General features: G+C 66.2%; 218 protein-coding genes, 4 tRNA genes, 1 other RNA gene and 2 pseudogenes (2 of these 225 only partly in view). 116 read left to right on the forward strand and 109 right to left on the reverse strand.

Annotated elements, in window-relative coordinates; genetic code table 11:
• Positions 1-1,882, reverse strand: partial view of a PIG-L family deacetylase gene (locus tag DQG15_RS10795; protein WP_116085160.1) — the 5' portion only. 500 nt of this gene lie to the left of the window's left edge; only the first 1,882 of its 2,382 coding nucleotides appear in the window; its start codon is at positions 1,880-1,882; its stop codon lies off the left edge, out of view.
• A complete protein-coding gene (locus DQG15_RS10800) occupies positions 1,879-3,111 on the reverse strand; it encodes an ROK family transcriptional regulator (protein ID WP_116085162.1) in 1,233 nt (410 codons plus the stop codon). Before DQG15_RS10800 ends, DQG15_RS10795 begins: the two co-directional genes overlap by 4 nt.
• Positions 3,112-3,320: 209 nt before the next feature.
• On the opposite strand from DQG15_RS10800, the gene DQG15_RS10805 reads away from it, so the two are divergent.
• From DQG15_RS10805 to DQG15_RS10840, 8 genes are all read left to right on the forward strand, one after another.
• A complete protein-coding gene (locus tag DQG15_RS10805) occupies positions 3,321-4,571 on the forward strand; it encodes an extracellular solute-binding protein (RefSeq protein WP_116085164.1) in 1,251 nt (416 codons plus the stop codon).
• Positions 4,572-4,633: 62 nt separating this feature from the next.
• Positions 4,634-5,572, forward strand: a complete 939-nt coding sequence (locus DQG15_RS10810) for a carbohydrate ABC transporter permease (protein WP_116085166.1) — start codon at positions 4,634-4,636, stop codon at positions 5,570-5,572.
• Positions 5,573-5,607: 35 nt separating this feature from the next.
• Positions 5,608-6,426, forward strand: coding sequence for a carbohydrate ABC transporter permease (locus tag DQG15_RS10815; protein WP_198665140.1), 819 nt, complete (start codon positions 5,608-5,610; stop codon positions 6,424-6,426).
• Between the two features lie 2 nt (positions 6,427-6,428).
• A complete protein-coding gene (argH, locus tag DQG15_RS10820) occupies positions 6,429-7,934 on the forward strand; it encodes an argininosuccinate lyase (RefSeq protein WP_370454179.1) in 1,506 nt (501 codons plus the stop codon).
• Complete coding sequence (locus tag DQG15_RS10825) at positions 7,934-8,974, forward strand: ABC transporter ATP-binding protein (RefSeq protein ID WP_116085171.1); 1,041 nt, start codon at positions 7,934-7,936, stop codon at positions 8,972-8,974. The genes argH and DQG15_RS10825 overlap by 1 nt, the downstream gene beginning before the upstream one ends.
• Positions 8,974-10,047: an ROK family protein gene (locus tag DQG15_RS10830; protein ID WP_116085172.1), complete on the forward strand. Its 1,074-nt coding sequence runs from the start codon at positions 8,974-8,976 to the stop codon at positions 10,045-10,047. The genes DQG15_RS10825 and DQG15_RS10830 overlap by 1 nt, the downstream gene beginning before the upstream one ends.
• Complete coding sequence (gene nagB / locus DQG15_RS10835; RefSeq protein WP_116085174.1) at positions 10,044-10,805, forward strand: glucosamine-6-phosphate deaminase; 762 nt, start codon at positions 10,044-10,046, stop codon at positions 10,803-10,805. Before DQG15_RS10830 ends, nagB begins: the two co-directional genes overlap by 4 nt.
• 167 nt (positions 10,806-10,972) lie before the next feature.
• On the forward strand, positions 10,973-11,509 hold the full coding sequence (locus DQG15_RS10840) for a transcription termination/antitermination protein NusG (protein ID WP_116085175.1): 537 nt from the start codon (positions 10,973-10,975) through the stop codon (positions 11,507-11,509).
• A gap of 135 nt (positions 11,510-11,644) precedes the next feature.
• Here the strand turns inward: DQG15_RS10840 and DQG15_RS10845 are convergent.
• Positions 11,645-11,720, reverse strand: a tRNA-Lys gene (locus DQG15_RS10845).
• 96 nt (positions 11,721-11,816) lie between these two features.
• On the opposite strand from DQG15_RS10845, the gene dapF reads away from it, so the two are divergent.
• The 9 genes from dapF (at position 11,817) to DQG15_RS10890 (ending at position 21,565) form a co-directional block, all read left to right on the forward strand.
• Positions 11,817-12,653, forward strand: a complete 837-nt coding sequence (gene dapF, locus DQG15_RS10850) for a diaminopimelate epimerase (RefSeq protein ID WP_232830803.1) — start codon at positions 11,817-11,819, stop codon at positions 12,651-12,653.
• Positions 12,653-13,915 (forward strand): tRNA (N(6)-L-threonylcarbamoyladenosine(37)-C(2))-methylthiotransferase MtaB, encoded by a 1,263-nt coding sequence (mtaB, locus tag DQG15_RS10855; RefSeq protein WP_116085177.1) that lies wholly within the window; start codon positions 12,653-12,655, stop codon positions 13,913-13,915. The genes dapF and mtaB overlap by 1 nt, the downstream gene beginning before the upstream one ends.
• A 72-nt stretch (positions 13,916-13,987) precedes the next feature.
• Complete coding sequence (locus tag DQG15_RS10860) at positions 13,988-14,965, forward strand: 3-oxoacyl-[acyl-carrier-protein] synthase III C-terminal domain-containing protein (RefSeq protein WP_116085178.1); 978 nt, start codon at positions 13,988-13,990, stop codon at positions 14,963-14,965.
• The gene (locus DQG15_RS10865) at positions 14,955-15,926 is read left to right on the forward strand and encodes an NAD(P)-dependent oxidoreductase (protein WP_198665130.1); all 972 of its coding nucleotides are present in this window, start codon (positions 14,955-14,957) and stop codon (positions 15,924-15,926) included. The genes DQG15_RS10860 and DQG15_RS10865 overlap by 11 nt, the downstream gene beginning before the upstream one ends.
• The gene (locus tag DQG15_RS10870; RefSeq protein WP_116085182.1) at positions 15,923-16,693 is read left to right on the forward strand and encodes an MBL fold metallo-hydrolase; all 771 of its coding nucleotides are present in this window, start codon (positions 15,923-15,925) and stop codon (positions 16,691-16,693) included. Before DQG15_RS10865 ends, DQG15_RS10870 begins: the two co-directional genes overlap by 4 nt.
• Positions 16,690-17,919 carry a CoF synthetase gene (locus DQG15_RS10875; RefSeq protein ID WP_116085183.1) on the forward strand — a complete coding sequence of 410 codons (1,230 nt, stop codon included), beginning with the start codon at positions 16,690-16,692 and terminating at the stop codon, positions 17,917-17,919. The genes DQG15_RS10870 and DQG15_RS10875 overlap by 4 nt, the downstream gene beginning before the upstream one ends.
• Positions 17,916-18,998, forward strand: coding sequence for a DUF3419 family protein (locus DQG15_RS10880; RefSeq protein WP_116085595.1), 1,083 nt, complete (start codon positions 17,916-17,918; stop codon positions 18,996-18,998). The genes DQG15_RS10875 and DQG15_RS10880 overlap by 4 nt, the downstream gene beginning before the upstream one ends.
• Before the next feature lie 49 nt (positions 18,999-19,047).
• The gene (locus tag DQG15_RS10885) at positions 19,048-20,433 is read left to right on the forward strand and encodes an aspartate aminotransferase family protein (RefSeq protein ID WP_116085185.1); all 1,386 of its coding nucleotides are present in this window, start codon (positions 19,048-19,050) and stop codon (positions 20,431-20,433) included.
• A 73-nt stretch (positions 20,434-20,506) separates the two neighbouring features.
• Positions 20,507-21,565 carry an endonuclease/exonuclease/phosphatase family protein gene (locus tag DQG15_RS10890; protein WP_116085187.1) on the forward strand — a complete coding sequence of 353 codons (1,059 nt, stop codon included), beginning with the start codon at positions 20,507-20,509 and terminating at the stop codon, positions 21,563-21,565.
• A 120-nt stretch (positions 21,566-21,685) separates the two neighbouring features.
• Here DQG15_RS10890 and DQG15_RS10895 read toward each other — a convergent pair whose 3' ends face one another.
• Positions 21,686-22,348, reverse strand: a complete 663-nt coding sequence (locus DQG15_RS10895) for an outer membrane protein (protein ID WP_116085188.1) — start codon at positions 22,346-22,348, stop codon at positions 21,686-21,688.
• A 282-nt stretch (positions 22,349-22,630) separates the two neighbouring features.
• On the opposite strand from DQG15_RS10895, the gene petA reads away from it, so the two are divergent.
• The 5 genes from petA (at position 22,631) to aroC (ending at position 28,103) form a co-directional block, all read left to right on the forward strand.
• Entirely contained in the window at positions 22,631-23,212 is a 582-nt protein-coding gene (gene petA, locus DQG15_RS10900) for a ubiquinol-cytochrome c reductase iron-sulfur subunit (RefSeq protein WP_116085190.1), read from the forward strand.
• 13 nt (positions 23,213-23,225) lie between these two features.
• Positions 23,226-24,587 carry a cytochrome b gene (petB, locus tag DQG15_RS10905; RefSeq protein WP_116085191.1) on the forward strand — a complete coding sequence of 454 codons (1,362 nt, stop codon included), beginning with the start codon at positions 23,226-23,228 and terminating at the stop codon, positions 24,585-24,587.
• A gap of 20 nt (positions 24,588-24,607) precedes the next feature.
• The gene (locus tag DQG15_RS18790; RefSeq protein WP_116085596.1) at positions 24,608-25,903 is read left to right on the forward strand and encodes a cytochrome c1; all 1,296 of its coding nucleotides are present in this window, start codon (positions 24,608-24,610) and stop codon (positions 25,901-25,903) included.
• A 110-nt stretch (positions 25,904-26,013) separates the two neighbouring features.
• On the forward strand, positions 26,014-26,961 hold the full coding sequence (locus DQG15_RS10915) for a Gfo/Idh/MocA family protein (RefSeq protein ID WP_116085193.1): 948 nt from the start codon (positions 26,014-26,016) through the stop codon (positions 26,959-26,961).
• Between the two features lie 32 nt (positions 26,962-26,993).
• The gene (gene aroC / locus DQG15_RS10920) at positions 26,994-28,103 is read left to right on the forward strand and encodes a chorismate synthase (RefSeq protein ID WP_116085195.1); all 1,110 of its coding nucleotides are present in this window, start codon (positions 26,994-26,996) and stop codon (positions 28,101-28,103) included.
• A gap of 6 nt (positions 28,104-28,109) precedes the next feature.
• On the opposite strand, the gene DQG15_RS10925 is transcribed toward aroC, so the two are convergent.
• From DQG15_RS10925 to ade, 5 genes are all read right to left on the reverse strand, one after another.
• Positions 28,110-28,463, reverse strand: coding sequence for a PRC-barrel domain-containing protein (locus tag DQG15_RS10925; RefSeq protein WP_116085197.1), 354 nt, complete (start codon positions 28,461-28,463; stop codon positions 28,110-28,112).
• 29 nt (positions 28,464-28,492) lie between these two features.
• On the reverse strand, positions 28,493-29,383 hold the full coding sequence (locus DQG15_RS10930) for a DMT family transporter (RefSeq protein WP_116085598.1): 891 nt from the start codon (positions 29,381-29,383) through the stop codon (positions 28,493-28,495).
• A gap of 109 nt (positions 29,384-29,492) precedes the next feature.
• A complete protein-coding gene (locus DQG15_RS10935) occupies positions 29,493-29,780 on the reverse strand; it encodes an HU family DNA-binding protein (protein WP_116085198.1) in 288 nt (95 codons plus the stop codon).
• 150 nt (positions 29,781-29,930) lie between these two features.
• Complete coding sequence (locus tag DQG15_RS10940) at positions 29,931-31,421, reverse strand: AMP nucleosidase (protein ID WP_116085599.1); 1,491 nt, start codon at positions 31,419-31,421, stop codon at positions 29,931-29,933.
• 2 nt (positions 31,422-31,423) lie between these two features.
• Positions 31,424-33,229: an adenine deaminase gene (ade, locus tag DQG15_RS10945; protein ID WP_116085200.1), complete on the reverse strand. Its 1,806-nt coding sequence runs from the start codon at positions 33,227-33,229 to the stop codon at positions 31,424-31,426.
• Between the two features lie 105 nt (positions 33,230-33,334).
• Here ade and DQG15_RS10950 point away from each other — a divergent pair, with 105 nt between their 5' ends.
• The 3 genes from DQG15_RS10950 to DQG15_RS10960 all read left to right on the forward strand — a co-directional run bounded on the left by DQG15_RS10950 (position 33,335) and on the right by DQG15_RS10960 (position 35,596).
• Complete coding sequence (locus DQG15_RS10950) at positions 33,335-33,745, forward strand: DUF1810 domain-containing protein (protein ID WP_116085202.1); 411 nt, start codon at positions 33,335-33,337, stop codon at positions 33,743-33,745.
• The gene (locus DQG15_RS10955) at positions 33,742-34,596 is read left to right on the forward strand and encodes an SDR family oxidoreductase (RefSeq protein WP_116085203.1); all 855 of its coding nucleotides are present in this window, start codon (positions 33,742-33,744) and stop codon (positions 34,594-34,596) included. The genes DQG15_RS10950 and DQG15_RS10955 overlap by 4 nt, the downstream gene beginning before the upstream one ends.
• Before the next feature lie 70 nt (positions 34,597-34,666).
• Positions 34,667-35,596 (forward strand): DMT family transporter, encoded by a 930-nt coding sequence (locus DQG15_RS10960; RefSeq protein ID WP_116085205.1) that lies wholly within the window; start codon positions 34,667-34,669, stop codon positions 35,594-35,596.
• 101 nt (positions 35,597-35,697) lie between these two features.
• Here DQG15_RS10960 and DQG15_RS10965 read toward each other — a convergent pair whose 3' ends face one another.
• From DQG15_RS10965 to DQG15_RS10975, 3 genes are all read right to left on the reverse strand, one after another.
• Positions 35,698-36,813, reverse strand: coding sequence for a site-specific DNA-methyltransferase (locus DQG15_RS10965; protein ID WP_116085207.1), 1,116 nt, complete (start codon positions 36,811-36,813; stop codon positions 35,698-35,700).
• A gap of 93 nt (positions 36,814-36,906) precedes the next feature.
• Entirely contained in the window at positions 36,907-37,551 is a 645-nt protein-coding gene (locus DQG15_RS10970; protein WP_116085209.1) for a ribonuclease HII, read from the reverse strand.
• 222 nt (positions 37,552-37,773) lie between these two features.
• Entirely contained in the window at positions 37,774-38,196 is a 423-nt protein-coding gene (locus DQG15_RS10975) for a hypothetical protein (RefSeq protein ID WP_116085211.1), read from the reverse strand.
• Between the two features lie 208 nt (positions 38,197-38,404).
• Between DQG15_RS10975 and DQG15_RS10980 the strand changes: the two genes are divergently transcribed.
• Positions 38,405-38,689, forward strand: coding sequence for a hypothetical protein (locus DQG15_RS10980; protein WP_370454180.1), 285 nt, complete (start codon positions 38,405-38,407; stop codon positions 38,687-38,689).
• A 1-nt stretch (position 38,690) separates the two neighbouring features.
• A complete protein-coding gene (locus DQG15_RS10985; RefSeq protein ID WP_370454181.1) occupies positions 38,691-39,365 on the forward strand; it encodes a hypothetical protein in 675 nt (224 codons plus the stop codon).
• 131 nt (positions 39,366-39,496) lie between these two features.
• On the opposite strand, the pseudogene DQG15_RS18620 reads toward DQG15_RS10985, so the two are convergent.
• Positions 39,497-39,655, reverse strand: a pseudogene (locus DQG15_RS18620) (IS5/IS1182 family transposase); the annotation flags it as partial.
• Positions 39,656-39,775: 120 nt separating this feature from the next.
• Between DQG15_RS18620 and DQG15_RS10990 the strand changes: the two are divergent.
• Positions 39,776-40,528: an SGNH/GDSL hydrolase family protein gene (locus DQG15_RS10990; protein WP_198665131.1), complete on the forward strand. Its 753-nt coding sequence runs from the start codon at positions 39,776-39,778 to the stop codon at positions 40,526-40,528.
• A 454-nt stretch (positions 40,529-40,982) separates the two neighbouring features.
• Here the strand turns inward: DQG15_RS10990 and DQG15_RS18180 are convergent, their stop codons facing one another.
• Positions 40,983-41,213, reverse strand: coding sequence for a hypothetical protein (locus DQG15_RS18180; RefSeq protein ID WP_157968966.1), 231 nt, complete (start codon positions 41,211-41,213; stop codon positions 40,983-40,985).
• A 646-nt stretch (positions 41,214-41,859) separates the two neighbouring features.
• Between DQG15_RS18180 and DQG15_RS11000 the strand changes: the two genes are divergently transcribed.
• From DQG15_RS11000 to DQG15_RS11040, 9 genes are all read left to right on the forward strand, one after another.
• Positions 41,860-42,639: a DeoR/GlpR family DNA-binding transcription regulator gene (locus DQG15_RS11000; RefSeq protein WP_116085218.1), complete on the forward strand. Its 780-nt coding sequence runs from the start codon at positions 41,860-41,862 to the stop codon at positions 42,637-42,639.
• Entirely contained in the window at positions 42,636-43,700 is a 1,065-nt protein-coding gene (locus DQG15_RS11005; protein WP_116085220.1) for an ABC transporter ATP-binding protein, read from the forward strand. Before DQG15_RS11000 ends, DQG15_RS11005 begins: the two co-directional genes overlap by 4 nt.
• Positions 43,701-43,749: 49 nt before the next feature.
• Positions 43,750-45,036 carry an ABC transporter substrate-binding protein gene (locus DQG15_RS11010; protein WP_116085221.1) on the forward strand — a complete coding sequence of 429 codons (1,287 nt, stop codon included), beginning with the start codon at positions 43,750-43,752 and terminating at the stop codon, positions 45,034-45,036.
• 98 nt (positions 45,037-45,134) lie between these two features.
• The gene (locus tag DQG15_RS11015) at positions 45,135-46,010 is read left to right on the forward strand and encodes a carbohydrate ABC transporter permease (RefSeq protein ID WP_116085223.1); all 876 of its coding nucleotides are present in this window, start codon (positions 45,135-45,137) and stop codon (positions 46,008-46,010) included.
• Positions 46,007-46,819, forward strand: coding sequence for a carbohydrate ABC transporter permease (locus DQG15_RS11020; protein WP_116085225.1), 813 nt, complete (start codon positions 46,007-46,009; stop codon positions 46,817-46,819). The genes DQG15_RS11015 and DQG15_RS11020 overlap by 4 nt, the downstream gene beginning before the upstream one ends.
• Before the next feature lie 45 nt (positions 46,820-46,864).
• Positions 46,865-47,650, forward strand: a complete 786-nt coding sequence (locus DQG15_RS11025; RefSeq protein ID WP_157968967.1) for a metallophosphoesterase — start codon at positions 46,865-46,867, stop codon at positions 47,648-47,650.
• A 14-nt stretch (positions 47,651-47,664) separates the two neighbouring features.
• Positions 47,665-48,495, forward strand: coding sequence for an inositol monophosphatase (locus tag DQG15_RS11030; RefSeq protein ID WP_116085228.1), 831 nt, complete (start codon positions 47,665-47,667; stop codon positions 48,493-48,495).
• 105 nt (positions 48,496-48,600) lie between these two features.
• The gene (locus DQG15_RS11035) at positions 48,601-50,268 is read left to right on the forward strand and encodes a Na/Pi cotransporter family protein (protein WP_116085230.1); all 1,668 of its coding nucleotides are present in this window, start codon (positions 48,601-48,603) and stop codon (positions 50,266-50,268) included.
• 89 nt (positions 50,269-50,357) lie between these two features.
• The gene (locus DQG15_RS11040; protein ID WP_198665132.1) at positions 50,358-50,582 is read left to right on the forward strand and encodes an IS66 family transposase zinc-finger binding domain-containing protein; all 225 of its coding nucleotides are present in this window, start codon (positions 50,358-50,360) and stop codon (positions 50,580-50,582) included.
• Positions 50,583-50,687: 105 nt separating this feature from the next.
• Here DQG15_RS11040 and DQG15_RS11045 read toward each other — a convergent pair whose 3' ends face one another.
• From DQG15_RS11045 to DQG15_RS11080, 8 genes are all read right to left on the reverse strand, one after another.
• Positions 50,688-52,058 carry a Glu/Leu/Phe/Val dehydrogenase gene (locus DQG15_RS11045; RefSeq protein WP_232830827.1) on the reverse strand — a complete coding sequence of 457 codons (1,371 nt, stop codon included), beginning with the start codon at positions 52,056-52,058 and terminating at the stop codon, positions 50,688-50,690.
• Between the two features lie 271 nt (positions 52,059-52,329).
• On the reverse strand, positions 52,330-53,733 hold the full coding sequence (locus DQG15_RS11050) for an NAD(P)/FAD-dependent oxidoreductase (protein ID WP_116085233.1): 1,404 nt from the start codon (positions 53,731-53,733) through the stop codon (positions 52,330-52,332).
• Positions 53,730-54,026, reverse strand: coding sequence for a (2Fe-2S)-binding protein (locus DQG15_RS18850; protein WP_116085235.1), 297 nt, complete (start codon positions 54,024-54,026; stop codon positions 53,730-53,732). The genes DQG15_RS11050 and DQG15_RS18850 overlap by 4 nt, the downstream gene beginning before the upstream one ends.
• Positions 54,019-55,113, reverse strand: a complete 1,095-nt coding sequence (locus DQG15_RS11060; protein WP_116085237.1) for an FAD-binding oxidoreductase — start codon at positions 55,111-55,113, stop codon at positions 54,019-54,021. The genes DQG15_RS18850 and DQG15_RS11060 overlap by 8 nt, the downstream gene beginning before the upstream one ends.
• Before the next feature lies 1 nt (position 55,114).
• Positions 55,115-55,909 carry an ABC transporter permease gene (locus tag DQG15_RS11065; RefSeq protein ID WP_116085239.1) on the reverse strand — a complete coding sequence of 265 codons (795 nt, stop codon included), beginning with the start codon at positions 55,907-55,909 and terminating at the stop codon, positions 55,115-55,117.
• A gap of 8 nt (positions 55,910-55,917) precedes the next feature.
• The gene (locus DQG15_RS11070) at positions 55,918-56,769 is read right to left on the reverse strand and encodes an ABC transporter permease (RefSeq protein ID WP_232830805.1); all 852 of its coding nucleotides are present in this window, start codon (positions 56,767-56,769) and stop codon (positions 55,918-55,920) included.
• Positions 56,756-57,829: an ABC transporter ATP-binding protein gene (locus DQG15_RS11075; RefSeq protein ID WP_116085242.1), complete on the reverse strand. Its 1,074-nt coding sequence runs from the start codon at positions 57,827-57,829 to the stop codon at positions 56,756-56,758. The genes DQG15_RS11070 and DQG15_RS11075 overlap by 14 nt, the downstream gene beginning before the upstream one ends.
• A gap of 81 nt (positions 57,830-57,910) precedes the next feature.
• Positions 57,911-58,927, reverse strand: a complete 1,017-nt coding sequence (locus DQG15_RS11080; RefSeq protein ID WP_232830806.1) for an ABC transporter substrate-binding protein — start codon at positions 58,925-58,927, stop codon at positions 57,911-57,913.
• A gap of 148 nt (positions 58,928-59,075) precedes the next feature.
• Here DQG15_RS11080 and DQG15_RS11085 point away from each other — a divergent pair, with 148 nt between their 5' ends.
• On the forward strand, positions 59,076-59,978 hold the full coding sequence (locus DQG15_RS11085; protein WP_198665133.1) for a LysR substrate-binding domain-containing protein: 903 nt from the start codon (positions 59,076-59,078) through the stop codon (positions 59,976-59,978).
• A gap of 12 nt (positions 59,979-59,990) precedes the next feature.
• On the opposite strand, the gene DQG15_RS11090 is transcribed toward DQG15_RS11085, so the two are convergent.
• From DQG15_RS11090 to DQG15_RS11115, 6 genes are read right to left on the reverse strand one after another with little or no spacing between them, the layout of a single operon-like run.
• The gene (locus DQG15_RS11090; protein ID WP_116085247.1) at positions 59,991-61,319 is read right to left on the reverse strand and encodes an FAD-binding oxidoreductase; all 1,329 of its coding nucleotides are present in this window, start codon (positions 61,317-61,319) and stop codon (positions 59,991-59,993) included.
• An 18-nt stretch (positions 61,320-61,337) separates the two neighbouring features.
• On the reverse strand, positions 61,338-62,843 hold the full coding sequence (locus DQG15_RS11095) for an aldehyde dehydrogenase family protein (protein ID WP_116085248.1): 1,506 nt from the start codon (positions 62,841-62,843) through the stop codon (positions 61,338-61,340).
• Complete coding sequence (locus DQG15_RS11100; protein WP_116085250.1) at positions 62,840-63,883, reverse strand: ACP S-malonyltransferase; 1,044 nt, start codon at positions 63,881-63,883, stop codon at positions 62,840-62,842. Before DQG15_RS11100 ends, DQG15_RS11095 begins: the two co-directional genes overlap by 4 nt.
• The gene (locus DQG15_RS11105; protein WP_116085251.1) at positions 63,880-66,069 is read right to left on the reverse strand and encodes an alpha-ketoacid dehydrogenase subunit alpha/beta; all 2,190 of its coding nucleotides are present in this window, start codon (positions 66,067-66,069) and stop codon (positions 63,880-63,882) included. Before DQG15_RS11105 ends, DQG15_RS11100 begins: the two co-directional genes overlap by 4 nt.
• A 10-nt stretch (positions 66,070-66,079) precedes the next feature.
• Complete coding sequence (locus DQG15_RS11110) at positions 66,080-67,282, reverse strand: acyl-CoA dehydrogenase (protein WP_116085253.1); 1,203 nt, start codon at positions 67,280-67,282, stop codon at positions 66,080-66,082.
• Positions 67,279-68,430: a pyridoxal phosphate-dependent aminotransferase gene (locus DQG15_RS11115; protein ID WP_370454182.1), complete on the reverse strand. Its 1,152-nt coding sequence runs from the start codon at positions 68,428-68,430 to the stop codon at positions 67,279-67,281. Before DQG15_RS11115 ends, DQG15_RS11110 begins: the two co-directional genes overlap by 4 nt.
• 102 nt (positions 68,431-68,532) lie before the next feature.
• On the opposite strand from DQG15_RS11115, the gene DQG15_RS11120 reads away from it, so the two are divergent.
• Positions 68,533-69,459 carry a LysR family transcriptional regulator gene (locus tag DQG15_RS11120; protein ID WP_232830807.1) on the forward strand — a complete coding sequence of 309 codons (927 nt, stop codon included), beginning with the start codon at positions 68,533-68,535 and terminating at the stop codon, positions 69,457-69,459.
• A gap of 132 nt (positions 69,460-69,591) precedes the next feature.
• On the opposite strand, the gene DQG15_RS11125 is transcribed toward DQG15_RS11120, so the two are convergent.
• Positions 69,592-69,668, reverse strand: a tRNA-Arg gene (locus tag DQG15_RS11125).
• Between the two features lie 186 nt (positions 69,669-69,854).
• Between DQG15_RS11125 and hemP the strand changes: the two genes are divergently transcribed.
• The 4 genes from hemP (at position 69,855) to DQG15_RS11145 (ending at position 72,146) form a co-directional block, all read left to right on the forward strand.
• Positions 69,855-70,025: a hemin uptake protein HemP gene (gene hemP / locus DQG15_RS11130; RefSeq protein ID WP_116085258.1), complete on the forward strand. Its 171-nt coding sequence runs from the start codon at positions 69,855-69,857 to the stop codon at positions 70,023-70,025.
• Positions 70,022-70,474, forward strand: coding sequence for a hypothetical protein (locus DQG15_RS11135; RefSeq protein WP_116085260.1), 453 nt, complete (start codon positions 70,022-70,024; stop codon positions 70,472-70,474). Before hemP ends, DQG15_RS11135 begins: the two co-directional genes overlap by 4 nt.
• 67 nt (positions 70,475-70,541) lie before the next feature.
• On the forward strand, positions 70,542-71,813 hold the full coding sequence (locus DQG15_RS11140; protein WP_116085262.1) for an imelysin family protein: 1,272 nt from the start codon (positions 70,542-70,544) through the stop codon (positions 71,811-71,813).
• Positions 71,814-71,894: 81 nt separating this feature from the next.
• Complete coding sequence (locus tag DQG15_RS11145; RefSeq protein ID WP_116085263.1) at positions 71,895-72,146, forward strand: DUF1289 domain-containing protein; 252 nt, start codon at positions 71,895-71,897, stop codon at positions 72,144-72,146.
• A gap of 27 nt (positions 72,147-72,173) precedes the next feature.
• On the opposite strand, the gene DQG15_RS11150 is transcribed toward DQG15_RS11145, so the two are convergent.
• The gene (locus DQG15_RS11150) at positions 72,174-72,647 is read right to left on the reverse strand and encodes a Dps family protein (RefSeq protein ID WP_116085265.1); all 474 of its coding nucleotides are present in this window, start codon (positions 72,645-72,647) and stop codon (positions 72,174-72,176) included.
• A 134-nt stretch (positions 72,648-72,781) separates the two neighbouring features.
• Positions 72,782-73,210 (reverse strand): hypothetical protein, encoded by a 429-nt coding sequence (locus DQG15_RS11155; protein WP_116085267.1) that lies wholly within the window; start codon positions 73,208-73,210, stop codon positions 72,782-72,784.
• A 96-nt stretch (positions 73,211-73,306) separates the two neighbouring features.
• On the opposite strand from DQG15_RS11155, the gene DQG15_RS11160 reads away from it, so the two are divergent.
• The 7 genes from DQG15_RS11160 (at position 73,307) to DQG15_RS11190 (ending at position 80,617) form a co-directional block, all read left to right on the forward strand.
• Positions 73,307-74,884, forward strand: coding sequence for a di-heme oxidoredictase family protein (locus DQG15_RS11160; RefSeq protein ID WP_370454183.1), 1,578 nt, complete (start codon positions 73,307-73,309; stop codon positions 74,882-74,884).
• The gene (locus DQG15_RS11165; RefSeq protein WP_116085268.1) at positions 74,884-75,864 is read left to right on the forward strand and encodes an imelysin family protein; all 981 of its coding nucleotides are present in this window, start codon (positions 74,884-74,886) and stop codon (positions 75,862-75,864) included. Before DQG15_RS11160 ends, DQG15_RS11165 begins: the two co-directional genes overlap by 1 nt.
• A gap of 1 nt (position 75,865) precedes the next feature.
• Positions 75,866-76,936 (forward strand): DUF1513 domain-containing protein, encoded by a 1,071-nt coding sequence (locus DQG15_RS11170; RefSeq protein ID WP_116085270.1) that lies wholly within the window; start codon positions 75,866-75,868, stop codon positions 76,934-76,936.
• Positions 76,937-76,980: 44 nt separating this feature from the next.
• Positions 76,981-78,018 carry a LacI family DNA-binding transcriptional regulator gene (locus tag DQG15_RS11175; protein ID WP_116085272.1) on the forward strand — a complete coding sequence of 346 codons (1,038 nt, stop codon included), beginning with the start codon at positions 76,981-76,983 and terminating at the stop codon, positions 78,016-78,018.
• Between the two features lie 79 nt (positions 78,019-78,097).
• Positions 78,098-78,835, forward strand: a complete 738-nt coding sequence (locus DQG15_RS11180) for a glycosyltransferase (protein ID WP_116085273.1) — start codon at positions 78,098-78,100, stop codon at positions 78,833-78,835.
• Positions 78,832-79,143, forward strand: a complete 312-nt coding sequence (locus DQG15_RS11185; RefSeq protein WP_116085275.1) for a lipid-A-disaccharide synthase N-terminal domain-containing protein — start codon at positions 78,832-78,834, stop codon at positions 79,141-79,143. The genes DQG15_RS11180 and DQG15_RS11185 overlap by 4 nt, the downstream gene beginning before the upstream one ends.
• Positions 79,115-80,617 (forward strand): glycosyltransferase family 39 protein, encoded by a 1,503-nt coding sequence (locus DQG15_RS11190; protein WP_116085277.1) that lies wholly within the window; start codon positions 79,115-79,117, stop codon positions 80,615-80,617. The genes DQG15_RS11185 and DQG15_RS11190 overlap by 29 nt, the downstream gene beginning before the upstream one ends.
• A gap of 3 nt (positions 80,618-80,620) precedes the next feature.
• Here the strand turns inward: DQG15_RS11190 and DQG15_RS11195 are convergent, their stop codons facing one another.
• Positions 80,621-81,217: an HD family hydrolase gene (locus DQG15_RS11195; RefSeq protein WP_116085279.1), complete on the reverse strand. Its 597-nt coding sequence runs from the start codon at positions 81,215-81,217 to the stop codon at positions 80,621-80,623.
• A gap of 140 nt (positions 81,218-81,357) precedes the next feature.
• Between DQG15_RS11195 and DQG15_RS11200 the strand changes: the two genes are divergently transcribed.
• From DQG15_RS11200 to DQG15_RS11210, 3 genes are all read left to right on the forward strand, one after another.
• Positions 81,358-81,651: a hypothetical protein gene (locus DQG15_RS11200; RefSeq protein WP_116085280.1), complete on the forward strand. Its 294-nt coding sequence runs from the start codon at positions 81,358-81,360 to the stop codon at positions 81,649-81,651.
• An 81-nt stretch (positions 81,652-81,732) separates the two neighbouring features.
• Positions 81,733-83,121: an adenosylhomocysteinase gene (gene ahcY, locus DQG15_RS11205; RefSeq protein WP_116085604.1), complete on the forward strand. Its 1,389-nt coding sequence runs from the start codon at positions 81,733-81,735 to the stop codon at positions 83,119-83,121.
• A gap of 150 nt (positions 83,122-83,271) precedes the next feature.
• Positions 83,272-83,616 (forward strand): DUF2853 family protein, encoded by a 345-nt coding sequence (locus DQG15_RS11210; protein ID WP_116085282.1) that lies wholly within the window; start codon positions 83,272-83,274, stop codon positions 83,614-83,616.
• Between the two features lie 308 nt (positions 83,617-83,924).
• Here DQG15_RS11210 and hemF read toward each other — a convergent pair whose 3' ends face one another.
• Positions 83,925-84,815, reverse strand: coding sequence for an oxygen-dependent coproporphyrinogen oxidase (hemF, locus tag DQG15_RS11215; RefSeq protein WP_116085283.1), 891 nt, complete (start codon positions 84,813-84,815; stop codon positions 83,925-83,927).
• Positions 84,816-84,907: 92 nt separating this feature from the next.
• Here hemF and DQG15_RS11220 point away from each other — a divergent pair, with 92 nt between their 5' ends.
• Positions 84,908-85,330 carry a hypothetical protein gene (locus DQG15_RS11220; RefSeq protein ID WP_116085285.1) on the forward strand — a complete coding sequence of 141 codons (423 nt, stop codon included), beginning with the start codon at positions 84,908-84,910 and terminating at the stop codon, positions 85,328-85,330.
• A 30-nt stretch (positions 85,331-85,360) separates the two neighbouring features.
• On the opposite strand, the gene DQG15_RS11225 is transcribed toward DQG15_RS11220, so the two are convergent.
• The 3 genes from DQG15_RS11225 to DQG15_RS11235 are packed head-to-tail and all read right to left on the reverse strand — an operon-like array spanning position 85,361 to position 87,744.
• The gene (locus DQG15_RS11225) at positions 85,361-86,176 is read right to left on the reverse strand and encodes an SDR family NAD(P)-dependent oxidoreductase (RefSeq protein ID WP_116085286.1); all 816 of its coding nucleotides are present in this window, start codon (positions 86,174-86,176) and stop codon (positions 85,361-85,363) included.
• Positions 86,177-86,219: 43 nt separating this feature from the next.
• Positions 86,220-87,236, reverse strand: coding sequence for a class I SAM-dependent methyltransferase (locus tag DQG15_RS11230; protein WP_116085288.1), 1,017 nt, complete (start codon positions 87,234-87,236; stop codon positions 86,220-86,222).
• Positions 87,237-87,255: 19 nt separating this feature from the next.
• Entirely contained in the window at positions 87,256-87,744 is a 489-nt protein-coding gene (locus tag DQG15_RS11235) for a DUF3576 domain-containing protein (RefSeq protein WP_116085290.1), read from the reverse strand.
• 245 nt (positions 87,745-87,989) lie between these two features.
• Between DQG15_RS11235 and DQG15_RS11240 the strand changes: the two genes are divergently transcribed.
• The 10 genes from DQG15_RS11240 to arfB all read left to right on the forward strand — a co-directional run bounded on the left by DQG15_RS11240 (position 87,990) and on the right by arfB (position 98,877).
• A complete protein-coding gene (locus DQG15_RS11240) occupies positions 87,990-89,090 on the forward strand; it encodes a porin (protein WP_116085292.1) in 1,101 nt (366 codons plus the stop codon).
• A 267-nt stretch (positions 89,091-89,357) separates the two neighbouring features.
• Positions 89,358-90,605, forward strand: coding sequence for a porin (locus DQG15_RS11245; RefSeq protein ID WP_116085294.1), 1,248 nt, complete (start codon positions 89,358-89,360; stop codon positions 90,603-90,605).
• Positions 90,606-90,873: 268 nt separating this feature from the next.
• The gene (locus DQG15_RS11250; RefSeq protein ID WP_116085296.1) at positions 90,874-92,082 is read left to right on the forward strand and encodes a porin; all 1,209 of its coding nucleotides are present in this window, start codon (positions 90,874-90,876) and stop codon (positions 92,080-92,082) included.
• A gap of 104 nt (positions 92,083-92,186) precedes the next feature.
• Positions 92,187-93,638: a sulfotransferase gene (locus tag DQG15_RS11255; RefSeq protein WP_116085297.1), complete on the forward strand. Its 1,452-nt coding sequence runs from the start codon at positions 92,187-92,189 to the stop codon at positions 93,636-93,638.
• Positions 93,635-94,288: a YggS family pyridoxal phosphate-dependent enzyme gene (locus DQG15_RS11260; protein ID WP_116085299.1), complete on the forward strand. Its 654-nt coding sequence runs from the start codon at positions 93,635-93,637 to the stop codon at positions 94,286-94,288. The genes DQG15_RS11255 and DQG15_RS11260 overlap by 4 nt, the downstream gene beginning before the upstream one ends.
• Positions 94,289-94,390: 102 nt before the next feature.
• Positions 94,391-95,764 (forward strand): MFS transporter, encoded by a 1,374-nt coding sequence (locus DQG15_RS11265; RefSeq protein WP_116085301.1) that lies wholly within the window; start codon positions 94,391-94,393, stop codon positions 95,762-95,764.
• Positions 95,725-96,630, forward strand: a complete 906-nt coding sequence (mepA, locus tag DQG15_RS11270; protein ID WP_116085302.1) for a penicillin-insensitive murein endopeptidase — start codon at positions 95,725-95,727, stop codon at positions 96,628-96,630. The genes DQG15_RS11265 and mepA overlap by 40 nt, the downstream gene beginning before the upstream one ends.
• Positions 96,603-97,478: an esterase-like activity of phytase family protein gene (locus DQG15_RS11275; protein WP_116085304.1), complete on the forward strand. Its 876-nt coding sequence runs from the start codon at positions 96,603-96,605 to the stop codon at positions 97,476-97,478. Before mepA ends, DQG15_RS11275 begins: the two co-directional genes overlap by 28 nt.
• An 84-nt stretch (positions 97,479-97,562) precedes the next feature.
• Positions 97,563-98,195, forward strand: coding sequence for a queuosine precursor transporter (locus DQG15_RS11280; protein ID WP_116085305.1), 633 nt, complete (start codon positions 97,563-97,565; stop codon positions 98,193-98,195).
• A 265-nt stretch (positions 98,196-98,460) separates the two neighbouring features.
• Complete coding sequence (arfB, locus tag DQG15_RS11285) at positions 98,461-98,877, forward strand: alternative ribosome rescue aminoacyl-tRNA hydrolase ArfB (RefSeq protein ID WP_116085307.1); 417 nt, start codon at positions 98,461-98,463, stop codon at positions 98,875-98,877.
• Between the two features lie 2 nt (positions 98,878-98,879).
• Here the strand turns inward: arfB and pncB are convergent, their stop codons facing one another.
• The gene (gene pncB / locus DQG15_RS11290; RefSeq protein WP_116085309.1) at positions 98,880-100,172 is read right to left on the reverse strand and encodes a nicotinate phosphoribosyltransferase; all 1,293 of its coding nucleotides are present in this window, start codon (positions 100,170-100,172) and stop codon (positions 98,880-98,882) included.
• A gap of 62 nt (positions 100,173-100,234) precedes the next feature.
• Positions 100,235-100,837: a bifunctional nicotinamidase/pyrazinamidase gene (gene pncA / locus DQG15_RS11295; RefSeq protein WP_116085311.1), complete on the reverse strand. Its 603-nt coding sequence runs from the start codon at positions 100,835-100,837 to the stop codon at positions 100,235-100,237.
• 98 nt (positions 100,838-100,935) lie between these two features.
• Between pncA and DQG15_RS11300 the strand changes: the two genes are divergently transcribed.
• Together DQG15_RS11300 and DQG15_RS11305 are read left to right on the forward strand one after the other, a co-directional pair.
• Positions 100,936-101,940 (forward strand): M35 family metallo-endopeptidase, encoded by a 1,005-nt coding sequence (locus tag DQG15_RS11300; RefSeq protein WP_116085313.1) that lies wholly within the window; start codon positions 100,936-100,938, stop codon positions 101,938-101,940.
• A 34-nt stretch (positions 101,941-101,974) separates the two neighbouring features.
• Positions 101,975-102,331: a hypothetical protein gene (locus DQG15_RS11305; protein WP_116085322.1), complete on the forward strand. Its 357-nt coding sequence runs from the start codon at positions 101,975-101,977 to the stop codon at positions 102,329-102,331.
• A 62-nt stretch (positions 102,332-102,393) separates the two neighbouring features.
• Here the strand turns inward: DQG15_RS11305 and DQG15_RS18795 are convergent, their stop codons facing one another.
• Complete coding sequence (locus DQG15_RS18795; protein ID WP_198665134.1) at positions 102,394-104,091, reverse strand: M10 family metallopeptidase C-terminal domain-containing protein; 1,698 nt, start codon at positions 104,089-104,091, stop codon at positions 102,394-102,396.
• A 203-nt stretch (positions 104,092-104,294) separates the two neighbouring features.
• On the opposite strand from DQG15_RS18795, the gene DQG15_RS18800 reads away from it, so the two are divergent.
• Positions 104,295-106,499 (forward strand): calcium-binding protein, encoded by a 2,205-nt coding sequence (locus DQG15_RS18800; RefSeq protein WP_116085325.1) that lies wholly within the window; start codon positions 104,295-104,297, stop codon positions 106,497-106,499.
• A 50-nt stretch (positions 106,500-106,549) separates the two neighbouring features.
• Here DQG15_RS18800 and DQG15_RS11320 read toward each other — a convergent pair whose 3' ends face one another.
• Genes DQG15_RS11320 through DQG15_RS11340 form a run of 5 tightly spaced genes read right to left on the reverse strand, consistent with a single transcriptional unit; the run spans position 106,550 to position 112,172 of the window.
• Complete coding sequence (locus DQG15_RS11320) at positions 106,550-108,403, reverse strand: rhamnan synthesis F family protein (protein WP_116085327.1); 1,854 nt, start codon at positions 108,401-108,403, stop codon at positions 106,550-106,552.
• On the reverse strand, positions 108,396-109,223 hold the full coding sequence (locus DQG15_RS11325; RefSeq protein WP_116085329.1) for a sulfotransferase domain-containing protein: 828 nt from the start codon (positions 109,221-109,223) through the stop codon (positions 108,396-108,398). The genes DQG15_RS11320 and DQG15_RS11325 overlap by 8 nt, the downstream gene beginning before the upstream one ends.
• Positions 109,220-110,335 (reverse strand): GSCFA domain-containing protein, encoded by a 1,116-nt coding sequence (locus DQG15_RS11330; protein WP_232830808.1) that lies wholly within the window; start codon positions 110,333-110,335, stop codon positions 109,220-109,222. The genes DQG15_RS11325 and DQG15_RS11330 overlap by 4 nt, the downstream gene beginning before the upstream one ends.
• Positions 110,335-111,084, reverse strand: coding sequence for a hypothetical protein (locus tag DQG15_RS11335; RefSeq protein WP_116085331.1), 750 nt, complete (start codon positions 111,082-111,084; stop codon positions 110,335-110,337). Before DQG15_RS11335 ends, DQG15_RS11330 begins: the two co-directional genes overlap by 1 nt.
• On the reverse strand, positions 111,084-112,172 hold the full coding sequence (locus tag DQG15_RS11340; RefSeq protein ID WP_116085333.1) for an NAD-dependent epimerase/dehydratase family protein: 1,089 nt from the start codon (positions 112,170-112,172) through the stop codon (positions 111,084-111,086). The genes DQG15_RS11335 and DQG15_RS11340 overlap by 1 nt, the downstream gene beginning before the upstream one ends.
• A gap of 201 nt (positions 112,173-112,373) precedes the next feature.
• Here DQG15_RS11340 and DQG15_RS11345 point away from each other — a divergent pair, with 201 nt between their 5' ends.
• The 5 genes from DQG15_RS11345 to DQG15_RS11365 all read left to right on the forward strand — a co-directional run bounded on the left by DQG15_RS11345 (position 112,374) and on the right by DQG15_RS11365 (position 117,172).
• Complete coding sequence (locus DQG15_RS11345; RefSeq protein WP_116085334.1) at positions 112,374-113,210, forward strand: EAL domain-containing protein; 837 nt, start codon at positions 112,374-112,376, stop codon at positions 113,208-113,210.
• 125 nt (positions 113,211-113,335) lie between these two features.
• The gene (locus DQG15_RS11350; protein WP_116085336.1) at positions 113,336-114,511 is read left to right on the forward strand and encodes an acetyl-CoA C-acetyltransferase; all 1,176 of its coding nucleotides are present in this window, start codon (positions 113,336-113,338) and stop codon (positions 114,509-114,511) included.
• Between the two features lie 7 nt (positions 114,512-114,518).
• Complete coding sequence (locus tag DQG15_RS11355; RefSeq protein WP_116085338.1) at positions 114,519-115,379, forward strand: patatin-like phospholipase family protein; 861 nt, start codon at positions 114,519-114,521, stop codon at positions 115,377-115,379.
• Between the two features lie 50 nt (positions 115,380-115,429).
• Positions 115,430-116,158, forward strand: coding sequence for an acetoacetyl-CoA reductase (phbB, locus tag DQG15_RS11360; protein ID WP_116085340.1), 729 nt, complete (start codon positions 115,430-115,432; stop codon positions 116,156-116,158).
• Positions 116,159-116,254: 96 nt separating this feature from the next.
• A complete protein-coding gene (locus DQG15_RS11365) occupies positions 116,255-117,172 on the forward strand; it encodes a ring-cleaving dioxygenase (RefSeq protein WP_116085341.1) in 918 nt (305 codons plus the stop codon).
• A 60-nt stretch (positions 117,173-117,232) separates the two neighbouring features.
• Here the strand turns inward: DQG15_RS11365 and DQG15_RS11370 are convergent, their stop codons facing one another.
• The 3 genes from DQG15_RS11370 to DQG15_RS11380 all read right to left on the reverse strand — a co-directional run bounded on the left by DQG15_RS11370 (position 117,233) and on the right by DQG15_RS11380 (position 118,501).
• Positions 117,233-117,394 (reverse strand): YdcH family protein, encoded by a 162-nt coding sequence (locus DQG15_RS11370; protein WP_116085343.1) that lies wholly within the window; start codon positions 117,392-117,394, stop codon positions 117,233-117,235.
• 131 nt (positions 117,395-117,525) lie between these two features.
• Positions 117,526-118,296 (reverse strand): tRNA1(Val) (adenine(37)-N6)-methyltransferase, encoded by a 771-nt coding sequence (locus tag DQG15_RS11375; protein ID WP_116085345.1) that lies wholly within the window; start codon positions 118,294-118,296, stop codon positions 117,526-117,528.
• Complete coding sequence (locus tag DQG15_RS11380) at positions 118,280-118,501, reverse strand: DUF2007 domain-containing protein (RefSeq protein WP_116085607.1); 222 nt, start codon at positions 118,499-118,501, stop codon at positions 118,280-118,282. The genes DQG15_RS11375 and DQG15_RS11380 overlap by 17 nt, the downstream gene beginning before the upstream one ends.
• Positions 118,502-118,558: 57 nt before the next feature.
• On the opposite strand from DQG15_RS11380, the gene DQG15_RS11385 reads away from it, so the two are divergent.
• The gene (locus DQG15_RS11385) at positions 118,559-119,560 is read left to right on the forward strand and encodes a polyprenyl synthetase family protein (RefSeq protein WP_116085346.1); all 1,002 of its coding nucleotides are present in this window, start codon (positions 118,559-118,561) and stop codon (positions 119,558-119,560) included.
• A 16-nt stretch (positions 119,561-119,576) separates the two neighbouring features.
• Here DQG15_RS11385 and DQG15_RS18185 read toward each other — a convergent pair whose 3' ends face one another.
• Positions 119,577-120,491: a zinc-ribbon domain-containing protein gene (locus tag DQG15_RS18185; RefSeq protein ID WP_198665135.1), complete on the reverse strand. Its 915-nt coding sequence runs from the start codon at positions 120,489-120,491 to the stop codon at positions 119,577-119,579.
• 236 nt (positions 120,492-120,727) lie between these two features.
• Here DQG15_RS18185 and DQG15_RS11400 point away from each other — a divergent pair, with 236 nt between their 5' ends.
• The 4 genes from DQG15_RS11400 to DQG15_RS11415 are packed head-to-tail and all read left to right on the forward strand — an operon-like array spanning position 120,728 to position 123,640.
• Positions 120,728-121,399 carry a cell division ATP-binding protein FtsE gene (locus DQG15_RS11400; protein WP_116085608.1) on the forward strand — a complete coding sequence of 224 codons (672 nt, stop codon included), beginning with the start codon at positions 120,728-120,730 and terminating at the stop codon, positions 121,397-121,399.
• Between the two features lie 11 nt (positions 121,400-121,410).
• Positions 121,411-122,298 (forward strand): ABC transporter permease, encoded by an 888-nt coding sequence (locus DQG15_RS11405; protein ID WP_116085610.1) that lies wholly within the window; start codon positions 121,411-121,413, stop codon positions 122,296-122,298.
• Entirely contained in the window at positions 122,298-123,035 is a 738-nt protein-coding gene (locus DQG15_RS11410; RefSeq protein ID WP_116085348.1) for a 1-acyl-sn-glycerol-3-phosphate acyltransferase, read from the forward strand. Before DQG15_RS11405 ends, DQG15_RS11410 begins: the two co-directional genes overlap by 1 nt.
• The gene (locus tag DQG15_RS11415; protein WP_116085349.1) at positions 123,032-123,640 is read left to right on the forward strand and encodes a pyridoxamine 5'-phosphate oxidase family protein; all 609 of its coding nucleotides are present in this window, start codon (positions 123,032-123,034) and stop codon (positions 123,638-123,640) included. The genes DQG15_RS11410 and DQG15_RS11415 overlap by 4 nt, the downstream gene beginning before the upstream one ends.
• Positions 123,641-123,643: 3 nt before the next feature.
• On the opposite strand, the gene recR is transcribed toward DQG15_RS11415, so the two are convergent.
• The 9 genes from recR to DQG15_RS11460 all read right to left on the reverse strand — a co-directional run bounded on the left by recR (position 123,644) and on the right by DQG15_RS11460 (position 132,021).
• A complete protein-coding gene (gene recR / locus DQG15_RS11420) occupies positions 123,644-124,243 on the reverse strand; it encodes a recombination mediator RecR (RefSeq protein ID WP_116085351.1) in 600 nt (199 codons plus the stop codon).
• Positions 124,244-124,250: 7 nt separating this feature from the next.
• Positions 124,251-124,595, reverse strand: coding sequence for a YbaB/EbfC family nucleoid-associated protein (locus DQG15_RS11425; RefSeq protein ID WP_116085353.1), 345 nt, complete (start codon positions 124,593-124,595; stop codon positions 124,251-124,253).
• A 76-nt stretch (positions 124,596-124,671) separates the two neighbouring features.
• A complete protein-coding gene (locus DQG15_RS11430; RefSeq protein WP_116085355.1) occupies positions 124,672-126,471 on the reverse strand; it encodes a DNA polymerase III subunit gamma/tau in 1,800 nt (599 codons plus the stop codon).
• Positions 126,472-126,562: 91 nt separating this feature from the next.
• Entirely contained in the window at positions 126,563-126,952 is a 390-nt protein-coding gene (locus DQG15_RS11435) for a DUF202 domain-containing protein (RefSeq protein ID WP_116085357.1), read from the reverse strand.
• A gap of 45 nt (positions 126,953-126,997) precedes the next feature.
• Positions 126,998-127,095, reverse strand: an RNA gene (gene ffs, locus DQG15_RS11440) — signal recognition particle sRNA small type.
• A 75-nt stretch (positions 127,096-127,170) separates the two neighbouring features.
• Positions 127,171-127,932 (reverse strand): ABC transporter permease, encoded by a 762-nt coding sequence (locus DQG15_RS11445; protein ID WP_116085358.1) that lies wholly within the window; start codon positions 127,930-127,932, stop codon positions 127,171-127,173.
• Positions 127,929-128,795, reverse strand: coding sequence for an ABC transporter ATP-binding protein (locus tag DQG15_RS11450; RefSeq protein WP_116085360.1), 867 nt, complete (start codon positions 128,793-128,795; stop codon positions 127,929-127,931). Before DQG15_RS11450 ends, DQG15_RS11445 begins: the two co-directional genes overlap by 4 nt.
• Positions 128,796-128,901: 106 nt before the next feature.
• Positions 128,902-129,912 (reverse strand): ABC transporter substrate-binding protein, encoded by a 1,011-nt coding sequence (locus tag DQG15_RS11455; RefSeq protein ID WP_116085361.1) that lies wholly within the window; start codon positions 129,910-129,912, stop codon positions 128,902-128,904.
• Positions 129,913-130,041: 129 nt separating this feature from the next.
• On the reverse strand, positions 130,042-132,021 hold the full coding sequence (locus DQG15_RS11460; RefSeq protein WP_116085363.1) for a bifunctional 2',3'-cyclic-nucleotide 2'-phosphodiesterase/3'-nucleotidase: 1,980 nt from the start codon (positions 132,019-132,021) through the stop codon (positions 130,042-130,044).
• Between the two features lie 227 nt (positions 132,022-132,248).
• Here DQG15_RS11460 and nudC point away from each other — a divergent pair, with 227 nt between their 5' ends.
• Positions 132,249-133,163, forward strand: coding sequence for an NAD(+) diphosphatase (nudC, locus tag DQG15_RS11465; protein ID WP_116085365.1), 915 nt, complete (start codon positions 132,249-132,251; stop codon positions 133,161-133,163).
• Between the two features lie 63 nt (positions 133,164-133,226).
• A complete protein-coding gene (locus DQG15_RS11470) occupies positions 133,227-133,721 on the forward strand; it encodes an SRPBCC family protein (RefSeq protein ID WP_116085367.1) in 495 nt (164 codons plus the stop codon).
• Here DQG15_RS11470 and DQG15_RS11475 read toward each other — a convergent pair.
• Entirely contained in the window at positions 133,685-134,530 is an 846-nt protein-coding gene (locus DQG15_RS11475) for a prephenate dehydratase (protein WP_116085369.1), read from the reverse strand. The genes DQG15_RS11470 and DQG15_RS11475 overlap by 37 nt on opposite strands.
• A gap of 125 nt (positions 134,531-134,655) precedes the next feature.
• On the opposite strand from DQG15_RS11475, the gene DQG15_RS11480 reads away from it, so the two are divergent.
• From DQG15_RS11480 to DQG15_RS11500, 5 genes are all read left to right on the forward strand, one after another.
• Entirely contained in the window at positions 134,656-135,183 is a 528-nt protein-coding gene (locus tag DQG15_RS11480; RefSeq protein ID WP_116085370.1) for a cytochrome c family protein, read from the forward strand.
• Positions 135,184-135,436: 253 nt separating this feature from the next.
• Positions 135,437-137,401 (forward strand): extracellular solute-binding protein, encoded by a 1,965-nt coding sequence (locus tag DQG15_RS11485; protein WP_232830809.1) that lies wholly within the window; start codon positions 135,437-135,439, stop codon positions 137,399-137,401.
• A 50-nt stretch (positions 137,402-137,451) separates the two neighbouring features.
• Positions 137,452-138,600, forward strand: coding sequence for a microcin C ABC transporter permease YejB (locus DQG15_RS11490; RefSeq protein ID WP_116085372.1), 1,149 nt, complete (start codon positions 137,452-137,454; stop codon positions 138,598-138,600).
• Positions 138,601-138,676: 76 nt separating this feature from the next.
• On the forward strand, positions 138,677-139,801 hold the full coding sequence (locus tag DQG15_RS11495) for an ABC transporter permease (RefSeq protein ID WP_116085613.1): 1,125 nt from the start codon (positions 138,677-138,679) through the stop codon (positions 139,799-139,801).
• Complete coding sequence (locus tag DQG15_RS11500) at positions 139,798-141,411, forward strand: ABC transporter ATP-binding protein (RefSeq protein ID WP_116085374.1); 1,614 nt, start codon at positions 139,798-139,800, stop codon at positions 141,409-141,411. The genes DQG15_RS11495 and DQG15_RS11500 overlap by 4 nt, the downstream gene beginning before the upstream one ends.
• A gap of 155 nt (positions 141,412-141,566) precedes the next feature.
• Here the strand turns inward: DQG15_RS11500 and DQG15_RS11505 are convergent, their stop codons facing one another.
• Together DQG15_RS11505 and DQG15_RS11510 are read right to left on the reverse strand one after the other, a co-directional pair.
• Positions 141,567-143,303, reverse strand: coding sequence for a serine hydrolase (locus DQG15_RS11505; RefSeq protein WP_232830810.1), 1,737 nt, complete (start codon positions 143,301-143,303; stop codon positions 141,567-141,569).
• Between the two features lie 242 nt (positions 143,304-143,545).
• Positions 143,546-144,265: an HAD family hydrolase gene (locus DQG15_RS11510; RefSeq protein WP_116085375.1), complete on the reverse strand. Its 720-nt coding sequence runs from the start codon at positions 144,263-144,265 to the stop codon at positions 143,546-143,548.
• 125 nt (positions 144,266-144,390) lie between these two features.
• On the opposite strand from DQG15_RS11510, the gene clpS reads away from it, so the two are divergent.
• A complete protein-coding gene (gene clpS / locus DQG15_RS11515; protein WP_116085377.1) occupies positions 144,391-144,717 on the forward strand; it encodes an ATP-dependent Clp protease adapter ClpS in 327 nt (108 codons plus the stop codon).
• A gap of 25 nt (positions 144,718-144,742) precedes the next feature.
• On the opposite strand, the gene DQG15_RS11520 is transcribed toward clpS, so the two are convergent.
• From DQG15_RS11520 to DQG15_RS11530, 3 genes are all read right to left on the reverse strand, one after another.
• Positions 144,743-145,510, reverse strand: a complete 768-nt coding sequence (locus DQG15_RS11520) for an inositol monophosphatase (protein WP_370454184.1) — start codon at positions 145,508-145,510, stop codon at positions 144,743-144,745.
• Positions 145,503-146,849, reverse strand: a complete 1,347-nt coding sequence (locus tag DQG15_RS11525; RefSeq protein ID WP_116085380.1) for a TldD/PmbA family protein — start codon at positions 146,847-146,849, stop codon at positions 145,503-145,505. The genes DQG15_RS11520 and DQG15_RS11525 overlap by 8 nt, the downstream gene beginning before the upstream one ends.
• Before the next feature lie 96 nt (positions 146,850-146,945).
• Complete coding sequence (locus tag DQG15_RS11530; RefSeq protein WP_116085381.1) at positions 146,946-147,647, reverse strand: glutathione S-transferase family protein; 702 nt, start codon at positions 147,645-147,647, stop codon at positions 146,946-146,948.
• Positions 147,648-147,793: 146 nt separating this feature from the next.
• Between DQG15_RS11530 and mscL the strand changes: the two genes are divergently transcribed.
• Entirely contained in the window at positions 147,794-148,240 is a 447-nt protein-coding gene (gene mscL / locus DQG15_RS11535) for a large conductance mechanosensitive channel protein MscL (protein ID WP_116085383.1), read from the forward strand.
• A gap of 127 nt (positions 148,241-148,367) precedes the next feature.
• Here mscL and rpsU read toward each other — a convergent pair whose 3' ends face one another.
• Positions 148,368-148,574, reverse strand: coding sequence for a 30S ribosomal protein S21 (gene rpsU / locus DQG15_RS11540; protein WP_036556662.1), 207 nt, complete (start codon positions 148,572-148,574; stop codon positions 148,368-148,370).
• 115 nt (positions 148,575-148,689) lie between these two features.
• Between rpsU and DQG15_RS11545 the strand changes: the two are divergent.
• Both DQG15_RS11545 and DQG15_RS11550 read left to right on the forward strand, forming a co-directional pair.
• Positions 148,690-149,397: pseudogene (locus tag DQG15_RS11545) on the forward strand (COQ9 family protein); the annotation flags it as partial.
• Positions 149,398-149,546: 149 nt separating this feature from the next.
• Complete coding sequence (locus DQG15_RS11550; RefSeq protein WP_232830811.1) at positions 149,547-150,548, forward strand: NAD(P)H-quinone oxidoreductase; 1,002 nt, start codon at positions 149,547-149,549, stop codon at positions 150,546-150,548.
• Between the two features lie 3 nt (positions 150,549-150,551).
• Here DQG15_RS11550 and DQG15_RS11555 read toward each other — a convergent pair whose 3' ends face one another.
• From DQG15_RS11555 to DQG15_RS11595, 9 genes are all read right to left on the reverse strand, one after another.
• Positions 150,552-151,373 carry an ABC transporter ATP-binding protein gene (locus DQG15_RS11555; protein ID WP_116085386.1) on the reverse strand — a complete coding sequence of 274 codons (822 nt, stop codon included), beginning with the start codon at positions 151,371-151,373 and terminating at the stop codon, positions 150,552-150,554.
• Positions 151,366-152,226, reverse strand: coding sequence for an ABC transporter ATP-binding protein (locus DQG15_RS11560; protein ID WP_116085387.1), 861 nt, complete (start codon positions 152,224-152,226; stop codon positions 151,366-151,368). The genes DQG15_RS11555 and DQG15_RS11560 overlap by 8 nt, the downstream gene beginning before the upstream one ends.
• On the reverse strand, positions 152,223-153,038 hold the full coding sequence (locus tag DQG15_RS11565) for an ABC transporter permease (RefSeq protein ID WP_232830812.1): 816 nt from the start codon (positions 153,036-153,038) through the stop codon (positions 152,223-152,225). The genes DQG15_RS11560 and DQG15_RS11565 overlap by 4 nt, the downstream gene beginning before the upstream one ends.
• Positions 153,031-154,032 (reverse strand): ABC transporter permease, encoded by a 1,002-nt coding sequence (locus DQG15_RS11570; RefSeq protein WP_116085391.1) that lies wholly within the window; start codon positions 154,030-154,032, stop codon positions 153,031-153,033. Before DQG15_RS11570 ends, DQG15_RS11565 begins: the two co-directional genes overlap by 8 nt.
• Before the next feature lie 56 nt (positions 154,033-154,088).
• Positions 154,089-155,621, reverse strand: a complete 1,533-nt coding sequence (locus DQG15_RS11575) for an ABC transporter substrate-binding protein (protein ID WP_116085393.1) — start codon at positions 155,619-155,621, stop codon at positions 154,089-154,091.
• A gap of 138 nt (positions 155,622-155,759) precedes the next feature.
• On the reverse strand, positions 155,760-157,322 hold the full coding sequence (locus DQG15_RS11580) for an NAD(P)/FAD-dependent oxidoreductase (protein ID WP_116085394.1): 1,563 nt from the start codon (positions 157,320-157,322) through the stop codon (positions 155,760-155,762).
• A gap of 71 nt (positions 157,323-157,393) precedes the next feature.
• Complete coding sequence (locus DQG15_RS11585; RefSeq protein ID WP_116085396.1) at positions 157,394-158,860, reverse strand: NAD(P)/FAD-dependent oxidoreductase; 1,467 nt, start codon at positions 158,858-158,860, stop codon at positions 157,394-157,396.
• A 4-nt stretch (positions 158,861-158,864) separates the two neighbouring features.
• On the reverse strand, positions 158,865-159,641 hold the full coding sequence (locus DQG15_RS11590) for an SDR family oxidoreductase (protein ID WP_116085398.1): 777 nt from the start codon (positions 159,639-159,641) through the stop codon (positions 158,865-158,867).
• Positions 159,642-159,748: 107 nt separating this feature from the next.
• A complete protein-coding gene (locus DQG15_RS11595) occupies positions 159,749-160,759 on the reverse strand; it encodes an AraC family transcriptional regulator (RefSeq protein WP_116085399.1) in 1,011 nt (336 codons plus the stop codon).
• A gap of 340 nt (positions 160,760-161,099) precedes the next feature.
• On the opposite strand from DQG15_RS11595, the gene DQG15_RS11600 reads away from it, so the two are divergent.
• From DQG15_RS11600 to DQG15_RS11610, 3 genes are all read left to right on the forward strand, one after another.
• Positions 161,100-162,671 (forward strand): NAD(P)/FAD-dependent oxidoreductase, encoded by a 1,572-nt coding sequence (locus tag DQG15_RS11600; protein WP_116085401.1) that lies wholly within the window; start codon positions 161,100-161,102, stop codon positions 162,669-162,671.
• An 84-nt stretch (positions 162,672-162,755) separates the two neighbouring features.
• Positions 162,756-163,523 (forward strand): SDR family NAD(P)-dependent oxidoreductase, encoded by a 768-nt coding sequence (locus DQG15_RS11605; protein WP_116085402.1) that lies wholly within the window; start codon positions 162,756-162,758, stop codon positions 163,521-163,523.
• A 120-nt stretch (positions 163,524-163,643) separates the two neighbouring features.
• The gene (locus DQG15_RS11610; protein WP_116085404.1) at positions 163,644-165,161 is read left to right on the forward strand and encodes a DUF2125 domain-containing protein; all 1,518 of its coding nucleotides are present in this window, start codon (positions 163,644-163,646) and stop codon (positions 165,159-165,161) included.
• Between the two features lie 95 nt (positions 165,162-165,256).
• Here DQG15_RS11610 and pheT read toward each other — a convergent pair whose 3' ends face one another.
• On the reverse strand, positions 165,257-167,662 hold the full coding sequence (gene pheT / locus DQG15_RS11615) for a phenylalanine--tRNA ligase subunit beta (RefSeq protein ID WP_116085406.1): 2,406 nt from the start codon (positions 167,660-167,662) through the stop codon (positions 165,257-165,259).
• Between the two features lie 244 nt (positions 167,663-167,906).
• On the opposite strand from pheT, the gene DQG15_RS11620 reads away from it, so the two are divergent.
• Positions 167,907-168,140, forward strand: a complete 234-nt coding sequence (locus DQG15_RS11620) for a hypothetical protein (protein ID WP_116085407.1) — start codon at positions 167,907-167,909, stop codon at positions 168,138-168,140.
• Position 168,141: 1 nt separating this feature from the next.
• Here the strand turns inward: DQG15_RS11620 and pheS are convergent, their stop codons facing one another.
• From pheS to pyk, 5 genes are all read right to left on the reverse strand, one after another.
• Entirely contained in the window at positions 168,142-169,215 is a 1,074-nt protein-coding gene (gene pheS, locus DQG15_RS11625) for a phenylalanine--tRNA ligase subunit alpha (protein WP_116085409.1), read from the reverse strand.
• 251 nt (positions 169,216-169,466) lie between these two features.
• Positions 169,467-169,829, reverse strand: coding sequence for a 50S ribosomal protein L20 (gene rplT / locus DQG15_RS11630; RefSeq protein WP_116085411.1), 363 nt, complete (start codon positions 169,827-169,829; stop codon positions 169,467-169,469).
• 13 nt (positions 169,830-169,842) lie between these two features.
• A complete protein-coding gene (rpmI, locus tag DQG15_RS11635; RefSeq protein WP_116085413.1) occupies positions 169,843-170,043 on the reverse strand; it encodes a 50S ribosomal protein L35 in 201 nt (66 codons plus the stop codon).
• A 173-nt stretch (positions 170,044-170,216) separates the two neighbouring features.
• The gene (locus DQG15_RS11640; RefSeq protein ID WP_116085414.1) at positions 170,217-170,441 is read right to left on the reverse strand and encodes a hypothetical protein; all 225 of its coding nucleotides are present in this window, start codon (positions 170,439-170,441) and stop codon (positions 170,217-170,219) included.
• Positions 170,442-170,489: 48 nt separating this feature from the next.
• Positions 170,490-171,938, reverse strand: a complete 1,449-nt coding sequence (pyk, locus tag DQG15_RS11645) for a pyruvate kinase (protein ID WP_116085416.1) — start codon at positions 171,936-171,938, stop codon at positions 170,490-170,492.
• 136 nt (positions 171,939-172,074) lie between these two features.
• Here pyk and DQG15_RS11650 point away from each other — a divergent pair, with 136 nt between their 5' ends.
• Both DQG15_RS11650 and DQG15_RS11655 read left to right on the forward strand, forming a co-directional pair.
• The gene (locus DQG15_RS11650; RefSeq protein ID WP_116085417.1) at positions 172,075-172,818 is read left to right on the forward strand and encodes an N-formylglutamate amidohydrolase; all 744 of its coding nucleotides are present in this window, start codon (positions 172,075-172,077) and stop codon (positions 172,816-172,818) included.
• A 37-nt stretch (positions 172,819-172,855) separates the two neighbouring features.
• Entirely contained in the window at positions 172,856-173,167 is a 312-nt protein-coding gene (locus tag DQG15_RS11655; RefSeq protein WP_116085419.1) for a DUF1244 domain-containing protein, read from the forward strand.
• Between the two features lie 4 nt (positions 173,168-173,171).
• On the opposite strand, the gene DQG15_RS11660 is transcribed toward DQG15_RS11655, so the two are convergent.
• The 4 genes from DQG15_RS11660 to dgcN are packed head-to-tail and all read right to left on the reverse strand — an operon-like array spanning position 173,172 to position 177,107.
• Positions 173,172-174,281, reverse strand: coding sequence for a glycosyltransferase family 2 protein (locus DQG15_RS11660; RefSeq protein ID WP_116085421.1), 1,110 nt, complete (start codon positions 174,279-174,281; stop codon positions 173,172-173,174).
• Positions 174,281-175,132: a D-amino-acid transaminase gene (locus DQG15_RS11665; protein ID WP_116085422.1), complete on the reverse strand. Its 852-nt coding sequence runs from the start codon at positions 175,130-175,132 to the stop codon at positions 174,281-174,283. Before DQG15_RS11665 ends, DQG15_RS11660 begins: the two co-directional genes overlap by 1 nt.
• A gap of 5 nt (positions 175,133-175,137) precedes the next feature.
• Positions 175,138-176,103 (reverse strand): N-acetyl-D-Glu racemase DgcA, encoded by a 966-nt coding sequence (gene dgcA / locus DQG15_RS11670; protein ID WP_116085424.1) that lies wholly within the window; start codon positions 176,101-176,103, stop codon positions 175,138-175,140.
• Positions 176,103-177,107, reverse strand: coding sequence for an N-acetyltransferase DgcN (gene dgcN / locus DQG15_RS11675; protein WP_116085425.1), 1,005 nt, complete (start codon positions 177,105-177,107; stop codon positions 176,103-176,105). Before dgcN ends, dgcA begins: the two co-directional genes overlap by 1 nt.
• A 201-nt stretch (positions 177,108-177,308) precedes the next feature.
• Here dgcN and DQG15_RS11680 point away from each other — a divergent pair, with 201 nt between their 5' ends.
• On the forward strand, positions 177,309-178,022 hold the full coding sequence (locus DQG15_RS11680; protein WP_116085427.1) for a type 1 glutamine amidotransferase domain-containing protein: 714 nt from the start codon (positions 177,309-177,311) through the stop codon (positions 178,020-178,022).
• A gap of 19 nt (positions 178,023-178,041) precedes the next feature.
• Here the strand turns inward: DQG15_RS11680 and DQG15_RS11685 are convergent, their stop codons facing one another.
• Complete coding sequence (locus DQG15_RS11685) at positions 178,042-179,004, reverse strand: acetyl-CoA carboxylase carboxyltransferase subunit alpha (protein WP_116085429.1); 963 nt, start codon at positions 179,002-179,004, stop codon at positions 178,042-178,044.
• A 199-nt stretch (positions 179,005-179,203) separates the two neighbouring features.
• On the opposite strand from DQG15_RS11685, the gene DQG15_RS11690 reads away from it, so the two are divergent.
• Positions 179,204-180,088, forward strand: coding sequence for a hypothetical protein (locus tag DQG15_RS11690; protein ID WP_116085430.1), 885 nt, complete (start codon positions 179,204-179,206; stop codon positions 180,086-180,088).
• A gap of 1 nt (position 180,089) precedes the next feature.
• Here the strand turns inward: DQG15_RS11690 and DQG15_RS11695 are convergent, their stop codons facing one another.
• From DQG15_RS11695 to ffh, 12 genes are all read right to left on the reverse strand, one after another.
• Positions 180,090-180,890: a division plane positioning ATPase MipZ gene (locus DQG15_RS11695; protein ID WP_116085432.1), complete on the reverse strand. Its 801-nt coding sequence runs from the start codon at positions 180,888-180,890 to the stop codon at positions 180,090-180,092.
• Positions 180,891-180,993: 103 nt separating this feature from the next.
• Positions 180,994-182,799: an SLC13 family permease gene (locus DQG15_RS11700; protein ID WP_116085433.1), complete on the reverse strand. Its 1,806-nt coding sequence runs from the start codon at positions 182,797-182,799 to the stop codon at positions 180,994-180,996.
• A gap of 234 nt (positions 182,800-183,033) precedes the next feature.
• Complete coding sequence (gene rpmE, locus DQG15_RS11705) at positions 183,034-183,255, reverse strand: 50S ribosomal protein L31 (protein WP_116085436.1); 222 nt, start codon at positions 183,253-183,255, stop codon at positions 183,034-183,036.
• Between the two features lie 11 nt (positions 183,256-183,266).
• Positions 183,267-183,644 carry a 50S ribosomal protein L19 gene (gene rplS, locus DQG15_RS11710; protein ID WP_116085618.1) on the reverse strand — a complete coding sequence of 126 codons (378 nt, stop codon included), beginning with the start codon at positions 183,642-183,644 and terminating at the stop codon, positions 183,267-183,269.
• Between the two features lie 52 nt (positions 183,645-183,696).
• On the reverse strand, positions 183,697-184,566 hold the full coding sequence (trmD, locus tag DQG15_RS11715; protein WP_116085437.1) for a tRNA (guanosine(37)-N1)-methyltransferase TrmD: 870 nt from the start codon (positions 184,564-184,566) through the stop codon (positions 183,697-183,699).
• Entirely contained in the window at positions 184,563-185,432 is an 870-nt protein-coding gene (locus tag DQG15_RS11720; protein ID WP_116085439.1) for a hypothetical protein, read from the reverse strand. The genes trmD and DQG15_RS11720 overlap by 4 nt, the downstream gene beginning before the upstream one ends.
• A gap of 68 nt (positions 185,433-185,500) precedes the next feature.
• Positions 185,501-185,662, reverse strand: coding sequence for a DUF1328 family protein (locus DQG15_RS11725; protein WP_116085441.1), 162 nt, complete (start codon positions 185,660-185,662; stop codon positions 185,501-185,503).
• 90 nt (positions 185,663-185,752) lie between these two features.
• Entirely contained in the window at positions 185,753-186,262 is a 510-nt protein-coding gene (gene rimM / locus DQG15_RS11730; RefSeq protein WP_116085442.1) for a ribosome maturation factor RimM, read from the reverse strand.
• 76 nt (positions 186,263-186,338) lie between these two features.
• The gene (gene rpsP / locus DQG15_RS11735; RefSeq protein ID WP_116085444.1) at positions 186,339-186,725 is read right to left on the reverse strand and encodes a 30S ribosomal protein S16; all 387 of its coding nucleotides are present in this window, start codon (positions 186,723-186,725) and stop codon (positions 186,339-186,341) included.
• A 5-nt stretch (positions 186,726-186,730) separates the two neighbouring features.
• Positions 186,731-187,066 (reverse strand): chorismate mutase, encoded by a 336-nt coding sequence (locus tag DQG15_RS11740; protein WP_116085445.1) that lies wholly within the window; start codon positions 187,064-187,066, stop codon positions 186,731-186,733.
• A complete protein-coding gene (locus tag DQG15_RS11745) occupies positions 187,063-187,551 on the reverse strand; it encodes a GNAT family N-acetyltransferase (protein ID WP_116085447.1) in 489 nt (162 codons plus the stop codon). The genes DQG15_RS11740 and DQG15_RS11745 overlap by 4 nt, the downstream gene beginning before the upstream one ends.
• A gap of 40 nt (positions 187,552-187,591) precedes the next feature.
• A complete protein-coding gene (gene ffh, locus DQG15_RS11750) occupies positions 187,592-189,085 on the reverse strand; it encodes a signal recognition particle protein (protein ID WP_116085448.1) in 1,494 nt (497 codons plus the stop codon).
• Between the two features lie 292 nt (positions 189,086-189,377).
• Between ffh and DQG15_RS11755 the strand changes: the two genes are divergently transcribed.
• Entirely contained in the window at positions 189,378-190,262 is an 885-nt protein-coding gene (locus tag DQG15_RS11755; protein ID WP_116085450.1) for a LysR family transcriptional regulator, read from the forward strand.
• A gap of 52 nt (positions 190,263-190,314) precedes the next feature.
• Positions 190,315-190,388: transfer RNA gene (locus DQG15_RS11760), tRNA-Gly, on the forward strand.
• Positions 190,389-190,558: 170 nt separating this feature from the next.
• On the opposite strand, the gene DQG15_RS11765 is transcribed toward DQG15_RS11760, so the two are convergent.
• The 4 genes from DQG15_RS11765 to DQG15_RS18190 all read right to left on the reverse strand — a co-directional run bounded on the left by DQG15_RS11765 (position 190,559) and on the right by DQG15_RS18190 (position 194,118).
• Positions 190,559-191,422: a hypothetical protein gene (locus DQG15_RS11765; protein ID WP_116085451.1), complete on the reverse strand. Its 864-nt coding sequence runs from the start codon at positions 191,420-191,422 to the stop codon at positions 190,559-190,561.
• Between the two features lie 111 nt (positions 191,423-191,533).
• Positions 191,534-192,742: a CsgG/HfaB family protein gene (locus tag DQG15_RS11770; protein ID WP_157968971.1), complete on the reverse strand. Its 1,209-nt coding sequence runs from the start codon at positions 192,740-192,742 to the stop codon at positions 191,534-191,536.
• A 94-nt stretch (positions 192,743-192,836) separates the two neighbouring features.
• The gene (locus DQG15_RS11775) at positions 192,837-193,355 is read right to left on the reverse strand and encodes a hypothetical protein (protein WP_157968972.1); all 519 of its coding nucleotides are present in this window, start codon (positions 193,353-193,355) and stop codon (positions 192,837-192,839) included.
• 100 nt (positions 193,356-193,455) lie between these two features.
• A complete protein-coding gene (locus DQG15_RS18190) occupies positions 193,456-194,118 on the reverse strand; it encodes a hypothetical protein (RefSeq protein ID WP_157968973.1) in 663 nt (220 codons plus the stop codon).
• Between the two features lie 492 nt (positions 194,119-194,610).
• On the opposite strand from DQG15_RS18190, the gene DQG15_RS11785 reads away from it, so the two are divergent.
• The gene (locus DQG15_RS11785; RefSeq protein WP_116085458.1) at positions 194,611-196,392 is read left to right on the forward strand and encodes an ABC transporter transmembrane domain-containing protein; all 1,782 of its coding nucleotides are present in this window, start codon (positions 194,611-194,613) and stop codon (positions 196,390-196,392) included.
• Between the two features lie 100 nt (positions 196,393-196,492).
• Positions 196,493-198,382 carry an acyl-CoA synthetase gene (locus DQG15_RS11790; RefSeq protein WP_116085460.1) on the forward strand — a complete coding sequence of 630 codons (1,890 nt, stop codon included), beginning with the start codon at positions 196,493-196,495 and terminating at the stop codon, positions 198,380-198,382.
• Between the two features lie 48 nt (positions 198,383-198,430).
• Here the strand turns inward: DQG15_RS11790 and DQG15_RS11795 are convergent, their stop codons facing one another.
• Complete coding sequence (locus tag DQG15_RS11795) at positions 198,431-199,573, reverse strand: lipase family protein (protein ID WP_116085461.1); 1,143 nt, start codon at positions 199,571-199,573, stop codon at positions 198,431-198,433.
• 77 nt (positions 199,574-199,650) lie between these two features.
• The gene (locus DQG15_RS11800) at positions 199,651-200,118 is read right to left on the reverse strand and encodes a DUF6795 domain-containing protein (RefSeq protein WP_116085463.1); all 468 of its coding nucleotides are present in this window, start codon (positions 200,116-200,118) and stop codon (positions 199,651-199,653) included.
• A gap of 224 nt (positions 200,119-200,342) precedes the next feature.
• On the opposite strand from DQG15_RS11800, the gene DQG15_RS11805 reads away from it, so the two are divergent.
• Positions 200,343-200,831 carry a hypothetical protein gene (locus tag DQG15_RS11805; RefSeq protein WP_157968974.1) on the forward strand — a complete coding sequence of 163 codons (489 nt, stop codon included), beginning with the start codon at positions 200,343-200,345 and terminating at the stop codon, positions 200,829-200,831.
• On the forward strand, positions 200,818-203,373 hold the full coding sequence (locus DQG15_RS11810; protein WP_232830813.1) for an HWE histidine kinase domain-containing protein: 2,556 nt from the start codon (positions 200,818-200,820) through the stop codon (positions 203,371-203,373). Before DQG15_RS11805 ends, DQG15_RS11810 begins: the two co-directional genes overlap by 14 nt.
• A gap of 207 nt (positions 203,374-203,580) precedes the next feature.
• Here DQG15_RS11810 and DQG15_RS11820 read toward each other — a convergent pair whose 3' ends face one another.
• From DQG15_RS11820 to DQG15_RS11830, 3 genes are read right to left on the reverse strand one after another with little or no spacing between them, the layout of a single operon-like run.
• Positions 203,581-204,198: a glutathione S-transferase gene (locus tag DQG15_RS11820; protein ID WP_116085468.1), complete on the reverse strand. Its 618-nt coding sequence runs from the start codon at positions 204,196-204,198 to the stop codon at positions 203,581-203,583.
• Positions 204,195-204,425 (reverse strand): zinc-binding dehydrogenase, encoded by a 231-nt coding sequence (locus DQG15_RS11825; protein WP_232830814.1) that lies wholly within the window; start codon positions 204,423-204,425, stop codon positions 204,195-204,197. Before DQG15_RS11825 ends, DQG15_RS11820 begins: the two co-directional genes overlap by 4 nt.
• A gap of 33 nt (positions 204,426-204,458) precedes the next feature.
• Entirely contained in the window at positions 204,459-205,229 is a 771-nt protein-coding gene (locus DQG15_RS11830; RefSeq protein WP_116085471.1) for a DeoR/GlpR family DNA-binding transcription regulator, read from the reverse strand.
• 74 nt (positions 205,230-205,303) lie between these two features.
• Here DQG15_RS11830 and DQG15_RS11835 point away from each other — a divergent pair, with 74 nt between their 5' ends.
• The 6 genes from DQG15_RS11835 (at position 205,304) to DQG15_RS11860 (ending at position 211,829) form a co-directional block, all read left to right on the forward strand.
• The gene (locus DQG15_RS11835) at positions 205,304-205,933 is read left to right on the forward strand and encodes a TIGR00725 family protein (RefSeq protein WP_116085472.1); all 630 of its coding nucleotides are present in this window, start codon (positions 205,304-205,306) and stop codon (positions 205,931-205,933) included.
• A 59-nt stretch (positions 205,934-205,992) separates the two neighbouring features.
• Positions 205,993-207,063 carry an ABC transporter ATP-binding protein gene (locus DQG15_RS11840; protein WP_116085474.1) on the forward strand — a complete coding sequence of 357 codons (1,071 nt, stop codon included), beginning with the start codon at positions 205,993-205,995 and terminating at the stop codon, positions 207,061-207,063.
• On the forward strand, positions 207,060-207,959 hold the full coding sequence (locus tag DQG15_RS11845) for a carbohydrate ABC transporter permease (RefSeq protein ID WP_116085475.1): 900 nt from the start codon (positions 207,060-207,062) through the stop codon (positions 207,957-207,959). The genes DQG15_RS11840 and DQG15_RS11845 overlap by 4 nt, the downstream gene beginning before the upstream one ends.
• The gene (locus DQG15_RS11850; protein WP_116085477.1) at positions 207,956-208,783 is read left to right on the forward strand and encodes a carbohydrate ABC transporter permease; all 828 of its coding nucleotides are present in this window, start codon (positions 207,956-207,958) and stop codon (positions 208,781-208,783) included. The genes DQG15_RS11845 and DQG15_RS11850 overlap by 4 nt, the downstream gene beginning before the upstream one ends.
• Positions 208,784-208,848: 65 nt before the next feature.
• Positions 208,849-210,102 carry an extracellular solute-binding protein gene (locus DQG15_RS11855; protein ID WP_116085478.1) on the forward strand — a complete coding sequence of 418 codons (1,254 nt, stop codon included), beginning with the start codon at positions 208,849-208,851 and terminating at the stop codon, positions 210,100-210,102.
• Between the two features lie 59 nt (positions 210,103-210,161).
• On the forward strand, positions 210,162-211,829 hold the full coding sequence (locus DQG15_RS11860; RefSeq protein WP_116085480.1) for a Na/Pi cotransporter family protein: 1,668 nt from the start codon (positions 210,162-210,164) through the stop codon (positions 211,827-211,829).
• Positions 211,830-212,030: 201 nt separating this feature from the next.
• Here the strand turns inward: DQG15_RS11860 and DQG15_RS11865 are convergent.
• Positions 212,031-212,105: transfer RNA gene (locus DQG15_RS11865), tRNA-Thr, on the reverse strand.
• Positions 212,106-212,400: 295 nt separating this feature from the next.
• Here DQG15_RS11865 and murA point away from each other — a divergent pair.
• Positions 212,401-213,675 (forward strand): UDP-N-acetylglucosamine 1-carboxyvinyltransferase, encoded by a 1,275-nt coding sequence (murA, locus tag DQG15_RS11875; protein WP_116085483.1) that lies wholly within the window; start codon positions 212,401-212,403, stop codon positions 213,673-213,675.
• Complete coding sequence (locus DQG15_RS11880) at positions 213,668-214,186, forward strand: DUF2948 family protein (RefSeq protein ID WP_116085484.1); 519 nt, start codon at positions 213,668-213,670, stop codon at positions 214,184-214,186. Before murA ends, DQG15_RS11880 begins: the two co-directional genes overlap by 8 nt.
• A gap of 29 nt (positions 214,187-214,215) precedes the next feature.
• Here DQG15_RS11880 and leuD read toward each other — a convergent pair whose 3' ends face one another.
• Together leuD and serB are read right to left on the reverse strand one after the other, a co-directional pair.
• Positions 214,216-214,821, reverse strand: a complete 606-nt coding sequence (gene leuD, locus DQG15_RS11885) for a 3-isopropylmalate dehydratase small subunit (RefSeq protein WP_116085486.1) — start codon at positions 214,819-214,821, stop codon at positions 214,216-214,218.
• A 104-nt stretch (positions 214,822-214,925) separates the two neighbouring features.
• Positions 214,926-215,798, reverse strand: coding sequence for a phosphoserine phosphatase SerB (serB, locus tag DQG15_RS11890; protein ID WP_116085487.1), 873 nt, complete (start codon positions 215,796-215,798; stop codon positions 214,926-214,928).
• Between the two features lie 221 nt (positions 215,799-216,019).
• Here serB and DQG15_RS11895 point away from each other — a divergent pair, with 221 nt between their 5' ends.
• The 5 genes from DQG15_RS11895 (at position 216,020) to DQG15_RS11915 (ending at position 221,649) form a co-directional block, all read left to right on the forward strand.
• Positions 216,020-217,174: a phosphoserine transaminase gene (locus DQG15_RS11895; protein ID WP_116085489.1), complete on the forward strand. Its 1,155-nt coding sequence runs from the start codon at positions 216,020-216,022 to the stop codon at positions 217,172-217,174.
• Between the two features lie 84 nt (positions 217,175-217,258).
• Entirely contained in the window at positions 217,259-218,854 is a 1,596-nt protein-coding gene (gene serA / locus DQG15_RS11900; protein WP_116085490.1) for a phosphoglycerate dehydrogenase, read from the forward strand.
• 88 nt (positions 218,855-218,942) lie between these two features.
• On the forward strand, positions 218,943-219,677 hold the full coding sequence (locus tag DQG15_RS11905) for a metallophosphoesterase (protein ID WP_116085492.1): 735 nt from the start codon (positions 218,943-218,945) through the stop codon (positions 219,675-219,677).
• Between the two features lie 194 nt (positions 219,678-219,871).
• The gene (locus DQG15_RS11910; protein WP_116085493.1) at positions 219,872-221,050 is read left to right on the forward strand and encodes an acetyl-CoA C-acyltransferase family protein; all 1,179 of its coding nucleotides are present in this window, start codon (positions 219,872-219,874) and stop codon (positions 221,048-221,050) included.
• Entirely contained in the window at positions 221,047-221,649 is a 603-nt protein-coding gene (locus tag DQG15_RS11915; protein WP_116085495.1) for an HAD family phosphatase, read from the forward strand. Before DQG15_RS11910 ends, DQG15_RS11915 begins: the two co-directional genes overlap by 4 nt.
• Here the strand turns inward: DQG15_RS11915 and DQG15_RS11920 are convergent.
• Complete coding sequence (locus DQG15_RS11920) at positions 221,646-222,890, reverse strand: MFS transporter (RefSeq protein ID WP_116085496.1); 1,245 nt, start codon at positions 222,888-222,890, stop codon at positions 221,646-221,648. The two genes, DQG15_RS11915 and DQG15_RS11920, sit on opposite strands and share 4 nt — an antisense overlap.
• 119 nt (positions 222,891-223,009) lie before the next feature.
• Here DQG15_RS11920 and zapE point away from each other — a divergent pair, with 119 nt between their 5' ends.
• Positions 223,010-224,062, forward strand: partial view of a cell division protein ZapE gene (gene zapE / locus DQG15_RS11925; RefSeq protein WP_198665136.1) — the 5' portion only. The gene runs 30 nt beyond the window's last position; the window shows 1,053 of its 1,083 coding nt (coding positions 1-1,053); its start codon is at positions 223,010-223,012; its stop codon lies off the right edge, out of view.

Here is a 224,062-nt window from a genome sequence, read left to right on the forward strand (position 1 = left end):
TGACGAGCGTGGTGTAGGCCGAGAGATCGGTGTCCTCCCCGATCCGGTCGAGATCGTGGACCTCGAGGCCCATGCGGCGCATCCACAGGTCCGTCCGGTCGCTGCCGCCGCCGATCCAGCCGATCTTCGCGCCCTCGGGCAGGTCCAGATCGAGGCTAAGGACGCGCAGGGCCGCCTCTTCGCGGTAGGTGAAGGCGCCGGTATGCGCATGACGCGAGACCGTTCCGCGCATGGCGGGGCGGCCGTTCGTCCGGGGGGCGATGCGGACAAGGCCCGCGGCGGGATCGGCTGGGGGCGTCAGTTCACCCTGGCCCTCGTTCAGATCGAGGGACCAGCCGTCCGGCAGCTCTGTCTCCTCCGCGGACACATCGCCCCGATACCGGAAGCGAAGCGGCCGGGGAGGGCTGCCGCGGAGGTGGAGAAAGTCCGCAGGCTCAGCGTCGAATGGAGCGGCGGGAGCGACGATCAGGGGCTCTTCGGGATCGAGGGGCATGGCCACGGGCCTGCCGGCGAGCGTGGTGCTCAGGCGCATGTGGATCGCGCCGTTGCCCCCCAAGGCGGACCAGGTCTCGGTGAACTGGGGGCTGAACGAGGCGTCCTCGCTGGCGGTCAGCTCGAAGGTCGGCACGTCGCCGGACCCTGCCGCGGCATGGACATCCTCCGGCGTGACCATTGTGGCGGTCAGGTCGGAGGCGTCCGTCAGCGGATCGGCGGTCCGGAGGGTCAGAGTCGCGCGGCCTCCCGGCGACAGGACCGGGCTCGATGCGGTGAGGCGGGGCTCGATGCCGGAGGCCTCGATCATGGCGACCTGAAGTTCCCTCCGCTTTGCGGCGAGGCGATGGCCGTGGGACGAGACGGCGCCGAGATCGTCCGCAATCGCCGCCTCCGCGCCTTCGAGGGCGGCATCCGCTTCGGCAAGCGCCTCCAGGATCGCGGTCCGGTCCGGGAAGGCGAGCATCGCGGCATCGATGGCGGCCGAGGCGGCCTCCAGTTCGGCCGCGGCGGCGGGCAGAAGCTGCGCCAGATCGCCGAGCGTGGCGGGCAGGTCATCGATGATCCGGGTCTCGGCCCCGCCGGTCTTCAGGTGCAGCGGCCACTCCATCTGCGGGTCGTCTTGCCAGCGGCCCATCCCCTGCGAGGCATGACGCAGGCGGGACCATTCGCCAATCCGGGCGAAATCCGCCCCGCTGGCGGCGTCGCGACCGCTTGCGCGCTCGATCAGGGTGGCCTCGGGGGGCGGGACCTCGTCGTCATAGGTTCCGCCGCCACCGGGCCAGGCGGGCAGGTAGTACTTGGAGACGGACCAGGCGGTCAGGCCTTCCTCCATGTGATGCGGATAGGCGGAGGGGTCCGCCGCGCGGGACAGGGCGGTTTCGGCGGCGCGGGTCATGGCGCGGTGGTGGCCGTGTTGGCCCGGCACGTCGAGGAAGGTCGGCACGACGATGTCGGGGCGCTCGCGGCGATAGGCCCGCACGAGCCGCTCGACGATGCGGTCCTCGCCCCAGCGCGAGAAGGTGTCGTCCCCGTCCTTGGAGAAGCCGAAATCGTGCACCGGATCCTCCGGGCCGAAGCCGAGCCACGCGATGTCGCAGTCGAGCACTCGCGCCGCTTCCTCCATCTCCCGCGTACGCAGCAGGCCGAGCGCGCCGCCCCGTTCCGGGCCGAGCACGTTCTGACCGCCTTCGCCGCGGGTCGAGCAGGCAACGACGACCCTCATCCCCATCCCGAAGCGCAGCCAGGCCAGAAGGCCGCTCTGCTCGTCATCGGGATGCGCGCCGGTGTTCATCATCGTGAGGACGGATCCGAGGCGGGACAGGGCGCGGTGCAGGCGCAGAAGGGCGGGGGACGCCTCGTCGCGCTCAAGGCGCTCTTGCGGTGTCATGGGGTGGCTCCCTTGGAGATGGTCTCTTGCAGCTCGGACAGTTCGAGCCGCGGTGTGATGGCGTCGTGCATGGGCAGGGCCGCGGCGCCGATGGCCGCGGTCAGAAGCCCGCTCTGCCCGCGGATCACCGGCGGGACGACGCGGTCGCTGCGGCGCGCCACGCTCGGACCGAAGCTCAGCCGGTCGATGATCGCATCGAGGCAGGCCGTGGGCAGTCCGCCCGAGAGGATGATGGTCTCGGGGTCGAGCACGTTCTCGAGAATGGAAATCATGGGGGAGAGATGCGCTGCGGCATCCTCCAGCCACGCCGCGACCACCGGGTCGCCCTCGGGGTCGAGGCTGCCCAGGTCTTCGGCGGGAAGCGAGCGGCCGGCATCCGCAAGACGCTCCCGGAGGGCGTGGAGAGAGGCGTAGCGCTCGAGGCAGCCATTCTGGCCGCAGGGGCAGGGCCGGCCGCCGGGGGCGACGACAATATGGCCGATCTCGCCGGCATTGCCGAACGCGCCGCGCATGGGGCGCCCTTCCGAGATCAGTCCGAGGCCGATGCCGGTGCCGAAATACACGACGCAGAATTCCCTCATGTCCCGTCCGACGCCGAGGAGGGTTTCTCCCACCGCCGCCGCGTTGGCGTCGTTCTCGACGACCACCGGAACACCGAGGCGCTCGCGCAGGTCCGCGGCGACGTCGATGCCGGCCCAGCCGGGCAGCGTGGTCGGGCCGACGCCCGAGAAGCCCTCGATCTCGAACGGGCCCGGCATCACGAGGCCGAGGCCCATGAGGCGGCCTGGGTGGGCCGGCCGCAACCGCTCGACCAGCGCGCCTATGGCCGGAAGGAGAGCGTCCGGCCCGCTTTCCTCGATCGGGGTCACGTCCTGGTAAAGCAGTGTTCCCGCGAGATCGACCACGGTGGTGACCATCCGCGTGACGGCAAGTTCGACGCCGATGGTGAAGGCGCCGGCGGGGTTGATCTCATATTCGTGCGGCGGCTGACCGCGGCCGCGGCCCTCGCGGCGGCGCCCGGCCGTGACGATGAGGTCCGCCGCGATAAGGTCCTCGATGATGTTGGTGACGGCCTGCGGGGTCAGCTGGGTGAGCTCGGCGAGCTCCCTCCGCCCGGTGCGGCCGTGGGTGCGCAACAGGTCGAGCACGACGCGGCGGTTATGCTCGCGGCTGCGATTCGGGTTCTTCCCCCGTGCCGTTCGGCGCGGCGTCTCGGCAGGTGTCACCATCGACAATTTCCCTTTTTTACGGGCGTTCGTGACGGGTCAGGGCGCCAGAGTGAAGGGCCTGCCTTAATAAGACAAGTTTTTTTAAGTATTGACAGGAGGCCCTCCCGGCGCCGAGGTTTGCGCCCACGACCCCGCCGCGGGTCCGATCGCGGTGCCATAACGACAGGCGTTCCCGAACGCGGAACGCGCGCATCCAACGGAGGAACGAAATGCAGAAGCGTATTCTCATGGCCGGTATCTCGGCCGCGGCCTGCATCACGGCGGCCACCTCGGCCTCCGCGGTCGAAATCGAGTACTGGCAGTACATCTACGACACCCGCGTCGAGGCGATGGACCAGCTCATCGAGAACTTCGAGGAAGCCAACCCCGACATCACGGTCAAGCAGGTCACCTTCCCCTACGCCGACTACCAGACCCGCATCGTCGCCGCGAACATGGCGCGCAAGGGGCCGGACGTCATGCAGCTCTTCTACGGCTGGGCGGACAAGTTCATCGAGGGCAACCTCATCCAGCCGCTGCCGGAGGACACCTTCCCGGCGGCGCAGATCGAGGAAGAGTTCTTCCCCATCGTCTCCGCCATGAAGCGCGACGGCGAGTATTACGGCCTGCCGACGGCAGTGCGCTCGCTCGCGCTCTTCTGGAACAAGGATCTCTTCGAGGAGGCCGGCATCGACGGCCCGCCCGAGACGCTGGACGAGCTCGTGGAATACGGCAAGGAACTCGCCGTCAAGAACGACGCCGGCAACTTCGAGACCGTTGGCCTCACGCTCGACATGGCCGGTCAGGATCACCAGTGGTGGCGCGAAGTGCTCGTCCGGCAGATGGGCGGCGTGCCCTACAACGACGATTACAGCCAGGTCACCTACGACGATGACGCGGCCGGCGCCGAAGCGCTGGAGTTCTACACCAACCTCCAGACGGAACACGGGATCGGCGCCGCCGGCTTCATGGACGAGGGGCAGGCCGCCTTCCGCGCCGGCCGCGCGGCCATGACGATCGACGGCACCTTCCGCCTCGGCTCGTTCAACAGCATCGAGGACTTCGAATGGGGCGTGGCCGAGCTTCCGGCCAACGAAGAAGGCGTTCAGTCCAACTACGCCAGCTACTTCGCCAACGCGATCGGCAGCAGCGCCGAGGGCGAGGAGCTCGAGGCCTCCATCAAGTTCCTCGAGTACATTTCCTCCGACGAGGCAATGCAGATCTGGCTCGAGGTCGTGGGTGAGCTTCCGGCCCGCCGCGATGCCGCGATGACGGACGCGAACATGAATGACCCGATCTACGGGCCCTTCCTGGCCGCACTTCCCTACGCGCACACCACGCTTTTCGTGGACGAGGCCGCGCAGCGCCAGACCGCCATCGACATGGCGAACCGCGTCTTCCTGCAGGGCCAGTCCCCGGCCGATTCCGTGGCCGAGGCCGCCGAGCAGGAACAGGCCATCATCGACGACGCCCGCGATTGAGCATCGCACTCGAGCCGTCCCGGAACACTCCGGGGCGGCTCATGACCCTGCGGAGGTGAAGCATGGTCCACCCGACCGAATCCGATACCATCCCCACGCACCCGGTCCAGCCCGCTCCGCGCCTGTCCATGCGGACGCGCAGCGCGATCTGGGTCTGGAGCTTCCTGGCGATCCCGGTGCTCTTTTATTGCGTGATCCGGTTCTACCCGACGTTCAATGCGTTCTGGCTGTCGCTGACGGACTGGGACCTGATGTCGGACGCCGAGTTCATCGGCTTCGAGAACTACCGCCGGATGTTCGCCGATCCCGGGTTCTGGCAGACCTTCCGCAACACCTTCGCATACCTCATCTACGGCACGCCGATCAGCCTTTTGATCGCCTTCGTCGTTGCCTACTACCTCGACCGGGTCCGCTTCGCGCACAACTTCCTGCGCGCGCTCTACTTCATGCCCTACATCACGACCGCCGCGGCGATGGCCTGGGTCTGGCGCTGGTTCTACCAGCCGCCGCCGACGGGCCTCATCAACAGCGCGCTGGGTGAGCTCGGCTTCGGGCAGATCGAGTTCCTGGGCTCCACCACCAACGCGCTGCCCGCGATCATGGTGACGGCAATCTGGGCGGGCCTCGGCTTTCAGATCATCATCTTCATGGCCGGCCTGCGCGCCATTCCGGACACCTATTACGAGGCGGCCCGGATCGACGGGCTCGGCGAATGGACGATCCTGAGGAAGATCACGCTGCCGCTGCTGAAGCCGACCACCGTCTTCCTCGTGGTGTTCATCTCCATCGCCTTCCTGCGGATCTTCGATCAGGTCTACAACATGACCACGAACGATCCCGGCGGGCCGCTCGGCTCGACCAAGCCGCTCGTGCTGATGATCTACCAGACCGCCTTCTCCTCCTACGACATGGGCTATGCCGCCGCGCAGACGGTCGTGCTCTTCACGATCCTGCTCGTGGTGTCGCTCCTGCAGCTCTGGATACTGAGGGACCGCGCATGAGCTCCGTCACCGAAACGCCCGGGACCGGCCTTCCGATGTCCCGCATCAATCCCAAGGCCATCGTCCGCTGGACGATCCTCTTCATCGGCGGCGTGCTGATGGTCACGCCGCTGCTCTACATGTTCTCCACGTCGCTGAAGACGCCGGGGCAGATCTACGACCTGCGCCTGATCCCGTCCGCGCCCACGCTCGCGAACTACATGGAGGTGCTCCGCGAGGGGGACTTCATGCGGTGGTTCATCAACTCCTCGATCGTCGCCGTTGTCGTCACCGCCTCGAACCTCTTCTTCGACAGCCTCGTCGGCTACACCCTGGCCAAGTTCAAGTTCCGTGGTCGCCGCTTCGTCTTCATCGCCATCCTCTCGACGCTGATGATCCCGACGGAGATGCTCGTGATCCCGTGGTACCTGATGTCCGCGCAGTTCGGCTGGCTGGATACTTACTGGGGCATCATGTTCCCCGGCATGACGACGGCCTTCGGCACGTTCCTGATGAAGCAGTTCTTTGAGACGGTCCCGGACGACTTCCTCGAGGCGGCGCGCATCGACGGGATGAACGAGTTCACCATCTGGTGGAAGATCGCCATGCCGCTGGTCACGCCGGCCCTGTCGGCGCTCGCGATCTTCACCTTCCTCGGCAACTGGACCGCCTTCTTCTGGCCGCTGATCGTGACGACCAGCAAGGAACTCTACACGCTGCCCATCGGCCTCACCTCCTTCGCGGTGGAACAGGCGATCCGCTGGGAGATGATCATGACGGGCGCCGCGCTTGCGACGATCCCGACGCTGGTGATCTTCCTGGTGCTGCAGCGCTTCATCGTCCGCGGCGTGATGCTGGCGGGGCTCAAGGGATGACCATGACCGACCCACGCCAGAGCGACGACAGTCGCTTCCCCGATCCCGTCTACCGCCGCACCGTCCTCGCGCCGCTGTTCGACCATGCCCGCACCGACCACGCGGAGGGCTTTCGCCGCATCGACCGCGCGCATCTCGTGATGCTCGCCGAGTGCGGTATCGTCGAGCCCGCCACCGCCGGTAAGATCGCCCGCGCGCTGGAGGAGATCGACGCCGAGGTCGATCCCGGAGCGCTCGAATATACCGGCGAGGTCGAGGATTACTTCTTTCTCGTGGAGGCGGAGCTGAAGGCGCGCCTCGGTCCCGATACGGGCGGCTGGCTCCATACTGCCCGATCCCGCAACGACATCGACCACACGCTGTTCAAGATCGCGCTCAAGGAGCATCTGGACGGGATGCTGACGCAGGCGAGGGCGCTTCTCGAGGCGCTGATCGGCACGGCACGGCGGGAATCGGCGACCATCATCGTCGCCTACACCCACGGTCAGCCCGCCCAGCCGACCACGCTCGGACATTATCTCTCCGCGGCGATCGAGGTCCTCATCCGGGATATCGAACGGCTGGAGGCGGCGCGTGCGACCTGCGACCTCTGCTCCATGGGCGCGGCCGCGATCACCACGTCCGGTTTCCCGGTGGACCGCGCTCGCGTCGCCCATCTCCTCGGCTTCGCGGCGCCCCAGCGCAATTCCTACAGTTGCATCGCGGCGGTGGACTACACGACCGGGGCCTATTCGGCTGTCGAGCTTCTGTTCCTTCACCTCGGGCGTCTGATCCAGGACCTGCAATTCTGGTCCGCCTTCGAGGTCGGCCAGATCTACGTCCCGAACGCCTTCGTGCAGATCTCGTCCATCATGCCGCAGAAGCGCAACCCGGTGCCGATCGAGCACATGCGCCACCTCTCCAGCCAGACGGTCGGCCGGGCGCGGATGATGAAGGACATCATGCACAACACCCCCTTCACCGACATGAACGACAGCGAGGGCGAGAGCCAGGCGGCAGGCTACAGCGCCTTTGCCAGCGGCGGACGGGTGCTCGACCTCTTGGCCGCCTTCGTGGGCGCGCTGAAGGTCGACGGGGCCCGCGTGGACGCGAACATCCGGCGCTCCTGCATCACGATCACGGAGCTCGCCGATACGCTGGTGCGGCGCGAGGGGCTCTCCTTCCGGCAGGCCCACGAGATCGCGGCGGCGACGGCGCGGGACGTGGTGGCGCGGGGCGCGGACCTGCCCTCGGGCTACGCGGCCTTCTCCGCGGCCTTCGAAGAGGCGACGGCCCGCGCGCCCGAGCTTGACGAAGCGGCCTTCCGCGAGGCCGCGTCCCCTGAACATTTCGTGGCGGTCCGAACCCGGTATGGCGGTCCGGCCCCCGAGCCCACGGCCGAAGCTCTGGCTGCATACGAGGCCGCGCTCGGCGGGTTCGCCCGGGCAGCCAGCGACAGGACCGATCACGAGGCGGCCGCCGCGGCCGAACTCGACAAGAAATTCTCCGAACTGCTGGAGGTGAGGTGATGGCGACGATCTCGCTCAAGAATCTGACGAAGACCTACGGCAAGGTGGAGGTCATCCACGGGATCGACCTCGAGATTGCAGACGGAGAGTTCGTCGTCTTCGTCGGGCCCTCCGGCTGCGGCAAGTCGACGACGCTGCGCATGGTTGCGGGGCTGGAAGAGGTCTCGGGTGGTGAGATCCGCATCGGCGATCGCGTGGTGAACGAACTCGACCCGAAGCAGCGCAACATCGCGATGGTCTTCCAGAACTACGCGATCTACCCGCACATGACCGTCCGCGAGAACATCGCCATCGGGCTCTACACGCAGAAGCTGGACAAGGCGGAGAAGGCGCGCCGCGTCGAGAACGCCGCGGAGATCCTGGGCCTGACGAAATTCATCGATCGCCGCCCCGCAGCGCTCTCGGGCGGCCAGCGCCAGCGCGTCGCGATGGGGCGCGCCATGGTCCGCGATCCGGCCGCGTTCCTCTTCGACGAGCCCCTGTCCAACCTCGACGCGCAGCTGCGCGCGCAGATGCGGATCGAGATCAAGGCCCTGCACCAGCGACTGGGCTCCACCATCGCCTACGTGACGCACGACCAGGTCGAGGCGATGACCATGGCGGACCGGATCGTGGTGATGAAGGACGGTCACATTCTCCAGCAGGGCCGCCCGATGGAGATCTACAGCAATCCCGTCGATGTCTTCACGGCCCGCTTCATCGGCACGCCCTCGATGAACGTCATCTCCTCCGGTCAGGCTGGAGGCGAATTCGGCGGGGATGGCGGGACGCCCGTCCTGCTCGGCGTGCGGCCGCAGGACCTTCATGTCGGCCCCGATGCGGGCGAGGGCCACGCCCTTTCACTGTCCGGCCCCGTGACCGCCGTCGAGCCGCTCGGTCCCGAGACGCTCGTCCACTTCCAGCTCGGCGATGACACCGTCATCGGCACCGCGCCCGCCACGGAGATCCCCGAGGTCGGCAGCACCGTGACAGCCCATGCGGGCAGGGCTCACCTTCACCGCTTCGATGCGAAGACGGAGAAGGCGCTGGAGAGACGGTGATGCAGGTTTCGTCCCCGCTTCCCGGCCTCGGCGATCTGCCGCAGGCCGCGCGCCGCGCGCTCGGCACCCTCCTGGCGGATCTCGGGGGGGCAGCAGAGGCGCGCGAGTGCGACGAGCTCGCCGCGGCCGGGTGGATCCGGCAGGGAGGCGCACTCGATCCTTCCCGCGCGCTGCTCCTCGCCACCGATATCGGCGGCACCAAGGCTCAGACCGCTCTGTGCGACCTGGACGGCACCGTGCTGGCTGAAACGAAGGCCCCGACGAGCGAGGCCGGCGGGCTCGCCCTGATCGACCAGATCCTGTCGCAGCGGGATCTGCTCCTGACAGAAACCGGTTCCGGGCCCTCGCGCATCGCGGCCGCCGGGATCGGCCTTCCCGCCTCCATCCACCCCGCAACGGGGCGCCTCCATCGCGGGCCCAACATCGACGACCTCGAGACCCACGATCTCGTCCACCTCTTCGGCGATGCCCTCAGGGTGCCGGTCGCGGTCGAGAACGACGTGAACATGGCGGCGCTCGGCGAAAGCTGGCGCGGGGCGCCCCCGCGCGGCGACTGCTCCGTCTTCATCGCCATCGGCACCGGGATCGGCATGGGGACGGTGGTGCGGGGCGAACTCCTGCGCGGCGCCAGCGGTGCGGCGGGGGAGGTCGCGGCCCTGCCCATCGGCGCCGATCCGTTCGACCGGGCAACCTTCCGCAACGGGGCCCTCGAGAGCGCCATTTCGAGCGCGGCGCTGCTGGAGGATTACCGGGCCCGGGGCGGGACCGCCGAGGGAACGCTGAAAGACCTATTCGCCCTCGGCCCGGACCCGGCCTTCGCCGCTGTCATCGACCGGCTGGCGACGCTGGTGGCGCAGGCGATCCTCTCGATCTGCTCGATCCTCGATCCCGGCCGTGTCGTTCTCGGCGGCAGCGTCGGCTCCCGCCCGGAACTCCTCGCGCTGCTCGAGGAGAAACTAGCCCTGTGCATGCCGGAGCCGCCCGAATGCCGGATCAGCACGCTGGGGAACCGCGCCGGCGTCGTCGGTGCGGCCCGCGCCGCCCGTCTGAGACTGGCGCAGACCCTGTCATGACCCACGCTCCCAAGCTGACTATCCTCGATGACGGCGATGCCGTCGCCTCCGAAGCTGCCCGGACGATCGCGGCAGTGATCGCCGCCACTCCCGGCGCCGTCCTCGGCCTTGCCACGGGCCGCACGCCGCTGGCCGTCTATGCCAGATTGCGGGAGGACGTGGCGGCGGGAAAGCTGAGCTTCGAGGGGGTTCGCAGCTTCAACCTCGACGAGTATCTCGGCCTGCCGCCGGAGCACCCGGCGAGCTACCACAGCTACATGCGCCGCGAGTTCTTCGATCACGTCGATCTGTGCGCCGGCGACTGGCATCTGCCAGACGGCATGGCGGACGATCCGGCGGCGGCGGGCGGGCGCTACGAGGTGGCAATCCGAAAGGCCGGCGGAATCGACCTGCAACTCCTCGGAATCGGAGAGAACGGGCATATCGGCTTCAACGAGCCGGGTGCGCCCTTCGACAGCCGGACCCGGAAAGTCGCGCTCGCCGCGTCGACGATCGCGGCCAACGCCTCCGAATTTCCGGACGGTCAGACACCGCCGTCGCACGCGCTGACCATGGGCATCGCCACGATCCTCGAGGCGCGTCGCATCGTCCTGCTGGCGACGGGTCCCAAAAAGGCGAAAGCCCTCGGGGCGATGCTGTCGGGGCCGGTCGATCCGGCGGTTCCCGCCTCCGCCCTCAGGCTGCACCCGGCGGTCACGATCCTGTGCGACGAAGAGGCGGCCTCCTGCCTGCATGACGGGATTGCCGCAGTTCGGTAACCGGCATCCCGGGCGGAAAACCGCGCAATGTTGCAAGGGTTTGGGGCGGCTTCTCTCGCCCATTTCCGTTTTGCAACCTTAAACGGAAACACTTCCCTTTCCGGGAATTGACCTCCGGGCGCTCGCGCGTGAGGGTGGGTCGTTCACGGTTGAACGGAAGGTGAGACATGTTCGCGGTGCGACAGGACCATCTGGTCGGAACGCAGTGGCACCTGGCCCTCTGCAAGCCGAACCAGCACAAGGCCGCGCAACACTCCCTCGAGCGGATCGGGTGCGACGTGTTCATCCCGCGGCATCGGACCGAGCGGCGCTGGCGCGGCAAGGTGATCGTCGAAACGCGGCCGATCTTCGCCGGCTACTTCTTCTTCGCCATGGATCCCGCTCATCCGTCGTGGCCAAAGGTGAAATCGGCGCGCGGCGTTTCCCGCGTCGTGGCATCGGCGTCGGGAGCGCCCGCCATCGTTCCTCCGCAGGTCGTCGCGGGCCTGATGGCGCGATGCGACCCGGAGGGGCTCTTGCAGCCGGAGATCGCCGAGTTCGGGGCCGGCGACCGAATCCGCATCGTCAGCGGCCCGTTCGCGGACTTCGTGACCTCCGTCGAGAGCATCGATTCGGACGCGCGCCTGCATGTCCTGCTGGACCTGCTCGGACGCCCGACACGGGTGCAAGTCGAGCCGGCGTCGGCGAGCCTCCTGCGGGACTGACATGCGCGGCAAGGCGCGGTCACATCTCGCCGTCACCTGAGTCTCAGGGGGGGGGCGACCGGGTCCGACGTCCGGGGCCGGACATCTCGATCCCCAACGGTCCACCGAACCGCATCTTGCGTTGTCTGGAGTCAGTGGTGAGCCGTACAGGATTCGAACCTGTGACCCACTGATTAAAAGTCAGTTGCTCTACCAACTGAGCTAACGGCCCACTCGAGGCGCGGACCTACGGAACGGTGGCGCGGGGGTCAAGTACAAAAACGGTCCCTATGGCGTGGACGTCGCGGCTGCTGTAAGGACCGGCGCCATGCGGGACAGCTTTTCCTCCTCCGGCCTGCGCTTCATGAAGATGCATGGCCTCGGCAACGATTTCGTCGTGATCGACCTGCGGGGCGGTGTCGCCGCGCCGGGCGAGGCGCTCGTGCGCGCCCTTGCGGACCGGCATTTCGGCGTCGGATTCGATCAGCTCGTCCTGATCGAGGCGGCGGAGGACGCCGATGCGCGCATGGTCTTTTACAACGCGGACGGCTCGCTGTCCTCGGCCTGCGGCAACGCGACGCGCTGCGTCGCGCGCCACCTGATGGACGAGACGGGCGCCGATACCGTGACGCTCGAGACCGGCCGCGGGCTGCTTCGATGCGTCGATGCCGGAGGCGGGCTCGTGCGGGTCAACATGGGGGCGCCGCTCCTGGAGTGGGACGCGGTGCCGCTCGCCGGGCCGATGGACACGCTTCACCTGCCGATCGAGGGCGACCCCGTGGCGACGGGCATGGGCAACCCCCATTGCACGTTCTTCGTGGACGATGCCGAGGCGGTGGACCTCGCCCTCTTCGGCGCGGCGCATGAGGCCCATCCGCTCTACCCGGAGCGCACCAATGTCGAGGTCGTGCAGGTCCTGTCCCGGACCGAGATCCGCGTGCGCGTCTGGGAGCGGGGCGCCGGCATCACGCTTGCGTCCGGCTCCTGCTCCTGCGCGGCGGCCGTGGCGGCGGCGCGGCGGGGCCTGACGGAGCGGCGTGTCCTCGTGAGGCTCGACGGCGGCACGCTGGATATCGACTGGCGCGAGGATGGGGTTCACATGACGGGGCCGAGCGCTCACGTGTTCTCGGGAACGCTCACCCCCGCCTTTCTGGAGGCCCTCTGATGGATCGCCGCGCGCCCGTCTTCCACACCCTCGGCTGCCGCCTGAACGCGTACGAAACCGAGGCGATGAAGCGTCTGACGGACGAGGCGGGCCTCGGAGATGCGGTCGTGGTGAATACCTGCGCGGTGACGCAGGAAGCCGTGCGCAAGGCGAGGCAGGATATCCGGCGGCTCCGCCGGGAGAACCCCAACGCCACCGTCATCGTCACCGGCTGCGCCGCGCAGACCGATCCGGACACGTTCGCCGCCATGCCCGAAGTCGATCGCGTCATCGGCAACACCGAGAAGATGGCCCCCCAGACGTGGCGCAGCTTCGCCGCCCCCGACCTCGTCGGAGAGACGGAGCGGGTGCAGGTCGACGACATCATGTCCGTCACCGAGACGGCCGGTCACCTGATCGACGGCTTCGGCACCCGCTCCCGCGCCTACGTGCAGGTCCAGAACGGGTGCGACCATCGCTGCACCTTCTGCATCATCCCCTATGGCCGCGGGAATTCGCGCTCCGTGCCGGCGGGCGTCGTGGTCGACCAGATCCGGCGGCTGCGCGAGAACGGCTTCAACGAGGTCGTGCTGACCGGCGTGGACCTGACGAGTTGGGGAGCGGACCTGCCGGGAACGCCGAAGCTCGGCGATCTTGTTCGCCGGATCTTGAAGCTGGTGCCGGATCTGCCGCGCCTCAGGATCAGCTCCATCGATTCCATCGAGGTGGACGAGGCGCTGATGGAGGCCATCGCGACCGAGCCGCGCCTGATGCCGCACATGCACCTGTCGCTCCAGCACGGGCACGACCTGATCCTGAAGCGGATGAAGCGCAGGCACCTGAGGGACGACGCGATCCGCTTCTGCGAGGAGGCGCGCCGGCTGCGGCCGGACATGGTCTTCGGCGCGGACATCATCGCCGGCTTTCCGACCGAGACGGAGGAGCACTTCGAGGGCTCGCTCCGGCTCGTGGAGGAGTGCGGCCTGACGTGGCTGCACGTCTTCCCGTACTCGGCGCGGCCCGGAACTCCGGCCGCCCGAATGCCCCAGCTTCACGGGCAGCTCGTCAAGGAGCGCGCGGCACGGCTTCGGGAGGCAGGCGCACGGGCCGCCGAGGCGCATCTGTCGGCGCAGGTCGGCCGGACGCATGCGGTGCTGATGGAGAACGCCCGGATGGGGCGGACGGAGCAGTTCGCGGAGGTTCTCTTCTCCGAGGATCGCCCGGTGGGAGACATCGTGTCGGCGACGGTGTCGGGCCACGAGGGCACCCAGCTTCTCGCCTGACCCGCCGGAAGAGTTGCGAAGGCCCCGCGCCGTACCGATCTGTTAGGTCAGCTTGAGGGGAGGAGACGTTCCATGCCGCCGGGACTGCTCGGAACGGGTCACGCGCTGCCAGCGGCGCGCCACACATCGGCCGAACTCGATGCGCGCCTGTCGCTCCCTCCCGGTACGCTCGAAGCGCGGAGCGGCGTGGCCGCGCGGTACCATGTCTCTGGCGACGAGGATCAGATCTCGCTTGGCGCCGCGGCGGCACGGGCCGCGCTCGACGCCGCCGGCGTGGCGCCATCCGGGATCGATCTGGTTCTCTCCGCGTCCGGCATTCCCTACCAGACGCTTCCCGCGACCGCGCCGCTCTACATGCGCGCGCTCGGGATCGAGGACGGCCGGGCGGCGGCCTACGACGTCAACGCCACCTGTCTCTCCTTCCTCGCGGCGTGGGACATGGCGGCGCGGGCCGTGGCGGCGGGGGAGGCGAAGAGGGCGCTCGTGATCTCCTCCGAAATCGCCAGCCGCGCCTTGCCGTGGGAGGCCCAGCCCGACGTCGCCGCGCTTTTCGGGGACGGGGCGGCGGCCGCTGTGATCGGGCCGGGGGAGGGGCCGCGCTTCCTCATGCGGACCTACCCGTCCGCCTACGAATCCTGCGAGATCGGCGCGGGCGGCACGCGGATCGATTACCATGCCGAGCCCGAAACCTTCGCCGCCCATTCCCGCTTCGCCATGGACGGTCCTGCGCTCTTTCGCGTGACGGCGCGGCATTTTCGCGGCTTCGTGGACGCGCTTCTGGCGAAGGCGGGTTGGTCGCTGGACGAGATCGACCTCGTTGTCCCGCATCAGGCCTCTCCCCATGCGCTCGAGCACATGGTCCGGCATCTGGGGCTGCCGGAGGAGCGTGTGGTCGATATCTCGCGGACGCACGGCAACCAGATCGCCGCCTCGATCCCGACCGCGCTCGACATCGCGATCCGGGAGGGCCGGGCCGGAGAGGGCGCGAAGGTGCTGCTCCTCGGCACCTCTGCCGGCGTCTCCTTCGGCGGGCTGGCCCTTGCCCTTTGACGGTCCAGTCATCGTCACCGGCGCCACCGGCTTCCTCGGCGGCGCCGTCCTGCGGCGTCTCGCGGTGGACGGCATCCGGGCGGTGGGTATCGGTCGGGACCGGGGGCGGCTGGGTGGCCTGGCCTCGGAGGGCTTCGAGGTCCGCACCGCCGACCTGACCCGGCCGGAGGAGGTGCGTACGGCCCTTTCGGGAGGAGCTCGCGCCCTGGTCCACTGCGCCGCGCTCTCCGCTCCCTTCGGCCCCCGCGCCGCCTTCGAGCGCGCGAATGTCGTGGCGACCCGAAACGTGCTCGCCGCCGCGCGGGAGGCCGGCACGCGACGGGTCGTCCATATCTCCACCCCCAGCGTCGCCTTCCGGATGGCCGACCAGATCGGCCTCCGGGAGGACGCGCCGTTGCCGCGAGCCATCAATCACTACGCCGCCACCAAGGCCGTGGCCGAGCGTCTCGTTCTCGAAAGCCCGGACCTTGGTCCGGTCATCCTGCGGCCACGCGGGATCTACGGGGCGGGGGACACGGCGCTCCTTCCCCGCCTTCTCCGTGCCGCTGCAACCGGGCCGCTGCCCGAGTTGCGAGACGGTGCCGCACGGATCGACCTGACCCACGTGGAGGATGTCGTGTCCGCCGTGCTCGCGGCGCTCCGGGCCGGGCCGGCGGCGGAGGGGAAGGTGGTCAACGTCTCGGGCGGCGAGGTGCTGCCGGTGCGGACGATCGTGGAGGCAGCCGCGGGACACGCCGGCATCGGCGTTCGCTGGCGGAAGATGCCGCTCGGGCCGGTCCTCGCAGCGGCGCGCCTCTCCGAGGCGGCGGCGCGGATCACCCGGCGGGAGCCCCGCGTCACCCGCTATTCCGCCGGGCTCTTCGCCTATGCCCAATCGCTCGATCTCAGCCGCGCTGCCACTCTCCTGGGCTGGCGTCCGGGCATCCCCTTCGCCGAGGGGCTGGAGCGGACATTCCGATGATCCCGGTCTTCCACACCTCCGCCACCGTCAGCGCGCCTGAGCGGCTCGTACTCCGAGGCGGGCGCTTGACGCGGGTCCCCTTGCGTGTGCGGTGGGGGCTTGCCGAGCATCCGGAGGCGGGGCTCGGCCTGATCGATCTTGGCTACGGACCGGCTCTCTTCGGGCAACGGGGCGCGCTCGGGATCTATGCCAAGCTGCTGAGGCCCCGTCTCCTCCGCGGAGGAACCTGGCAGGAGGTGCTGGCGGAGAAGGGGGCGCAGCCCGGGGACGTCTCTTGGGTCCTTCTCACTCATCTGCACGCCGATCACGTCTGCGGCCTGCCGGACCTCGCACATGCCCGCATCTTCGCTCCCGGCGTCACGCCGGGCCTGCGCCACGGTGTGTTTCCGGCGCTTCTGCCGCGGGACTGGCCCGCCTGCCGGACTGCGTACGAAACCTTGCCGCACCGTCCCGCCCCGCACGGCCTGCCGGAGGGCGCGGATGTCTTCGGGGACGGCTCCTGCCTCGCAGTTCCACTGCCCGGCCATGCCGCGGGGCAACGGGGGCTGGTCTTCACGCGGTGCGATCCCCCGCTTCTCTATGCGGCAGACGTGCAATGGTGCGTCGCCGGTCTCGCGCCGGGCCGGGCGCCCGGTGCGCCAGCGATGTGGGTCGCTGATGACAGGCACGCGGCAAGGGAGAGCACGCAGGCCGTCCGCCGGTTCGCCGATGGGGGCGGGGATGTCGTGCTCTGTCATGAGCCCGGCAAAGGGAGGCACGACGCATGATCCTCCGGGCTGCCGCCTCCTACGCCCTGACCGCCAGGGTCACGCGCCCCGGCCTCTCCCGCGCGCGCTTCGAGGCGTGGCAGGCGCGGCGGCTCGCCCGCTGGCTCACTCGCGATCTGCCCCGCGCGCCGTTCTACGCAAAAGCCCCCGACCGTCTCACCGACCTGCCCGTCACCGACAAGGCGATCCTCATGGCCGATTTCGTGGCCTTCAACTCCCGCGGCGTGACGGCAGAGGCGGCATGGGACGCCATCGAGGACGACAGCCGGATCGGAGACCTCACCGTCGGCGCGAGCACGGGCACCAGCGGCAACAAGGGCCTCTACGTCATCGACGAGGCGGAGCGGGCGGACTGGCTCGGCGCGATCCTCGCAAAGGCTCTGCCGGACATCTGGCGGCGGGCGGAGCGGGTGGCGATCCTCCTGCCGACCCATACTCGCCTCTACGACGCGGCCAACGGCGCCGGGCGCACCCGCCTTCGGTTCTTCGATCTGAAGGCGGGTCCGGGCGCCTGGGAGAACGACCTCGTCCGGTTCGCGCCGACCACGCTGGTCGCGCCGCCCTCCGTCCTCATGCATCTTGCCGGGCGGATGGCGCCGCCCCGCCGCTGCTTTTCGGCCGGCGAGGTGCTGGATCCCGCCGATCGCCCGGCCATCGAAGACTGGCTCGGCGGGACGCTGGGGCAGATCTACATGGCGACGGAGGGGCTGCTCGGCGTCACCTGCCCGCATGGCACGCTGCACCTTGCCGAAGACGCGACGCTGTTCGAATTGGAACCGGCGGGAGAGGGCCTCGTTTCCCCGCTCGTGACTGGCTTCCGGCGACACGTGCAGATCATGGCGCGGTATCGGATGAACGATCTTCTGCGCCTGTCCGAGGCTCCGTGTCCCTGCGGCTCCCCGCTTCTGGCGGTGGAGGAGGTGGTGGGCCGGATGGACGATGCGCTCCGGATCGGAGGCGTGCTTCTGACGCCGGATATCCTGAGGAACGCCGTCATCGGGGCGGACCGGCGGATTTCGGATTTCAGGCTGGAGCAGACAGGGCCCGAGACGTTGCGGTTGTCGCTGGAGGCGCACGCGCCAGAGGACGCCAAGCGCGAGGCGGCTGGTGCTCTGGAGGGGCTGCTGGCCGGGCGCGGGATCTCGGCCTCGGTCGAAGTGCGAGAGGGGTGGCCCGCGGAGGCGCCCGGAGAGAAGCGCCGCCGCGTGCGTCGCGCACTGCCGTGAGCTTCTTCGACGCCCTCAACTTCACCTCCTCGAATGAGGATGGCGCGACCGAGGTCGAGGCCCTCACGCAGGACGGCCCGCCCGCGCGCGTCCTGTGCCTGACCGGCAGCGGGGGGCGGCCGCTCGACATGCTGATGGCGGATCCCGGCGAGGTCGTCGCGCTCGATCTGAACCCGGCGCAGAACGCGCTCCTTCGGTTGAAGATCGCGGCATTCCGGGCATTGGACGATTCGGAGATCCCGGCCTATCTCGGGATCGCTCCGGCTGAGACCCGCGCCGCGCTCCATGCCCGCGTCCTGCAGGCGATGGAGAGCGAGGGGCGCGCCTTCTGGGAGCCGCGCGAACGACTGGCTTTGGGCGGTGTCTGGTATGCCGGGCGGTGGGAGAAGGTCCTGCGAATCGGCGCGCGGCTGAACGGGCTGTACCGGGGCCGGGCGATCGCGCGCCTCTTCGCGGCGGGTGGCGTAGAGGAGCAGGCGGCGATCTGGGAGCGCGACTTCGACGATCGGCTCTGGCGCGGGGCGATCCGCCTTCTGGCGCGGCGCTGGGTCTGGACGCGGATCGTCGGAGAGCCGGGAGGCGCCTTTCTGCCCTCACCGGCCCTGGTGGAGCAGCGACTGGCCGGCGCCTTCCGTCGCGCCTCGGCCCGGTTCCTGTTTCGCGACAGCGACTTCGCCTCCCTGATCCTGAGGGGGCGGCACGACGCTGCCGCGCTGCCGCTGCATCTGCGCCCCGAGGCCATCGCCCTCACCCGCCAAAGGCTGGACCGGATCCGCATCGTCACCGGCGGGATCGGGGATCTGGGGCAGGGGGCGCTCTCCGGGTTCGACGCCTTCTCCCTCTCCGATTTCGGCTCGTATACCGATGCCGCCACGCATGCCGCGCTCTGGGAGAGGATCGCTGCGGCCGCCACGCCGGGCGCGCGCTACGCGGAGCGGACGTTCCTGAACGAACTGCCGCGGCCCGCACACGCGGAGGAAGATCCGGCCCTCTCCGCGCACCTCTCCGAATGCGACCGGGCCATCGTCTACCGGATCCACGCGGGGCGGATCCCTGGCGGCCGGGGTTTCACCGGCTGACGCAGGGGACTACAGATGGCCGCAACGCTCACTTGATGGAGGCCACGACATGACGACCCGGTCGAACTCGCTGGCGCAGGCGGATCTCGCCACCGCGCTTCACCCCTACACCGATGCGCGCGCCCACGAGCAGCGCGGTCCGCTCATCATCGAGCGGGGCGAGGGGGTGCGCGTCTTCGACAGCGAGGGACGCGACTACATCGAGGCGATGTCCGGCCTGTGGTCCGTGGCACTTGGCTTCTCCGAGGAGCGCCTGGTGAAGGCCGCGACGGCGCAGATGGAGAAGCTGCCCTATTACCACTCCTTCACCCACAAGGCGCACGAGCCCTCGATCCGGCTCGGCGAGAAGCTCGTTGAGATGGCGCCCGAGGGGCTGACCCGCGTTTTCTTCACCAATTCGGGCTCCGAGGCGAACGACACCGTCATCAAGATGGTCTGGTTCATGAACAACGCCCTCGGCCGGCCGAAGAAGAAGAAGTTCCTGGCGCGGACGAAGGGGTATCACGGCATCACCATCGCCTCGGGCAGCCTCACCGGCCTGCCGAACAATCACCGCGATTTCGACCTGCCGGCCATCCCGGTCGTGCACCTGACCTGTCCGCACCATTACCGCTTCGGCCATGAGGGCGAGAGCGAGCAGGACTTCGCGAAGCGCCTGATCGCGGAGGCGGAGGAGACGATCCTGCGCGAGGATCCGGACACCATCGCCGCCTTCATCGGCGAGCCCCTGATGGGCGCCGGCGGCGTCATGCCCCCGCCCGAGGGCTACTGGGACGGCATCGCCGCCCTGTGCAAGAAGTACGACATCCTGCTCGTCGCCGACGAGGTCATCAACGGCTTCGGCCGCCTCGGAACGACGTTCGGCTGCCAGAAGTACGGCTTCACGCCGGACATCCTCGTCACCAGCAAGCAGCTCACCTCCTCCTATCTGCCGCTCGCGGCGATCCTGTTCTCGGAGAAGGTCTACGACGCCATCGCCGACAACACCCACACCATCGGCACCTTCGGCCACGGCTACACCGCCACCGGCCACCCGGTCGCCACGGCGGTGGGGCTGGAGAACCTCGCGATCATCGAGGAGCGGGATCTGGTCGGCAACGCGGCCCGGATGGGCGAGCGCCTGCAGGAGGGCCTCGCGATCCTGAAGGATCATCCGCTCGTCGGCGAAGTGCGCGGCGCGGGCCTCATCGCGGGGGTCGAGCTGGTGGCGGACAAGGCGAAGAAGACCCCGTTCGATCCCATCGGCAAGGTCGGCACACGCGCCTTCGAGATCGGCCACGAGGAAGGGCTCATCATCCGCAATGCCGGCGACACGCTCGCCCTCTGCCCGCCGCTCATCGTGACCGAGGAGGACGTGGACGCGATCCTCGCGCGTCTCACCCGCGTCATCGACCGGACATGGGAGTGGGTGCAGGCCGAGGGCCTGAAGGGCTGAACCCACGAAGGGCCGGAGCGGGGACAGACCCCTCGCCCCGGCCCTTCGCGACGCAATCTCCAAAGGAGCGCCCATGCGTAACCTGATCAAATGGGCGCTCATCCTCGGAACGCTCGGCCTCGCGGCCGTATCTTTCGTCGCGCTCATCGAAACCAACCGCTGGTGGATCCGGATGACGGATTTCCCGCGGCTGCAATATGCCATCGGGCTTCTTGTCCTGCTGGTTCTCATCGGCATGGCCCGCACCGTTCCCGTCCGGGTGCGCGCGACGCTCGCGGCCGCAGCGCTTGCGGCTCTGGCCTACAACGCGGTGAAGATCGGTCCCTATTTCCTCGGCACGCGCGGGGAGCTGGCTTCCTGCGAGCCGGACCGCCAGATCTCGGTCATGGTCGCGAACGTGCAATTGCGGAACCGCGATGCGGGCGGTCTTCTTAGCCTCGTCCGGGACCGTTCGCCCGATCTTCTGCTCGCCCTCGAAACCAACGAGTGGTGGGACGAGGAGCTGTCCGCACTGAGCGAAGAGATGCCCCATACGGTCTCGGAGATCACCGGGAGCTATTTCGGGATGCACCTGTTCTCCCGGCTGCCGCTGTCCCGAACGGAGACCATCTACCCCGTGGAGCAGGACGCCCCCGCCATCCTCGCGACGGTCACGCTTCCTTCAGAGGACACCGTGCGCTTCATCGGGCTGCATCCCCGGCCGCCGCATCCGGGGCAATCCTCGACCGGGCGGGACGCCGAGCTCATGTGGGCCGCGCTTCGGGCGCGGGAGGCGGGGCCGGGTGTGATCCTTGCCGGGGACATGAACGCGACGCCCTGGGAGCGGACGGTGGAGCGGACCCAGCGGATCGGCGCGCTGATCGACCCTCGGGACGATTCGGGATTCCTTCCGACCTACGATGCGAAATCCTGGTGGATGTCATGGCCGCTCGATCAGGTCCTGCACGGAAGCGGCCTGTCCGTCATGGAGATGGAGGTCCTCCCCGGTTTCGGTTCGGACCACTACCCCGTCGAGGTCACGCTCTGTCATCGCCCGTCCGGGCGGGAGGCGCCCGAGCTGCGGCCGGACGACATGTCCGAAGCGCGCACCACGCTGGACGCCGCGCTTGAAGGCCCGGCCGAGGCGCATTGACGCGCTCCTCCAGGCCGCCCCCGCGAAACAAAAAGCGCCGGGCCCGCCTCGACGGGTCCGGCGCTTTCATGCTGTCCCGTCGTCCGGCAGGTGCCCGAGAGGACGTGCCGGGGCGCGCCTTCAGAAGCTGTAGCTCAGACCGATGTTGAGCGCGTTCGTCACGATGTCCGTCTTCAGCTCGCCGCCATTGTCGAGATCGGCGGTGTTGGAGGAGTAGGTCACCTTGTACTCCCCGAAGACCGACCAGGACTCGGCAAGCGCGTAGGACGCGCCGGCCATCAGCGCGACGGCGGGACCGGTCACCTGGTACTCGAAGGTGTCGGAGCCGTTGCGCTCGACCTCGACATGAGGAACCGAGAGGCCGGCGCCCGCCCCGACATAGGGCGTGATGGCACCGGAGGCGAACTGGCCCGGCCAGCGATAGAAGACGTTGGCCGTCAGGAAGTTGATGCCGTCCGTCATCTCGAGCTGGTCGAAGCCTTCATCCTCGAGCGTGTCGTCGGAAGCGTAGACCTTGGAGTGGTCGAGCTCGATGCCGAAGCCGAGATTCGCCGAACGCCACCACGTCGCGCGGATGCCGTAATGCGGCGGCGCCTCGCCCGAACGGCCTTCCCAGTCCGCGAGGAAGTTGAAGTCCTCGGTGCCGTCATCGCCCTCGACGCGGCTGTGAGGGGCGTCCTGGATGCCGCCGTAGAAGCTGAGCTCGATCTCGGCGGCGGCAGGCAGGACGGTGAGGCCCGTGACAAGGACAGCAGCCGAGGCGGCGATGGAGAGATTGCGCATGTGTCATGTCCTGTTGGGAAGAAGCTGACATTTCCACTGCGATTAGCACAAGGCGGCGGCGTTGTAAGGGCGCAACTGAACGGGGGTGACGCGAGAGGTTGCGACCCTTTGGCGCCGCCACAATCGCAATTGGCGACTGGACGGAGGCGCCCCGTCGGCATAAACCCGCCCCGACCCGCCCGTGGAGTGTTTCCCCGGAGCGATGACGGATGGGCCCTCTCAGGGGCCATTGAGACGAAGAGGCCCCAACGGGCGGGGCCAGCCAAGGAGAGGAGCTTTTCCTTGTCCCACGCCGACGATTCGCACACCGCCACTCGACGGGATTTCCTGTATTACGCAACTGCGGGCGCAGGGACGGTCGCCGTTGGTGCGGCCGTCTGGCCGCTCGTGAACCAGATGAACCCCTCTGCAGACGTTCAGGCCCTGAGTTCGATCCGGGTCGACGTCTCCTCCGTGGAGCCGGGCACCCAGCTGACGGTCCAGTACCTCGGCAAACCGGTGTTCATCCGGCGCCGCACCGAGGAGGAGATCGAGGCCGCGCGCGCCGTCGATCTGTCCGACCTGCAGGACCCGGTGGCCCGCAACGCCAATATCGACGTGGCCGCCCCGGCGACCGATCCCAACCGCGCCCTGCCGCCTCCGGGCGACGAGGGCAGCGAGGAATGGCTCGTGATGATGGGTGTCTGCACCCATCTCGGCTGCGTCCCGCTCGGTGACGGTGCCGGCGATTTCGGTGGATGGTTCTGCCCGTGCCACGGCTCGCACTACGACACCGCCGGCCGTATCCGCCGCGGTCCCGCACCCGAGAACCTTCCGATCCCGGTCGCCGGGTTCGACGGCGAAACAACAATCGTTCTGGGCTGAGGGGGGAGACGCCATGTCAGGTATTCCGCACGACCATTACGAGCCCAGGACCCGGGGCGAGCGCTGGCTGAACGGCCGCCTCCCGGTGATCGGTCTGCTCTACGACACACTCATGATCCCCACCCCACGCAACCTGAACTGGATGTGGATCTGGGGCATCATTCTCGTCTTCTGCCTCGCGCTGCAGATCGTCACCGGCATCGTGCTGGTGATGCACTACACGCCGCATGTCGACATGGCCTTCGCCTCCGTCGAGCACATCATGCGCAACGTGAACGGCGGCTTCATGCTGCGGTACATGCATGCCAACGGCGCGTCCCTGTTCTTCATCGCGGTCTATGCCCACATCTTCCGCGGCCTCTACTACGGCTCCTACAAGGCGCCGCGTGAGGTCACGTGGATCATCGGCATGCTCATCTATCTTCTGATGATGGGCACGGCGTTCATGGGCTACGTCCTGCCCTGGGGCCAGATGTCCTTCTGGGGCGCCACCGTGATCACCGGCCTGTTCGGCGCGATCCCCTTCATCGGCGAGAGCATCCAGACGTGGCTCCTCGGCGGACCCGCCGTCGACAACGCCACGCTGAACCGCTTCTTCAGCCTTCACTACCTGATGCCGTTCCTCATCGCCGGTCTCGTGATCGTCCATATCTGGGCGTTCCACTCCACCGGCAACAACAACCCCACCGGGGTCGAGGTGCGGCGCACGTCCAAGGAGGAGGCCGAGAAGGACACGCTCCCGTTCTGGCCCTACTTCGTGCTCAAGGACCTGTTCGCCCTAGCCGTGATCCTGGTGATCTTCTTCGCCGTGGTCGGCTTCATGCCGAACTACCTCGGACACCCCGACAACTACATCGAGGCGAACGCCCTCTCGACGCCGTCGCACATCGTGCCCGAATGGTACTTCCTGCCGTTCTACGCGATCCTGCGGGCCTTTACCGGCGACGTGTGGATCGTCATCGCGGCGAACTGGATCACCTTCGGCCTCGTTGATGCGAAGTTCTTCGGCGTGCTCGCCATGTTCGGCGCGATCGCGGTCATGGCCCTGGCGCCGTGGCTCGACACCTCCTCTGTGCGCTCCGGACGCTATCGTCCGATGTTCAAGTGGTGGTTCGCAGGCCTCGTCGTCGACTTCTTCGTCCTGATGTGGTGCGGCGCCATGCCGGCCGAGGAGCCCTACGCCTCGATCTCGCTCGTCGCGTCGGCCTACTGGTTCGGTTACTTCCTCGTGGTCCTGCCGCTGCTCGGCGTCTTCGAGAAGCCGCTGCGCCAGCCCGCCACCATCGAGGACGACTTCGCCGCTCACTATCCCGGCGAAACCCACGAGAGCTCCACGAGCGGGCTCGTGCCCGGCGCGAAGAGCCCGGCGGAATGATCGGAAAGGACGATTTCGCGATGTTTCGACCCCTGACCATCGCGGCGGTCCTCGCCGCAGGTGTCGCCTTGCCGGTTGCCGCTCAGGAGAGTGACGCCGACCAACCCTCCCGGCCCGTCCTACAGGTGGCGCCGTCCACCGTGACGCCGCAGGCGGACGCCGAAGCGGCGCCGTCTGACGCGGACGATGTCGACGCCGCACCGGACACCACGGACGGCGAAGACGCTGCCGAAGAGGAGCCCGCGGAAGACGCGGCGACCCTCGACGCGGCGGACGAGGCGCCCGAGGCCGACGCTGACGAGGCCACGGACGCCGAGGTGACCGAAGAGGCCACCGAAGAGCCCGAGGCCACGGACGCCGAGGCGACCGAAGACGCCGCTGAAGAGCCCGAGGGCACCGAAGAGGCAGACTCGGGCGCAGACGAGGCTGTCGCCGAAGAGGGCGATGACGCTGGCGCCGAAGATGGCGAAGAGACCTCTCCCGCGCTCGAAGCTGCCGAACAAGGCAGCGCCGAGGGCATCGAGGCTGGCGAAGAGCATGCAGCCGAGGGCCACGAGGACGACGAGGCGCATTCCGAAGGCGGCGGGCACGACAGTCACGTCGTGAACTACGACTTCTCGTTCGAGGGGCCGTTCGGCGCCTACGACCAGATGCAGCTTCAGCGGGGCCTCCAAGTCTACACCGAGGTCTGCTCTGCCTGTCACGGTCTGCGCTATGTTCCCTTCCGCACGCTGAGTGCCGAGAGCGGTCCGGGCCTTCCGGAAGATCAGGTTCGCGCCTACGCGGCATTTTACGAGGTGTTCGATCCGGATCTCGACGATTTCCGCACGGCGACCCCGCCGGATCACTTCCCGCCGTCCTCCCTCGAGAACGCGCCGGACCTGTCGCTGATGGCGAAGTCCCGGACCGGCTTCCACGGCCCCGCCGGCACCGGTATCTCGCAGTTCATCAACGGGATCGGCGGTCCGGAATACGTCACGACACTTCTCACGCACTATACCGGTGAGGAGTACGAGCAGGCCGGCACGATCCTCTACGGCAACGAGACCTTCCCCGGCGGCCGCATCGCGATGCCCCCGCCGCTCTCCGACGGGCTGGTCGAGTACGAGGACGGGACGCCCGCGACCGTCGAGCAGATGGCGCTCGATGTCACGGCCTTCATGATGTGGACGGCCGAGCCGAAGCTGATGGAGCGCAAGCGGGTCGGCTTCGTCGCGGTGATCTTCCTCGGCCTCCTCGCGGTTCTGCTCTACCTGACGAACAAGCGGGTCTGGGCGCCGATCAAGCATCGCTACAAAGGTGACGGAGAGGCGTAAGTCCCCTCCATCCGCCGAGTTTCGAGGGGCGCTCCGAAGGGAGCGCCCCTTTTTCGTAGGCCCCCGCGCGTGGAGCCCTCCGCGGTGTGGTATGTTTCAGTCAGGACGACATGACCCCCGCTCCCCTCGCCCTTCTCGGTGCGGCCCATCCCCACGTCGCGGATTATCTCCGTGTGATCGCGGAGGACGGAACCGCGCGCATCACCCACGTCTGGGACGATGAACCAGATCTCCGGGGCGAGGTGGCGCGCGCGAGCGGGGCACTGATCTGCCCGCCGGAGGATTTCCCGCCGGATCTCGCCGGGATCCTCATATGCTCCGAAACGCGCCACCATGCGCGGGATGTCGATGCCGTCCTCCGCCTCGGCTGCCCGCTCTTCGTCGAAAAGCCGCTGGCGATCGACCCCGATCCCGTCGCCCGCCGCATCGTGGACGGCGGCACCCGGTTCCACACCGGTTTCTTCCTGCGAACCTATCCTGCCTTGGCCGAGCTCGCCCATCGGCTTCGGGCCGGCGCGCTCGGGGAGGTGTCCTTCGCGCGTATCCGGTTCACCCATGACGGCCTTCGTGCGGGATGGCTGCCCGAGTCGCACTGGCTTGCCGATCCCGAACGCGCCAGCACGAGCCCGTTCGGCGATCTCGCTCTGCACGCGGTCGATCTGCTATCCTGGCTCGGCCTTGGGCCTTTAGATTCGGGCCATCTTCGCCAAATCTCCATCCTGGGACGGGGCATTGCCGACACGGGCATTGCGACCCTCCCCCTCCGCTCCGGCATCGCGGAGATAGAGACAGGCTGGGCGGACCTGCGAACACGGCTCGACATCGAGGTCCTCGGAACTCGCGGCGGGGCGTGGTGCGAAGACGGCACGCTTCTCTTGCGCGAAGGTGACGGGCCCGCGATCCAACTCGGCCGGCTCGTTCCCGATGCCGGGCGGGGGATCCGCCCCTTCCTGCATGCCATCGGGACGGGCAACTGGGAGGGCTGCGTCTCCCCCGCGGACGCGATCCGTGCCTCGAATGTCATAGCCCGGCTTGAGAGACGAGCACCGGCCAAGTAAGTCTCCGGGACGCGGCAACAGGAGCCCCTCCCATGAGCCTGAACACATTCGGTCATCTCTTCCGCGTCACCACGTGGGGCGAAAGCCATGGTCCCGCACTCGGCGCCACGGTCGATGGCTGCCCGCCCGGCGTTCCGGTGGATGCTGAAGCGATCCAGGTCTGGCTCGATCGGCGCAAGCCCGGCCAGAACAAGTACACCACCCAGCGACGCGAGGCGGACGAGGTGGAGATCCTGTCCGGCGTCTTCGAGGGCCAGACCACCGGCACGCCGATCCAGCTGATGATCCGCAATACCGATCAACGCTCGAAGGATTATGGCGAGATTGCCGAGAAGTTCCGCCCCGGCCACGCAGATATCACCTACTGGCAGAAATACGGCATCCGGGATTATCGGGGCGGCGGCCGATCGAGCGCCCGGGAAACCGCGGCGCGGGTCGCAGCGGGCGGTGTTGCCCGGGCGGCGCTGTCCGCGCTGGCGCCACAGATGCAGATTACCGGCTACATGGTGCAGATGGGCGAGATGGGGATAGACCGGAGCCGGTTCGACCTCGAAGAGGTGGGCCGGAACCCGTTCTGGGTGCCCGATGCCGTGGCGGCCGAGGAGTGGGCCGGGTATCTCGACGCGCTCCGGAAGGACGGCAATTCCGTCGGAGCGATGATCGAGCTTGCGGTCTCCGGTGCCCCGGCGGGCCTCGGCGCGCCGATCTACGGCAAGATCGATACGGATCTGGCGGCGGCGATGATGTCCATCAACGCGGTGAAGGGTGTGGAGATCGGCGAGGGCATGGCGGCGGCGTCGCTCAAGGGCGACGAGAATGCCGACGAGATCACGATGGGACCGGACGGCCCGGTCTTCAACTCCAACCACTCCGGAGGCGTCCTCGGCGGCATTTCCACCGGTCAGGACATCGTACTGCGCTTTGCGGTGAAGCCGACGTCGTCGATCCTCACCCCTCGCCGCACGATCACGAAGGATGGCGCCGAAACCGAGATCGTCACGAAGGGGCGGCATGACCCCTGCGTCGGCATTCGGGCCGTGCCGGTGGCGGAGGCGATGGCGGCCTGCGTGATGCTCGACCACCTGCTCCTGCATCGCGGACAGGTGGGCGAGGGGCTGCGGGGCCGGATCGGCCCCGCCTGACGCGGCTCAGATCCAGTACATCGGCGCACCGTAATGCGCGAAGTACGCTTCCTCCCATGACCTGTCCTGATGCCAGTTTTCGTGGCGGTCGGGGGCGCTCTGGAGCTGCTCGGCCGTGATCCCGCTGGCGAACCCGCCACGCTCGGGATCGTAGGTCAGGGCGCTCCAGGGGATCGGGTGAAAATCTTCCCCGATCCCGAGAAAGCCGCCGAAGCTCATCACCGCGTAGGCGATGCGGCCGCTTTTCTTGTCGATCAGGAGATGGTCGATATCCCCCACATGATCGCCACCGGCGCCGAAGACGCGTGTGCCGTTGACGTCCTGCGAGGAAATGAGGTCGGTATCGGGTCCGGACAGCATGGCTGACCTCCGTTCAGGGTGACGAAAGATCAACCGGCGGAGCGTGACACGGGTTCCGGTTCGGCCGCAGGAGCACGCGGGCTTCTGCTCGAGATCTGGACGGCGAGGATGCCGGCCATGATGATCGCGACGCCGAGCACGTCGAGCCAGCCGAAGCGCTCTCCGAGGAGCAAGGCGGCGATGGCGACGCCGAGGAACGGGTTGAGAAAGTGGAAGACCGCCGCCCGCGTCGCGCCGATGCGACGGACGAGGAACACCCAGACGATGGTCGCCACGACCCCCGATATGAAGATCGCGTAGGTCAGCGAGGCGATCACGACCGGGGTCCAGTTGGCCGGGCCGTGCAGGAGAAACGCGAAGGGCACCAGCGCGGCCCCGCCAACCAGCATCTGCAGCCCGACGACGGCGATGACGTTCCCGCCCGAGGAGGCGCCGGAGACCGACATGGTCGCGATTGCGAGGGCCACGACGCCGATCACGCAGAGCGCGACGGACAACGTGTCCGCTCCCGCTCCGGTCATCCGCGTGCCCATGATCAGGATCACCCCGGCCATCCCGGCCGCTATCCCGGCGATTCCGAGCGGCGGGAGGCGCTTGCCGAGCGCGACCCAGGAAAAGAAGGCGACGACGAGGGGCATGGAGGAGGCGATGATCGCCGCGAGGGACGCCTCGATCCGTTGCATCGCGATCCAGTTGAGCCCGAGATAGAGAGCGTTTTGACAGATTCCGAAGATGATCGTCGCTCGCCATTGGCTCGGCGTCAGCCGGAGCGACTGTCCCATGGCCTTGGCGATGACGATGGCAATCAGCCCCGACAGCATGAACCTGATCACGAGCGCGGTCAGCGGCGGAACGTTGGTGACGACGATCCGGGAAGAGCTGAAGGAGGAGGACCAGATGAAGGCGAAGGCCAGCCCCATCAGGACGGCGCGGAGGTCGAATTTCAACGGAAGACTCCTCGGGGAAAGAAAAATGGCCCGCCACGTTCCCGCGGCAGGCCATGAAAGCGGGCTACAGGTCGCGGCCTGTTCAGCCGTTGACGCTTTCCTTCAGCGCCTTGGCGATGGTCATCTTCACGACCTTGTCCGCGTCCTTCTTGATCTGCTCGCCCGTGGCCGGGTTGCGGACCATGCGCTCGGGGCGCTCGCGGCAATAGATCTTCCCGACGTTGGGAAGGGTCACCGCGCCACCGCCGGACACTTCGTCGGTGATGATTGCGGTGATGGTGTCGAGCGCGCTGGTGGCGGTCTTCTTGTCGGTGTCCATCCGTTCCGCAATCGCGCTGACGAGCTGCGCCTTGGTCATCGGTTTGGCCATTTGGGGGTCTCCTCGTTGTCGCCCGTAGATTGTTTTGTAGCTTGCGCGGCAAAAGAAGGGCCGCCGCGTCGCTGGTTATGTCTATTGTCGCACTTCCCAAGAAAACAAGGCCGATTGCAACCGCGCGGGCGAATTCCGGCCTAAGGCGCCTCAAAGAAACGCGGTTTCCTCGAAACTGCGCAGTTTCCGGGAATGCAAGCGGTCCAGCGGCATCCCGCGGAGCACCTCCATCGCGCGAATGCCGATGAGCAGGTGCCGCGCGACCTGCGTCTTGTAGAAATCGGACGCCATTCCGGGCAGCTTCAGCTCTCCGTGGAGGGGCTTGTCGGAGACGCAGAGAAGCGTTCCGTAGGGCACCCGGAAGCGGAACCCGTTCGCCGCGATGGTCGCGCTTTCCATGTCGAGCGCCACGGCGCGGGACTGGGACAGGCGCCGCACCGGGCCGGACTGGTCGCGCAGTTCCCAGTTGCGGTTGTCGATGGTGGCCACGGTGCCGGTGCGCATGATGCGCTTGAGCTCGAACCCCTCCAGTTCGGTGACCTCCGCCACGGCCTGCTCCAGCGCCTGCTGAATTTCCGCAAGCGCCGGGATCGGCATCCAGACGGGCAGGTCGTCATCGAGGACGTGATCCTCCCGCAGGTAGCCGTGGGCGAGGACGAAATCGCCGAGCGACTGGCTGTTCCTCAGCCCCGCGCAATGCCCGACCATCAGCCATGCATGGGGACGCAGAACGGCGATATGGTCTGTCGCCGTCTTCGCATTCGAGGGACCGACGCCGATATTCACGAGCGTGATCCCGTCGTGGTCGTCCCGCTTGAGATGGTAGGTCGGCATCTGCGGCATCTTCGCAGGCGCCGGAAGCGGCTCATCGGGATCGGTGATCTCGACGTTGCCGGGGCCGACGAAGGCGGTGTACCCGCTCTTCGGATCGCGCAGCATCTGCCGGGCGTAGACCTCGAATTCCTCGATGTAGAACTGGTAGTTCGTGAAGAGGACGTGGTTCTGGAAATGGTCCGGCGTGGTCGCGGTGTAGTGCGAGAGCCGGGCCAGCGAATAGTCGATCCGCTGCGCGGTGAAGAGCGCGAGCGGGCCGGAGCCGTCCTCGTGGGTGACGTTGAAACCGTTGACGATGTCGTCGTGGGTCGTCGTCAGGTCCGGCACGTCGAACACGTCCCGCAGGAGGAAATCGAGCGCGCCCTGCTGCGGCACGGCAAGCGCGCCCTGCCCGTCATCGGCGAAGTGGATCGGGATCGGCGTGGTCGACGGGCCGATCATGACGGGCTGGCCGTGGTTCTGGATCAGGAAGCCGATCTGCTGGGTGAGATATTCGCGGAAGAGATCGGGCCGTGTCACCGTCGTCGAATAGGTTCCGGGAGAGGCCACATGCCCGAAGGCAAGGCGGCTGTCCGCCTTGGCATAGGTCGTCGTGCGCAGCCTGATCTCGGGGTAGAAGGCCCGGAACCGGGCGGTCGGCGTGGGGCCGGTGATGGCGCCCGCAAAGCTTTCCGCGAGGAAATGCGTGGCCTCGCTATAGAGTTCGCAGAGCCGCTCCACCGCCTCGGCGGGATCGGTATAGGGACGGGGCTCGCCCTGGTCCGGCGAGTGCACCGGCAGGGTGTTCGACGGAAATGCGCCGGGCATGGTCATGAAGTCTCTCCCGTCAGGACGTCTATCCGTTCGAAGCTGCGGACGTCGATCAGGCCCTTGTCACTGATCCGCAGCTCCGGGATCACCACGAGGGCGAGAAGGGAATGCTGCATGAAGGCGTTGTTGAGCGTGCAGCCCGCCGCCTCCATCGCCTGTCCGAGCTTGTGCGCCTTGGCTGCGACTTCGCTCGCCGGGCTGTCGGACATGAGACCCGCCACCGGCAGTTCGACCAGCGCCCTCTCCTCGCCGTCCTGCCAGAGCGTCACTCCCCCGCCGACCTCGCCGAGGCGGTTCGCCGCGCGTGCCATCTCCGCGCGGTCGGTGCCGACGACGATCATGTGGTGGCTGTCATGGGCCACGGTGGAGGCCAGCGCGACCGACCCGGTGTAGCCGAAGCCCGAGACGAAGGCGTTCGAAACCTCGCCGGTCGCCTTATGTCGCTCCACGAGCGCGATGTAACAGACGTCCCCCTCCGCCTCCACGGCGCCGTCCCGGACGGGCAGGTCGGCGGTGAGCGCGCGGGTCGGCGCCTGGTTCTCCACGACGCCGATGACGTTGGCCCTGACGCGGTTCGCACCGGCGGGGGCCGGCAGCCGGAAATCGTCCGCCGTCAGATCCCGCGCAAGCCGGACCGTGCTGCGCGCATGGGCCGGCCATTCGAGATGCGGGCACTCGCACAGGATAGACCCGTCCTTGGCCACGACGCGGCCGCGCGCAATCACCGTCTCGATGGGCAGCGTCTCGAGGTCCGACGTCAGGATCAGGTCTGCCCGGCGCCCCGGCGCGATCGACCCGATTTCCCGCTCCAGCCCGAAGTGGCAGGCCGTGTTCAGCGTCGCCATCTGGAGCGCCACGACGGGATCGCAGCCGCATGCGATGGCGTGGCGCACGACGCGGTTCATGTGGCCGTCGTTCACCAGCGTGCCCGAATGGCAATCGTCGGTGCAGAGGATGAAGCCGCGGGGGTCGAGGCCATCCTCGGTGATCGCGGTGATCTGGGCCTTCACGTCGTACCAGGCCGAGCCGAGCCGGAGCATCGCGCGCATCCCCTGGCGGGCGCGCATTATCGCGTCTTCCTTGCGCGTCCCCTCGTGATCGTCCGCAGGACCGCCGGCGACATAGGCATGGAAGGCGGGGCCGAGATCGGGGGCGGCATAATGCCCGCCGACCGTCTTTCCGGCGGCCTGCGTCGCCGCGATCTCCGCCAGCATCTTCGGGTCGGCGTTGGATACGCCGGGGAAGTTCATCATCTCGCCAAGGCCGACGATGCCGGGCCAGGTCATCGCCTCCGCCACGTCCTCGGGTCCGATCTCGTGGCCGGTCGTCTCGAGGCCGGGCGCCGACGGGGCGCAGGAGGGCATCTGGGTAAACATGTTCACCGGCTGGAGCAGGCTCTCGTCATGCATCAGCCGCACGCCCTCCAGCCCGAGCACGTTGGCGATCTCGTGCGGGTCGTGGAACATGGACGTGGTGCCGTGGGGAATGACGGCGGCGGCGAACTCCGCCGGGGTGAGCATCCCGCTTTCGACATGCATGTGCGCGTCGCAGAGGCCGGGGATCATGTAGCGGCCGTTCGCCTCGATCACCTCGGTCCCCTCGCCGGTACAGTGGGAGGCGTCCTCGCCGACATAGGCGATGCGGCCCTCGGCGATGGCGATGTCGTGTCCCGGCAGGATCTCGCGCGTATGCACGTTCACCCACGTTCCGCCGCGGATGACCATGTCGGCCGGCTGCCGCCCCGCGGCGACGGCGATGAGGGTGGGGGCCGCGTCGGCCCAGCTCTTGAGGGGATTTTGCGTCATTGCGGCAGCATGTCGTCTTCGCATGACAGCCGCAAGACAGCGCTACGGGTGGTCGCGGCCGCGCGTCCCTCTAGATGCGCTCACAAAAGTAGACAGGAGGGATCGATGCGCGATCTGGACAGGTTCCTTGCGGCACAGGCGCGGGACTACAGCACTGCGCTCGGCGAGATCGCCCGCGGCAGGAAGGAGACGCACTGGATCTGGTATGTCTTCCCGCAGATCCAGGGCCTCGGCAAATCGGAGACGGCCCAGCTCTACGGCATCCGCGACGTCTCCGAGGCGGAGAGCTATATCGGGCATCCGGTCCTCGGCCCGCGGCTCCGCGCCATCGCGGAGCTCCTCCTGAGCCATGCGGGGACGCCGGCGCGGGAGATTCTGGGCAGCCCGGATGACATGAAGGTCCGTTCCTGCGCGACGCTGTTCCACGCCGCGGCGCCGGGGGAGCCCGTGTTCCGGCGGATCCTCGATGCCTTCTACGACGGGGCCGAAGACCCGGCCACGCTGGACCGGCTGTGAGCGGGACACTTCTCTCCCTCGGCCACGGCTACTCGGCGCGGGCCCTGTCGGCGCGGCTTGTGGCCAAGGGCTGGCGTGTGATCGGAACGACCCGCTCCGAGGACAAGGCAGAGGCGCTGGAGGCGGAGGGCGTCGAGGCGCGTCTCTGGCCGTCGGACCTGTCGGCTGACATCGCCGAGGCGACACATATCCTCGCCTCCGCCGCGCCGGGGGAGACCGGCGATCCCTTTCTTGCCGAGATCGGCGGGGCGCTTGAGGCGGCAAAGCCGGACTGGGTCGGCTATCTCTCCACGACCGGGGTCTACGGCGATCATGGCGGAGACTGGGTGGACGAGGACACACCGCTCGCGCCATCGACGAGGCGCGGCGCCCTTCGGAAGATGGCGGAGGCCGAATGGCGGGCGGCGGCGGAGCGGGGCGGCTGGCCGCTCCGGATCTTTCGCCTCGCCGGGATCTACGGTCCGTCCCGCGGCCCGTTCGAGAAGGTGCGGGCCGGGACGGCGCGGCGGATCGTCAAGGAGGGTCAGGTCTTCTCCCGCATCCACGTCGAGGACATCGCGCAGGTGCTGGAGGCGTCGATGACGGCCGGGAAGACGAGTACCGTCTTCAACGTCTGCGACGACGATCCCGCCCCGCCGCAGGATGTCATTGCCCACGCCGCCGAGCTGCTCGGCCTGCCGACGCCGCCCGAAGTGCGCATCGAGGACGCGGACATGAGCCCCATGGCCCGCTCGTTCTACGCAGAGAGCAAGCGCGTGAGGAACGACCGGATGAAGCGGGAGCTCGGCGTGACGCTGCTCTACCCCGATTACAGGGCCGGGCTTGCGGATCTGCTCTCACGGGGCGGGTAGGGGCGAGCGGCTCGCCTTCCCCCGCGCGTCGACTTGTGGCCCCCGGCGCGAGGGCGTAGCGCTGGCGTCCATGAGACCCGCCGCGTCCAGCTCCCGTGGGATCGCGCTCTTTTTGACCGCGACCCTCCTGATCACCACGATGAGTGCTATCGTCCAACTGCTCTCGGACGGCGTGCCTCTCGGGGAGATCATCTTCTTCCGGTGCTTCGTCGCAATGGTCCCGATCGCGATCTACACGATGATCCGGGGGCAGTTTCCGCGCGCCCTTGGGACGAAAAAGCCGCTCGTTCACCTGCAGCGGGCGGCCATCGGCGTCACCGCGATGGGCCTGAACTTCTATGCTCTCTCCCAGCTCAGCCTCGCGAATGCGCAGGCGCTGGGGTATCTCGCGCCCGTCATGGCGCTGCCGCTGGCGGGGCTGCTTCTCGGTGAGGCCATCGGGCCGCGACATTTCGCGGCCATCGGCCTCGGTTTCGCCGGAGTGGGCCTGATGCTCTGGCCCGCCATGTCCCTGCCGGGGAACGACGCGACCTACGGGATCATCGCAGGTGTCGCCTTTGCCGGGACATCGGCTCTCGTACGCGTGCATATCCGCGGCATGACGGCGACGGAATCCGGCCCCGCTATCGCCTTCTGGTTCACCGTTGCCGGGTCATTCATCGGCCTCATGACCCTCCCGCTCGGCTGGGTGGTGCCAGACGCAAGCACCCTGGCGCTTCTGGCGCTGACCGGCTTGCTCGGCGGCGCGGCGCACATCTGCTCGACCGAGGCACAGGCGCGGGCGCAGGTCTCCACCCTTGCGATCTTCGAGTATTCGGGACTGGTCTGGGCGCTGACCTTCGACGTGGTCCTCCTCGGCGCATTTCCGGGGCCGTGGTCCCTCGCTGGCGCGGGCGCCATCGTCGCCGCGGCCATGCTGTCGACCCTGCCGGCCGCGCTGCGCCGACGTCGCGAGCGGCGCGCGGCCAAAAAAATGCCCCGTCATCCGGCAGAAGGATGACAGGGCGAGGTGGGCCGGCCCCCTCTCTCATGAGAGGTCAGGTTACAGGCGCCGGCGGAACGCTTTGAAAGTCAGGGTTCAGGGTTCGGAGCGGGGCGACGTCAGTTGGGGCGCGGCCCGAGCTCCGAGATGATCTGCTGGCGCAGCACGTCGATCGGAACGCGCGCGCCGTCCTTGCGGAAGTGCCAGTAGGTCCAGCCATTGCATGACGGCGCGCCCTCGAGCGCGGCACCGACCTGGTGGATCGAGCCCGTCATGTCATCCGCGACGAGCGTGCCGTCGGCCCGGACTTTCGCGGCGCGCTGGCCGGACATCGAGGTCAGGGTCTCGCCGGGGCGCAGGAGACCCCGTTCGACGAGCTGGCCGAAGGGAATGCGCGGCGCGGCGCGTTTCGACTGGGTGACGGCGATGGCGCCCGCTTCGAGCCGCCGAACGCGGGAAATCCGTTCCTCGGCGATCTTGCGGTAGCTCTCCTCGCGCTCGATCCCGATCCAGGAGCGGCCGAGGGCCTTGGCGACGGCGCCCGTGGTGCCGGTGCCGAAGAACGGATCGAGGACCACGTCGCCCGGGTTCGTCGTTCCGATCATGACGCGGTAGAGCAGGCTCTCGGGCTTCTGGGTCGGGTGAGCCTTCTGCCCCTCTGCATCCTTCAGACGCTCATGGCCGGTGCAGATCGGCAGGACCCAGTCCGACCGCATTTGCGTGCCCTCGTTCAGCGCCTTCAGCGCCTCGTAGTTGAACGTGTACTTGGAGCCTTCGCCGCGGCTCGCCCAGATCATGGTCTCGTGGGCATTGGTCAGCCGCTTGCCGCGGAAGTTGGGCATCGGGTTCGACTTGCGCCAGACGACGTCGTTCAGGATCCAGAAGCCGGCATCCTGAAGCTTTGCGCCGACGCGGAAGATGTTGTGATAGCTGCCGATCACCCAGAGGGCGCCGTTCGGCTTCAGAACGCGCCGCGCCTCGGCAAGCCAGGCGGAGGTGAACTCGTCATAGGCGCGGAACGAGGAGAAGCTGTCCCAATCGTCGTCGACCGCGTCGACGAGAGAATTGTCGGGGCGATGGAGCGTGCCCTTCAGCTGAAGATTGTAGGGCGGGTCGGCGAAGACCAGATCGACCGAGGCATCCGGAAGGCCGCGCATGGCCTCGATGCAGTCGCCGGAGAGAATAGTATCGCGTGGCACGCCCGCGCGGGCTGCCGTGATGGTCGTGTTTGTCATGTCTCTGCCTCGTATCGGCGCTCTTTTTTGGCGCCTGATTTGATGAGAGGCAGCATTCCGCAAAGGGGAATCGGGGTCAAAAGTTTTTTCTAATCAGACCCTTAAGCTTTCGGCTTGGCACAAGATATCGCGCACGGGTCGGAAGGAACGTCTATGGAATGGTGTCGGGCCGAGATTTCGGAGTGCATCGAGGTGACACTTCGTGCCGTAGCCCGCGTTCGTTTCCCAGCCATAGCCCGGATGCTGTTGCGCCAAGTCCACCATCAGCCGGTCGCGCGCCACCTTGGCCACGATGGAGGCCGCCGCGATGGAGGCGGAGAGCGCGTCGCCCTTGACCACGGCCCGCGCGGGGCAGGGCAGGTCGGCCGGCAGGAGGTTCCCGTCGATCAGCGCGTGACAGGGGGCCGGGGCGAGCTGGCAGAGGGCCAGCCGCATCGCGAGTTGAGCGGCGCGCAGGATGTTGATGCGGTCGATTTCGTCCACGTCGACATGGACGATGGCGACCGAGGCGCAGTCATGGATCGCGCCGGCAAGGGCCTCGCGGCGCGCCGCCGTCAGCTTCTTGCTGTCGTTCAGTCCCTCGGGCAGGCGGTCCGGGTCGAGTACCACGGCCGCTGCGGTCACGGGGCCGGCCAGCGGGCCGCGTCCGACCTCGTCCACGCCGGCGACGAGGCGGGCCCCGAGGGCGATGGCGTCACGTTCGAAGGCAAGATCGGGGAGGGAGGGCGCGTCACTCATGTCCCCTCGGTCGCGCAAACGTGGCTGACGGGCAAGCCCCGACCGCGCTGCGGGGCCGTCACATTCTGGCAATGTGTGCCGGTTCAGGACCGGCAGGGAACCCGTCGCCCGAATCGATGACGGGGGAGCCGAAGCTCCCCCGCCGACGCAAGAGCGGGGTACGTGCTCTCACGCCACTGCTGGACAGGTGCACCACTGGACAGATCGCGGTGCTTGCCTGCCTCAACCCTGAAACCTGTAGCCTTCCCGCGAGAGGCAGCTGACCGACCAGGCCGGCATCACGCGGCCCTGGACCGGGACGCTCGTCCGGCATCTCCGCGGCAATGACGCCGTCCGCAGATTGCTGTTGCGGGTCAGGCAGCGCTGACCCACGAGCGTGCGGCCGCCGACCTGCCGAATGCAGCTTGCGGGGATGCTGTACTTCCGCCCCTCGTAGCGGTGCCGTCCGGCATTGCCGCGATGATCGTTCCAGCGCCGTTCGGCGCGGTGCTTCCGATCTTCCTCATAGGTGCCGTTCTTCTTGCGAAGGACCTCCTGGAGGGGGTGCATGGACTTTCCGTGCTGGTCCGCCGCGGCCGGTGCCGGTGCGAGGGCTCCGAAAGCCAGAACCGCGGACAGGATCGCTCCGCCCATTATCTTGATCATCCGTTCGCTCCTCATCCGAGATTCGGTTGCCTGTAACCTGCTGCCTCCCGGCCCTGCCTTCTTGTGCGGGGCGATGCCGTGGCGGCGTGGTTCAGACTTGGGGCATCCCCCCTCTGACAGGCAATTTCAGCGCGATGTTATCGAATATCCGGGGCCGCGAGGCCTTTGGGATATTGAATGACGGGGCGGTCAGGGCCAGTGTCATGCCATGATGCGCCAGATCGTCCTTGCCCTTGTCATCCTCGTCGTGCCGGCCCTCGCCGAGGCCGCGTGCTATGCCGACTACAAGGCCAAGCAGACCGATCCACTAAGGTTGCACTACGGCGTGATAGAGCTGCCCGAGAGCGCCTGCTCCGATGGAAGTGCCCCGGCGGTGATTTCCAGCCGAATCGAAAAGGACGGCTGGGAACTTCTGACGGTCCTCGGTACCTTCGGCGAAGATGGACTGAAGAAGAGGCGTGGCAGTGCCGGGCAGTACTTTCTCCGTTACTGACATGCGGAAATCAGGCGGACGGGTGGTGACAGTCGGCGTCGCCGCGATCGTCGGCATCCTTCTCACCGGCGCTCTGGTGCTGTTCATCTCCCTGCCCGACGCGTCGGTCTTCAACGACCGGGTGGAACGCATCTTCCTGGAGAATGACGACCTCGTCGGCGCTGCAGAGATTCGCCTGCTGGAGATTCTCGCCGCGAGCGGCACCACCTTTTCAGACGTCCTGAGCAGCTACAGGGTGATCATCTTCGTCCTTCTGCTCTTCGCGACCGCCGTCCTCATCGTTGCCGTCGTGCTCCTGGCGACCATCGCCCAGCTCAATCGGAGGATGGAGGAGATCGAGCGCACCGGCATCCAGATCGGCTCCCTCGTCATCAACCGGGAGGAACAGATCGTCGCGCTCAACGAAATGGAGTTCAAGCTGACCGGCGCGGCCATCGAGACGCTTGCCGTCCTCGCGGAGGCCCGCATGGACGACGACATTCTCTCGGGGGCGCAGATCGAGGCGGTGATCCAGAGCAAGAATTCCGCCGATTGCGACGAAGCCGCCGGCGCGACCCGGATCAAGCGCCTGCGCGACGCCCTCGGCAACCAGATCGTCAGCGAGCTTCTCGTGCGCAACATCGCCCGAAAGGGCTACGTCCTCGCGATCGACAAGAACGTCATCCGGATGCAGTGAGGCGTCCGCCGCGCCGCATGCTTCGCAAACCTCGGGGGACCCTTCACGCCCGCCCGAGTTGCGCCAATCGCTCGCCGGACGATGGCGCCTCTACCGTCCCTATGACGCACGGCAGGGCCTGACCCTCGTCCCGAAAACCGGGTCTCGGGGTGGCCGCACCTGCCGGTCCTGACTGCGTACCGCTCCATCTCTGGATCGAACCAGATCGAACGGGAGCCACGTCGCTGGAGCGAGGCGTTGTAGTTGGACCAGTTCGTCGTGCGATAGTGGGAGGTTTCAGGCTTCGGCATGCGACTGACCTAACCCTACGGATTCCAGAGCCGAATCCCTGCAACCAATAGTTGCAACAAGCCCTTTGTGAGCGTTACTTTTTAAATTAAGCTCCCGAATGTTAAATAAGGGAGGAAGGAATGAATTATTTCGGAGTAATGCGAGCGGTTGCGCTAGGCTGCGGGCTGACCGCAGCGACGACCACCGGAGGAATGGCCCAAGCCGACGAGGATCAGAAGAACATCCTCGTGTTCGGCGACAGCATCACCTGGGGGTGGGTGCCGAAGGATCCCATCGTTCCTACCGAACGACATGCCGAAGAGGACCGCTGGCCCGAGATCATGGCAGAGGCGCTTGGCGACGGCTACCACATCGTGACCGAGGGGCTGAGCGGGCGCACCACCAATGTAGAGGACCCCGATCTTCCGGGTCTGATGAACGGAGCGGAATACCTCGACTCGGCCATCCTGAGTCATGAACCGCTCGATCTCGTCATCATCATGCTCGGAACCAACGACACGAAAAGCCATCTGCATCGAACGCCGCTCGAGATCGGTCTCGGAATGGGGGAGCTGGTGAACATCGTACAGGAGGACGCGGGCCCGGAGTGGTACACTTACGATGTCCCGCAGGTGCTCGTGATAAGCCCGCCGCTCTTGGGCGACGAGATCGATCCGGGAGCCGCCGAGCAGTTCAGGAACGGCAGTGACAAGATCGGACAACTCCCGCCGATTTACTCGGCCATCGCCGAGGCCGCCGGAGAGCACTTCTTCGACGCCGCGAGCGTTGTCGGGAAGAGCGACGTCGGACCGGACGGGATCCACCTGCTCGTTTCGGGGAACGAGGCCCTCGGAACCGCCGTCGCCGAAAATGTGCGAGAAATCCTCGAGTAGCCCGGACAACTCGCCGCTGGCGACACGGTTCGCGCCGGCGGCGAATAACGACGTTTGGCTCACCGATCGGGTTTCGGTCGGATGCTTAGGGTTTGGTATATTCTGACGCGAACGTCGATCTAACCGTAATCGCAGAACATCCGCTGATTCAGTTCTTTGCTTGATCGGCCTCAACAGCTCAGTGGGGTGCACAAATTTGCAAGCTTTCGGGCGCGAAGCGCTCGAAGCGGACATTGCTGGGGCGAGAGATCAAGGCGTGCGTGTTAATCCGTAGCTGTCTCGCAGGCAGGCAAGGAGAACCAGCCTTCTTGCATGGGGGGGATAGTGGGCGGGTCGGCATCTAAGCAGTGGAAGGGTGGCGCCGGCGCGCCGACTGGCGGGAGGTCTAATCCCGCCAGCAGGGACCAATGAGGCCATCAAGTGCGGCGCTCCTCGTGGGGCGCCTCGTGGGTGGTCAGCTCTCACCGAAGAGGTCGAGTTTGTGCTGGATGGCGCGGGCGAAGTTGAGTGCCTGACGTGCGGAATGGAAGAGATCCTGCATTCTCGGCAGGACGGCCGTCAGCGCTTCGACCGTCGCGGAAAGCTCAGTGTGCGTGTCGAATACATCCTGTTTCACACGGCGCAGGCGCTCGCGCGGGATCGGGATCCGCTCTATCGTCGTCCCCGCGTCGCTGACCTTCTTCATCTCACCTATCTCCGCCTTGCCGAGGATAGGCCGGGCCGGATCAGCGGGCTCGTCGCGATCGAGCGCAGAAAGGAGCTCGAGGCGACGTGCTGAGCTGGTCCTTCCCGAAGATGTGGCACTACCCAACCGAACAGCTGGGAGCGCGAGGCCTGCATCTTCCGGACCACCGCGATCGTGAGATCGACTAGGCGCTCCATGAGCGTCGTCGTGATGCCCCCGCTCCGTCCGGCGATCCCGGCCGGTCCGCCGATCGCGCCACGGGCCACGGGCCACGGCGATGTCGGCTTCGGAGTAAATGCGGCCGGCGCCGCATTCATCTCCTCGAACGGCTCGCCGTCCAGATGCCGTCGGGGGACGGCCGCACCATCAACGCCGGTCACTATAGCCGCGCAGGGAGGCGGTAAGGGCGGCGTGCCCGAACGATTTCCGAAGTCGATAGCGCCTGCCTGCTAGCCCAACGTCTCAGGGGTCAATCGCCATGCCACGTCATCCTCATGCATGCGATGACCATGATGCAGGGGAAAAGTGATCGCATGCGATCACCATTGACCGATCTTATCTGATCTAATACGATCACTTTGGAACGTTAGACGGGAGCTTTCCTATTGAAACGTAACGATCGATCACCATCGAACAGAGTTGATCAATGAACGACAGCATGGATCTGGCGGGCGTCAGGCGACGGAAGATCGCGAAGTTAGTTGAGGATCGTGGCTCCGTCGGGGTGCGAGACCTGTCCGAAGCTTTCGGCGTGTCCGACGTCACCATCCGACGTGATCTGCGGGAATTGGGCAAGCAAGGCGTTGTCACGCGCACGCATGGCGGCGTGATGATCAATTCAAGCATTCTGGCCGATTTGCCGAACGAGGAGCGGAAGTTTGTCGGTTCCGAGGAAAAGGATCGGATCGGCCAAGTGGCTATTGAGCTGCTTGGCGAAGAGGACGTTGCTTTTCTCGATGCAGGGACGACGGCACTCGCCGTAGCATCCTACGCCCATCGCAGGCCGAATTGTTACTACGTCACGACCAGTCTTGGTGTGGCCACGAGGTTGATGGAACAGGACATTCAGAACTTCTACCTGATTGGCGGAGCATACCGAGGGACAAACGACTCCTTCATCGGGACCCTGGCCATCTCCGCGATAAGGTCGCTGTCTTTCGATGTCTCGTTTCTGTGCTGCTCTTCCATCGATATCGAGCGCCGGTCGATATCGATGAACGACGAGGTCTATGCTCAGGTCCAGAAAGAGGCGATCGCCTCCTCACGCCGCAACATTGTCGTGGCCCACCATGACAAGGTGACGGTCAGCGGCTTTGTGCACACCGCCGGATTTCACCAATTGGATGGCATCATCACGGACTCAGGCCTGAATGAGGAGAGTCATGCCCAACTGATGAACGCGAAAATTGAGGTAATGCTGGCATGAGCAAGAGCGGCGCATCGTTAGAGGTCAGGAATCTACATAAAAGTTGGGGTCAGGTTGAGGTTCTGAAGGCGGTCGATTTCGACATCAATGCCGGGGGCTTTCTGACACTTCTTGGGCCCTCGGGATGTGGCAAAAGCACGCTTCTGCGGCTGATCTGCGGGTTGGACGAGGTGAGTGGCGGAGAGATCCTGATAGATGGGCAGGTCGTAACGGGGAAAGCTGCCGCAGAGCGGAACCTGGGGATGGTATTCCAGAATTACGCGCTGTTTCCGCATATGACGATTGAGGAAAACATCGCCTACGGCCTCAAGATCCGCAAAGTTCCAACGGCCGAGAAGAAGAAACAGCTTGATCGGGTGGCCGATTTGATGGCGCTTGGCCCGTTGCTGAACCGCAGGCCGGGTCAACTGTCCGGCGGGCAACAGCAACGGGTTGCGCTCGCACGCGTGCTGGTTTCGGGGCGTCCTCTGGTGCTGATGGACGAACCCCTTTCCAACCTCGACGCCAAGCTACGCGTGGAAATACGCAGCGAGATCCGGTCGCTCAATAAGAAGCTCGGTATCACGATCGTCTACGTCACCCACGATCAGAGCGAAGCCTTGTCTATGTCTGATCGCATCGTGCTCATGAATGCTGGCGAAGTCGCTCAAATCGGGACACCGGAAGAACTTTACGAACGGCCTGCCAACACGTTCTCTGCAACCTTCATCGGCACGCCGCCGACCAATATCATTGATTCATCCGAAGTCGAGTATCCGGCAGATCTGAATATTGCGGGTGGCCACGACGTGAAGGATTGCCTGTTTGGAATAAGGCCGGAATGCATCGGATTCCCCACGACGGATAAGAATCTGCGGGTCAAGGCGCGGGTCAAGAGTGTGGAGTACGAAGGAAAGGTCTTTCTGATTCACCTAGAGACAGCTGCCGGCACGTCAATCGTGCAGTCTTACTCCGGCCCATCTGTCCCGCAGTACGGTGAGGAAGTCACGCTCGGCTGGGCACGGGAGCATACCCACATGTTTTCGAAGAAGGATGGCAGGGTGATTACCGTTTCACGGTAATACCTCGGGATCTGGAGGATCCCACAACAATATAAGGGAGGAGAAAATAATGACTTACAAATGGAACTCGGCAATGCCGTTCGTGATGGCGGCGCTCGCGGGGGCAAGCGCTACCAGCTTGCACGCGGCTGATCTGGAATTCTATTTCCCGGTGGGCGTGAACGCGCCTGCGGTCGCGACGATTGAAGAATTGACCAGCGCATGGGCGGCACAGAACCCACAGCATACGGTCGAGGCCGTCTATGCCGGCAACTACGAGGAAACGACAACAAAGGCATTGACGGCTGCGCAAGCCGGTGATCCGCCTCAAGTGGCCGTCCTGCTTGCGATCGATCTGTTCACCCTGGTCGAAGAAGATGTCATTCTTCCGATTTCGGACATTGCAAACTCGGCCGAAGATCAGGCCTGGATGGACGGTTTTTACCCAGCGTTCATGTCTGACGCAAAGTTTGAGGGCAAGACCTACAGCATTCCATTCCAGCGCTCGACGCCGGTGCTGTATTACAACAAGGACGCGTTCCGCGCAGCGGGGCTTGATCCGGAGTCCCCTCCCGAGACGTGGGACGAAATGATAGAGATGGGCAAAGAGCTGGTCGTCACCGATGACAACGGCAACGTTACCCAATGGGGTACACGAATTCCCACTTTGGGACTTGGCGGAGCGTGGCTGTTCGGCGGACTCGTGGTTTCCAAAGGGGATGTGCTATCGACTGAAACCGGAACCGAAGCCCGGTTCGACACGCCTGCGGCAAGGGAATCATTGGAGTTTCTTCAGCAGTTGTCCGATGAAGGCGTAATGCAGCCGGGAGGTATTTCCTGGGGTGATACGCCGAAGGCCTTTCTCGAAGGTCAAACGGCTACAATGTGGACCTCGACCGGCAATCTGTCGTTCATCAACGAGAATGCAGAATTTGACTGGGGTGTGGGTTTCCTGCCGGGTGGTGACGGTCCTGGCGCACCGCTTGGTGGCGGAAACTTCTACATCTTCAGCGACACTACCGAGGAAGAACGTGACGCAGCCCTAGACTTCATCAAGTTCATGACCGCGCCGGAAAATGCGGCGACGTGGAGCATTGCGACTGGCTATGTCGCGCCTCGCCCAGACGCTTGGGAAACGCCCGAGATGGAGGAATATGCCGCCGAACTGCCGCAGGCGCTCGTGGCACTTGACCAGCTGCCACATGCCTACCGCGAATTTGCGACGTTTCAGCGGGCGAAAGTCACTCAATCGTTGGTCGATGCAATCGAAAGCGTAGTTACAGGTGGCAGTACCGCGGCTGAGGCACTCGCCGAAGCGCAGGAAGAAGCTGACGCTGTGCTAGGTGATTACAACTAACGCGTCACCTTTTCAGAGATTGACAGATTGATGACCTCCGCGCTCCGGACCGTTCCAGGGCGCGGAGACTTCAAGCTCGTACAGAGGTACTCAAAGTCATGAACAAAAGGCTTCCCCTTGGCCTTGGTTTCGTCCTGTTGGTCCTGCCCTGCTCGCTCCTGGTCGCGTTCACCCATTATCCCGCAGTAAAGGCAATCATCAACTCGCTCTGGAACAACGCCAGTTCCCGTCGCCCATCCCGCTTTGTCGGGTTGGAGAACTACGAGGCGATGATTGCAGACGACAAGTTAATGCAGGTGCTGACCAACAGCGGCCTTTACGCACTTGGCACCATCCCGGCCGCTATCTTTTTGTCAGTAAGCATGGCGTTGCTGGTAAATTCCCGTTTCCCGGGTACAGGCCTGATGCGGCTGTCCTTCTTTCTACCGACAATGCTGCCGCTCGTGGCGGTAGCCAACATATGGCTGTTCTTCTACGCGCCGGGGATTGGACTTGCTTCGCAGATGATGAATGCGGTCGGCTTGCCCACCATCAATTTTCTCGGCAGCACCGAAACATCGCTGGCATCGATGATGGTGGTGGCCGTCTGGAAAGAAGCCGGACTGTTCATGATCTTCTATCTGGCCGCCCTTCAGGGAGTACCTGAAAACCTCAAGGATGCCGCCCGGCTGGAAGGGGCAGGGCCGGTCCGCGTGTTTTTCGACGTGATCTTTCCGCTACTGCGCCCCACGACAATTTTTGTGGCGGTTAATGCGTTGATCAATGCGTTCCGGCTTATAGACCACATCATTGTGATGACTAAGGGCGGGCCAGACAATTCCAGCGCGCTGCTACTGTTTTACATCTACGAAGTTACTTTCCGGCAGCGGGACTTTGCATACGGCGCAACGCTTACCGTCTTGATGGTTGCGCTTCTCGGCGCCCTCGCGGCCTTCCAATTCTGGGTTCTTGACAGAAAGACGCATTACCAATGACCAGGGATTTGAACAGGATACTGATGACCGCCTTGGCTTTTGTGCTAGCCGGAGTTTGGGGGTTGCCATTTCTTTACTCTGTCTGGACGGCCTTTCATGACGAGAAATACTCGGCAAATTTCAGATGGGATGCGCCAATCTCTTTCGAAAATTTTGTGCAGGCGTGGAATGCAGCTCCCTTTGCGCTCTATTTCGCAAACACCTTCATCTTAATTGCAATCGTAATTGTTGCGAACTTCATTCTCTGCACATTGGTGGCCTATGCCTTTGTCCGTTACCGGTTCCGTTGGGCGGGCTTTCTCTTTGCGCTGATTATGGTGCAGCTTCTAATCTCCCCCGAGATCCTGATCGTAGAAAATTACCTAACGTTATCGCGTATTGGAATGACCGATACCATTCTGGGAATTGCCTTGCCTTACCTGAATTCGGCTTTCGGCATCTTCCTGTTGCGGCAAACCTTCATGAGCGTTCCCAAATCCCTGGACGAGGCAGCGCAACTTGAAGGCGCAGGTGCATGGCGGGTGCTGTGGAATGTGTATGTGCCCTTGGCCAAGCCGGTCTATCTGGCCTACGGACTGGTTTCGATAAGCTTCCACTGGAATAATTTCCTCTGGCCCCTAATCGTCACCAACTCACCGGAAGTACGACCGGTCACTGTAGGCCTGAGTGTGTTTGCCACCGTGGAAAGCGGCGTCGAATGGTCTCTAGTCAATGCGGCCACGTTGATGACGACCGCGCCGCTCATCATTGCCTTTCTTATCTTCCAGCGCCAGTTCGTCGTGAACTTTATGCGCGCCGGAATTAAATAGCCGCATGAATTCGGAACAGCGCTGCTGCCTGCTATGGAGAGCCACATGCGATTTGCCCATATAAGCGATCTTCACCTCAGCCAAACCTTAGTCGCGGGGGTGCGGGCCGACGCTGCCGCGATCGTCGAACAGTTGTCGCGTGATATTCTCAGAATCAGCGAGATTCTGGATTTCGTAGTGGTGTCTGGCGACGTCACGGAGGATGCAGAATTTGCATCTTTCCGACAGTTCGAGGATATGTTCGCCCAAATTGGCCTGCCAGTTTACATGGTGCCCGGCAATCATGACGGTCCGGCCGTGTATTACAACTGTCTCGACCAGTTTCCGACGCTAAGTTCATGGGACATCACCAACAAGGTCGTTGAATTGCCGGGGCTGTGTTTGCTGGGGATCGACACCTGCATCGAAGGTGAGACCACCGGTAGAATTAAAGCCGACGCGATGAAAATAATTGAGCGTGAATCCGCGCGCCGCGGCGCGCCGCCGCTTGTCATCGTAATGCATCACCCTCCGATCACGACGGGTCTGCAGGAATTCGATGCCGTATCGCAACTGGAGGGCATCGCTGAACTCCATGATATCATCAAACGCTCCGAAAGGCCGAAACTAATCCTGTCAGGCCACGTGCACCGGCCTTATCAGGGCCGGATAGATGGGGCGGGCTGTTTCGTGGCTGGTAGCACGACCAGTGCCTTTGCTCCGGATCTGCCCTTCGGTTCGTCACCGATTCTGTTCAGGGGTCTCCAAGACTTCTATTATGTATACGAAGTCGACGAAAACGGGAGGTATGTGGTCACACCACAGCATTTTCCATACGTCCCCTCGGAATAGGAAGGGTTTCTAATTTGAATCTAACGAAGCAACAAATCGAAGATCTGAGCGAAGCCGTGCGGAGCGTCGGGCGGAATGAGATCATGCCGCATTTCCGCAACCTTGCTTCGCTTGAGGTGGGGACAAAGAGAGATGCGAAAGATCTTGTCACGGATGCCGACCGCGCAGCGGAAATAGCAATTGGCGCTGCGGTTGCAAAAATTCTGCCCCATGCTGTTGTTGTCGGGGAGGAAGCTGCTTCAGAGCGGCCTCAGATACTCGACGCGATCGGAACCGCGGGCACCTGTGTAATTATCGATCCGATTGATGGAACACAAAATTTTGTCGCGGGCCTCGCCGTGTTTGGAACGATTCTTGCAGTGGTCGAGAACGGCGAGACGGTATTCGGACTGCTTTACGATCCAGTACTTGATGATTGGATCTGCGCGTCTCGTGGCGAAGGCGCATTTTACGCGAGCAGCACCACGACGCCGAAGCAGGTGGTTTGCCGGTCGGCGCGACCGCTTGGTACCGCAAGAGGCTTTTTGCCGTTCGACAATTATCCAGCGGAGGAAAGGGCGGACCTGATGCGCGGGTTCGACTCTGTCTATCAGATTCAGGATATTCGGTGTTCGTGCCATGAATATCGTCAGCTTGCCTCGGGACAGGCTGATTTTCTGCGGTCTCGTTATTTGAACTCATGGGACCACGCTGCTGGGCTTCTGGTTCTGCAAGAAGCCGACGGATGGGCAAAGGTCGAGGGAACCCAGACCTACACGCCGGCACTGCGCGCAGGCCATGTAATTGCAGCTAGCTGCGAAGAGGTAGGGCTCAAGGTCAGCGACCTATCTGTCGCCATGCCATAAGCCGCACCAAACGGCAGGCCGACATCATAGATCAAAGCGGTTTCTGCGTGGAATTCCTGAATGAGGCGCCATTGACGTGCTTGAATATCACCCGTTGGGAATAAAATGTTAGAAAGTTCGCTGTACGTCCTACTCAATCTTGCAAGCGCTGCGGCATTACTGATTTGGTCTGTCCGCTTGGTTCGAACCGGATTCGAGCGCGCATTCGGCGGTCAGCTGCGCCGTTGGTTGCGGATGTCGACATCTAACAGGCTTAGTGCGGCGGGTTGCGGAGCCGGTGCGGCGGTTCTGCTGCAAAGTTCGACCGCGGTGGCTGTACTGATGGCCGGATTCGTTTCAGCTGGTACCATTAGCGGCGTTTCGGGTCTTGCGATTCTTCTGGGGGCTGATCTGGGGTCGGCAATTGTCACACAGCTTCTGAATTCATCACTTGCTTTGATTGCCCCGGTCCTGCTGCTGGGCGGTGTCGTGACGTTTTTGCGCAGCAGCCACCGGCGCCTTCGCCAGATCGGGCGTATCCTGATCGGCCTGGCATTGCTTTTCATGTCGCTGGATCTTATCCGGGCGGCAAGTCATCCGCTAATCGACAGCGCGCAAAGCCAGACCGTAATCCTCTATCTAGCCGATGAAGCCGCTGCAGCTTTCGTAATGGCAGCGGTTTTTGCCTGGTTGGTGCATTCGAGCGTCGCCGCGGTCTTGCTGTTTGTGACAATGGCCGGCCAGGGCATCATGCCGGTTGAAGCCACCTTTGCGATGGTGCTGGGCGCAAATCTCGGCGGCTCGTTCATTGCGCTGTTCCTTACTCTCAAATCCGATGTCATGGTGCGACGTGCAGTCTTGGCCAATCTAGTACTGCGCGGTGGCGGTGCAGCTGGCATGCTCTATGTGTTGACTGTCTTTCCGGGGCTTGCCTCCCTTCTCGGATCCGAGCCGGCCCGTCAATCTCTGAACCTGCATTTGGTTTTCAACTGTCTTTTGCTTTTGCTGTGTTTGCCGCTCACCGGTCCAATTTTTCGTGCGACCTCTTACCTGATCGATGACAGCGGAAATGATCCAGACATCGCTGTGCAAAGCTCTGCACTCGATCGCGACGCTTTGGATCATCCCGCCCGCGCCTTTTCCTGCGCTATCAGGGAATTGGTCCACATTGGCGGGCAGGTTGAAGCCATGCATCGACGGGTACTGCCGTTGTTTGAGGCCTTTGATGAGGTCGCCGCACAAAGGATACGCCACGACAATCAGGAGGTCGCTCGGCGGTCACTCAATTTGCGGATCTATCTGACTAGCATTCACGGTAAGGACGGCGAGGATAGCGAGGACAAGATCGGCGCAAAGGCCGTTGAGCTCGCCGGTATCGCAGCAAACGTGGAATCCGCAGCCGACATCATCTCTCGAAAGATCGTCTTGCTGGCAGAAACCATGAGCCTAGAAAATCTCCATTTTTCGAAGGAAGGCTGGCAGGATTTGTCGGCGTTTCACGACACAGTCTACCGCAACGTTCAGCTTTCGATTTCCGTTTTGATGAACGAGGATGCGTCATTGGCACGATCACTTGTCGAACAGAAGGAATTAGTCCGTGATCTCGCTCAACGGCTGGAGAAACAGCATCTTTACCGGCTGAAACAGGGACTTTCCGAGACGATTGAGACCAGCAGCATCCATTTGAACGTGTTGCGCGGGCTTAAGGCCGTGAACACGAATTTCGCCATGATCGCCTACCCGCTGCTCAGCGACAGCGGTGAGTTGCTTGGCAGCAGGTTGGCTGTGAACTGAACGTAGGTTTTCGCGGGAATTGGCCCGGTTGTCCGGGTGGAACGCCAGCTCATTTCGACAAATCGCGTACCCACAGGCGGATAGAAGTTGTGGCAGCAAAGCCCGATGGTCGCCTCGAGCGGCTGGACATCGTGCCTGCGCAGCTCCAGGCGCTGGTCGACATTCGGCCGAAGTATGCCTGCCGCGTCTGCTCCCAGGGGATCATGCATGCAGCATCCGGGCCCCGGCTGATCGAAGGTGGCCTGCCGGCCGAAGGTGCCATCGCCCACGTCCTGGTATCAAAGTTCGTGGACCACCTGCCGTGTTACAGGTAGAGCCAGATCCTGGCCCGCCCCGGCATCCGGATCGATCCCAGCGCCTTGGCAAACTGGGCCGGGACGGCGGCCTTCCAGCTGTCCTCAAAAACAAATGCGAGGCTATCAGATCCCGAGAGCCTTGTAGACTTCGGCGAGTCGCCGCAGGGCGATGGTGTAGGCGGCGGTGCGCAGATCCGGGATCGCGGGGTTGCTGTTCCAAAGTGCCGACATCTCGGCATAAGCGGAGCGCATTTTGTCGTCGAGACCTGAGCGAACGAGGTCAATCTCGCGCGCGGCGGTGGTGAGCTCGAGCGCGGTATCGGCGGGAAAGGCGCGGCCTGTCATGGTCTCGATAGACTGGGTCAGCATTCGGTGGCCGCGTTCGTCTCGACGGCGCTCCATTAATCCAAAAGGGATATGGGTCAGGTTCTTGACCCATTCAAAATAGCTCACCGTGACGCCGCCAGCATTTGCGAAAAGATCGGGAATGATCACGATGCCACGCTCGCGCAAGATCGTGTTGGCGGCGTAGGTGATCGGACCATTGGCCGCTTCGACGATCAGGCGGGCTTGGATGTCGGGGGCGTTTTCCTCGGTGATGACGCTTTCGAGCGCGGCGGGGATCAGTATGTCGCAGGCATCGGTCAGGGCAGCTGTCCCGTCGCGCTCAAAGGTCCCGCCGGCAAACCCCTCGACACCGCCCGTGGCCAATACATGTGCCTTCAGCGCCTCGATATCGAGACCGTCGGGATTGCGAATGGCGCCATCGCGCTCGGCCACCGCGACGATGCGGCAGCCATCCTCGGCGCTGAGGAATTTGGCGGCGTGATAGCCGACATTCCCGAGCCCCTGCACCACAACAGTGCGTCCCGCGAGGCCCTCGGGCAGGCCCGTCCGTGACAGATCCTGCGGATGACGGAAGAACTCCTGAAGGGCGTACTGCACACCGCGCCCCGTCGCCTCGATACGCCCCTCGATGCCGCCCATGGCCAGCGGCTTTCCGGTTACGCAGGCGGAGGCGTTGATGTCGGTGGGCTTCATGCGGCGGTATTCATCGGCGATCCAGATCATCGTCGTCTCGTTTGTGCCCACATCAGGGGCCGGGACGTTCTGGCTTGGGCTGAGGAAGTCGTGCCGCGCGAGTTCTTGAGCGAAACGGCGGGTGATCCGCTCGAGCTCATGGGGTTCCCATTCGGTGGGGTCGATCTTGAGCGCGCCCTTGGAGCCACCGAAGGGAATATCCATGAGCGCGCATTTGTAGGTCATGAGGGCCGCGAGCGCCTCGACTTCATCAAGATTGGCGTAGGGTGCATAGCGGATACCGCCCTTGGCAGGGCTGGGGTGATTGGAATGGACCGAGCGCCAGCCCTCGAAGGTGTGCATCTTACCCCGCAGTCGCACCCCGAAACGGGTGATATAGGAGGCGTTGCAGACGTTGATCTTGTTCGCGAGCCCGTCCTCCATCAACATCAGCTGCGCCGCGTCGGAGAACATCTTGTTCACGTCATCAAGAAATGAAGAGCCAGGTAGCATTGCTGAAATATTTCTATATATCGTTGTGGTTGTAAGAGAATTGTGTCTGAGGGAATGACCGCTCAGGCGAGCCGCCTTGGCTCGTGGGTAACTGATGTCGAAATATTTCCAAAGTCAAGCGAAGCAAGAAGTGGAACTTGCGTTCAGGGGGGCTCTACAAGCAGACAGATTTGAAAGTGGTTGCTGCTAGCTTTTTTGATCAGCGACTTTATTTTACTTGTAATTTACGAAATTATTGGTCCCGGCCAGAGCAGCTTACTCCTCCTGCCAATTCCGCCAGTGTGATTGGCTTTATGGGTGATCTGACACGGAAATAGCCGATCTGCTCGTGGTGCAACTTGTGATGCATCGCCAACAGATTGGTCACGGTGAGCCCGCAATAGCGGCCTTGGCAGGGTCCCATCCCGCATCTGCAGAAGGCCTTGAGTTGATTTGGGCCATGATATCCGAGGTCAGCAAACCTTCGGACATCCTTTGCAGTTACGCCTTCGCATCGACAGACGACGGTTTCTCCGACCGGGCAAAGAATATCGTCAGGGGGCGCGTAGAGCGTTTCAAGAAACGGTCTGATCGCGGCCTCCCGGCCTCGTTGTCTTAGATAGGGGCGAGCGAGTCTGTCCCTCTCCGGCTCGCTGATCATTCCAAGTGCCGACAGGGCGCCGAGCGCAGTGATCCGACCCGAGAATTCCGCGGCTTTTGCCCCAAGGATGCCGGCCCCATCACCTGCTATGCTGATATTTGAAGAGGGCGTCATTCCATAGGCGTTCGTTTGCGGACGGAAGCAGAGCTGGCTTTCGTCCCAGCAATGGGGCAGCCCGAGGGATCGAGAAAGTTGTGTATTGGGGACTACGCCCTGATGCAAAAGTGCGATCTGCGTTTCAATGCGGTGCTGCCTGCCGCCGTGCCGGAATGCGACTGCGTTCGCGGTGTCCGTCCCTTCGATCCGTGCCTCTTCGGCGCCACGAAACCAAGCGACACCGCTCTTCCGTAGCGACCAGATCAGTCGCAAGCCCTCGTACAATACCCGCCAAGACCGCAGCGCACCGGGCGCATGTCTCAGGGCGGATCGCATCTGCTGCCCGGACCGCGTGTCCACGATGGCTTTCGGGGGAAATCCCGCCGCTAACAATTGGCGGGCGAGGAGGTACAGCAGCGGCCCCGACCCGACGAGCACCGCGTCTCTCGGCGCGGTACCGGCGCTCTTCAGAAGGATCTGGGCCGCACCGGCGGTCATCACCCCGGGCAGCGTCCATCCAGGGACGGGGACCGGGCGTTCCAGCGCACCTGTCGCGAGGAGCAGGTGCCGACCAGTGACCATGCAGCTGCGCCCCTTGCTGCTGTACCAGACCGATCCTTCCGCAGAGGCTTTCCAGACCACGGCACCGCTCCGGTAATCAATGCGCTTGTCGAGGGCAGTGTTCGCAAGGCTGCGACCCGAGGAATAACTCCGACCAAGCAGGCGGTCGTGCCCGGGCGTCGCAGAAAGAACATTTCGGTAAATCTGGCCGCCGGGTGTGGGCTGCTCGTCGAGCAGGATTACCCGAGCACCATACCTGCGGGCTTCGTCGGCAGCGGCTAGTCCGGCCGGACCTGCGCCTATTATAATCAGATCGGCGTCCGCCGGTCGGACCGTCATGTGTCATCTCCGCTCGGCAAGAGGGACCGCACGACCAGACCTGCCACGACGGGTGTCATGCAGGATTGGACGCTTGTTCCATCGATGTCGACGATGCAGCCGTAGCACGCGCCCATCATGCAGTAGGGGCCAGTGTTCTCGCTCGCCGCGGAAGACCTTCGAAATCGGCGATACCCGCGGGCAAGAAGCGCAGCCGCTACCGTCATACCTGTCGAAGCTTGGATCTCTGCGCCGTCGAACGTGAAGGTGAGGTCCGCATCTGCGCTATCCGGCGGGGTGACAGGTTCAAACATCGAACCGGCTTTCGTTGAAGGTCGAAAGGTCCGGTGCAGAATTTTTCCCGAGGATCCAGTCGGCAATCGGACCGGCGTGCGAGGCCGCCAGGGTAATTCCGCTGTGGCAGGTTATGAAACTCGCCCCGGCGTAGGCGTCCGATCGTTCATAGATCGGCAATCCATCTGGCGTCATGACCCGAAGGGCCGCCCAGCTTCGGACCATACGCGCACTAGCCAGACGCGGAAAAATCCGGATTGCATCACGCACCATCGCGGTCAGGGTCGCAGTATCCTCTCGATCGTCCAGACCGGCTTCGGCTTTGGAAGCGCCGATCTGCACACCGCCTTCATTCACCTGACGGATCGACAACGAGGGGTGATTGATGAAGAACGGCAGTTTTTCGGTGATCAGGAGTTGTCCCTGCTGTGGTCGGACCGGGGCCCTGAAGCCCAGCATGGGGCCAAGTTTCGCGGCCCCGAGGCCGGCGCAAAGTACAAGCCGTTCTGCCGTGAGAGTGGCGCCATCGCTCATCGTAACTTGAAACCGGTGGTCCGCTGCGGAAACCTCAGCCGCCGGTGCGCCCGACTTTAGCTTTCCTCCCTTTGCGACAAAAGCTGTCGACAGGGCGCGTAGCAGGAGAAGGGGATTCACGTGGCCGTCCATCGGGCAGAAGATGCCGCCTACGACCTCAGGTCCTATGGCCGGCTCGAGATGCAGGAGGGCGGCACGGTCGAGGACTTCGAATGGATAATCCCCATCCCACTCCAGCCGGAAGGTTTCGAGCGCTGCAACTCTGGCGTCGAGCTTCTCGCTATCAGTATAATAGTCGAGCCCCCCCTCGATAGCATATCCGAGCGTCTTGCCCGTTATCTCTTCCAGCTCCTCCGCGAAATCCGGCCAAAGGGCAGCCGAGCGGCGGGTCCAGCGCGAGTAGTCGATGGCAGTCCGACCCTTGCCGGACACCCAAATCAGGCCGAAATTCCCCCGTGAGGCGCGATGGTCGTCGTCCCTCGCGTCGATCACGGTGACCTTCTCACCGGCATCGAGCAGTCCGCACGCGACGGACAGACCGACTACACCGCCGCCAATAACCAGCACGGTCATCTCAGCTTTTCCCGATGAAGATCTTGTCGATCCCGTAAAGGCGGTCGAGCAGCAGCATCACGACGAAGGTTATGACGATCGTTACGGTCGAGACCGACGCGCTGAGCGGGTCGATGGTTTCGACGATATGGTTGTACATCTTGACTGGAAGAGTCTGAGTGGCGGGGGCGGCGACAAAGACGCTCATCGTCAGTTCGTCGAAACTGCTGATGAAGGCCAGAAGCCACCCTCCTGCGACGCCGGGCAGGATCAGGGGCAGGGTGATGCGCCTGAACACGGTAAACCGGCTGGCGCCAAGGGTCAGTGCAGCCTGTTCCGCGTCGCGCGGCAGGCCGGTGATCGACGCCAGCGACAGTCGGACGGCATACGGCATGATCACGACGATATGTGCCGCGGTCAGACCCACTGACGTCCCACCCATGCCGAGCCGGCTGTAGAATTGCAGAAACGCGACCCCCAGAACGAGGTGCGGGATCAGCATCGGCGACAACAGGAAAGACGAGATCGCTGCGCGTCCGTGGAAGGTCATCCGCGCAAGGGCGAGTGCCGCGGGAACGGCGATAAGGGTTGCTGCGCTGGCTGACACGAAGGCCAGGCAAACCGAAAACCAGAACGCTTCGATGAACTCGGGAGCGTCCCAGATTGCCTTGAACCAACGCAGCGATAATCCATCCGTCGGCATCGAGAGATAGCCCTTGGACGTGAAGGAGACCAGCACGACGACAGCCAGGGGGGCCAGGATGAAGATCACGAAGATGGTGTGGAAGATGTATGAAAGCGGACCGAGACGACGCATGGCTGACCTCACTCGAACACTTTGGCAAAGCGTCGTTCGACCAGACGGTTCGCACTCGTGATGATGACGATGTTGGCAAACAGGAGGAGTGCGGCGAGCGTGGCGCCCATGGGCCAGTTCAGGGTGTTTTTGTATTCGTCGTAGATCATCGTCGCGACCACCTTCATGCGGCGGCCGCCGATGATCGACGGTGTGGCAAAGGCGGCGGCCGTAAGGGCGAAGCAGATGATGCTGCCAGACAGGATCCCCGGCGTGATCTGCGGCAGGGTGATCCGGCGGATGACCGTGAAGGGAGAGGCGCCCAGCGTCAGGGCCGCATCCTCGCTCTGTGGATCCATCTTCTGGAGCGATGCCCAGACCGGGATCACCATGAACGGTACCAGCACGTGGACCAATGCCACGGTCATACCGGTCATGGTGTACATCAGGCTGACTTCGCCCAGACCGAGCGCGGCGGTCGTTTTCGCCAGAAGGCCATTGCCACCGAACAAGATCGCCCAGCCGAGCGTTCTGACCACCACTGACACAAGAAGCGGTCCCAGTACCACAAGCAGGAAAATGGACCGCCAAGGATTGCGCATCCGCGACAGGATGTAGGCCTCGGGCGCTCCGATCAGAATGCACAGGACCGTCACGAGCAGCGACAGACCCAGGGTGCGTCCGAAAATGACGTAGAAGTAGGAGTCCGTGAAGACATCCAGATAATTGGCGAGTGTCCAGTCATCCTGGATTCCCAAGGTGTAGTCATAGGAATGCAGGCTGAGGAGAAGCGTCATCACCATCGGCGCTCCGAGGAGTGCGCTGAAGAACAGAACTCCCGGAGCGGTCAAAAGGTACGGCGTGGCGTTAATGCGTTTCATCGAACCGACCCTCCGCCGAGAAAATGTTGACGGCTCCGTCAGGCCAGCTCAGCCATGTCTTGTCGCCATTGGAAAACCCTGGGCGGCCGCTGTTCGGCTGTGTCACGAAAAGCTCCCCGATCGGGGTCTGCACCCTGTAGAGCCAGTTCGCGCCCAGAAAGATCGCTGCCAGCACCTTTGCTTCCACACCGTCTGCGGCATCGGACATCACCAACTTCTCGGGTCTGAGGGACAGTGTGACCTTGTCCAGTTTGCCAAGGTCTGTCCCCGGCAGGTCTATCTGGTGTCCTTCGATGCCCACGACACTCCCTCGTTCTCCTGCGGATAGAACACGGGCTTCCAGCAGATTGGTCTTTCCGACGAAATCCGACACGAAGAGATCGCGGGGGCGTTCGTACAGCTCGAGCGGTGCGGCGATCTGGGCAATACGCCCGTCCTCCATGACGACCACGCGATCGCTCATCGAAAGCGCCTCTTCTTGGTCGTGGGTGACAAGAATTGTCGTAACGCCGATCTCTTGCTGCAACAGACGCAGTTCGATCCGCATCTCTTCACGCAGCTTGGCGTCGAGGTTCGAAAGCGGTTCATCAAGCAGAAGGACCGGCGGCTCGATCACCAGCGCTCTGGCCAGCGCCACACGTTGTCTTTGGCCACCGGACATCTCTTTCGGGAAACGGTCTGCAAGGTGGTCGAGCTTCACAAGCTTCAGGGCCGCCCGCGCGCGTTCCTGACGTTCCGAGCGCCCGATGCCCTTCATTTCAAGTCCGAAGGCCACGTTTCCTGTCGCGTCCATGTGCGGGAACAGGGCGTAACTCTGGAAAACGATGCCCAGGCCACGCTTGTTTGGCGGTAGGCGAGTGATGTCGGTGCCGCCCAGCACGATCCGCCCGGCTGTCGGCTCCTGCAGGCCGGCGATCATCTGCAGCGTCGTCGTCTTGCCACATCCGGACGGACCCAGGAGCGACACGAATTCGCCGCGTTCGATCGACAGGTCTACGTTTTCGACTGCCGTGAACTCGCCGAATCTCTTGGTCAGGTCTTCAAGCCTGAGAAAAGTCATTTGGGTGGCCTGTATTCGAACGTTTTGTGTTGGATACCGGGGCGTTGCCCCGGTACCGAGGTTCCGGACTGCTCGACAGTCCTAGCGTTCAAGGCGCCGGGTCCATTGTTCGGTCCACTCGCCGCGCTTGTCATTCACGACGGTATAATCGACGGCGATCATCTTCTCGGCACGTTCGCCGACAGGCATCGACGCTGCCTGCTCGTCCGTAAGCGTGACTGAGCCGTTGACAGGGCCAGAGCCCTTGGTGTCGGCAAGGTACTGTTGCGTCTCCTGCGACGTCACGAACTGGATGAAGTCCTGCGCCGCATCCGGCACGTCGGATCCCACGACTGGGCAGACCGCTGTCATCAGCGCGACCGCACCTTCCTCGGGATAGACGAAGGCGGCGGGGAATCCGGTATCGGCCAGGGACTTGGCGCGGCCACTGCCCCAGACGGACAACGCGATGTCACCGTTCTGAAACAGCTCGGACATCTTTCCGGATGAGGGCTCGTAAGTCAGGACGTTCGGATCGATCTCGTCCTCGAAAGCCTTGAACCCCGGCTCGATCTCGTCAACTCCGCCGCCGTCCAGCTGAGCCATGACAATCAGCGTCAGAAGGCCATAGCCATTGGTGATCGGCGGGACGGAGACCATTCCCTTGTATTTCGGGTCCTTCAGATCGTTCCAGGAGGTCGGCGCATCCCAGCCCTTTTCCTCGAACAGCTCGGTGTTGTAGGTCAGTCCGGTCGCGATCAGCTGAACGCCCACGGCCTTGCTTTCCGGGAATCGGGCCACGTCATAGAGGCCCTCGAAGGTGTCCTCGCGAACCGTGTCGCAGTAGCCGAAGCTTATTGCCTGGACCATTGGACCGTCGTCCATCATCGCGACGTCGATCTGTTGGTTGCCTTCTTGGGCACGCAGCTTGGCCAAGGTATCGGTCGAATTGCCCGCAACGAACTCGACGTTGACGTCCTTGCCCGCCTCGGTCTCCTGCCATTTCGGGATCAGTACCGTCTTGTAGAGCTCTTCGTTCGAGCCGCCGTACGAGGCAAAGTACAACGTCTTTTCCTGTGCGACGGCCATGGTCGCGGTACAGCCGAGCAGAAGGCTCATTATAGTTAATTTGCGCATTTAGAAGTTACTCCCTGATTGATCTTTATTCCTCTCATGCTCTCAGACAGGAACCATAAGTCAAATCTTTAAAATAGATTAATTCATGCAAATATATTATGAACTTCCGGGTCAGAGAAGGGCAGGTGAGATGCGTCTAACCCACAGACAACTTGAGGCTTTTCGCGCCGTGATGGAAACAGGCAGCGTGACCGAGGCGGCTCGACAGATCCATGTTACGCAGCCCGCTACCAGTCGATTGCTCGCCGATCTCGAAGGCACGATCGGGTATGCGCTTTTTAAGCGAGAGAAAAAGAGGCTCGTTCCGACCCCAGAAGCGCGTGCCCTGTTCGAAGAGGTGCAGCGGTCCTATGTCGGATTGGAGACCATTGCCCAATCAGCGCGGGAGATCGGGACGCATCGGCGCGGATCCCTGCATATTGTCTCGCTGCCGGCGATGGCGATGAATTTCCTGCCCCGGATTATCGACCGGTTCTGCGCGGAACGACCGGACATATCCGTCGCGCTGCACATCGCAAGTTCACAAAGCGTCATCGCGTCCGTCGCGACGCAGCAGTATGATCTCGGCTTCTCCGAAGCCGACACAAGGCAGCGTGGCGTCTCGGCCGAACTCCTGCTTCAGTCCGCACTGGTGGCCGCGATCCCGAAAGGGCACAGGCTGTGCGATCGCAAGGTCCTCGTCCCCAGTGATTTCGAAGGCGAAGCGTTTATCCTCACTGCTACCAACAGTTCGGCCGGGAACCGGATCACGTCTATCTTCGCCTCTGAAAACGTTAAGGCGCGCACCCAGATCAGCACACAGCTGTCATATGCGGTTGGGCAATTTGTCGTTCAGGGCACCGGGCTGGCCCTGATCGACCCGATCACAGCGGCTGAATTGCAGCGGCAAGGCCAGATCGAAGTTCGGCCTTTCGAACCCTCTCTGGCCTATCGTTACTTCGTGATGTCCCCGACCGTCAGGCCGAGGTCCGGTTTGTCGGAAGTTTTTCTGTCACTGGTCCGCGAAGAGGTCGAGGCACTGGTGACATCCTGACGTCGACTCATTTCAGATTGGTTTTCTGAGCCGGTCGAGCCGATCGCGGAGGGCATAGTACCGTGTCAGGGTCCTCGCTGCGAAAGGCGCGAAACTTCGGAAGGGAACGACCGGGAACTCGATGTCGTCGAGTGGTGTGGCGCTTCCGGGCTGACCCGTCATCTTCCGCACGAGCTTGTCGGCGAAATAGAGCGAGCGGGTTACGCCGGAGCCGCAGTATCCGCCGATCAGCCAGAGACCGTCGTCCTGGGCAATGTGTGGGGAGTGATCGGTGGTGTAGGCGATCTTTCCATGCCAGACGTGCTGGAAATCGTCAGCAATGAGATCGGGAAACAGCCGGCCGACAGCCGCTGCAATCTGTGCCCTCTGCACATCAGGCGGCGCCGACTTGCTTGCGATGCGCCCGCCGAAGATGAAACGCGTGTGATCGGGCGACGGACGGGACCAGATGAAGATGCGGCCGCTTTCGCCGTGCATTTGGAGACCTGGAGACATTGCTCGGACCCGCTCCTCTCCCAAATGGCGCGTCGCGCTGACGGCCACGTCGATGGGAACGATCCGCCTGTGAAGCTCGGCCATGCGGCTGTCCGAATATCCGTTCGTTGCGATCACCACCTGCCGTGCGCGAAAATCCTCGCCGGGGGTCCGGACGAGGAAGCCCGACGCGTCACGGTGGATTGAAGTGGCGGGCATCTGGGTGAGCAGCGTTGCGCCGTTAACTTCGGCCCGGGTCGCTAGGGTGTTTGCCAGTTTCTTGGGGTGGAGGCCGCCATCCCTTGGGTACAGAATACCGCCAACATAGGCGCGCGAGCCTGTATGAAGGTGAATGTCGGAAGGCTGGACGATTTCGTATCTCAGGCCAACCGCAGCCCCGAGGCGTTCGCATTCGCCGATCATCGCATGGTGATCCGCCTCAGTCCGGGCACCCCGAAACCGGCCAGACATCCGAAGGTCGCAGTCCATGTCCGGTTTGGAAAGCAGATCCTCGCAGTAGTCCACCGCCTCCACGCCCATGGCCAGGATCTGACGGGCCTTCGTGTCACCGTAGGCCTTGGTCAGTCCAGCAAGACCAAGGCCGTGAAAGCTTGGTCCGACCATGCCCCCGTTGCGGGAGGACGCGCCGAAACCGATTCCATGCTGTTCGATTAGCAGAACCGATGCGCCTTGCTCCGCGAGTCCACTGGCGACGGAAAGACCTGAGTACCCACCGCCGACAATGACGACGTCGTAGGCGGACTTCAGGTCCCTGGGGCGCGGCACATGGTCGGCCACGCCCTCATGCCAGTAGTTGCCACGCATGTCCGCGGCTGCGGCGCGTGATTCAACCCGGTGGATTGTCATTGATGCGTTCCTGACGCTTCAGCCTATGTCGAACCGGACACCTTGGGCGAGCGGTAGTTCAGTCCCGAAATTGACTGTGCAGGTCTGACGCCGCATGTATCCCCGCCATGCGTCCGATCCGCTCTCGCGGCCGCCACCCGTCTCCTTTTCGCCACCGAACGCCCCACCGATTTCAGCGCCCGAAGGTCCGATATTTACGTTGGCAATGCCACAATCGGAGCCGGCGGCCGACAGGAAGGCCTCAGCTTCGCGCATGTTCAGCGTGAAGATGCACGACGACAGCCCCTGCGGCACATCGTTCTGAATAGCTAACGCTTCTTCGATGTCATCATATCCCAGCACGTAGAGTATCGGCGCAAATGTCTCGGTGCGTACGATGTCGCTTTGCTCCGGCATTTCGGCGATAGCCGGTTCAACATAGGCGCCGCCTTGCGGAACGCCGGACGTCACCGTCTTGCCGCCATGCACGGTTGCGCCCTCGGACTTGGCCTTTTCGAGCGCCGTCATCATCTGGTCGACGGCATTGTGATCGATCAGCGGACCGACCAGCATCTTGCCGTCGCGCGGATCGCCGATCGGCAGGCTGGAATAGGCCTTGACGAGTTTGGCCACGAGTTCCTCCCGTATCGAGTTGTGGGCGATCACCCGGCGCAGCGACGTGCAGCGCTGGCCGGCCGTTCCGACGGCCGAAAAGACGATGGCCCGAACCGCCATGTCGAGATCGGCAGACGGCGCGACGATCATCGCATTGTTGCCGCCCAGTTCTAGGATCGGACGTCCCCAGCGCGCCATCACCTTCGGACCGACGATCGAGCCCATGCGGGTCGAGCCCGTCGCGGAGATGATCGGCACATCTTCCGACGAGACCATCGCTTCGCCGATCTCGGCGCCGCCAATGGTCAGCTGGACAAGACCCTCCGGCGCATCGTCGCCGAAACGGTCCAGCGCGCGCTGCATGATCTTCATGGTGGCCATGGCGGTCAGCGGCGTCTTCTCGGATGGTTTCCAGATCACCGGATCGCCGCAGACGAGCGCCAGCGCCGTATTCCACGACCAGACGGCGACCGGGAAGTTGAAGGCTGTGATCACACCACAGGGACCGAGCGGATGCCATGTTTCCATCATCCGGTGTCCCGGCCGTTCGGACGCGATGGTCAGACCATAAAGCTGGCGAGACTGTCCCACCGCGAAGTCGCAGATATCGATCATCTCCTGGACTTCGCCGACGCCTTCCGAAGTGATCTTGCCCGCTTCCAGCGTCACGACCGCGCCTAGTTCTTCTTTGGACTTCCGTAATTCCTCGCCGAGCAGGCGTACGAGTTCGCCGCGGCGCGGTGCCGGCACCGTCCGCCAGGCGAGAAATGCCTTCTGCGCTTTAGCGATGACTGCGGGCATATCGGCCGGATCGGTTTCCTTTACGCGCGCCACTTCGACGCCGTCGATGGGGGAGCGCACACCCAGAGTGCCGCCGGTCAGTTCGGCCTCGCTCAGGCACGCTGCCGCAAGAACGTCTTTATGGGTCATGATGTTTCTCCTTTTAATACGGTTTGGCGCTGTTCCTGCATGCCCATGGCAACCAGCAGCGGCGTTTTGTTCTGTCGGGCCTTGAAATCATCCTTGCTGCTCATGCCGTGCCAGCCGGCCAGGATCAGCGACTGGGCGACGGCGCCACCCAGCGTCGTGCCCGGGCCGGTGATGATGAACAGGTCTGGCGCGAACTCGCGCGCCGCGATGGCCATGGCTTTGGTGAAATCATAGGTTTCGGTGACCTGCGCGCCGAGCGTGTAGTCGCGCAGGGCCTGCGTATCGCTCGCCTTTGGCCACCAGATCGCGCCACGTCCGTCGATCAGCGGTAAGTCGGGTTGCCCAAACAGCGCCGGGGGCAGTTGTTCGCGGCCCTCTGCCGCCACCGGCGCCTGCAGAGCGGTGTGGAAGGCGGCGTGGTTGCCGAGCCGCATCGGGAACCGTTCCTGCACCGGCTCGACTGCGGTTTCGAAGGCGGCAAGCCCGGCCTCGTTGCCGGCCAATACCAGCATGCCGCCGAGGTCGATCGACAGAGCGAGCGCATGATCCGCCCGCCCGGCGATGTCGTCGACCAGCGCCAAAAGCTTCGCACGGTTCTCTGGATTCGGCCGCCAGTCCTCGCAGACAAAGGGGTAGATCAACTGCCCGCCGATCAACGCGTCCTGCATCAGCACGCCCATGGTGTTGGCAACGCGGAAGCCGTTCTGCGGGGATAGGGCGCCGCCGCAGGCAAGCGCCGAGTACCAGCCCATGGAATTGCCGGTAACCGCCACGATCTCTACCTGCTCGCGATCGATCGACAGGAAGTCGCCCAATGTCGCGGCATAGATCAGCGCCGACGCATTATCGCCCCGCGTATGAGTCGATAGCGAGAAGCGCGACGCGCCATCCAGTTCGCCGAGCGTCGGCTGCCCCTTGGCGGACCGTTGCGCATCGAAATCAGCCAAAAGAGTGCTGTCGGGGAAGTGTTTGGCCAGATAGCCCAGCTCGGCTTTGTTATACGTTCCTCGACCGGGACAGATGACCACCGCCGTTTTCATGCTGTGCCCTTCGCCAGTTTCCGAGCCGCGGCCACGATGCCGTCCGTCGATGGCATGGTGGCGGCATAGGCGGGCCCGGTTGCGATGAAACTGTCCTCGGCACTCAGGCGCGCATGCGGCAAATCCGTACGCTCCGTCAGAAGCGCGATCAGTGCTTCGGCCAGTCCGCCGGTGCGCCGGGTCTCGTCGACGATCAGCACTTTCCGGCAGTCCGACACGGTCTCCAGGATGGCATCCTCGGGCAGCGGCGACAGCCAGCGAATGTCGATCACGCGCGTCGCGATCCCCTCCGCCTCCAGCCGCTTCTGCGCCTGTCGCGACAGGTAGGCGCCATTGCCGAACGTCACGATGGCCACATCCGTGCCGTCACCATGCTGCCCGACTTCGCCGAAACCGATGCGTTCCGACGGTTCGGGGTAGGGTGTCATCCACCCGCCATCGCCGGCTTCATGCAGGTCGCGCATCGAATAAAGGGCAATCGGCTCCAGGAACACGACGAGGCGCTGTTCCTCTCGGGCAAGCCGCACGCATTCGCGCAGCATCATCGCGGCATCGGCCCCGTTCGACGGGCAGGCGAGAATGAGGCCCGGAATATCGCGCAGCACGGCAACCGAATTGTCGTTGTGAAAATGCCCGCCGAACCCCTTCTGGTAACCAAGCCCTGCAATGCGCACGACCATCGGATTCGTGTATTGTCCATTGGAAAAGAAAGGCAGCGTTGCCGCCTCACCGCGCAGCTGATCCTCAGCATTGTGCAGGTAGGCGAGGAACTGAATTTCCGGGATTGGCAGGAAACCGTTATGGGCGATGCCGATACCGAGCCCCAGAATGGACTGTTCGTCGAGCAGGGTGTCGATCACCCGCGACCGGCCGAAACGCGTGACGAGCTTCTGCGTTACGCCATACACGCCGCCCTTGCGGCCGACATCCTCACCCATCAGAACAATCTCGCCGTGTTCGAGCATCGCGTCGGTCAGCGCCCAGTTGATCAGGCGCGACATGATCTGCGGTTGCTCGAGCGCCTTGATTTCGCCGCCAAAAGCGGCCGCCCGCGCCTCCGCCGTCGGGCCGTTGGTCGGCCTGCAGGAGCGCGGTGGCGGAATGAGGCTCGCCATGACCTCCTCTGCCGTCTTGAGGCGGGGACGGGTCACGGCCTCAGTTGCCACCCGCTCGACGCGCGCATTCGTCTCCTCGTAGATCTCCAGCGCGCAAGCGGGTGCCATGATCCCCGCTTCGGCGAGCAGGCGCACCGAATGCAGCAAAGGGTCGTTTGCCTCCTCTGCTTCTACCTCCTCGCGGGACATGTACGTGGTGGGCATATCCGCTCCGGCATGGCCATAAAGGCGGATTGTACGCATGTGCAGGAAGGCCGGCTTACGCCGCGTGCGCACATAATCGGCAGCCTCCAGCGCGGCGCGATGCGTGTCGAACATGTCGAGGCCGTCGCAGGAAAAATACTTCAGCCCGGGTCGGTTCGAGAAGGTCGCGCCGATCCAGCCTTTCGGCGTTTTTGTGGAGATGCCGATGCCATTATCCTCGCAGACGAAGAGCAGCGGCAGCGGCAGGGACTGGTAGGACGTCCATTGCGCCGCGTTGAATGCGCCCTGCGCCGTAGAATGGTTCGCCGAAGCATCGCCGAAGGAGCACATGATGATCGCATCGTCGGGAAGCGCACGATGTTCGGGCGGATGGCGGCGGGCGAGACCCAAGGAGTAGGCCGCGCCCACCGCCTTCGGGAGGTGACTTGCAATAGTCGACGTCTGGGGAGGAATGGTCAGGCTCTTCGAGCCCAGCACCTTGTGCCGCCCTCCCGCGATCGGATCTTCCGAGGAGCAGGCAAACGACAGCAGCATATCCCAGGCGATCGACTGCCCGGGCACCTGGGTCGACCGGTGTATCTGGAAAGCTGCGTCGCGGTAATGCAGGAAGGCCATGTCGGTGGGCATCAGCGCTGCCGCGACGGCGGCCATGCCCTCATGGCCCGATGAGCCGATCGTGTAAAAGCCCTGGCCCGCCGCCTGCATTGCCCGGCTCTTGCGGTCGAGCGCGCGAGTGAGACATCCGGAGCGATAAATCAACGCAGCATCGTCATGCGACAACGGCCCGGCGGGGCTGCGTCCAGCGGGCAAATCCGCTTGAGCGACGCGCTTCAGAAAATTCTCGTGAACGATTGCAGAGCGGTCCATCAGATCAAACTCAGAAAAATGCCTGAAGGCCCGTCTGCGCCCGGCCCAGAATCAGAGCGTGGACGTCATGGGTGCCTTCATAGGTATTGACCGTCTCGAGATTGGCCATGTGACGGAACACCTGGAACTCCCCCGAGATGCCGTTGCCGCCATGCATGTCGCGCGCCATGCGGGCGACATCGAGGGCCTTGCCGCAATTGTTGCGCTTGATGAGAGAAATCATTTCGGGCGCGGCATGGCCATCGTCCATCAATCGGCCGACCCGCAGTGCCGCCTGAAGGCCGAGTGCGATCTCAGTCTGCATGTCGGCGAGCTTCTTCTGGAACAACTGCGTCTGCGCCAGCGGTTTGTTGAACTGCTTGCGATCGAGCCCGTATTGGCGTGACGCATGCCAGCAGAACTCGGCCGCCCCCATCGCACCCCAGGCGATGCCGTAGCGGGCCCGGTTGAGGCATCCGAACGGGCCTTTCAGACCTTCAACGTCGGGCAGCAGCGCATCCTCGCCAACCTCGACGTTTTCCATCACCACTTCGCCTGTAACCGAGGCGCGCAGAGATAGCTTGCCGCCGATCTTCGGCGCGGAAAGCCCCTTCATGCCCTTTTCGAGGACGAACCCGCGGATCTTGCCGTCATGGGCCTCCGACTTCGCCCAGACGACGAAGACATCTGCGATGGGAGAATTGGAGATCCACATCTTGGACCCGGACAGCCTGTAACCGCCATCGATTTTAGCGGCCCGGGTCTTCATGCCGCCCGGATCGGACCCGGCATCGGGTTCCGTCAGACCGAAACAGCCTATCCATTCGCCGGTCGCGAGTTTCGGCAGGTATCTCTTCCGCTGCTCCTCCGAGCCATAGGCATGGATCGGATACATGACCAGCGATGACTGCACACTCATCATTGAGCGGTAGCCGCTGTCGACGCGCTCGACCTCGCGGGCGACAAGACCGTAGGAGACGTAGCCCGCACCCGCGCCGCCGTATTGTTCGGGCACGGTGAGGCCGAGCAGACCCATCTCGCCCATCTCGGCAAAGACCGACGGATCGGCCTTTTCCTGCGCATAGGCCTCGAGCACGCGCGGCTGCAGCCGGTCCTGCGCAAAGGCACGCGCGCCATCGCGCAGCATGCGCTCTTCTTCGGACAGCTGGTCGTCGAGGCGGAACGGGTCCTCCCAGGAAAAAGACGACAGCGAAGGACCATGCCCGTCACTCATATTGAAATCCTTTCCAGTGCTTCGCCCATGCGCGAGAGGCCCTTGGTCAATTCGTCTTCGGAGTAGGCGAAAGAAAGTCTTACATGCCCGGGCAATCCAAAAGCGCGGCCCGGGACGACGGCGACGCCGGCCACGTTCAGCAGCCACGCGCAGAAGTCGGCATCGCTTTCAAACCGACCACCCGCTCCCGTAAGAAGCGCCGCGCAGGACGGAAATGCGTAGAACGCACCGTCCGGCGTCGGGCAAGTCAGCCCCGGCATCGCATTCAGGAGCGCCACGACACGATCGCGCCGCGCCCGCAGGTTCTCCCGGCGCTCCGCCAGCAGAGCGGGATCGCCGGTCAGGGCGGCCAACGCCGCGGCCTGCGCGATCGAGCAGGCGCCAGACGTGATCTGCCCCTGCACCGCAGCCATGGCCGCGATGAGAGGTTGCGGGCCGACGCCCCAGCCAATGCGCCACCCGGTCATCGCCCACGCCTTGGACGCACCATTGACGATCAGGGTTCGCCCCCGCAACGACGGGGCCTCCTCAAGAAAAGAGGCAAACGCAGCAAAGCTCAGATGCTGATAAATCTCGTCGGAAATGATCCAGACATGCGGATGACGCTCAAGCACGGCGACCAGGGCCCGAAGCTCTTCCGCCGTGTAGACGGCACCGGACGGGTTCGACGGCGAATTCAGCATGAGCCATCGGCTGCGCGGCGTGATCGCCCGCTCCAGCGCCTCAGGCGACAGCTTGAACCCTTCCTCCATCGAGCACGCGATGGTCACGACCTCGCCTCCGCACATCCGGACGATATCGGAATAGGTCGACCAGTAGGGCGTCGGGATGATCACTTCATCGCCAGGGTCGAGCGTTGCCATCATCGCGTTGGCAAGAACCTGCTTGGCGCCGGTCGATACGATCACATTGCCGGTCTCCACGGCATGAACGGAGGCGATCTCATCGCGTAATTCCCGCGTGCCGGCTGTCGGTGGATACCGGGTCAGCCCGGCCTTCGCTGCAGCATGGGCCGCCTCGATCACATGCGGCGGCGTGGGGAAATCCGGCTCGCCCGTAGCGAAGGACACGATGTCCTGGCCTTCAAGGCGCATCGTTGCCGCGCGTTCGGAAATCCTGACGATTTCCGAGATTTCCAGGGCGTTCACAAGGCGCGCACGCCGGAAGGAGGTTTGTCTGTTCATATTTGTCACGGCTTGCCGCGCCTGTAGAAATCAGCTGCCGCAAATATAACTAGCTTTTCATGGGAAATGATATTGATATTCATTTCACATTGCTGGACAAAAACTCACATGTTGACACCTCGACGCTTGCTTCCCTCAATCAGTTCGCTGCTGGCCCTTGAAGCGGTCGACAGACTGGGAAGCGCATCGGCCGCCGCCGAGGAACTATCGCTTACCCACAGCGCGATCAGTCGGCAGATCAAGGTTCTGGAGGGGCAACTGGCGACAGCGCTGGTCCAGCGTGACGGCGTCCGTCTGCGGCTCACGCCGGCGGCGCGCGAGTATTGCGAAACGGTGCGTATCTGCCTGCGCGACCTGTCCCGGGCTTCGCTCAAACTGAAGGCGAACCCTACAGGCGGCAGCCTGAACCTCGCCATCCTTCCGGCTTTCGGCATGCACTGGCTGGCGCCGAAGCTGCGCCACTTCGCCACCGCCTGTCCGGAAGTCACAGTAAACCTCTCGTCTCGCTTGCAACCTTTCGACTTTGCGCGCGAGGAGTATGACGCCGCGATCCATTACGGCGCGCGCGACTGGCAAGGCGTGCATTACCTCCATATCGCCGAGGAATACGTCTTGCCGGTATGCGCGCCAAACCTCATCGAATCGCCGCTGACATCGCCGATGCAACTGCTGCAGTTTCCACTTCTGCATCTGGAGACCCGACCAAGCGCTTGGGAGGATTGGTTCGTTCGCCACGGGCACACGCCCGATAATCTTCCCGGGATGTTGTTCGACCAGTTTTCGACCATGGCCCAGGCCGCAGTCCATCAAATGGGAGTCGCGCTGCTGCCGTCCTATTTGGCATCAAGTGAAATAGATCGCGGCCGACTTGTATCCGCATATGGAGAACCGGCCCGCGCTGCCGGCGAATACTATTTGGTGTGGCCTGAGAACATGCCAGCGCGTCAACCGCTGGAGAAATTTATCAACTGGTTACGCGCAGCTGATGCATAACGTCAGTCTTGGACGCTCAGCATTCCCTGCCGATGAGTTGCCGCCTCCGCACAGAAATGGGGGTGACCCCCAAAACGGCGATTTGGCGCATTTGTGCAATGATATGCTTCTTTCCCAATGAAAATTGAGAAGTGGCGACCCCGGCAGGATTCGAACCTGCAACCTGCCCCTTAGGAGGGGGCTGCTCTATCCAGTTGAGCCACGGGGCCGCACGGGATGCAGTCTTAGACGGCGCGGGCGGGCATGTCACCCTGATTGGTCCCCTCAAGAAGAGGGGGGGATTATGGGGTTTGACTTACCCTACAAAATCAGTCAGCTTTCCCTCGTGTCGAGCCACCCGAAGCCGGGAAGCCAGCAAACTTGCGTCGTGAGCCATTTGCCGGAGACTGACTCTCATGAATGCCCAGACCCCTCGGGGCGACCTGCTCGAAGCGGCTTCGAGTGTGACCCCCATCCATGATGCCCGCGAGCTGACCGGGCCCGATTCCTGCGCCCGCATCATTCTCGACGGTCAGGTCTACACCCTGCGCATCACCCGCGCCGGCAAGTTGATCCTCACGAAATGAGCATGGCCTGGCGGCACCGCGGTGGCGCCCCGGTCGCCCGGCTCGATGCGATGCCGGAGGCCGAGGCGACCGTCATCAGGTATCTGCGCCGGTGGCTCGACGGTCCGGACGGGCAGGCGCTGGTCTGGTGCGAGCTGGCAGAGGACGGGGCCGCGCCCGACTTCGCCGATCTGTGCGCGCTCCTGATCGAGCGCGGTCGCAGGCCCTTCGCCTGCCACCACGCCGACTGCGTCTGCGTCGGCGCCGACGAGTCGGCTTTCGCGAACATGGTGATGGCGGCCGCCACGGGCGAGCGGGAGGACGCGATGCTGATCGCGACCCTTATCGTCCGGTCGGATCTCGCCGGAGCCGCGGCGTATCTCTCCGAATCGGTGGGCCTCGCTGTTCTGCGTCGCACGCAGATTGCCGCGCGGGCGCAGACCCATGCAGGCTCGTCCCTGCGCCACTGACACATCCTTCATTCGAACCAGAGCGACAGCCCCCGGGAGCGGGGCTCAGCAAGACCGGGAGACTTACATGAACCAGGCACACCTGAAACTGACCGTGGCCGCCGCCGCACTCGGCGTGATGGGGGCCGCGCCGGCCTTCGCCGACCGCGCCGCCGTCCTCGAGACCTACGCGGACATTGCCGAGGCGTCCTACGCGGACAGCCTCGCCAGCGCCCGCACTCTGAAAGAGGCCGTGGATGCGCTCGTCGCGGGCCCGTCCGCCGAAACGCTTGCGGAAGCCCGCAGCGCCTGGATCGCGGCGCGCGTGCCCTACCAGCAGACCGAGGTCTTCCGCTTCGGTAATGCGATCGTCGATGATTGGGAGGGCAAGGTGAACGCCTGGCCGCTCGACGAGGGCCTGATCGATTACGTCGATTCCTCCTATGGCGGCGCCACCGACGAGAACGCCTATGCCGCGCTCAACGTCGTCGCCTCCCCCACGTTCACGCTTTCAGGCGAGGAGATCGACGCGTCCGAGATCACGCCGGACCTGCTCGAAGGCACCCTGCATGAGGCCGACGCCGTCGAATCGAACGTCGCGACCGGATATCACGCCATCGAGTTCCTGCTCTGGGGACAGGATCTGAACGGCACCGAGCATGGCGCGGGCGAGCGTCCCTGGAGCGATTATGCCGCCGGCGAAGACTGCACGAACGGGAATTGCGATCGGCGCGCCGAGTACCTGACCGCCGCCACCGACCTCTTGATCTCCGATCTGGAGTGGATGACGGCCCAGTGGGAAGATGGCGGCGACGCGCGCACCACGGTGACCGGGGATGAGGCCGCGGGCATCACCGCGATCCTGACCGGGATGGGCTCCCTCTCCTACGGCGAGCAGGCCGGTGAGCGCATGAAGCTCGGCCTGATGCTGAACGACCCGGAGGAGGAACACGACTGCTTCTCGGACAACACGCACAACAGTCACTTCTACGACGTGATGGGCATCCGGAACGTCTACGAGGGCGAGTATATCCGCACGGACGGCAGCGTTGTCTCCGGCAGCTCCCTGCGCTCGCTGCTTGCGGAAGAGGACGAGGCGCTGGCGGACGATCTCGCCGCGGCGATCGACACGAGCCTTGCCGAGGTTGCCCAGATCAAGGCTGCCGCCGAAGCCGGCTTCTCCTACGACCAGATGCTTGAGCGGGGCAATGAAGGCGGCGAGGCGCTGATCACGGCGGCGGTTGACGGTCTCGTCGCGCAGACCCGCGTCATCGAGCGTGCGGTCACGGTGCTCGGTGCGGACGACGTCACGGTGGAAGGCTCCGACAGCCTCGACAACCCGAACGCGGTCTTCCAGTAGGCGCGCCCGCGCCCTATCTGAAGCGGAACTTGGCGGCTCCCGATCGGGGGCCGCCCTTTCGTATCGAGGGAGACGCGCGACATGCCCAAGAAGATGCCGTCGCCTTGCATCGGGGTCTGCAAGTTCCGCCGGGAAGGTCATTGCATCGGCTGCTCGATGACCAAGACCCAGAAGAAGATGTACAAGACATTGAAAAAGCCCGCCTTCCAGCGGGCTTTCGTCGATTTTCTCATCCATCAGCAAGCCGGGATGGGGCGCTTCACGCACTGGGCGCCAGCCTATCTGCGCAAGTGTCGCAAGAAAGGCGCCGTGCCGCCCGCCGCGCTCGAGTGATCCCGAGCGGGCGGGGTCGGGAGATCCTCAGCCCTGAAGGTGGGAGCGGAGCATCCAGGCGAACTTTTCGTGCGTCCGGCCGCGCTCGATGCACAGATCTTCCGTCAGCGTGTCGCCGTGCTCGGCGGCGAGTTCACCGGCGCCGGCGAGGGTCGCGGCGATGGTCTGCTCGGCTTCCATGAGGAGACGGATCATCTCCTTGTCGGTCTGGGTGCCGTCCTGCTCTTCGACCTTGGAGCGCTTCAGCATGCCGGCAAGCTTGCCCTCGGCGTGCTTGTCGAGTGCCCGGACACGCTCGGCGAGGTCGTCCTGGCCCACGAAGTGATCCTCGTAGATCTCCTGGAAGAGGGCGTGAAGCGGGCCGAAGGCCATGCCCTTGACGTTCCAGTGGAAGTTCTGGGCAAGCATCGTGGTCACGACGGTCTCGGCGACGCTCTGGTTCAGAGCGTCTGCGATGGCGTCGAGGGCGTTCGGTTCGAGGGAAATGGCGGTCTGGGTCATGAAAATGGTCCTCTGGTCGTCTGTATCGCGCAAAGTGCGGCTGGCGTCGGCTTGCCTGTGACAGCCAATATAGAACCATTCTAAACTATGTCGAGGGGGCCGTTCGCAGAAGCGGCGGCGGCGCTTCTACCCTGTCACGCCACCTCGTCCGCAGTCGCCACCTGTGCCGCGAGGAAGCCGAGAAAACGCCTGTAATGCGGGGCGATGCGACTTTTCAGGAGGAAGGTGGCGCTGGCCTCGTCCCCCCGATCGAGAGCACTCAGAAGGGCCACGAGCCAGCGCTCGTCGAACGACAGATCCCCTGCGCCGGGGCGGAAGAAGACCGGCAGACGCCCGAGACCCTCGCCGAGAACGCGTAGGAGCGCGTCGGCCGTGCGGCCGTCCTGTGCGCCGCCCCGACCGATCAGGGCGCAGGCCTCGGTAAAGTCGAGGCGCGTGGAGACACGGCAGCGCAGCGCCGCGACGCGAAGCCGCGCGAGACGTGCCGCAAGGTCGGGCGTGAGGGCCTGCGTGGCGCGGTCGCCGTCTTCCAGGTGCGGCAACTCTAGACGGAGTGCGGTCATGTCGCGGTCCCGATCCTGTTTCCGGCCAATCCGTGGCTGGCCGTTCCCAAATCCCGAGTGTATTTATAGGTTATTGAACGGCACGGGAAGACCCTTATGCGACTTGTAGCGATCGGCAACTTCATCGTGATGGCTGGACTGGTCTCGGCGGGAGCCTTCGCGGCCGGGGCGGACGGGCAGGGGGACATGTATCCGGAGGCCCTGTCGCACACGCATCTCGATGCCCTGCACCGCACACCGGACGAGCGCGCGCGGATCGATCAGGTCACCGCTCCCGCCACTTCATTCGATGCGCCGGAGCCGTTCGAGGCGAATCAGGGGGGCAGCGCCACGGTGCGGGCGCGCGAGGATGCGGATGCGTTCTCGCAGGCGTCCGGCAACATCTCCTTCGAGCGCGAGCTGGACTTCAAGGTCGGCAACGGGCTGTTCAAGAAGCTCTGGGTCTCCGCCCCCTCCTCGACGCTCGCCTCGGACGGCCTCGGCCCCCTGTTCAACGACCGGTCCTGCCAACGCTGCCACCTCAAGGACGGTCGTGGGCGGCCCCCGATGGGGGCTGACCGGGGCGCGGGCATGTTCCTGCGGATCTCCGTGCCGGCGGCGGACGAGGCGCCGATGAGCGAGATCGAGGCCTTCCTCCTCTCGGTCGGACCGGGCGGAGAGCGAACCCGGCCCGATCCGGTCTACGGCGGCCAGATCCAGGATCGCGCCCTGCCGGGGCGCAAGGCCGAGGGACGGATGGGGATCACTTACGAGGAGCTCGAAATCCAGCTGTCGGGCGGCGAGATGGCGACGCTTCTCGATCCGACCTACACGCTCGAGGATCCGGGTTACGGCCCGCCCTCCGAAGCCGCCATGCTCAGCCCGCGCGTCGCCCCGCCGATGATCGGCCTCGGACTTCTGGAGGCCATTCCGGCGGAGGAGATCCTTGCCCATGCCGATCCCGAAGACCGCGACGGGGACGGGATCTCGGGCCGGCCGCAGATCGTCTGGTCGTTCCTCGAGGAGCGCGCGATGCTCGGGCGGTTCGGTCTCAAGGCCGGAGCCGCGACGATCCGGGAGCAGGCGGCGAGCGCATTTGCCGGCGACATCGGCATCTCCTCTCCCCTCTTCGACACGCCGGCGGGCGACTGCACCGAGAACCAGCCGGACTGCCTTGCCGGCCCGCATGGCGGCGACGATGCCCGCGGAACCGAGATCGACGCGGAGGGCATGGACCTCGTCACGTTCTATTCGCAGAACCTCGCCGTGCCGGAGCGGCGCGACGTGGACGATCCGCAGGTGCTGCGCGGGAAGGAGGCGTTCTATGGCGCCGGCTGTCCCTCCTGCCATATCCCGAAGCACGTCACGGCGCGGCTCGATGGCCAGCCGGAGCAATCCTTCCAGTTGATCTGGCCGTATACCGACCTGCTGCTCCATGACATGGGCGAGGGTCTGGCGGACGACCGGCCCGAGGGCCGCGCGACGGGCCGCGAATGGCGCACCTCGCCGCTCTGGGGCATCGGCCTGACGGAGCAGGTGAACGGGCACACCCGCTTCCTGCATGACGGCCGCGCCCGCTCGCTTCTGGAGGCGATCCTGTGGCATGGCGGTGAGGCGCAGGCGTCGCGGGACCGCGTGGCGGAGATGCCGAAGGCCGAGCGCGACGACCTGATCCGTTTTCTGGAGAGCCTCTGATGCGCCGACTTGCCGCCCTCTGCCTTGCCCTTTTGCCCTCCCTCGTCTCGGCCGGCGTGGATGAGGCGGTGACGGACGTCATCCTCCCCGCGCACGCGCGATTCGCCTCCGAAACGGCAGACCTCGCCGCGGCGGCGGAGGCCGATTGCACCCCCGAGGCGCTGAAGGGCCCCTGGAACGACGCGTTCGATGCATGGCTCGGCGTCGCGCACCTGCGGCTCGGCCCCATCGAGGAGGAGGGACGCGGCCTTGCCATATCCTTCTGGCCGGACGCGCGGGGCATGATGCCGCGCAGCCTCGCCGGAATGATCGCGGAGGAGGATGCCATCGTGGATCGCCCGGACGAGTTCGGCCAGGTCTCCGTCGCCGCGCGGGGGCTCTTCGCGCTTGAGCAGCTTCTCTACGAGCCCGATTTCTCCGGCTACGCGTCCGGGAGCTACACCTGCCGCCTCGCCACCGCCATCGCGGCGGACCTTGCGCGCATGGCCGGCGAGATCGAGGCCGGGTGGACGGACGGGTTCGCCGCCGCGCTGACCGATCCCGGCGGCAGCCCGTACCTGACGGATCGGGAGGCGCTCCAGGCGCTCTACACGGCGCTGGCGACGGGGCTGGAATACAACCAGGATCAGCGTCTCGGCCGCCCTCTCGGCACGCTTGACCGCCCGCGGCCCACCCGGGCCGAAGCGTGGCGGTCGGAGCGGTCCGTGCGGAACGTCGTCCTGTCGCTGACGGCGCTCGAGGATCTTGCCGAGGCCCTTGCGAACACGCCGATCCCGGAAACGACCGACGCGTTCGGCGGGGCCATCGCGCGGGCGGAGGCGCTGGACGATCCCGCGCTTGCCGGTGTCGAGGATCCCGCGGGACGGTTCCGGATCGAGGCGCTCCAGACCGACCTCGGTGCTCTGAGGCGCACGCTGGACACCGAACTCGGCACGGCGCTCGGCGTCTCCGCCGGGTTCAACTCTATGGACGGAGACTGACATGACCACGCGCCGCACCTTCATGGCTTCTCTTCTGGCAGCGGCCGCGGCGCCGAAGCTGACATGGGCGGAGGCGGGGAGCCCGGCCTATCTCGGTGCGGCGCGGGAGGCGGATGGCGGTTTCGCGCTGTTCGGCCTGTCGGCGGAGGGAGCGGACCTCTTCCGCGTCCCCCTGCCGGGACGTGGTCACGCGGCCGCGGCGCATCCCGTTCGCCCCGAAGCGGTCGCCTTCGCCCGTCGCCCCGGCACTTTCGCCCTCGTCATCGATTGCGCGCGCGGGCGCCTCGCCGCGCGGCTCGACGCCCCCGAGGGCCGGCATTTCTACGGTCACGGCGCGTTTCTCCATGGTGGCGAGGTGCTTGCGACGACCGAGAACCATATCGAGAGCGGCGAGGGCCGGATCGGGTTCTGGGCCGCGTCAGAGGGCTATGCGCGGATCGGCGAGGTCGCGTCCGGCGGGATCGGTCCGCACGAGGTGCGCACCATGCCGGACGACAGGACGCTCGCCGTCGCCAATGGCGGCATCCTCACGCGGCCCGAAACCGGCCGGGACAAGCTGAACATCCCGCAGATGGCGCCGAACCTTGCCTATGCGGGGGAGGGTGGCGTTCAGGAGACTGTCTCCCTCGATCCGGACCTGCACCTCGATTCCATCCGCCACCTCGCCGTCTCGGCCGAGGGCCGCGTTGCCTTCGCGATGCAGTGGCAGGGGGAGGCGATGGACGGCGTGCCGCTCCTCGGCCTCCACCTTCGCGGTGAGGCGCCGCAGCTTCTGGAGGCCGGGTTCGCCGAGCAGGTGGCGATGGAGGGCTATGCCGGCTCGGTCGCGATCTCGGGCGACCGGGTTGCGATCACCTCGCCGCGGGGCGGGCGGGTGCATGTCTTCGGGCTGGATGGCGCGCTTGCCGGGATCCTGAGGCGGAGCGACGTCTGCGGCATCGCGCCCGCGGCTGGCGGCTTCGTTGCGTCCGACGGTCTTGGTGGGCTCTTGTCGCTCGATGCGGCTGCCGCGGTCCGGCCCCTGGCCCATGCCGCCCGATCCTGGGACAACCACCTGGTCGCCCTGGGATAGGCTGTGGCCTTTCCCGCCCCGCCCCGAGCCGCTATTCAGGCCCGATGACACAGGACACCCACGTGCCCCCGCCGCGCCGCCCGCTCACCCTCCGAGACGTCAGCGAGGCGTCCGGCGTCAGCGAGATGACCGTGTCCCGCGTGCTGCGAAATCGCGGCGATGTCAGCTCCGCGACCCGGGAGAAGGTGCTCGCCGCGGCCAAGCGCCTCGGATACGTGCCGAACAAGATCGCGGGCGCGCTGGCGAGCCAGCGGGTGAACCTTGTCGCGGTGATCATCCCCTCGCTGTCGAACCTCGTCTTTCCCGAAGTGATGGACGGGATCGTCAGCGTTCTGGAGGATACGGGACTGCAACCCGTGCTCGGCGTGACCCACTACCGGCCGGACCGCGAGGAGCAGGTGCTCTACGAGATGCTGTCGTGGCGCCCCTCGGGCGTCATCATCGCGGGACTGGAGCATACCGGACCGTCCCGCGCGATGCTGCAGTCCGCAGGCATTCCGGTGGTCGAGATCATGGATGCCGACGGGGAGCCGATCGACGCGATGGTCGGCATCTCCCACCGCCGCGCCGGGCGGATGATGGCACAGGCGATCGCGGACGCGGGGTACCGCCGCATCGGCTTCATGGGCACCAAGATGCCGCTGGACCACCGCGCGCGGAAGCGGTTCGAGGGCTTCACCGAGGCCCTGGCGAAGGCGGGGATGGAGGTGGCCGGGCGCTCCTTTTACGAGGGAGGCTCCGGCCTGTCCAAGGGCCGCGAGATGACGGCGGATATGCTCAACAAAGTGCCTGACCTCGATTTTCTCTACTACTCCAGTGACATGATTGCCGCAGGCGGGCTTCTGGAGCTGGCGGAGCGGGGGATCGAGACCCCGGGCGAGATCGGCCTTGCGGGATTCAACGGGCTGCCCCTGCTGAACGGTCTGCCAAGGCGGATCGCCACGATGGATGCCTGTCGCCGGGAAATCGGTGAGGCCGCGGCGCAGATCATCGCACGCCGCGCGGGCGGCGCGCCGGCCTCTGCGGAGGACCGCGTGGTGATGACGCCGAAGCTCGATCCCGGCGAGACCCTGCTTCGCTAGGGCGGGCGCGTTTGCAGGGCATGGGGGTGCATGCTACAGGCCGCTGGTTCGCGGCGGGCGGGCCGTCCCGGAGGCACCCATGACAGGGCTTTCCATCGTTATTCCAATGAGGAACGAGGCCGGCAATGCCGGCCCGCTGATCGATGGCATCCTGTCGGCCTGCGACAGGGCGGACGGGCTGCCCCAGATCGAGGTGATCGCGGTGAACGACGGCTCGACGGACGGCACCGCCGCCGAAGTCCTTGCGCTCGCCGCGCGGGACGGCCGGGTGCGCCTTCTCGGCCATGCCACCTCAGCCGGGCAGAGCGCCGCGATCCATTCGGGCGTCCTCGCCGCGCGCGGTGCGCTGATCTGCACGCTGGACGGGGATGGGCAGAACCCGCCCGAGGAGATCCCGAGGCTCGCCGCCGCCCTCATCGCCGCTGCGCCCGGAATTGGCCTCGTCGCGGGGCAGCGGGCGGACCGCAAGGACACCCGGGCCAAGCGCATCGCCTCGAAGCTCGCCAACGGCATTCGCTCGGCGGCCCTCGATGACGGCACGCGCGACACCGGCTGCGGTCTGAAGGCGTTCCGCCGCGATGCCTTCCTTGCGCTCCCCTACTTCAATCACATGCACCGTTACCTGCCGGCGCTCTTCACGCGCGACGGCTGGGAGATCCTGCACCTCGACGTCGGCCATCGCCCGCGCGGTGCCGGTCAGTCGAATTACGGCAATGTCGGCCGCGCCCTTGCCGGCGCGTCGGACCTCCTTGGCGTCATGTGGCTGGTCCGCCGGCGCAAGACCGCACGGGCCACCGAGGAGACGACGCTCCCATGATCGAGGCGATATTCCAGTTCCTCCACGTCGACAGCATGGGGGAGTTCCTCTGGGTCTGCGTCGGGTTCGGCGGGCAACTGCTGTTCACTGCGCGCTTCCTGATCCAGTGGATCGCGTCCGAGAAGGCGGAGCGTTCCGTCGTTCCGGTGGCCTTCTGGTACTTCTCCGTCCTCGGAGGGCTCGTCCTCGGCGCCTATGCGGTCTACCGCAGGGATCCCGTCTTCATGCTCGGGCAGGGGATGGGGCTGTTCATCTATTCGCGGAACCTGTGGTTGATCCATGCCGAGAAGCGTCGTCACGCCGAATGAGTGGCTGCCCCGCGCGGCCCTGATCGTCCTCGCCGTCACGGCGCTTCGGGTCGCGCTCCTGGCGGTCGACGCCACGGATCTGTTCGTGGACGAGGCGCAGTACTGGCTCTGGGGCCAGACGCTCGACTTCGGCTATTACTCCAAGCCGCCGATGATCGCCTGGGTAATCCGCGCGGCGACCGAGCTCGGCGGCAGCGATGCGCCGTTCTGGGTGCGCCTGCCCGCGCCTCTCTTCCACGCCGCGACGGCGCTGATCCTCGGCGCGATCGCCTCGCGGCTCTGGGCAGGGGCGGCGATCTGGGTGTCGGCGGTCTACGTGACGCTGCCGATGGTCGCCGTCGGCAGTTACCTGATTTCCACCGACACGATCATGTTCCCCTTCCTCGCCGCCGCGCTCCTTCTGTGGATCGGCGTTCCGGGAGGGACACGCGGGCGGGCCTTCGCGGCCGGGGTCGCACTCGGTCTCGCGTTCCTGTCGAAATACGCCGCGATCTACTACCTGCCCTGCGCGGCTCTCGCGGCACTTTTCACTGAGGCGCGGCCGACATGGCGGCAGGCGCTTCTGGCGCTCGGGGCCTTCGCGCTCACCGTCGCGCCCAATGTCGCGTGGAACATCGCTCACGGCCTCTCGACCGTCGAGCACACGATGGACAACGCCGATTGGGTTCGCGAGGGCGGCGGGGGCGGCCTGCTCTGGCGGGACCTCGGAACCTTCTTCGCCAGTCAGTTCGCCGTCTTCGGTCCGGTGCTCTTTGCCGTTCTGCTCTGGGTGGGGGTCGGACTGCGCCGGGCGCCCCTTCGCGTCCCGATTCTCTTCGCCCTGCCCATCGTCGCCTTCGTTTGCGTCCAGGCTCTTCTCGGCGGGGCCTACGCGAACTGGGCGGCGGCGGCATATCTGGCGGGAACCGTTGCGGTTGTGCCATGGCTGCTCGCGGCGGGGCAGGGGTGGGCGAGCTTTCCGCCCGCGCATCCGATCCCGGCGACGTGGTGGTGGCGGACGGGGCGGCCGTGGCTCTGGGGCAGCCTCGTGCTTCACGGAGCCTTCTGCCTCGCCATCCCGCTTCTGACCGCCTTTGGAACCCACCTCGCCGCGGGGCCGGACGACCGGCTCATCCTGGCGCGCTATCTCGGGCGGGACGAGATGTCCGGCGCCATTGTGAGGGCCGCCCGCGACGCCGGGGCGGAGGCCATCGTTGCGGATGACAGGGACGTCCTCGCGGATCTCTTCTACTCGGAGCGGGACACGGGCATCGCGATCTACTCCGTGCCGCCGGAGGGCCGGGCGATGAACCACTACGCCCAGAGTTTCCCCTGGCCGGGCGGGGACGCGCCGTTCCTTCTCGTGACGAAGCGGGATCGTCTGCCGGAGCGCTGCGCGGCCGAGCGTCTCACCCGGCTCGCACCGGCCCGCGGCGCCTATCGCGATCGGAAACAGACGCTCTGGCTCGCCGGTCCCGAGTGTCCGCTGAGGTAGGGGTCAGCCTATCTGCGCCAGCAGATCCGCGTGCCGCGCCACGAACTCCGCGCGCACCTCGACGGGCGGACGCAGCGCGATGCCGAGGCCCTCGATGATCTCCGCGGGAGGGCGACGGAAGAAGGACGTCGCCTCCTTCTCGGAGAACCCCGCGATATGCACCGCTTCGAGCCATGCGCTGATCTGGTCGGCCCGCTTGATCTGCGCCTTGACGGAGACGGGAAGCGCCGCAGGCAGGCCGAAGCGCAGGTGGATCGCGGCGGTCAGCCGGTCGTCGAGTGCCTTGTAGTCCGGCCCGATCGCAGCCTTCACCGGGGAGATCATGTCCCCGATGACGTATTCGGGCGCATCGTGCAGGAGCGCGGCGAGGTGCCATCGGGGCGGCGCGGTCGGACACAGACGCCGGTGCAGTTCCTCGACCAGCAGGCAATGCTCCGCGACGGAGTAGGGATGGTCTCCCTGCGTCTGCCCGTTCCATCGTGCCACAAAGGCCAGTCCGTGGGCGATGTCCTCGATCTCGATGTCCATGGGAGTGGGGTCGAGAAGGTCCAGCCGCCGCCCCGAAAGCATCCGTTGCCAGGCCCGTGCCGGCTTGCCCATATCGCAGTTCCGTCTTTTGGTCTTGACACCGCTCGGGAACCTTTGCGGCCCTCGCGGCTTGTTCAGGAAATCATCAATACCAACCGGGTGTGAGACCACAACCGCCGGGGGCCGCAGTGTCGCCCGGAAGGGGGATCTGCATGTTCAAGACACTTAGCATCGCCGCCGCCACCGCCCTCGTTCCGGGCGCCGTTCTCGCGCAGGACAACTGCGCGGATCGTGCGACCGTCATTGAACGGCTCGAAGGGTCATACGACGAGAGCTTTTCCGGCGGCGGGCTCCAGTCGTCCGAAAAGATCCTCGAGGTCTGGCATTCCGAGGTCGGTGGCACGTGGACCGTTCTCTTGACCGACGCCGACGGCGTCTCCTGCGTCATTGCGGCAGGAACGCATTGGCGCGACGGGCTAGTCGAGAAGGCCGGCATCCCGATGTAAGTCTCCTCCCTTCCCCGGCGTTGTCCGCTGCCCGGCCCGGTGTTAAGCGGCTGTCAACGAATTATGGGGAAGATGGGCGCCATGGCGGACGATTACATCATCAAGGACATCGCTCTGGCCGAGTACGGCCGTAAGGAGCTCGACATCGCCGAGACGGAGATGCCGGGCCTTATGGCGCTCCGAGAGGAATACGGAGACAGCAAGCCGCTCGCCGGCGCGCGGATCGTCGGCTCGCTCCACATGACCATCCAGACCGCCGTCCTGATAGAGACCCTCGTCGCGCTCGGGGCGGATGTCCGCTGGGCCTCGTGCAACATCTTCTCGACGCAGGATCATGCCGCGGCGGCCATCGCCAAGTCCGGCGTCCCGGTTTTTGCGATCAAGGGGCAGAGCCTCGTGGAGCATTGGGATTACCTCGACCGCTCCTTCCAGTTCGCGGACGGGCCGAACCTGATCCTCGACGATGGCGGCGACGCGACGCTTTACATCCTCCTCGGCGCGCGCGCCGAAGCGGGGGAGGACGTGATCTCCGTTCCGCAATCCGAGGAAGAGGAGGCGATCAAGGCGCAGATCGCGAAGCGGATGAAGGAAAGCCCCGGCTGGTTCACCAAGATGCGGGATCAGATCAAGGGCGTCTCCGAGGAGACGACGACCGGCGTACATCGCCTGTACGACCTTCAGCGGAACGGGCAGCTTCCCTTCCCGGCGATCAACGTCAACGACAGCGTCACGAAGTCGAAGTTCGACAACAAGTACGGCTGCAAGGAATCTCTGGTCGACGGGATACGTCGCGCCACGGACACGATGATGGCCGGCAAGGTCGCCGTCGTGTGCGGATACGGCGATGTCGGCAAGGGGTCCGCGGCCTCCCTCAGCGGCGCCGGCGCGCGGGTGAAGGTGACGGAAGCCGATCCGATCTGCGCGCTCCAGGCCGCGATGGACGGGTTCGAGGTCGTCCTTCTGGAAGACGTGGCGGACACCGCGGACATCTTCATCACGACGACCGGCAACAGGGATGTCATCCGCATCGAGCACATGCGCGCGATGAAGGACATGGCGATCGTCGGGAACATCGGTCATTTCGACAACGAGATTCAGGTCGCCAACCTGAAGAACCACAAGTGGACGAACATCAAGGATCAGGTGGACATGATCGAGATGCCCTCGGGCAATCGCATCATCCTCCTCTCCGAGGGGCGCCTGCTGAACCTCGGCAACGCCACCGGGCACCCCTCCTTCGTGATGTCCGCCTCCTTCACCAACCAGGTGCTGGCGCAGATCGAGCTCTGGACCCGTGGCAGCGAGTACGGCAACGGCGTCTACATTCTGCCCAAGCATCTCGACGAGAAGGTCGCCCGCCTGCATCTCGACCGCATCGGTGTGAAACTGACGCCGCTCAGCAAGGAGCAGGCTGCCTATATCGGCGTGACGCCAGAAGGTCCGTTCAAGCCGGAGCACTACCGCTACTGACCGGGAACGCCCGTTCATCCGGGCGATTTCGGACGCAAGCGCATGCGAATCGTGGCGCCTCCCGGTCCCGGGAGGCGCTTTTTTCATTCACAGATTCGATTCGCGCCTTAGGTTGACCTCCAAGCGATCACGCAAAAGAGAGGTAGCGCCATGAGCAAGCTTGATGAAAAGGTGGGAAAGTACATCGACGCCGTGAAGGACACCTGCGGCCTTGAGCCGGATGTGGATCTTCTTCGCAAGATCACGGCGGCATGCGGGCCGGTCATTTACCAGCGCGATGCGGAGACGGTCGCCTCCTCCGATCCGGACGAGATGGACCGGGTGAAGAAGAACTTCCTGATGAAGAAGCTCGGCCTGTCCGAAAGCGACAAGCTGGACGAGGGGATCGAAGCCGCCATCGAGACCTATGGCCGTTCCGAGCGGACCAAGTATCGCGCCGTCTTCTACTACTTGCTGACCAAGCATTTCGGGAAGGACGCGGTCTACGGAAGCTGATCGGGCCAAATCGATTCGGATTGTCCGGACTTGGCGTTTGAGACAGAGCGCCAAATTTGGTATCAGGATCTGACAAGGGACCAGGATGGTCCGGAGCGAGATCCAGTTTCACGTGGTGCGACCCGGTTGGGGCACGTGGGGAGTTGGAGGGTTCCGGGCGATCCGGCCCGGACCCCTCCAACCATTTTGGACACGGCCAGATGGCCTCGTGCGCAAAACGCTCCGAGGGCCACCTTTGCCGCCCGGGAGTCACTTCGCGCGAGCCAGGCCTGCGCTGTCTCCGCCTCCCAAACGCCGGGTGTGCAGTTTCAGTGCCATGTCGCCACCGGCGGCAGACTCATCAGGACCGCATTCGGATCATGTCCCGTTGCGAGGCCGAACTTGGTGCCCCGGTCATAGACGAGGTTGTATTCAGCGTAGAGGCCGCGATGGGCAAGTTGCGCGGCGCGATCCTCGTCGGTCCAGTCCGCCTTGCGGCGTTTCTCGGCCAGCGGCAGGAAGGCGGGTAGAAAGGCCGAGCCCACCGAGCGGGTGAACGCGAAATCCGCCTCCCAGTCACCGGTGTTCAGATCGTCGTAGAAGATCCCGCCGACCCCCCTCGCGCGCTTGCGGTGAGGGATGAAGAAGTACTCGTCCGCCCAGGCCTTGAAGCGCGGGTAGAGATCATCGCCATGTCCGTCGCAGGCGGCGCGCATCTCGGCGTGGAAATGGACGGTGTCCTCTTCGTACTCGATGGCGGGGTTGAGGTCCGCCCCGCCGCCGAACCACCAGGCATTCGGCGTCCAGAACATCCGCGTGTTCATGTGCACGGCCGGGGCATGGGGGTTCTGCATGTGCGCCACGAGGCTGATTCCGCTGGCCCAGAAGCTCGGATCCTCCTCGATCCCCGGAACGCCGCGCGCCGCCATGGAGGAAATCGCGGCCTCCCCGAGCGTGCCGTAAACGGTGGAGATATTCACGCCGACCTTCTCGAAGACGCGGCCGCCGCGCATCACGCTCATCAGCCCGCCGCCGGCATCGCTGCCGTCATCCGCCGAGCGGGAGGTTTTGGTCACCTCGAAATGGCCGGGGGCGGTGTCGGCCAGCCGCTCCGGTGGGGCCTGGGTCTCGAGGCCCTCGAAGGCGGCGACGATACGGTCCCTGAGTTCGCGGAACCAGTCGGCCGCGCGGCCGCGTTCGCGCTCCAGCATCTCGGACATGGGCGATCTCCTTTTTCCTCACCGGCTAGCATTCCGCCCGGGGAGGGGCCAGCCTTCCCCCCGGCTCTCGAAAGCGTGGCTGTGCACGGACGATGCGGGGCGCTAAGATCCGCATCATGCGCATCGCCCTTGCCCTCATCCCGCTCGCCCTTGTCGTTGCCTGCACCGATCCGCGGGAGGCGTGTCTGAGCAATGCGGTCGAGGAATTGTCGACGGTGGACGCGCTGATCCTCGAGACGGAGCAGGCGCTGGAGCGTGGTTACCGGACCTATCCGACGAATACCGGACGGGCCTCGGTCGGTTACTGCATCGGCAATCGCTCGGGCGGTACGGTCGCGATCGGCCTCAGCCTCTGCAACGACGTGCGGCCCCAGATCGTGGACAAGCCCGTCGCCATCGACCGGGCCGAGGAGCAGCGCAAGCTGGAGGACCTGCGGCAGACGCGCGCCCGCCTCGCGCTGCGCTCCGAAGCTGAGGCCAGCGCCTGCCGGGCGCGGTTCCCCGCCGCCGGCTGAGCCGGCCCATCCAGCATCGATAAGCTCAGGTCAGTGGGCGGTCGCCGTGACCGCATCGAGCAGCGTGCGCCCGCCATCCACCGTCAGAATCTGACCAGTGATGAAGGCCGAGCCGTCCGAAGCGAGGAACTGTGCTGATTCGGCCAGCTCTCCCGGCTTCGCGATCCGGGCCATGGGCGTGTGCTCGCGAATGTCGTTGCGGAATGCGTTGTTATCCTTGAGCGCGCCCTTGAGGCTCGCGGACAGAACGGATCCCACGGCGAGCGCGTTCACCCGGATGCGGTGCGGCGCCAGCTCGACGGCAAGGGACCGCGTCATCTGGTCGAGCGCGGCGCAGGAGATGGAGTAGCCCATCAGGTTCCGCCGGGTGCGCTGAGCGGCAATGGAGGAGAGGTTCACGATCGAGCCGATGGCGTGGCTCTCGTTTCCGTCCTCTTCCGCCTGCTTGATCATCCGCTTCGCGACCTGCTGGCTGAGGCGCAGGGCGGGGATGAGGTTTTGCTGGAGGGACATCTCGACCGCATCCGAATCGGCGTCCAGCGCCTCGGAGTGGACGACCTGCCGGCTCGCGTTCACGAGAATGTCGATCCGGTCGAAGGAGTCGAGCGTCGCTGAGAGAAGGTTCGCGACCGTCAGACGCTCCCGCAGATCGCCGGTGAAGGCGCGGGCAGTGGCCTCGTCATCATCGCCGCGCATGTCGCTGACTTCCTGCGACAGGCCGGCATCGTCCATGTCGGCGAACATCACGTTGGCGCCGGCGGACACGAAGTGGCGCGCGATGGCCAATCCGATGCCGTTGGCTGCGCCGGTGACGATGGCGGTCTTGCCGCGAATCGAGAATGTCATGGGGTTATGGTCCCGCGTCCGTGAAGGGCTTGCGCGTCGGAGCTCAGCTTAGCTTATCGCGACCCTGCGCGCGAGAGGGGCGCTTGGCGGCGAACAGCTTGAAGGGTCCGCTTCCCTCGGGCGCGGAGAGCTCGGTCACATCGTGAAAGGCGGCCCGCAGCGGCGCCTCGTAGGGCAGGTGCCGGTTCGCGACCATCCAGAAAGTACCGTGGGGCGCAAGGATTCGCGCGGCGCTGTCGATGAAGGCGGCTCCGAGCGCAGGATCGGCCGCGCGCGTGGTGTGGAAGGGCGGGTTCGAGACCACGGCATCGAATCGGCGCTCCGGCGTATAGCTGCGCGCATCGCCCCAAACGAACTCGGCCCGGTCGTCCCGGACATTGCGGCGCGCGGCCTCGATGGCGGCGTGCTCGGCCTCGATCAACGTGCAGGAGGAGACCTTCTCGCGCTCCAGGATCTGGAAGGCGAGGTAGCCCCAGCCGGCCCCGAGATCGGCGACGCGCCCCTTCATGTCGGAGGGGAGAACCTTGCCGAGAGCGATGCTTGCCTCATCGGGCCCGTCGGCGCTGAAGAGGCCGGGCGCGGTGACCCATCCGCCGGACACAGGTCCGGCGGGCGGGCGCAGCCAGTCGGCGAAGGTTCCGGGGGCCGCGTCTATGCGGAAAGTCTTGCCGTGCGCCTTGGAATACGCCTCGGACACCTCTGCATCGCGGCGACGGACCTCCTTCAGCAGCGAATCGATCCCGTCCGTCTTCTGCCCGTCCACGATCACGGGCCCGCCAGGGGCCAGCGCCTCGGCGATCAGCGCGCGCGCCTCATCCTTGGCGCGGGGCACCATCACGAGCGCGGCAGCAAAACCTTCGGGCGCATCGGTGGAGACGGTATACCCCCGCCGGACCCAGGCATCGTGATCGGGGCGGAAGCCCTGCACGATCCGCAGGCGCTCCTTCGGCAGGGCGGAGAGATCCGCATCCGCGCGCGGGCGGAATACAACAATCTCCCCGGTTTCCGGGACGGAGACGAGTCCCTGGTCGAGGGCGAGAGAAAGCCGGGAGGTGCTCAATGGCGTATCGGCGCGTCGTCTACAGATCGCCGTCGCGGATGCGCAGCTGACGCGCGCGCGTCAGGATAGCGTCCTCGACGGCCCGCACCGTATCCGCCGAGACCGGCCCGGACCGGGTGGCCAGCGCCACCTTGAGCGAGCGGGCGTCGAGCGCGGGATCGGTGACGTACACGGTCGCGCGATAGGCGGTCCCGCCGCCCGGAGGCGTGCCGTATCCCATGGAGATCACGCCGGAAAACGGATCGACCGATTGCACGGGCAGGAAATTCAGCACGTCGAGGGAAGCGCTCCAGATATACCGGTTCACCTCGATCGTCGTGTTGGGATCGTCGCCGGCATTGAAAAGGTCGAAGATCGTCGAGCGTCGGGCGCCCGTTTCGTCATCGTACCGCCCGTCGAACTCGACCGGAACGCCGCGCCGCTCGTTGCCGGAGCCGCCGCAGGCGCTGAGCAGGGCCGCAGCCAGCGTGACGAGCGCGCCCGTTCTTGCCCATTTATGGAAGGTCATCGCCTTCTACCCCTCGCCGTTTTGGGAAGTCCTAACGAAGCCCCCTCAGCGTCACAAGGTCTTTTGCCCCGCGGTCGTGGCCAAGCGGTGTGGCGGGACTGTGGCACGTCTGCACCATTCGGGAGGGAGGACACGCATGCCGTGCTCGGCTTTCTTGCGTCGAGGGGGGGCTATCGACAAGACATGCTCATGCCCAATTCGGATCAGCGGGTTGCGGTGCACCTTTGAACACACGAGGGAAAACGATGAAAAAGGTTCTTCTCACTTCGACGGCCATCGTCGCCTTCGCCGGCGCCGCAGCTGCTGAAGTCACCGTCACCGGCTCCGCGGAAATGGGTGTTGTCGGCGGTTCCGACCTGGCGACCCAGTTCTTCCAGGACGTCGACGTCAAGTTCACCATGACGGGTGAAACCGACGGTGGCCTCTCCTTCGGCGCGTCGGTCGATCTCGACGAAGCCGGCAACCTCGGCAACGAGTTCAGCAACCAAGGCGTCGCGATCTTCGTCTCCGGCGGCTTCGGCACGCTGACGATGGGCGACACGGACGGCGCGCTCGACTTCGTGCTCACCGACGCCGGCAACATCGGCAACCCGGGCTCCATCGCCGATGACGAGACGAGCCACCTCGGCTACCTCGGCTCCTACCTCGACGGTTCCGGCACGGCCGACAACCAGGTCGTCCGCTACGACTACTCCTTCGGCGACTTCGCGATCGCGGTCTCCATGGAGCAGAACCCGCAGGGCGACGACGGCTTCGTGGTCGACGGTCAGGAAGATCCGGACGAGGATGACGTGAACTACGCCATCGGTGGTTCCTACGGCACCGAGTTCGCCGGTGCCGCCGTCTCCGTCGGCCTTGGCTACCAGCACGCCGAGAACGGCGGCCCGACGATCGCCGACTTCTTCGCGTTCGACGACGCCACCACCGGTGACGACCTGACGATTGCCCCCTCCGGTGACCGTGTTGACGCCATCGGCGTGGGCGCGACCTTCACGCTCGACAGCGGCTTCACCGCCGGCTTCACCTACACCGGCTTCGACTACGAAGAAGACGCCATCGACGATGCCAGCCACGTCGGCATCGGCATGGGCTACGCCTTCGACGCGTTCTCCGTGCACTTCAACTACGGCCTCTACAACTTCGACATCGACGGCGTTGGTGACTTCGACGTTCAGGGCTACGGCATCGCGGCCGGCTACGACCTCGGCGGCGGCGCATCGCTCCTCTTCGGCTACGGCCGTTCCGAGCTCGACGCCGATCTCGACTCTGACTTCGACGACATCGCCGACGTCACCTTCGACGACGACTTCGACACCTTCTCCCTCGGCCTCTCCATGGCCTTCTGATCCACACTGGATCAGGGAGATTTGAAAGGGCGGGCCTCCGGGTCCGCCCTTTTTCCGTTTGGCCTGAAGAGGTTACGTCCGCCATGCGGCAGCCTCGGACGCACCCCGCTCACCCGAGGTGAACTTTCTGTGACCAGAGGGCATCAGTCGAATGCCCGATGACGCCGGGGGAGCCGCAGCCCTTGCCCGAGCCGCGCCGGATGAGGATACCACGCTCACTGAATTGCAGACGTTTGCCGCACCCGCGCGCAGTTACGAGGAACAGCCATGAAAAACATCCTTCTCACTTCGACCGCGCTGGTCGCCATCGCCGGCGCCGTGGCTGCAGAAGTCACCATTACTGGCTCCGCCGAAATGGGCGTCGTCGGTGGCGAGGATACCGCCACCCAGTTCTTCCAGGACGTCGACGTTAAGTTCACCCTGACCGGTCAGACCGATGGCGGCCTCTCCTTCGGCGCGGCGGTCGATCTCGACGAAGCCGGCAACCTCGGCAACGAGTTCAGCAACCAGGGCGTCGCAATCTTCGTCTCCGGCGGCTTCGGCACGCTGACGATGGGCGACACGGACGGCGCGCTCGACTTCGTGCTGACCGACGCCGGCAACATCGGCAACCCGGGCTCCATCGCGGATGACGAGACGAGCCATGCCGGCTACCTCGGCTCCTACCTCGACGGAGCGGGCTTCGCCGATGGTCAGATCATCCGCTATGACTATTCCTTCGGCGACTTCTCCGTTGCCGTCTCCATGGAGCAGAATGCCTTCGGCGACGACGGTCTCGTCCTCGACGACCAGGAGCTCGGCACTGTCGATCTTGGCCTCGGCACTGTCGATCCTGACGGGTTCATCGTCGTCGGTGACGACGCCTTCGGCACCGAGGATTTCGATGACGTGAACTACGCCATCGGCGGCACCTACGCGACGGAGTTCGGCGGAGCGGCCGTCACTGTCGGCCTCGGCTATCAGCACGCCGCCTCCGCGAGTGCATTCGGCGTCATCGACCTTGATACGGACACCGACGTCGTCGACCTCTTCGTCACCGACGTGGACGCCATCGGCGTGGGCGCGGCCTTCACGCTGGACAGCGGCTTCACCGCCGGCTTCACCTACACCGACTTCAATTACGGCGACGACTACATCATCGTCGGGGACGACATCGGCGGCCCTGATATCGTCGATGACGTGCCTGGCATTCGGGTGGAGGGCTCAAGTTTCGAACTCGATGGCCGTCACTTCGGGATCGGCATGGGCTACACGTTCGACGCCGTCACAGTGCACGCGAACTACGGCCAGTACGACTACGAGTTCGACGGCTTTTTCGACGGCGGCGACGGCGACATCACGGTCTCCGGTTACGGCCTGGCCCTCGGCTATGACCTCGGTGGCGGCGCGAACGTGCTCCTCGGCTACGGTGCGTCCATGGCCTCCATCGACGGCGACATCGAAGACGACTTCGAGGCCGACGAAGACGACTTCGACACCGACACCTACTCCGTCGGCCTGTCCATGGCCTTCTGATCCACACCGGATCGGGGAATTCGAAAGGGCGGGCCTTCGGGTCCGCCCTTTTTTCGTTTGGCCCGCGCAGGTTTCGTTCGGTGCCCAGAAACCTCGGATGCGCCCGATTCATCTCAAGGATGAATTTTCTGTGACCGGGCGGCATCAGTCGAATTCCCGGTGACGCGGGGGGAGCCGTCGTCCTTGCCCGAACCGCACCGGATGAGGATACCACCCTCACTGAATTGCAGACGTTTGTCGCGCACGTGCGCCTTTACGAGGAACAGACATGAAAAACATCCTTCTCACTTCGACCGCGCTCGTCGCCTTCGCCGGCGCCGCGGCTGCAGAAGTCACCATCACCGGCTCCGCCGAAATGGGCGTCGTCGGTGGCGAGGATGTCGCCACCCAGTTCTTCCAGGACGTCGACGTCAAGTTCACCATGACCGGTCAAACCGACGGCGGTCTCTCCTTCGGCGCGGCGGTCGATCTCGACGAAGCCGGCAACCTCGGCAACGAGTTCAGCAACCAAGGCGTCGCAATCTTCGTCTCCGGCGGCTTCGGTACGCTGACGATGGGCGACACGGACGGCGCGCTCGACTTCGTGCTGACCGAAGCCGGCAACATCGGCAACCCGGGCTCCATCGCCGATGACGAGACGAGCCATGCCGGCTACCTCGGCTCCTATCTCGACGGAGCGGGCTTCGCCGACGGTCAGATCGTCCGCTACGACTACTCCTTCGGCGACTTCGCGATCGCTGTCTCCATGGAGCAGAATGCCTTCGGCGCTGACGGTCTCGTGCTCGAGGACCAGACAATCGGTACTGTCGACTTCGACGGGGACAGCTTCGACGACGTCTTCGGTACCGAGGATTTCGATGACGTGAACTACGCCATCGGTGGCACCTACGAGACGGAGTTCGCCGGAGCGGCCGTCACCGTCGGCCTCGGCTACCAGCACGCCGCCTCCGCAGATGTGTTCGGCTTCACCGACCTCGGCGACGACGATGTGGCACTTTACGCCTCCGATGCGGATGCCATCGGTGTGGGCGCCGCCTTCACGCTGGACAGCGGCTTCACCGCCGGCTTCACCTATACCGACTTCAACTTCGGCGACGACTTCATCATCGTCGATGACTTTGGCGCCGACGACGATGCCGTGGGCGGCGTTCAGTTCGAGAACACCGATTTCGAGCTCGACGGCCGTCACTTCGGTATCGGCGTGGGCTACACCTTCGATGCCTTCACGGTGCACGCGAACTACGGCCAGTACGACTACGAGTTCGACCGCGGCGTGTTCGACGATGCCGAAGGCGACATCACGATCTCCGGCTACGGCCTGGCCCTCGGCTATGACCTCGGCGGCGGCGCGAGCCTGCTCTTCGGCTACGGCAAGTCCATGGCCTCCATCGACAGCGACATCGAGGACAGCTTCGGGATCGACGAAGACGACTTCGACACCGACACCTACTCCTTCGGCCTGTCCATGGCCTTCTGATCCTAACCGGATCGGCGAATTTGAAAGGGCGGGCCTTCGGGTCCGCCCTTTTTCGTTGCAGAAGGCGCGTTTCCTCACGCGCGGCGGGGTGATATCGAGCGGCCATGCAGTCACTCACTCCCAAAACCATTCCCGGCGTCTTCCGCAAGGCGCAGCAGCTTCAGGCCGCGGGCCGCACCTCCCAGGCGGAGGCGATCTATCGTCAGATCCTCGCCGTCGCGCCCAACCTCGCCGAGGCGCATTTCCAGATGGCCCGCATCGCGCGGGCGCGGTCGGACTGGGCGGAGACGGTGGACTGGCTTCAGAAGGCGCGCAGCTACCGCCCCGATCAGCCCGACATCCTGGGCGCGCTGGCCGAGGCCTACCTCGTGACGGACCAGCCCAAGAAAGCCTTGCGCCTCTTCGAGCTTCTGGAGCGTCGCCTGCCGAAATCGGCGCGGGTCCTGGCCAACAAGGGCATGGCCCTGCAACAGATCGGTGAGTTCACGGAGGCGCGGCGCGTGCTGGACCGCGCGCTGAAGCTTGAACCCAAGAGCGGTGAGCTCCTGCGGATTATCGCCGTCGGCCAGCGCTTCGAGCCGGGCGATGCCCTCGTCACCAAGATGGAGGCGCTCTGGGCCGATCCGTCGCTGAAGGATCCCTCGCGCAGCCAGCTCGGCTATGCGCTCGCCAAGGCGATGGACGATCTGGGAGCGCCGGAGCGGGCCGCGCCTTACCTCGAGCGGGCGAACGCCATCCAGGCGGAGCTGCATCCCTATGACCGCGCCCGCCGGGAGCGCGAGCTGGAGCAGATCAAGAAACTGGCCGAGGGGCTCGTCATCCCGCCGCAGGAGGAGGGCGACTTCGCTCCGATCTTCGTCACCGGGATGCCGCGCTCGGGCACGACGCTGGTGGAGCAGATCATTGCCTCGCACAGCGCGGTCGAAGGGGGCGGCGAGCTTGCCATCGTCACGCCGACATTCTGGCAGGCGAGGGGGACGCGGGACGTGGTCGAGGCCGAGTGGCTCGAAGCCTGGGGGGCGCGGGTCGAGAGGATGATGCGTTCGCGGGTGACGTTCGGCCGGCATGTCACCGACAAGTCGATCATGACGCACGCGCTCCTCGGCTTCGCCGCCGCGGCCATGCCGTCCGCCCGTTTCGTCGTGGTGACGCGGGATCCGCGGGACCAGCTCTACTCGGTCTGGCGCAACTTCTTCCGGCCGGGCACGCATCGCTATGCGTCGAACTGGGACAGCATGGCGCATTACTATGCCGGCTACCTCGACCTGCTCGAGTTCTGGAAATCCCGCATGGGCGACCGGCTCCACACGGTCGCCTACGAGGATCTCGTCGCCGATCCCGAGCCGCAAAGCCGCGCGCTCATCGCGGCGGCCGGGCTGGACTGGGAGGCGTCCTGTCTCGATTTCCACAAGAACGACCGGCAGGTGCGCACCCTCTCCGTCGCGCAGGTCCGGCAGCCGATTTACAAAAGCTCGACCGGCCGGTGGGCGAAGCTGGGCGATGCGCTCGCTCCGCTGACGGAGGCGCTGGAGAGAAACGGAGTGACCCTGCCATGAGCCTGTCCGAGATAAAGGATCGCATCGAGAGGGCGGAAGCCGCGCACGGCCGGGTGTCGGGGTCGGTCCACCTGATCGCTATTTCCAAGGTCCAGCCCGAGGAGCGTGTGCGGGCGGTGCTCGAAGAGGGGCACCGGGTCTTCGGGGAGAACAAGGTGCAGGAGGCGCAAGGCAAGTGGCCCGGCTTCCGCGAGGACTTCGGCCCGGTCGAGGTGCATCTCGTGGGGCCGCTGCAGACCAACAAGGCCCGTGCGGCGATGGAGCTGTTCGACGCGATCCACACGCTGGACCGGCCGAAGCTGGCCGGCACGCTCGCCCGCCTGGCGCAGGAAATGGGGCGCTGCCCCGATCTCTTCGTCCAGGTGAACACGGGTGAGGAGGACCAGAAGTCGGGCATCCGCCCGGCGGAGGCGGACGATTTCATCGCCGAGGCCCGCAAGCTCGATCTGCCGATCAAGGGTCTGATGTGCATCCCGCCGGTGGACGAGGAGGCTGCACTGCACTTTGCGCTCCTGGCAAAGATCGCGGAGCGCAATGGCCTCGAGGGGCTCTCCATGGGCATGTCCGGCGATTTCGAGCGGGCGATCGCGCAAGGGGCGAGCCATGTGCGCGTCGGCTCCGCGATCTTCGGCGAGCGCGACTACGGCTGAGCCCGGGCGGATCTGCCACGAACGGGCACGTCGCGGTCGAAAGGCACTGGCCCGGCCGGCCCCCCCGTGTCTAATGACGGCCAAACCGGAACGGGGGGCGACATGGCCGAGCCGAGCTTGCGCAAGCGGATCTGGGGCTGGTTCTTTTTCGACTGGGCCAGCCAGCCCTACAACACGCTTCTCCTGACCTTCATCTTCGGCCCCTATGTCACCGAGGTCCTCGGCGACGGCTCGACCGCGCAGACGGTCTGGGCCATCGGGATCGGCATTGCTGGCATCGTCATCGCGCTGCTCGCTCCGATCCTCGGGTCCATGGCGGATACTTCCGGCCGGCGGATGCCATGGATATGGGGCTTCTCGGCGCTCTACGTGATCGGTGCGGCGGGCCTCTGGTGGGCTGCGCCGTCGGATTTCGACCTGATCCGCACGCTGATCTTCTTCGCCCTTGGCCTGATCGGGATGGAATTCGCCACGATCTTCACCAATTCGATGCTGCCCGACCTCGGCTCGCGGGCGGAGATCGGCCGGATCAGCGGGAACGGGTGGGCCTTCGGCTATTGCGGTGGCCTCGTCGCCCTCGTCATCATGCTCGCGTTCTTCGCCCAAGGGGGAGATGGCAAGACCTTCCTCGGCCTCGATCCCGCCTTCGGGCTGGACCCGGAGGCGCGGGAAGGGACCCGCGCCGTCGGACCGCTGACGGCCATCTGGTACGTCGTCTTCATGGTCCCGTTCTTCCTGTGGGTGCGGGATGCGCGGACGGTGCCGGCTCCGCCGGGCTCCACGAAACTGGCGCTGAAGGACCTGGGCCGGGCGATCCGGGACCTGCCGAAGACGCCGTCGCTCGCGGCCTATCTCGCCTCCTCGATGTTCTACCGCGATGCGCTGAACGCGATGTACGGGATCGGCGGCGTCTACGCGGCGGGTGTCCTCGGCTGGGCGCCGACGGACAGCGGCATATTCGGTATCGTCGCGATCATCACCGGGGCGGTCTTCGCGTTCCTCGGCGGCCAGCTCGACAGCCGCTTCGGCCCCAAACCCGTCATCACGGTCTGCATCTGGGCGCTGCTCGGCGTGTCCGTCTGCCTCGTCGCGATCTCCCGGGACTCCATGTTCGGCGTTCCGCTGGGCGAAGGCTCCAAGGCTCCCGACATCGCTTTCTACGTCATGGGCGCCGTCATCGGGGCAGCGGGCGGTGTCCTGCAGGCCGCTAGCCGGACGATGATGGTGCGGCAGGGCAATCCCGCCCGGATGACGCAGAGCTTCGGCCTCTACGCCCTCGCCGGAAAGGCGACCTCCTTTCTCGCGCCGCTTCTCATCGGCGCGGTCACGTTCCTGTCAGGTAGTCAGCAGATCGGGGTTTCGCCGCTCATCGCCCTCTTCCTGCTGGGACTTTTCCTGCTACGCTGGGTGAACCCCCACGGAGAGCGAGACGACACATGGGCGCCATCCGCACCTTCCTCACCACCTTTGCTCTGACCTTCGCGCTGGCGATTCCCGCCGCCGCTCAGACCAAGGCAAACCAGCTTTTCGGAGCCAAGGGCTCCCCCTCCCGGCAGGCCCCTGCCGCTTATGGGGAGTATTCCAAGGGCTGCCTCGCCGGCGGCGTCCAGATGCCCGAAACGGGGCGGACATGGCAGGCCATGCGTCTGTCCCGCAACCGCAACTGGGGCCATCCGGAGATGATCGACTTCCTCGGGGACCTCAGCCACCGCGTGCAGCGGATCGGCTGGCCGGGTCTCTATATCGGTGACATTTCGCAGGCGCGGGGCGGGCCGATGCTGTCCGGTCACGCAAGCCACCAGATGGGCCTCGATGCGGATATCTGGATGCGCAAGCCGCACAGCCTGACCTTGTCCCGCGCCGAGCGCGAAAGGATCGGGTCGACCGACATGCGTTCGGCCAACCAGCGCACGGTCAGCGGCAACTACTCCCCCGACGTCGGCCAGGTGATCCAGATCGCCGCCCTCGATCCCCGGGTGGACCGCATCTTCGTCACGCCGCCGGTCAAGATCGAGCTGTGCAAGCGTGCGACCCGCAAGGACCGGAAGTGGCTGCAGAAGGTGCGTCCGCTCTCGGGCCACAACACGCACTTCCATGTCCGCCTCAAATGTCCGCGCGGCGACCGAGCCTGCGAGACGCAGCGCCCGACCGTGGACGATCTGTCGAATGGCGGGTCCGGCTGCGACGAGACGCTGATGTGGTGGGTGACGGATTACCTCGATCCGCCGAAGCGCACGGCGCCTGCCAAGCCGTCCAAGCCCGCTCCGCGCAAGCGTGGCGCGCGTGATTACACGATGGCCGATCTGCCGAGACAATGCGCGCAAGTCCTCTCCGCGCCCTGATCCTCGCGCTCGTTGCCCTGGCGTCCTGCGTCGCTGCCGATGAGGCGGTGGCGCCGGAGGCGGCAGCAGTGGTCGCCTTCCCCGAACCCGATCCGGGGGGCTGGTCCGCGGTGCACGTCTCGCCGGACGGGGCGCGCGCCATCGCGATTGCCGATAACGGCGTGCGCGCGGACCTTCGGTTGCGGCGGGAGAACGGGCGGCTCACGGGGGCCGATCTCATCTCACGTGCGCCACTTGCCGGGCCGGACGGACGCACTTTGGAGGGGGCAGGCGAGGACAGCGAGGGACTCGCCCTCCTGCCGGACGGCCGCGTCGCGATCTCCTTCGAGCGCGCAAGCCGGATCCTGATCTACCCGGCGGACGGCGGCTCGCCGGAGCGTCTGGCTGTGCCGGAAGCGGAGACGCTCGATCCGAACCGCGGATACGAAGGGCTCGCATCAAGCCCGGACGGGACGCTCTACACCCTTCGCGAAGGCAACGTGGATGACACCGGCCCGGTGCCGCTCTGGGCTTGGGACGGCGCTTGGCGCGTCTCGAGGCAGATCCCGCGGGACCGGGCCTGGCTCGCCGCAGGCGCCGATATCGGGCCGGACGGGCAGATCTATATCCTCGAGCGGGCGTTTCTCGGCCTCGGCTTCGCCAGCCGCATCCGCCGCTTCAACACCACGGGCGACGATTCGGGGCAGATCGTCTGGTCCTCCTCCTTCGGCGTTCACGGCAACCTCGAAGGCCTCTCCCTCTGGCAGGACGGCGCCACGCTCCGCGCGCTCATGGTCTCGGACAACAATCACGCCGGCGTTGCACGCTCCGAGTTCGTCGAGATCGTCCTGCCCCGGGACTTGCGGTGACCCTGCGGGAGGAGTAACGGGAGCCGCCTCGGGCGATCCCCGAGGCACAAGTCGCCGCAACCTTGTAAAAACGGGCACCACATCATGAACCGATCCTTCCTCGCCGGCGTGGTGGCGATGGCCATCGTCGTCGTCGCCTCCAACATCCTTGTCCAGCATCTCCTCGGGGACTGGCTGACCTGGGGGGCGCTGACCTATCCCGTCGCCTTTCTCGTCACCGACCTGATGAACCGCATCCACGGCCCCGCCGCCGCGCGCCGCGTCGTCGCCACGGGCTTTGCTGTGGGCGTCGCCTGCTCGCTGATCGGGACGCAGATCACGGGCGAGTTCGGCCCGCTGGTCACCTGGCGCGTCGCCATCGCCTCGGGCACCGCGTTCCTCGCCGCGCAGCTCTGCGACGTCGCGATATTCGACCGTCTCCGGGGCGGGCGCTGGTGGCGCGCTCCGCTTGCCTCGACCCTCGTCGGCTCCGCGCTCGACACGGCGATCTTCTTCACTATCGCTTTCGCGGCATTCCTCAACGGTGTCGAACCCGGCAACACGCCGGCCTGGGCGCAGGAGGGCGTTCCGCTCCTCGGCGCGGGTCCCGCCCTGCCGCTCTGGGTCTCCCTCGCGCTGGCGGACTGGGGCGTGAAGCTCGGTCTCGCGATCGTCGCGCTCATCCCCTTCCGGCTCATCGTGCGGCGGGTCACGGGCTCGGGAGTTCTTGCCCATTGACAGAACGACATCGCTCGCCCACCTTCATCGTATTGGTTCAACAAGCGAAAGGAGGTGGTCCAGTGTCGAGAGTTGTACTGGAGCGAGGTGTCGGGACAGATCGGGAGGTTCGCCTCTGAGGCAACCCGAGGTGGCTTGAGCCATCCGATCTGGCGTAGGTCCTAACCGACCCGCCTCCAATCAAGACTCGGAGGGCGGCCCCGTTTGCGGGCCGCCCTTTCCGCATGAAGGGGGCACTAGGTGTCCCGAGAGCCGAGAGAAGACGATGTCCCTCCGTATTACCGACCAGGTGTCCATCGAGGATTGGGAGCTCACCGAACAGTTCATCCGCGCCGGCGGTCCCGGCGGGCAGAACGTCAACAAGGTGTCCTCAGCGGTGGAGCTCCGCTTCGAGGCGGAGCGCTCGCCGAACCTGCCGGGCCCGGTCAAGGCGCGGCTCCGCCGGATCGCCGGGCGCCGCTGGACGAAGGAGGGCGCCGTCGTCCTTCAGGTCAGTTCCGAGCGTAGCCAGACCCGAAACAGGGAGATCGCCCGGGAACGGCTCGCGGACATGATCCGCAGCGCGCTCCAGCGCCCGAAGAAGCGCGTCGCGACGCGCGTCTCCCTCAATCAGAAGCGCAAGCGCGTGGACGCCAAGAAGCGGCGGAGCGAGGTGAAGGCGCTGCGCGGCAAGGTCGAATAGCGTCAGACGAGCACGTCCATCCGCTCCTGCGCGCCGACATCGAAGATCCGCTTGTATCGCGCGATCTCGGCCTCTGGCCCCATCGCCTTGTTCGGATTGTCCGACAGCTTGACCGTCGGGCGTCCGTCCGCCTCGATGGCCTTGCAGACCAGCGAGAACGGGGCGAGCCGGTCGCCCGGAACGAGGCCGCGGAAGTCGTTGGTCAGAAGCGTGCCCCATCCGAACGAGACGCGGACGCGGCCGTGGAACTGTTGGTGGAGCGCCTTGATCTTGTCCACGTCGAGGCCGTCCGAAAAGATCACCAGCTTCTCGCGCGGATCCTCGCCGCGCTCCTTCCACCAGCGGATCGCGGTCTCGGCGCCGGTCGCGGGGTCCCCGCTGTCGACGCGGATCCCGGTCCAGCCGGCGAGCCAGTCCGGCGCGCGCTCGAGGAAGCCCGCCGTGCCGTAGGTGTCCGGCAGGATCATGCGAAGGTTGCCCTCGTGCTCCTCCTGCCAGTCGGCCAGAACGCTGTAGGGCGCCGTCGCAAGCGCCCGATCGTCCTCGGCAAGCGCGGAGTAGACCATGGGCAGTTCGTGCGCATTGGTGCCGATGGCCTCGATGTCCCGCCGCATGGCGATGAGGCAGTTGGACGTGCCGGTGAATTTCGGCCCCAGCCCCTCCATCATCGCCTGCACGCACCAATCCTGCCACAGGAACGAATGTCGCCGCCGTGTGCCGAAATCGGCGATCAGGAGGTCCGGCAGATCCCGCAGCACCTCCACCTTCTCCCAGACCCGGGTCATCGCCCGCGCATAGAGCACCTCGAGCTCGAAGCGCCCCATGTCGGCGATCACGGCGCGCCCGCGCAGCTCCATCAGGACCGCGAGCGCGGGGATCTCCCACATGGTCACCTCGGGCCAGGAGCCTTCGAAGGTCAGCTCGTACTGGTCCCCCCGTCGCTCCAGCGTGTAGGGCGGAAGGCGCAGGTTCTCGAACCATTCCATGAAGTCCGACCGGAACATCTGGCGCTTGCCGTAGAACGTGTTGCCGCGGAGCCATGTGCTCTCCCCGCGGGTCAGCGACAGGGAGCGGATGTGATCCAGCTGCTCGCGCAGTTCCCCCTCGTCGATCAGTCTGGCGAGCGGCACGTCCTTCGTGCGGTTGATCAGACTGAACGTGACGCGCGTGTCCGGATGATTGCGGAACACCGACTGACACATCAGCAATTTGTAGAAATCGTTGTCCAGAAGCGAGCGGACGATCGGGTCGATCTTCCATTTGTGGTTCCACACGCGCGTGGCGATATCGACCATCCGCCGGTTCCTTCTCCCAAGCCGGCGGCGACGCTAGCGCACCCTGCGGCGCTTTGAAATGGTCAGCCGCCCTCGAGGCGGACACCCGCCGCCCGCAATCCCTCTAAAGCCGCGTCCAGAGAGCCGCTGAAGTCGATCCCGCGGCAGGCCGAAAGGTCCACCGTCACGTCGAAGCCGAGCTTCGCGGCATCCAGCGCGGAGTAATTGACGCAGAAATCCGTCGCGAGGCCGACCATCACAAGCCGCTCGGCCCCACGGCTGCGCAGGTAGCCCTCGAGCCCGGTGGGGGTGACGTGATCATTCTCGAAGAAGGCAGAATAGCTGTCCACGGCCTTGCGGAAGCCCTTGCGCACGATCAGGTCGGCGGGATCGGTGCGAAGATCCACGTGAAACGCGGCACCGTCAGATCCCTGCACGCAGTGATCCGGCCAGAGCACCTGCGGGCCGTAGGGCATCTCGATCATGTCCATCGGCGCCTTTGCGGGATGCTCCGAGGCGAAGGAGGAATGCCCGGCAGGGTGCCAGTCCTGCGTCAGGACGCGGATCGGGTACGCATCCATCATCGCATTGATCCGCGGCACGACCTCGTCTCCGCCAGCCACGGCCAGCGCGCCGCCCGGGCAGAAGTCGTTCTGAACATCGATCACGATAAGGGCGTCGGTCATTCGAGCCTCCTTTGCGGCCATAAAATATTGACGACTCGCATTACGCTGGGGCACCCTTTCGGCATTTACCGACTACAAATCATTCAGGAACAAGTCCAATGCCGATGAGAACATTCACCCAAAGCTACTCTCGCGCACGTCGCACCATCAAAAGTTCGACCTTCAAGGATGCGACTGCGGATTACTTCGACAAGCCCGTCGCGGGTGTTCTGGCCTCGGGCGGGCCGGATCGCAAGTACGGCCCCGCCCTCGACGTCTATCGCCTTTTCCTGAGCATTCGTCGGATGCGGGACGGCAGCAAGGAAGGGGACATCCTCGTCGACGACGCCCTCGGCTCGAAACCGAAGAAGCTGAGCGATGCCGTCGCCACCCTCAAGAAACTTCGGCATCTCTACATGGTGCACCTGCGCGGCGGGCAGGAGCTGTGGATGTTCTCGCCGCCCAAGGCTTATACCGAATGGCTTTTCGACGAATATGCCGGGATGACGGAGAAGAACCTCCGCCTCTGGGCGAACGAAACCGAAGAGGTCTACACCTCCGATCACAAGGGAAAGATGGCTACCGCGACGTCGCAGGCGCTGCGCTGGTCGCAAAGCTGCGTCGCCAAGCTGGCCGTGCCGGACGCGACGACAAAGGCCGTCATCAAACGCTGGTTCACCGACGGTTCCGCGAGCGACGAGGACGTGAAGAGGATCGCCGCGTCGCTTCTGGCCGGGTTCAAGAAGATCACCGCCGTCCTCAACAGCAACAAGCTGATCTTCTCGGACGAGCCGGTCGACAGAAACGGCGGCGGCTGGAAGGACTTCGCCTTCGTGATCTCGTCGGAGAAGATGAACGTCGTCTACATTCAGAAGGCGACGCTGGATGCGGCGGTGAACGGAAAGATGTGGCTCGCGGCCCTCACCATCATCCACGAGCTGTCCCATCGGGAGATCAATACCGATGACCACAGGTACGACACGAGCGGCAAGCTCTCTCCCTCCGCAGGGAAGCTCACCCCCGCACAGGCGCTCGATAACGCGGACAACTGGGGCTACTTCGCGACCGATCTCAATGGTGGCCTTGCTGCTGGGACTCGCACTACCGTGGCCGGCGTGGCCTGAGGATGCACGGGCGCAAACGGGCGTGGAGGCGGCAATGAGCGGACCCGGAGATGTCGAACCGGTAATCGAGGACGGCGTGCGCTACGAGGCGGTGCACTGGGGAAAGGAGCGCGGCTTCGCACAGAACGGCGGCATCGTCGCCGCGCTCGATGAGGGAAGCGGCGAAGAGCTGTGGACCGCGGTGATCTACGAGATCGAGTATGGGCCGAAGTCGCCCCAGAAATACGATCGTTTCATCACGCGGATGGACCTCGTGGAAGGCGGCGAAGCGCTCAGGATCATGGACGAAAGCGGCGCGGTCCATCGCTTGGATCTTTCGACGAGAAAGGTCGAGACGCTGTCCTCGCCGCCGCAATCCTCCCCGAAACCGAACCCGCGCAAGCCGACCTGAGCCCGGCCGCGATCGATCCGGCGCCGGGCGCGCGCCGGAAAAGCCCGGCCGCGCCCGTTTCCTCAGAGCAGAAAGTCTCCTTCGACCAGCGTATGCGCCCCGGTCAGGTCGATCCGGAAGTCGGCCGCGCCGTCTCCGTCCGTATCGGCGAGAATGCGGGTGGTCCCGCCCGCCTGTTCGTAGCGCAATTCGCCGGCTGTCCCGGAGAAGCCCGCGCTGCCGATCAGGGTAAAGGCCTGGTTGCCGCCGGTGCCGGTATCGGCGTCCAGTCGGCTGATCTCGATCCGGTCCACGCCCGAGACGAAGTCGGTGATCGTGTCGAAGGCGTCCACCCGGCTGTCGCTCGCCTGAAAGTAGATGAACCGGTCGCGCTGCGCCGCGTCGCCGCCGCCGGTCAGCGTGTCCGCGCCGGCATTGCCATAGAGTGCATCCACGCCGGTATCGCCATTGAGCGTATCATCGCCTGCGCGCCCGTAGAGCCGGTCAGACCTGTGGCCGCCGAAAAAGCGGTTGTCGCCGCTGTCGCCGCGGAACACGTCCGACCATCTTGACCCGCGGAATGCCTCGATCCCGTCGAACGTGTCGCCGAGGGCATCACCCCAGACGAACTGACCCCCGCCGAGATCGAGGCCGACGCTGCTTGTCGCCGTCACGTAGCTTGCCGTGTCGAAGCCGTTCCCGCCGATGATCTCGTCGGCCCCGCCGCCGCCCGTGATCGAGTTGTTGGCGTCGTTGCCGATCAGCCGGTCGTTCCCCGAGCCCCCGCGCAGGTTCTCGATCACGGTGGAGCGTTCGACGACGAGGGAACCGGTCACTCCCCACGCATCCGAAATCGCGCCCGGTGTGAGGTCCACCACCTGATCCTCGGTCACGTAGGACAGGTCGAGAAGGTCCCGGCCGCCGGTGTCGAACAGCGTGAGCGTGATATCGTTGCCGCGATAGAGGGCCGTATCCCGCGCGTCCGCGCCCGACATCTGGCGGAACAGCAGGCCGAGATAGCCGTCCGATCCATTGCCGTAGATCGTGTCACCGCCGCGGATCGTCGTGACGCCGTATAGATCCTGGATGGCAGCGATATCCGCCGCCATGGGGGTCACGGCCTTGGCCTTGGCCGCGTCCACGTAGGGATTTTCGGTCTGATGGAAGTAGGACATGACCGTCATCTGGATGCTGTCGTTGGCGTAATGCGCATCCGTCGAGAAGCTGGCCGAGCCGTTGTAATCCCCAGCATGGCCGAGGCCGAGGGCATGCCCGATCTCATGCAGGTAGGTCTGGAAGCTGTGCCGATCGAAGGCGGTGCCGTAGCTGTCCACCCAGCTGTCCGCGACGTTCACCACCGACGTCACGATGCGGCCCGACGATGGATAGTAGCTCGACTGCCCGCCCCAGGCGCCCGAATTCTCGTTCGAGAAGGTGATCTGCGCGTTCTTGGAGACCTCAACGAAGTTAATTCCGATCGTGTCCGACCAGGATTCGAGCGCCATCCGCGCCAGGTCCTTCTGCTCCGTCGGGAGGCTGGTGATGTTTACCGACAGGGAGCCGCCGGGATCGACATCGAACGCACGCTTGCCGTATCCGCTCGAATCCCGCCAGTAGCCTTCGGTCAAGTAGTCCGCGATCTGATCGACATTGTAGAACGGCTTTTCGGCGCCCGGCGTCTCGCTGCCGGTCCCCTCGTGCGGCGGCTCTGCGCAGGGCGGCGGCTTCAGCCCGGACAGATCATCACCTTCGGCGATGGCGATCGCCATCTTGTCGCACATGCCGCACATCGTGTGGCTCCCTCGTCAGTTCTCACCCGCTGACGAGGGTGCACCGACAGGTCTGAACGTTTGGCAAAGGTTCCTGCGCCCGGTCGTTCCGAGTTTTCGAGAATTCGAGCGGTGTTTCACGCCGGTGCCGCGATCCCGGTCCGATCCGCGCCACCCGTGCTCCGCAGGGTCGGCGGATCTTGGAGGCAAGCCGGATGCAGATTACCTACCACGCGACGCTGATGCCCGCTTCGGGGACGCTGACCGATCGGGTCACGGGGCTGACGCTCTCGGATGGCACGCTTTACGCCGTGGACGGGATCAACGGCACCATCTCGGGCTGGTCGCTCGGGGGGGAGGCGACCCTGTCCTGGCAGCGCACGCATACGCTGTCGCAGGTGGAGGGCGGGCGCCCCACGAGGCTCGCCGTCCTCGATATCGGCGGCGATCGGATCGCGATGGGAACGGGAAACTGGCTCGACGACGCACCTGTCTACGGTGTGACCGGAACCGGGCAGCTGACGAACCTCGATCCGCTCCCGCTCAACGGCGCGCTGACGGCCGTTGCCACGGTCCAGGTGGACGGGGACCATTACCTGTTCGCCGGCCATTCCGGATCGGACGGTATCTTCACCTATCGGCAAAGGCCGGACGGCACGTGGCAGGGGCGTCAGCAGCCTCCGGACGGGGAGATACAAGGGGCGAGCGTCGATGCGGTCGAGGTGGTCACGATCGGCGGCACGAACATGGTCCTGTCGCTTTCGTCGGAGACAAACGCGCTGAACCTCTGGAGCATCGGCGACTACGCCCGCACGACTCTCGTCGGCAGCATCGGCGCGGCGGACGGGCTCGGCATTTCGGGGCCGACCGCGTTGGAGATCGTCGAGATCGGCGGCGAGAGTTACGCCCTCGTCGCCGCGGCCAATTCGTCTTCCCTGAGCGTCATCCGGCTCGATCCCGGCGGCATGGTTCCAGTGGATCACGTCATCGATGACCTTGGTACGCGGTTTGCCGGCGTCCAGTCCCTCGGGGTGGTCACGGCGAACGGTCAGGTCTTCGTGGTCGCGGGGGGGGGTGATGACGGGCTAAGCGTGTTCTCCCTCCTGCCGGGCGGTCGCCTTCTCTTGCGCGCAACGGCCCTGGACGAGGCGGGCACGGCATTGGCTGATATCGGCTCGCTGGCCGGGACACTGGACGGCGGCGTCCTGCGCCTCTTCGCCGCCGGCTCGGAGCCGGGGATCGCGGAGTTGCGCATCCCCCTCGGCTCTCCCGGTGCGCCGCTTGTCGCAGGAAACGGCGGCGAGACGCTGACGGGCGGCGCGGGTGCGGACCTGATCACCGGAGGCGACGGGGCGGACGAGCTCACGGGCGGCGCCGGCGACGACATCCTGATGGACGGCGCAGGCCTCGATACGCTCAGGGGCGGGGCCGGCGCGGACATCTTCGTGCTGTCCAAGGACGGAGAAATCGATCGCATCCTCGACTTCGACCCTGACGAGGACAGCCTCGATCTGTCCGCTCTCGGACTTCTGCGCAGCGCCGGACAACTCGACATCATTCCGACCGCAACCGGCGCGCGCCTTCTCTTCGGCGGTGAAGAGCTGGTTCTGATCAGCGCCGATGGTGGCCCCCTGCAGGCGAGCGACTTTCCCGACGATTGCGTTCTCGGTGCCACGCACATCCCCGTCGTCTGGGAGGATCCACCCCGCATCCTCACGGGAACCCCGGGCGACGATCGGCTCGTCGGCGCGGGCGGGGACGATATTCTCGATGGCGGGGCCGGCGCGGATATCCTGATCGGTGGCGATGGCACGGACACCGCCACATATAAAAGTGCGACGAGCCAGGTAATCGTCGACCTGCAGAACGATGCCTTCGCGACCGGCGACGCGGCTGGCGACACGTTCGAAAGTATCGAGATCTGGGAGGCCAGCGACTGGAGCGACCAGCTCCGCGGCGGAAGCGGTGACGATGTCTTCCGCGGCGGCAAACGCTCCGACCGGCTTTACGGGCGGGGCGGCGACGATGTGCTCGATGGCGGGCAGGGGGCGGATGCTCTCTACGGCAACTCCGGTGCGGATATCCTCACTGGCGGCGGGGATGCGGGCCAGCGCGACCGTTTCATCTTTTTCGCCGCCACCGACAGTCAGCCGGGGCAGAGCGACACCATCACGGATTTCGTTTCAGGCATCGACAGGATCGAGATCAGCCGCCTCGACGCAGATACGGGCGTTGACGGAAACCAGGCGTTCGACCTCATCGGCCGTTCGGCCTTTTCCGGCACCGCCACCGAGTTGCGGTATGAATACATCGGCGGCGATACCCATGTCCTTGCCGACCTGGATGGGGATGGGCTCGCCGACTTCGAGTTGAAGCTGCTGGGCCTCCATACGCTGGTCGATGGGGATTTTATCCTGTGATCTGGGAGACAGTTCGGGGCGGGCGCTGTCATGGCCGCCCGCCCCGCATGTCATCCCGTGGCGCCGCGCATGCCGAGCGCTGCCACGACGAAGGATTTGACGGGCCGCAGCGGACGTTTCGCACCGGGCCAGCGGCGCAGGACCGTGCCGTAGGCCTGTTCCGCGCGCTTGTAACACCGCCAGCGGATCGTCGAACGGCGGCGTTCCAGCTCATGCACCTGGCCGAGGATGTCCGGTGCGGGAAGCAGGGCGGCGAGCCGTTGGAGCTTGTATTCCAGCTTCGCGTAACTGCGAGCGGCGGCTTCCGGTGTCATGACGGAAACCGTTCCGTAACCGCGCGATTGCGCGACATAGGAGATCATCCGCTCCTGCACATGCGCCAGCCCGCCATCGATGTGATGCGGTTCGGGGTTGTAGTCCGACCAGTCCCACGGCCATTCGAAGATCGGGCGCAATGCGTCGGGCCGGAACCAGTACATCGTACCGTAGGGCGCAACGGGCGTGTCTGCATCGAGCGGCACGTCGATCCCCATCCGCGTCAGCCAGCCGATCAGAGGACGGCGGTTGTTGAACCAGGAATGTCCCAGCGTGCCGAAGCCCGAGTGGATCACGGGGGGCGTCACCACGCCGACTTCGGGCTCCGCCTTCATGCGCGCGATCACGTTTCTCACATAGCCGGGCGACGCCACGAGGTTTCCGAACAGATGCGCCTTGAAGCTTTCGCCGACCTGCGACGGGACTTGCGGCGTGCGCTTGGAATGAAGGCGCAGGGCGATTTCGTGCCGTCCGGAGAGAGCCACGTCCCGCCAGGTAATGAAGAGGGAGGACATGTCCCGCCCCCGGTTCTGCTCCACCACGCGGACCTCGAACCGATCCGTCTGCAAGCCGCGTTCGGCGAGGAAGGCCTCGATCCCGTCGCGATTCTCCTCTGTCGCTGTGGTCAGGTAGAGACGGAATGGCACATCGAGCTTCGAGATCAGCGCCCAGAATTCCGGCATCATCGTCGCGTAGTAGGCGTGGATGAAGACCCCGATCTCCGTGTCGTCCGCTTCATGCTGGGCCTCCCGGGGCAGGATCCACACGCGATCCGCTACGGCCGCGAAATCGCGCGCACGGACCTTGCGGGCCGCGAACGCCATCGTCGCGGAATGGAGGTCCGGGTCCGCCTCTCGGAGCGTCTCGAGGCTCGATGAAAGGTCCATCGCATTCAGATCGGCCAGAAGCGGATCGAGGGTCAGGGTCGCGACGGGCAGGCAGGGCGCCCCGGCCTCGATCAGACGATGGCATTCCAGCAGACGCGGGTCGGCGCTGTGGAGGATCTCCGACCCGGCGGGAAACGCCACCGGCGTTCCGTTCCGTTCCATGGCACGGGACAGCTCTGCGGCGCAGGCGAGGAAGTCCTCCCAATGCTGGCCGGTGGGCCGAAGGGCAGTCCAGAACGCCTGGAACCACGGCTGCTCCATCAGTTCCGCCGAAAGGATTGTGTGATCGAGATACGTCACCCGGTCCGGCAAGCCGCGCCCCAGAAGCCGTGGATCGGCGTCGCTGTCATGCCAGTAGGGCGCGGCGAGCCCGCCGAGCGACGGCGCCGGGACGGGCTGGCCTGCAATGGGGCCTATGACGTGGGCCCCTGTCAGCAGGACCTGTCCGGACCAGCCCTCGCTCCAGAGTTGAAGCAGCCCCGCCTTGTAGGCCGCTTCAGGCACCGGCGGCATGGCGTCCGATGCGATAAGGTCGATGGCCGCTCCGCCCTCGATCTCGGGCAAGACCGCGTGCGATCGCCTTACGATCAGCAGCCGTTGCGCGAGGCCGGACAGGCGTCCGAGGGCGAGGGCGACGTGGGCCGCGTCCTCGCTGCCCGGCGGCAACGCGTAGATGACGGCCAGTCCGGATGCCTCAGTCATAGCCGAGCTCGGCCATTTCGGCGCCCCAGCGGGCCTTGAACCGGCCGATCTGATCTTCGGTCAGAAACTCGGCATAGGTCCCGGTGCGCCGCTTCCAGAAGAACTTGCCGTTCTGCTTCGTGCGGGAATCGGCGCCGCTGAACACGCGTTCGGGGTCGCAGGTCTCGATGCCGAGGAAGGCCGCAATCCGGGTGACCTCTTCCGAGAAGTTCTGCGCGAGCCCCTCGTAGGAGAGGATCAGCACGTCTTCCCCGCGCGCCTGCGCGTCCCGGAAGGCCTTGGCGTGGCTGAACACCGAGCCGAAGACCTTGTTCTGGGGAAAGAGCGTGCCGTGTTCGAGAAAGATCGAGAACAGCGTCTCCATCTCCTCCGCCGTCAGGTCCTCGACTTTCGCAAACCGGACCGGAAGGGACTTGCCGGCATTCGGGGAGACGTTCTCGGACACGAAGTTGAGGTAGGACATCAGCACGTCGAGCGGGTGACGATGGATGTGGATTACCTTGTCGGTCGCGAATTTCTGGCCCCGGTGCTGATGGAGAACGGCCTTGCGGTGGGATTTGTAGAAATACCAGTGCTTGCCCTCGAACTCCCAAGGAGAGGCGATGACCGGCCCGTAATGCGTGTCCGTCACGTAGCGTTGCAGAATGTGGGGCCCTGTCGGCATTCCGGTGATCGCGGCGACGATGGCGCGCAGCCAGGTGTTTCCGCTTTTCGGGAAGGAATAGAGGCCGACCACGGGGCCCGGCGGGTGGCCGCCCCAGAGGTCAACTGCGGTGTCGACAGTAGCGCTCTCGGGCGCAAGGTTGGTCTGGACGGTCATCGGGCGGCTTCCTCGATCAGGGTTTCTTCGCAGATTACGTCGAGCGTCCGGCCAACCTCTGCGGTGAAGGCATCTTCATCCGAGGGTCCACTGGCGGCTTTGCTCGCGGCCTTGGCGGCGCGACGTGCGGCGGCATCCACATCGGGGGCCGGTCCGCCCGAGCGCGTGCAGGTTTGCAGGAAGAGGCGCATCACCCGGTCTACCCCTGCAGACTCGACGCTGCGCAGGTCACGGGCGAAGTGGGCGCCCTTCGAGGCGGCGGACGTGATGATCTCGTAGGACGGGAAATACCAGCAGCGCTCCACCGTCCGGCTGACCTCCTCCGCGGCGACCCTCAGGGCGGCCTTGGAATAGGTGTTGGCGACGAGGACGCCGGCATCCTTTCGCGCCGTGGCCGCGAGGGGCACGGGGGACACGGTCACGACGAAGCGCAGGCCCGGGTTCCGTTCCCGCGCAAAGGCGGCGAAGGCTGCGAAATCGGCGGCCGTCTCGGAGGCCGTGAAGTTGGCGAAGACGTGCCGCGCGGGATCGAATTTCCCGCCGGCAACGCCCGGTGCGAGCCCGAAGACCGCTCCGTCTTCGGTGGACATCCAGCCCTCGGTCAGGCCGAATGTGAACACGAAAACGCTGGCGTCTTCGATCATCCGGCGCACGGCCGCAAAATGGCGCTCCCTGTCTTTCAGGAATGCCGCGCGGCAGGAGAAGCCGCCGGGTTGGATCGCCGGGCGGAAGGGATCGACCAGTGTGCCATCCGCTTGCTCCCAGGCATCTTCCTTCGGCGTGAACAGGCCGTAGGCGCGCAGGGCGAGCTGATGGAGCTGGCGGGCCGTGTAGATGTTGCCGAACCGCGCGGAAAAGGTGCCGTAGTTGAAGGCCTTGGCAACCGGAGGGTCTATCACGGGATGCGCCTCTTCGGTGACGAGGTAGTCGTACCCCGACCGCTGAAGGCGCTGGGCGATATGCTGGGCGAAACAGCTTCCCGCCGTCGCGATCCTGTCCTCCGGGCCGATGTCGAGGCCCGGCGTGACTTCGGGGTCGGGCAGGTCCGCGGCACGATGCGTGCGGGACCAGAAGCAGTGGCCCGGGAGATCGGAATAGGGGTGCTTGCGCATCAGGCGGCCCTCCGGTCGTGAGAGGTGCGATCGAGTATTTCGGCGATGAGCTTGATGCCGTAGGCGGGGTTCGCATGGGTCGGATCGTCCGCGCGATATCCGGCGCCGAGGTAGCCGTCGTCGAGGCATTCGGCCGGAGGATGGACGATCTGGCCGCCCTTCCGCTCTGCGGCGTCGGCGAGGATGTCGCTGTAAAGCGCCCATATCTTCAGCCTGGTTGCCGCGGGAGCGATGCCGTACCTGTCGATCCGCTCTCCGAAGGCCCCGCGATTGGCACGAATATGAGCTTCGTCCGCGACAGGGGGCGGCGGCGCGACGAGAACGGCACGCCCCGGCGCGGCGGCCGCGATCGCGTTCCAGAACAGAAGGGCCCCTCGCTCGGCGCGGCGCGTGATCGTGGCCCGCATCAGATCGACCGGGATCAGATCGGCGTCCTCGCGCGCGGGCAGTCCGCTTTCCGGCCAGTCCACGTCGAAGGGGCGGGGATGCTCCAGCATTGCCAAGGCGTTGTATTCGTTGCCCATTGCCGCGCAGATGCACAGGTCGGGCTCGGCCGTTTCGATGATCCGTGCGATCCTGTCGGCCGTCGCATCGGAGAGGCGGCGATCCTGGCGGTCATCCTCGAAATTCGGCTGAAAGCCGTCGCCGTTCAGGCGGTGAAACCTCATGTCCACGCCCTCGATCGGCGCCTCTTTCCAGGCGCGTGACAGGGCGGAAAGATGGCTGTGGCCGAATGCAACGATCTTCATCAAGCAACCTCCGCCAAGGTGACGCGGGACCAATCGACAAGCCGCGCGAGGCCCTCTTCCAGAGTGATCTGCGGGGTCCAGTCCAGCGCGGCCTGCGCGGCGCTGATATCTGCGACCGCGTGGCGGACATCCCCTGGCCGATAGGCGCCACTGATCCTGAGAGGGCGGCCCTGCGCCTCCCAGAGACCGAGCAGGGAGCGGGCCGCGTCGAGGATCGTCGTCCCCACGCCGGAGCCGATGTCGACCGGCCGCTCCGGCACAGTCTCCGCGCGTCCGGCGGCGATGAAGGCCTGCACGACATCATCCACATGGACGAAGTCACGCGTAATCCTTCCGTCTTCGTAGATCTCGAGCCCCCGGCCGTCACAGATCAGGCGGCAGAAGATCGAGAGGACACCCGTGTAGGGATTGTGCAGCGATTGCCCCGCCCCGTAGACGTTCTGGAGCCTGAGGACGGAAACCTCGGTTTGGGAGCCCCAGAGGCCCTGCCGCAGAAGATATTCCTGCATGAGCTTCGAGGACGCATAGATCGAGGTGGGTCGAGGGGCCGTGCCGGCATCCGTCGCCAGAGGGGTCAGCGTGCGGCCGGCGGCGTCCAGGAGGTCGAACTGCCCGCGCGCGAGGCGTGCCGGGTCCCGTGTTTCGGCGATCGCGGGGCGCCCCTCCGGATCGCACGCGGCCCCCTCGCCATAGACGGCGCGGGTTCCCGCCAGCACGACCCGGGCGACGTTCCCCTCAGCCCGGATCGCTTCGAGCAGGTGGGCGGTGCCGGTGACATTGACCGTAACGTAGCGCGTGGGCTCGTCGTGGCTCTGGCCCGTGCCCGTCTCGGCGGCAAGGTGATACACGAGGTCCGGCGAGCTGACCTGCATTGCCCTCGAGACGGCGGCCGGATCCGCGATGTCGCCCTCGATGATACTGACGCCGGCATCCAGAAGCCGCTCGCGGACCAGTGCTCCGCCGTCTGCGTGAACCTGCGGCAGGAAATTGTCGAGGACCGTGACGCAGGCATCCGCCGCCAGCCGCTCGGCCAGCCGCGAGCCGATGAAGCCGGCGCCGCCGGTGATCAGAATAGACGTCGCTTGCATGTTCACCCTCTTTCTGAGGCCGGACCATTCCGGTTTCTCCGGCTGGGCCCCTCATGCAGCACGAGCTCCTAAGATTGTCTTACCGGGTGCCCGCCGGATCGCCGCCAGGCGAGCGGGATCGGTAAAATGCCGACCTTTACCCGCCGTTCAGATTTGGGCCCCAGAACGGTTCAGGTGCAGAGGCGGAGAATGGGGACAATCATGGGATACGGTGCGGAAACGTATGTGGCGACGCAGGATTCGAGCCCGCTTGCAGCGGCAATCGCGCAGAGGGACCTGAATGTCCTTCGCATGGTGGAGACGGCTCTTGAACGGGGCGACGTGCTGCTGGCGTTCCAGCCCATCGTCGATTCGAAACGAACGGGTCAGATCGCGTTCCATGAAGGGCTGATCCGCGTCATGGACGAGACCGGACGCATCATCCCCGCGCGGGATTTCATCGGTGCATGCGAAACGAACAGGATCGGCCGACAACTCGACACAGTGGCCCTGCGCCTCGGACTGCGTGCGCTGAGCGAAACGCCGTCGCTCCGCCTCGCGATCAACATGTCGGCGCGTTCGATCGGGTACCGCCCCTGGATCCGGGAACTCGAACGAGGTCTCGCGCTCGATCCCACTGTTGCAGAGAGGTTGATCATCGAAATCACGGAATCGTCCGCGATGCTGATGCCTGACATCACCACGATCTTCATGCAGGACCTTCAGCAGAGGGGCGTCTGCTTTGCGCTCGATGATTTCGGGGCGGGATACACCTCGTTCCGGTACCTGCGGGATTTCGACTTCGACATCATCAAGATCGCGGGAGAGTTCATTGGCGGGATCAGCACGAATCCCGACAATCGCGTTCTCGCACAGGCGCTGGTCGGCATTGCTCGACACTTCGAGATGTTCACCGTGGCCGAGGCCGTGGAAACCGAGGCCGATGCAAAAGTCCTTCAGGACATTGGTGTCGATTGCATGCAGGGCTACTATTTCGGGATGCCGACGACGTGGCCGCCGCAGCCCGGGGTCCCCGCCATGGCAACGCTCGCCGGCTGAGAGTTCGGAGGGTCTCGGCGCCAAGCCTGCAGTTGCGTGACGTCGCGCCAGCGCCTACGCATGGTCCTGAGAGGCCGCTGGGAGGCAGACGTCCCGGTCGGCTGCAGACTTGAGAGGAGACCCCCATGACCAACGTCGTCATCGCGTCCGCCGCGCGCACCCCGGTCGGCAGCTTTCTCGGATCGTTCGCGAACACGCCGGCGCACGATCTCGGAGCCGCCGTGCTTCAGGAACTGGTTGCCCGTGCCGGCATCGACAAGTCCGAGGTGAGCGAGACGATTCTTGGTCAGGTCCTCACCGCGGCACAAGGTCAGAACCCTGCCCGGCAGGCGCATATCAATGCCGGCCTTCCTCAGGAAAGCGCCGCCTGGGGTATCAACCAGGTGTGCGGGTCCGGCCTCCGCGCGGTTGCGTTGGCAGCGCAGCATATCCAGCTTGGCGATGCGGCGATCGTTGCCGCAGGTGGCCAGGAGAACATGTCCCTCGCGCCCCACGCCGCCTCGATCCGCCAGGGGCAGAAAATGGGCGATCTGCAATATGTCGACACGATGATCCGCGACGGTCTCTGGGATGCCTTCAACGGTTACCACATGGGTCAGACCGCCGAGAATGTCGCCGAGAAGTGGCAGATCGGCAGGGAGCAGCAGGATGAGTTCGCCGTAGCCAGCCAGAACAAGGCGGAAGCCGCGCAGAACGAGGGCAAGTTCCAGGACGAGATCGTTGCCTTCACCATCAAGACCCGCAAGGGCGATATCGTCGTCGACAAGGACGAGTACATCCGCCACGGCGCAACGATCGAGGCGATGCAGAAGCTGCGTCCCGCCTTTGCCAAGGATGGCACGGTCACCGCGGCGAACGCGTCGGGTCTGAATGACGGCGCTGCGGGCGCGCTCCTGATGTCGGCCGACGAGGCGGAGAAGCGCGGCATCGAGCCGCTCGCGCGTATTGCAAGCTACGCCACCGCCGGCCTCGATCCCGCGATCATGGGCGCAGGGCCCATTCATGCCAGCCGCAAGGCCTTGGACAAGGCCGGCTGGTCCGTCGGGGATCTCGATCTCGTCGAGGCGAACGAGGCCTTCGCCGCGCAGGCCTGCGCGGTCAACAAGGAAATGGGCTGGGATCCGGCGATCGTGAACGTGAACGGCGGTGCCATTGCCATTGGCCACCCGATCGGCGCGTCCGGGGCGCGCGTGCTCAACACTCTGCTCTTCGAAATGAAGCGGCGCGGTGCGAAAAAGGGGCTCGCAACCCTCTGCATCGGCGGCGGGATGGGCGTTGCGATGTGTCTCGAACGCCCCTGATCGCCCCATGAGCGTTGACAAGCTACCCGCCCGTCCGGATCAGATCGTATTCTCGGGCGGGGGGCTGAGATGCTTTTGGCAGGGCGGCTTCATGTCCGTTCTGGGCCGGGAACGGCGCGTGGCGCCCGAACGGGTTTGCGGGGTATCGGGGGGCGCGCTATCTGCCGCGGTCTTCCTCGGCGGGCGGGAGCGCGATCTCCTCGATCGAATGTGCGAGGCCTTCGCTGCGCAGGATCGCAACGTCGATCTGTTCGACGCAAAAAGCGGCCGCATTACGCCCCATCAGGAAATCTACTGCCGCGTGGTGAAGGACGTTCTCGACGCCGAGGCGGAGGCGCGCGTTGCAGAGGGGCCCTCTCTGCAGATCCTCATCGCCCACCCGCCGCTCGCCGCCGCTCCCGCGCTCGGCGGGGTCGCCATGGCGGCGGCGTACGAAGCGGAGCTCCACGTGAATGGGTCTCCCCATTTCGGCTGGGCCGAGAAAATGGGGCTGACCTCCGAACTGGTGGATGCCAACCAAGCGGCCCGGCAGGGGAAGCTTGCCGATCTGGTCTGCGCGGCGGCGGTCATTCCGCCCGTTTTCCTCCCTCCGGACTGGAACGGCAGGCCCACGATCGACGGCGGGATGGCCGATCAGGCGCCGATGCCCGATCCGGATGAGGGAACCACGCTGGTGCTGCTGACGCGCGAATATCCCAACGTGCCGGACGCACCGGGGCGGCACTACGTCGTGCCTCGCGGCGAGACCCCGGCCGACAAGATCGATTTCACCGATGGCGAGAAGCTGAGGGACACCTGGACCCAGGGTGAGCGCGATGCGGAACACTATCTCGCAGAGGTAGACAGGCAGTCAGCCGCGACGGCATAGTCACCGAAAGGACCGGCGGACCGCCGGAGCACACTACCTGGGAGGATTTCATGGGACGCATCGCCGTAGTCACGGGGGGCTCGCGCGGAATTGGGGCCGCCATCTCCAAGGCCTTGATGGCAGAGGGATATACCGTCGCCGCAACCTATGGGGGCAATGAGGTCGCGGCGAGTGCCTTCACCGAGGAGACGGGGATCCGGACATACAAATGGTCCGTTGCGGATTACGATGCCTGCAAGGCGGGGATCGCTGCGATCGAGGCGGATCTCGACGGACCGGTCGAGGTGCTGGTCAACAATGCGGGGATCACCCGCGATGCGATGTTCCACAAGATGACGCCGGAGCAGTGGCGTGAGGTAATCGACACGAATCTCAACGGGGTCTTCAACATGACGCATGTCGTCTGGCCGGGGATGCGCGAGCGAAAGTTCGGGCGGGTCGTCAACATCAGCTCGATCAACGGTCAGAAGGGGCAGGCCGGACAGGCGAACTACTCCGCAGCCAAGGCGGGGGATCTCGGGTTCACCAAGTCGCTTGCGCAGGAGGGCGCGCGCGCCGGGATCACGGTGAACGCGATCTGCCCGGGCTACATCGCGACCGAGATGGTCAAGGCCATCGACGATAAGGTGCTGAACGAGCGGATCATCCCGCAGATCCCCGTCGGTCGGCTCGGCGAGCCCGAGGAGATCGCGCGCTGCGTCACGTTCCTCGCCTCGGACGACGCGGGCTTCATTACCGGCTCGACGATCACCGCGAACGGAGCCCAGTTCTTCGTCTAAAGTGTGCTCTGGCGCACGACGTCTGCGGCGCCTTGCGTGTTTTCGCACGGGCGCCGCGGCTTTACCTCCTTGGTCAGCTCGATGCAGGAGGTTGCCATGCTGCCCGTGAACGGATTGCACCACGTGACGTCGCTGGCCGGAGATGCCCAGCGAAACAACGATTTTTTCACCAAGACGCTCGGATTGCGCCGGGTCAAGAAGACGGTGAACTTCGACGCGCCGGATGTGTACCACCTCTATTACGGGGATGAGATCGGCACGCCGGGTACAGTCATGACCCACTTTCCCTTCCAGAATGCCGCCCCTGGCACGCGCGGAACGGGCGAGGCGGGCGAGATCTCCTTCTCCGTGCCGCCCGGCTCGCTCGGGGACTGGGAGGCGCGGCTCTCGGATCATTCACCGGTGCGCAGCACGGCGTTCGGCGCCGGCAAGCTGGCGTTCACCGGTCCCGACGGCGACGCGCTGGCGCTGGTGGAGGCCGAGGACGATCGCGCGCCGTGGACCGGACAGCTACCCGCGGATCTGGCGATCCGGGGCTTCCATTCGGTTCGGCTCGTCCTGACCGAAACGGAACCGACCCGGAAGGTGCTGGAGGCGCTCGGCTTTGCGGCCCAGGCGGAGGAAGACGGCATCGTCCGCATGGCCTCGGGCGATGGCGGGGCCGGCTACCTCATCGACCTCGAGGCGCGCCCGGATCTTCCTGCCGCGCGCCAAAGTGCCGGCTCGGTTCACCATGTGGCGTTCCGCGTGGCGGATCGGGCCGCGCAGGACGAGGTGCGCGATGCGATGAGCGAGATCGGGATGAAGGTCACGCCGTCCATCGATCGCGATTACTTCCACGCGATCTACTTTCGCAGTCCCGGCGGCGTCCTCTTCGAAGTCGCGACCGACGAGCCCGGGTTCACAAGGGATGAAGACGTGGCCACGCTCGGAACGGCTCTCAAGCTGCCGGAGCAGCACGCGCACCTGAGGGATCAACTGGAGGCCGGTGTCCTGCCGACGATCCGGGACTGACCGATTGCAGGACAGCAAAAAGCGCGCGAGCCACGGCTCGCGCGCCGATACTGGTGAGGGTTACGAGAGGCGGCTGATCTCTTCCTTCAGGGCCAGCTTGCGCTTTTTCATGCGCGCGATCTCGAGCGGATCGGAGGCGGGGGCGCGCTGTGCCTGCTCCACCTCAGCCGAAAGGGCCTGATGTTTGCGCCGGAGCTCCTGAACGTGGGAACTGACTGACATCGGTCTCTCTCCTTCTCGATAAGGCCGGACAATCCGGCACCAAAGATTGCAGCACGTTTCCCGAGTCGTGTCACGCGCCTGATACATTCCATCCTGTACCCTTAGCGTGACGGCAATTTATTACCGATACCTTAAGATCCGGGGGCGATAAATTGCGCGCCGTCCCTCAGGATCGCCGAGGCGGCCGATGTAAAATCGTCGCCGTCGCTTATATGGGCGGGCCCCTCGTGAAGAATGAAGGGCGCGGCCAGTTCGAGCGCGCCGCGGCCGCCCTTGCGCCCGTTGAGCAGGACGAGGCGCGCGAGGTGTCCCGCGCGGCCCGCGATGGGCTGAATGCGCAGACTGCCGAAGCCGGCATGCTCGGCGGCACCCAGGAGATCCCCCAGCCGGTCCGCCCGCTGAATGAACGTGAGCCAGCCGCCGGGGCGCAGGCGTTTCGCGGCAAGGTGCGTCCAGGCCGCGAGTGGGACGTCCTCCCGCATCGCGCTGTCGCGGTAGGCATCGGTGGCGGCTGTCGCGCGGGCGGCGTCGAAGTAGGGCGGATTGGCGATGACGTGGTCGAAGGACATCGCCTTGAGGGCCGGCGGCGGGGCGGCGATGTCCCCCGTCAGGACCTCCATCGCGATGCCCGCCGCGTCCGAGTTGCGGCGGGCGAGATCCGCGATGGCCGCGTCCCGCTCCAGCCCGGTCAGGTGCAGCCCCGGCACCCGCGTGGCGAGACAGAGGGCCGCGGTGCCGACACCACATCCCAGGTCGAGCACCGATTGCCCCGACTTTGCCGGGCAGGCGCTGGCGAGCAGGACCGCGTCGATCCCGGCGCGGAATCCCTTCGCCGGTTGCAGGAGGGTCAGGCGGCCGCCGAGGAAGGCGTCCCGCGTCAGGGGCTCAGCGGGCTCCGCCATCGTCGATCCCGTTGTCCCTGAGCGCCGCGCGGGCGAGGAAGGCGTCGCCATCGCGCACCATGAGGCGACGTGGAAGCACGCCGACCGACCCCTCCAGAACGCTCATGTGCTGGTCCATGGAGAAGACGTCGATTCCCTCGCCCTCGAGAATCGCGGTGGCATAGGCGATGACCGTCGGGTCGGTGGTTCTGAGTATCTCTTTCATCGCGTGCACCATTGGCCTGTCTTGCGCCGCTGTCGAGGCTGCGGTACCGCGATTGACATGAGTTTTGACGATTTTTCCCGCAAGCCCCATGATCGCCTCGCCGAGCTGATGGCGAAGGACATGGAAGGCGTGGGCGAGCTGATCCGCGCCCGCATGGCCTCCCGTCACGCGCCGCGCATTCCCGAGGTGACGGCCCATCTGGTCGATGCCGGCGGCAAGCGGTTGCGTCCCCTGCTGACGCTCGCCTCGGCGCGGCTCTGCGGCTACGACGGCGAGGATCACCTGCGTCTCGCGGCGACGGTCGAGTTCATCCATACCGCGACGCTCCTGCATGACGATGTCGTCGACGAGAGCGGCCAGCGCCGCGGGCGGCCGACGGCGAACCTCTTGTGGGACAACAAGTCCTCCGTGCTCGTGGGGGATTACCTCTTCGCCCGGGCCTTCCAGCTCATGGTGGAGCCGGGGAACCTTCGCGTGCTCGATATCCTGTCGGGCGCGGCGGCGACCATCGCCGAGGGCGAGGTGCTGCAACTCACCGCCGCGCAGGACATCACCACCACGGAAGAGACCTACCTGCAGGTGATCCGCGGCAAGACCGCGGCGCTCTTCGCGGCGGCCTGCGAGGTCGGCGGGGTGATCGCCGGGCGGGACGAGACGGTCTCGAATGCGCTCCACGCCTATGGCGATGCGCTCGGCATCGCGTTCCAGATGGCCGACGACCTGCTCGACTGGCAGGGCGAGGGCGGTGCCATCGGCAAGAACGTGGGCGACGATTTCCGGGAGCGGAAGCTGACCCTGCCGGTGATCCGCGCCATCGCGGCGGCGGACGAGACCGAGCGGACATTCTGGGCCCGCACCATCGCAAAGGGTCAGCAGCAGGACGGCGACCTCGATGAGGCACAGCGTATCCTCGGGAAACACGGCGCCCTCGATGCGACGCGCCGGGAAGCCGAAGGCTGGGCGGACAAGGCGATCGCGTCCCTGGCGGACCTGCCCGAGGGCGAGATCAAGGCCTGCATGACGGACCTTGCGCGCTACGTCGTGGCCCGGCTGACCTGAGGCCTTCTTCCGCGCGTCAGTCGGCCCCGGCCACGCTGCGAAGCGTGTCGTCGAGCCAAAGCCGCGCCTCGTCGATCCGGGCCACGTAGGCGGCGACGGGCTCTTCGAGGGCAGGCGCGGTCATCGCGATGCGCGGAGCCTCGAGATAGGTCATGAGCGCGAGGCCGAAGATCACGATGGCGATGGCGAGCCCGATGCGGCGGCCTCGTGCGGACCGCGCGCGGCGAAGGGCGCGGTCGCTCCGGGCGGCCTCCTCGGCTTCCTCGCCGACGGCACGCCCGCTATCCGCCGGATCGAGCGCGGTGTTGATCTCTTCGATGTCGGGAAGAAGCGTCCGTCTGGGGGCGACGCGGCGGGCGCGAACCTCGTCGTCCGGTCGCTCCAATGGGGGCTCTGGGTCCGGCGGTGTCCCGGCTGGCTGATCGGGCGACGGTTCGGGCTCTGAAAAGGGATCCGGCTGCGAGGCAGGCTCCACTTCCGGCTCGGGATCAGGCTCCGGCGCGCGGACGATCTCGGGCGGGTCCATGGCGAACTCGTCCTGCATCTCGAGCGGCGCGGCGGCCTCTGCGCGGCGAGCGGCTTGCTCCCGGGCGGCTTCCTCGCGCAGGACGGCGAGGACCTTGGGGTCTATTTCCCGCCGGCGCGGGCGTTCGGGCTGAACCGGGGGGAGATCGTCCTCGTCGTCGTATTCGGACGTGTACCCTTCAGGCTCTGGCTCCGCGTCCGGCGGGGCATCCGGCGTTGCGGGCTCCGGGGTCTCCGGCTCGCGGATCGCCTCGCCCAGCTCCTCGGCCAGCCCCCTGTCCCGCGACGGATGCAGCTGGAACCAGCTGTGACCGCAGCTCGAGCACTGGACGTCGCGGCCCTCATCGGGGACCGCTGCGTCGTCCACAACGTATTGCGCCCCGCAATTCGGGCAGATGAGCCGCATCTTCAAGCACCCTTGCCGGCGGCGCGCACCGCCGCTCACCTTTGTTTCGAGCTCGAGCCTATCAGCGCGGCGCGAGGTTTCAAACACGGCGCGCCGCGGAAGTCCTTGGAATAGTGCCGAAAGGCACCGTCGCGCTTCCGCCGCCGTTGAAAGAGAGACAAGTCCCGTGCAGAAGAGGCCTGATGCGGCGCCTCGGGGACGATCCCCGGCCCGCGGGGGCAGGGACGGCGCTTGGCGTGATTGAGTTCGACGATGTGGCCTACAGCTACGGCGGAGAGGCGCTGCTCTCCGGCGTGTCGGCCCGGATCGCGCCGGGTACGTTCCATTTCCTGACCGGTCCATCCGGCGCCGGCAAGACGACGCTGCTCAAGCTCGCCTACCTCCAGCTCCGGCCGACGGCCGGGCGCCTCTCCCTCTTCGGCAAGGACGTGACCGGGATCGAGCGGGACCAGGTCGCGCGCACGCGGCGGCGAATCGGGTTCGTCCATCAGGACTGCCAGTTCCTCGACCATCTGCCCATCGCGGAGAACGTCGCGCTGCCGCTCCTCGTCTCCGGGCGGGAGGCTTCCGGGGCGGATCTGGGGGACCTCTTGAGCTGGGTCGGCCTCTCCCGCCGCGCGGAGGCGCTGCCCCCCGAACTGTCGGGCGGGGAGCGGCAGAGGGCGGCGCTGGCGCGGGCGGTGATGAGCGATCCGGAGATCGTCATCGCGGACGAGCCGACGGGGAACGTCGACTGGGAGATGTCCCTGCGGCTGCTCACGCTCCTTGTCGAGCTCAACCGGATGGGAAAGACCATCCTCGTCGCCACCCATGATCTCACGCTGATCCGGCAGGCCAAGGCGCAGGTCTCCGCCCGCGTCCTGCGCGTCGGCGGCGGCACGATGGTTCCGGCGGGGGCGGAGCTGTGACGGCGCCGTTCATGCGTCTTTTCAGGCCGTCCGGCGTGGCGGACCGCGTGGTGCCGCCGACCGGGTTCACCGCGCGCCTCACGCTCGGAGCCTCCGCTGCGATGGCCTTCCTCGCGGTCTTCGCGCTTGCCCTGTCGCTCTCCGCCGGGCGGGTTGCCTCGACATGGTCCGACGCGCTGGCGCGGACCGCGACGGTGCGCATCTCGGCGCCCTCCGGTCAGGTCGAGGCGCAGGCCGTGGCCGCGCTTGCCGTCCTAGACACGACACCCGGCGTCGCCTCGGCTCGGCGGCTCGGCGCGGATGAACAGCGCGCGCTCCTGGAGCCATGGTTCGGGCCAGACCTGCCGATCGAGAGCCTCCCGGTGCCAGTCCTGATCGAGGTCGTCGCGACGGCGGACGGCTTCGATTCGGGCGGCCTGTCGGCGCGGCTGGCGGGCGAAGCGCCGGGGGCCGTGCTCGACGATCACGCCGCCTGGCGCGCGCCGCTCGTGGCCGCGGCCGGGCGGATGCGGCTTCTGGGCTTCGGCTGCCTGCTCCTCATCTCGCTGACCGTCGCGGCCATGGTGGCGCTTGCCGCGCAGGCCGCACTCGCCGCCAATGCCCGCGTGATCGCCACGCTGCGCCTCGTCGGGGCGGAGGATGCGTTCATCGCCCGCGCCTTCGTCCGCCGCTTCACCCTGCGCGGCCTTGCAGGGGCTGGCGCGGGAACCCTCGCGGCCGCCGTCGTTCTTGCTATGCTGCCCTCTGCCGGGGCGGGCAGCACAGAGGCCGCCTGGCTGTCGCTCTCCATCGGCGGGGCGCAATGGGCTCTCCTGCTGCTCGTTCCGCCTGCCACCGCCGCCGTCGCCTATGGCGCGACACGCCTTGCGGCCCGCCGCGCCCTTACGGAGGCCACCTGATGCAATATGCCCGTTCGCTGATCTTCGTGATCCAGATGTATGCCGCTATGGCATTGATGGGACTTTACTACTTCCCGCTCGCCGCGTGGGACCGCAAGTGGGCCTCCGCAGGGATCCGCACCTATTGCCGCTATGTCCGCTGGTCTGCGCGCTGGATGGTCGGCCTCCGGACGGAGGTTCGTGGGAAGGTGCCGCAGGGAGAGGTGCTGATCGCCTCCAAGCACCAGTCCTTCCTCGACATCATCGTGCTCTGCTCCGTTCTGCCGCGGCCGAAATTCATCATGAAGGCCTCGCTCCGGCACGCGCCCGTCCTCGGCTGGTTCGCCATGCGCATCGGCTGCGTTCCCGTCGACAGGGGCCGCCGCGCGGCCGCGATCCGGCAGATGAAGGAGGGGGTGCAGAGCGGACGCGTCGATCCCGGCCAGCTCATCATCTATCCCGAGGGGACCCGCGTCGCACCGGGCGCGCAGATGCCCTACAAGATCGGCACCGGCGTGCTCTATGCCGAGCTGAACCAGACCTGCGTGCCCGCCGCGACGAATGTGGGCCTGTTCTGGCCCCGTGCCGGCATCTTGCGGAAGAAGGGGCTCGGCGTGGTCGAGTTCCTTGAGCCGATCGCGCCCGGGCAGGAGATTCCCGATTTCATGGCCGCGCTCGAGGCGCGGGTCGAGGGCGCATCGGACGTGCTGATGAGGGAAGCCGGCGGCGTGCCGGAGCTGAGAGGACGTGTCGTATGAGCTATGCCGCAGCCCGAATCGAGGACCTTGAGGCGCTCTATGGCGCCCCCGTTGCGGCGGCCACGAAGAAGGTCACGGCACGGCTGACCGGCCCCTACCGCGACTGGATCGAAGCGGCGCGCTTCTGCATTCTCGCGACGGTCGGCCCGGAGGGCACCGACGCGAGCCCTCGCGGCGATGACGGCCCCGTGGTCCGCGCGCTGGATGCGGAAACGCTCGCGTTGCCTGACTGGCACGGGAACAACCGGATCGATTCCCTGCGCAACATCGCACGGGACGGCCGCGTCTCCCTCACCTTCATGGTGCCGGGCTCGGAAAATGTCGTCCGAGTGAACGGGACCGCGATCGTCACGCTGGACGAAGACCTTGCAGCGCGGTTCGAGAGGGACGGCAAGCGGCCGCGCTCTGTCATCGTCGTGACGACCCGCGAGGTCTACTTCCAGTGCGCGCGCGCCATCCGGCGGTCCGGTCTCTGGGGCGATACGGCGGCACCCTCGGGCCTGCCGAGCGCCGGAGACATGCTCGCAGCCGCCTCGGACGGGGAGGTCGGCGGGCCAGCCTATGACGCGTCCTGGCCGAAGCGCGCCGAGGCCTCGATGTGGTAGCGGCTACAGGGATTTCCGGGCGTTGAGCGCGGCCGTGATCGTTCCGTCGTCGAGGTAATCGAGCTCACCGCCGATGGGAACGCCCTGCGCCAGCGACGTGACCCGCACGCCGAGGGCCTCGAGTTCGCCGGCGATGTAATGCGCGGTGGTCTGCCCGTCGATCGTGGCGTTGAGGGCGAGGATGACCTCCCGCGCCTCCTCGGTTTTCGCCCTGTCCACGAGGCGGGGAATGCGCAGCTCGTCGGGGCCGACAGCGTCCAGCGCGGACAGCGTCCCGCCGAGGACGTGATAACGCCCCTTGAAGACCTGCGACCGTTCCATCGCCCAGAGATCAGCAACGTCCTCGACGACGCAGATCTCGCCCGTCTCCCGCCGCGGATCCGCGCAGATGGCGCAGAGTTCGGACGTGCCGACATTGCCGCAATTGACGCATTCCCGCGCCGTCGCGGCGACCTTCACCATGGCCTCCGACAGCGGTTGGAGGAGCTGGCCGCGCTTCTTGATCATGCGCAGGACGGCACGGCGCGCCGACCTCGGCCCGAGGCCGGGCAGGCGCGCCATCAACTCGATCAGCGCCTCGATATCGGAGGGCGGGCGGTCCAATCCGGTCTCAGAAAGGCAGGTTCATGCCGGGCGGCAGGCCGAGCTCGGAGGTGACCTTCTCCATCTCCTCCTTCGACTTTTCCTTGGCGCGGGACTGGGCGTCCTTGATCGCGGCCAGGATGAGGTCCTCGACGACTTCCTTCTCGTCGGGATTGAAGATCGAGGGGTCGATGTCCAGCCCGGTGAGCTTGCCCTTGGCGGTGCAGGTCGCCTTGACGAGGCCCGCGCCGCTCTCGCCCGTCACCTCCATCTCCTCGAGCCTCTCCTGAACCTCGGTGACGCGGCCCTGCATTTCCTGAGCCTGTTTCATCATCTTGGCCATGTCGCCGAATTGGCCGAGTCCCTTGAACATTCATCGTCTCCTGTTGGCGTTCGCCCTGAAATGCGTGTTGCCAGGCTTCAGTGCAAGGGCATCGGCGCGCGGGGCCTCAATCCTCGAAGGGATCCCATTCGTCCTCGACCTCGGGCAGCGCGGCTTCCGCCGCTTCGGCGGCGATTTCCTCGGGCGGACGGATCTGATAGATCTTCGCGCCCGGAAAGGCGGCCAGCACGGCGCGGACCTCGGGGCGCTCGAGCGCGGCCTGTTGCAGCTCCGCCTCCTGGCGGCCCCGCTCCTCGGCGATGGTCGGCGCGCCGCCCTCCGAGACGACGGAGACGCCCCAGCGCGCGCCGGTATAGCCCTGGAGGCGCTGGCCGAGACGCTGGGCAAGATCCGCGCTCGCGCCCTCCGCCGGTTCGAACTCGATCCGTCCGGGCGAGTACCGGGCGAGGCGCACACCGCTCTCGACCTCGAGGAGGAGTTGCACATCTCGGTGCCGCCGGATCAGCTCGACCACCTGCTCGAAGCTCGTGTAACGCGCGAGGGCGTCCTCGGACTGGGCTTTGACCGCCGTCGCGGCGCCGTATGCCGTCCCGCGGGGGGCGGAGGGCGGCGGTGCGGCGCCCCGAGGGGCCTCCATTCCCGGCTGCGCCGCCGGAGCCGGAGCGCCTTGGGAGGGCCCGCCTTGCACGGGGGCACCCTGAGACGGCGCGGGCCGCCCGCCGCCGCCATTCGGGCCGGGCGCATCAGGGCCGCCCTGGAGCTTGCGGACGAGCTCGTCCGGAGCCGGCAGATCGGCGACATGGGTCATGCGGATCACGGCCATCTCGGCGGCCATCATCGCGTTCGGTGCCTTTGCCACCTCGTCCAGCGCCTTGAGCAGCATCTGCCACATCCGGGTCAGGACCCGCATCGGAAGCTCCCCGGCCATCCGGCGCCCCCGGTCCCGCGCATCGGGCGTGATCGTGGGGTCCTCGGCGGAGTCGGGCGTGATCTTAGCCACGGAAATCCAGTGGCAGACCTCCGCCAGGTCGCGCAGGACCGCGAGCGGGTCGGCCCCGGCGGCATACTGCCCGGACAATTCCTCGAGCGCCCCGGCCGCATCGCCGCGCAGGATCAGATCGAACAGGTCGAGCACGCGGCCTCGATCCGCCAATCCCAGCATCGCGCGCACCGCATCCGCATCTGCCTCGGCATCCGTCTGCCCGATCGCCTGATCGAGCAACGAGGTCGCATCGCGCGCCGATCCTTCGGAGGCCCGCGCCAGAAGGGCCAGCGCCCCGTCGGTGATCTTTCCCCCTTCCGAATCGGAGATCCGCCGCAAGAGGGCGATCATGTCCTCGGGCTCGATCCGGCGTAGGTCGAACCTCTGGCAGCGCGAGAGCACCGTGACCGGCACCTTCCGGATCTCCGTCGTCGCGAAGATGAACTTCACATGCGCCGGCGGCTCCTCCAGCGTCTTGAGCAGCGCGTTGAACGCGCTGGTCGAGAGCATGTGGACCTCGTCGATGATGTAGATCTTGTAGCGCGCCGAACTCGGCGCATAGGCGACGCTGTCGAGCACCTGCGTCCGGATATCGCCGACGCCCGTGTTGCTCGCCGCGTCCATCTCGAGGACATCGACATGCCGCCCCTCGGCGATGGCGCGGCAGTTCTCGCACGTCCCGCAGGGATCCGTCGTCGGCCCGCCGTCGCCGCCGGGGCCCGTGCAGTTCATCCCCTTGGCGATGATCCGGGCCGTCGTCGTCTTGCCGGTGCCGCGGATGCCGGTGAGGATGAAGGCCTGCGCGATGCGGTCCGCGGCGAAGGCGTTCTTCAGCGTACGAACCATCGCCTCCTGACCGACGAGATCGGCGAAGGTCTGTGGTCGGTACTTGCGCGCCAGAACCTGGTAGCCGGGCTCGCTCATCGTCTGTCCTTCCGGATCGATATGGCCGGGATGTCCGGCTCGGGCGGGAGAGTACGAGGGCCGGGCGGCAAGGTCCACCGGACCCTCCGCGTCACAGCCGCCAGAGCACCACCGCGACGCCGACCGTCGCCACCGTGAGGATGACGGCCGTCAGCGTGTAGGTCCGGGTCGGCTGCGCCTCCGCGCCGTGGGCGTTGAGCCGGGATTGCGTCCGTCCCGCGGCGTTCCGCGCGATCCAGTAGATCCAGATGGCGGCGACGAGGAAGAGCGTGGCCATCGCCCGCGGCAGCCAGTCGATCTCGGCCTCCCGGAACAGCGCCTTCAGGCCGATCGCGACCGCGACAGAGGCAAGCCCCGTGCGCAGCCACCCGGCGAACGTGCGCTCGTTGGCGAGAACCGTCCGGTCCTCTGCCCAGTCCGTCCGCTGCTCGGCCCAGGCCGTCTTGGCGTCGGAGGGATCGTCGGGAGCGCCATCCTGCATGGGGTCAGGATAGAGACGCAGGGCGAGGGTGGGAACAGGGGAATTTGGTGAGAGGCTGACAACGACCCAAGCGGGGCTCGTTTCGGCTGCTTCCTTCCGGACCTGACCGGGTTGGCGAGGCGCCTGCCCGCGCCAACCTCTCGACGTCCCACTTAGGAAAGAGCGCCCGGATTCGCAAGGGGGCGGCTGCGCGGTGCGCGGGCTGACCGCGGTTCAGCTCATCCCGCTGGCCGCTCCGCCCATCCGGCGAACGTCTTCTCCAGGATGACGACCATGTAGTAGAGCACGATCCCCAGCACGGCGAGCGCGATCAGGACCGCGAACATCAGGGGGTAGTCGCTGTTGGTCTTGCCGCTGTCGAAGAGCGCGCCGAGGCCGCGGCCGTGGGGGGAGACGATCTCCATCAGGTTCGTGCCGATGAAGGCCAGCGTCACCGCCACCTTCAGCGCACCGAAGAATTCCGGCAGCGTCTTTGGAAGGGCGATCTTCCAGAAGATGGTCGATTGCGACGCGCCGAGCGATCGCAGGATGTCGCGATATTCGGGCTCCAGCGTCGACAGGCCGATGGAGACGGACACGGCGATGGGAAAGAACGAGATCATGAAGGCGATGAGCACGGTGTTGAAATCATGCCAGCCGACGAACATCAGGGCCACGATGGGCACCACCGTCGCCTTTGGCACCGCATTGAAGCCGACGAGCAGGGGATAGAGCGCGTCCCGCATGGTCCGCGAAAAGCCCATCACCATCCCAACCGCGACGCCGAACACCACCGCGAGCGCAAGGCCCGCGACGGTGCGCCAGAGCGTCTGCCATCCGTAGATGAGGAACAGGTCGAAATACTTCGCGAAGGCCGGCCCGAGGTCCGACGGGGCGGCCATCTTGTAGGTGGGCCAGCCGTTGGCCCAGACGAGGAGCTCCCAGAGCGCCAGGAAGACGATCACGGCGAGAACGGGAACGGCGATCCTGCGGGCGGTCATGCTTGCGTCTCCGGCGTGGCGCGCTCGCCGGGGGCGGGGGCCGGCGGCGACGGGGCCGGGCGCGCGCTCGCCTCCTCGGCCGGTGCGCGACCTTGCGCGATCTCGATCTGGTGACGCAGGATCGCGAGCATCTCGGCAGCGCGCGGGGTGTAGAGGTTGTCCAGCGTGCGCGGCCCCTCCCGCGGCACGTCGAGCACGTATTGCGCGTGGGCCGGACGGCCGGACAGCACCACTACCCGGTCGGCGAGAAAGATCGATTCGCGCAGGTCGTGGGTGATCAGGACGGCGGTGAAAGGCTCCTCGGCCTTAACCTTGTGCATCGTCTGCCACAGGTCCTCGCGGGTGAACGCATCGAGCGCCCCGAACGGCTCGTCGAGGATCAGAACGTCCGGCTTGTGGACCAGCGCCCGGCAGAGCGACGCCCGTTGCCGCATCCCACCCGACAGCTCCGAGGGCCGCTTGTCCTCGAATCCCTCGAGCCCGACGAGCGACAGAAGGAACCGCGCCCGCTCTTCCTGTTCCTTTCGCGACAGCCCGCTGCGGACGATCTCGAGCGGCAGCATCACGTTTTTCAGGATCGAGCGCCATTCGAGCAGGACGGGGTTCTGGAACGCCATGCCGACCGAGGAGCGCGGCCCCTTCACCCGCTCGCCCGCGATCAGCACCTCGCCGAATTGCGGCCGCATCAGACCCGATATCAGCCGCGTGAGGGTGGACTTGCCGCAGCCGGACGGCCCGACCACGGCGACGAAGCCGCCCTCGGGCACGTCGAGGGACAGATCGTTCAGCACCTGCAGCGGCCCGCTCGCGGTGTCGAAGGTGTGCGAGACATGGCGGATCTCGATCAGGGCCTCGGCGCTCATCGGCTCGTCGTCCTTTTTCCTTTGTCGGCGCTCGATGCCCCCAACGCGGGCGATCCCGCACCGAAAGGCGCCCGCGCCGCCAGCTCGGGGCGCGGGCGCGGGGGGCTTACTCGAGAGTAGGCAGGGGCTCCGGCAGGTAGGCGCCGTCGAAGATGCCGCCCGAGGTCGGCGCGGCGCCGAACTCCATGTTGGTCTGAAGCTGCTCGAGCGCGGCTTCCATGCGCTCCGCGTCGATCCCGCCGAAGCCGTTCTCAGCGACGTACTCGGTCAGCACCGTGTCCTCGATCGCCATGGTCAGGCGACGCTCCTCGAGTTCCGTGTCGATGGCCGGATTGCGCTCGGCCAGGGCCTCGATGCCGGCCGCCGGATCGTCGATCGCGTCCTGCCAGCCCGCGGCGATGGCCGTCAGGAAACCCGTCACCGCCTCGGGGTTCTCCTCCGCCCAGTCGGTGTTGACGATGATCGCGTTGCCGTAGAGTTCCAGCCCGTGATCGGCCATCAGGATCGAGGAGATGTCGTCCTCGGGCACACCGAGGCGCAGGAGGTTCAGAACGGAGGAGAAGGAGAAGCCGGTGATGGCGTCCACCTCCCCCTCGGCCAGCATGGGCTCGCGGGTCGGGAAGCCGACGGGTTCGACGGTGATGCTGTCCATGTCGAGATCGTTGGCCGCGGCGAAGGCGGGGAACTGGGCCCAGGCCCCGTCCGGCGGCGGCGCGCCGAGGATCTTGCCATTGAGATCGGCCGGCGTCTCGACGCCCTGGCTCACCCGCCCGACGACGGCGAAGGGCGGCTTGTCGTAGACCATCATGACCGCGCGCACCGGCGCCTCGGGGTTCTCGTCGAGGAACTTGGCGAGGGAGTTGATGTCGGCGAAGCCGAAGGGAAATGCGCCGGTGGCGACCTTCGGGATCGCGTCGAGGGAGCCCTGGCCCGCGGTGATCTCGACGTCCAGCCCGGCCTCCTCGAAATGACCGTTGTCGATGGCGAGGAAGTAAGGCGCGGCAGGGCCTTCGAACTTCCAGTCGAGCGCGAAGGGCGCGTCCATCAGGTCCTGCGCGGCGGCAGGCCCCGCGATGAGCAAGAGCGCGCTGCCGGCGGCCCAGATACGATCGAGCATTCCCGTGTCTCCCCTTTGATACGAACCCGCGGAAAGGTGCGGGGACGTCTCCTGCGCGGTCAATTCCGCGTGGCGGGGGGACAGGCGGGCACCGGCGCGGGTGCCCGCCCTTTGGGCGATTAGCCCGCTTCAGAGGCGAATGCGGAACCGGGTGAAGCCCTCGACGACCTCGCCCGAATCCTCGATCTCCACACCCTTGACGTCGCTGACATAGGCCACCGCATTCGGCCCGCTGTCGAACATGACCGTCGTGTCCTCCATCGGGGCGAAGGACCAGTTCGCGTCCGCCGAGGGCTGGATCGTGCCCTGCTCCACGATGTAGCGCACGATCACGTCACGATTGGTGTCCGGTCCCTCGAAGACCACCGTCGTCCCGTCGGCGCCGGGGAACGTGCCGCCGCCGCCGGCGCGGTAGTTGTTGGTGGCGACGATGAACTCCTGCTCCGGATCGACGGGCTCGCCCTCGAAGGAGAGGTTCACGATCCGGCTCGCATCGGGGTTCTGGAGGGCGCCTTCGCTGTCGAAGCGGGAGGGCTGGCTGAGGTCGATCTGGTAGGTCACCCCGTCGATCACGTCGAAGTTGTAGGACGGGAAGTCGGGGTTCAGCAGGGTCGCGTCCGTGGCGCCGGGCTCGACCTGGTTGAACATGCCCGCGGAGCGTTCCAGCCAGTCCTTAACCTCGGCGCCGGTGATCTTCACCGCCCGGATCGTGTTGGGGTAGAGGTAGAGATCGGCGACATTCTTGATCGCCACATCCCCCGCCGGCACATCGGTGTAGTAGTCCGGGCCGCCCCGGCCACCTGCCTTGAAGGGCGCCGCCGCGGACAGGATCGGTAGGCCCTCGTTCGGCGTGCCGTCCATCATCTGCCCGATATACCAGGTCTGCGCGTTCGAGACGATCTGCACCGAGGGGTCATCCGCCACGAGGGCGAAGTAGGAATAGAGCGGCGCCGCGGTCTGGCCGACGGCGGTGCGGACGTAGTCGAGCGTCGCCTGGTGCTCCTCGGCGACCGACTCGAGGACGGCCTCGTCGCTGTCCACGAGCGCGGTTATGGTGCGGTCTTCCTCGCGGCGGTAGATCGGCCGCGCCTCGACATCGGCGGAGGCCACGCGCCAGCCCTCGCCGTCGCGCTCGAGCAGAAGATCGATCAGGCCGAGATGGCTGCCCCAGAACCCGGCCATGACGCCCGGCTTGCCCTCGATCGTACCGGCCTCGATGTCCACGCCCTCGAAGCCCTCGTAATCGGCGGAGGGGAAGACGAGGTGGCTGTGGCCCGTCATCACCGCATCGATCCCGTCGACGCGGGCGAGGGGGACGGCGGCGTTCTCCATCATCGGCTCGTGCTCGGCGGAGCCGATGCCGGAGTGGCTGAGCGCGACGACGATGTCGGCGCCCTCCTCCTTCATCTTCGGCACCCAGGCCTCGGCGGCCTCGACGATGTCCCGCACCTCGACGCGACCCTCGAGATGCTTGCGGTCCCAGTTCATGATCTGCGGCGGCACGAAGCCGATGATCCCGACGCGGATCGGATGCGTCTCACCGCTCCCCAGAGTGATCTCGCGATCAAGGATCACGTAGGGCGGCACCAGCGTGCGGTCCTCGGTCGGCGTGTCGCCGAGCTCGGTCGCGACGTTTGCCGAGACCACCGGGAAGTCCGCCCCGGCGATGGAATTCTCGAGGAAGCCGAGCCCGTAGTTGAATTCGTGGTTTCCGAGGGTGGAGGCGTCGATCCCGACCGTGTTCATCGCTTCGATGACCGGGTGCATCTGGCCGTCCGCCATGCCGCGCTCATAGGCGATGTAGTCGCCCATCGGGTTGCCCTGCAGGAAATCCCCGTTGTCGAGCAGCATGGTATTGGTCGCTTCGGCCCGGATCTCGTCGATGATCGAGGCGGCGCGGGCAAGGCCGACCGTGTCCACGGGTTTGTCGCTATAATAATCGTAGGGATAGACGTGGACGTGCAGGTCCGTCGTTTCCATCAGCCGCAGATGGGCCTGATTCTCCTGCGCGCCGGCGGAGTAGGGGTGCAGCACGACGAGGGAGGCTCCGGCCGCGGTGGAGGCAAGAAATCCCCGGCGCGTCAGGGCAGGGCGTGTGGAACGTGTCATGGCGGAGCTCCGCTTCAATTGATTCGCGGTCAGACTAATCCCCCCGAGATCACATCCCGAAGACACTTTTGATTTCCCTGCCCGGGCAGACGCGACGATAGGCGCGGCGTTGCCGGATGTGCCGGAGCGGCCCGCTCGCCCTCGAGCCGGCGGCCCGCCGGGTCAATTGCGTCACCCGTCCGGCTATGCGACGTGGATGTGGACCGGACAGGGCTGGGAGTACGGGAATGCGGATCGCCGAGACCGTGACATTCAGCGGAGGCGGCCTCGACCGCGCCGCGGACCTTCGCAAGGACGCGGCCGCGCTCGCCGCCGCCGGGGCGGAGGACGGCGCCCGCTACCTGCCGGTCTTCGAGGGCCGCCCCCTCGTGGCCGAGACGGGCCTTGGATGGATGCGAAGGGACGAGCTGCCGGACGGCTGCAACGAGCCTGTTCTTCTGTGCCGCGATGCCGGCACCACGCGCTTCGCGGTCGAGATCGCCGCCGGTGCCCTTCCCGCCGGCACCGAGGCGCTGCCGGGCCGGCCGGGCCTCGCCTTCAGCGAAATTCGTGCGGTGATGACGCGCCTTACCCCGGCGGATGCCGAATGCGCGGCCACGTCCCGCGCGATCTTCGGATGGCACCGGAGCCACGCCTTCTGCGCGGCGTGCGGATCTCCTTCGCGCATGGTGGAAGCCGGCTGGCGGCGGGACTGCCCGTCCTGCGGCGCGCAGCATTTCCCGCGGACCGACCCGGTCGTCATCATGCTGATCACGCGCGGCAACAGCGTGCTGCTCGGCCGGTCACCGCACTGGCCCGAACGGATGTTCTCGCTCCTCGCCGGTTTCGTCGAGCCCGGGGAGACCATCGAGGCGGCCGTACGCCGCGAGGTGCTGGAGGAGACCCAAGTTCGCGTCGGCCCGGTCTCCTACCTCGCATCGCAGCCCTGGCCATTCCCGTCCTCGCTGATGATCGGCTGTCGCGGGGAGGCGACGAGCGACCAGATCACCATCGACCCCGTCGAGATCGAGGAGGCGATGTGGCTCACGCGGGAGGAGGTGGGGGACGCCTTCGCGGACGCCCATCCCCGGGTCGCCCCCGCTCGCGCCGGCTCCATCGCGCAGTTCCTGCTTTGGAACTGGCTTGCGGACAGGCTGGATTGAGGGGACAATTCCCGGCGTTTCCGCACGAAATCCAGTGATCACGAAGAGGCATGGGCGACCGGCATGAAGTTTTCCGCACGTGAGGACATCGAGGCGCCCCTGGCCGATGTCTGGCCCGCGATCACCGATTTCGGCCGGTTCGAGCGTCAGGTCCTGAGGCGCGGAGCGGAGGTCGAGCGTCTCGATGCGGGGCCGATGCCGGGGGCCGGCAACGAATGGCGCCTGCGGTTCGATTTTCGCGGCAAGCAGCGCAAGATGACGGCCCTGATCACCCGCTTCGAGCCCGAGACGTCGCTCGAACTTGCCTGCGCGGGGAGCGGAATGGAAGGCACGGTCACCGCCGAGGTTCTCCCCCTCGCCAAGCAGCGCACCCGGCTTTTCGTCGAGGTGGACTTCGTGCCCAAGACGATTGCCGCGCGGGTGCTGATCCAGACGATGCGCCTCGCCAAGTCGAACATGAGCCAGCGCTTCAAGTCCCGCGTCTCGTCCTTCGCGCGGGACATCGAGGATCGCGTCGGCGCTCAGCCCTCCCTGGCGCGCCGCGGATCGGCCGGGTAGACCCCGAGAAGCGTGATCTTCGAGGTGAAGTAGTCCAGCTCTTCGAGCGCGAGCCGCACCGAACGATCGTCCGGATGCCCCTCGATATCGGCGTGGAACTGCGTTGCCGTGAAGTTGCCGCCGGCCATGTAGCTCTCGAGCTTCGTCATGTTGACGCCGTTCGTCGCAAAGCCGCCGAGCGCCTTGTAGAGCGCGGCCGGAATGTTGCGGACGCGGAAGACGAAGGTCGTCATCATCGGGCCGGCGCCGCGGCGGCTCAGGTCGGCCTGACGCGCCATCACGAGAAAGCGCGTCGTGTTCGTCGTCTGGTCCTCGATTTCGCGCGCGAGAGGAACGAGGCCGTAGATCTCGCCTGCAAGCTCGCTGGCGAGCGCGGCGAGGGACGGGTCCGACACCCTGGCGACATGGGCCGCCGAGCCCGCCGTATCCGCCCCGGTGACCGGCTCGATCCCGTTGGCGCGAAGGAAAGTCCTGCACTGGCCGAGAAGGACGGTATGGCTCTGCGCCCGCGTCACGTTCTCGATCCGCGTTCCGGGCACGCCGAGAAGACTGATGTGAACCCGGACGAACGCCTCGCCGACGATGTGAAGCCCGCTTTCCGGCAGCAGCCGGTGGATGTCTGCGACCCGGCCGTAGGTGGAATTCTCCACCGGCAGCATCGCGAGCTCCGCCGCTCCGGTGCGGACGGCCTCGATCGCATCCTCGAAGGTGCTGCAGGGCATGGGGTCGTGATCCGGCCGCGCCTCGACGCAGGCCTGGTGAGAATAGGCGCCGGGTTCCCCCTGGTAGGCGATTCTGGGTGTTGTCATGGTCCTGGTCGTCCCTCTGAGCGGCTCAAGTGACGAAAGGGCGTTCTGTCGCGCCCTCTCTGTCTTGCGCCGAAGGGCGCGAACATAATAGATGACCGCCAAACGACGATCTGACGGGAAGCGACATGTTCGACACAATGACCGGGGTCAAGCTTATCGGCGGCTTCTGCGGCACGTTACTCGTGTTCCTCCTTGGCGCGTGGGCGGCCGAAGAGCTCTATCACGTTGGCGAAGTCGCGCATGGGGACGAGGAAGTCCACCAGGCCTACACGATTCCCGTACCGGAAGACGGCGCAGCCGCTCCCGAGGAGGACGCCGTCCCCTTCGAGGAAGTGTTCGCCGCTGCCGATCCCGGTGCCGGCGAACGCGTCTTCGCCAAGTGCCGCGCCTGCCACCAGCTCGAGCCCGGCGCGAACGCCACCGGCCCGACCCTCTACGACGTCGTCGGCCGCGCGGTCGACAGCATCGATGGCTACGCCTACTCGGGCGCCCTCGAGGAAGTTGCGGACGTCTGGGACCCCGGTCACCTCAACGGCTTTCTTGAAAACCCGCGGGGCTATGCGCCCGGCACCAAGATGTCCTTCGCCGGTCTGCCGGACGTCGAGGACCGCGCGAACCTGATCGCCTGGCTCGAAACCAATCCGGGCGGCTGAGCGCGCACCATCTTCCCCCTTCTCTGTCGAGGGCCCGGCGGCGCTGAAATGGCGCGTGTCGGGCCTTTGCATATCCGAATCAGTGAGAAGAGGCGGAGGCGTCAGTCCCGCGGGCCGTGCGTCTGCCGGCCTGGGAGGTCCGGCGCTAGCCCACTCGCGCGCCGCTCACGCAATCTCGCCTTGTTTCCGGTTCGGCCCGCTTCTAGCCTCACCCGGTACCCGTGACCCATGACGTACGACCCGGAGGCCATCCATGATACCGACCCGTCGTTCCGCCAGAGCCGCGACCCTGCCTCGTGCCGTGGAGGCGCCGTTTCTCGGTTTCAGGGCTATGGCCTTCTCGATGGCCGCGCTTGCGGCACTTGCCGCGGCGGGGGCCGTCCGGGCGCAGGACACGTCTGAAGGGGCTTCGACATCCGCTGAGGCCGAGGCCGCGGCGGAGATGGTCACGCAGCACGGGATCGCGACGTTCCCGGGCTCGTTGAAATACGGGCCCGACTTCGAGCATCTGGACTACGTGAACCCCGATGCGCCGAAGGGCGGCGAGATGTCCACCTGGGCGTTCGGCGGCTACGATTCGATGAACCCCTACTCGGTGAAGGGACGGGCGGATCGCTTGTCCTCCACCCCCTATGAGAGCCTGCTGACGGGAACGGCGGACGAGATCGGCTCCGCCTACGGTCTTCTTGCCGAAAGCCTGACCTTTCCGGCGGACCGCTCCGAGGTGACCTTCACCCTCCGCGAGAACGCCGCCTTCTCCGATGGCAGCCCGGTCACGGCGGAGGACGTTCTCTTCTCCTACGAGGCGTTCCGCGAAAGCGGTCTGCCCTCATTCCGCTCGGTCTTGCGGGAGCAGGTCGACAGCGCCGAGGTCATCGACGAGCGGACGATCCATTTCACCTTCACCGAAGATGCGCCGAAGCGGGACGTGATCCAGACGGTGGGCGGTCTGCCGGTTTTCTCCAAAGCTCACTACGAGGAGAACGGCCTCGATCTGGCCGAGAACTCCATGACGCCCTTCCTGGGGTCCGGGCCTTACGTTCCGGGCCGGCTCGATGTCGGTCAATCCTCCAGCTACGAGCGTAACCCGGATTACTGGGGCGAGGATCTGCCGATCAATGTCGGCCGCAACAATTTCGATACGCTTCGCCTCGAATACTTCGCCGACTACTCCGTCGCGCTCGAGGGTCTGAAGGGCGGGGCCTACACGTTCCGTCAGGAGTTCAGCAGCCGGGACTGGGCCACGGGGTACGATTTTCCCGCGATCGATCGCGGCTGGATCGTGCGGGAGGAGCTGGAGGACGGCTCCATCGCCACCGGCCAGGGCTGGGTGATGAACCTGCGCGAGCCGCAATTCCAGGATCCGCGCGTCCGGCAGGCGATGAACCTGCTCTTCAACTTCGAATGGACCAACGAACAACTCTTCTACGGCCTCTACCAGCGCGTCGATTCGTTCTTCGAGAACTCCGATCTGGAGGCGACGGGGCTGCCGTCCGAGGAGGAGCTGGCGATTCTGGAGCCCCTCGCGGCCGATCTTCCGGACGGCGTCCTGACCGAAGAGGTGCCGGTCGCGCCCACCTCCGGCGCAAGGCAGATGGACAGGGCCAACATCCGGGCCGCGAACGCGCTTCTGGATGAGGCGGGCTGGGAGGTCGGCAGCGACGGCCTGCGCCGCAAGGACGGGCGGACCCTGTCCGTCGAGATCCTCAATGACAGCCAGACCTTCGAGCGGATCGTGAACCCCTATGTCCAGAACCTCCGCTCCGCCGGCATCGACGCCTCGATGGAGCGTGTCGACCAGGCACAGGCGACGGAGCGGGAGCGCCCGCCCTTCGATTTCGACATGACGACGCAGATGCTGGGGCAGGGCAATATCCCCGGCGCGGGCCTCAAGCAGTATTTCGGCTCCGAAAGCGTGGATAGCTCGGTCTTCAACAAGGCCGGCATCCAGTCCCCGGCGATCGATTCCCTGATCCGGTCCATCATGGAGACGGAGACGCAGGAAGAGCTGAATGTGGCGGCGCGCGCCCTCGACCGCGTGCTGCGGCACATGCACGTCTGGGTACCGCAATGGCACAACCCGGCCTACCTCGTCGCGTATTACGACATCTTCCGCCATCCCGACCCGCTGCCGCCCTATGCGCTCGGCAGCATGGACTTCTGGTGGTACGACGCTGAGCGGGCCGAAGAGCTGAGCGCGGCGGGAGCACCGCTCTGACACCTGCCCTGGACGACCGAACCGATCCCGAAGGACGATAGAAAGACCCTATGGGCGCCTACATTCTCCGGCGGCTTCTGCTGATCATTCCGACCCTGTTCGGAATCATGGTAGTCAATTTCTTCCTGACCCAGTTCGTGCCCGGCGGACCGATCGAGCAGATCGTCGCGCAGGTGCAGGGGGAGGGTGACGTGTTCGCGGGTATCGCCGGCGGAGGTGACGGCGGGGCCCCCGACGGCGGGGAGAACGGGTATCTGGGCGCCCGCGGCCTGCCGCAGGATTTCCTCGACGAGCTGGAGATCGAGATGGGGTTCTCCCGCCTCGTCTGCGAGGCGGGCTATGCCGGCGTCCCGGATCTCGATGCGGAGGAATGCGTGACGGAGCCGATCGGCGTCTTCGAACGGTTCGCGATCCTGATGGGCAACTACCTCCGCTTCGACTTCGGCGAGAGCTACTTCCGCTCCATCTCCGTGGTCGATCTCGTGCTGGAGAAGATGCCGGTGTCGATCACGCTGGGCCTGTGGTCCACCCTGATCGCCTACCTCATCTCCATCCCGCTGGGCATCCGCAAGGCCGTCAAGGACGGCACCCCCTTCGACACCTGGACCTCTGCCGGCATCATCGTGGCCTATGCGATCCCGGGCTTTCTCTTCGCGATCCTGCTGCTGGTTCTGTTCGCTGGCGGGTCCTACTGGCAGATCTTCCCGCTCAGGGGGCTGGTGTCCGAGAATTTCGACCAGCTCGGACCGCTCGAGAAGATCGCCGACTACTTCTGGCACATCACGCTGCCGGTGATCGCGACGACCATCTCCAGCTTCGCCACCCTGACCCTGCTGACGAAGAACTCGTTTCTCGACGAGATCAAGAAGCAGTACGTGATCACCGCGAAGGCCAAGGGGCTGGATGAACGGCAGGTGCTCTACGGTCACGTCTTCCGCAATGCGATGCTGATCGTGATCGCTGGCTTTCCGGGCGCGTTTCTCTCGGTCTTCTTCGGCGCGTCGATCATCATCGAGACGATCTTCTCGCTGGACGGGCTGGGGCGGCTCGGCTTCGAGGCAGCCGTGGCGCGGGATTACCCGGTGGTCTTCGGCACCCTCTACGTCTTCGGCCTGATCGGACTGCTCGTGAACATCGTCAGCGACCTGTGCTACGTCTTCGTCGATCCCAGGATCGATTTCGAGAGCAGGGAGACCTGAGATGGCCCAGCTCGAGGATCTCCCCAAGGCGGTCGATGCCGAAGTCGAGGACGTGAAGGCGCATGACGGGTATGCCATGCCGCCGGGCCGCCGCGGCTTCCTGTCCCCGCTGAACCGGCGCCGCTGGCGGAACTTCACGCGCAACCGGCGCGCCTTCTGGTCCCTCTGGGTCTTCGCCGTGCTCTTCGCGTTGTCGCTTTGCGCCGAACTCATCGCCAACGACAAGCCGCTCCTCGTCCAGTATCGCGGGGACCTCTATTTCCCGCTGACCAACGTCTATCCCGAGACCACATTCGGTGGCGATTTCCCGACCGAGGCAGCCTACCGCGATGTCGAGGTGAAGTGCCTCATCGCCACCGGCGGGCTCGTGGAGTGCTTCGACGACCCCGAGGGGCTGATCGAGGATGCGGGCGACGGCATGGTAAACGGCGAAGCCATCGAGGCGGGCTGGTCGATTTGGCCGCTCATTCCCTACAGCTACAACACACCGAACAATCTCGGACGCCCGGCGCCGTCGCCCCCCGATGCGGACCATTGGCTCGGCACGGACGATGCGACGCGGGACGTGCTCGCACGGGTCATCTACGGCTTCCGTCTCTCCATTGTCTTCACCCTGATCGTGACCGCCTCAGCCTCCGTCATCGGCATCGCTGCGGGTGCCGTTCAGGGGTTCTTCGGCGGGAAGGTGGACCTGATCTTCCAGCGTATCATCGAGATCTGGAGTTCGACGCCCTCGCTCTACATCATCATCATCATGTTCGCGATCTTCGGTCGCGGCTTCTGGCTTCTGGTCTTCCTGACCGTCCTTTTCGGCTGGCCCGCCCTCGTCGGCGTCGTGCGGGCGGAGTTCCTCAGGGCGCGGAACTTCGAATATGTCCGCGCGGCCCGCGCGCTCGGGGTGTCGGACGTGACGATCATGTTCCGGCACATGCTGCCGAATGCGATGGTGGCGACGTTGACGATGATGCCGTTCCTGATCACGGCGACCATCGGCACGCTCGCCTCGCTGGACTTCCTCGGGTTCGGCCTTCCCGCCTCCTCGCCCTCGCTCGGCGAACTCACGCTCCAGGCCAAGCAGAACCTCCAGGCGCCGTGGCTCGGCTTCACCGCCTTCTTCACCTTCGCCATCATGCTCTCCCTCCTCGTATTCATTTTCGAGGGGGTGCGGGACGCCTTCGACCCCAGGAAGACCTTCTCATGAGCGATCACGGGGCTGAGCGCGCCGTCCTCACGGTTCGGGATCTGCGCATCGCGTTCTCGCAGGACGGACGGCAGATCGATGCGGTAAAGGGCGTCTCCTTCGAGGTGGGCCGGGGCGAGACCGTCGCGCTCGTGGGCGAAAGCGGGTCGGGCAAGTCCGTCACGGCGCTTTCGACGGTCGCGCTTCTGGGAGAGAACGCGTCCGTCAGCGGCTCGGTGAGCTACGAGGGCACCGAGATGATCGGCGCTCCCGAGAAGGACCTGCGCCGGGTCCGCGGCAATGACATCAGCTTCATCTTCCAGGAGCCGATGACCTCCCTGAACCCGCTTCATACGCTGGAGAAACAGCTTCTCGAATCGCTTGCGCTCCACCAGGGCCTGACGGGAGAGAAGGCGAAGGCGCGAGTGATCGACCTTCTAAAAAGAGTCGGTATCCGCGACGTCGAAGAGCGACTGGGAGCCTATCCGCACCAGCTCTCCGGCGGTCAACGACAGCGCGTGATGATCGCCATGGCGCTGGCGAACGGCCCGGACCTGCTCATCGCCGACGAGCCGACAACGGCGCTCGACGTGACGATCCAGGCCCAGATTCTCGAGCTTCTTGCAGAGCTGAAGGATGCGGAGGGCATGTCCCTTCTGTTCATCACGCACGACCTCGGCATTGTCCGCCGCATTGCCGACCGGGTCTGCGTGATGAAGGACGGGGAGATCGTCGAGACGGGACGCACGGAGGAGATCTTCGCCGATCCCAAGCACCCCTATACCCGAAAGCTGCTGAACGCGGAGCCGTCCGGCCGCGCGCCCGCCATGCCGGAGGACGGCGAGACCATCGTGGAGACGGAAGGGCTCCGGGTCTGGTTTCCGATCCAGCGGGGCTTCATGAAGAAGACCGTCGGCCATGTGAAGGCGGTGAACGACGCGACGCTGTCCATCCGGGAGGGGCAGACCGTGGGCGTCGTCGGCGAAAGCGGCTCCGGCAAGACGACGCTGGCGCTCGCGATCATGCGGCTGATCTCGTCGGACGGGCCGATCCTCTTTTTGGGACAGGACGTTCAGGGCTGGAAATCGAAGGAAATCCGACGGCTCCGGAGGGACATGCAGATCGTCTTCCAAGACCCCTACGGCTCCCTCTCCCCGCGGATGACGGTGGAGCAGATCGTGGCGGAGGGCCTCGGCGTCCACGACATGCACGAGCGCCGCGACCGGCGCGAGATGGTGGCCGAGATGCTTGCCGAGGTCGGTCTCGATCCGGCGACGATGCATCGCTACCCGCATGAATTCTCGGGTGGCCAGCGTCAGCGAATCGCCATCGCCCGCGCCATGATCCTGCGCCCGCGCCTCGTCGTTCTCGATGAACCGACGAGCGCGCTCGACATGACGGTTCAGGTGCAGATCGTGGACCTGCTGCGGCGGCTGCAGGTGAAGTACAAGCTGGCCTATCTCTTCATCAGCCACGACCTCCGCGTCATTCGTGCCCTGAGCCACCACGTGATGGTCATGAAGCAGGGAGACGTGGTGGAATCGGGGCCGGCCGAGCAGGTCTTCGCCGCGCCGAAATCCGATTACACCCGTGCTTTGATGGCCGCTGCGCTCAATCTGAACGACGCTTGAGATCCTCCCGGGTGCGCCCCCGCGGCGCGGCGGGCGCAGGGCAGGCGCGGGGTTTGCCGGCCGCGAAACCGCTTCCAGCCACGCCCGGACCCGTTGGGCAGACATGAAAAAGGCGCCCGCAGGGGCGCCTTTTCACTGCACGGAATGTTCCGCTCTCAGCCCGGACTGACGGTCGAGCAATCGGAGCCGCGGGCCTGGAGGCGGGCGCAGGCGGCGGCGGCCTGGTCCTGCGTGAGCCCCATGAAGGTGGCGTCATAGCCTGTCGCGCGCTGGTTCACCTTGCGCAGGGATCCATCGAGCGTCTCGACTTCGCGAAGCGCGGTCTTCAGCAGGACCTTCTCCGCCTCGAAGCGCGAATTGTACTGCCCGACCGAGATGCCCCAATGGCGCCCTCCGGAGGTGGAGGCGCGGACCACGACTTCGGGGCGCGGCGCGGGAGCGGGAATGGAGGCCTGCTGCGGCTCCGCCGCCTCAGCGACGGCGAAGTCCAGAACGCGGGGGCGGGATTTCGGGACGACGGTAGCGTCCGCGGGCGCCACGCCAGTATCTTTTGCATCGCTTGCGGCCCCGCCGCCCATTGCCGCGACGACCAGATCCTCAACATTGGCGCCGATCTCGGGAGCCTCCGCCCCCGGTAGAGGCTTGCCGGAGGCGGTGAGTGCCATCTCCGCGCCGTCCTCGGGCTTCGCGGCTCCGTCACCTGCGATCATCCCCGCCACCTCTTCGGTGGAGGCGGTATCGGCCACGGCGATGGCGTCCTCCATCTCCTCGCGGACCTCGACGGGGCTCGGTTCCGGCCGGATGCCCGCGAGGGAGACGCCGCCAGGCAGGGGCGCCTCGGCGCTGGTGTCCTCGAGCTTTTCCGCACCGGCGACGAGAGAGGCGATCTGTTCTGCCTGATCATCCGTCGCGAGGGCGACGGCCTCCGCCACGCCGTCCTGCAGGGCGACGATCATGCCTTCGGGCACCTGGGGTCTCGGGCGTCCGTTCGGGCGGGGCGAGCGATTTACGAGACCGCTGACCCGCAGCGTCTTGCCCGCGGTGGAGCCGGGCGTTCCGGGCAGGCTATCGTAATCGGGGGCAGACGGCCGCGCGAGCTGGACGGCGCCGGGAGCCTGGCTGAAGCCGAGATTCATCAGCTCTGCCACCCGATCGTTCCGCGTCGCCGTGGACCGACCGCCGAAGACGGTGGTGATGATTCGCTTGCCGTCCCGCTCGGCGGAGGCGACGAGGTTGAAGCCGGCGGCGCGGGTGTAGCCCGTCTTGATCCCGTCGGCCCCGGCATAGTCGCGCAGGAAGCGGCGGTTCGTATGAGCCACCGTGCGGACCTTCGCATCCGCGGTGATACGGGAGAACAGGTTGTAGTATTGCGGGTAGTCGTAGAACAGATGCCGCCCCATCGTGGTCATGTCCCGCGCGGTGGAGAGGTGGCCCTCCTCGGTCAGGCCGTGGGCGTTCTTGAACGTCGTCCGGGTCATCCCGAGGGCCTGTGCGGTGCGGTTCATCCGGCGGGCGAAGGCCGCTTCGGACCCCTCGATCGCCTCCCCGATCGCCGTCGCCGCATCGTTGGCGGATTTCACGGCCGCGGCGCGGATCAGGTAGCGAAGTTCGATCTTCTGCCCGGCCACGAGACCGAGCTTCGATGGCTCTTCCGACGCAGCCTTCTTCGAGATGAGGACCTGCGAATCCAGCCCGATCTCGCCCCGCGTGATCGCCTCGAAGGCGATGTAGAGCGTCATCATCTTGGTAAGCGAGGCCGGGTGCAGCCTCGTATCGGCGTTCTCCTGATGGAGGACCTGACCTGTCCGCGCATCGATCACGAAGTCTGCGTAGGGTGCTGCGCCGGCCCGGAGCGTGGCGCCGAAGGTCACCAACAGGATCAGTGCAGCCACAAAGGGGAGAGTGAGGGCGTTATGCCCCCGTTCGCGGTATTTCGCCACGGTACTGCCTCATCTGCCTCGCGTCGCCCCGGTTATGTCTCCGAGTGTCGACTCTTATGATTTACATGACGCTAACACGTAATCGATAACGCGAAAAGCCAGCTTTTTCATGGTCGTCGCAGAAAGAGTTCATGTGGACAAAAAGCGAGGCGCCGCAATTGCTTCGCTCGATGAAGCCGCCTCTAGGGAGGCATTCAGACGCCGGATGCGGTCCCTTCATCCAGCTGCTCGAGGAGCGCCGGAAGGCCACCGAGATCGGCCAGCTCATGGAATCGGGGCTGCGGCTCGGGGTGCTCGGCATGCTCCAGCGCCCATTTCAGATCGAAGGGGACATGGGCGGCATGGGCGCCCGCCGCGAGGGCGGGAAGGATGTCCGACTTGACCGAGTTGCCGACCATGATCGAGCGGGCGGCACCATCGCCCCGTTCGTCGAATATCCGGGCGTAGACCTGCGGCGTCTTCTCGGACACGATCTCCACACCGGCGAAGAGGTCCCCGAGGCCCGATTGCGCCAGCTTGCGTTCCTGGTCGAGAAGATCGCCCTTGGTCACGAGGATGGCGCGGCGGCTGCCGGCGACCTCTTCCACAGCGGTGCGGGCATGCGGGAGCAGCTCGATCGGATGCTCCAGCATCTCGTGACCGATCTCGAGGATCTGGCGGATCACACTGGCGGGGAGCTTGGCGTCGGTGACCTCGATGGCGGTTTCGACCATCGTCAGCAAGAATGCCTTGATGCCGTAGCCGTAGCGCCCGAGGTTGCGGTATTCGGCGGCGAGAAGGCGCTCGTCGAGATGCTCGCGACCGGCATAATCGACCAGAAGCTCGGCGAACCGGTCCTGCGTGATCGCAAAGAATCGCTCGTTGTGCCAAAGCGTGTCGTCGGCGTCGAAGCCGACAGTCGTGATCGCGGGCAAGGGTGGCAGCCTCTCGTTCCGTGTCTTGCCCTTTTCAGGGCGGGCGGGACGCTTATATAACCGCCCCTGACCCCCCGAACCACCCGCCACCCGACCGGAGCTCAGTCGACGTGACAGATTGGACGATGACGGATCCTGACGACGGTCCCCCCGACGGCGATGCCGCCGTGGTGACGAAGACCAGGCCGAAGACGCAGAAGCCGCCGCTCTACAAGGTGCTGCTGCTGAATGACGACTACACGCCGATGGAATTCGTCGTTCACGTGCTGGAGCGGTTCTTCGGCATGTCCCACGCGCAGTCCTTCGAGATCATGCTGGTGGTCCACAAGCGCGGCGTCGCCGTGGTGGGCGTGTTCAGTCACGAGATCGCTGAGACGAAGGTCGCGCAGGTGATGGACTTTGCCCGCCGCCATCAGCATCCGCTCCAGTGCACGATGGAGAAGGAGGAGTAAGGCTCCTTGAAATCTCCCCCGAGTGTCAGCGGAGCCGCGCGAGGGCCTCGGCGTGAAGGGCAGGCGGCGCGGCGACGACGCCATCCGTGAAGCGCTGCGGCGTGTTGAAGCTCAGGGGCCGTCCGGATCGGTCGGTCACCAGGGCCCCTGCTTCCGAGGCGATGAGCGTGCCTGCGGCAATGTCCCACTCCCACGTCTCGCGCAGCGTCATCATCGCATCGAACCGCCCCTCGCCAACGAGGGACATCCGGTACGCCAGCGAGGTCCGGAAATGCCGCCGCATGGCGGGGACCTCGCCGCTCCAGACGTCATCCTTCAGAGCCTGGCCCGCAGCGAGGACATGCGCCCCGTCGAGGGCGTCGCGGCGGCTGACGCGGATGGGCCGACCGTCCAGGGTCGCGCCGTCTCCGCGGCTGGCGCTATAGAGCGTCTCCTTGGCGGGGAGATAGACGACACCGGCCACCGGAGCGCCGTCCTCGATCACGGCAATGGATATGGACCACGCCGTCTCCCCCTTCATGAAGGCGCGTGTGCCGTCGATGGGATCGACGATGAAGATGCGGCTGCGGGACAGTCGGTCCTCGTCGTCCGCGGTCTCTTCGGACAGCCAGCCGTATCCCTCGCGGCCGCCGAGCAGGCGCTCCTTGAGGAACGCGTCGACGGCAAGGTCCGCCTCCGTCACGGGGCCCTGATCGTCGTCCTTTTCCCAGACCTGCGGGTCGCCGCGAAAATGCGTGAGCGCGATGCGCCCGGCCTCCCGCGCGGCCTCGGCGATGAAATCGAGGTCACTCACCGGCAAGCGTCATCCCTTCCACGAGGAGCGACGGCACCACGCGGGAGAGCCAGGGGCGGGCGTCGTTCGCCGGTGTGAGGCCGAGGAGCATGTCCCTTAGATTGCCCGCGATGGTGCATTCGTTGACCGGATAGGCGATCTCGCCGTTCTCGATCCAGAAGCCCGAGGCCCCGCGGGAATAGTCGCCGTTGTTGGGATTGATGGTGGAGCCGAGCAGCGAGGTGACGAGGAATCCCGTCCCCATGTCCCGCATCAGCTCCTCGCGGCTTTTCGTGCCCTGCGACAGGGTCACGTTGCCGGCGGAGGGGGCAGGGGCGCCGGCAGGGGACCGGGACGCGCTGGCGGTGCTTTCCAGCCCCAGCTTGCGGGCGCTCGCTAGATCGAGAATCCAGCTTTGGAGAATTCCGTCCGAGACGAGCTCCCGTTTCCGCGTGGGCAGTCCCTCGGCGTCGAAGAGCCGCGCGCCGCCGGTGCGGGGGCGATGCGGCTCCTCGGTGAGGGTAAGGCCGGCGGGCAGGACCTGCTTGCCCATCGCGTCCGACAGCCAGCTTGCCCCGCGCACGATGGCGGTGCCGTTGATCGCCGACAAAAGATGCCCGATCAGCCCCGAGGAGATGCGTTCATCGTAGAGCACGGGGTAGGCGCCGGTCTTCGGGCGGCGGGCACCAGCACGGGCGAGTGTGCGCTCGGCTGCAATGCGGCCGACCTCCGCGGGGCTCGGCATGTCCGCGCGGTGCGTGCGGCTCTCCCCGTAATAGTCGCGTTCCATCTTCGTGCCCTCGCCGGTGATCGCGACGGCGTAGAGGCTGTAATCGCTGCGGGTGTAGCCGCCCGAAAAGCCGTTCGTGGCGGCGAGGTGGAGACGGCGGCGGGCGTATCCCGCGCCGACGCTGTCCATCATCGAGATGCCGTCATGGGCGAGGGCGGCGGCCTCGGTCTCCAGCGCATCCCGCTCCAGCGCGGCGGGGTCCGGATCGTCGCCCGGATCGTCGAGCTCGAGGCCCGCCGCATCCCGGCACTCGGACAGCTGCTCGGCAGGCGCGAGGCCGACGCCGGGATCCTCCGGCGCTTCCTTCGCCATGGCCACGGCGCGGGTCGCCATCTCCTCAAGCGTTTCGGGGCGCGTATCGGAGGCGGCCACGGTTGCCTGCCGTTGACCGAGGATCACGCGCAGGCCGAGGTCGATGGCCTCCGAGCGCTCGGCATGTTCCAGGGCACCGCCGCGCACGTCCACATCCAGCGAGGTGCCTGCAACGGCGATCGCGTCAGCGTCGTCCGCGCCGGCCTTGCGGGCGGCATCGAGAAGCGCGGCCGTCAGCGGCTCGAGGGACTGGTCCATGAGGCTCTCCGGGATCGTTCTGGCGATACCCCCCGAGCTAAGCGCCGCGGCGTCCGAGGGCAAGCGGGGCCAACGGCGCGGCCCCGCTCCTTCGGATCAGCCCTCGGCGGGCGGGGTGTTCCGGCCGCGCTCCACCGCCGGACGGTTGAAGAAGCGTTCGACGTAGTCCTTCACCTTCGGAAACTCGTCCCAGCCCACGGCGTCCTTCGCGTCGTAGAACCCGAACACGTTGAGCCACGGTGCGAGGGCGATATCGGCGATGGTATAGGGCCCGACGATCCAGTCGCGGCCATCGAGCTGCCCCTCGACCACGTTCAGCAGGCGCCGGGACTCGTTGATGTAGCGCTCGCGGGGGCGGGGATCCTCGATCTCCTTGCCGCCATGGGCATAGAAGTAGCCGAGCTGGCCGAACATCGGCCCGACGCCGCCCATCTGGAACATCAGCCACTGCATCGTGTGATAGCGGTCCGCCTCGGTCGTGCCGAGAAGCTTCTTCGTCTTCTCCGCCAGATAGAGGAGAATCGCGCCGCTTTCGAAGAGGCCGATCGGCTCGCCGTGCGGGCCGTCGGGATCGATGATCGCCGGGATCTTGTTGTTTGGGTTGAGGGACAGGAAGGCGTCGCTCTTGACGTCTTCGTCCTTCAGCGTGACCCGGTGCGCCTCATAGGGCAGGGACAATTCCTCGAGCGCGATCGAGGCCTTCTGCCCGTTCGGCGTGGGGAAGGAATAGAGCTGGATGACGCTCGGATCCTTCGCGGGCCAGCGGGTGGTGATCGGGAATGAACTGAGGTCTGCCATTGGCGGGTGCTTTCCGTTTACTGTCTCTGTGCGCCCAAGATAATGCGGTCGCGGCGGAGGAAACCCCCCGAGGGCGCGCGCGAGTGGTGTGCCCTAGCGCGCGAACCGGGGGGCATTGGCGCCCGAGAGACAGACAAGGCAGGGACATGCTGACAGAATTTCGCAACTTCATCGCCCGCGGCAACGTGATGGACATGGCCGTGGGCATCATCGTCGGCGCGGCCTTCACCGCGATCGTGACGTCGCTCGTGGGGGATCTGATCAATCCGTTCATCGGCCTCTTCACCGGGGGGATCGATTTCACGGGCATGTTCTACGTGCTCGGTCCGACCGACTATGCCAGCCTCGAGGAGGCCCGCGCCTCGGGCGATCCGGTCTTCGCATACGGGGCCTTCGTGATGGCGGTGATCAACTTCCTGATCGTCGCCTTCGTTGTGTTCATGCTGGTGAAGCTGGTGAACCGGGTGAAGGACGCGGCGATGCGCGAAGAGGTGGAAGCCGAGCCGAGCGTTCCGCCGGCCGATCCCGGCCCGACCGAGCGGCAGCTCCTGATCGAGATCCGGGACGCGCTTCTGGAGCGACCGAAGGCCTGACGCCCCTGCGGGAGCGCGCAACGCGCTCCACCGAACAAGCAAAACCCCCGCCCGGATGTCCCGGCGGGGGCTTCGATTCGAACGTCGCGACCAATTGCTCGAGCCGCGGACTGGCCTCAGCCAGGGATCAGAGCATCCCTTCGCGCTGAGCCTTCTTCCGGGCGAGCTTGCGGGCGCGGCGAATCGCCTCGGCCTTCTCACGCGCCTTTTTCTCCGAGGGTTTCTCGAAGTGCTGGCGCAATTTCATCTCGCGAAAGACGCCTTCGCGCTGAAGCTTCTTCTTCAGGGCACGGAGAGCCTGATCAACGTTGTTGTCGCGGACACTGACCTGCATGTGGGTGTCACCACCTTTCCAGTTAGCGTTTCATTCTTGCAGGAGGTGGCCATATAGCAATGCCGCTTTAGCTTGTCCACTGCGCGTTGAACGAAGACCGACGAAAGGGCCCTCCATGATTGCCGACCCAGCCACCACCGGACATGCCGACCCGACCGAGACGCAGCTGCTCGACGCCGCGCTTCGTCATGTTGCCTTCGACGGGTGGTCGGAGCGGACGCTGAGGGCCGCCTGCCGCGAGACCGGCATCTCCGAGAGCCTCGCCCGCTCGATCTTTCCGCGCGGCGCGGTGGACCTCGCGATCGCCTTTCACAAAAGGGGTGACGCGCAGATGGTCGAGCGTCTGCGGACGACCGACATGACCGGCCTGCGCTTTCGCGACAAGATCAGCGCTGCCGTGCGCATCCGTCTCGAGGTCGCCGGCAGCAAGGAAGCGGTGCGCCGCGGCGCGACGCTCTTCTCCCTGCCGCAATACGCCCCCGACGGCGCGAAGGCGCTCTGGTCGACGGCGGATGCGATCTGGACGGCGCTCGGCGACACGTCCGACGATCTGAACTGGTACACCAAGCGCACGACCCTCGCCGGGGTCTACGGCTCGACGCTGCTGATGTGGCTCGGGGACGATTCGCTCGGCTCGTCGGATACCTGGGCCTTTCTCGATCGCCGGATCGGCAACGTGATGCAGTTCGAGAAGGTGAAATCCCGCCTGCGCGAGGCGCCCTTCCTGAAGCCCTTCACCGCCGGACCGGAATGGCTCTTCGGACGGGTGCGGGCGCCGATGCGGAACATGGAAGAGATGATGCCGGGCCGCTGGAGCCCGCCGCCAGCACCGGGCGCGGGGATGCCTCCGGCGGGCTCGGAGGCAAGCTCCCCCGACCCTGCCGCGGGTCCGCGTCCCGGCCCGGTTGGGCCGGCTGAGACGTCCGGCGATGCCGGTAGCGGCCCCCGCCCCGGACCGGTGGGGCCCGCGTGATGACGAGCGATCTGCCCAAAACCATGCGCGCCGTCGAGATCAGCGAACACGGCGCCCCGGAGGTCCTCCGTCTCACCGAGCGCCCCGTTCCGAAACCCGGCCCGGGCGAGGTCCTGATCCGCGTCGCCCATGCGGGGGTGAACCGGCCGGATGCAGCGCAGCGCGGCGGCACCTACGCGCCGCCTCCGGGTGCCAGCGACCTGCCGGGGCTCGAAGCTTCGGGCCATGTCGCGGCGACGGGGGAGAGTGTCGGAGAATGGTCCGTGGGGGATGCGGTCTGCGCGCTTCTGCCGGGCGGCGGGTATGCCGAGTATGTCGTCTGTCCCGCGAGCCACTGCCTTCCCGTACCCACGGACATGTCCCTGCGGGAGGCCGCCTGCCTGCCAGAGACGTTCTTCACGGTCTGGTCCAATGTTTTCATGCGCGGGCATCTGGAAGGTGGTGAGCGCTTCCTCGTCCATGGCGGCTCCTCCGGGATCGGCACCACCGCGATCCAGCTCGCCTCCGCCTTCGGCGCGCGGGTCTTCGCGACCGCCGGCAGCGCCGAAAAATGCGCCGCCTGCGAGAAGCTCGGCGCCGAGCGCGCGATCAATTACCGCGAGGAAGACTTCGTCTCGATCCTGAAGGACGAAGGCGGCGCCGACGTCGTTCTGGACATGGTCGCGGGCGACTATATCGCGCGAAACCTCAAGGCGATGGCGCAGGACGCCCGGCTCGTGATCATCGCGTTCCTCGGCGGTGCGAAGGCGGAGATCAACTTCGCCCCCATGATGATGAACCGCCAGACCATCACCGGGTCGACCCTGAGGCCCCAATCGGTGGAAGCCAAGGCGAAGATCGCGCGGGAGCTGCGGGAGCGGGTCTGGCCGCTGCTCGACGCCGGCCGCGTGGCCCCCGTTCTCGACAGCGAGTACGATCTCGAAGCCGCGGCGGACGCGCATCGCCGGATGGAGACCTCCGAGCATATCGGGAAGATCTCGCTCAAGGTCGCGGGAGGCTGAAGATCAGGCCTCCTGCGCGTTCTCGAGCCATGCATCGTCGAGCGTCGGCAGCGGAATCGCGGCCTTGAGGGCTGCTGTATAGGGATGCGTCGGGGCGTCGAACACGTCCGCGATGCGGCCCTGCTCCACGATCTCTCCCGCCTTGAGCACGATGATCGTGTCCGCCAGCCTGCGGATCAGCGACAGATCGTGGCTGATGAAGGCGAGGGTGAGGTGCATGTCCGCGACCAGCTCCTCCAGGAGGGCCACGATCTGCGCCTGTGTCGAGACGTCGAGGCCCGAGGTGATCTCGTCGGCGAGGATGAAGCGGGGGCCGAGGGCAATGGCGCGGGCGATGCCGACGCGCTGACGCTGGCCGCCCGAGAGCTGGTGCGGGTAGCGATCCGCGAAGGCACGGCCGAGATGCACCCGGTCGAGCGCCTCCCGCGCCTTGTCCTCGGCCTGCTCCACCCCGTGCAGCTTCAGTGGTCCCGCGATCAGCCGCAGGATCGTGTGGCGCGGGTTGAGGGAGGACATCGGGTCCTGAAACACCATCTGGAGGTCGCGGCGGTGCCCGGTGAGCTCCGACGGCGCCATGTGCGTGATGTCATGCCCGTCAAACAGGATGCGGCCCGCGGACGGCTCGAGGAGCCTCACAAGGCAGCGGCCCAGTGTGGACTTGCCGGACCCCGATTCGCCCACGATTCCGACCACGCCCCTGCGGGGTATGTCGAACGAGAGGCCGCGCAGGATTTCCAGACGGGGGCGACGGCCGAGGCGGGGGCCTGCGTTCATGTCGGGCAGGGAGAGACCGAGGTCCCTCACTTCGATGAGCGGCTCAGCCATGGGTGGCCTCCTGTTCGGCGCGCAGGGCCTCGATCACGCGCTCTGGAACCGGGCGGAGCGAGTCCTCCGGTCGGTCGTAGCGCGGCGTCGCCCCGATCAGGGCTTCCGTGTAGGGATGCGGGTTCGGGCCGAAGAGATGCTCCGCCGTGCCCGTCTCCACCACCTTTCCGGCGTAGAGCACCGTCGCGCGGGTGCAGAGCTTGGCGACGACGCCCATGTCATGCGTGACGAAGAGCATGGCGGTCCCGTGCCGCGCCTGCATCGCGCGGATGAGCTGCAGGATCTGTCGCTGCACCGTGACGTCGAGCGCGGTGGTCGGCTCGTCGGCGATGATGAAATCGGGCGCCGCGGCGAAGGCGGCGGCGATCAGGACGCGCTGACGCATGCCCCCCGACAGCTCGTGTGGATAGCTGCGAAGCGTCTGCGCAGGATTGCGGATCGACACCTCGTTCAGCGTCTCCTCGGCGCGAAGGAGGGCCCTGCGCCGGTCCCATCCCAGAGTGTGGACGAGCCGGTCCGTGATCTGCCCCGCGATGCGGCGGCTGGGGTTGAGCGCGGTCAGCGGGTCCTGCGGGATGATTGCGATCCGTTCTCCCACCAGCTTGCGCAGCCGCCTCCGGGGAAGCGCGGTCAGTTCCTTCCCGTCGAAGCGGACGGACCCCTCCGAGACGTTCAGCCCGCGCGGCAGTAGCCCGGCGACGGTCTTGCCGATCATGCTCTTCCCGGCGCCGGATTCCCCGATCAACCCGTGGATCTCGCCCGGTGCGACGGACAGGCTGACATCCTGCAGGATCCGCGGCCCCCGCGGTCCGATGCGGACCGAAAGGCTGTCGATTTCAAGGATCCCCGTCATGATGCCGCCGGGTCCAGCCTGTCCTTCAGCCCTTCGCCGAACTGCGAAAAGGCAAGGACCGTGAGGAACAGCGCCACCATGGGTGCGACGAGGATCCAGAGCGCGAAATGGATCTGCGTCCGGCCCTCGGCGATCATGCCGCCCCAGGTCGGATCGTCCGACGAGACGGACAGGTTCACGAAGCTCAGGATCGCCTCCACGATGACGGTGATGCCCATTTCGAGGGACAGAAGGACGAGGATCGTCGGCAGCACGTTCGGCACCACCTCGTGCCAGAGCGTGCCCAAGGGGGAGCGCCCGACGACGGTGGCGCTGGCGACGTAATCCATGCGGGACTGCGCCATGGTTTCCGCCCGGACCACCCGGGCGAAGCGCGTCCAGTCGATCACCGCGATGGCGATGATGACGGAGGAGAGGCCGGTGCCGAGGACGGCGACGAGGAGGATCGCGAAGAGGACGGGCGGGAAGCTCATCCAGATGTCGATGAGCCGGCCCACGGCCCGATCCGTCCAGCCCCCGAGATAGCCCGCGAGCAGGCCGAGGACCGAGCCGAGGATCGCGGCCGAGCCACCGGCGAGGACGGCGACGATGAGCGCGACGCGGGCTCCGTAGATCAGCCGGGAGAGCACGTCCCTCCCGAGGGAGTCGGTGCCGAGATAGTAGCCGGGTTCGGCGCCCTCCATCCAGAAGGGAGGCAGCTTCTCGAGGAAGAGATCCTGCGCCAGCGGATCATGCGGCGCGATGAGAGGCGCGAAGATCGCGGCGAGGGCGAGAAGGACGAGCCAGCCGCCCGAAAGCCAGAGTCTAGCCATGACGCAGCCTCGGATTGAGGGCGGCATAGGCGAGGTCCACGATCAGGTTCGTCGCGATGAAGAGCACGGCGAACAGAAGCACGATCCCCTGGATCAACGGCAGGTCCCGGTTCACCACAGCGTCGATGGCGAGGTTGCCGAGGCCTTCGTAGGAAAAGAGCTTCTCGACGATCACCGTCCCGCCGATCAGGAAGGTGAACTGCACGCCCACCAGCGTCAGCGTCGGCAGGGCGGCGTTGCGCAGCGCCTCCCGGAAGAGGACGGCGACCTCCGAGAAGCCGCGGGCGCGGGCAAGGTTCACGTAGTCGAGCTCCATGACTTCCTTCAGCGATTGTTTCAGCACCTGCGCGATGACCGCCGAGAGCGGCAGCGCGAGGGCCAGCGCCGGCAGGGTCATGTGGGCAAGAAGATCGCCCGTCACCCGGAAGTCGAACCGCAGGAGGGATTCGAGCAGCAGGAAGCCGGTCGCGTAATCCGGGTTCAGCGCGGGGGAGATCCGGCCGGAAATGGGAAACAGGGGCCAGAGCACCCCGAGGCAGAGGATGAAGATCAGGCCCCAGAGGAAATCCGGGATCGACAGCGTCATCCCGTTCCAGAGATCGACGGCGCCCTCCGCGGTGCCGCGCCGACGCAGCGTTCCGATCACCGCCAGGGCTCCGCCGAGAAGGACGGCGAGGAAGAGCGCGTAGAACGCCAGTTCGAGCGTGGCGGGCAGGCGTCCAAGGACGATGCGGCCGACATTCTGGCGCAGCGAGATGGAGGTGCCGAAATCGCCCTGAAGGACACCGCCGATCCAGATGAAGAACTGCTCGGCCAGGCTTCGGTCGAGGCCGTAGGCGGCGCGCAGGCGGTCGATATCCGCATCGGTCGCACCGGGCGGAAGCATCATGGCGATGGGATCACCGGGCGCGACCCGGATGACGACGAACACCACGACGGCCACGCCGAAGAGCGTGAGGGCCGTGGTCAGAAGACGGATGAATGCAGCTTGCATGGGTCAGCCCGGTCGCCCCTCCACAAAAAAGCGGAGGGGCGCCCGGAAATCTCGCCTCAGGTGCGCGACACGTTCTGCGGCACGAGGGCGCCGGACGTGTTCTGCGTGACCGACAGGCCGGAGCGGTAGATGATCGGCTGCATGTACTGCAGGAGCGGGATCACCAGCGCGTCCTCGGCGGCCTTGCGATCCACCGCCTTGTAGCCTTCGATGCGCTTCTCCTCGTCGGCTTCGGCCCAGAGCGGACCGATCATGTCGATCATCTCCTGCCCGTCCCAGACCGAGTGCGGCGAGGGGCCGAAGAGCGTGAAGCCGGTCGAGGTCGAGGGATCGCCGACGGCGTTGCCCCAGTTGTAGAACGCGGCCGGGGCCAGCGTGTCCGCGGCGCGCAGCTCGTAGTGCTTGGCGATCTCGTAGACCTCGATCTCCGCCTCGATGCCGACCCGGCGCCAGAGCCCGACGATGGCCTGGATCATCTCGTAATCCTTCGGCTTGAAGCCGCGGGTGGTCTGGATCGTGAAGCGCACCGGGTTATCCGGCCCGTAGCCCGACTCGGCGAGCAGGCGTTTTGCCTCCTCGGGATCGTAGGGCACCTCGATGGAGGCGTCGTAGGCGTCGTATTCGGGGGTCTGAAGGGTGGAGATCGGCACGCCGTAGCCCGACAGCAGCCGGTCGATGATCAGCTGCTTGTCGACGGCGAGCGCGGCTGCCTTGCGGACGTTCGGATCGGTCATCACGTCGATGTCGTTGATGAAGATCATGCCGATATCGGAGACCGGCGCGATGGTGCCCTCGAGACCGTCCTTCTCGCGCAGGCGATCGTATTCCTCGTAGGGGATCTCGAGCGTGATGTCCGACGCGCCGGATTCCACCTCGGCCACGCGGGCGGAGGAATCGGGGATGAACTTGATCGTGACGGTCTCGAAATCCGGCTTTTCGCCCCAGTAGTCGGGATGTGCCTTCAGCCGCAGGAACGCGTTCCGCTCGAACCGGTCGACCATGTAGGGACCGGAGCCGATCGGGTTCTGCTCGAAGCCCTCGGGGCCGACCTCCTCGAAATACTTCTTGGGCAGGACGTAACCGGTCAGGAAGCCCATCCACTTGAAGAGCGTGGGCTCGTACTCCAGCACGTCCGCCGTGATGACGTTCCCGTCGATCTCGAAATTGCCGATCTTGGCCCAGACGAACTGGATCGGATTGCCGCCTTCGGGATCGGCGGCGCGCTCCAGCGACCACACGACGTCCTCCGCCGTGACCGGATCGCCGTTGTGCCAGACGGCGCCCTCGCGGACGACCATGCGGATCTTGCTGTTGTCGTCCGTCCAGCCCCATTCGGTCAGGAGGCCCGGCTTGAAGCTGAGGTCCGGGTCCTGCGCGATGAACTGGTCGAAGATCGTCTGGTAGATGCCCTGGATCGTCGGGTTCACCGCCGAGGGTCCGACCGTCGGGTCGAAGGACGGCAGGTTCACGTTGTAGGCGATCGTGAGCTCGTCGCTGTCTTGCGCGCGGAGCCGGCCGGGAATGCCGGCGACGGCGAGGCCGAGCCCTGCGGTTGCGGTGCCGAGCAATGTGCGTCGGGTAATCGTCATTCCTGAACCTCCTGTCGGTGAGCGGTGGGGGAAGCGCTCCCCCGCCGCAGAACCCGGACCTTTGCGGCCTCTGGGAAGTTCAGGCTACTTCAAGCTTGAAACATGTCAATGCATATGACCGCTTGCGGTGCGCAATGCCTACCGGGCGAGCTTCTTGGCGAGCATCGTGCCCGATCCCGCGCCGACCCCTGCACCGGGCCATGTCGAGGCGCCGACGATGTGCAGGTTCCGGACCGGCGTCGACCAGTCCGAGTAGCCGGCCACGGGGCGGAAGAGGAAGTTCTGCGCCGGATGGTGGGATCCACCGATCTGGTCTCCGCCGACGAGGTTGGCGTTGTCCGCTTCCAGATCGGTCGGGGTCACGATCCGCTTGCCCGTGATGCGGCCGCGCAGGCCCGGCGCATAGCTTTCGATGATGTCCAGCACGCGCTCCGCCATCGGTTCGGCGGCATTCGCCCAGTCCGTCGCGTCGATCTCGCCGGCGGCATCGCCGAGGATCTCGCCCGGCACCATCCGGGCCTGGACCCAGAGGATGTGCTTGCCGTCCGGCGCGCGGGAGGGATCGACCACGGTCGGCTGGCCGACCACGAGAACCGGCGCGCGCGGCAAGAGCCCGTCAACCGCCTCGGTATGGGCGTTCGCCATGGTCCGCAGATCCGGCGCGAGGTGGACGTAGGCGAAGCGTTTCAGGTCCTCGCCCGCGGCCCAGTCAGGCAGTCCGTCGAGCGCGAGGTGCAGCATGAACGTCCCCGGCGCGTGGCGGAACCGCTCGATCCCGTCGTCGTAGCGCTGGGTGCCGCTGCCGCCCGGCAGGAGCCGCGCGAGACCGGAGGGCGCGACGTTGGCGATCACCGCACGTTTGGCCTCGATTTCGCGTCCGTCCGCCAGGCGCACGCCGGTCGCCCGTCCGTTCTTTCGCAGCACCTCGGCCACCGGGGCGTTGCAGGTGACGCGTCCGCCCGCCTCCTCGATCATGCCGACGAGAGCGCTGACCATCGTATCCGCCCCGCCCTTGCCGATGACGAGCCCGAAGGCCTGACCCGCCATGCTCTCGAGATACGGGAAGACGGCGCCGCCCGACTGGTCGGGCGGGAAATCCAGGTGCATCCCCCAGGCGCAGCACATGGCGCGGACGCGAGGATCCTCGAACGTCTCCTCGGCCCATGCGCGGGGGGAGAGCAGCATGAGGCGCACCAGCTCGTAGAGTTTCGCGGTGCCGGCGCTGCGCCAGGTGGACCACGCCGTGCGCATCAGGCCCTTCACCTTCATCGGGGATCCAAGGACGGAGAAGATGCGGGGCGCGATATCCGGAAACTCGGCCGAGAGGCGCCGCCACGTTTCGGCATCCCGAGGGGAGAACGCCGCGATGCGGGCGGCAGTCGCCTCGGCATCGGTCGAGACGCCGCACCAGCGTCCATCCGGAAAGACGCTGGCGAAGCACTCCGTGGCCGCGACCGGCTCGAAGCCGTGCTTCGCGAGTGCATCGCCATGGGTCTTGGCGAAGTCCGACCCTGCGAAGAGCGACAGGTTCATCGCGCCCCAGTCGTGGCGGAACCCGGGTTCGGTCAGCTCCAGTGTCTTCACCGCGCCGCCGGGCGTGCCTGAGGCCTCGAACACCTCGACGGACCAGCCCTTGCTGGCAAGGTGCGCCGCGGCGGCCAGGCCATTGTGGCCAGCGCCGATGATGATTGCGTCAGTCATGCTAACTCCAGGCTGAGGACACGGGCGAAACATGCATCAGCATGGACCGGCTGTCCACGGCGCCCCCGACACTACGCCACGCCGAGCCTGGTCTTGAGGCGCTGCCGCACCTTCCCATACCGTTCCGGCTTCACCGGCATCTGCCATTCCATGAAACGCTGGCTCTTCGGAATCTCCAGCCGCAGATCGCTCAGAAGCTCGTCGATCTGGTGCATGGAGAAGGGGATGATGTTGGTGCCCCGTGCATGCTTTCCCTCGGTCCGCTCGGCCATCCAGTCGATCCGCTCGCGGGTCATGCGGCGCTGTTCGGCCTCGTCCGGCAATACCATGTCCCCCGCCAGGTAGGAGGCGATCCAGAGGGCGCCCATCTCCGCGGAGAGCGGGCTGAAGAAGCTCGAATTGTAGCCGTTGAAGGCAAGGTTCTCGATGCCGATGGGCTTCACGCAATTGTAGAGCATGAAGTTGCCACGCTCATCCATGAGCCTGTCCCGGATCTCCTCACCGAAAAATGGCACCGACTGGGTCCACCCCGTGCCGCAGATCACGATATCCGCCGGCAGGCGCGTGCCATCCGCAAGAACGGCCGTCCGCTCGTCTCCCTCCACTTCGAAGCGCTCGATCTGCGTGTCGCGGTGCACGACGATCTTGCCGGAGCGGACATGGTCGTAGAACCCGTCCGTCACGAGGGAGACGGTGGAGCGGGCGATCCGCTCGAACTGGCCGCGGGGCACGAGGTCCAGTTCCGCCAGCTTGAGCTGTTTCGTGGTCAGCGCCTGCACCGAACCCACCATGCTGTTGCGGACCGGCGCGCCGCGGCCGTGGAGGAAAGCCTCGACGCCGCGCGTCCTGCGGTACTTGAACAGCCCTTCACCCATGCGCGTCAGCAAAAGATACTTGTAGTTCAGCACCCCGCCGAACTTCTTCGGCGCCTTCCAGATGAGCTCCCGGGCGATGACGTCGAGGGATTTCGCGCTGCCCGCGACAGCCGCGGCCACGTCGCAGGAGGACTTGCCGTAGCCGATCACCAGAACGCGTTTGCCCGCCGCATCACCCAGATGGGTGAACCGGGAGGAGTGGCAGATCCGTCCGCCAGCGGCCTCGAAGGCATCGGCCCCCTCGAAGCGCGGAACGGCGGGTTCGGAGAAGATGCCGTTGGCCACCACGAGGAAGTCGAACCGGCGGGTGCCGGCGCTCGTCTCCAGCGTCCAGCCTCCGCCCTCCTCCTGCCGGGCCGAGGTCACCTCCGTGTTGAGGTGCACGTGCTTCATGAGCTCGAACCGCTCGGCATAGGCCTCGAGATATGCCTGCACCTGAGGCCCGCTCGGCCATTCGGGATAGGATTGCGGCATGGGGAAATCGGACAGGCAGTAGGTGTCCTTGCCGTTCTGCGTCGAGACGCCGGGATATGTCCGGGACGCGGACCAGACGCCACCGACATCCCCGACCTTCTCGAACACGGTCACGTCGTGACCGAACTCCATGAGATGCTTCGCCGTGGTCAGTCCCGCGAACCCGGCGCCGATGATACCGACATTCATGGCCTCACTCCTCCAGAAGCGGGATTGCGGGGGAAGCACGCTCGGGGCCCATCGCGGTGTACCCCCCGTCGACGCGGATATCGGTCCCGGTGATGAACGAGGCCTCGTCCGAGCACAGGAACATGACCGCGCTCGCGACCTCCTCGGGATCGCCCGCCCGGCCCATCAGGTGGAACGTCCCGGCGACGAGGTCCGTCTTCGCGCGGTCGCCGCCGGAGAGCTGGTCCATGATGTTGGACCACGTCCAGCCGGGAGAGACCGCGTTCACACGGATGCCGTCAGGGGCGAGATCCATCGCCTGATTGCGGGTCAGTTGCAGGATCGCCGCCTTGCTGACCGGGTAGAGCCAGCGGCCGGTCTGCGCCACGCGTGAGGAGATGGAGCCGAAATTGACGATGGCGCCCTTGGTCCTGGCCAGATCCTCGCGCGCCGCCTGCATCAGCATGACGGAGCCCACGAGGTTGACGTCGAGCGCATCGAGCCACTCCGCCCGGCTCGAGGCCGCGCCGTTGTCGCCGTAGGAGCAGGCGACGTTGACGAGGAAGTCGATCCGGCCGAACTCTTCGCGGGTCGCTGCGACCAGCGCGGCGATGTCCTCGTCCCTTCGCAGGTCCGTTCTGGTGAAGCTCGTGCCGTCCGCCGTCAGGGCCGCGCCGCCTTCGGCATCGATATCCGCGATCATGACGCGAACGCCATGCTCCCGGAACGCGGCCACGACCGCCTGGCCGATCTTCGTCACGCCGCCCGGGACGATGGCGACCTTGCCCTTCAATCCTCGCATGTCCGTCTCCCTGTCGCTGTTGTTCAGCCGATGGTGAGACGGGCCGAGGCCCTCCGCTATCCGCTCCGCGCGGCCGGGATCCGATACGCGAGGTGACGCCCCCGGCTTCAGAGAGCCCGGCGCAGCGTCTCGACGGGCGTGCAGCCGTAGCGGCGGCGGTAGTGCTCGGAGAACCGCCCGAGGTGGAAGAAGCCCCAGGTCATGGCGATATCCGTCACGGTGACGTCCGGATCGCCGGTGCGAAGGGCTGCATCGGCGCGCTCAAGCCGCCTGTCTCTCAGGAACTGCATCGGGGAGGTGCCGCGATGCAGTCGGAAGGCCTCCTGAAGGGCGCGCGGGCCGATGCCCGAGGCGGCGGCGATCTCCTCAAGCGTGATCGGCTCGCTCAGATGCGCGTCAATGAAGGCTTCGGCCCGCCGCACCGTGCGCGGCGCGGCGGCGGCTGCGGGCCGGGCGATCTCGAACTGGTGAGGGTGCGCCTCGATCAGCGCCAGAAGCAGCGCCTGTTCGATCTGCGCGCCGACGAGATCCTCCGCGCCGATGAGCGAGCGTGCGCCGTCGGCCTGCGCGACGAGGAAGCGCAGCAACTCCGCCAGCCTCAGCCCCGCCCCGTGGGTCAGGTCCGCGGGGCCGGAGAAGGTCACCTGAGCGCCGCTCGCCATGTCGCAGTGATCGCGGGCGGCGGCGTCCATCGCGTCCCTGTCGATCTGCACCATGAGCTGCGCGCAATCGGCACTCCACTCCATCTCGATGGGATCGTCCGGGTTGAGAATGCCCGAGGTGCCGCCGCCGATCCGGTAGCCGGCTTCGCCGCAGCGAATATCCGCGCTGCCGCGAAGGGGAAACTGGAACAGGTAGAAGGACCCGAGCGCGCCCGGCACGATCGACGCAGCGGCGCCATACCGGATCGTATTGATCGACAGCCGCCGGCCCTGAAGACGGTTCTGCCGTGCATGAATGCGCCCCGTGCCGAGCCGCTCGAGCCGATGATCGCAATAGACCTGGGCGACCGCATGGCGCGCGGCGTCGAGGTCCCGTGTTTCGAACAGGGGATACCCGGCAAGGGGCAGGCGATCGGTGGCGAGCTCCATCATCGTGTCCTTCCGCTTGTCGAACATTCCGCGCGCCTTCCGGACAGGCGCCGCGCGAAACGGACAGACCGGGCGCCGCGTCCGTGACAGTCTCGCCCGCAGGAGGCCTCGAGGCGGTCCGTTGAATCACGTTCGGGCAGGTCGGGAGGATCTGTCAATCTTGTTTGAGGCTTCAAGCGCTCGCTCGGCGCGTGCGCCGCAAAGAGGCGCGCGATGCCTTCAGACGCGGCAAATCGCAAAGGGCCTCAGGCCCATGACTGACGCGACCGGAAACTATTTTAAGCTTGCACCGATCGCGGCCCATGCGATCACATGCTCCCCGACGCCGGCGCGCGGCCGGCCCCTGCACCAGATCACGAGGTCCCCGATGTCGTCTCGCCCCTATGCAATCGTCGGATCCGGCATCAACGCGCTCGTCGCCGGCGCGCTTCTGGCAAAGGCGGGCAAGCCGGTTGTCGTCTTCGAGCGGGAAGCGGTGGCCGGCGGCTGCATGCGCACGGAGACCCTGGCGGAGGGCTACACCTACGACCCTCTCGCGACGACCTTCGTTCTCTGGGTCACCGGCGGCGCCCATGAAAAGCTCGGAGAGGATCTGGCGCGTCACGGCGTCGAGTTCTGCGCGACGGACACCCCCACCGGCGTCCTCCGGCCCGACGGCAGCGCGCAGGTCTACAAGATGGACAGGGCCGCGAATGTCGCCGCGTTCAACGAGGTGGCGCCGGGGGACGGGGACCGTCTCGCGGCCGATCTCGATGGCTTCGCCGAGGACGCCTCTCTGATCTTCGGCCTGATGGGAGGCGATCCCTGGTCCAGCAAGACCGCGAGGATGATCGGCAAGGAGGCGTGGTCGCGCGGCACTCGCGGCCTCGTGGCCCGTATGGGCAAGGCGCTTCAGCCCATGCGTGGCTGGCTGGAGACGTCCTTCTCAGGGGATCTGAACCAGGCGATCTGGGCGCCGTGGGGGCTGCATGCCGGGCTTCCGCCCGAAGCCGCCTTCTCGGGCCAGATGGGCCAGATCATCGGCTTCGCCCTGGAGGCGGCCGGCGCCCCGATCGTGAAGGGCGGTGCGGCGAACATGGTGCGCGCGCTGACCGGGATCATCGAGGAGAACGGCGGCGAGGTCCGCACGAGCGCGCCGGTCGCGAAAATTCTGACGCACAAGGGTGCCGCGACCGGGATCCGCCTCGAAAGCGGCGAGGAGATAGAGGCGGCCGGCGTTCTTGCTTCCACCACGCCACACCAGCTCTACGGCTCGCTCCTGCAGGGCGCCGGCGCCGCGCCGGATCGCGGGGAGGACCTCCGCCGCTATCGCTACGGTCGCGGAAACTTCCAGCTCCACTACGCGCTGAAGACTGCGCCTGGGTGGGCGACCGAGGGGCTGGAGAACGTTCAGCTCCTGCACCTCACCCCCGGTCTCGATGGCGTCAGCCGCGCATCCAACGAGGCGGAGCGGGGGCTTCTGCCTGCCGTGCCGACGATCTGCGTCGGCCAGCCGTCGGCGGCCGATCCCACCCGCGCGCCGGAGGGCGGCGCGGTGCTCTGGCTCCAGATGCCCGATGCCCCGCGTCACGTTAAGGGCGATGCGGCGGGCGTGATCGAAACGCCGCAGGACGGGGTCTGGACCGAGGCGCTGAGGGAGGCCTTTGCGGACCGGGTCGAGGACATCCTCGTCCAGCACATTCCGGACCTGCGGGAAAACATCGTTGCCCGTCGCGCCATCTCTCCCGCCGACCTCGAGGGCATGAACGCGAACCTCGTCGGCGGCGATCCCTATGGCGGGGCCTGCACCATCGACCAGTTCTTCACCTTCCGCCCCTTCGCAGACAGCAAGCGCCACGACACAGGCCTCCGGAATCTCTGGCATATCGGCGCTTCGACGCATCCCGGACCGGGGCTTGCCGGCGGCTCCGGCCTCCTCGTCGCGGGGGAAATCGGCTGACACGCCGGGATGTCGCGCCTGCGTGAGTGAACCGATCCGCGAGACCTTCCGTTTCCCCTCGAGACGGCAGGAAAGGGATTGGCCATGAAATTCGACCTGAGCGGGAAACGCGCCCTCGTGACGGGCTCCACCAAGGGCATCGGTCGCGGCGCCGCGGCGGCGCTTCTGGAGTGCGGCGCCGAAGTCATCGTCACGGGCCGCGCGCAGGATGATGTGGATTCCGCCGTGCAGGCGCTGGGCGCTGGCGCAACCGGTATCGCGGCGGACCTGACGCAGGCGGAGGATTGCGACCGCCTCGCGCGTGAGGCCGGCCGGGTGGATATCCTCGTGAACAATGCCGGGAAGTTCGGCGGGCAGGATTTCTTCGACGCAAGCGATGCGGATTGGGACGGTTACTGGGCAACGAACGTGATGAGCGGCGTGCGCCTCTCCCGTGCGCTGATCCCGGCGATGGCGGAGCGCGGCTGGGGCAGGGTGATCTTCCTCAGCTCCGAAAGCGCGATCAACATCCCGCCCGACATGATCCATTACGGCGTCACGAAGACCGCCTATCTCGCGCTGTCCCGCGGGCTGGCCAAGCGCATGGCGGGGACAGGAGTGACCGTGAATGCAGTCCTCCCGGGGCCGACCTTGTCCGACGGGATGACATCCGGCCTCGATCCCGCCGAGGGCCAGAGCATCGAGGACGCGGCGGCGGAGTTCGTGAAGGCCAAGCGCCCCTCCTCCGTGATCCAACGTGCGGCCTCGGTCGAGGAGGTCGCGAACATGATCGCCTACGTCGCCTCGCCGCTCTCGAGCGCGACCTCGGGCGCGTCGCTTCGCGTCGACGGCGGTGTCGTGGATACGATCTGATCGTCCTCCCCGGCGGGTGCGACATCACGCATCGGCCCCGGACATGTCACTTGACCGTGCAGCGAGAGGTGGCAGAGAGTCTCGGCAATTGATGCGTTTTTCAGCACGAAAGGACTTGAGATGACCCTCTTTCGCACCGCCGGTGCTTCTGCCGCTGCGCTTGCCGTCTCGGCCACCGCTTCCTTCTCCCTGACGGCCGAAGAGGCCTGGGACCGTTACCAAGAGTACGTTGACAGCTTCGGCCAGGAGATCACGACCGAGAGCGAGGACTATTCCGGAGGAACCCTGACCCTCACCGGGATGGTCGCGAACTATGCGCCGGACGAAGAGGAGTTCACCGCCGTTGCCGAGATCGGCACCGTCACTCTGACGGAAGAGGACGATGGAAGCGTCTCCGTCTCGATGCCGGACAGCTACGATGTGACCATCTCGACGGTCGATGACGAAGACGAACGGACGAGCATCGTCGTGACCGTCTCCCAGGAAGACGCTGACATCACGATCAACGAAGCGGGCGATGACCTGCGGTTCGAACTGGCCTCTCCCGAAATCTCCGTCGTCGTCGACGACCTGGAGGGGGAGGACGTGCCGGACGAGTTCCGCCTCGAACTGGTGGCCGAGGACGTGACGGCCAGCGCGCTCAACGGCTCGGGCGAGGAAACCACCTCCACATCCACCTTCACGGCGGCCGCGCTGCGCGGAACGATGTCGGGCGAGGACGATGAGAAGGGCGAAATCGACTCCGTCTTCTCCGCGACGGGCGTGTCCGGCACGACCGCTGCGACCGGGGATTTCGCACGCTTCGCTGATGAGGAGACGGCCTCGGACGCTCTCGCGAGCGGCTTGGCGATGAATTTCGACGCGGCTTACGAGACCAGCACCTTCTCCGTCGTGACGACCGGCGGCGAAAGCGACGACAGCGATATCTCCGGCGAATCCGGCCCCGGCAGCATCGCATTCGGCCTGTCCGGCGACGGGATATCCTACGGCGTCGACTATACCGACGTGGATGTCGACGTGGCCGGTGAGGGCGTCATGGGCGGCAGCATATCTGTCAGTCTCGCCGAGGCCGGGATCGACTTCCTGATGCCGGTCCTTCAATCCGAGGAGGCGCAGCCGCTCGACTTCGCCCTGCGCCTCGGCGGACTGGAACTCGACGAGAGCATCTGGTCGATGTTCGATCCCGCCGGCATAATGCCCCGCGATCCCGCCAGCCTCGTCGTCGACCTGTCCGGCATGGGCATGTGGATGCAGGATATCTTCTCCGATCCCGCCGAAATGGCCGAGAACGAGGATCCCGGCCATGTCGAATCCCTCGAGGTGAACGAACTTGTCGTCTCCGCGCTCGGTGCCGAGCTTCTGGGCAGTGGGACCTTCACCTTCGACAATTCGGAGGAGGACGCATTCGCGGACATGCCCCTCCCCGCGGGCACGATGAACCTCGCGATGACGGGCGGTAATGCCCTGCTCGATCGGCTGGTACAGCTCGGCGTCCTGCCGTCGGATCAGGCGATGATGGCGCGGATGATGTCCGGGATGATCGCGAAACCGGGCGACACGCCCGACAGTCTCATCTCGGAGATCACGATCACGGAAGACGGTCAGGTACTCGCGAACGGCTCGCCACTGCCGTTCTGAGGGGCCCGTCCCGATAATAAAGAAAGGCGGCGCCCTCGGGAGGGCGCCGCCTTTTTACATTGGCCGGACCGTGAGAGGGCGCGGCGACCGGGGGGTTAACCCCTCAAGCTGCCGCCCGTCGCCTTCGTCACCTTCTCGATGACCTTCTTGGAGACCGCGTCGATCTCCTCGTCCGTCAGGGTGCGCTCCATCGGCTGGAGACGGACGGCGATGGCAAGGCTCTTCTTCCCTTCGCCCATCTGTGCCTCGGCGGCCTCGCCGGTGAACTCGTCGAAGACGCGAACGCTTTCGATCAGCGCCTTGTCCGCACCGCCGGCCGCGTTCACCACGTCGAGCGCGGCGACCTGCCGATCAAGGACGAAGGCGAAGTCGCGCTCGACGGCCTGCAGCCCGGAGACCTTGAGCGCCGGCCGGCCCGTTCCGCTGGAGCGGGGGTAGGGCACGGCATCGGGGAAGAGCGTCCAACCGACGGCCGGGCCTTTCACATCGAGCGCGGAGAGCACCTTGGGATGAATCTCGCCGAAGACGCCTAGGACGGTCTTGCCCAGGCAGATCGCGCCGGAGCGGCCGGGGTGAAACCAGCCGGGCGCATCACGCCTGATCTGCGCTTTCGCGGGCGCCCCGATGGAGGCGAGCGCCTGTTCGAGGTCCGCCTTCGCGTCGAACACGTCCACGCCGCGGCGCGCACCATGAACGCCGCGGGGAGTGGCGTCGCCGACGAGAATGCCGCTCGCGACGAGGGACTGGTTTTCCGGCTCTCCGCCCGAGAACACCGCGCCGATCTCGAACAGGGCCAGCTCGCCCTGGCCGCGCGCCTGGTTCCGCGCCGCGGCCTGCAGGAGGCCGGGCAGAAGTGCTGGGCGCATGTGGCTCATCTCGGAGGAGATGGGGTTCTCGAGTTTCGTATCGGGGCCGCCGCCGCCGAAGAGCGCCGCGGAGGCCTGATCCACGAAGCTGTAGCTGACGCATTCGTTGTAGCCGGCGCCGGCGACGGTCCGGCGCAGGGTGCGCTCGCGCCGCTGCAGCGGCGTCAGCACGGGCGCGGGCAGGCCGGGCCGGGGCCGCGGCATCGGCTTTCCTTCGAGCTTGGTAAGGGAGGCGATGCGGGCGACCTCCTCGACGAGATCGGCGCTGCCCTGAATGTCGGGCCGCCAGCTCGGCGGGTGTGCCATGTCGGCCTCAAGCCGGAACCCGAGGGCCTCGAGCGTCTTGCGCTGCTCGGCCTCGGGGATGTCCATCCCGACGAGGCTGACAACGCGGTCCGGGTTGAACGGATAGGCGCGGGTCGTGTCCGGTGCGGCGCCGGCGATCACGGCCTCGGACGCCTCGCCGCCGCAGAGATCGAGGATCATCCGCGTCGCCAGCTCGAGGCCGTCGCGTGCGGAGGCGGGGTCCACGCCGCGCTCGAAGCGGTAGCGTGCATCGGAGTTGATCTTGAGGGCGCGGCCGGTGAACGCGGTGCGGACGGGATCAAACCAGGCGCTCTCGACGAAGACGTCCGTTGTCTCCGTCGTGCAGCCGGTCGCAAGCCCGCCCATCACCCCGCCGATGGACTGGATGCCGGCGTCGTCGGAGATCACCGTCATGCCCGGCTCGAAGGTGTACTCCTTGTCGTCGAGGCCCATCATCGTTTCACCGCCTCGCGCGGGATGGACGGTCAGCCCGCCCGCGAGCTTGCCCGCATCGAAGACGTGGAGCGGCCGCGCGCGGTCATGGGTGAAGAAGTTGGTGATGTCGACGAGGGTGGAGATGGGGCGAAGGCCGATCGCCTTCAGCCGCGCCTGTAGCCAGTCGGGGGAGGGGCCGTTCCTGACGCCGCGGATCAGCCGCCCGCAGAAGACCGGGGCCACATCCCGCGCGTCCTCGGCGATGGTCACGGAAACGGGGGAGGGGAAGGTGCCGGGAACCTCCGGGGCGGGCGCCGGCTTCAGCGTGCCGAGGCCCCGCGCCGCGAGATCGCGCGCGATGCCGCGCACGCCGAGCGCATCGGGCCGGTTCGGCGTGATGCCGATCTCGATCACCGGATCGGTCCGGCCGGGGTCGTTCTCTTCGAGCCAGTCGGAGAACGGCTGACCGGCGGTGCCCGAGGGCAGCTCGATGATCCCGTCATGTCCCTCGCCGAGCTCCAGCTCCCGCTCGGAACACATCATGCCGTGGCTCTCGATGCCGCGGATCTTGCCGACCTGGATCGTCGTGTCGATGCCGGGCACGTAGGTGCCGGGGGCGGCGACGACCACGGTGATCCCTTCGCGGGCATTCGGCGCGCCGCAGATGATCTGCGTCTCGCCGCTCCCCGTCTCCACGCGGCAGACCTTCAGGCGGTCCGCATCGGGGTGCTTCTCGGCGGCGACGACCTTGCCGATGGAAAACGTGGAAAGCGCCGCCGCGGGATCCGTCACGTTTTCGACCTCGAGGCCGAGATCGCTGAGCGCGAAGGTGATCTCGTCGAGCGTGGCCGCGGTGTCGAGATGCTCCTTGAGCCAGGCGAGGGTGAACTTCATCGGTGTGTCCGCATCGGTGGTGTCAGGTCGAGCCGGACATATCCGAATCGCACACGGGGCGAAAGGTGGGGCGCCGTTGCCGGGCCGAGAGGTCGCGGGAGACAGTTTTGGTCTCGCATGAGAAAGAGTTCGCCTTGAACGAGATCGATTGTCGCCCTCATTCCGCCGCGCTTGCCCAAATCCCGCCACAATTCGAACGCATACATGCCCCTATCGGGTGGGGACCCGCTATCGGTGCCTTGTTATGGACAGAATTGACGATTTCCTTTGCGGTCTCGCTCGACCGATCCTCGTGGCACTGATCGTGCTTGTCGGACTTGGCGTCGTGTCCGCCTCCGGCAGCCCTGTCGGGCGTGCCGGCTCCACCACCTGCATCCAGATCTTCGCCGATCCCGGCTTCAATCGGACCGTCTGCCGACTGAGCCCGGCGCGACTGCTGCGCGCCGAGGTGCCTCTGGGACGGTGGATGGGGCTCTAGGTCAGGCGGTCAGGCCGCCGCGCATGGTTGGAACGGCGGTGCTGGCGAATCCGTAATGGCGCAGCCAGCGCAGGTCGCTTTCGAAGAAGGCGCGAAGGTCCGGAATGCCGTATTTCAGCATCGCGATCCGATCGATCCCCATGCCGAACGCGAAGCCCTGGTAGACCTCGGGGTCGATCCCCCCGGCCTTCAGCACGTTGGGATGCACCATGCCCGAGCCGAGGATCTCCAGCCAGTCGTCGCCTTCGCCCAGTTTCAGCGCGCCGCCTTCCCAAGAGCAGCGGATGTCGACCTCGGCGGAGGGTTCGGTGAACGGGAAATGCGAGGCGCGGAAGCGCAGTTCGACATCGTCCACCTCGAAGAAGGCGCGGCAGAACTCCTCAAGGACCCATTTGAGGTTCGCCATCGAGATGTCCGTGTCGAGAGCGAGGCCTTCGACCTGGTGGAACATCGGCGTGTGCGTCTGGTCGAAGTCGGCGCGGTAGACGCGGCCCGGCGCGATGACGCGCAAGGGCGCCCCTTGCGCCAGCATGGACCGGATCTGCACCGGGCTCGTATGCGTGCGCAGGACGTGGGGCGGGCGATCGTCCTCCTCGGCGCGGGCCATGTAGAACGTGTCCATCTCCGCGCGGGCGGGGTGGTGGGACGCGATGTTGAGGGCGTCGAAATTATACCAGTCGGTCTCGACCTGCGGTCCCTCGGCGACGGAGAATCCCATATCGGCAAAGAGCGCGGTCACCTCCTCGGTCACCTGGCTGACGGGGTGTACGGTGCCCGAGCGCACGGGCCGCGAGGGCAGGGTCACGTCCAGCCATTCGGCCTTGAGGCGTTCGTCGAGAGCGGCATCGGCGAGGCCGGAGCGTCTGGCGAGGATCGCGTCGTTCACCTCAGCCTTCAGCGCGTTGAGAGCGGGGCCGGCCGTCTGGCGCTCCTCCGGGCTCATCTGCCCGAGCTTGCGCATCTCGAGGGCGATCTCGCCCTTCTTGCCGAGCGCCGCGACGCGGATCTCCTCGAGTTGCCCCTCGCCCTTCGCCTCGGCGATGGCGGCGAGGTATTTCTGCCGAAGATCGTCCATGCTTCTCGCGTCCCGTCCGCTGCCCTCGGGCGACCCCCTTGGCCGCCGCGCGCGGGAGGTATCACGGAGCCGCGCCCGAGCGCAAATGCGGATGGCGGCGAGGGGAGCGGAGAAGATGCAAGGGTGCGCGCAAGGCACCGTCGAAGGTGCCGGCCCGGTCACTCTCGCGGCAAGGGCGAGACGGGCGTCTCCCACGAAAAAGGCCCGCCGGGTGGGGCGGGCCTTTTGCTATTCAAGTGTCGCAGTGAACCTCAGTTCAGCGCGGCTTTCGCCTGGTCGACGATGGAGCCGAACGCGTCGGGCTCGTGCACCGCGAGATCGGCGAGGACCTTGCGGTCGACTTCGATCCCGGCGAGGGCGAGGCCGTTGATGAACCGGCTGTAGGTCAGGCCTTCGTCATGGGCGCGGACGGCAGCGTTGATCCGCTGGATCCACAGGGCACGGAACTGCCGCTTGCGGTTCTTCCGGTCGCGCGTGGCGTACTGGTTGGCCTTGTCGACGGCCTGGGTCGCGGTGCGGAAGGCGGTGGAGCGGCGGCCGTAATAGCCCTTCGCTGCCTTGATGACCTTCTTGTGACGCGCGTGGGTGACTTTGCCGCTGGTAACTCGGGACATGGATCAGATCTCCTCAGCGCGCGTAGGGCATGTATTTCTTGACGATCTTGGCATCCGGCTCGGAGAGAACCATGGTGCCGCGCGCGTCGCGAATGAACTTGTTCGAACGCTTGATCATCCCGTGCCGCTTGCCGGCCTGGGCGGATTTGACCTTGCCGGTGGCGGTCATCTTGAAGCGCTTTTTGGCGCCTGACTTCGTCTTCATCTTGGGCATTTTGCCGTTGCTCCCGCTTGTGTGGGGTCGGTTATGAAGCGCCGGAAGGCATGCCATTCGGCCCGCTGGCGCTGGTGGAGTGGGCCGCATAGAGGATCGCGGTGGAGTTGGCAAGCGCGGAGCGTGCGGGACAGACGCGGCACGCGCTGCAGGAGGCAGGGATCACGCCGCTGTCAGGTCAGCACGGCTCCGATCGTCTCCAGGATCACGTCGGGGATCTGTTCGATCCGGTATCCGCCGGGCTTCCGGTTCAGCGCGGTGGTGATGAGGGCCGCGGCCGCCACCATCAGGATCACGGCCGCACGGGGCGGGCGGCTGTCCGAGAAGGCGGAGACCAGGGACGGCACGGAGATCAGGCCGAGCAGGATCCCAAGCGTCAGGCAAAGGTCCGGTCCCATTCCCGTTCTCCTCGAGCGGCCCGCCCGCACCGGACGGGCCGCGCGCCCTCACTCGGGGTCGGTGTTGAAGATCAGTCGCTCGTCGCAGGGCGCGACGCGCAGGATGTTGGTGGTACCGGTCACGTTGAAGGGCACGCCCGCGGTCACGACGATGAAGTCCTCGGGGCCCGCGAAGCCGCCGGTCCGGGCCGCGCGCGCGGCGCCGACGACGGCCATCTTGAAGCGGTTCACCGAGCCCGCGATGTAGCAGGTCACGCCCCAGGAGAGGCAGAGCCGGCGCGCCGTGCCGATGAGGGGCGTCAGGCCGATGATCGGAACCTGCGGACGCTCCCGCGCGGTCAGCTCGGCGGTGGTGCCCGACTGGGTGAAGCAGCAGATCGCCTTCACGTCGCTCGATTCGGCGATCTCCCGCGCGGCGGCGACGATGCCGTCGGCGATGGTGCGGCGCTGGACGTTGCGGGAAGCGTTGATGATGTCGCGGTAGGTGGGGTCGCCCTCCACCTCCCGCGCGACGTTGTCCATCGTCTTCACCGCCTCGAGCGGATACTGCCCGGCGGCACTTTCGGCGGACAGCATGATCGCATCCGCGCCTTCGTAGATCGCGGTGGCGACGTCGGAGACCTCGGCGCGGGTCGGCATCGGGCTCTCGATCATGCTCTCGAGCATCTGGGTGGCGACGATGACGGGCTTGGCGGCCGCGCGGGTGAGCCGCGTCAGGCGCTTCTGGATCGGCGGAACGTTCTGCACCGGAAGCTCGACGCCGAGGTCGCCGCGCGCGACCATGATCCCGTCGGAGGCGCGCAGGATGTCCTCGAAGGCGGTGACGGCGGCGGGCTTCTCGATCTTCGACAGGACGGCGGCGCGGCCCATGATCAGCCCGCGCGCTTCCTCGACATCCGCGGCCCGCTGAACGAAGGACAGCGCGATCCAGTCGACGCCGAGCTCGCAGACGAATTCGAGGTCCCGCTTGTCCTTCGCGGACAGCGCGGCGAGGGGCAGGACCACGTCGGGCACATTGACGCCCTTGCGGTTGGAGATCCGGCCGCCGGCGATCACCGTGCAGTCGGCGAAGTCCGAGCCGCACTCATCCACCTTGAGGCGGATCTTGCCGTCATTGACGAGAAGGCGCGCACCGGGCTCCAGGGCCTGGAAGATCTCGGGATGGGGGAGCTGGACGCGGGTCGAATCGCCCTCGGTCTCGTCGAGATCGAGGCGGAACTTCGCGCCTTCCTCGAGATCCTCGCCCTCGTCGTTGGCGAATACTCCGCAGCGCAGCTTAGGTCCCTGCAGGTCGGCGAGGATGGCGATCGGCCGACCGGTATCCTTCTCGATCTTTCGGATGATCTCGTGCCGGGCGCGGATTTCCTCGTGGTCGCCGTGGCTCATGTTGAGACGGAACACATCCGCTCCCGCCTCGAACAGCGCACGGATCATCTCGTAATCATTGGAGGCAGGGCCAAGCGTGGCCACGATCTTCACGTTTCTCATCCGTCGCATGGCGCTGTCCCATCGGTTGCTTGCGAGTGGTGTTAGCGCCAAACAGGCGCGCTTTAAAGCCCGGTGCTGGCTCTTTGGCGTCCGTGGCCCTATCACAAATCGAGGCTCTTTCTGTGCACGGCAAGGTCACCGCTCCATGACATATGCGCCTTACCGCATCGTTGGCGAGGATCTTCCGGGTCGTTTCGTGGTGATCTGCGACCATGCCGCGAACACGGTTCCGGCCGCGGTCGGCGGTGGATCCCTCGGCCTTCGGGACGAGGACATGCAGCGGCACATCGCCTACGATCCGGGCGCGGCGGCGGTGTCGCTCGCGCTTGCGGAGGTCCTCGGCGCTCCGGCCGTGCTGTCCAACTTCTCCCGCCTCGTCATCGACCCCAATCGCGGCGAGGACGATCCGACGCTGGTGATGCGGCTCTATGACGGGACGATCATTCCCGCGAACCGGGAGGCGGGGCCGGAGGAGATCGAGCGCCGCAAGTCCCTGTGCTACCTGCCGTATCACGACGCGGTGGAGCGCGTGGCGGTCCTGCGGGACGATCCGGTCATGGTCTCCGTCCACTCCTTCACGCCGCAGCTGCGGGGGCGTGGGCTCCGGCCGTGGCAGGTCGGGGTGCTGCATTCGCACCGCGATACGCGCCTTGCGATGCCGCTCCTCCATGCGCTGGAGGAGCAGGGAGGCCTGACGGTGGGGGACAACCAGCCCTATGGCGGCCATCTGCCGGGCGATTCCATGGACCGGCACGCGCTGTCCCACGGGCGTCCCAACGCGCTGATCGAGCTCAGGCAGGACCTGATCGAGGACGAAGCGGCGCAGCGGGAGTGGGCCGAGCGTCTCGCTCTCGCGCTTGACGCCGCGGTGGCTCAGGCACAGGTCTGACCGAGGCGCTACCCCCCAATCATTCAGGAGATCCGCGATGGACGCGCAGACCCAAGTCGAACTCGAAGCCGCCGCCTTCCGTGCCCTGCGCGAGCACCTGCGGGAGCGGACGGACGTTCAGAACATCGATCTGATGAATCTCGCCGGCTTCTGCCGCAACTGTCTCAGCCGCTGGTACATGGAAGCCGCCAATGCGCGCGGGATCGAGATGGACAAGGAGGAGGCGCGGGAAAGCTTCTACGGCATGCCCTACGCGGACTGGACCGCGCAGCATCAGACCCCGGCGGACGAGAAAACCCGGGAGGATTTCGGCCGCGCCTACGCCACGAATGTCGGCAAGCGCGACTGACGCGTCAAAGCCCGAGCGCGTCCCGCGTTCCCTCCGACAGCCGCATGAGGCCGGTATCGTAGAGGTCCCGCCAGCCGCTCATCCGCCGGGAGCCTGACCAGACCAGGTTGCGGCGGGTGACCTCCTCGCCGAAGGCCCGGGCCCCCTCGGCGGCGCCTTCGCCGGACTTGCGAAGCGACTGCTCCGCCTGCCGCTGGGCGAAGTCGGGGATGAGGCGGAAATGGAGGAGCGGCGTCCAGTCCGCGGCGAGCTTGTAGGCTTCACTGATCCTGTGATTCGCGCTGGTGAAGCGGGTCCCGTGTCTCCAGCGCATGAGGGCGACCTTGGAGTGCACACCGGGCCGCGTGCGCCCCGCGATAAGCTTGTGAAGCCTGCGCGCCCCGGGCAGGGGATGGGACGGCCGGCCGGGTGTCATCGCAGCGCGAATCGCCAGTCGCTCCATCGGCGCCGGCAGGAGGCCGCCGCCACGAAGCTCCCTGAAGAGCCGCTCCCGCGGCCCGCCGAAGAGCAGGTAGGGCGGGCAGGGGTAGGCCTTGCGGTCCCGCAGCGGGGGAGCGACCCAGTAGCCCTCGGCGTCGAACATCGGGAAGGCCGGCAGGAGGTTCATGCCGGGCGAGACCTCGACCTCCGCGGCCGGGCCGTCGGCGTACATGTCGATCATCGGGGCGAAGGCGGCGTCGATCCCGGTCCGGTCCCAATGCGCGAGCAGGCGGGGCAGGGACATGTCCGGCCAGCCGGGCGGGATCAGGAACTCATCGGAATCGCAGTGAAGCACCCATCGGCCCGTCAGCCAGCGGTCCGAGGGCCAGAGCCTCACGGGCCGCTTCACCCGTTCCCATGGCTGGGTCGTGACAAGCCGGGTCACGTCCGGCTGGGCATCGAGAAAGTCCGACGTGCCGTCCGTCGAGCCGTTGTCGATCATGATGAAGTGGACGATGCCGAGCGCGCGGTGGTGCCGGAACCAGTCCGGCAGCCGCAGCATCTCGTTATAGGCCGGCGTGACGGCGACGGGGCCGTCCGGCAGGTCGGGGGCGGGCGGCTCGGCTCCGTCGAAGAGCTCGGAGAACGGAAGATCCCCGCCAGCCCCCTCGAAACGGAGCTTGCCGCGCGCCATCAGATGCCGGCCTTCCGGCTCTCCTCAATGTAGATCTCTCTCAGGCGACGGGCGACGGGGCCGGGCGTGCCATCCCCGATCTCGCTGCCGTTGATCGAGACCACGGGCTGCACGAAAGTCGTCGCGGAGGTCACGAAGGCCTCGTCGGCGCCTTCGGCCTCCTCGACGGTGAAGGCGCGCTCCTCCACCTTCATCTGCGCCTCGCGGGCGAAACGCAGGACGGCATTGCGGGTGATTCCGGCGAGGATCTCGTTGCCCAGCTGCCGGGTCACGATGGTGCTGCCCTTGACGATGTAGGCGTTGTTGGACGTGCCCTCGGTGACGTGACCGTCCTCGACCATCCAGGCATCGTCCGCGCCTTTGGCCTTCGCCTCCATCTTGGCCATGGAGGGGTAGAGGAGCTGGACCGTCTTGATGTCCCGCCGGCCCCAGCGGATGTCGGGAAGGGAGACGACGCGGATGCCCGTTTTGGCCGCCGGGCTCTCGATCAGCGTCTTCGTTTGCGTGAAGAGAACGATGCCGGGTGCGGCATCGGCGGGATAGGCAAAATCCCGGTCCGCCGCGCCGCGGGTGATCTGAAGGTAGACCAGTCCCTCTTCGATGCCGTTGCGCGTCACCAGCTCGCGGTGGATGTCGAGGAGTTCGTCCCTCGTGACGGGGGAGGACATCGCCAGTTCGGAGAGGGAGCGGGACAGGCGCGTGGCATGACCGTCGAAATCGATCAGCTTGCCGCCGAGAACACTCGTCACCTCGTAGACGCCATCGGCGAAGAGGAAGCCCCGGTCGAAGACGGAGATCTTCGCGTCTTCCTCGGCGACGTAATCGCCATTGACGTAACAGATGCGGCTCATGTGCATTATCCCCAGAGTTCGGGCGAGGGCGGATGGACGCCCGCCACATCGAATGTCAGCGGGGTGTCGCGGTCTTCGGCGAGGAGGAGCGGGCCGTCAAGATCGGTTACGGCCGCGCCCTGTGCGAGAAGGACCGCGGGGGCCATCGCGAGCGAGGAGCCGACCATGCAGCCCACCATGATGCCGAAGCCCATCCGCTCCGCCTCGGCCCGAAGGGCGAGCGCCTCGGTCAGGCCGCCGGTCTTGTCGAGCTTGATGTTCACGAGGTCATAGAGTCCCTCGAGCCGCCCGAGCGTGGCGCGGTCGTGAACGCTCTCGTCGGCGCATAGCGGGACGGGGCGTTCCAGCCCGCGCAGGGCCTCGTCCTCGCCCGCGGGCACGGGTTGCTCCACGAGGGTCACGCCGAGCCGGACCAGATGCGGCGCAAGGTCCCTGTAGACCTCCGGGCTCCATCCCTCGTTGGCATCGACCACGATGCGGGCCTCCGGCGCGCCTGCGCGCACCGCCTCGAGGCGGGGCATGTCGTCGGGGGTGCCGAGCTTGATCTTCAGAAGCGGGCGATGGGCGTGCCTGGCCGCCGCCGCCTGCATCTTCTCGGGCGTGTCGAGGGACAGGGTGAAGGCCGTGATCTCGGGAAGGGGGACGGCGAGCCCGGCGATCTGCCAGGCCGGCTGACCCGCGCGCTTCGCTTCGAGATCCCAGAGCGCGCAATCCACCGCGTTGCGCGCTGCGCCGGCCGGCAGGGCCTCCTGCAGCGCGGCCCGGTCGATGCCGGCCGGCAGGCTCTCGATCTCGGCGCGGACGCTTTCCAGCGTCTCGTCGTACCGGGCGTAGGGAACGCATTCCCCCCGCCCGCGATGACCGCCCTCCTCGACCGTCACGGTCAGGACGCGCGCCTCCGTCCGGGAGCCGCGGCTGATCGTGAAGGTCTCCGCAAGGCGGAACGTGTCCTCGGTGACGGTGATGGCCATCAGCCAAGGGCCTTCAGCGCGTCCGCCAGCCGTCCGGCGCCTTGCCGGAACGGATCGACGGTGGGCAGGCCCATGCGGTCCTCGACTTCGGCGAGATAGGCGTCTGCTTCGGCCTGATCCATTCCGTAGGTGTTGATCGAGATGCCGACGACCTCACAGCCCTCGTTCACCCGGCGGGCCATCTGGAGCGACAGGTCCCGCACCTCTTCGAGGGTGGGAAGGCCATAGCCCGGCAGACCGCGCATGTGGGTCCGCGTCGGTTCGTGACAGAGCACGAGCGCATCCGGCTGACCGCCATGGATCAGCGCCAGCGTCACGCCGGAATAGGAGGCGTGGAAAAGGCTGCCTTGCCCCTCGATCACATCCCAGTGGTCGTCGTCGTTGTCGGGCGTCAGCCATTCGACGGAGCCGGCCATGAAGTCCGCGATCACTGCATCGAGCGGGACGCCCTCGCCGGTGATGAGGATGCCGGTCTGACCGGTGGCGCGGAAGGTTGCCTTCATCCCCTTCTCGGACATCGCCTTCTCGAGGGCGAGGCCGGTATACATCTTGCCGACGGAGCAGTCGGTTCCGACCGCGAGGACGCGCTTGCCCTTGCGCTTCTCGCCGTTGGCGATCGGGTATTTCACGGTCGGCACGCGCACGTCATGGAGCGTGCGGCCCTCTTCCTTCGCGATACGGACCAGCTCGGGTTCGTCGCGCAGAAGGTTGTGCAGGCCGCTGGCGATGTCGAACCCGGCGCGCAGGGCGTCGCCCAGAACCGAGCGCCACGTCTCCGAGATGATCCCGCCACGGTTCGCCACGCCGATCACCAGCGTCTTCGCGCCGGCATCGCGCGCTTCTTCGAGGGTCATGTCCGGCAGGCGCATGTCCGCCTTGCAGCCATCGAGGCGAAGCTGGCCGATGGAGTAGTCGGGCCGCCAGTCGCGGATGCCCTGGGCGACCTTGGCGGCGAGCGGATCGGGAGCATCGCCGAGGAACAGCAGGTACGGTGTTTCGATCATGGAACGATCCCCTGAGGTATTTTCACCTGCGTATCGCGAGCGCCGCGGCGACGTCCAGCGCATCCTTGATCAAACGGTGCCCGAACTTCGTGCGCTTTTTTCACGAGAGTCGGAACCTAAAGGCCGGACGGGCATTTGGCCCCCCGAAAGGCGCCGAAGGAGTGCGCTGAACCGATAACCGGAACAGGTGGACGCCGCTTCATGAAACACACCGCCCTGCTCGTGGTCACGTCACATGACGAGACGAGCGAGTCCGGGCACGAGACCGGCTTCGACTTTCAGGAAGTCGCCGCCATTTACATCCGGCTTCGCGAGGCCGGACTTGCCGTCCGCTTCGCATCCCCCAAGGGGGGCAAGCCGTCGGCCAACAGTTCCAGCACAGATGCATTCGAACGATCCGGCGCCGTCGATCTTTTCCTCGGGGACGCGCGGGCCGTTGCTGCCCTCAGCGACACGGCGACCCTCGGGGACGTGGACGCGACGCGGTTCGACGCCCTGATCCTTGCCGGCGGTCCCGGCGCCCTGCACGACTTTCCGGGCGACAGCACTTTGGCGCGGCTTGCCGGGACGCTCTGGGACCGCGGCGCGATTGTCAGCGGGATCGGATGCGGCATCGCGGGCCTCTTGGGCGCGCGCCGGCATGACGGGTTGCCCCTTCTGGCGGGCAAGAGCCTGACCGGGCCCGTGGCCGCCGAATTGACCGAGATCGGCGCGGCGCGATCGGATGCCGCCGTGAACCTGCCCGGCAGCCTCGCGGATTCCACCATGACATGCACCCACGGCCCCCCGGGGGAGCCCTACGTCGTGTCCGACGGTCGGCTGATCACGGGACAGAACGCGGCCTCCGCCTCCGAGGTGGCCCTTCAGATCCTCGACGCCATCGACGCCTTCCCGCGGGAGGCGGCCACCGCCTGAGCGGAGTCGCCTTGGGGTATCAGGCTGCGAGACCCTTCGATCCCATGCCGATGAACTTCTGGCGACGATCGGCGATCAGGGCCTTGCGATCCATGCCGGACATCTCCTCCAGCATCGCCTCGATGGCATCGCCGACGGCATTGACGGCGTCCTTGGCGTGGCGATGGGCGCCGCCGAGCGGCTCCTTCACGATGCGGTCGATGACGCCGAGCTTCTGCAGGTCCTGCGCGGTGAGCCGAAGCGCGCCGGCCGCCTCGCGCATCTTTTCCGCATCCTTCCACAGGATCGACGCGCAGCCCTCGGGGGAGATGACCGAGTAGATCGAGTGCTCCAGCATCGCGATGCGGTTCGCCGTGGCAAAGGCGACGGCCCCGCCGGAGCCGCCTTCGCCGATGATCACGGATGCCAGCGGCACGCCGAGGGAGAGGCATTTCTGGGTCGACCGGGCAATGGCCTCGGACTGGCCGCGCTCCTCGGCGCCCTTGCCGGGATAGGCGCCGGGGGTGTCCACCAGCGTGATGAGGGGCAGGCCGAAGCGGTCGGCGAGGTCCATCAGGCGGATCGCCTTGCGGTAGCCCTCCGGCCGCGCCATGCCGAAATTGTGCTCGATCCGGGTGCGTGTATCGTGGCCCTTCTCATGGCCCAGAACCACGACCGGCGTGCCCCTGAACCGCGCGAGGCCGCCCATGACCGCGTAATCGTCGGCAAAGGTCCGGTCGCCGGCGAGGGGGGTGAATTCCTCGAACAGCTGGTCCACGTAGACCCGGCAATGAGGCCGCTCCGGGTGTCGCGCGACCTGGCATTTCTGCCAGGGCGTGAGGGACGAATAGAGGTCCTTCTTGATCGTCGCGGCCTTGGTGTCGAGGCCCTTGGCTTCGGCTTCGACATCCATGCCCTCGTTGGACCTGGCGAGCGCGCGCAGCTCCTCGGCCTTGCCTTCGATCTCGGCGAGGCCCTTCTCGAATTCGAGGTAGTTCGTCATGCGGCATCCTCCGTGGTCGCACGGCATATAGACCGTGCAGGCCCTCGGCTTCAATCGCTCCGGCGGCGCGGTCGCTTCATTCCCTCCCTGCCTTCGCCACAATCGAGCCCGGTTCTGGGTCTAGAGAGAATGACGATAGGTCAACTCCGAGGGTGAGATCATGTCGAGCAGGGTCGTTGGGGGACGTCTGCGCCGCACGATGTTCGCGATCGCGGGACTGGTGGGACTGTCCGCCCTCGCGCTCGCGGTGTTTGCGGTGCTGAACGTGCCGGTTCCGCAGAAGGTCGCGCCATGGCTGGCGACGGGCTTGGAGACCGGGGAGGTCGTGCAGGTCGACCTGTCGGCGCCCGTGCCTCTGCCTGACGGGCGGACCGCGCTTCTCCTCCTTCCTCCGGAAGACACGGCGGCCGACGCTGCCGTGGGTGCGCTTCTCCTGGACGGCCCCGTGACGGACGCGACCCTTGGGCCGCTTCTCGGCAGCATTCGGGCCACAGGTCCGCGCGGCCCGGTCGTGCAGCGTCCCATGGGTCGCCTCGTTCCGGCGCCGGCGGAGCTGGCTGCGGCGGCGGGGCCCCACGTGATCGCACGCGCCATTCTGCCCGGCGGCTTTCCCGTCTGGACGCGGCTTGCCGGGACCGCCTTCGGGATTGCCGGTCTCATGATGCTGATCGGTCTCATTGCGCGGCCCGGCCAGAGAGCCGCAGTCGAGGAGGAGATCCCTGTCGAGCGGATCGCGCCCTACGTGCCCCAGATGGCGGCCGGGACCGATGGCGCCGGCCTCGTTCGGGCCATGCTGGAGCCGAAGACAGACGCTGCCGGCCTCGGGCCTGCGCCCGTGGCCGCTCATCCGCCGCGTGCGTCGGCCGCGTCGGAGGTGATGGCCGAGGCGGCCTGCCTTGCGAAATCAGGGGCGACGACGCCGCGGACCGGCCCTTTCGAAACGCGGCCCTGCCGCAAGGTGGATGGAGCGTTCCTGTCCTCCGCGCGCCTCGCCCCGGCGGAGCCGGAGCTGAAGCTGTCCCGCCGGGCAAGCGCGAAGCTCGACAAGGACCCCTTCGTCCAGCGCCTCGCGCGGATGACGTAAGTCAGAAGTCGGGCGTGATGTCCGGCAGATCGAGCGCGGTGATCAGGTCGCGCAGCTCCTGACGCGCGGCGACATTGCTCATGTTGAGCCTCTCGACGCCCACATCCTTGAGATCGAGCAGGGTCAGGCCCCGCGGAAACAGTTCGCGGAAGATCACCCGCTCCGAGAAGCCGGGCGCCACGCGGAAGCCGATCCGCTTGGACAGACGCTCCAGGGCCTCGCCGACCTTCTTCTTGTTGTGCATCTGCTGGGCGCCGAGCCGGTTGCGCGTCACCACCCAGTCGATGGGGGGCAGCCCCGCCTGCGCCCGCACCTGCCGCGCCGACCAAACCATTTCCGAGTAGACCGAGGGGCCGAGGATCTTCCCGTCCGGACCGGTCCGCGCGAGCAGATCGAAATCCACGAAGCTGTCGTTGAGCGGAGTGATCAGCGTATCGGCCAGCGAATGGGCAACCTGGCTCAGCCGCGTATGGCTGCCGGGGCAGTCGATCAGGATGAACTCCATCTCGCCTTCGAGTGCCTGGACCGCGGCGGAGAGGCGACGGTCCGAGGGGTTCTCTCCCTCACGGGCGGCTTCGGCCTCCGGCAGATCGGCATGGAGCGGCATCGCGAGATCCAGCGATCTGGAGGCAACGAAGGCGGCCCGGTTGTCCATGTACCGCCCGAGGCTGCGCTGACGCAGGTCGAGGTCCAGCGTGCCGACCTTGCGCCCCATGCGCGCGAGCGCCGTCGCGACATGCATCGACGTGGTCGACTTGCCCGACCCGCCCTTCTCGTTTCCGACGACGATGATATGCGCCACGGCCAGATGGTCCCCCGCGATTTTCAGCGGTTTTCGGCCGACGGGGCGGGGGCTGCAAGGGGGCAACCGCAACCAAAATCGCTCTCGTTGCAGCGATGGCGCGTCAGCCCGGCTGAAGCGGGAAGAAGACGGAGATGGCCAGAATGGATGCAAACCCCACGATGATGTTCATCGGGACACCGATCCTGAGGAAGTCGGTGAAGCGATACCCGCCGGCGCCGTAGACCAGCGTGTTCGTCTGATAGCCGATGGGCGTTGCGAAGCTGGCGGAGGCCGCGAACATCACCGCGATGACGAAGGGCCGCGGATCGAGGCCGAGACCTGCCGCAAGGGAGATCACGAGAGGCGTCAGGATCACGGCGACGGCGTTGTTCGTCACCGTCTCTGTCAGCACCGACGCGACGAAATAGACGACGACGAGGGTCATGAACGGCGAGAGGCCCTGCATCAGCGGCATCAGCCAGCCGACAAGCGTCTCGACCGCGCCCGTCGTCTCGAGGCCCGCGCCGACGATCAGCATGGAGAAGATGAGGACGAGGATCGATGCATCGATGGATCCCCACGCCTCGTCGCTGTCGATGCACCGCATGACGAGGATGCCGGCCACCGCGATCAGCGCGAGAAGTCCGATCGGCATCACCCCGAGCGCGGCGAGGATCACGACCGCCCCGAGCGCCAGGAGCGCCAGCGGAGCCTGTTTCCGGCGATAGGCCCGGCCCGCCGGCGTGGTGATCGAGACCATGTCCCCCGATTGTCCGAGGCGCTCGAACGCATCGGGAGGCCCTTGCAGCAACAGCTTGTCAGACGGGCGTAGGCGCAGCGTCAGAAGGTCCGGGCCGGGGATGTGCTGGTGCCGGTGCGCGCCGAGGATCCGGATGCCGAGCCGGCTCTCGATGGCGATGTCCGCGAGCCGGGGGCGTGTCTTGGTCCGGAGCGGCGTCAGGATGGCCTCGGCGGTCATCAGGTCCTCGGACCGCTCCGGCCGACCCAGGCCCCGGAAACCGACGCGCACACCTTGTGCCTCCGACAGCGTCAGGAGTTCCGAGGTCGATGCGCGGACGATCACGGCGTCGCCTTTGCGCAGCTCACGCTCCTCGAGATTGGTGCGCTCCGTGGTCTTGCCGCGGCGCACGCCGGTCACGCGCACGTTCTTGGGCTGGAACGGCTTCGCCTGTCCCAAAAGGATCCCGATGAGAGGCGAGCCGTCGATGATGTGCACCTCGGAGAGGAACTCGGTCTCCTCGGGCATGGCGGATGCGCCGGTGCCGGCCCGGTCGGGCAGGAGCCGCCCGCCGATGAAGACCATCACGAGCGTCCCCGCGATCGCCGTGACGATGCCGACCGGCGCGATGGCGAAGATTGAAAGCGGCTCCATTCCGACCTCCCGCGCGATACCGTCCACCAGGAGGTTCGTCGACGTGCCGATGAGGGTCAGAGTGCCGCCGAGGATGGCGGCGTAGGACAGGGGGATCAGCAGCTTGGTCGGCGCGATGCCGAGATTCGTCGCGAGCCTGATCGCCACCGGGATCAGCACCAGGACCACTGGCGTGTTGTTCACGAAGGCGGAGGCGACGATCGTGGCGGAGAGAAAACCCGCCGTGGCAAGGATCGGGCGCGTGCCGGCCCGCGAGATCACGATGTTGGCCAGCGCGTCGAGCAGCCCTGTGCGCACGAGCGCGCCCGACAGGACGAACATCGCCGCGATGGTGATCGGTGCGGAGTTGGAAAAGACCGCCATCGCGTCATCCGCCGAGACATAGCCGATCGTGATGAACACCGCAGCGGCCGCCGCCGCCGTGACGTCCGGCGGGTAGCGTTCCCAGATGAAGGCCGCGAAGAGCACGACGAGTAGACCGAGCGACACCAGATCGGCGTGCTCGTTCAGGATCGTTTGAAGGATATCAAGCATGGACCGTCGCCATATGCCGGGCGGCTGGACCCACGGGATGCCGGCAGCATGCCCGTGGTGCATCGTTCTGCAACGCGGCTGCCGGTCACCCGGATCCAGCGTCGCTCGTCTTCGGGCCGGGAAATACCCGATCGATCCGGCACTGACCACGCATCACGCAAGAAGGATGCCGAAAAAAGACGCCCCGGCGGAGGATCCGCCGGGGCGCTGGTCTTGCATCGCAGGGAGGCCTTCTCAGAAGCCGAGACCTGCGTACTTGTTCTTGAACTTGGAGACGCGGCCGCCCTGGTCCATCAGGCGGGTCGAGCCGCCGGTCCAGGCCGGGTGGGACGTCGGGTCGATGTCGAGGGTGAGCTGATCGCCCTCTGCGCCCCAGGTCGACTTCATCTGAACGACGGTGCCATCGGTCATCTTGACGTCGATGAGATGGTAGTCGGGATGGATTTCCTTTTTCATCGCGTCTCTCCTCAGGCTTCTTTCTTCGGCTTGTAGCCGGTGTCCTCGGCGATCCGGGCGGATTTGCCACGGCGCGACCGCAGGTAGTACAGCTTCGAGCGACGCACCCGACCGCGGCGGATCACGGTGATGCTGTCGATGTTCGTGGAGAACAGCGGGAAGACGCGCTCGACGCCCTCGCCGAAGCTGATCTTCCGAACGGTGAAGCTGCCTGCGATGCCGGCGCCGTTCTTGCGGGAGATGCACACACCTTCGTAGTTCTGCACACGGCTGCGCGTGCCCTCGGTCACCTTGTAACCGACGCGGATGGTGTCGCCCGCCTTGAAATCGGGAATGGTCTTGTCGAGACCGGCGATCTGCTCGGCCTCGAGTTCTGCGATCAGATTCATCTGTCGCTCCTCATGTTGCCCGCGGTTTTTGTCCGCGAAGGTGTCTGCGCCCTCAGAGCTCTCGGTCTCCGCCCGGGTCCCCATCGTCGGCCACATCGCCGCGATAAGCCCGCCAGAGGTCAGGGCGCCGTTGCTTCGTCAGCCTTTCGGCCTGGTCGCGCCGCCATGTCTCGATCCTTGCGTGATGCCCAGAGAGGAGAACCTCTGGCACCTCGCGATCTTTCCAGACAGCCGGCCGCGTGTACTGCGGGTGTTCGAGAAGCCCCGAGGAAAAGCTTTCCTCCTCGATGGAATCACGATTCCCGAGCACGCGGGGTATAAGGCGGACCGTGGCGTCAATCAAGGCCTGCGCGGCGATCTCGCCGCCGGTCAGCACGAAGTCCCCGAGGGAGACTTCCTCGACCCCGTGCGCCTCCAGAACGCGCTCGTCCACACCCTCGAACCGCCCGCACAGAAGCGTCATTCCCTCCGCTTTCGACCAGCGCTCGGCATCGGCCTGCCTGAAGGGCTTGCCGCGGGGGGAGAGGTAGAGGACGGGCCAGCGGGCGCGGTCCCCGGGTGTGCCCGCGGAAGCCACGCCAAGCGCGCGATCCACCACGTCGGGGCGCAGGACCATGCCGGCGCCGCCGCCGGCCGGCGTATCGTCCACGTTGCGATGCTTGCCGACGCCGAAGGCGCGCAGGTCGATGGGCTCGAGCGCCCAGAGCCCCTCGTTCAGCGCCTTGCCGGTCAGGGACAGGCCGAGCGTGCCGGGGAAGGCTTCGGGAAAGAGCGTGATGATCCGCGCCGTCCAGGCGTCCTTGAGACGCGGATTGGGCGTCATCAACTCGCGGGGGCGGGCGCTTGCGGAGATCGCGAGCCGCCCGTGGGAGCGCATGGCCGGGGCGTCGCCGTCGGTCCGGGGATCGTCGGTGTCGCTCATGCCGTTTCACCCAAGGTTTCCAGGCGGCGGGCGAGGCGGGTCAGCGCTTCGGCCTCCTCGGGGTGCCTGGTCGCGATCTGGCCTGCGATGTCGTCGAGGCGCGCGGGGCGGGGCATTCCGGCCGCCGCGTCCGGCAGAACGTCCAGAAGGGCATCGGAGCGGTCTGCGAACTGCCACAGAAGCGGCGCATCCGCCGCGCCGACCACGGTCTCGAACGCTCGCGGCACGTCACCCCGGCCGATCAGGCGCGGCGCGGCGACAGGATGGGTCGCGAGAAGGACGACGGCGAGGCGGTCACGCGGCGCGCGGGTGCTGTCGTGACGCGCAAGCAGACGGTCCATTCCGGCAGGAGCCTCGCCCGGATCGAGCAGCAGAGGGGTCAGCGCGTCTTCCACGTGACCAAGGCGCGGGGCCACTTCCGGCAGCGTGTCGAGGCGGGCGAGGGCGCGAAGGACCGGCTCCGACGGCTGGCCTCTCTCCGCTTCAGCTCTCGCAATCGCTCCGTCCACATGGGCGGCGATCTCTCGGTCGACCGGTGCTGTCCTAGCATCGCCGCGGCGGGCCACGCGCATCAGGAGGACGGCGACAAGCGCGAGCAGCGCCCAGGGAAGAACGGGCATGACCGGCAGATCCAGGAGATCATGCATGGCGATGCCAGCGGCCAGAAGAACGGCTGCGCCGAGCGCCACGACCGGAAGCGCGAGCAGCAGAGCGCCCGCCGGGCGGCCGGGGCGCGAGACCACGAGCCAGGCCGTTCCGAGGGCAGCGAAGACACCGATGGACCAGTACGGCGCGCCTCCAGCGCCTGCCGCGACGGGAGCGGCGTAGAACAGCAGCGTTGCTATGAAGGTCAGCGGCCGGCGCATCGGATCCTCGGGCAGAGCGGGTGGCACCCTACATAGCGTGCCGCCCGCGCTCGCGAAACGCCGCGCGATCACGCGATGGCGATAATTCCAAGGACGACCAAGACGAAGAGCACAAGCACGATCCCGATCAGGAACTTCGCGCCGGTCAGGGCCACGCCGGAAATGGAGTTGAAGCCGAGCAAGGCCGCGATCGCGGCCACGGCGAGAAGGATGAGAATGATTTCCAGCATGGGACCTGCCTTTGATGTCCGCCCGCAGGATCGCGGGCCGAAGGGCAACGGCAGATCGCATTCCGGAGTTCCCCGCGGCAGGCAGAGGGATCAGAACAGTCCCTCGGGCGGATCCGCCACGACCCGCCCCGCCGCGATGTCCACTGTCGGAACGATCTCGCGGGTGAAGGGGACGAGGACGGTGGATTTGAGACCCGGTCCGAAGACCTCGAGCAAATCCCCGGCGCCGTGATCGTGGATCGCGCGAATGCGTCCGAGCACCGTGCCGCCGGTATCGACGACGTCGAGGCCGATCAGGTCGGCGTGATAGAATTCGTCATCCGGCAGATCCGGCATCTTCGAGCGCAGCGCGAAAAGCCGCGTGCCCTTGAGGGCATCCGCCTCCTCCTTGGTGCGCACGCCGGAGAGACGCGCCGCAAAGGCACCCTTGATCGATTTGCCGAGGGTGAGATCGAAGCTGCGCGCACCGTCCTCGGTCGTCAGCGGCGCATAGTCCGCGACGGCCGCGGGGTCGGCCGTGAAACTCTTGAGGCGCACTTCGCCGCGCACTCCGAAGGAGCCGGCGATTGCCGCGACGCAGATGCGCTCGGGGTGGGTCATGGGGGTCCCTCCGGACAGGGGCGGCCGGGCGCCCGGACCGGCCCGCGCCACGATCAGCGCGGGCCGGCGGATCGGATCACTCCGCGGAGGCTTCCTCGGCGGGCGCCTCGGCCGCTTCCTTGGCCGCGGCGTCGCGCGCAGCGCGCTCGCTCGCACGGTCCTGCGCCTTCTTGCCCGGCTTCGCCTTGTTGGGGTTGTTGCGCTCGGCCTTGTCGCGCACGCCGGCAGCCTCGAGCATCCGCGCGATCCGGTCGGTCGGCTGGGCGCCCTGGGCGATCCAGTGCTGCACGCGCTCGATGTCCATCTTCACGCGGTCCTCGCTGTCCTTGGGCAGGAGGGGATTGTAGGTGCCGAGCTTCTCGATGAAGCGGCCGTCGCGGGGCATGCGGCTGTCGGCGGCGACGATGCGGTAGAACGGACGCTTGTTGCTGCCCCCGCGGGACAGGCGGATCTTCATGGCCATGGTGTTTACTCCTTGATGGCGGTCGCGCCGGTCTCTCCGGCGGAATCCTTGTGGGCTTCGTGGTGCTTGATGACTTCCTGAATGATGAAATTCAGGAACTTGCGCGCGAAGTCGGGGTCGAGATCGGCCTGCTTCGCGAGATCCTCCAGCCGTGCGATCTGAGTCTGCTCACGGGCAGGGTCGGAGGGGGGCAGGTCGTGGCTGGCCTTGAGCCGGCCTACGGCCTGGGTGTGCTTGAACCGCTCGCCGAGCGTGTAGACGAGGATCGCATCGAGGCGATCGATGCTCTCGCGATGCTCGCGCAGCAGCGACGCGGCGCGGGAGGCGGGATCCTCGCTCATGCGCGCCTCCCGGACGGAAGGGCGGCCGCCCCGGCGCGCCGGGCGGAGCGCAGGATCGCGGTGTCGAGGTAGGAAACATAGTTCCGCGGGCCGGTGAGGGCGCGGGCATGATCAGCGGCGGCGATGGACGCTTCCTCGCCAAGGCCGGCGCGTTCAGCCGCCGGGCGCATGAGGCGCACGGGACCGGGCCCCTCGCTCTCGGCTGCCACCGGGACGAAGCCCGCGATGCCGCCGCCCTGACGCCGCTCAGCCACCCAGTACCCGGTGCCGTCCAGCGACCAGCCGGCCAGCATGGAGCCGAAGCGCGCGCGGGCCGCCTCCCGCGATCCGCCCGTCACGACGTGCCACGCCTCGAAATCGGAGAGGCGCGGCGCGCGCAGGCGCAGACGCGCGGTCAAGAGGACCGGCATCACGGCGCCGAGCATGGCAGCGTGATCGTAGGCGCCGGGCGTCGTGCCCCCGGAAGACATGCCGGTGGCCATCATGACGCGATCTTCCCCGAACGGGTCGACATAAGGGGCCGGTTCATCGCTTCTTCCCCAAGCCGCTCAGACCGGAGGGAAGGCCGCCGCCGCCGAAGCCGCCCATGCCGGGCATCCCGCCCTGAAGCTGGCGGGCGGCCTTCTGCATCGTTGCCGCATCCATGCCCTGAAGCGCGGCCGGATCGGGCTGCTCGCCCTTGCCGAACATGCCGCCCATCATCTGTTTCAGCAGGCCCTTCTTGCCCATCTTCTTCATCATGTCGGCCATCTGGCGGTGCATCTTCAGAAGACGGTTGAGTTCCTGAACCTCGAGGCCCGCGCCCGCGGCGATCCGCTTCTTGCGGCTTGCCTGCAGGATGGCGGGGTTGGCGCGCTCTTTCTTGGTCATGGACTGGATCAGGGCGATCTGGCGCTTGATCATCCGGTCGTCGAAGCCGGCCTCGCCCATCTTGCCCTTCATCTTGCCCATGCCCGGCATCATTCCCATGACGCCTTCCATGCCGCCCATCTTCATCATCTGTTCGAGCTGCATGCGCAGATCGTTCATGGAGAAGTGGCCCTTCTGGAGCCGCTTCATCATCTTCTCGGCCTGTTCGGCCTCGATGGTCTGCTGCGCCTTCTCGACCAGCGAGACGATGTCGCCCATGCCGAGGATCCGGCCGGCGATCCGCTCGGGGTGGAACTCCTCGATGGCGTCCATCTTCTCGCCGAGGCCGACGAACTTGATGGGCTTGCCGGTGACGGCGCGCATGGAGAGGGCCGCGCCGCCGCGCCCGTCACCGTCCATCCGGGTCAGAACGACGCCGGAGACGCCGATCTTGCCGTCGAATTCCTCGGCGACGTTCACCGCGTCCTGGCCGGTGAGGCCGTCCACCACGAGTAGCGTCTCGCGGGGTTTCACGATGTCCCGGACCGCGGCGGCCTCGGCGATCAGCGCCTCGTCGATATGGAGGCGGCCCGCGGTGTCGAGCATGTAGACGTCATAGCCGCCGAGGGAGGCCTGCGTCTTGGCCCGCCGGGCGATCTGTTCGGGGCGCTCGCCGGGAACGATGGCCAGCGTGTCGACGCCGACCTGCTGGCCGAGGATCGCGAGCTGCTCCATGGCGGCGGGGCGGTTCACGTCGAGCGAGGCCATGAGGACCCGCTTGTTCTGCCGCTCCTTGAGCCGCTTGGCGAGCTTGGCGGTCGTCGTCGTCTTGCCCGACCCCTGCAGGCCGACCATCAGGATCGGGGCAGGGGCGTTGTCGATCTTCAGGCTGCCCGGCTCGCCTTCGCCCGTCAGGACCGCGATCAGCTCGTCATGGACGATCTTCACGACCTGCTGGCCGGGCGTGACGGACTTCGTGACGGCCTGACCGGTCGCCTTGTCCTGCACCGCCTTGACGAAGTTCCGGGCGACCGGCAGCGACACGTCCGCCTCCAGCAGCGCGACGCGAACCTCGCGCAGCGCCGTCTTGACGTCGTCTTCGCTCAGGGCGCCCTGTTTCGTCAGGCGCTCGAACACGCCGGACAGGCGGTCTGACAGGCTCTCGAACATCGCGCGGCTCCTTGCCGTCTCGGCTCAATCGGACCCGCAAACGCCAGCTGCGCCGGTGGGCGCAACGCGCTGACCGGCGGCGATCCCCCATATAAGGAGGACCGGAAATCTGGCGATCTCCGGGTTTGCGGGGCCGATACGCCGCCGGGGGCGGTCGAGTCAAGACGTTCCTGACAGGTTCGTGCGCCCGCGCGCGGCGCGCTTGCACAGATGCACAGACTAAGGCACATCTGCACATATCCCCTGCCGGCGGCTTCGCCGCGGGCATCCCTCTGTTCAGGAGACCTCCGGCATGACGCCTGGAAGCTGGGACGAAATCCGGACCGCCTACCAAGTGGCCCGCCTGGGCACCGTATCGGGTGCGGCGCAGGCTCTCGGTGTACACCATGCGACGGTGATCCGCCACGTCGATGCCCTGGAAGCGCGCCTTGCGACCAAGCTGTTCCAGCGCCATGCGCGGGGCTACACGCCGACCGACAACGGCGAGGAGCTCCTCAAGGTCGCGGCCGCCCTCGACGATCAGCTCGAACAGCTCACCGGGCGGCTGAAGGGGCGGGGGACGGATGTCTCCGGCGAACTCGTCGTCACCACGATCCTCGCGCTCGCCCCCCGGCTGACGCCGATCCTCCAGGATTTCATGGAAGAGCATCCGGGCGTGCGCATCCGGTTCATTACCGACAGCCGACTTTTCCGGCTCGAATACGGCGAGGCGCATGTCGCCCTGCGCTTCGGCGCGCAGCCCAAGGAGCCGGACAACATCGTCCAGAAGATCGGCGAGACCTCCATCGGCCTCTATGCTTCCCGCGCCTATGTGGACCGGTACGGGCCGATGAAGGAGGGCGAGTGGACCAAGCACCGCTTCATCTCGCCCGACATGGAAGACAGCAGGGCTCCCTTTGCCCGCTGGATGGATGCGACGATCCCGGTCGAGCAGATCGTCTTCCGCGCCAACGACACCCGGGTGTCCCGCGACGCGATCGAGGCCGGTCTCGGCTGCGGATTCATGTTCCGGTGGGATGCGGAGGAGCGGGACGACATCGTCCAGATGCTGGCCCCGAGGGAGGACTGGGCGACGCCGATCTGGCTCGTCACCCATGTCGATCTGCACCGCACCGCCCGCGTCCATGCCTTCACGAGCTTTCTCAAGGACCGCGCCCGGGAGTGGATCAAGTCGTAGCGGCCGCGCTTGCTTGACCGGGGCCGGGGCATGGCCTAAGCCAAGGGTCAGCGCGGGTATGGTGTAATGGTAGCGCCCTAGCCTTCCAAGCTAGTCGTGCGGGTTCGATTCCCGCTACCCGCTCCACTTCCTTTTCCAGATGTTTCGAAACGGCTGCCGGTTCATCGGGACCGCGATGCGCCTCGCGGCGCTCGTGCATCGGCGTCCCGTTTGGCGGCACGAAAAAAAAGGGCCGCGCGATGCGCGGCCCCAGGTGTGGTCCCCGAGTGGTGACTTACTCGGATCCCGGTCTTCGATCAGTTGTCGTCGTCGCCGTCGATGCAGGTGCCGCCGCACCCCGTCCCGAAGAACGTGGCGTTGACTTCGGCGGTGTTGATCGCACCGGCGGCGGTGGAGCCGATGTCGCCAACGCCGATGTTGCCGGCGCCGAGGGACGCGGAGATCGAGCCGTTGATCGTGGCGCCGTTGCTCTCGCCGTCGTCGTTGATCGCGGCGCTGATGACGCCGATGCCGGAGCCGAAGGTGGCGGAAGCCATGGCTTCGGACATCGTGTTGCTCGTGTTGGCAGCAGAGCTGGAGTCGATGATCGCACCGTTCTCGGTCAGGTCGAAGTTGCCGGTGTTGACGGCGCCGGCGGCCAGCGACTTGATGTCACCGATCGTCTGGGTCGAGGCGTTGATGCTGCCGGAGAGTTCGGCGGTCGAGTTGGAGGCGCTGCTCGCGGAGCTGGCCGCTTCGCTCGCGGTGTCGGTCACGTTGGTCAGGTCCTCATCGAAGGAGCCTTCGAACGCGCCGGGGCCGTCGACGTTGTTGCCGAACGTGTCGGACGCCGCACCGTCGGTAGCGGCGCTGAGTTCGCTCGTGATGCTCGTGATGTCGAAATCGATCGAGTTGTCGCTCTCGGACTCGGAAGCCTCTTCGCTGTTCTCGGATGCCGTGGAGCCCGAGAAGTCGAATGCGCCGCCCGAAACGCCGTCGACGGTGACGTCGATGGAGCCGTCGATGGCCATGTCGTTCAGCGCGATGGCGGCGAACGATGCCGGCACGCTGGCAAGGACATCATCGCTGAGGCCGTTGAACGCGTCGACGACCTGGGCGGAGGCGCCGCCGGCGGTCAGAAGGGCGGCCGCGGCCGCGCTGAGGAGAAGTTTGGTGGTCATTTTTTAAAGTCCCTTCGATCCGTCCAGCCTTCCGCCATGCTGGTTGGGTCACTGATAAAGGGTGCGGCGGCACCTATGCGGGTCCTTTCGGGATCGCGCATTCTTGCGTGGTCAGCCGGCGATCTCCTCCCCGGACAGTCCCTCGTTCGCTGCCGCCTCGGCCTCTTCGGGCAAGTCCGGCGATGTCTGCTCCGGCGCGGCGTTGACCGCTCCGGCTTTCACGGGCTGCGGCTGCTGCCGTGGCACGCAGTCGAGCCTTGGGCCGACGCAGGCCGGCGCTGCCTTGGCGGCGGCCGCCCTTGCCTCGATCTCCGCCCGGTCGCGGCGCTCCGCCTCCGCTTTCTCGGCGAGTTCCCGTGCCTGCTGCTCCCGTGCGAGATGGGCGCGGGTCTTGCCCTTGGCGGGATCCTCGAGCGTCGCCGCAAGGGGGCTTGTCCGGACCGCCGCTGGCGCCGCGGTGCGCTCCGCCGCTGGCCGTGCCGCCGCCGTCTCAGGGGCGCTCGGCTCGGCACTCGCCGCCGCGGGGGCGATCTGCGCGTCGGCGCCGGAGGAGGACAGGGCCGTGTACTGCTCGCGCCGCTTGGCATTGAGGTCGCGGAGCTGCTCGCCCGTGGTCGCGATGCCGGTGACGGAGCCGACCTCCTCGTCCAGCAGATCGACGCAGAACTCGTACTTCTCGGGCGGCATCATCTGCGCCAGGAGCTCGAAGGTCGCGAGCTGGAGCATCTGGCGGAGGGCATAGTTGACCGCCTCGCGCCGGGACGTGCCGGCCTCGATATCGACGACGTTGCCACCGGTCAGCCTGGTGCCGAAGAGGTTGTACTCGTCCGCGAAGATCTGCTTTCGCAGGGCGACGTTGCCGTAGATCCGCCCGGTCGGGACATGGGTCACGGCGAGGTCGAGGCCGACGAGGACGCGGTTCTGGCGATAGTTCGGGCCGACGCCGGCGATCGAGACGCCCGCGCCGCCGCCCGGAATGAAGTCGAGCGAGTTGATGGAGCCGGTGATGACGAAGGTCGCCGGGATCTGGCGCTGAAGGTCGATCAGGCCCCACTGTCCCTCGAGGGCGGATGTGCCCATGTCGCGCCGGTTGATCAGCGTGACGCCGGTCTTGAAGAGGGCGGACTGGACGATGTCGCCCGCGCCCTGGGTGACGAACTTGCCGGTCCCTTCGGAGTTGTTCTGGTAGGTGCCGGTCTGGTCCGGGATCCCTCCGACAGCGAAGGTGAGGGAGCTGTTGACCTTGCCCTTGAGGCAGGCGAGCGCGTCGTCGAAGGGCGTCACGATATCAACGATGGCCGGCCCCTCGATGAGGGACATGTCCTTCTTCACCCCAGCCCCCATGCTGCACGCAGCGGTTGCTGCGCAGAGAGCGAGGGTGGCGACTATTTTGGCTGGCCTGATCATGCGGGGCTCAGCAGGTCATTCCGCCGGAATTGGATGCCGACGAAGACGTTCCCGAGGAGATGTCGATCCCGTCCACGACGGACGTCGACATCTGGATTGAGCCATCCTGGCAGCCGTTCGAATCGGCGGAGGAGCCGATGCCGATGGTGTTTCCGCTGCCATCTATGCTGATGTCGGTCGTGGTGTTGGTCTGGGCGCCGATGGTGGTGGTCGAAGTGGTGTTGCCGGTGCCGTCCGCGGTGCGCTGTTCGACCGTGACGGAGGACCCTTCGGCCGCCTCCACCGACATCGCGCCGACGGAATGATCGTAATAAGTGTTGAGGGTATTGCGGCCGATTGCGTCGTAGTAGCCCTCTTCGAGCTTCTTCTGCGTATCGGCCACGGTCAGGCGGTAGGTCTTTTCGCTGCTGTTTCCGAAGCCCCAGCTTCCGGACCACGACCGGCCTGCCGAAAGTTCCTGCGCCGTCGCGGTTGCACTGGCTGTCATCAGGCCGAGCAGAACCACGGCACTAAATGCCTTATTCATCTTGTCACCCTCGTTTCGATTTCCCAGGTTCAGGCGGTCGTTGAATGCCGCCCATTATTTCCGGGATAATTCTTATCGGGCCTGGGCCCTGGTTTTTATCTCATCGGTTCAGCGAACTGGTATTGGGGGAGGACGGTGCCGTCGGCGCCGTCGGGGATGTCGGAGAACTCGGGGACCCGGAACTCTGGCCGCCCTGGCTTGCGCTGGCGGAGGCCCGTCCGCCGCCGGCCCGGGCCGCGGAGGCCTGGTCGCCCTGGCTTGCGGAGGCCCCGGCGGACCCGCCGCCGGCCTCGGCCGCGCTGCTTTCGTCCCCCTGGCTGGCACTTGCGCCGGCCGAGCCGCCACCGGCTTCGGCGGAGGATCCCTCCTCCTCGCCGTCATCCGGACCGCCCGGATTGTCTGGATTATCAGGGTTTTCCGGGTCGTCGGGGTTCTGAGGCGTATCGTCGTCGTCCTCTTCGGACCCGCAATTGCCGCTCACGAGACCTGCGGTACCGCCCGCCCCCGGGCTGCTGCCATCGGGGCAGGCGGCAACGACGACGGAGGCGACGCAATCGTCTCCGTCGATCAGGGGCTCGACCGGAATGGCCGCGCCTTCCTTGGTGTACATCACGGCCGTTTCACGGTCGTCACATGTCAGGGGACCTTGGTCATCCACGGCGGCGAAGGGTGAATTCACGTCTCTCGAGACGCGGGCTTCGTCACACGCGGAGATGAGAGGCATTGCTCCGCACAGGATATAGGTAAAAGCGCGAAACTTCATAAAGCGGCCTCCCAAAACGACGCGAGAAGCGGCTGCGCAACAACACACATGCACGGTACGCTGGAACTCGGTCAAAAAACACTGCCCGGACGATGTGCGAAATTCCGCCGGGCCTGACCGTCATTGACCACAACTTACGCATTCGGGGAAGAGGTAAACGTAAGGTAAACCTAAATGCGGCACTCCCTGAGCGTGCTGAGACATATTTTCAACACAATCTTTCTCAGGGTGCAGAATGGATCAACCTTAGGTAGTACTGGCATAATTGTGATAATATTTCCTCACTATCGCAATTCTGGATTCTATTTTGCGTTTCGCAATTCAAGCTTTCAAGACCTGTTTAAAAGACTGTCAGGAGTTCTGACCTGATCCGTGCCGTGATTCGGCGAAGCGCATGTCGATTCGCCCGCGCCATAGGGACGCAAGGGTCCGGGGGCGAGTTGATTCGAGGCGCCCGGGCGGCTATCCGCGCCCGAAAGAGCAGGAGCCAGCATGTCAGGTCAGACGGAAGAACGCGCGGGCTCGCGCCGGGTGGGAGCGTTGCGCGGGCTGGCCCCCTTCTTCGCGCCGTATCGCGGCAAGGTCGCTCTCGCACTTTTCGCCCTGTGCCTGACGGCAGGGGTCTCGCTCGTCCTTCCGCTTGCCGCGCGCCGCGTGGTGGACGGCTTCGCTGGCGGGGATTTCGCCCTCCTCGATCGCTACTTCCTCGCCGCATTCCTCCTCGCCGCCATCTTCGCCATGGGGACGGGCCTTCGCTATCTCGTGGTCACACGCCTCGGCGAGCGGGTCGTGGCGGACATCCGCATGGCGGTGTTCGACCGGATGATCGGGATGAGCCCTACCTTCTACGAGCGGTTGATGACGGGCGAGGTGCTGAGCCGGATCACGACGGACACGACGCTCCTTCTCTCGGTCGTCGGCTCTTCCGTCTCCTGGTTCCTGCGCAACCTCCTTCTGTTCGCCGGCGGTCTCGTGATGATGTTCGTCACGTCGCCCAAGCTGACGCTGATGGTGCTCGGCATCGTGCCGCTCGTCGCGCTGCCGATCGTGGCGCTCGGCCGCCGGCTGCGGCATCTCAGCCGCGACAACCAGGATCTGATCGCCGAAAGCTCCGGCCGGGCCTCCGAAGCTCTGCAGGCCGCGCAGACGGTCCAGGCCTTCAGTGCCGAAGGCGCGACCAGTGCGCGCTTCGCCGAGGTCACGGAGAGAAGCTTCGTGGCAGCCAAGGCGCGGATCACGGTGCGCGCGCTCCTGACCGTCATCATCATCTTCGTCGTGTTCTCGGGGATCCTCGGCACGCTCTGGATCGGAGCGCGGGACGTCGGCGCGGGCGCCATGACAGGCGGCGAGCTGGTGCAGTTCCTGATCTACTCGGGGATCATGGCCGGCTCCGTCGCCGCTTTGTCCGAGATCTGGGGCGAGCTTCAGCGCGCGGCCGGCGCGACCGAGCGGCTGGTCGAGCTCCTCGCCGCGGCCGACAGCGTGCACGATCCCGACGTGCCGCAGGTCATGACGGCCGCGCCAAGGGGGGAGATCGCGTTCGAGGACGTTTCCTTCCACTATCCGTCCCGCCCGGGCGAGAGGGCGCTGAACGAGGTCTCCTTCAGCATCGCTCCGGGGGAGACGGTCGCGCTGGTGGGTCCGTCCGGCGCCGGCAAGAGCACGGTGCTCCAACTTCTCCTGCGGTTCTACGATCCCGCCTCCGGTCGGATCCGCCTCGACGGGGTGCCGCTGTCGGAGATGACGCGAGCCGCCTTCCGCCGGGCCATCGCGCTGGTGCCGCAGGATCCCGTGATCTTCTCCGGCTCCGTGCGGGACAACATCCGCTTCGGCCGGCCCGAGGCAGGCGATGCCGAGGTCGAAGCCGCCGCCGCGGCCGCCGCGGCGCACGACTTCGTTCTCAATCTGCCCGAGGGCTACGATACGGAAGTCGGCGAACGCGGGGTGATGCTGTCCGGCGGGCAGAAGCAGCGCATCGCCATCGCCCGCGCGATCCTGCGGGACGCGCCGGTCCTGCTGCTCGACGAGGCGACGAGCGCGCTCGACGCCGAAAGCGAGCGGGCGGTTCAGGATGCGGTGGGTGCGCTGTCCCAGGGCCGTACGACGATCATCGTCGCGCACCGCCTCGCCACGGTGAAGCAGGCGGACAGGATCCTCGTTTTCGAAAGCGGCCGGATCGTCGCCTCCGGAACCCATGACGCGCTCGTCGCCGAGGGAGGCCTCTATGCCCGCCTCGCGCGGCTCCAGTTCACCGACGGCGCGAGCGCGGCCTAGTCTGTCGCCGCGTCAGGGTTGCCGGCTCGGCGCAAGCCTTCCAGACTTGACTGAGGGACGAACCCGGCCACCTGCTGGGGATCTGGGAGGAGAGATCAGCATGCCGTTCGCCAGTGCCGCAGATGCGCGCCGTTACACCGATGAGATGCCGTGGAAGGCGCGCGATCTCCCCGTCAGCGTCCACGCCCTTCTGGCCCGAACGGCAGGCACCTATGCCGCCGCACCGGCGATCAGCTACCAGCTCTTCTCGGATCCCGGCGCGAAGGCCGAGACGCTCAGCTGGGAGGAGCTGCGGGCGCAGGTCACGCAGGCCGCCAATCTCTTCCGTTCCCTCGGCGTCGGGGAGACGGACGCCGTCGCGTTTCTCCTGCCCAATTGCAACGAGGCCGTCGTCACGCTTCTGGCCGGCGCGACGGCCGGCATCGTAAACCCGATCAACCCGCTTCTGGAGCCGCAGCAGATCGCATCGATCTTGCGGGAGACCGGGGCGAAGGTGCTGGTCACGCTGAAGTCCTTCCCCAAGACCGACGTCGCCCAGAAAGCCGCCGAGGCCGTCGCCCATGCACCGAACGTGAAGCACGTTCTGGAAGTCGATCTGCTGCGCTACGTGACAGGCCTCAAGAAGCTCATCATCCCGGCGATCCGCCCCAAGAACAAGGCGCCCCACAACGCCACCGTTCAGGAGTTCCGCAAGGCGATCGCGACGCAGAACGCAAGCGCGCTCGATTTCACCGAAAGTGCCGGCGACCGTGTCGGGGCCTACTTCCATACCGGCGGTACGACCGGGATGCCCAAGGTCGCCCAGCACCTTCATTCGGGCATGATCTACAATGGCTGGCTCGGATCCGAGCTGCTGTTCGACGACCGGGACGTCGTGATCTGCCCGCTGCCGGTCTTCCATGTCTTCGCGGTGTATCCGATCCTGATGTCCGCGCTGTCCTCCGGCGCGCATGTCGTCTTCCCGACACCCGCCGGCTATCGCGGGGAGGGGACGTTCGACAATTTCTGGAAGCTGGTCGAGCGCTGGAAGGTCACGTTCGTCGTCGGCGTTCCGACCGCCTTCGCCGCATTGATGCAGCGCCCGGTGGATGCCGATCTGTCCACTCTCAAGACCGCCTTCTCCGGCTCCTCCCCGCTTCCGGTCGAACTCTTCCGCCGGTTCGAGAAGGCGACGGGGGTGACGATCTGCGAGGGTTACGGCCTGACGGAGGCGACCTGTCTCGTCTCGATCAATCCGGTGGAGGGCGAGAAGAAGATCGGCTCCGTGGGTGTGCCGTTTCCCTATACCGACGTTCGCATCCTGGTGCACAGGGATGGCGAGGTGACCGAGTGCGAGACGGATGTGGTGGGCGAGATCTGCGTCGCCAATCCGGGCGTCTTCCCCGGCTCGACCTACACCGAGGCGGCGAAGAACAAGGAACTGTTCCACTACGACCGGTATCTCAGGACCGGCGATCTGGGGCGCCTCGACGCGGATGGCTATCTCTGGATCACCGGGCGCGCGAAGGACCTCATCATCCGCGGCGGACACAACATCGATCCCGCCGTGATCGAGGAAGCGTTGTCCGCCCACGAGGAGGTCGCGCTCAGCGGTGCGATCGGCCAGCCGGACGCGCATTCGGGCGAACTTCCCTGCGCCTATGTCGAGCTCGTCACGGGCGCGACGGTGACGGAGGCGGAGCTGCTGGACTTCGCGCGCAACCGCATCTCCGAGCGGGCCGCGGTGCCGAAGTATCTCGAGATCATGGATGAGCTGCCGAAGACGGCCGTGGGCAAGATCTTCAAGCCGGAGCTGCGCAAAAGGGCCATCGCCCGCGTCTACGACGCCGCCCTGTCCGAGGCCGGCGTGGGCGCCGAGGTGGTCGAGGTCGTCGAGGACAAGAAACGCGGTCTCGTCGCGCGACTGAAGGTGCGGGACGGCGCTGGCGTCGAGGATGTCCAGCGTGCCCTTGGCGCCTATACCCGTCCCTGGGAACTGGTCGAGCAGTGAGAAAAGCTGGGGCGCGCCGCGACGAAAGCGGCGCGCCCCCGCCTCAGGTCACGACAGCAGGTTGACCGCGCGGGACGCGGCGGCGCTCACGCCGCGCATCATCAGTTCCAGCGCGTAGCGCAGGAAGGCGGCGGTCACGTCGGCCGAGCTGTTCAGCGCTGAGGTCGTGCTGCGGCCAACGAATTTCATCACCGCCTTCACGAAGCGCAGCAGGTAGGAGCCGATCTTCGCGGAGAGCCGGGCGGCATGGACGAGCAACGCCGCGAGCTGGTCGAGAATGGTCATCGCGGCGGTCAGGACGCTGCCGAGCACGACTTCCGCCAGAGCGATGATGCCCTTCAGCGCCTTGCCGAGCGCCCAGAAGGCCGCGGAGGAGAACATGTTCCGTCCCTCGGCCTTGTTCAGCCAGTAATCGACATCGTGGAAGTTCGGAACGTTCACCCGCACCGGCCAGCCCGAGGCCGGCATTCCGGGGATGTAGGTCTGCTTCATCGAATGCGCGGCGACGCTGATCGTGCCCTGTCCGCCGTCGACGGAATAGTCGCAATCGTCGGGATGGCAGAACGGGAAGACCGGGATCATCGGCACGGGATCGGCCAGGGCATAGACACGGCGGACATTGTGCGTCCCGAGCTTGCGGGTCAGCGGGCGGGTGAAGAACGCCGTTCCCGCCCGCGGCGCGCCGAAGGTGTAGAGCTTGACGTCCGCCCGCTCCGCGAAGCCGTACTCGGCGGCGAACATCGTCGCGATGGCCCCGCCGAGGGAGTGCCCGCAGACATGCAGCGTCGTGAGGTTCTTGCCGCGAAGTGCCTCCCGCACCTGCATCGCCATGGACTTGTAGACCCTGTGGAAGCCGGCATGCACGGGGAAGCCGCCGGGCCCCCGGTCGAGCGCGATGTTGAAGTTGGAGGCCCAGTCCGCTCCCGAGGAGAAATGCGTGCCGCGGCAGACGAGGGCGTATTCCCCCTGGGTTCCGCGCTTCTTCAGCAACATGCCGAAGCCCGTTTCGGGCCGGATGAATGCGCCGGAGCGACCGGTCAGACGGGTCGCGCTCTGGTCTATGTCGAACGCGTCGAGGATCGAGGTGTTGGCGCTGTTGCCGGCAATCGAGGCAACGAGGTTCTCGTTCATGCGGAGGTTGTAAACGGCCTGGGAAAGTTGCGCGGCCATGGCGCCGGAAAGCAGTGTCATCCTTTGAACTCCGAGAAAAACGGGTTGATCTGGAAATATGTCTGTCCGGGCCGGGCGAGAGGCCCGATCCGGTCGTGTCAGTCGCCCATCGGGCGGCAGGTGCCGTAGAAAAAGCCTCCGGCAGCCGGCTCCGCTCCAGCGGTGCACTCCATGCGAAGGGGGGCTCCGTCGAGCTCGCCGTTCAGATTGTAATCATGCTTGTAGAGCGTGAGGATCGTCGTGGCGGAGCCGTCCGCCACCGCGGTAAAGACCTGCTCGACGACGGGTTCGTGGGGCAGCAGGCTGGCAAGGAAGCTCCGTCCGGTCACGGTGCCGAAGCTGAAGCCGCCGGATGCGTCCGTGGTGACGGTATCCGCGCCTGTCTTCTTGCCCCAGGTCCATGCGCGGGTCACATCCGCGCCTGAAACGGGGGCACCGTCTTCGGAGACCAGGCGACCGTCGACCGGTGAGCAGAGAATGAAGTCTTTAGCCAAAGCCGCGCCACTCCCGGAGAAAAAAAGAATGAGGACCAGCACGAACGTCGCCGGTCTGAACAGGCCCACCATCTGACGACCCACTTAAATCTACAATCAATGACGGTATAGTGACCCGGCGTGAGGCACTGTGCAACTTCTTTCCGCCGGTGTCTGGATTTAGGAGGAAGCGCCCGGCGGCGTCGTGCCGGTTTAAACTGGTTTGCTCGGGCGGTCTTTGAGCCTCCTGAGGCTGTTGTTCACCGCGCCGAGCGCAGGCAGATTGGGTCGCCGTGACCGTAACGATGAGACACCTGTTGAGGACCGCCACCGCGAACGATCACGAGCGGGTGGACGCGGCGTTCTCCCGCTTCGACCTCTCCACCGCCGAGGGGCGCGCCGGTTTTCTGGCTGCGCATAAAGGGGCGTCGGCGGACTGTCTCGCCCGCGGGGCCCAGTCCGAGCCGGAGTGCCTCGACATGGTCGCGCGACTTGCAGACGGCGGTTCGGGGCGTATTTCCCAGGGCGGGTTCGACCCGCTTGCGATCCGTTACGTCTTTCTCGGCGCCCGGTTCGGCCTCGGCGTTCTGAAGCGGCAGTGGATCGAGGCCGGCGGTCCCGCAAACGAGTCGCTGTTTGACGAAACCGGGCCGGGGGAGGAGTGGAGAGGCCTCCTTGACGTTCTGGCCGCCCTGGATCCGGAAAGCCCTCGCGCGGCGCGGATCCTGGACGATGTCCGCGCCATCTTCGCCATCTTTGCCTTGCACGCCAGCCACGGGACGACCGATCGCCTTGAGCCAGCCTGACCATACCACCGTCGATCTTACGAATTGTGACCGGGAGCCTATTCAGTTCCTCGGTCACGTTCAGGATTTCGGCTGCCTTCTCGCCCTGTCGTCGGACTGGATGATCCGCCACGCCTCCGCCAACACGGAGGCGTTCCTCGGCCGCAAGGCCGAGGATCTCGTCGGCACGCATCTGTCGGAGCTTCTGGGCGGGGAGGGGCTGCACCACATCCGCGGTGAGGTGCAGGTCTCCGGTCGCCACGGGGAGGGATCGCGGATCTTCGCCGTGGACGCGTTGGGCGACGGGCAGTTGTTCGACCTTATGGTCAATGTCGGCCCGCAGGCGATCATCGTGGAATTCGAGCGCGCCGGCATCAAGAGGCGGACCGATACCGCGTCCACCGTGCGCTCCCTGATCGCGCGGCTCAGCGGCCTGACCGACGAAAGACGCTTCTTCAACGATGCCGCGCGCTGCGTTCAGGCGCTCACCGGGTTCGACCGGGTCATGGTCTACCAGTTTCACGAAGACGATACGGGCGAGGTCGTCGGCGAGGCGACGACGCGGGGAATGGATCCGTTCGTCGGACTGCGCTACCCCGCGAGCGACATTCCGAAACAGGCCCGGGCGCTCTACCTGCGCAACCGCATCCGCCTCATCGCGGATGTCGATGCGCCGACGCACGGGATCGTCCCCCGGCACGGCGCCGACGGACAGCCGCTCGATCTGTCCATGGCCGCGACGCGCGCGGTCTCGCCGATTCATATCGAATACCTGAAGAACATGGGCGTATGCGCCTCCATGTCGATCTCGATCATCGTGCGCGGCAAGCTCTGGGGGCTGATCGCCTGCCATGGCAAGGACCCCCGCGCCGTCGACGTCGAGACGCGCACCGCGGCGGAACTCTTCGGGCAGCTCTTCTCGTACGAACTGGCGCAGAAGTGGCAGGACGCTGAGCTGTCCCTCGCAGAGACCGCGCGGGAGCTGCACAACGTCATCCTTGCCACGCTCTCCTCCGGCAATTCCCTCAGCAACACCTTCAGTGATCTCGCCGGAGAGATTTCGGAGGTCATCCCCCACGACGGCATCGTCCTGTATTCGGAGGGCGCTTTCGAGGCCTCCGGTTCGACGCCGACGCGGGAGGAATTCCTCGGGCTCGCGAGGTTTCTGAACACGGCCGGCGCCAGCCGCGTCTTCGCGACGGATCATCTCGCCGGCGTCTACGACCGGGCGGCGAGCTTCGGGGACCGCGCCGCCGGGGTCCTGGCGCTTCCGGTCTCGCGATCCCCGAGAGATTACATCGTCCTTTTCCGCCGGCCCATCGCGCAGACGGTGACCTGGGCCGGAAACCCGGAAAAACCGGTGGAGACGGGCCCCCACGGCATCCGCCTCACGCCGCGCAAGAGCTTCGAGGCATGGCAGGAGGTGGTGCATGACCGCTCCAGACCGTGGCGAGAGCGCGAGTTGCGGGCGGCGGAATCGCTTCGGGTGACGCTGCTCGAGGTCGTTCTGAAGATGAGCGACGATGCGCGGCAGGAGCGGGAGCGCGCGAGCAACAAACAGGACCTGCTGATCAGCGAGCTCAACCACCGCGTCCGCAACATTCTAAACCTCATACAGGGTCTCGTGGTTCAGAGCCGCAGCGGTGTCGCGTCCGTGGAGCAGTTCACGGACGTCCTCGGCGGGCGCATCCAGGCCCTGGCCCGCGCCCACGATCAGCTGACCGTTGGCGCGTGGGGCGCGCTGTCCCTAGCCGGGCTCATCCGGACGGAAACGCTCGCTTTCATCGGCGAGAAAGCGAGCCGCATCCGGTTTCAGGGTGACGACGTCATGCTGGAGCCGCAGGGCTTTTCCACCCTCGCGCTCGTCTTCCATGAACTGGTGACGAACTCCGCCAAGTACGGCGCGTTGTCGGACAGCCACGGCACGGTCACGATTCGCGCCACGCTCGAACCGGACGGTGCACTTTCCCTCGACTGGACCGAGCGGGACGGTCCGCCGGTCGCGCCGCCGACCCGGAGGGGCTTCGGCTCCACCATCATCGAACGATCGATCCCGTTCGAGCTTCACGGCAAGGCCGAGCTCGACTACGCGCTGACCGGCTTCAAGGCGCATTTCGGCGTGCCGAGCCGGTTCGTCGCCGGGCGGGCGACGGAGGAGGCCTCCCTGCCGGCCACCGGCAACCTGCCCGAGGGCAGCGCGCCTGCGCGCCTCGGCGGGGTCGTTATGCTTCTGGAGGACAACCTCATCATCTCGATGGACGCGCAGCAGGCATTGCTGTCTCTCGGGGCGGACGAGGTGGTCGCGGTGCCCTCGGTGGATTCCGCGCTGGCCGAACTCAAGAGCCGGGACGTGACCTTCGCACTTCTCGATGTGAACCTCGGCAGCGGCACATCGCTGGCGGTCGCGCGGGTGCTGTCGGAGCGGAAAATCCCCTTCATCTTCGCCACCGGCTACGGCGCGGAGCCGGCGATCGTCGAGGAATTCCCGCACGCCCGCTTCCTCACGAAGCCCTATGACGCCGGAACCATCGGCCGGGCGCTGGATGAGATCGTGAAAGGCTGATCCTGCGCCGGGAAGTTGGACCCCGCTCCTGCAGAGGCCCGTCAGACGAGAAGACCCGGCAGGTTCCCCGTATCTGCGGCTTCGTGGCAATGGTCGACGAAGGCCTGGATCGTGCGGGAGACGTGGGCGGCGCGGGACATGGCAGTGCCGAGCTGCAGCCGCGGGATCTCGGTTCGCAGCGGGATGACGTCTGACCGGAAATGGAGGTCAAGCGCCGGGGCGGGTCGCCACCATCGCGGGACGGGTCTCATAGCCGGCATACCACTCGGCGAGGGCGGAGCGGCCGTCGCGCCAGCCAATCTCCCCGAAGCGGAAATCCAGCCAACCGAGCGCGCATCCGTAGCTGATGGCGCCGATGTCGTGGCACTCCGCCTCAGGCACGTCCGCCTCCATCGCGTCGAGGCCGTCCGAGACCTTCTCGTGCTGCTTCTCGATCCAGAGCGGCCACCGGTGCTCTTCGGGGCGGATCACGGTTTCGTAGCGGACCAGCAGGGCGGCATCGAGCACCCCGTCCGCCAGGGCCTGCCGGCGGAGCGCCGTCCAGCGGGCGGGTCCGGCCGGGGGAAAGAGCCTGCCGCCGGTTTCGGCGTCCAGATACTCGCAGATCACACGGCTGTCGTAGAGCGCGGTGCCGTCGCCGGCCTGCGCGGCCGGTACCTTGGCCAGCGGGTTGAACGCCTTGATGCGCGCATCCCGCTCGACGGGGTTCGCTGCGCTCTCCAGCGTTTCGATGGTGCCGTCGAGCCCGAGCCCGAGCTCGTGCGCCGCGACCATGACCTTGCGAACGAAGGGAGAGGCCGGGCTCCAGTAAAGGGAGAGTTTCATCGCGTGGTATCCTCCTCGAATGTGAGGACGATCTTCCCGACATTCGTCCGGCTTTCCAGCAATTCGTGCGCGGCGGCCGCTTCGGTCAGCACAAATGGGTCGGACATGACCGGGCGGACCCTGCCAGCGCCGAGGAGCGGCAGACCGATATGCCGGCCGCCCGGCGCCATGCAGGCGAGGTGCTCGTTGACCGCATCGCCGCCGAGGATGCCGAGCGCGATGTCCACGTCCGCATCGCCGGTCAGCCGCAGGACGTTGGCCTAGGCCTTGCTAGGTGAATATGGCGCACGCGGTACATCGGTCCCGTCGATCACGGCATCAAAATCCGAGACGTCCGCGAAAGCGGATAGGGCGGTGCGGCCAAACTTGCTGGGAGTGGCAATCAGGAACTTTCTTGTAGCGGCGTTCATCGCTGCCTTTTTGACGGCGATCTTGGAGAGGTCGAAATCCATCACTCGCCCGTCCACGTCCACGGCGGAACAGCCGATCAGGGCGCAATCGACCCTCAACGCGGCGAGGGAGAGCATGATTTCCTCGCCCACGAGAGAGCCATCACGCCCCTCCACCTTTCGACCCAGGACATTGACGTCATGCGCTGCCGGGTCGAAGGCGAGGGCGACGCGCATCGAGTTGGTGAAGATGCGGAAGCCGGGGCGCCTGTTCAGGGCGATGGCCGTGATCTCGCAAGTTGTGCCGACGTCGACGAAGAGACTCGCGCCCTCGGGCAGCAGGTCCGCCGCCATTTCCGCGACGCGCTGCTTTTCGTCGATGGCGACGCCGCGCTTGTGTTCGTGATCGAGGCGCACCGTCTCCGTCGCGCCGATGCCGCCGCTGCCGATTCCCGCCCCGCCGTGGAAACGCTGCAACAAGCCTGCATCGGAGAGCAGGATGATGTCGCGCCGCACGGTCTGGGCGGAGACGTCGAACTCCTCGGCCATGCTTTCGATCGTGACGAATCCAAGGGACTCCACGCGCGCGAGAATTTCGGTCTGACGCCGGTTCAGGCGGGATCTTCGTGCGTTGCGTGTCATTTTTCTGGTCAGAAGCTCTCAGTGGTGTAATAAAACGTACATTAATGTAAAGCAGTCACGGAAGCGAGCGACGAATGATCCAACCGGTTTACCATCTGAAAGATGCGGACGTGTACGGGTCCGAAGGCCGCCTGGAAGCCTGGAGCTGGACCTGGCAGCCCGCGGCGGTGCCGGAGGGGGCGCGAGAGGTATCTGCGAGCGAGGTCATCGCCCATCTCAACAAGACGGGCGCGCGGCGAATCCCGGTCGGCGTTATAGGGCCGCGCGAGTGTGATGCCGCGAAGCTGACCCTTGCCGAAGAGGTCGGCGGGGCGATCGGCGCGCTCGGGCTGCCCATGATCTGCGGCGGGCGCACCGGCGTGATGGCAGCGGCGGCCAAGGGGTGTCGGGCCTCTGGCGGGCTGACGATCGGCATGCTGCCGGGGCATGACTGGCGCGAGGCCAATGACGATATCATGCTGCCGATCGCGACCGGGCTGAGCGAGGCGCGCAACATGATTATCGCCAAATCATGTGCCGTGCTGATCGCCATCGGAGACTCCTACGGCACGTTGAGCGAGATCGCCTACGGCCTGCATTTCTCGAAACCTGTCATCGTTCTGGCGGATGCGCCCGACTTGAAGGGTACGGAGCGGGCCGAGAGTGCCGAGGATGCGGTTGCGCGGCTGGCCGGTCATCTTCTCTCTAGTTCCGGAATGTCATAAAACTTACATTTTGGCGTGATGTGTAATATATACCTCACGTCGGGAGGAGGCAAAAACCGATGGCGACAATACTCGAGCTACGCAACGTGACCCGTTCCTTCGATTCGAAGGTCGTTCTGGACGACGTATCCATCACGATCGAACAGGGGAGCTTTACGGCCCTTCTGGGAGCTTCGGGCTGCGGAAAGTCCACGAGCTTGCGAATAATGGCCGGCCTCGACCGGCCTACCTCGGGGGAGGTGCTGCTCGGCGGGTCGGACGTAAGCGAGCAGACCGCCTATGAGCGTAACGTGGCGATGGTCTTCCAATCCTACGCACTTTACCCTCACCTGACCGTGGCGCAGAACATCGCGCTGCCGCTCACCATGCGGCACCTGACGCCCGTGAGACGTCTGCCCCTGGTGGGGGCGGTGATGCCCGGCACGGGCAAGGCGCGACAGACCATCATGGACAAGGTGCACGAGGCGGCGGAGATGCTGGGCCTCGACCAGCTGCTCAACAGCAAGCCCGGCCAGCTGTCGGGCGGGCAGAAGCAGCGGGTGGCGCTTGGACGCGCGCTGGTGCGCGATCCCTCCCTCTTCCTGCTGGACGAGCCTCTGTCGAACCTCGACGCGCGGCTGCGGGTGCGCATGCGCTCCGAGATCAGCGCGCTGCATCGAAAGACCGGCAAGGCCTTCGTCTATGTCACGCACGACCAGACGGAAGCGATGGCCATGGCCGACCAGATCGTCGTCATGATCGGCGGCAAGGTTGCCCAGTCGGGGCCGCCGCGGGAGCTTTATGAGCATCCCGCCAACCGCGCGGTCGCGGCCTTCGTCGGGCACAACGCGATAAACTTTCTTGAGCCCGGCGACGGGATCGACATGGGCGAGAGCGTCGTCGGCCTGCGGCCCGAGGACCTCGCGCCTAGCGAGTCCGGCGCTCTTCTCGCGCGGCTGGAATCGGCGGAATACCTTGGCTCCGAGATCGTGCTGAGCTTGCGCGGTGCCAAGGGGGCGGAGATCCGGGCCATCGCGCCGGGCGACTTCGCCGTTCCCGCGACGGGTAGCGAAATCCGCCTCGGCTATGCACCCGAGAAGCTGCACCTGTTCGATGCCGACACGGGCTTCCGCCGCGAGAGGGCCGCATGAGACTGTCCCGTTCCAAACGCGAGGGCCTCACGGATCTCTGGCTTGCCGGACCGGCGACGCTTGCGCTTCTGGCCTTCATCTTCATCCCCGTGGCGATCGTCGCTGTCCTATCATTCACCAACTACCAGTTCGGTGCGCTGACCTTCGACTGGACCGGGTTCGACAACTACATCGCGCTCTTTTCGTCGAGCGTCGGGCGTCGCGCGGTCACCAACACGTTGATCTACGTCGCCATCGTCATCCCTTTCTCTGTCGGCTTCGGCCTGCTGGTGGCGGTGGGCCTCTACCAGATGACGCAGTGGGCGCCGCGCTGGTCCAACGTGTTCAAGACGATCTACTTCCTGCCAGTTGCCGCGACGCTGGTGGCGATGTCCGTCGCCTGGCAGATGGTGCTGCATCCCTCGCTCGGCATCGTGAACCAGGCGCTGTTCTCGGCCGGGCTGCCGACGCCGAGCTGGCTCAGCGACCGGTCGCTGGTCCTCTACACGCTCGCGATGATCGGGGTCTGGCAGAGCATCGGCTACAACATGGTGCTGTTCCTCGCCGGGCTCGCGGCAATCCCGGCCGAGCTTTACGACGCGGCGGAGGTCGACGGTGCAGGGGGGAGCTGGTCGCGCTTCTGGACGGTCACCTGGCCGATGCTGGGGCCGACGACGCTCTTCGTGATGGTGGTCACCGCCACCAACGCCTTCCGCGTGTTCGAGACGGTCGCCACCATGACCAAGGGCGGGCCGGCCTTCGCGTCGGACACGCTGGTCTACGCGCTCTATCGCGAAGGCTTCGTGTATTTCAAAGCCGGCTACGCCAGCGCCATCACGATGGTCTTCTTCGCCTTCCTGCTGGTCTTGGCCGTGATCCAGTTCCGTGTGGTCGCAAGACGGGTGCATTACCGATGAAACAGTCCCTTCGCAGTCGTATTCTGCCGCTGATCCTGCTGATCCTCGGCGCCGCCTTCATCCTGCTGCCGTTCGTGTGGATGCTGTCTCTGTCGCTCAAGCCGCAGGATGAGATCTTCACCACGACGATCTCGCTGCTGCCGTCGGCAATCGAATGGAGCAACTACACCTTCGCGCTGACGGAGACCGACATCCCGCTGTTCCTGTGGAACGGGCTGGTGATGGTCACGGGCATCCTGTTCTTCCAGATCCTCTTCGCCGTGCCCTGTGCCTACGCGCTGGCGCAGCGCCGGTTCGCCGGGCGGGACGTGCTGTTCGGGCTGGTCGTGGCGGCGCTGCTGGTGCCGTTCCACGTGACGGCCATCCCGATCTTTCTCGGCTTCGCGCAGATCGGGATCCTCAACACAATGTGGGCGCTGATCCTGCCGTTCATCCAGACGGCCTTCGGCATCTTCCTGTTCCGACAGTTCTTCGCCCAGCTGCCCACCGACCTGTTCGACGCGGCCCGCGGCGACGGGCTGAGCGAGACGGCCATCGTCTGGCGCATTGCCTTCCCGCTTGCTCTGCCCGCCTCGACTGCCTTCGCCATCTTCTCGGTCACCGCGCATTGGAACGATCTGTTCTGGCCGCTGATCGCGACGACCGATCCGAGCCTCGCGACGCCGCCGCGGGGGATCCTCTACTTCCGCGACCAGGAATCCGGCGACAACGTCGGCCCGCTGATGGCCGCGGCGGTCATCGTGACGGCGCCGCTGGTCGTCGCCTTCCTGCTGGCGCAGCGCAAGTTCATCCAGGGCCTTGCCGCCGGAGGGCTGAAGGGCTGAGCCGACCCATCCGAATACGTCCGGGCGACCGGGCGGGACCATCCACCAAGGAGGAGACGAAGACGATGAAGAAACTGCTAATGGCGTCCACGCTTGCCGTGACTTTCGGGTCCGGCGTGCAGGCGCAGGAAACCGAAATTCGCGTTCACTACGCGATCCCGACGATCTGGGCCGACACCCAGCAACTGCTGGCCGACGCCTTCATGGAGCAGAACCCCGATATCCAGATCACGCTGGACGGGGCTGCCGAAGGCTACGAGGACGGTGTGCAGCGCCTGCTGCGGGAGTCGATCTCTGGCACCGGGCCCGATGTCGCCTATGTCGGCCTCAACCTCTGGCGCGTGCTCGAGGATCGCGGGCTGGCCCAGCCGCTCGACGGCTACCTCGGCGACGATCCGCTCTCGCAGGGCTACACGCCCGCGCTGCTGTCGCTGGGGCAGTTTGAGGACACGCAGTATGCGCTCGCCACCTCGGCCTCGACGCTGGTGATGTACGTGAACCCGGTGCTGGTCGAGCAGGCGGGCGGGTCGATGGAAGACTTCCCCGACACCTTCGACGGCGTGATCGAGCTGGCGGCAAAGATCGATGCCATCGACGCTGCCACCGACGGTGTCTGGATCGCGCCGCATGACTGGCGCTTCCAGTCCCTCCTTGGCTCCTACGGTGGCCGCCCGATGAACGAGGACGAGAGCGACATCACCTTCGACAGCCCCGAGGGCATCGCCGCGGCCGGTCTCTACCAGCGCTTCGCCGAGGAAGGGGGCATGAAGTCCTACTCGGAAAACGACGCGCGCCAGACCTTCCCCGCGGGGACGCTGGGCATCATGTTCGAAAGCTCCTCCCTCCAGGCGCGCTTTGCGGAAGGGGCAGGGGACAAGTTCGACCTGACGGTGAAGCCGCTTCCAGTCGCGGCGGAGGATGACTCGCAGGTTTATTTCCCGACCGGCGGCTCTGCCATCGTCATGCTGACCGATGACGAGGCCAAGCAGCAGGCGGCGTGGGACTACATGGCCTTCGTGACCGGCCCCGAAGGCCAGAAGATCATCGTGGAAAACACCGGCTATGCCCCGGCGAATGCCCTCGTGATCGAGGATGAGAGCTACCTTGGCAATTTCTACGCGGACAATCCCAACGCCCGCGTCGCCCATACCCAGGTCGCGAACTACGCCGGCCCCTGGTATGCCTTCCCGGGCCCTGACGGCGTGGCCGCGACCGATCTGATCGCCGCAGCTCTGGTTGAAGTGACCGAGGGTGCCGACACCGAGGCAACCATCGAAGACCTGGCCGACACCCTGCGCGGCATACTCGGCATGCAGTAACGCGATCCCGGAGCGGGCGCGCGGACTGATGTTTCGCGCGCCCGCGCCGTATTTCTCACATGCCCGTCGTGCCACTGCGCGCGACCGGCATAGAGGGCTCTTCCGTGACCATATTAAATTTTATCGTTCAGCTTATGAGCGGCGCGATGCTGCTCCTGTTCTCGGTCCGCTTCATGCGGATCGGCATCGAGCGTCTGTGGAGCGCGGAGATCCGCGACAGTCTGAGCGACCGCTCCTCTCACCTGCAGAACCTCGCCAAGGGCACGGTGCTCGGCTTCGTGATGCAGGGTGGCACGGTGGTGATGCTGATGGCTGCCGGCCTTGCTGGGACGGGGGCGGTACCGCTGGTTTCTGCCGCGGTGCTGGCGCTGGGGGCGGACCTCGGGTCGGCGCTGGCAGTGCGGTTCCTGCATCTGCCGATTGCGGCCCTGGGTCCGCTTGCCATCCTGATCGGCGCAACGGTCTACCTGCGGTCGGACAAGCCGCGGCTGCGGAACCTCGGCCGGGTCGTGCTCGGCCTCGGGCTGATCCTGCTTTCGCTGTCGATCATCCGCGGGACGGTGGAACCCATCAGCTCCCTCGACGGGGTGGCGGCGGCGGTGGATTACCTGAACCGTGACGTCGTGACGGCGGCGCTGGCAGGGATCGTGCTGACCTTCGTGATGCATTCGAGTGTTGCGGCGGTGCTGACGGCGGTGGCCTTCGCGGCGCATTCGGACATCGGCGCGATGGGCGCGCTCGGCTTCATGCTCGGCTGCAATATCGGCAGTGCGCTGCTGCCGCTGTGGCTTCTCAACTCCCACAACGAGCGGACCAAGGCGGTCGCGGCCTCCGTCGCGATCCTGCGGGTGGGCTTCGCGGCGGTGCTGATCGGAGTCATCGCCCTGTCGCGCGACGCGGTCGAGGCGCGGGTGGGCTGGCACGCGGACGAGGCGATGCTGCTGGGGCACCTGCTGTTCAACGCCGCGCTCCTTGCCCTCACGCCGATCTGCGTCTGGCTCTGCGCCACCTTGGAGCGTCGGCTCGTCACGACCTCCGACGCGGAGGACGCGACGCTGACGCTCGGCGTGACGGAGGAGGACGGGCTGGCGCTGCCGGCGCTGAAGCGCAAGCTGTCCGGCATGCTGGACCTCGCCGCCAAGATGCTGGACGAGGTCATGCGCGGGGCACACGACCCGCAAAGGCTCGACGATCTCGAGGCGCGGATGAACGGCGCGCTCGAACAGATCCGCCAGTTCTACGCAACCGTGCCGGGCGGGGACGGGGCGGACCTTCACGAGATGAGCCAGGTCCTGCACTATGCGATCCGCGTCGAACGCTGCGGAGACATTCTTGCCGGGCGGCTTCATGCGCTACGGGTCGAGCAGGCCGGGGCAGGGGTCACGTTCTCGGCCCCGGGCCTTGAGGAGATCGAGGAGCTGGCTGGGGCGCTGCGCCAGACGCTGCTGCTGGCGCATAACGCGATCTGGACCGGCGATGCCGCAACCGCCGAGCGGCTGGTCCGCCACAAGCAGCGGGTTTCCGACCTGGAGACGGCGAGCCGGGCCAACCACCTCGACCGGCTGAGAGGCGGCAACCTTGTCAGCCTGAGTTCGAGCGACCACCACCTCGAGACCATCGCCTCGCTCAAGGAGGTCAACAGCAAGCTCGCCACCATCGGCTACGCCATCCTCGACCGCGCCGGGGGACTGAAGAAGACGCGGCTCAAGTCCGGCGCGCGGCCCTAAGCAAGGCGGGACGGGCAGATCCGGCTTGCCGTCTTCGGGCTGCTTGAAATCGCCGCGGAGAAGCCCGCTTCGATCGGGCACACCCTCAGTGAACGCAGAATCGCGACGCAGGAGGACCAGCCGAAGCTGCCATCTGTGCGTCGCGCACCCGCGCCGTTCGGGCGGGCTACGATCGGAAATGCCGGTGTAGTGAGAGATTTATGGTGCCGCAGGGGAGGATTGAACTCCCGACCTCACCCTTACCAAGGGTGCGCTCTACCACTGAGCTACTGCGGCGCCGGAGCGTGGGCGGGTATTACCGTCTCCAGCCATGAGCGCAAGCGATTTCTGGCGCGCCCCGTCGCTATCGCTTGGCATCCGGGGGCAGGGCGTCGTAGATGCGCCGCGATGGGCAAGTCAGACAACACATCGGACCGCTCGGAGCGGCTCAAGCAGGCGCTGCGGGCGAATCTGCGGCGGCGCAAGGCGCCTCCGCGCTCGCCGGGCGAGGGGTCCGGGGCGACTGACGAGGCAGACAAGGCGTCCCGCGAGACGGATGCCGGATCAAACGCGGAAAAGGGATCGCAGCAGGATGGATAGGATCGTCGTCGAGGGCGGAGTGCCGCTGGAAGGCCGCATCGAGATTTCGGGAGCCAAAAACGCGTGCCTGGCGCTCATGCCGGCGGCGCTGCTGTCGGAGGAGCCGCTGACGCTGACCAACGCGCCGCTTCTGTCGGACATCCGCACGATGACCGCGCTCCTGCAATCGCTCGGCGTCGAGGTGTCGGGGCTTCAAGGCGGCCACGTTCTCGCCATGTCCGGAGCCTCGGTGGACAACCATACCGCGGACTACGACATCGTTCGCAAGATGCGCGCCTCCATCCTCGTCCTGGGGCCGATGCTCGCGCGGTACGGTGATGCCACCGTCTCCCTGCCGGGCGGCTGCGCCATCGGGGCGCGCCCTGTGGACCTGCACCTGCGCGCACTCGAGGCAATGGGCGCCGAGCTCGACCTCAGGGAGGGCTACGTCCATGCCCGTGCGCCGGGCGGCCGGCTGAAGGGAGCGGACTTCACCTTCCCGCTCGTCTCCGTCGGTGCGACCGAGAACGCGCTTCTCGCTGCCACTCTCGCCGAAGGCACCACGATCCTGCGCAATGCCGCGCGGGAGCCCGAGATCGCCGACCTCGCCCGCTGCCTGCGCGCGATGGGGGCCCGGATCGAGGGCGAAGGCACGTCCGAGATCACCATCGAGGGCCGGGACAGCCTGCACGGCGCGACCTATCCCGTCATTGCCGACCGGATCGAGCTCGGCACCTACATGCTGGCCCCCGCGATCACCGGCGGACGCGTCGAACTCGTCGGCGGCTCTCGCGAGCTCGTCGCGGCGTTCGCTGACAAGCTGGAGGCGGCCGGCGTGGATATCGAGGAGAGCGCGGACGGTCTCGTCGTCTCCCGCCGCAACGGTCCGCTGAAGGCGGTGGACGTTCGCACGGAACCTTTCCCCGGTTTCCCCACTGACCTTCAGGCGCAGATGATGGCGATGCTCTGCGTGGCCGAGGGAAAGAGCAAGCTGGAAGAGATGATTTTCGAGAACCGCTTCATGCACGCGCCCGAGCTGATCCGGATGGGCGCCTCCATCGACGTGCACGGCGGCACGGCGACGGTCACGGGCGTCGAGCGTCTGAAGGGCGCGCCGGTCATGGCGACCGACCTGCGCGCGTCGGTGTCGCTGGTCCTCGCAGGGCTCGCGGCGGAGGGCGAGACGCAGGTCAAGCGCGTCTATCACCTCGATCGCGGCTACGAGCGTCTGGAAGAGAAGCTCCGGGCCTGCGGCGCGCGGATCAGGCGGGAGCCGGACGATGGCTGATCGCAGTCAGTCCTCCGGTGCGACGCAGGGCGATGCGCGGTTCGAGGATGGCGGCCCGGCCTCCGACATGCCGCTCTTCATCAAGGCGATGGATGCCGCGTCGCTGCCGGTGATCTCGGCCTTGGTGCAGGATGCCGTCTACCCGATTACCGAGATGCGCATCCAGAAGACGAAGCGCCGCTTTGCCGCGCTGATCAACCGGTTCCGCTGGGAAGATGCGGATGCGGCGCGCGCCGAAGGGCGGCCCTTCGAGCGGGTCCAGAGCCTGCTTCTGGTCGAGGACATGATCGGGGCGAAGACCACGGGCATCGATCGCTCGGACCCGGATCTGGTCCTGTCGCTTCTCTCGATCGGCTTCGAGCCGGGGGAGGACGGGACGGGGCGGCTGATCCTGACGCTGGCGGGGGACGGGGCCGTTGCGCTCGATGTCGAATGTCTCGACGTGTCGCTGAGGGATGTCACCCGGCCCTATGCCGCCCCCTCAGGAAAGGCGCCGCGCCACGACGTCTGAGACGCGGGCGCGGGCCAACTGTAGGTAAATCAGACCCAGGGGCGCGCCTGGGAGGCCGTTCCCTCGAAGGCATCGATCGCGGCGACCTTCTCGAAGGTCAGGGCGATGTCGTCCAGCCCGTTGAGGAGACAGTGCTTCTTGAAGCTGTCTACCTTGAAGGAGAACACCTCGCCGTCCGACGTCGTGACCGTCTGGGCCTCGAGATCGACGGTCATCCGGGCGTTCGCGCCCTTCTCGGCATCCTTCATCAGCGCGTCCACCTGCTCCTGCGGCAGGGCGATGGGCAGGATGCCGTTCTTGAAGCAGTTGTTGAAGAAGATGTCCGCGAAGGACGGCGCGATGACGCAGCGGATGCCGAAATCGAGCAGGGCCCACGGCGCATGCTCGCGCGAGGAGCCGCAGCCGAAATTGTCGCCGGCGACGAGGATCTCCGCGTCCCGGTAGGCGGGCTTGTTCAGCACGAAGCTGTCGATCTCGCGGCCGTCATCGTCGAAGCGCATCTCGTCGAACAGGTTCTTGCCGAGCCCGGAGCGCTTGATCGTCTTGAGGAACTGCTTGGGAATGATCATGTCGGTGTCGACATTCATCATCGGCAGCGGCGCCGCGATGCCGGTCAGGGTGGTGAACTTGTCCATGGCTTTCGCTCCTGAGGCTGACGCGCGAGGGCATACAGGGCAGGCGCCGCGCGAGCAAGTGGGCGGCCATGGCGCGGGGCGGCGCCGGCCCATGATGTGCGAGGTCAGGCGAACTCGCTCTTCGCGTAGCCTTGCAGGTAGAGAAGGGCGGTCAGATCGCCATGGTTGATGCGCAGCTCGCATTCCGCGGCGACCGCGGGTTTGGCATGAAGGGCGACGCCGGAGCCCGCAAGGTGGAGCATCCCGAGATCGTTCGCCCCGTCACCGACGGCGATGGCGTCCGCCGGCGTGAGGCCAAGCTCAGCCGTGACCTCGGTCAGTGCGTCCACCTTGGCCTGACGCCCCAGAATCGGCTCGGCAACCTCGCCCGTCAGGCGCCCATCCTCGGCCAGCAACGTGTTGGCGCGGTTCCTGTCGAAGCCGAGGAGGCCGGCGATGCGGGTGGTGAAAGCGGTAAAGCCGCCCGAGACCAGCAGCGTCTCGGCGCCGTCCCTCTTCATCGTCGCAACGAGCGTGCGGCCACCGGGAGCGAGGGTGATGCGGCTGTCCAGCACCTCGCCGATGACGCTTTCGGGAAGGTCCTTCAGGAGTGCCACGCGTTCGCGCAGCGCGCCCTCGAAATCCAACTCGCCGTTCATCGCACGGGCCGTGATCTCCGAGACATGGGGGCCGACGCCGGCCATGTCCGCCAGCTCGTCGATGCATTCCTGCTCGATCATCGTGCTGTCCATGTCCGCGATCAGAAGGCGCTTGCGGCGCCCTTCGGCGGGTTGAACGCACATGTCCACGCCGCGCGCCTGAAGCTCCTCCCAGATCTCCCAGCGATTGCCGGGCAGGGCGGGGACGGTGAACTCCGCCGCCTCGTCCGGCGCAAGCCAGACCGCGTCCCCGCCGCCCGTCGCATCGCGCAGGGACGAAACGAGGGCGGGATCGAGTGCGGGGTCTTTCGGGCTGGTCAGGAGCGTGACGACGAACATGGAAGGCGTCTCCGGAGGGATTTGTGCGGCAGGGCGCTTCTACGCGCGCCGCCGGGGCGGGGTCCAGATCGCCGGGCGTCTCCGGCGGGAGTAATCGGCTCTTCCCGAGGGCGAAGGGGAAGTTCGCAAGATAGGCACTTGCAACCGTGCGGCCGTGATGTATGTCCGGCGGCGGGACACCCCTCCCCAACGAGGGGCGCTTATCTGGAAGGGTAGCACCAATGGCACACGATGCTCCGGCCACGCGGCCGGCCAATCCGCGTTTTTCGTCCGGCCCCTGCGCCAAACCCCCCACATACGATGTGTCGAAGCTGAGCACGGAGTCGCTCGGACGGTCTCACCGTGCCGCGATCGGCAAGGAGCGGCTGAAGCTCGCGATCGACCGCACGCGGGAGGTTCTGGAAGTTCCCGAGGACTATCGCATCGGCATCGTTCCAGGCTCCGACACCGGCGCCTTCGAGATGGCGATGTGGACCATGCTGGGCGCGCGCCCGGTCGAGATGGTCGCGTGGGAGAGCTTCGGCGCGGGCTGGGTCACCGATGCGGTCAAGCAGCTCAAGCTCGATGCGACCGTCCATGAGGCGGAGTACGGCGAGATCGTCGATCTCGCGTCCCTCGACTGGAGCCGGGACGTTTGCTTCACGTGGAACGGAACGACGAGCGGCGTTCGTGTTCCCTCCGGAGACGCGATCCCGGCGGACCGCGAGGGCCTGACGCTCTGCGACGCGACCTCGGCCGCCTTCGCGCAGGACCTTCCCTGGGACAAGCTCGATGTCGTGACCTTCTCCTGGCAGAAGGCCCTGGGCGGCGAGGCGGCGCACGGCGTCCTGATCCTGTCGCCCCGGGCCGTGGAGCGGCTCGAGAGCTACACCCCGGCCTGGCCGCTGCCGAAGATCTTCCGCCTGACGAAGGGCGGCAAACTCAACGAGGGGATCTTCCGCGGCGAGACTATCAACACCCCGTCCATGCTCTGCGTGGAGGATTACCTCTTCGCCCTCGACTGGGCGGCGTCCGTGGGCGGGCTCCGCGGCATGATCGGACGCGCCGATGCGAATACCGCGGCCATCGCGGAGTTCGTCGAGAAGAATGACTGGATCGAGTTCCTTCCGGCTGATCCGGCGATCCGCTCCAACACCTCGGTTTGCCTGAAGTTCACCGATTCGCGGATCGCGGACGGGGCGGCGTTCGCCAAGGCGGTGCAGAAGCGGCTCGAAAAAGAAGGTGTCGGGCTCGATCTGGGGGCCTACCGCGATGCGCCTCCGGGCCTGCGGATCTGGTGCGGTGCCACGGTCGAGACCGCCGATGTCGTCGCGCTGATGCCCTGGATCGACTGGGCCTTCCACGCCGAGATCGAGGCGCAGGAAGCCGCCGCCTGATCGGACCCGATACGAGCCCGGCCCCGGCATGGCCCCGGGGCGGGCTCCCTTTCCCATTTTCAAGCTTTGAAGGAGTGCCCCCTCATGGCGCCCAAGGTTCTCGTATCCGACAAGCTGTCGGAAACCGCCGTCCAGATCTTCCGCGACCGCGGCATCGATGTCGATTTCGAGCCGTCCCTCGGCAAGGACAAGGACAAGCTCGCCGAGGTGATCGGCCAGTATGACGGCCTCGCCATCCGCTCTGCGACGAAGGTGACCGAGAAGATTCTCGAGCAGGCCACCAACCTCAAGGTGATCGGCCGCGCCGGCATCGGCGTCGACAACGTGGACATCCCGCAGGCCTCGAAGAAGGGCGTCATCGTGATGAACACGCCCTTCGGCAACTCGATCACCACGGCCGAGCACGCCATCTCCATGATGATGGCCTGCGCTCGCCAGATCCCGGAGGCCAGCGCCTCCACCCATGCCGGCAAGTGGGAGAAGTCCCGCTTCATGGGCGTCGAGGTCACCGGCAAGACCCTCGGCGTGATCGGCGCGGGCAACATCGGCTCCATCGTGATCGACCGTGCCCGCGGGCTTCGGATGAAGGTCATCGCCTACGATCCGTTCCTGAGCGAGGAACGCGCGACCGAGCTCGGCGTGCGCAAGGTCGAGCTGGACGAGCTCTTGGCGAAGGCGGATTTCATCACGCTGCACGTGCCGCTGACGGAGAAGACCAGGAACATCCTCTCCCGCGAGAACATCGCCAAGCTCAAGAAAGGCGTGCGGATCATCAACTGCGCCCGCGGCGGTCTCGTGGACGAGGAGGCGCTGGCAGAGGCTCTGAAGGACGGCCGCGTCGCGGGCGCCGCGTTCGACGTCTTCGCCGAAGAGCCGGCGACCGCCTCGCCGCTGTTCAACCTGCCCAACGTCGTCGTAACGCCGCATCTCGGCGCCGCCACGACCGAAGCGCAGGAAAACGTCGCCCTCCAAGTCGCGGAGCAGATGTCAGATTACCTGCTGACGGGCGCCGTGACGAACGCGCTCAACATGCCGTCCGTCACCGCCGAGGAAGCCGCGATCATGGGCCCCTGGGTCAAGCTCGCCGAACATCTGGGCGCCTTTATCGGACAGGTGACCGACGAGGCGATCAAGGCCGTCAACATCACCTATGACGGTATCGTCGCCGAGATGAATCTCGACGCGCTCGGATGCGCCGCCATCGCCGGGCTGATGAAGTCCTCGAACCCCGATCTGAACATGGTCTCCGCCCCCGTGGTGGCCAAGGAGCGGGGCATCCAGATCAGCCGCACGACCCAAGGGCAGTCCGGCGCGTTCGAAGCCTACATCAAGATCACCATGGTCTCCGAGGAGCGCGAGCGGTCCGTGGCCGGCACGGTGTTCTCCGATGGCAAGCCGCGGTTCATCCAGATCAAGGGCATCAACATCGACGCCGAGATCGGGGAGCACATGCTCTACTCCACCAACCAGGACATGCCGGGCATCATCGGCACGCTCGGCAACACGCTGGGCGAGAACGGGGTGAACATCGCGAACTTCACCCTAGGCCGGGCCGAACGGGGACGGGACGCCATCGCGCTGCTTCAGCTCGACGCGGATCTGCCGGAGGACGTGCAGGAGAAGCTCGAAAGCTCCGGCAAGTTCACCCGCGTGCGGCCGCTCCATTTCGAGGTCGCCTGAGGCGCCTTGGACGCGTAGCTAGAAGACGGGAGGCGCGGTGGCGGTTCGGCTGCCGCGCCTTTTTCGTGGTCGAAAGGGGACGGGCGGAATGCAGACCTACGCCATCGGCGACATTCACGGGCAGCGCGAATTGCTCGAAGCCGCCCACGACCGTATCGCGGCGGATCGGGCGGCCCATGGCGATGAGGATGCGCCGGTGATCCATCTCGGTGATCTGACGGACCGGGGGCCGGATTCGCGCGGCGTCATCGAGCGCCTGATTGCGGCGGACGCGGATCCGCGATGGCATGTCATCATGGGAAACCATGATCGGATGATGGCGCATTTCCTGAGGCCGCGAAGCGCGCGGGATCCTTTGAGGGACGATCTGAACTGGCTGGCACCGCCGCTTGGCGGACGTGCGACGCTGGCGTCCTACGGGGTGGACGTGGATGAACGGCGAAGCGCGGCGGAGATCCACGCCGATGCGATCGAGGCGGTTCCCGAGGCACACCGGACGTTCCTCGATGGCCTGCCGACGCGGATCGTGCGGGGTGAGGCGTTCTACTGCCATGCCGGCGTGCGTCCGGGCATTCCTCTGGCGGATCAGGTGGAGGACGATCTGGTGTGGATTCGCGAGCCGTTCCTGTCGGACCCTATGGAGCACGGCGCGCTCATCGTGCATGGGCACACCCCGGTGAAGGCAGCGACGCATTACGGCAACCGGCTGGATCTCGATACGGGCGCGGCCTACGGCGGTCCGCTGTCGGTCGCGGTGATCGAAGGGCGGCGCGCGTGGCTGGTGACGGAGCGGGGCCGCGAGGAATTGCGCCCCGTTGCCTGATCCAACCGTAGCACGAAATTTCTGCGAAATTTCGTAAGGCGTCCTCCGTTGAGATGCGGTTAACGCACGTTCGATTCTAAGCCGAACACGTGAACAATTCACAAAGATCTGGCCGCGCGACGCTGCGGCGCGGGCTCTTCCGGCAACGATGGCCAGCTTGTAGCCTCGTGCCGAACGGCAGGGAGGCCTGAGACATGGACGAGATCGTAATCCTCGGCGGCGCGCGGACCGCCATCGGCACATTCGGCGGCGCGCTCGCCTCGGTCCCGCCGATCCGCCTCGGCGCCATCGTGACCACCGCCGCGCTGGAGCGTGCCGGCGTGGCGCCCGAGCAGATCGGGTCTGTCGTTTTCGGGCATGTCATCAACACCGAACCGCGGGACATGTATCTCGCCCGGGCCGCGGCGATGGAGGCCGGCATCCCCGACACCACGCCCGCCATGAACGTGAATCGGCTCTGCGGATCGGGCGCTCAGGCGATCGTCTCGGCGGTGCAGGGCCTCGCGCTCGGCGATGCGGACTTCGCCGTCGCGGGCGGCGCAGAGAGCATGAGCCGGTCGCCCTTCATCAACCCTTCCGTTCGCTGGGGTCAGAAAATGGGCGACATGCGCGCGCAGGACATGATGCTCGGCGCGCTCAACTGTCCCTTCGGAACGGGCCATATGGGCGTGACGGCGGAGAACGTGGCCCGCGAGCACGGCATCTCGCGCGAGGATCAGGACGCCTTCGCCCTCGAGAGCCAGCGCCGCGCTGCGGCGGCCATTGCCGGTGGCGTCTTCAGAGACGAAATCGTGCCGGTGGAGATCCAGTCGAAGCGCAGCACTGTGCTTTTCGATACCGATGAGCACCCGAAGGACACCTCCGCCGACAAGCTGGCCGCCCTGAAGCCCGCCTTCGCCAAGGAGGGAACCGTGACGGCCGGCAATGCCAGCGGCATCAACGATGGCGCGGCCGCGCTGGTCCTGGCGCGGGCGGACGCGGCCGAGCGCGCCGGCCTCTCGCCGAAGGCCCGGATCCTCGGCTACGCGCATTCGGGGGTACGGCCCGAGGTGATGGGGATCGGACCGATCCCGGCGGTGGAAACGCTCCTCGAAAAGCTGGGACTCGGCGCCGCGGATTTCGACGTGATCGAATCGAACGAGGCCTTCGCGGCGCAGGCCATCGCGGTGAACCGCGCGCTCGGGCTGGACGAGGCATGCGTGAATCCGAGCGGTGGCGCGATCGCCCTCGGCCACCCCGTCGGCGCGACAGGCGCGATCCTGACGGTGAAGGCCCTTTCGTTCCTTGAGCGAACCGGAGGGCGGCGCGCCATCGTGACCATGTGCATCGGCGGGGGGCAGGGCATCGCGGTCGCTCTGGAGCGGATCCAATGAGCGTGGAAGCGGTCGTCTTCGACATTGGCAACGTGCTGATCGAGTGGCAGCCGGAGCGCTGGTACGACGCGCGGATCGGGGAGGCGCGGCGACGGGAGATGTTCGCCGCGGTGGACCTGCACGGAATGAACGACACGGTGGATCGGGGCGGTGCCTTTCGCGACACCGTCCACGCGACCGCCGCGCGTTATCCGGACTGGACCGCCGAGATCCTGATGTGGCACGACAACTGGCTCGAGCTTGCCGCCCCGGCCATCGACGCCACGGTCGACATCCTGCGCAAGCTTCGCTCGAACGGAACGCCGGTCTTCGCGCTGTCCAATTTCGGGGTGGAGACCTTCGCGCTCGCGGAGCAGGAGTACCCGTTCCTGCAGGAGTTCGACCGGCGCTACATCTCCGGTCACATGCGCCTCGCAAAGCCCGATGCCGCGATCTACGCTGAGGTGGAGGCCGATTGCGGCGTGGCGCCCTCGGCGCTTCTCTTCGCGGATGACCGCCCGGACAATATCGAGGCCGCAGCAGCGCGGGGGTGGCAGACCCATCTTTTCGATGGGCCCGAGGGGTGGGCGGCGAGGCTGCGGGCGGAGGGGCTCCTCTAGGCGGCCGCGGGCAGGGGCGTCCTCTCCTCCCTCACCGGGAGGTGCACGATGGCCGAGAAGGCGCCGACGCCCACACCGATCCACCAGACGGCGTTGTAGCTCCCGGTCGCATCATAGAGCTGCCCGCCGAGCCAGACTCCGAGGAAGCTGCCGAGCTGGTGACTGAAGAAGACGATGCCGTAGAGCGTCCCCATGTAGCGCAGGCCCCAGATATGGGCGACGAGGCCTGACGTCAGCGGCACCGTCGCCAGCCAGAGCGCGCCCATCGCGATCGAGAAGAGGATCACCGTAGCGGGGCTCATGGGGACGAGGATGAACGCGGCGGCAACGAAGGTGCGTGCCGTGTAGATCCCGGACAGGAGGTACTTGCGCGGGAAACGCCGGCCCGCCCAGCCGGCGAGGAGCGTGCCCGCGATATTGGCCACGCCGATCAGGGAGATCGAGACCGCGCCGAGGGCGGAGGTCGTTGTGATGCCAATGTTGTGCAGGATGCCGCCCGGCAGGATCGGTCCGCAGACCTCGGTGACGAAGGCCGGGAAATGCGCCGTCACGAAGCCGAGCTGGTAGCCACAGGAAAAGAAGCCGAGAAAGATCAGCGTGTAGGATGGATCCCGCGCGGCGCGGACGAGGATCTGGCCGAGCGTCTCCTCCAGTTCGGAGGGGGAGGCGGCGGGGGCCGGGCTCCGCATCGCGGGAAGGGCGACGAGGGAGCCGAGGATCACGGCGGCGAAGACGAGGAAGACCGACTGCCAGCTCATCACGCCGAGCATGAATTCCGCAGCCGGTGCGCCGAAGACCTGTCCCGCGGATCCCGCCGCCGTCGTGACCGCGAGCGCCATGCTGCGGTTCTCCGCGCTGGCTGCGCGGCCGACCACGGCGAGGATCACCCCGAAGCCCGTACCGGCGACGCCGAAGCCCACGAGGATCTCGAGAAGCTGGTGCTGCGCGGGGGTGACCGCGGCGGCGGACAGCACGAGGCCCGCGGCATAGACGACGGCCCCGAGGGCAATGGCCTTGCGGTCACCGAAGCGCTCGGCGAAGGCAGAGAAGATCGGCTGACCGATGCCCCAGGCGAGGTTCTGGATCGCGATCGCCAGCGAGAACTCCGCCCGGGGCCAGCCGAACTCCTCACCGATCGGGATCTGGAACACCCCGAAGGAGGCCCTGACCGCGAAGGAGAGCATCAGGATCAGGCAGCCGCCGAGAAGGACGGGCGTCAGGAGGCGATCGGAGCGTATCATGGCGTAGCATTGGCGCGGCGCACGGGCGGTGTCAAAGCAGGTCTCGTGATGAACGACATCACGGGATCGCAGGTGTCGGGACTGGCGGCCCCCGCCGCATCGCCTTACATCCCTCGCCCATGAGCCAGACGCTGACCGATATCTACGAGCACGAAATCTCCTCCGGCGCGCTGTCCCGCGACCCGGCGCAGGAGGAGGCGGTGGCGGAGCTGGACGCGTTCCGGGCCCGCGTTGAAGCGCGGCCCGAAGCGCGTTCGGGCCTTCGCGGGTTCTTCAAGCGCGGCGGGCCGGAGCCGGTGAAGGGCCTCTATCTCTGGGGGGGCGTCGGGCGGGGCAAGTCCATGCTCATGGACCTCTTCGCTGCGAATTCCCCCGGCGGCCGGACCCGCCGGGTGCACTTCCACGCCTTCATGCAGGAGGTCCATGACGGGATGGACCGCGCCAGGAAGACGGGCGTGGACGACGCGGTCAAGCCGGTCGCGGAAGAGATCGCCGAGAAGCTCGACGTGCTCTGTCTCGACGAGATGCAGATCTCCGACATCGCGGATGCGATGATCGTCGGACGGCTCTTCGAGCGGCTGTTCGCAGGCGGGGTCGCCATCGTGACGACATCCAACCGGGAGCCGGCCGAGCTCTACAAGAACGGTCTCAACCGCCAGCTCTTCGTTCCCTTCATCGAGCTCATCGAGGAGCGAATGGAGGTTCACCACCTCGCCTCGCCCACCGATTACCGGCAGGACCGCCTGTCGGGCGGGGATGTCTACTTCTCTCCCGACACGCGGGAGGCGCGGGCTGAGGTCGAGGCGATATGGCAGGACCTGTCGAAGGGCGAAAGCGAGCCGCTCGTCCTGCGCGTGAAGGGCCGCGAGGTTCGGGTGGAGGACTATGCCGGCGGCGTCGTGAAGTCCTCCTTCTACGATCTGTGCGGACGGCCACTCGGGCCAGCGGATTATCTCGCGCTCGCGGATGCCATCCGGGTGCTGGTGCTGATCGGCGTGCCGCGCCTCTCCCGCTCGAACTTCAACGAGGCCAAGCGCTTCGTGACGCTGATCGATGCGCTCTACGAGGCGCGGGTCCGTCTCGTCTGCACGGCGGCGGACACACCCGAATCGCTCTACGTCGAGGGCGAGGGGAGCTTCGAGTTCGAGCGCACCGCGAGCCGTCTGCGCGAA

Origin of the sequence: Tropicimonas sp. IMCC34011, from assembly GCF_003390865.1 — a bacterium.
Classification (GTDB): domain Bacteria; phylum Pseudomonadota; class Alphaproteobacteria; order Rhodobacterales; family Rhodobacteraceae; genus Tropicimonas_B.

Coding starts and splice junctions, on each gene's coding strand:
- DQG15_RS10800 (WP_116085162.1), bottom strand. CDS start 3,111: ATGGTGACACCTGCCGAGACGCCGCGCCGAACGGCACGGGGGAAGAAC.
- DQG15_RS10805 (WP_116085164.1), top strand. CDS start 3,321: ATGCAGAAGCGTATTCTCATGGCCGGTATCTCGGCCGCGGCCTGCATC.
- DQG15_RS10810 (WP_116085166.1), top strand. CDS start 4,634: ATGGTCCACCCGACCGAATCCGATACCATCCCCACGCACCCGGTCCAG.
- DQG15_RS10815 (WP_198665140.1), top strand. CDS start 5,608: ATGTCCCGCATCAATCCCAAGGCCATCGTCCGCTGGACGATCCTCTTC.
- argH (WP_370454179.1), top strand. CDS start 6,429: ATGACCGACCCACGCCAGAGCGACGACAGTCGCTTCCCCGATCCCGTC.
- DQG15_RS10825 (WP_116085171.1), top strand. CDS start 7,934: ATGGCGACGATCTCGCTCAAGAATCTGACGAAGACCTACGGCAAGGTG.
- DQG15_RS10830 (WP_116085172.1), top strand. CDS start 8,974: ATGCAGGTTTCGTCCCCGCTTCCCGGCCTCGGCGATCTGCCGCAGGCC.
- nagB (WP_116085174.1), top strand. CDS start 10,044: ATGACCCACGCTCCCAAGCTGACTATCCTCGATGACGGCGATGCCGTC.
- DQG15_RS10840 (WP_116085175.1), top strand. CDS start 10,973: ATGTTCGCGGTGCGACAGGACCATCTGGTCGGAACGCAGTGGCACCTG.
- dapF (WP_232830803.1), top strand. CDS start 11,817: ATGCGGGACAGCTTTTCCTCCTCCGGCCTGCGCTTCATGAAGATGCAT.
- mtaB (WP_116085177.1), top strand. CDS start 12,653: ATGGATCGCCGCGCGCCCGTCTTCCACACCCTCGGCTGCCGCCTGAAC.
- DQG15_RS10860 (WP_116085178.1), top strand. CDS start 13,988: ATGCCGCCGGGACTGCTCGGAACGGGTCACGCGCTGCCAGCGGCGCGC.
- DQG15_RS10870 (WP_116085182.1), top strand. CDS start 15,923: ATGATCCCGGTCTTCCACACCTCCGCCACCGTCAGCGCGCCTGAGCGG.
- DQG15_RS10875 (WP_116085183.1), top strand. CDS start 16,690: ATGATCCTCCGGGCTGCCGCCTCCTACGCCCTGACCGCCAGGGTCACG.
- DQG15_RS10885 (WP_116085185.1), top strand. CDS start 19,048: ATGACGACCCGGTCGAACTCGCTGGCGCAGGCGGATCTCGCCACCGCG.
- DQG15_RS10890 (WP_116085187.1), top strand. CDS start 20,507: ATGCGTAACCTGATCAAATGGGCGCTCATCCTCGGAACGCTCGGCCTC.
- DQG15_RS10895 (WP_116085188.1), bottom strand. CDS start 22,348: ATGCGCAATCTCTCCATCGCCGCCTCGGCTGCTGTCCTTGTCACGGGC.
- petB (WP_116085191.1), top strand. CDS start 23,226: ATGTCAGGTATTCCGCACGACCATTACGAGCCCAGGACCCGGGGCGAG.
- DQG15_RS18790 (WP_116085596.1), top strand. CDS start 24,608: ATGTTTCGACCCCTGACCATCGCGGCGGTCCTCGCCGCAGGTGTCGCC.
- DQG15_RS10915 (WP_116085193.1), top strand. CDS start 26,014: ATGACCCCCGCTCCCCTCGCCCTTCTCGGTGCGGCCCATCCCCACGTC.
- aroC (WP_116085195.1), top strand. CDS start 26,994: ATGAGCCTGAACACATTCGGTCATCTCTTCCGCGTCACCACGTGGGGC.
- DQG15_RS10925 (WP_116085197.1), bottom strand. CDS start 28,463: ATGCTGTCCGGACCCGATACCGACCTCATTTCCTCGCAGGACGTCAAC.
- DQG15_RS10930 (WP_116085598.1), bottom strand. CDS start 29,383: ATGGGGCTGGCCTTCGCCTTCATCTGGTCCTCCTCCTTCAGCTCTTCC.
- DQG15_RS10935 (WP_116085198.1), bottom strand. CDS start 29,780: ATGGCCAAACCGATGACCAAGGCGCAGCTCGTCAGCGCGATTGCGGAA.
- DQG15_RS10940 (WP_116085599.1), bottom strand. CDS start 31,421: ATGCCCGGCGCATTTCCGTCGAACACCCTGCCGGTGCACTCGCCGGAC.
- ade (WP_116085200.1), bottom strand. CDS start 33,229: ATGACGCAAAATCCCCTCAAGAGCTGGGCCGACGCGGCCCCCACCCTC.
- DQG15_RS10950 (WP_116085202.1), top strand. CDS start 33,335: ATGCGCGATCTGGACAGGTTCCTTGCGGCACAGGCGCGGGACTACAGC.
- DQG15_RS10960 (WP_116085205.1), top strand. CDS start 34,667: ATGAGACCCGCCGCGTCCAGCTCCCGTGGGATCGCGCTCTTTTTGACC.
- DQG15_RS10965 (WP_116085207.1), bottom strand. CDS start 36,813: ATGACAAACACGACCATCACGGCAGCCCGCGCGGGCGTGCCACGCGAT.
- DQG15_RS10970 (WP_116085209.1), bottom strand. CDS start 37,551: ATGAGTGACGCGCCCTCCCTCCCCGATCTTGCCTTCGAACGTGACGCC.
- DQG15_RS10975 (WP_116085211.1), bottom strand. CDS start 38,196: ATGATCAAGATAATGGGCGGAGCGATCCTGTCCGCGGTTCTGGCTTTC.
- DQG15_RS10980 (WP_370454180.1), top strand. CDS start 38,405: ATGATGCGCCAGATCGTCCTTGCCCTTGTCATCCTCGTCGTGCCGGCC.
- DQG15_RS10985 (WP_370454181.1), top strand. CDS start 38,691: ATGCGGAAATCAGGCGGACGGGTGGTGACAGTCGGCGTCGCCGCGATC.
- DQG15_RS10990 (WP_198665131.1), top strand. CDS start 39,776: ATGAATTATTTCGGAGTAATGCGAGCGGTTGCGCTAGGCTGCGGGCTG.
- DQG15_RS18180 (WP_157968966.1), bottom strand. CDS start 41,213: ATGAAGAAGGTCAGCGACGCGGGGACGACGATAGAGCGGATCCCGATC.
- DQG15_RS11000 (WP_116085218.1), top strand. CDS start 41,860: ATGAACGACAGCATGGATCTGGCGGGCGTCAGGCGACGGAAGATCGCG.
- DQG15_RS11005 (WP_116085220.1), top strand. CDS start 42,636: ATGAGCAAGAGCGGCGCATCGTTAGAGGTCAGGAATCTACATAAAAGT.
- DQG15_RS11010 (WP_116085221.1), top strand. CDS start 43,750: ATGACTTACAAATGGAACTCGGCAATGCCGTTCGTGATGGCGGCGCTC.
- DQG15_RS11015 (WP_116085223.1), top strand. CDS start 45,135: ATGAACAAAAGGCTTCCCCTTGGCCTTGGTTTCGTCCTGTTGGTCCTG.
- DQG15_RS11020 (WP_116085225.1), top strand. CDS start 46,007: ATGACCAGGGATTTGAACAGGATACTGATGACCGCCTTGGCTTTTGTG.
- DQG15_RS11025 (WP_157968967.1), top strand. CDS start 46,865: ATGCGATTTGCCCATATAAGCGATCTTCACCTCAGCCAAACCTTAGTC.
- DQG15_RS11035 (WP_116085230.1), top strand. CDS start 48,601: ATGTTAGAAAGTTCGCTGTACGTCCTACTCAATCTTGCAAGCGCTGCG.
- DQG15_RS11045 (WP_232830827.1), bottom strand. CDS start 52,058: ATGTTCTCCGACGCGGCGCAGCTGATGTTGATGGAGGACGGGCTCGCG.
- DQG15_RS11050 (WP_116085233.1), bottom strand. CDS start 53,733: ATGACGGTCCGACCGGCGGACGCCGATCTGATTATAATAGGCGCAGGT.
- DQG15_RS18850 (WP_116085235.1), bottom strand. CDS start 54,026: ATGTTTGAACCTGTCACCCCGCCGGATAGCGCAGATGCGGACCTCACC.
- DQG15_RS11060 (WP_116085237.1), bottom strand. CDS start 55,113: ATGACCGTGCTGGTTATTGGCGGCGGTGTAGTCGGTCTGTCCGTCGCG.
- DQG15_RS11065 (WP_116085239.1), bottom strand. CDS start 55,909: ATGCGTCGTCTCGGTCCGCTTTCATACATCTTCCACACCATCTTCGTG.
- DQG15_RS11070 (WP_232830805.1), bottom strand. CDS start 56,769: ATGAAACGCATTAACGCCACGCCGTACCTTTTGACCGCTCCGGGAGTT.
- DQG15_RS11075 (WP_116085242.1), bottom strand. CDS start 57,829: ATGACTTTTCTCAGGCTTGAAGACCTGACCAAGAGATTCGGCGAGTTC.
- DQG15_RS11080 (WP_232830806.1), bottom strand. CDS start 58,927: ATGAGCCTTCTGCTCGGCTGTACCGCGACCATGGCCGTCGCACAGGAA.
- DQG15_RS11085 (WP_198665133.1), top strand. CDS start 59,076: ATGCGTCTAACCCACAGACAACTTGAGGCTTTTCGCGCCGTGATGGAA.
- DQG15_RS11090 (WP_116085247.1), bottom strand. CDS start 61,319: ATGACAATCCACCGGGTTGAATCACGCGCCGCAGCCGCGGACATGCGT.
- DQG15_RS11095 (WP_116085248.1), bottom strand. CDS start 62,843: ATGACCCATAAAGACGTTCTTGCGGCAGCGTGCCTGAGCGAGGCCGAA.
- DQG15_RS11100 (WP_116085250.1), bottom strand. CDS start 63,883: ATGAAAACGGCGGTGGTCATCTGTCCCGGTCGAGGAACGTATAACAAA.
- DQG15_RS11105 (WP_116085251.1), bottom strand. CDS start 66,069: ATGGACCGCTCTGCAATCGTTCACGAGAATTTTCTGAAGCGCGTCGCT.
- DQG15_RS11110 (WP_116085253.1), bottom strand. CDS start 67,282: ATGAGTGACGGGCATGGTCCTTCGCTGTCGTCTTTTTCCTGGGAGGAC.
- DQG15_RS11120 (WP_232830807.1), top strand. CDS start 68,533: ATGATATTGATATTCATTTCACATTGCTGGACAAAAACTCACATGTTG.
- hemP (WP_116085258.1), top strand. CDS start 69,855: ATGAATGCCCAGACCCCTCGGGGCGACCTGCTCGAAGCGGCTTCGAGT.
- DQG15_RS11135 (WP_116085260.1), top strand. CDS start 70,022: ATGAGCATGGCCTGGCGGCACCGCGGTGGCGCCCCGGTCGCCCGGCTC.
- DQG15_RS11140 (WP_116085262.1), top strand. CDS start 70,542: ATGAACCAGGCACACCTGAAACTGACCGTGGCCGCCGCCGCACTCGGC.
- DQG15_RS11145 (WP_116085263.1), top strand. CDS start 71,895: ATGCCCAAGAAGATGCCGTCGCCTTGCATCGGGGTCTGCAAGTTCCGC.
- DQG15_RS11150 (WP_116085265.1), bottom strand. CDS start 72,647: ATGACCCAGACCGCCATTTCCCTCGAACCGAACGCCCTCGACGCCATC.
- DQG15_RS11155 (WP_116085267.1), bottom strand. CDS start 73,210: ATGACCGCACTCCGTCTAGAGTTGCCGCACCTGGAAGACGGCGACCGC.
- DQG15_RS11160 (WP_370454183.1), top strand. CDS start 73,307: ATGCGACTTGTAGCGATCGGCAACTTCATCGTGATGGCTGGACTGGTC.
- DQG15_RS11165 (WP_116085268.1), top strand. CDS start 74,884: ATGCGCCGACTTGCCGCCCTCTGCCTTGCCCTTTTGCCCTCCCTCGTC.
- DQG15_RS11170 (WP_116085270.1), top strand. CDS start 75,866: ATGACCACGCGCCGCACCTTCATGGCTTCTCTTCTGGCAGCGGCCGCG.
- DQG15_RS11175 (WP_116085272.1), top strand. CDS start 76,981: ATGACACAGGACACCCACGTGCCCCCGCCGCGCCGCCCGCTCACCCTC.
- DQG15_RS11180 (WP_116085273.1), top strand. CDS start 78,098: ATGACAGGGCTTTCCATCGTTATTCCAATGAGGAACGAGGCCGGCAAT.
- DQG15_RS11185 (WP_116085275.1), top strand. CDS start 78,832: ATGATCGAGGCGATATTCCAGTTCCTCCACGTCGACAGCATGGGGGAG.
- DQG15_RS11190 (WP_116085277.1), top strand. CDS start 79,115: ATGCCGAGAAGCGTCGTCACGCCGAATGAGTGGCTGCCCCGCGCGGCC.
- DQG15_RS11195 (WP_116085279.1), bottom strand. CDS start 81,217: ATGGGCAAGCCGGCACGGGCCTGGCAACGGATGCTTTCGGGGCGGCGG.
- DQG15_RS11200 (WP_116085280.1), top strand. CDS start 81,358: ATGTTCAAGACACTTAGCATCGCCGCCGCCACCGCCCTCGTTCCGGGC.
- ahcY (WP_116085604.1), top strand. CDS start 81,733: ATGGCGGACGATTACATCATCAAGGACATCGCTCTGGCCGAGTACGGC.
- DQG15_RS11210 (WP_116085282.1), top strand. CDS start 83,272: ATGAGCAAGCTTGATGAAAAGGTGGGAAAGTACATCGACGCCGTGAAG.
- hemF (WP_116085283.1), bottom strand. CDS start 84,815: ATGTCCGAGATGCTGGAGCGCGAACGCGGCCGCGCGGCCGACTGGTTC.
- DQG15_RS11220 (WP_116085285.1), top strand. CDS start 84,908: ATGCGGGGCGCTAAGATCCGCATCATGCGCATCGCCCTTGCCCTCATC.
- DQG15_RS11225 (WP_116085286.1), bottom strand. CDS start 86,176: ATGACATTCTCGATTCGCGGCAAGACCGCCATCGTCACCGGCGCAGCC.
- DQG15_RS11235 (WP_116085290.1), bottom strand. CDS start 87,744: ATGACCTTCCATAAATGGGCAAGAACGGGCGCGCTCGTCACGCTGGCT.
- DQG15_RS11240 (WP_116085292.1), top strand. CDS start 87,990: ATGAAAAAGGTTCTTCTCACTTCGACGGCCATCGTCGCCTTCGCCGGC.
- DQG15_RS11245 (WP_116085294.1), top strand. CDS start 89,358: ATGAAAAACATCCTTCTCACTTCGACCGCGCTGGTCGCCATCGCCGGC.
- DQG15_RS11250 (WP_116085296.1), top strand. CDS start 90,874: ATGAAAAACATCCTTCTCACTTCGACCGCGCTCGTCGCCTTCGCCGGC.
- DQG15_RS11255 (WP_116085297.1), top strand. CDS start 92,187: ATGCAGTCACTCACTCCCAAAACCATTCCCGGCGTCTTCCGCAAGGCG.
- DQG15_RS11260 (WP_116085299.1), top strand. CDS start 93,635: ATGAGCCTGTCCGAGATAAAGGATCGCATCGAGAGGGCGGAAGCCGCG.
- DQG15_RS11265 (WP_116085301.1), top strand. CDS start 94,391: ATGGCCGAGCCGAGCTTGCGCAAGCGGATCTGGGGCTGGTTCTTTTTC.
- mepA (WP_116085302.1), top strand. CDS start 95,725: ATGGGCGCCATCCGCACCTTCCTCACCACCTTTGCTCTGACCTTCGCG.
- DQG15_RS11275 (WP_116085304.1), top strand. CDS start 96,603: ATGCGCGCAAGTCCTCTCCGCGCCCTGATCCTCGCGCTCGTTGCCCTG.
- DQG15_RS11280 (WP_116085305.1), top strand. CDS start 97,563: ATGAACCGATCCTTCCTCGCCGGCGTGGTGGCGATGGCCATCGTCGTC.
- arfB (WP_116085307.1), top strand. CDS start 98,461: ATGTCCCTCCGTATTACCGACCAGGTGTCCATCGAGGATTGGGAGCTC.
- pncB (WP_116085309.1), bottom strand. CDS start 100,172: ATGGTCGATATCGCCACGCGCGTGTGGAACCACAAATGGAAGATCGAC.
- pncA (WP_116085311.1), bottom strand. CDS start 100,837: ATGACCGACGCCCTTATCGTGATCGATGTTCAGAACGACTTCTGCCCG.
- DQG15_RS11300 (WP_116085313.1), top strand. CDS start 100,936: ATGCCGATGAGAACATTCACCCAAAGCTACTCTCGCGCACGTCGCACC.
- DQG15_RS11305 (WP_116085322.1), top strand. CDS start 101,975: ATGAGCGGACCCGGAGATGTCGAACCGGTAATCGAGGACGGCGTGCGC.
- DQG15_RS18795 (WP_198665134.1), bottom strand. CDS start 104,091: ATGTGCGACAAGATGGCGATCGCCATCGCCGAAGGTGATGATCTGTCC.
- DQG15_RS18800 (WP_116085325.1), top strand. CDS start 104,295: ATGCAGATTACCTACCACGCGACGCTGATGCCCGCTTCGGGGACGCTG.
- DQG15_RS11320 (WP_116085327.1), bottom strand. CDS start 108,403: ATGACTGAGGCATCCGGACTGGCCGTCATCTACGCGTTGCCGCCGGGC.
- DQG15_RS11325 (WP_116085329.1), bottom strand. CDS start 109,223: ATGACCGTCCAGACCAACCTTGCGCCCGAGAGCGCTACTGTCGACACC.
- DQG15_RS11330 (WP_232830808.1), bottom strand. CDS start 110,335: ATGCGCAAGCACCCCTATTCCGATCTCCCGGGCCACTGCTTCTGGTCC.
- DQG15_RS11335 (WP_116085331.1), bottom strand. CDS start 111,084: ATGAAGATCGTTGCATTCGGCCACAGCCATCTTTCCGCCCTGTCACGC.
- DQG15_RS11340 (WP_116085333.1), bottom strand. CDS start 112,172: ATGCAAGCGACGTCTATTCTGATCACCGGCGGCGCCGGCTTCATCGGC.
- DQG15_RS11345 (WP_116085334.1), top strand. CDS start 112,374: ATGGGATACGGTGCGGAAACGTATGTGGCGACGCAGGATTCGAGCCCG.
- DQG15_RS11350 (WP_116085336.1), top strand. CDS start 113,336: ATGACCAACGTCGTCATCGCGTCCGCCGCGCGCACCCCGGTCGGCAGC.
- DQG15_RS11355 (WP_116085338.1), top strand. CDS start 114,519: ATGAGCGTTGACAAGCTACCCGCCCGTCCGGATCAGATCGTATTCTCG.
- phbB (WP_116085340.1), top strand. CDS start 115,430: ATGGGACGCATCGCCGTAGTCACGGGGGGCTCGCGCGGAATTGGGGCC.
- DQG15_RS11365 (WP_116085341.1), top strand. CDS start 116,255: ATGCTGCCCGTGAACGGATTGCACCACGTGACGTCGCTGGCCGGAGAT.
- DQG15_RS11370 (WP_116085343.1), bottom strand. CDS start 117,394: ATGTCAGTCAGTTCCCACGTTCAGGAGCTCCGGCGCAAACATCAGGCC.
- DQG15_RS11375 (WP_116085345.1), bottom strand. CDS start 118,296: ATGGCGGAGCCCGCTGAGCCCCTGACGCGGGACGCCTTCCTCGGCGGC.
- DQG15_RS11380 (WP_116085607.1), bottom strand. CDS start 118,501: ATGAAAGAGATACTCAGAACCACCGACCCGACGGTCATCGCCTATGCC.
- DQG15_RS11385 (WP_116085346.1), top strand. CDS start 118,559: ATGAGTTTTGACGATTTTTCCCGCAAGCCCCATGATCGCCTCGCCGAG.
- DQG15_RS18185 (WP_198665135.1), bottom strand. CDS start 120,491: ATGCGGCTCATCTGCCCGAATTGCGGGGCGCAATACGTTGTGGACGAC.
- DQG15_RS11405 (WP_116085610.1), top strand. CDS start 121,411: ATGCGTCTTTTCAGGCCGTCCGGCGTGGCGGACCGCGTGGTGCCGCCG.
- DQG15_RS11410 (WP_116085348.1), top strand. CDS start 122,298: ATGCAATATGCCCGTTCGCTGATCTTCGTGATCCAGATGTATGCCGCT.
- DQG15_RS11415 (WP_116085349.1), top strand. CDS start 123,032: ATGAGCTATGCCGCAGCCCGAATCGAGGACCTTGAGGCGCTCTATGGC.
- DQG15_RS11425 (WP_116085353.1), bottom strand. CDS start 124,595: ATGTTCAAGGGACTCGGCCAATTCGGCGACATGGCCAAGATGATGAAA.
- DQG15_RS11430 (WP_116085355.1), bottom strand. CDS start 126,471: ATGAGCGAGCCCGGCTACCAGGTTCTGGCGCGCAAGTACCGACCACAG.
- DQG15_RS11435 (WP_116085357.1), bottom strand. CDS start 126,952: ATGCAGGATGGCGCTCCCGACGATCCCTCCGACGCCAAGACGGCCTGG.
- DQG15_RS11445 (WP_116085358.1), bottom strand. CDS start 127,932: ATGACCGCCCGCAGGATCGCCGTTCCCGTTCTCGCCGTGATCGTCTTC.
- DQG15_RS11450 (WP_116085360.1), bottom strand. CDS start 128,795: ATGAGCGCCGAGGCCCTGATCGAGATCCGCCATGTCTCGCACACCTTC.
- DQG15_RS11455 (WP_116085361.1), bottom strand. CDS start 129,912: ATGCTCGATCGTATCTGGGCCGCCGGCAGCGCGCTCTTGCTCATCGCG.
- DQG15_RS11460 (WP_116085363.1), bottom strand. CDS start 132,021: ATGACACGTTCCACACGCCCTGCCCTGACGCGCCGGGGATTTCTTGCC.
- nudC (WP_116085365.1), top strand. CDS start 132,249: ATGCGGATCGCCGAGACCGTGACATTCAGCGGAGGCGGCCTCGACCGC.
- DQG15_RS11470 (WP_116085367.1), top strand. CDS start 133,227: ATGAAGTTTTCCGCACGTGAGGACATCGAGGCGCCCCTGGCCGATGTC.
- DQG15_RS11475 (WP_116085369.1), bottom strand. CDS start 134,530: ATGACAACACCCAGAATCGCCTACCAGGGGGAACCCGGCGCCTATTCT.
- DQG15_RS11480 (WP_116085370.1), top strand. CDS start 134,656: ATGTTCGACACAATGACCGGGGTCAAGCTTATCGGCGGCTTCTGCGGC.
- DQG15_RS11485 (WP_232830809.1), top strand. CDS start 135,437: ATGATACCGACCCGTCGTTCCGCCAGAGCCGCGACCCTGCCTCGTGCC.
- DQG15_RS11490 (WP_116085372.1), top strand. CDS start 137,452: ATGGGCGCCTACATTCTCCGGCGGCTTCTGCTGATCATTCCGACCCTG.
- DQG15_RS11495 (WP_116085613.1), top strand. CDS start 138,677: ATGCCGCCGGGCCGCCGCGGCTTCCTGTCCCCGCTGAACCGGCGCCGC.
- DQG15_RS11500 (WP_116085374.1), top strand. CDS start 139,798: ATGAGCGATCACGGGGCTGAGCGCGCCGTCCTCACGGTTCGGGATCTG.
- clpS (WP_116085377.1), top strand. CDS start 144,391: ATGACGGATCCTGACGACGGTCCCCCCGACGGCGATGCCGCCGTGGTG.
- DQG15_RS11525 (WP_116085380.1), bottom strand. CDS start 146,849: ATGGACCAGTCCCTCGAGCCGCTGACGGCCGCGCTTCTCGATGCCGCC.
- DQG15_RS11530 (WP_116085381.1), bottom strand. CDS start 147,647: ATGGCAGACCTCAGTTCATTCCCGATCACCACCCGCTGGCCCGCGAAG.
- mscL (WP_116085383.1), top strand. CDS start 147,794: ATGCTGACAGAATTTCGCAACTTCATCGCCCGCGGCAACGTGATGGAC.
- rpsU (WP_036556662.1), bottom strand. CDS start 148,574: ATGCAGGTCAGTGTCCGCGACAACAACGTTGATCAGGCTCTCCGTGCC.
- DQG15_RS11550 (WP_232830811.1), top strand. CDS start 149,547: ATGACGAGCGATCTGCCCAAAACCATGCGCGCCGTCGAGATCAGCGAA.
- DQG15_RS11555 (WP_116085386.1), bottom strand. CDS start 151,373: ATGGCTGAGCCGCTCATCGAAGTGAGGGACCTCGGTCTCTCCCTGCCC.
- DQG15_RS11560 (WP_116085387.1), bottom strand. CDS start 152,226: ATGACGGGGATCCTTGAAATCGACAGCCTTTCGGTCCGCATCGGACCG.
- DQG15_RS11565 (WP_232830812.1), bottom strand. CDS start 153,038: ATGGCTAGACTCTGGCTTTCGGGCGGCTGGCTCGTCCTTCTCGCCCTC.
- DQG15_RS11570 (WP_116085391.1), bottom strand. CDS start 154,032: ATGCAAGCTGCATTCATCCGTCTTCTGACCACGGCCCTCACGCTCTTC.
- DQG15_RS11575 (WP_116085393.1), bottom strand. CDS start 155,621: ATGACGATTACCCGACGCACATTGCTCGGCACCGCAACCGCAGGGCTC.
- DQG15_RS11580 (WP_116085394.1), bottom strand. CDS start 157,322: ATGACTGACGCAATCATCATCGGCGCTGGCCACAATGGCCTGGCCGCC.
- DQG15_RS11585 (WP_116085396.1), bottom strand. CDS start 158,860: ATGAATGTCGGTATCATCGGCGCCGGGTTCGCGGGACTGACCACGGCG.
- DQG15_RS11590 (WP_116085398.1), bottom strand. CDS start 159,641: ATGCGAGGATTGAAGGGCAAGGTCGCCATCGTCCCGGGCGGCGTGACG.
- DQG15_RS11595 (WP_116085399.1), bottom strand. CDS start 160,759: ATGTTCGACAAGCGGAAGGACACGATGATGGAGCTCGCCACCGATCGC.
- DQG15_RS11600 (WP_116085401.1), top strand. CDS start 161,100: ATGTCGTCTCGCCCCTATGCAATCGTCGGATCCGGCATCAACGCGCTC.
- DQG15_RS11605 (WP_116085402.1), top strand. CDS start 162,756: ATGAAATTCGACCTGAGCGGGAAACGCGCCCTCGTGACGGGCTCCACC.
- DQG15_RS11610 (WP_116085404.1), top strand. CDS start 163,644: ATGACCCTCTTTCGCACCGCCGGTGCTTCTGCCGCTGCGCTTGCCGTC.
- pheT (WP_116085406.1), bottom strand. CDS start 167,662: ATGAAGTTCACCCTCGCCTGGCTCAAGGAGCATCTCGACACCGCGGCC.
- DQG15_RS11620 (WP_116085407.1), top strand. CDS start 167,907: ATGGACAGAATTGACGATTTCCTTTGCGGTCTCGCTCGACCGATCCTC.
- pheS (WP_116085409.1), bottom strand. CDS start 169,215: ATGGACGATCTTCGGCAGAAATACCTCGCCGCCATCGCCGAGGCGAAG.
- rplT (WP_116085411.1), bottom strand. CDS start 169,829: ATGTCCCGAGTTACCAGCGGCAAAGTCACCCACGCGCGTCACAAGAAG.
- rpmI (WP_116085413.1), bottom strand. CDS start 170,043: ATGCCCAAGATGAAGACGAAGTCAGGCGCCAAAAAGCGCTTCAAGATG.
- DQG15_RS11640 (WP_116085414.1), bottom strand. CDS start 170,441: ATGGGACCGGACCTTTGCCTGACGCTTGGGATCCTGCTCGGCCTGATC.
- pyk (WP_116085416.1), bottom strand. CDS start 171,938: ATGCGACGGATGAGAAACGTGAAGATCGTGGCCACGCTTGGCCCTGCC.
- DQG15_RS11650 (WP_116085417.1), top strand. CDS start 172,075: ATGACATATGCGCCTTACCGCATCGTTGGCGAGGATCTTCCGGGTCGT.
- DQG15_RS11655 (WP_116085419.1), top strand. CDS start 172,856: ATGGACGCGCAGACCCAAGTCGAACTCGAAGCCGCCGCCTTCCGTGCC.
- DQG15_RS11660 (WP_116085421.1), bottom strand. CDS start 174,281: ATGGCGCGCGGCAAGCTCCGTTTCGAGGGGGCTGGCGGGGATCTTCCG.
- DQG15_RS11665 (WP_116085422.1), bottom strand. CDS start 175,132: ATGAGCCGCATCTGTTACGTCAATGGCGATTACGTCGCCGAGGAAGAC.
- dgcA (WP_116085424.1), bottom strand. CDS start 176,103: ATGGCCATCACCGTCACCGAGGACACGTTCCGCCTTGCGGAGACCTTC.
- dgcN (WP_116085425.1), bottom strand. CDS start 177,107: ATGATCGAAACACCGTACCTGCTGTTCCTCGGCGATGCTCCCGATCCG.
- DQG15_RS11680 (WP_116085427.1), top strand. CDS start 177,309: ATGAAACACACCGCCCTGCTCGTGGTCACGTCACATGACGAGACGAGC.
- DQG15_RS11685 (WP_116085429.1), bottom strand. CDS start 179,004: ATGACGAACTACCTCGAATTCGAGAAGGGCCTCGCCGAGATCGAAGGC.
- DQG15_RS11690 (WP_116085430.1), top strand. CDS start 179,204: ATGTTCGCGATCGCGGGACTGGTGGGACTGTCCGCCCTCGCGCTCGCG.
- DQG15_RS11700 (WP_116085433.1), bottom strand. CDS start 182,799: ATGCTTGATATCCTTCAAACGATCCTGAACGAGCACGCCGATCTGGTG.
- rpmE (WP_116085436.1), bottom strand. CDS start 183,255: ATGAAAAAGGAAATCCATCCCGACTACCATCTCATCGACGTCAAGATG.
- rplS (WP_116085618.1), bottom strand. CDS start 183,644: ATGAATCTGATCGCAGAACTCGAGGCCGAGCAGATCGCCGGTCTCGAC.
- trmD (WP_116085437.1), bottom strand. CDS start 184,566: ATGAGCGACACCGACGATCCCCGGACCGACGGCGACGCCCCGGCCATG.
- DQG15_RS11720 (WP_116085439.1), bottom strand. CDS start 185,432: ATGCGCCGGCCGCTGACCTTCATAGCAACGCTGCTGTTCTACGCCGCT.
- DQG15_RS11725 (WP_116085441.1), bottom strand. CDS start 185,662: ATGCTGGAAATCATTCTCATCCTTCTCGCCGTGGCCGCGATCGCGGCC.
- rimM (WP_116085442.1), bottom strand. CDS start 186,262: ATGACCCACCCCGAGCGCATCTGCGTCGCGGCAATCGCCGGCTCCTTC.
- rpsP (WP_116085444.1), bottom strand. CDS start 186,725: ATGGCCATGAAGATCCGCCTGTCCCGCGGGGGCAGCAACAAGCGTCCG.
- DQG15_RS11740 (WP_116085445.1), bottom strand. CDS start 187,066: ATGAGCGAGGATCCCGCCTCCCGCGCCGCGTCGCTGCTGCGCGAGCAT.
- DQG15_RS11745 (WP_116085447.1), bottom strand. CDS start 187,551: ATGATGGCCACCGGCATGTCTTCCGGGGGCACGACGCCCGGCGCCTAC.
- ffh (WP_116085448.1), bottom strand. CDS start 189,085: ATGTTCGAGAGCCTGTCAGACCGCCTGTCCGGCGTGTTCGAGCGCCTG.
- DQG15_RS11755 (WP_116085450.1), top strand. CDS start 189,378: ATGACGCCTGGAAGCTGGGACGAAATCCGGACCGCCTACCAAGTGGCC.
- DQG15_RS11765 (WP_116085451.1), bottom strand. CDS start 191,422: ATGACCACCAAACTTCTCCTCAGCGCGGCCGCGGCCGCCCTTCTGACC.
- DQG15_RS11770 (WP_157968971.1), bottom strand. CDS start 192,742: ATGTCCCTCATCGAGGGGCCGGCCATCGTTGATATCGTGACGCCCTTC.
- DQG15_RS11775 (WP_157968972.1), bottom strand. CDS start 193,355: ATGAATAAGGCATTTAGTGCCGTGGTTCTGCTCGGCCTGATGACAGCC.
- DQG15_RS18190 (WP_157968973.1), bottom strand. CDS start 194,118: ATGAAGTTTCGCGCTTTTACCTATATCCTGTGCGGAGCAATGCCTCTC.
- DQG15_RS11785 (WP_116085458.1), top strand. CDS start 194,611: ATGTCAGGTCAGACGGAAGAACGCGCGGGCTCGCGCCGGGTGGGAGCG.
- DQG15_RS11790 (WP_116085460.1), top strand. CDS start 196,493: ATGCCGTTCGCCAGTGCCGCAGATGCGCGCCGTTACACCGATGAGATG.
- DQG15_RS11795 (WP_116085461.1), bottom strand. CDS start 199,573: ATGACACTGCTTTCCGGCGCCATGGCCGCGCAACTTTCCCAGGCCGTT.
- DQG15_RS11800 (WP_116085463.1), bottom strand. CDS start 200,118: ATGGTGGGCCTGTTCAGACCGGCGACGTTCGTGCTGGTCCTCATTCTT.
- DQG15_RS11820 (WP_116085468.1), bottom strand. CDS start 204,198: ATGAAACTCTCCCTTTACTGGAGCCCGGCCTCTCCCTTCGTTCGCAAG.
- DQG15_RS11830 (WP_116085471.1), bottom strand. CDS start 205,229: ATGACACGCAACGCACGAAGATCCCGCCTGAACCGGCGTCAGACCGAA.
- DQG15_RS11835 (WP_116085472.1), top strand. CDS start 205,304: ATGATCCAACCGGTTTACCATCTGAAAGATGCGGACGTGTACGGGTCC.
- DQG15_RS11840 (WP_116085474.1), top strand. CDS start 205,993: ATGGCGACAATACTCGAGCTACGCAACGTGACCCGTTCCTTCGATTCG.
- DQG15_RS11845 (WP_116085475.1), top strand. CDS start 207,060: ATGAGACTGTCCCGTTCCAAACGCGAGGGCCTCACGGATCTCTGGCTT.
- DQG15_RS11850 (WP_116085477.1), top strand. CDS start 207,956: ATGAAACAGTCCCTTCGCAGTCGTATTCTGCCGCTGATCCTGCTGATC.
- DQG15_RS11855 (WP_116085478.1), top strand. CDS start 208,849: ATGAAGAAACTGCTAATGGCGTCCACGCTTGCCGTGACTTTCGGGTCC.
- DQG15_RS11860 (WP_116085480.1), top strand. CDS start 210,162: ATGCCCGTCGTGCCACTGCGCGCGACCGGCATAGAGGGCTCTTCCGTG.
- murA (WP_116085483.1), top strand. CDS start 212,401: ATGGATAGGATCGTCGTCGAGGGCGGAGTGCCGCTGGAAGGCCGCATC.
- DQG15_RS11880 (WP_116085484.1), top strand. CDS start 213,668: ATGGCTGATCGCAGTCAGTCCTCCGGTGCGACGCAGGGCGATGCGCGG.
- leuD (WP_116085486.1), bottom strand. CDS start 214,821: ATGGACAAGTTCACCACCCTGACCGGCATCGCGGCGCCGCTGCCGATG.
- serB (WP_116085487.1), bottom strand. CDS start 215,798: ATGTTCGTCGTCACGCTCCTGACCAGCCCGAAAGACCCCGCACTCGAT.
- DQG15_RS11895 (WP_116085489.1), top strand. CDS start 216,020: ATGGCACACGATGCTCCGGCCACGCGGCCGGCCAATCCGCGTTTTTCG.
- serA (WP_116085490.1), top strand. CDS start 217,259: ATGGCGCCCAAGGTTCTCGTATCCGACAAGCTGTCGGAAACCGCCGTC.
- DQG15_RS11905 (WP_116085492.1), top strand. CDS start 218,943: ATGCAGACCTACGCCATCGGCGACATTCACGGGCAGCGCGAATTGCTC.
- DQG15_RS11910 (WP_116085493.1), top strand. CDS start 219,872: ATGGACGAGATCGTAATCCTCGGCGGCGCGCGGACCGCCATCGGCACA.
- DQG15_RS11915 (WP_116085495.1), top strand. CDS start 221,047: ATGAGCGTGGAAGCGGTCGTCTTCGACATTGGCAACGTGCTGATCGAG.
- DQG15_RS11920 (WP_116085496.1), bottom strand. CDS start 222,890: ATGATACGCTCCGATCGCCTCCTGACGCCCGTCCTTCTCGGCGGCTGC.